This is a genomic window from Micromonospora sp. C31 (assembly GCF_018070575.1).
Classification (GTDB): Bacteria; Actinomycetota; Actinomycetes; order Mycobacteriales; family Micromonosporaceae; genus Micromonospora.
The window spans coordinates 1-227,132 of the sequence record NZ_JAGPXN010000009.1 but is presented as its reverse complement, the minus strand read 5'-3'; the positions used below and the strand labels follow the sequence as shown (position 1 = coordinate 227,132).

General features: G+C 74.7%; 204 protein-coding genes, 6 pseudogenes and 2 riboswitches (1 of these 212 running past the window's edge). Of the genes and pseudogenes, 129 read left to right on the top strand and 81 right to left on the bottom strand.

All coding sequences use genetic code 11. The annotated features are described in order from the left end of the window. The 5 genes from KBX06_RS14925 to KBX06_RS14905 all read left to right on the top strand — a co-directional run. A protein-coding gene (locus tag KBX06_RS14925; protein WP_210835110.1) for a dihydrodipicolinate synthase family protein crosses the window boundary here: on the top strand, positions 1-231 show its 3' end. It extends 924 nt beyond the left edge of the window; the window shows 231 of its 1,155 coding nt (coding positions 925-1,155); the start codon falls outside the window, past its left edge; it ends in the stop codon at positions 229-231. Beyond that, positions 228-1,049, top strand: a complete 822-nt coding sequence (locus KBX06_RS14920) for a sugar phosphate isomerase/epimerase (RefSeq protein WP_307854638.1) — start codon at positions 228-230, stop codon at positions 1,047-1,049. The genes KBX06_RS14925 and KBX06_RS14920 overlap by 4 nt, the downstream gene beginning before the upstream one ends. Before the next feature lie 109 nt (positions 1,050-1,158). After that, on the top strand, positions 1,159-1,458 hold the full coding sequence (locus tag KBX06_RS14915) for a hypothetical protein (RefSeq protein WP_210835109.1): 300 nt from the start codon (positions 1,159-1,161) through the stop codon (positions 1,456-1,458). A 127-nt stretch (positions 1,459-1,585) separates the two neighbouring features. After that, positions 1,586-2,971, top strand: a complete 1,386-nt coding sequence (locus tag KBX06_RS14910) for an FAD-binding oxidoreductase (RefSeq protein ID WP_210835108.1) — start codon at positions 1,586-1,588, stop codon at positions 2,969-2,971. Continuing rightward, positions 2,968-4,167, top strand: coding sequence for a (Fe-S)-binding protein (locus KBX06_RS14905; RefSeq protein ID WP_210835107.1), 1,200 nt, complete (start codon positions 2,968-2,970; stop codon positions 4,165-4,167). The genes KBX06_RS14910 and KBX06_RS14905 overlap by 4 nt, the downstream gene beginning before the upstream one ends. Positions 4,168-4,194: 27 nt before the next feature. On the opposite strand, the gene KBX06_RS14900 is transcribed toward KBX06_RS14905, so the two are convergent. The 3 genes from KBX06_RS14900 to KBX06_RS14890 are packed head-to-tail and all read right to left on the bottom strand — an operon-like array spanning position 4,195 to position 7,660. After that, the gene (locus KBX06_RS14900) at positions 4,195-6,462 is read right to left on the bottom strand and encodes an FtsX-like permease family protein (RefSeq protein WP_210835106.1); all 2,268 of its coding nucleotides are present in this window, start codon (positions 6,460-6,462) and stop codon (positions 4,195-4,197) included. Then, a complete protein-coding gene (locus KBX06_RS14895; protein WP_210835105.1) occupies positions 6,459-7,139 on the bottom strand; it encodes an ABC transporter ATP-binding protein in 681 nt (226 codons plus the stop codon). Before KBX06_RS14895 ends, KBX06_RS14900 begins: the two co-directional genes overlap by 4 nt. After that, positions 7,136-7,660 carry a PadR family transcriptional regulator gene (locus KBX06_RS14890; protein ID WP_210835104.1) on the bottom strand — a complete coding sequence of 175 codons (525 nt, stop codon included), beginning with the start codon at positions 7,658-7,660 and terminating at the stop codon, positions 7,136-7,138. Before KBX06_RS14890 ends, KBX06_RS14895 begins: the two co-directional genes overlap by 4 nt. Before the next feature lie 82 nt (positions 7,661-7,742). Here KBX06_RS14890 and KBX06_RS14885 point away from each other — a divergent pair, with 82 nt between their 5' ends. After that, the gene (locus KBX06_RS14885; RefSeq protein ID WP_210835103.1) at positions 7,743-8,318 is read left to right on the top strand and encodes a GNAT family N-acetyltransferase; all 576 of its coding nucleotides are present in this window, start codon (positions 7,743-7,745) and stop codon (positions 8,316-8,318) included. Here KBX06_RS14885 and KBX06_RS14880 read toward each other — a convergent pair. Continuing rightward, positions 8,289-8,876 (bottom strand): ATP-dependent endonuclease, encoded by a 588-nt coding sequence (locus KBX06_RS14880; protein WP_210835102.1) that lies wholly within the window; start codon positions 8,874-8,876, stop codon positions 8,289-8,291. The two genes, KBX06_RS14885 and KBX06_RS14880, sit on opposite strands and share 30 nt — an antisense overlap. 290 nt (positions 8,877-9,166) lie before the next feature. Then, positions 9,167-10,705: a chitinase gene (locus KBX06_RS14875; RefSeq protein WP_374225642.1), complete on the bottom strand. Its 1,539-nt coding sequence runs from the start codon at positions 10,703-10,705 to the stop codon at positions 9,167-9,169. Positions 10,706-10,963: 258 nt separating this feature from the next. Between KBX06_RS14875 and KBX06_RS14870 the strand changes: the two genes are divergently transcribed. Continuing rightward, a complete protein-coding gene (locus tag KBX06_RS14870) occupies positions 10,964-11,389 on the top strand; it encodes a type II toxin-antitoxin system Phd/YefM family antitoxin (protein WP_210835100.1) in 426 nt (141 codons plus the stop codon). Positions 11,390-11,616: 227 nt separating this feature from the next. Here KBX06_RS14870 and KBX06_RS14865 read toward each other — a convergent pair whose 3' ends face one another. Genes KBX06_RS14865 through KBX06_RS14850 form a run of 4 tightly spaced genes read right to left on the bottom strand, consistent with a single transcriptional unit; the run spans position 11,617 to position 14,697 of the window. After that, positions 11,617-12,681, bottom strand: coding sequence for an ABC transporter ATP-binding protein (locus KBX06_RS14865; protein WP_210835099.1), 1,065 nt, complete (start codon positions 12,679-12,681; stop codon positions 11,617-11,619). Then, positions 12,678-13,493 carry an ABC transporter permease gene (locus KBX06_RS14860; RefSeq protein ID WP_210835098.1) on the bottom strand — a complete coding sequence of 272 codons (816 nt, stop codon included), beginning with the start codon at positions 13,491-13,493 and terminating at the stop codon, positions 12,678-12,680. The genes KBX06_RS14865 and KBX06_RS14860 overlap by 4 nt, the downstream gene beginning before the upstream one ends. Then, positions 13,490-14,251: a molybdate ABC transporter substrate-binding protein gene (modA, locus tag KBX06_RS14855; RefSeq protein WP_210835194.1), complete on the bottom strand. Its 762-nt coding sequence runs from the start codon at positions 14,249-14,251 to the stop codon at positions 13,490-13,492. Before modA ends, KBX06_RS14860 begins: the two co-directional genes overlap by 4 nt. A 20-nt stretch (positions 14,252-14,271) precedes the next feature. Further along, positions 14,272-14,697, bottom strand: coding sequence for a molybdopterin-binding protein (locus tag KBX06_RS14850; protein WP_210835097.1), 426 nt, complete (start codon positions 14,695-14,697; stop codon positions 14,272-14,274). Between the two features lie 200 nt (positions 14,698-14,897). Here KBX06_RS14850 and KBX06_RS14845 point away from each other — a divergent pair, with 200 nt between their 5' ends. After that, on the top strand, positions 14,898-16,025 hold the full coding sequence (locus KBX06_RS14845) for a transporter substrate-binding domain-containing protein (RefSeq protein WP_247685888.1): 1,128 nt from the start codon (positions 14,898-14,900) through the stop codon (positions 16,023-16,025). Beyond that, positions 15,917-17,053 (top strand): hypothetical protein, encoded by a 1,137-nt coding sequence (locus tag KBX06_RS14840; RefSeq protein WP_307854637.1) that lies wholly within the window; start codon positions 15,917-15,919, stop codon positions 17,051-17,053. The genes KBX06_RS14845 and KBX06_RS14840 overlap by 109 nt, the downstream gene beginning before the upstream one ends. 69 nt (positions 17,054-17,122) lie before the next feature. Here the strand turns inward: KBX06_RS14840 and KBX06_RS14835 are convergent, their stop codons facing one another. Beyond that, the gene (locus tag KBX06_RS14835; protein WP_210835095.1) at positions 17,123-17,515 is read right to left on the bottom strand and encodes an SCO5389 family protein; all 393 of its coding nucleotides are present in this window, start codon (positions 17,513-17,515) and stop codon (positions 17,123-17,125) included. Between the two features lie 304 nt (positions 17,516-17,819). Then, positions 17,820-18,314 carry an SsrA-binding protein SmpB gene (smpB, locus tag KBX06_RS14830; protein ID WP_210835094.1) on the bottom strand — a complete coding sequence of 165 codons (495 nt, stop codon included), beginning with the start codon at positions 18,312-18,314 and terminating at the stop codon, positions 17,820-17,822. 209 nt (positions 18,315-18,523) lie between these two features. Here smpB and KBX06_RS14825 point away from each other — a divergent pair, with 209 nt between their 5' ends. Next, a complete protein-coding gene (locus KBX06_RS14825) occupies positions 18,524-19,063 on the top strand; it encodes an RNA 2'-phosphotransferase (protein ID WP_210835093.1) in 540 nt (179 codons plus the stop codon). 61 nt (positions 19,064-19,124) lie between these two features. On the opposite strand, the gene KBX06_RS14820 is transcribed toward KBX06_RS14825, so the two are convergent. From KBX06_RS14820 to KBX06_RS14805, 4 genes are all read right to left on the bottom strand, one after another. Further along, positions 19,125-19,637 (bottom strand): NUDIX domain-containing protein, encoded by a 513-nt coding sequence (locus KBX06_RS14820; protein WP_210835092.1) that lies wholly within the window; start codon positions 19,635-19,637, stop codon positions 19,125-19,127. Between the two features lie 73 nt (positions 19,638-19,710). Further along, complete coding sequence (locus tag KBX06_RS14815; protein WP_210835091.1) at positions 19,711-20,271, bottom strand: NADAR family protein; 561 nt, start codon at positions 20,269-20,271, stop codon at positions 19,711-19,713. 144 nt (positions 20,272-20,415) lie between these two features. Beyond that, the gene (locus KBX06_RS14810) at positions 20,416-21,057 is read right to left on the bottom strand and encodes an SRPBCC family protein (RefSeq protein ID WP_210835090.1); all 642 of its coding nucleotides are present in this window, start codon (positions 21,055-21,057) and stop codon (positions 20,416-20,418) included. Further along, positions 21,054-21,434, bottom strand: coding sequence for a helix-turn-helix transcriptional regulator (locus KBX06_RS14805; RefSeq protein ID WP_210835089.1), 381 nt, complete (start codon positions 21,432-21,434; stop codon positions 21,054-21,056). The genes KBX06_RS14810 and KBX06_RS14805 overlap by 4 nt, the downstream gene beginning before the upstream one ends. A 231-nt stretch (positions 21,435-21,665) precedes the next feature. Between KBX06_RS14805 and KBX06_RS14800 the strand changes: the two genes are divergently transcribed. The 7 genes from KBX06_RS14800 to KBX06_RS14770 all read left to right on the top strand — a co-directional run bounded on the left by KBX06_RS14800 (position 21,666) and on the right by KBX06_RS14770 (position 31,506). After that, positions 21,666-22,172, top strand: coding sequence for a hypothetical protein (locus KBX06_RS14800; protein ID WP_210835088.1), 507 nt, complete (start codon positions 21,666-21,668; stop codon positions 22,170-22,172). Then, positions 22,172-23,578 (top strand): hypothetical protein, encoded by a 1,407-nt coding sequence (locus KBX06_RS14795; RefSeq protein ID WP_210835087.1) that lies wholly within the window; start codon positions 22,172-22,174, stop codon positions 23,576-23,578. Before KBX06_RS14800 ends, KBX06_RS14795 begins: the two co-directional genes overlap by 1 nt. Next, positions 23,575-25,014: a VWA domain-containing protein gene (locus KBX06_RS14790; RefSeq protein ID WP_210835086.1), complete on the top strand. Its 1,440-nt coding sequence runs from the start codon at positions 23,575-23,577 to the stop codon at positions 25,012-25,014. The genes KBX06_RS14795 and KBX06_RS14790 overlap by 4 nt, the downstream gene beginning before the upstream one ends. Positions 25,015-25,028: 14 nt before the next feature. Continuing rightward, a complete protein-coding gene (locus KBX06_RS14785; RefSeq protein WP_210835085.1) occupies positions 25,029-26,138 on the top strand; it encodes an AAA family ATPase in 1,110 nt (369 codons plus the stop codon). Then, positions 26,135-28,966, top strand: coding sequence for a DUF5682 family protein (locus KBX06_RS14780; RefSeq protein WP_210835084.1), 2,832 nt, complete (start codon positions 26,135-26,137; stop codon positions 28,964-28,966). Before KBX06_RS14785 ends, KBX06_RS14780 begins: the two co-directional genes overlap by 4 nt. A gap of 65 nt (positions 28,967-29,031) precedes the next feature. Further along, the gene (locus KBX06_RS14775; protein WP_210835190.1) at positions 29,032-30,243 is read left to right on the top strand and encodes an RNA polymerase sigma factor; all 1,212 of its coding nucleotides are present in this window, start codon (positions 29,032-29,034) and stop codon (positions 30,241-30,243) included. 129 nt (positions 30,244-30,372) lie between these two features. Further along, the gene (locus KBX06_RS14770) at positions 30,373-31,506 is read left to right on the top strand and encodes a glutamate--cysteine ligase (RefSeq protein WP_210835083.1); all 1,134 of its coding nucleotides are present in this window, start codon (positions 30,373-30,375) and stop codon (positions 31,504-31,506) included. 97 nt (positions 31,507-31,603) lie between these two features. Here KBX06_RS14770 and KBX06_RS14765 read toward each other — a convergent pair whose 3' ends face one another. Next, positions 31,604-33,388 carry an N-acetylglutaminylglutamine amidotransferase gene (locus KBX06_RS14765; RefSeq protein ID WP_210835082.1) on the bottom strand — a complete coding sequence of 595 codons (1,785 nt, stop codon included), beginning with the start codon at positions 33,386-33,388 and terminating at the stop codon, positions 31,604-31,606. A gap of 200 nt (positions 33,389-33,588) precedes the next feature. Then, positions 33,589-34,041, bottom strand: coding sequence for a MarR family winged helix-turn-helix transcriptional regulator (locus KBX06_RS14760; protein ID WP_307854636.1), 453 nt, complete (start codon positions 34,039-34,041; stop codon positions 33,589-33,591). Between the two features lie 79 nt (positions 34,042-34,120). Between KBX06_RS14760 and KBX06_RS14755 the strand changes: the two genes are divergently transcribed. After that, positions 34,121-35,914 (top strand): ABC transporter ATP-binding protein, encoded by a 1,794-nt coding sequence (locus KBX06_RS14755; RefSeq protein WP_210835080.1) that lies wholly within the window; start codon positions 34,121-34,123, stop codon positions 35,912-35,914. Positions 35,915-35,960: 46 nt separating this feature from the next. Here the strand turns inward: KBX06_RS14755 and KBX06_RS14750 are convergent, their stop codons facing one another. Next, complete coding sequence (locus KBX06_RS14750) at positions 35,961-36,749, bottom strand: TetR family transcriptional regulator (RefSeq protein WP_210835079.1); 789 nt, start codon at positions 36,747-36,749, stop codon at positions 35,961-35,963. Between the two features lie 107 nt (positions 36,750-36,856). Here KBX06_RS14750 and KBX06_RS14745 point away from each other — a divergent pair, with 107 nt between their 5' ends. Further along, positions 36,857-37,813, top strand: coding sequence for an ABC transporter ATP-binding protein (locus tag KBX06_RS14745; RefSeq protein ID WP_210835078.1), 957 nt, complete (start codon positions 36,857-36,859; stop codon positions 37,811-37,813). Beyond that, positions 37,810-39,435 (top strand): ABC transporter permease, encoded by a 1,626-nt coding sequence (locus KBX06_RS14740; RefSeq protein ID WP_210835077.1) that lies wholly within the window; start codon positions 37,810-37,812, stop codon positions 39,433-39,435. Before KBX06_RS14745 ends, KBX06_RS14740 begins: the two co-directional genes overlap by 4 nt. A 274-nt stretch (positions 39,436-39,709) precedes the next feature. Here KBX06_RS14740 and KBX06_RS14735 read toward each other — a convergent pair whose 3' ends face one another. Continuing rightward, positions 39,710-39,949, bottom strand: coding sequence for a cell division protein DivIVA (locus tag KBX06_RS14735; RefSeq protein ID WP_247685887.1), 240 nt, complete (start codon positions 39,947-39,949; stop codon positions 39,710-39,712). A 374-nt stretch (positions 39,950-40,323) separates the two neighbouring features. Between KBX06_RS14735 and KBX06_RS14730 the strand changes: the two genes are divergently transcribed. Both KBX06_RS14730 and KBX06_RS14725 read left to right on the top strand, forming a co-directional pair. Next, positions 40,324-40,563, top strand: coding sequence for a winged helix-turn-helix domain-containing protein (locus KBX06_RS14730; RefSeq protein WP_210835075.1), 240 nt, complete (start codon positions 40,324-40,326; stop codon positions 40,561-40,563). 374 nt (positions 40,564-40,937) lie between these two features. Continuing rightward, positions 40,938-41,927: a DUF559 domain-containing protein gene (locus KBX06_RS14725; protein WP_210835074.1), complete on the top strand. Its 990-nt coding sequence runs from the start codon at positions 40,938-40,940 to the stop codon at positions 41,925-41,927. A gap of 234 nt (positions 41,928-42,161) precedes the next feature. Here the strand turns inward: KBX06_RS14725 and KBX06_RS14720 are convergent, their stop codons facing one another. From KBX06_RS14720 to KBX06_RS14710, 3 genes and pseudogenes are all read right to left on the bottom strand, one after another. Continuing rightward, on the bottom strand, positions 42,162-42,914 hold the full coding sequence (locus KBX06_RS14720) for an HD domain-containing protein (RefSeq protein ID WP_210835073.1): 753 nt from the start codon (positions 42,912-42,914) through the stop codon (positions 42,162-42,164). Positions 42,915-43,075: 161 nt separating this feature from the next. Beyond that, the gene (locus tag KBX06_RS14715; RefSeq protein ID WP_210835072.1) at positions 43,076-47,254 is read right to left on the bottom strand and encodes a SpoIIE family protein phosphatase; all 4,179 of its coding nucleotides are present in this window, start codon (positions 47,252-47,254) and stop codon (positions 43,076-43,078) included. Between the two features lie 186 nt (positions 47,255-47,440). After that, positions 47,441-47,803 (bottom strand): annotated as a pseudogene (locus KBX06_RS14710) (substrate-binding domain-containing protein); the annotation flags it as partial. Between KBX06_RS14710 and KBX06_RS14705 the strand changes: the two are divergent. From KBX06_RS14705 to cobA, 16 genes and pseudogenes are all read left to right on the top strand, one after another. Then, a pseudogene (locus KBX06_RS14705) lies at positions 47,770-48,366 on the top strand (sugar MFS transporter); the annotation flags it as partial. The pseudogenes KBX06_RS14710 and KBX06_RS14705 overlap by 34 nt on opposite strands. Before the next feature lie 149 nt (positions 48,367-48,515). Continuing rightward, a complete protein-coding gene (locus KBX06_RS14700; RefSeq protein WP_210835071.1) occupies positions 48,516-48,851 on the top strand; it encodes a hypothetical protein in 336 nt (111 codons plus the stop codon). 30 nt (positions 48,852-48,881) lie between these two features. Further along, on the top strand, positions 48,882-49,193 hold the full coding sequence (locus KBX06_RS28475; protein WP_210835070.1) for a response regulator transcription factor: 312 nt from the start codon (positions 48,882-48,884) through the stop codon (positions 49,191-49,193). A gap of 331 nt (positions 49,194-49,524) precedes the next feature. Next, positions 49,525-49,654: riboswitch (cobalamin riboswitch) on the top strand. A gap of 46 nt (positions 49,655-49,700) precedes the next feature. Continuing rightward, positions 49,701-49,946, top strand: a complete 246-nt coding sequence (locus tag KBX06_RS14690; RefSeq protein WP_210835069.1) for a hypothetical protein — start codon at positions 49,701-49,703, stop codon at positions 49,944-49,946. Between the two features lie 138 nt (positions 49,947-50,084). Continuing rightward, entirely contained in the window at positions 50,085-53,753 is a 3,669-nt protein-coding gene (cobN, locus tag KBX06_RS14685; RefSeq protein ID WP_210835068.1) for a cobaltochelatase subunit CobN, read from the top strand. Between the two features lie 38 nt (positions 53,754-53,791). Beyond that, positions 53,792-55,966, top strand: a pseudogene (locus KBX06_RS14680) (VWA domain-containing protein); the annotation flags it as partial. A gap of 167 nt (positions 55,967-56,133) precedes the next feature. Continuing rightward, positions 56,134-56,745 (top strand): cob(I)yrinic acid a,c-diamide adenosyltransferase, encoded by a 612-nt coding sequence (gene cobO, locus KBX06_RS14675; RefSeq protein WP_210835067.1) that lies wholly within the window; start codon positions 56,134-56,136, stop codon positions 56,743-56,745. Next, entirely contained in the window at positions 56,742-58,109 is a 1,368-nt protein-coding gene (locus tag KBX06_RS14670; protein ID WP_307854635.1) for a cobyrinate a,c-diamide synthase, read from the top strand. Before cobO ends, KBX06_RS14670 begins: the two co-directional genes overlap by 4 nt. A gap of 173 nt (positions 58,110-58,282) precedes the next feature. Beyond that, positions 58,283-59,047 carry a precorrin-2 C(20)-methyltransferase gene (gene cobI / locus KBX06_RS14665; RefSeq protein ID WP_210835182.1) on the top strand — a complete coding sequence of 255 codons (765 nt, stop codon included), beginning with the start codon at positions 58,283-58,285 and terminating at the stop codon, positions 59,045-59,047. Beyond that, a complete protein-coding gene (gene cobM, locus KBX06_RS14660) occupies positions 59,044-59,922 on the top strand; it encodes a precorrin-4 C(11)-methyltransferase (RefSeq protein ID WP_307854634.1) in 879 nt (292 codons plus the stop codon). Before cobI ends, cobM begins: the two co-directional genes overlap by 4 nt. Continuing rightward, on the top strand, positions 59,922-61,067 hold the full coding sequence (locus tag KBX06_RS14655; RefSeq protein ID WP_210835066.1) for a cobalt-precorrin-5B (C(1))-methyltransferase: 1,146 nt from the start codon (positions 59,922-59,924) through the stop codon (positions 61,065-61,067). The genes cobM and KBX06_RS14655 overlap by 1 nt, the downstream gene beginning before the upstream one ends. Then, complete coding sequence (gene cbiE, locus KBX06_RS14650) at positions 61,055-62,296, top strand: precorrin-6y C5,15-methyltransferase (decarboxylating) subunit CbiE (protein ID WP_210835065.1); 1,242 nt, start codon at positions 61,055-61,057, stop codon at positions 62,294-62,296. Before KBX06_RS14655 ends, cbiE begins: the two co-directional genes overlap by 13 nt. Beyond that, positions 62,293-64,128, top strand: a complete 1,836-nt coding sequence (gene cobJ, locus KBX06_RS14645) for a precorrin-3B C(17)-methyltransferase (RefSeq protein ID WP_210835064.1) — start codon at positions 62,293-62,295, stop codon at positions 64,126-64,128. Before cbiE ends, cobJ begins: the two co-directional genes overlap by 4 nt. Continuing rightward, positions 64,116-64,313, top strand: coding sequence for a 4Fe-4S binding protein (locus KBX06_RS27810; protein ID WP_210835063.1), 198 nt, complete (start codon positions 64,116-64,118; stop codon positions 64,311-64,313). The genes cobJ and KBX06_RS27810 overlap by 13 nt, the downstream gene beginning before the upstream one ends. A 40-nt stretch (positions 64,314-64,353) precedes the next feature. Next, the gene (locus tag KBX06_RS14635; RefSeq protein ID WP_210835062.1) at positions 64,354-64,944 is read left to right on the top strand and encodes a precorrin-8X methylmutase; all 591 of its coding nucleotides are present in this window, start codon (positions 64,354-64,356) and stop codon (positions 64,942-64,944) included. Next, on the top strand, positions 64,941-66,656 hold the full coding sequence (cobA, locus tag KBX06_RS14630; protein ID WP_210835061.1) for a uroporphyrinogen-III C-methyltransferase: 1,716 nt from the start codon (positions 64,941-64,943) through the stop codon (positions 66,654-66,656). The genes KBX06_RS14635 and cobA overlap by 4 nt, the downstream gene beginning before the upstream one ends. Before the next feature lie 180 nt (positions 66,657-66,836). On the opposite strand, the gene crcB is transcribed toward cobA, so the two are convergent. Both crcB and KBX06_RS14620 read right to left on the bottom strand, forming a co-directional pair. Then, on the bottom strand, positions 66,837-67,199 hold the full coding sequence (gene crcB, locus KBX06_RS14625) for a fluoride efflux transporter CrcB (RefSeq protein ID WP_210835060.1): 363 nt from the start codon (positions 67,197-67,199) through the stop codon (positions 66,837-66,839). Continuing rightward, entirely contained in the window at positions 67,196-67,693 is a 498-nt protein-coding gene (locus KBX06_RS14620; RefSeq protein ID WP_210835059.1) for a CrcB family protein, read from the bottom strand. Before KBX06_RS14620 ends, crcB begins: the two co-directional genes overlap by 4 nt. 303 nt (positions 67,694-67,996) lie before the next feature. On the opposite strand from KBX06_RS14620, the gene paaI reads away from it, so the two are divergent. The 3 genes from paaI (at position 67,997) to KBX06_RS14605 (ending at position 69,914) form a co-directional block, all read left to right on the top strand. Beyond that, entirely contained in the window at positions 67,997-68,440 is a 444-nt protein-coding gene (gene paaI / locus KBX06_RS14615; protein WP_210835058.1) for a hydroxyphenylacetyl-CoA thioesterase PaaI, read from the top strand. 69 nt (positions 68,441-68,509) lie between these two features. Further along, on the top strand, positions 68,510-69,229 hold the full coding sequence (locus tag KBX06_RS14610) for a glycosyltransferase (protein ID WP_210835057.1): 720 nt from the start codon (positions 68,510-68,512) through the stop codon (positions 69,227-69,229). A 118-nt stretch (positions 69,230-69,347) separates the two neighbouring features. After that, on the top strand, positions 69,348-69,914 hold the full coding sequence (locus KBX06_RS14605) for a dienelactone hydrolase family protein (protein ID WP_210835056.1): 567 nt from the start codon (positions 69,348-69,350) through the stop codon (positions 69,912-69,914). 56 nt (positions 69,915-69,970) lie between these two features. On the opposite strand, the gene KBX06_RS14600 is transcribed toward KBX06_RS14605, so the two are convergent. Further along, positions 69,971-70,864, bottom strand: coding sequence for an aldo/keto reductase (locus KBX06_RS14600; protein ID WP_210835055.1), 894 nt, complete (start codon positions 70,862-70,864; stop codon positions 69,971-69,973). A gap of 172 nt (positions 70,865-71,036) precedes the next feature. After that, a complete protein-coding gene (locus KBX06_RS28370) occupies positions 71,037-73,061 on the bottom strand; it encodes an adenylate/guanylate cyclase domain-containing protein (RefSeq protein ID WP_305798291.1) in 2,025 nt (674 codons plus the stop codon). Positions 73,062-73,247: 186 nt separating this feature from the next. On the opposite strand from KBX06_RS28370, the gene KBX06_RS14590 reads away from it, so the two are divergent. The 4 genes from KBX06_RS14590 (at position 73,248) to KBX06_RS14575 (ending at position 79,526) form a co-directional block, all read left to right on the top strand. After that, positions 73,248-76,142 carry a helix-turn-helix transcriptional regulator gene (locus tag KBX06_RS14590; protein WP_210835054.1) on the top strand — a complete coding sequence of 965 codons (2,895 nt, stop codon included), beginning with the start codon at positions 73,248-73,250 and terminating at the stop codon, positions 76,140-76,142. Positions 76,143-76,250: 108 nt separating this feature from the next. Continuing rightward, positions 76,251-77,021, top strand: coding sequence for a DUF5995 family protein (locus KBX06_RS14585; protein ID WP_210835053.1), 771 nt, complete (start codon positions 76,251-76,253; stop codon positions 77,019-77,021). Positions 77,022-77,350: 329 nt separating this feature from the next. Continuing rightward, complete coding sequence (locus KBX06_RS14580; protein ID WP_210835052.1) at positions 77,351-77,752, top strand: hypothetical protein; 402 nt, start codon at positions 77,351-77,353, stop codon at positions 77,750-77,752. Positions 77,753-77,984: 232 nt separating this feature from the next. Continuing rightward, entirely contained in the window at positions 77,985-79,526 is a 1,542-nt protein-coding gene (locus KBX06_RS14575; RefSeq protein WP_210835051.1) for a hypothetical protein, read from the top strand. Between the two features lie 213 nt (positions 79,527-79,739). On the opposite strand, the gene KBX06_RS14570 is transcribed toward KBX06_RS14575, so the two are convergent. The 6 genes from KBX06_RS14570 to KBX06_RS14545 all read right to left on the bottom strand — a co-directional run bounded on the left by KBX06_RS14570 (position 79,740) and on the right by KBX06_RS14545 (position 85,426). Beyond that, entirely contained in the window at positions 79,740-80,699 is a 960-nt protein-coding gene (locus KBX06_RS14570) for a TIGR03557 family F420-dependent LLM class oxidoreductase (RefSeq protein WP_210835050.1), read from the bottom strand. Between the two features lie 339 nt (positions 80,700-81,038). Beyond that, positions 81,039-81,245 carry a hypothetical protein gene (locus KBX06_RS14565; RefSeq protein ID WP_210835049.1) on the bottom strand — a complete coding sequence of 69 codons (207 nt, stop codon included), beginning with the start codon at positions 81,243-81,245 and terminating at the stop codon, positions 81,039-81,041. Positions 81,246-81,450: 205 nt separating this feature from the next. Continuing rightward, positions 81,451-82,485: a helix-hairpin-helix domain-containing protein gene (locus KBX06_RS28470; protein ID WP_210835048.1), complete on the bottom strand. Its 1,035-nt coding sequence runs from the start codon at positions 82,483-82,485 to the stop codon at positions 81,451-81,453. Positions 82,486-82,779: 294 nt separating this feature from the next. Further along, a complete protein-coding gene (locus tag KBX06_RS14555) occupies positions 82,780-84,129 on the bottom strand; it encodes an NAD(P)/FAD-dependent oxidoreductase (protein ID WP_210835047.1) in 1,350 nt (449 codons plus the stop codon). A 14-nt stretch (positions 84,130-84,143) separates the two neighbouring features. Next, complete coding sequence (locus KBX06_RS14550) at positions 84,144-84,494, bottom strand: TcmI family type II polyketide cyclase (protein WP_210835046.1); 351 nt, start codon at positions 84,492-84,494, stop codon at positions 84,144-84,146. Positions 84,495-84,616: 122 nt separating this feature from the next. Continuing rightward, entirely contained in the window at positions 84,617-85,426 is an 810-nt protein-coding gene (locus KBX06_RS14545; RefSeq protein ID WP_210835045.1) for a BTAD domain-containing putative transcriptional regulator, read from the bottom strand. Positions 85,427-85,844: 418 nt separating this feature from the next. On the opposite strand from KBX06_RS14545, the gene KBX06_RS14540 reads away from it, so the two are divergent. From KBX06_RS14540 to KBX06_RS14495, 10 genes are all read left to right on the top strand, one after another. Next, on the top strand, positions 85,845-86,183 hold the full coding sequence (locus KBX06_RS14540; RefSeq protein WP_210835044.1) for a TcmI family type II polyketide cyclase: 339 nt from the start codon (positions 85,845-85,847) through the stop codon (positions 86,181-86,183). After that, a complete protein-coding gene (locus KBX06_RS14535) occupies positions 86,180-87,886 on the top strand; it encodes an acetyl-CoA carboxylase carboxyltransferase subunit alpha (protein WP_210835043.1) in 1,707 nt (568 codons plus the stop codon). The genes KBX06_RS14540 and KBX06_RS14535 overlap by 4 nt, the downstream gene beginning before the upstream one ends. Beyond that, the gene (locus KBX06_RS14530; protein WP_210835042.1) at positions 87,883-88,428 is read left to right on the top strand and encodes a biotin/lipoyl-containing protein; all 546 of its coding nucleotides are present in this window, start codon (positions 87,883-87,885) and stop codon (positions 88,426-88,428) included. The genes KBX06_RS14535 and KBX06_RS14530 overlap by 4 nt, the downstream gene beginning before the upstream one ends. A 13-nt stretch (positions 88,429-88,441) precedes the next feature. Further along, complete coding sequence (locus tag KBX06_RS14525) at positions 88,442-89,821, top strand: acetyl/propionyl/methylcrotonyl-CoA carboxylase subunit alpha (protein ID WP_210835041.1); 1,380 nt, start codon at positions 88,442-88,444, stop codon at positions 89,819-89,821. Beyond that, entirely contained in the window at positions 89,818-90,543 is a 726-nt protein-coding gene (locus KBX06_RS14520) for an SRPBCC family protein (RefSeq protein ID WP_210835040.1), read from the top strand. The genes KBX06_RS14525 and KBX06_RS14520 overlap by 4 nt, the downstream gene beginning before the upstream one ends. Beyond that, complete coding sequence (locus tag KBX06_RS14515) at positions 90,536-90,940, top strand: cupin domain-containing protein (protein ID WP_210835039.1); 405 nt, start codon at positions 90,536-90,538, stop codon at positions 90,938-90,940. Before KBX06_RS14520 ends, KBX06_RS14515 begins: the two co-directional genes overlap by 8 nt. Positions 90,941-90,995: 55 nt before the next feature. Next, positions 90,996-92,270, top strand: a complete 1,275-nt coding sequence (locus KBX06_RS14510; RefSeq protein ID WP_210835038.1) for a beta-ketoacyl synthase — start codon at positions 90,996-90,998, stop codon at positions 92,268-92,270. Then, positions 92,267-93,514, top strand: a complete 1,248-nt coding sequence (locus tag KBX06_RS14505; RefSeq protein ID WP_210835037.1) for a beta-ketoacyl synthase N-terminal-like domain-containing protein — start codon at positions 92,267-92,269, stop codon at positions 93,512-93,514. The genes KBX06_RS14510 and KBX06_RS14505 overlap by 4 nt, the downstream gene beginning before the upstream one ends. 83 nt (positions 93,515-93,597) lie before the next feature. Beyond that, the gene (locus tag KBX06_RS14500) at positions 93,598-93,900 is read left to right on the top strand and encodes an antibiotic biosynthesis monooxygenase family protein (RefSeq protein WP_210835176.1); all 303 of its coding nucleotides are present in this window, start codon (positions 93,598-93,600) and stop codon (positions 93,898-93,900) included. Between the two features lie 365 nt (positions 93,901-94,265). After that, on the top strand, positions 94,266-95,651 hold the full coding sequence (locus KBX06_RS14495) for a class I adenylate-forming enzyme family protein (RefSeq protein ID WP_210835036.1): 1,386 nt from the start codon (positions 94,266-94,268) through the stop codon (positions 95,649-95,651). On the opposite strand, the gene KBX06_RS14490 is transcribed toward KBX06_RS14495, so the two are convergent. Continuing rightward, a complete protein-coding gene (locus KBX06_RS14490; RefSeq protein WP_210835035.1) occupies positions 95,582-96,325 on the bottom strand; it encodes a 4'-phosphopantetheinyl transferase superfamily protein in 744 nt (247 codons plus the stop codon). The genes KBX06_RS14495 and KBX06_RS14490 overlap by 70 nt on opposite strands. 15 nt (positions 96,326-96,340) lie before the next feature. Here KBX06_RS14490 and KBX06_RS14485 point away from each other — a divergent pair, with 15 nt between their 5' ends. The 13 genes from KBX06_RS14485 (at position 96,341) to KBX06_RS14425 (ending at position 108,639) form a co-directional block, all read left to right on the top strand. Further along, positions 96,341-96,607, top strand: coding sequence for an acyl carrier protein (locus KBX06_RS14485; RefSeq protein ID WP_210835034.1), 267 nt, complete (start codon positions 96,341-96,343; stop codon positions 96,605-96,607). Beyond that, positions 96,607-96,852, top strand: a complete 246-nt coding sequence (locus KBX06_RS14480; RefSeq protein WP_210835033.1) for an acyl carrier protein — start codon at positions 96,607-96,609, stop codon at positions 96,850-96,852. The genes KBX06_RS14485 and KBX06_RS14480 overlap by 1 nt, the downstream gene beginning before the upstream one ends. Beyond that, on the top strand, positions 96,845-97,927 hold the full coding sequence (locus tag KBX06_RS14475; protein ID WP_210835032.1) for a beta-ketoacyl synthase: 1,083 nt from the start codon (positions 96,845-96,847) through the stop codon (positions 97,925-97,927). Before KBX06_RS14480 ends, KBX06_RS14475 begins: the two co-directional genes overlap by 8 nt. Beyond that, entirely contained in the window at positions 97,924-98,469 is a 546-nt protein-coding gene (locus KBX06_RS14470) for a beta-ketoacyl synthase chain length factor (RefSeq protein WP_210835031.1), read from the top strand. Before KBX06_RS14475 ends, KBX06_RS14470 begins: the two co-directional genes overlap by 4 nt. After that, a complete protein-coding gene (locus tag KBX06_RS14465) occupies positions 98,466-100,082 on the top strand; it encodes a class I adenylate-forming enzyme family protein (RefSeq protein ID WP_210835030.1) in 1,617 nt (538 codons plus the stop codon). Before KBX06_RS14470 ends, KBX06_RS14465 begins: the two co-directional genes overlap by 4 nt. Then, positions 100,079-101,317, top strand: a complete 1,239-nt coding sequence (locus tag KBX06_RS14460) for a beta-ketoacyl synthase (protein WP_210835029.1) — start codon at positions 100,079-100,081, stop codon at positions 101,315-101,317. The genes KBX06_RS14465 and KBX06_RS14460 overlap by 4 nt, the downstream gene beginning before the upstream one ends. Positions 101,318-101,384: 67 nt before the next feature. Next, on the top strand, positions 101,385-102,488 hold the full coding sequence (gene hppD, locus KBX06_RS14455) for a 4-hydroxyphenylpyruvate dioxygenase (RefSeq protein WP_210835028.1): 1,104 nt from the start codon (positions 101,385-101,387) through the stop codon (positions 102,486-102,488). Continuing rightward, positions 102,485-103,414, top strand: coding sequence for a phytanoyl-CoA dioxygenase family protein (locus KBX06_RS14450; RefSeq protein ID WP_210835027.1), 930 nt, complete (start codon positions 102,485-102,487; stop codon positions 103,412-103,414). The genes hppD and KBX06_RS14450 overlap by 4 nt, the downstream gene beginning before the upstream one ends. A gap of 1 nt (position 103,415) precedes the next feature. Beyond that, positions 103,416-104,213 (top strand): DUF3050 domain-containing protein, encoded by a 798-nt coding sequence (locus KBX06_RS14445; RefSeq protein WP_210835026.1) that lies wholly within the window; start codon positions 103,416-103,418, stop codon positions 104,211-104,213. Continuing rightward, positions 104,210-105,181: a thiamine pyrophosphate-dependent dehydrogenase E1 component subunit alpha gene (locus KBX06_RS14440; RefSeq protein WP_210835025.1), complete on the top strand. Its 972-nt coding sequence runs from the start codon at positions 104,210-104,212 to the stop codon at positions 105,179-105,181. The genes KBX06_RS14445 and KBX06_RS14440 overlap by 4 nt, the downstream gene beginning before the upstream one ends. Then, positions 105,182-106,153 (top strand): alpha-ketoacid dehydrogenase subunit beta, encoded by a 972-nt coding sequence (locus KBX06_RS14435; protein WP_210835024.1) that lies wholly within the window; start codon positions 105,182-105,184, stop codon positions 106,151-106,153. 1 nt (position 106,154) lies between these two features. Continuing rightward, entirely contained in the window at positions 106,155-107,522 is a 1,368-nt protein-coding gene (locus KBX06_RS14430) for a hypothetical protein (protein ID WP_210835023.1), read from the top strand. 118 nt (positions 107,523-107,640) lie between these two features. Next, positions 107,641-108,639, top strand: a complete 999-nt coding sequence (locus KBX06_RS14425) for a phosphotransferase (RefSeq protein WP_307854632.1) — start codon at positions 107,641-107,643, stop codon at positions 108,637-108,639. 377 nt (positions 108,640-109,016) lie between these two features. On the opposite strand, the gene KBX06_RS14420 is transcribed toward KBX06_RS14425, so the two are convergent. After that, positions 109,017-109,706, bottom strand: coding sequence for an SGNH/GDSL hydrolase family protein (locus KBX06_RS14420; protein ID WP_210835022.1), 690 nt, complete (start codon positions 109,704-109,706; stop codon positions 109,017-109,019). A 132-nt stretch (positions 109,707-109,838) separates the two neighbouring features. On the opposite strand from KBX06_RS14420, the gene KBX06_RS14415 reads away from it, so the two are divergent. Further along, positions 109,839-110,321 carry a hypothetical protein gene (locus tag KBX06_RS14415; protein ID WP_210835021.1) on the top strand — a complete coding sequence of 161 codons (483 nt, stop codon included), beginning with the start codon at positions 109,839-109,841 and terminating at the stop codon, positions 110,319-110,321. Between the two features lie 138 nt (positions 110,322-110,459). After that, positions 110,460-111,524: pseudogene (locus KBX06_RS14410) on the top strand (MFS transporter); the annotation flags it as partial. Between the two features lie 130 nt (positions 111,525-111,654). Here KBX06_RS14410 and KBX06_RS14405 read toward each other — a convergent pair. Genes KBX06_RS14405 through KBX06_RS14395 form a run of 3 tightly spaced genes read right to left on the bottom strand, consistent with a single transcriptional unit; the run spans position 111,655 to position 114,887 of the window. Beyond that, on the bottom strand, positions 111,655-112,050 hold the full coding sequence (locus KBX06_RS14405; RefSeq protein ID WP_210835020.1) for an MmcQ/YjbR family DNA-binding protein: 396 nt from the start codon (positions 112,048-112,050) through the stop codon (positions 111,655-111,657). Between the two features lie 9 nt (positions 112,051-112,059). Then, entirely contained in the window at positions 112,060-113,295 is a 1,236-nt protein-coding gene (locus tag KBX06_RS14400; protein WP_210835019.1) for an MFS transporter, read from the bottom strand. Then, a complete protein-coding gene (locus tag KBX06_RS14395) occupies positions 113,292-114,887 on the bottom strand; it encodes an AMP-binding protein (RefSeq protein WP_210835018.1) in 1,596 nt (531 codons plus the stop codon). The genes KBX06_RS14400 and KBX06_RS14395 overlap by 4 nt, the downstream gene beginning before the upstream one ends. A gap of 299 nt (positions 114,888-115,186) precedes the next feature. Here KBX06_RS14395 and KBX06_RS14390 point away from each other — a divergent pair, with 299 nt between their 5' ends. The 7 genes and pseudogenes from KBX06_RS14390 to KBX06_RS14360 all read left to right on the top strand — a co-directional run bounded on the left by KBX06_RS14390 (position 115,187) and on the right by KBX06_RS14360 (position 123,459). Next, positions 115,187-116,461: an SGNH/GDSL hydrolase family protein gene (locus KBX06_RS14390; protein ID WP_210835174.1), complete on the top strand. Its 1,275-nt coding sequence runs from the start codon at positions 115,187-115,189 to the stop codon at positions 116,459-116,461. Positions 116,462-116,527: 66 nt separating this feature from the next. Beyond that, positions 116,528-117,748: a cytochrome P450 gene (locus KBX06_RS14385; RefSeq protein ID WP_210835017.1), complete on the top strand. Its 1,221-nt coding sequence runs from the start codon at positions 116,528-116,530 to the stop codon at positions 117,746-117,748. Continuing rightward, positions 117,745-118,683 (top strand): annotated as a pseudogene (locus KBX06_RS14380) (alpha/beta hydrolase); the annotation flags it as partial. The gene KBX06_RS14385 and the pseudogene KBX06_RS14380, both read left to right, overlap by 4 nt. A gap of 118 nt (positions 118,684-118,801) precedes the next feature. Next, on the top strand, positions 118,802-119,926 hold the full coding sequence (locus tag KBX06_RS14375) for an alpha-hydroxy acid oxidase (RefSeq protein WP_210835015.1): 1,125 nt from the start codon (positions 118,802-118,804) through the stop codon (positions 119,924-119,926). Between the two features lie 3 nt (positions 119,927-119,929). Further along, the gene (locus tag KBX06_RS14370) at positions 119,930-121,288 is read left to right on the top strand and encodes a PLP-dependent aminotransferase family protein (protein WP_307854630.1); all 1,359 of its coding nucleotides are present in this window, start codon (positions 119,930-119,932) and stop codon (positions 121,286-121,288) included. 67 nt (positions 121,289-121,355) lie between these two features. Continuing rightward, positions 121,356-121,616, top strand: coding sequence for a hypothetical protein (locus tag KBX06_RS14365; RefSeq protein ID WP_132234668.1), 261 nt, complete (start codon positions 121,356-121,358; stop codon positions 121,614-121,616). A 73-nt stretch (positions 121,617-121,689) separates the two neighbouring features. Continuing rightward, positions 121,690-123,459 carry a ribulokinase gene (locus KBX06_RS14360; RefSeq protein WP_307854629.1) on the top strand — a complete coding sequence of 590 codons (1,770 nt, stop codon included), beginning with the start codon at positions 121,690-121,692 and terminating at the stop codon, positions 123,457-123,459. A 100-nt stretch (positions 123,460-123,559) separates the two neighbouring features. On the opposite strand, the gene KBX06_RS14355 is transcribed toward KBX06_RS14360, so the two are convergent. After that, positions 123,560-124,999: a glycine hydroxymethyltransferase gene (locus KBX06_RS14355; RefSeq protein WP_210835014.1), complete on the bottom strand. Its 1,440-nt coding sequence runs from the start codon at positions 124,997-124,999 to the stop codon at positions 123,560-123,562. A 17-nt stretch (positions 125,000-125,016) separates the two neighbouring features. After that, positions 125,017-125,106, bottom strand: a riboswitch (ZMP/ZTP riboswitch). A gap of 142 nt (positions 125,107-125,248) precedes the next feature. On the opposite strand from KBX06_RS14355, the gene KBX06_RS14350 reads away from it, so the two are divergent. Continuing rightward, positions 125,249-126,100 carry a metallophosphoesterase gene (locus tag KBX06_RS14350; protein WP_210835013.1) on the top strand — a complete coding sequence of 284 codons (852 nt, stop codon included), beginning with the start codon at positions 125,249-125,251 and terminating at the stop codon, positions 126,098-126,100. A gap of 42 nt (positions 126,101-126,142) precedes the next feature. On the opposite strand, the gene KBX06_RS14345 is transcribed toward KBX06_RS14350, so the two are convergent. The 5 genes from KBX06_RS14345 to KBX06_RS14325 form a co-directional block, all read right to left on the bottom strand. Continuing rightward, positions 126,143-126,643 carry a hemerythrin domain-containing protein gene (locus KBX06_RS14345; RefSeq protein WP_210835012.1) on the bottom strand — a complete coding sequence of 167 codons (501 nt, stop codon included), beginning with the start codon at positions 126,641-126,643 and terminating at the stop codon, positions 126,143-126,145. A gap of 118 nt (positions 126,644-126,761) precedes the next feature. Then, positions 126,762-128,249 (bottom strand): S8 family serine peptidase, encoded by a 1,488-nt coding sequence (locus KBX06_RS14340; RefSeq protein ID WP_210835011.1) that lies wholly within the window; start codon positions 128,247-128,249, stop codon positions 126,762-126,764. Positions 128,250-128,398: 149 nt separating this feature from the next. After that, a complete protein-coding gene (locus tag KBX06_RS14335; protein WP_210835010.1) occupies positions 128,399-129,268 on the bottom strand; it encodes an NAD(P)H-hydrate dehydratase in 870 nt (289 codons plus the stop codon). Further along, positions 129,252-129,983: a histidine phosphatase family protein gene (locus tag KBX06_RS14330; RefSeq protein WP_210835009.1), complete on the bottom strand. Its 732-nt coding sequence runs from the start codon at positions 129,981-129,983 to the stop codon at positions 129,252-129,254. Before KBX06_RS14330 ends, KBX06_RS14335 begins: the two co-directional genes overlap by 17 nt. 48 nt (positions 129,984-130,031) lie before the next feature. After that, positions 130,032-130,748 carry an alpha/beta hydrolase gene (locus KBX06_RS14325; RefSeq protein WP_210835008.1) on the bottom strand — a complete coding sequence of 239 codons (717 nt, stop codon included), beginning with the start codon at positions 130,746-130,748 and terminating at the stop codon, positions 130,032-130,034. Between the two features lie 159 nt (positions 130,749-130,907). On the opposite strand from KBX06_RS14325, the gene KBX06_RS14320 reads away from it, so the two are divergent. Continuing rightward, complete coding sequence (locus KBX06_RS14320) at positions 130,908-131,138, top strand: hypothetical protein (RefSeq protein WP_210835171.1); 231 nt, start codon at positions 130,908-130,910, stop codon at positions 131,136-131,138. A 133-nt stretch (positions 131,139-131,271) separates the two neighbouring features. Then, positions 131,272-132,243 carry a DNA polymerase domain-containing protein gene (locus KBX06_RS14315; protein ID WP_210835007.1) on the top strand — a complete coding sequence of 324 codons (972 nt, stop codon included), beginning with the start codon at positions 131,272-131,274 and terminating at the stop codon, positions 132,241-132,243. A 71-nt stretch (positions 132,244-132,314) separates the two neighbouring features. Here KBX06_RS14315 and KBX06_RS14310 read toward each other — a convergent pair whose 3' ends face one another. After that, positions 132,315-132,821, bottom strand: coding sequence for an Lrp/AsnC family transcriptional regulator (locus KBX06_RS14310; RefSeq protein ID WP_210835006.1), 507 nt, complete (start codon positions 132,819-132,821; stop codon positions 132,315-132,317). A 104-nt stretch (positions 132,822-132,925) separates the two neighbouring features. Here KBX06_RS14310 and pdhA point away from each other — a divergent pair, with 104 nt between their 5' ends. The 5 genes from pdhA (at position 132,926) to KBX06_RS14285 (ending at position 139,748) form a co-directional block, all read left to right on the top strand. Further along, the gene (gene pdhA, locus KBX06_RS14305; RefSeq protein ID WP_210835005.1) at positions 132,926-134,092 is read left to right on the top strand and encodes a pyruvate dehydrogenase (acetyl-transferring) E1 component subunit alpha; all 1,167 of its coding nucleotides are present in this window, start codon (positions 132,926-132,928) and stop codon (positions 134,090-134,092) included. Further along, positions 134,092-135,108: an alpha-ketoacid dehydrogenase subunit beta gene (locus tag KBX06_RS14300; RefSeq protein ID WP_210835004.1), complete on the top strand. Its 1,017-nt coding sequence runs from the start codon at positions 134,092-134,094 to the stop codon at positions 135,106-135,108. Before pdhA ends, KBX06_RS14300 begins: the two co-directional genes overlap by 1 nt. Continuing rightward, the gene (locus KBX06_RS14295; RefSeq protein WP_210835003.1) at positions 135,105-136,484 is read left to right on the top strand and encodes a dihydrolipoamide acetyltransferase family protein; all 1,380 of its coding nucleotides are present in this window, start codon (positions 135,105-135,107) and stop codon (positions 136,482-136,484) included. Before KBX06_RS14300 ends, KBX06_RS14295 begins: the two co-directional genes overlap by 4 nt. A 142-nt stretch (positions 136,485-136,626) precedes the next feature. Continuing rightward, complete coding sequence (locus tag KBX06_RS14290; protein ID WP_210835170.1) at positions 136,627-138,291, top strand: right-handed parallel beta-helix repeat-containing protein; 1,665 nt, start codon at positions 136,627-136,629, stop codon at positions 138,289-138,291. Positions 138,292-138,479: 188 nt separating this feature from the next. Then, entirely contained in the window at positions 138,480-139,748 is a 1,269-nt protein-coding gene (locus tag KBX06_RS14285; RefSeq protein WP_210835002.1) for an Ig-like domain-containing protein, read from the top strand. Between the two features lie 74 nt (positions 139,749-139,822). Here KBX06_RS14285 and KBX06_RS14280 read toward each other — a convergent pair whose 3' ends face one another. Next, on the bottom strand, positions 139,823-140,842 hold the full coding sequence (locus tag KBX06_RS14280) for an SMP-30/gluconolactonase/LRE family protein (protein ID WP_210835001.1): 1,020 nt from the start codon (positions 140,840-140,842) through the stop codon (positions 139,823-139,825). A gap of 153 nt (positions 140,843-140,995) precedes the next feature. On the opposite strand from KBX06_RS14280, the gene KBX06_RS14275 reads away from it, so the two are divergent. Next, positions 140,996-141,346, top strand: a complete 351-nt coding sequence (locus tag KBX06_RS14275; RefSeq protein ID WP_210835000.1) for an STAS domain-containing protein — start codon at positions 140,996-140,998, stop codon at positions 141,344-141,346. Positions 141,347-141,482: 136 nt separating this feature from the next. Here the strand turns inward: KBX06_RS14275 and KBX06_RS14270 are convergent, their stop codons facing one another. The 3 genes from KBX06_RS14270 to KBX06_RS14260 form a co-directional block, all read right to left on the bottom strand. Further along, positions 141,483-141,875, bottom strand: coding sequence for an FKBP-type peptidyl-prolyl cis-trans isomerase (locus tag KBX06_RS14270; RefSeq protein WP_210834999.1), 393 nt, complete (start codon positions 141,873-141,875; stop codon positions 141,483-141,485). Positions 141,876-142,092: 217 nt separating this feature from the next. Next, complete coding sequence (locus KBX06_RS14265; protein ID WP_210834998.1) at positions 142,093-142,668, bottom strand: DoxX family membrane protein; 576 nt, start codon at positions 142,666-142,668, stop codon at positions 142,093-142,095. A 383-nt stretch (positions 142,669-143,051) separates the two neighbouring features. Continuing rightward, positions 143,052-143,780, bottom strand: a complete 729-nt coding sequence (locus tag KBX06_RS14260; protein WP_210834997.1) for a helical backbone metal receptor — start codon at positions 143,778-143,780, stop codon at positions 143,052-143,054. A 144-nt stretch (positions 143,781-143,924) separates the two neighbouring features. Between KBX06_RS14260 and KBX06_RS14255 the strand changes: the two genes are divergently transcribed. After that, the gene (locus KBX06_RS14255; RefSeq protein WP_210834996.1) at positions 143,925-144,782 is read left to right on the top strand and encodes a phytanoyl-CoA dioxygenase family protein; all 858 of its coding nucleotides are present in this window, start codon (positions 143,925-143,927) and stop codon (positions 144,780-144,782) included. Positions 144,783-144,797: 15 nt separating this feature from the next. Here KBX06_RS14255 and KBX06_RS14250 read toward each other — a convergent pair whose 3' ends face one another. After that, complete coding sequence (locus tag KBX06_RS14250) at positions 144,798-145,370, bottom strand: GNAT family N-acetyltransferase (RefSeq protein ID WP_210834995.1); 573 nt, start codon at positions 145,368-145,370, stop codon at positions 144,798-144,800. Between the two features lie 102 nt (positions 145,371-145,472). On the opposite strand from KBX06_RS14250, the gene KBX06_RS28240 reads away from it, so the two are divergent. Then, the gene (locus KBX06_RS28240) at positions 145,473-145,607 is read left to right on the top strand and encodes a hypothetical protein (protein ID WP_256442392.1); all 135 of its coding nucleotides are present in this window, start codon (positions 145,473-145,475) and stop codon (positions 145,605-145,607) included. Positions 145,608-146,084: 477 nt separating this feature from the next. Here KBX06_RS28240 and KBX06_RS14245 read toward each other — a convergent pair whose 3' ends face one another. Further along, complete coding sequence (locus tag KBX06_RS14245; RefSeq protein WP_210834994.1) at positions 146,085-146,432, bottom strand: Lsr2 family protein; 348 nt, start codon at positions 146,430-146,432, stop codon at positions 146,085-146,087. Between the two features lie 137 nt (positions 146,433-146,569). Beyond that, positions 146,570-147,211, bottom strand: a complete 642-nt coding sequence (locus tag KBX06_RS14240) for a response regulator transcription factor (protein WP_210834993.1) — start codon at positions 147,209-147,211, stop codon at positions 146,570-146,572. 94 nt (positions 147,212-147,305) lie between these two features. Between KBX06_RS14240 and KBX06_RS14235 the strand changes: the two genes are divergently transcribed. The 4 genes from KBX06_RS14235 to KBX06_RS14220 all read left to right on the top strand — a co-directional run bounded on the left by KBX06_RS14235 (position 147,306) and on the right by KBX06_RS14220 (position 150,451). Beyond that, positions 147,306-148,031 (top strand): sensor histidine kinase KdpD, encoded by a 726-nt coding sequence (locus KBX06_RS14235; RefSeq protein WP_210834992.1) that lies wholly within the window; start codon positions 147,306-147,308, stop codon positions 148,029-148,031. A gap of 57 nt (positions 148,032-148,088) precedes the next feature. Next, on the top strand, positions 148,089-148,958 hold the full coding sequence (locus KBX06_RS14230; protein WP_210834991.1) for a manganese catalase family protein: 870 nt from the start codon (positions 148,089-148,091) through the stop codon (positions 148,956-148,958). A gap of 71 nt (positions 148,959-149,029) precedes the next feature. Beyond that, positions 149,030-150,136 (top strand): putative manganese transporter, encoded by a 1,107-nt coding sequence (locus tag KBX06_RS14225; protein ID WP_210834990.1) that lies wholly within the window; start codon positions 149,030-149,032, stop codon positions 150,134-150,136. Positions 150,137-150,157: 21 nt separating this feature from the next. Further along, positions 150,158-150,451: a hypothetical protein gene (locus KBX06_RS14220; RefSeq protein WP_210834989.1), complete on the top strand. Its 294-nt coding sequence runs from the start codon at positions 150,158-150,160 to the stop codon at positions 150,449-150,451. 162 nt (positions 150,452-150,613) lie between these two features. Here KBX06_RS14220 and KBX06_RS14215 read toward each other — a convergent pair whose 3' ends face one another. Continuing rightward, the gene (locus tag KBX06_RS14215) at positions 150,614-152,410 is read right to left on the bottom strand and encodes a DEAD/DEAH box helicase (protein ID WP_210834988.1); all 1,797 of its coding nucleotides are present in this window, start codon (positions 152,408-152,410) and stop codon (positions 150,614-150,616) included. Positions 152,411-152,510: 100 nt separating this feature from the next. Here KBX06_RS14215 and KBX06_RS14210 point away from each other — a divergent pair, with 100 nt between their 5' ends. The 4 genes from KBX06_RS14210 to KBX06_RS14195 all read left to right on the top strand — a co-directional run bounded on the left by KBX06_RS14210 (position 152,511) and on the right by KBX06_RS14195 (position 156,842). Further along, positions 152,511-153,038 carry a 2'-5' RNA ligase family protein gene (locus KBX06_RS14210; RefSeq protein WP_210834987.1) on the top strand — a complete coding sequence of 176 codons (528 nt, stop codon included), beginning with the start codon at positions 152,511-152,513 and terminating at the stop codon, positions 153,036-153,038. Between the two features lie 924 nt (positions 153,039-153,962). Further along, positions 153,963-154,922 (top strand): DUF5715 family protein, encoded by a 960-nt coding sequence (locus KBX06_RS14205; RefSeq protein ID WP_210834986.1) that lies wholly within the window; start codon positions 153,963-153,965, stop codon positions 154,920-154,922. 5 nt (positions 154,923-154,927) lie between these two features. Continuing rightward, on the top strand, positions 154,928-156,538 hold the full coding sequence (locus KBX06_RS14200; protein WP_210834985.1) for an asparagine synthetase B: 1,611 nt from the start codon (positions 154,928-154,930) through the stop codon (positions 156,536-156,538). A gap of 82 nt (positions 156,539-156,620) precedes the next feature. Then, on the top strand, positions 156,621-156,842 hold the full coding sequence (locus KBX06_RS14195) for a DUF2188 domain-containing protein (RefSeq protein ID WP_210834984.1): 222 nt from the start codon (positions 156,621-156,623) through the stop codon (positions 156,840-156,842). Between the two features lie 72 nt (positions 156,843-156,914). Here the strand turns inward: KBX06_RS14195 and KBX06_RS14190 are convergent, their stop codons facing one another. Beyond that, positions 156,915-158,366, bottom strand: coding sequence for an LVIVD repeat-containing protein (locus tag KBX06_RS14190; protein ID WP_210834983.1), 1,452 nt, complete (start codon positions 158,364-158,366; stop codon positions 156,915-156,917). Between the two features lie 138 nt (positions 158,367-158,504). Here KBX06_RS14190 and KBX06_RS14185 point away from each other — a divergent pair, with 138 nt between their 5' ends. Then, entirely contained in the window at positions 158,505-159,197 is a 693-nt protein-coding gene (locus tag KBX06_RS14185) for a DUF305 domain-containing protein (RefSeq protein WP_210834982.1), read from the top strand. A gap of 143 nt (positions 159,198-159,340) precedes the next feature. Here KBX06_RS14185 and KBX06_RS14180 read toward each other — a convergent pair whose 3' ends face one another. Next, positions 159,341-160,693, bottom strand: coding sequence for a serine/threonine-protein kinase (locus KBX06_RS14180; protein ID WP_210834981.1), 1,353 nt, complete (start codon positions 160,691-160,693; stop codon positions 159,341-159,343). Between the two features lie 547 nt (positions 160,694-161,240). Between KBX06_RS14180 and KBX06_RS14175 the strand changes: the two genes are divergently transcribed. From KBX06_RS14175 to KBX06_RS14135, 9 genes are all read left to right on the top strand, one after another. Next, positions 161,241-161,870, top strand: coding sequence for an RNA polymerase sigma factor (locus KBX06_RS14175; RefSeq protein ID WP_210834980.1), 630 nt, complete (start codon positions 161,241-161,243; stop codon positions 161,868-161,870). Between the two features lie 16 nt (positions 161,871-161,886). After that, a complete protein-coding gene (locus KBX06_RS14170; protein WP_210834979.1) occupies positions 161,887-162,693 on the top strand; it encodes a hypothetical protein in 807 nt (268 codons plus the stop codon). Positions 162,694-162,895: 202 nt separating this feature from the next. Next, positions 162,896-164,128, top strand: coding sequence for an ergothioneine biosynthesis glutamate--cysteine ligase EgtA (gene egtA / locus KBX06_RS14165; protein WP_210834978.1), 1,233 nt, complete (start codon positions 162,896-162,898; stop codon positions 164,126-164,128). Beyond that, on the top strand, positions 164,125-165,462 hold the full coding sequence (egtB, locus tag KBX06_RS14160; protein ID WP_210834977.1) for an ergothioneine biosynthesis protein EgtB: 1,338 nt from the start codon (positions 164,125-164,127) through the stop codon (positions 165,460-165,462). The genes egtA and egtB overlap by 4 nt, the downstream gene beginning before the upstream one ends. A gap of 139 nt (positions 165,463-165,601) precedes the next feature. After that, positions 165,602-166,348 carry an ergothioneine biosynthesis protein EgtC gene (gene egtC / locus KBX06_RS14155; protein ID WP_210834976.1) on the top strand — a complete coding sequence of 249 codons (747 nt, stop codon included), beginning with the start codon at positions 165,602-165,604 and terminating at the stop codon, positions 166,346-166,348. 45 nt (positions 166,349-166,393) lie between these two features. Then, positions 166,394-167,359, top strand: a complete 966-nt coding sequence (gene egtD, locus KBX06_RS14150) for an L-histidine N(alpha)-methyltransferase (protein WP_210834975.1) — start codon at positions 166,394-166,396, stop codon at positions 167,357-167,359. Positions 167,360-167,641: 282 nt separating this feature from the next. Further along, positions 167,642-168,229 (top strand): TMEM165/GDT1 family protein, encoded by a 588-nt coding sequence (locus tag KBX06_RS14145; RefSeq protein WP_210835167.1) that lies wholly within the window; start codon positions 167,642-167,644, stop codon positions 168,227-168,229. 38 nt (positions 168,230-168,267) lie between these two features. Beyond that, positions 168,268-168,630 (top strand): DUF1622 domain-containing protein, encoded by a 363-nt coding sequence (locus KBX06_RS14140; RefSeq protein WP_210834974.1) that lies wholly within the window; start codon positions 168,268-168,270, stop codon positions 168,628-168,630. Further along, complete coding sequence (locus KBX06_RS14135; protein ID WP_210834973.1) at positions 168,627-168,908, top strand: hypothetical protein; 282 nt, start codon at positions 168,627-168,629, stop codon at positions 168,906-168,908. Before KBX06_RS14140 ends, KBX06_RS14135 begins: the two co-directional genes overlap by 4 nt. A 157-nt stretch (positions 168,909-169,065) precedes the next feature. Here KBX06_RS14135 and nhaA read toward each other — a convergent pair whose 3' ends face one another. Next, positions 169,066-170,391 (bottom strand): Na+/H+ antiporter NhaA, encoded by a 1,326-nt coding sequence (nhaA, locus tag KBX06_RS14130; RefSeq protein ID WP_210834972.1) that lies wholly within the window; start codon positions 170,389-170,391, stop codon positions 169,066-169,068. A gap of 333 nt (positions 170,392-170,724) precedes the next feature. On the opposite strand from nhaA, the gene KBX06_RS14125 reads away from it, so the two are divergent. Beyond that, a complete protein-coding gene (locus tag KBX06_RS14125) occupies positions 170,725-172,179 on the top strand; it encodes a polysaccharide biosynthesis tyrosine autokinase (protein WP_210834971.1) in 1,455 nt (484 codons plus the stop codon). Here KBX06_RS14125 and KBX06_RS14120 read toward each other — a convergent pair. Then, complete coding sequence (locus KBX06_RS14120) at positions 172,160-172,714, bottom strand: low molecular weight phosphatase family protein (protein WP_210834970.1); 555 nt, start codon at positions 172,712-172,714, stop codon at positions 172,160-172,162. The two genes, KBX06_RS14125 and KBX06_RS14120, sit on opposite strands and share 20 nt — an antisense overlap. 162 nt (positions 172,715-172,876) lie before the next feature. Here KBX06_RS14120 and KBX06_RS14115 point away from each other — a divergent pair, with 162 nt between their 5' ends. The 3 genes from KBX06_RS14115 (at position 172,877) to KBX06_RS14105 (ending at position 176,651) form a co-directional block, all read left to right on the top strand. Further along, positions 172,877-174,100 carry a glycosyltransferase family 4 protein gene (locus KBX06_RS14115; RefSeq protein ID WP_210834969.1) on the top strand — a complete coding sequence of 408 codons (1,224 nt, stop codon included), beginning with the start codon at positions 172,877-172,879 and terminating at the stop codon, positions 174,098-174,100. 177 nt (positions 174,101-174,277) lie between these two features. Beyond that, positions 174,278-175,999 (top strand): DUF4012 domain-containing protein, encoded by a 1,722-nt coding sequence (locus KBX06_RS14110; protein WP_307854628.1) that lies wholly within the window; start codon positions 174,278-174,280, stop codon positions 175,997-175,999. A gap of 13 nt (positions 176,000-176,012) precedes the next feature. Continuing rightward, positions 176,013-176,651, top strand: a complete 639-nt coding sequence (locus KBX06_RS14105; RefSeq protein ID WP_210834967.1) for a hypothetical protein — start codon at positions 176,013-176,015, stop codon at positions 176,649-176,651. A 210-nt stretch (positions 176,652-176,861) separates the two neighbouring features. On the opposite strand, the gene gdhA is transcribed toward KBX06_RS14105, so the two are convergent. Beyond that, positions 176,862-178,199 carry an NADP-specific glutamate dehydrogenase gene (gene gdhA, locus KBX06_RS14100; protein WP_210834966.1) on the bottom strand — a complete coding sequence of 446 codons (1,338 nt, stop codon included), beginning with the start codon at positions 178,197-178,199 and terminating at the stop codon, positions 176,862-176,864. 154 nt (positions 178,200-178,353) lie between these two features. After that, positions 178,354-178,494: pseudogene (locus tag KBX06_RS14095) on the bottom strand (thioredoxin reductase); the annotation flags it as partial. A 131-nt stretch (positions 178,495-178,625) separates the two neighbouring features. On the opposite strand from KBX06_RS14095, the gene KBX06_RS14090 reads away from it, so the two are divergent. Continuing rightward, positions 178,626-179,237: a helix-turn-helix domain-containing protein gene (locus tag KBX06_RS14090; RefSeq protein ID WP_210834965.1), complete on the top strand. Its 612-nt coding sequence runs from the start codon at positions 178,626-178,628 to the stop codon at positions 179,235-179,237. A 132-nt stretch (positions 179,238-179,369) separates the two neighbouring features. On the opposite strand, the gene KBX06_RS14085 is transcribed toward KBX06_RS14090, so the two are convergent. Beyond that, positions 179,370-181,643: an excinuclease ABC subunit UvrA gene (locus KBX06_RS14085; protein ID WP_210834964.1), complete on the bottom strand. Its 2,274-nt coding sequence runs from the start codon at positions 181,641-181,643 to the stop codon at positions 179,370-179,372. A gap of 214 nt (positions 181,644-181,857) precedes the next feature. On the opposite strand from KBX06_RS14085, the gene KBX06_RS14080 reads away from it, so the two are divergent. After that, entirely contained in the window at positions 181,858-182,553 is a 696-nt protein-coding gene (locus tag KBX06_RS14080) for a MerR family transcriptional regulator (protein WP_210834963.1), read from the top strand. A 1-nt stretch (position 182,554) separates the two neighbouring features. Here KBX06_RS14080 and KBX06_RS14075 read toward each other — a convergent pair whose 3' ends face one another. The 3 genes from KBX06_RS14075 to KBX06_RS14065 all read right to left on the bottom strand — a co-directional run bounded on the left by KBX06_RS14075 (position 182,555) and on the right by KBX06_RS14065 (position 183,941). Next, a complete protein-coding gene (locus KBX06_RS14075) occupies positions 182,555-183,283 on the bottom strand; it encodes a class I SAM-dependent methyltransferase (protein WP_210834962.1) in 729 nt (242 codons plus the stop codon). Between the two features lie 161 nt (positions 183,284-183,444). Continuing rightward, a complete protein-coding gene (locus tag KBX06_RS14070) occupies positions 183,445-183,612 on the bottom strand; it encodes a hypothetical protein (RefSeq protein WP_210834961.1) in 168 nt (55 codons plus the stop codon). Then, positions 183,609-183,941 (bottom strand): cupin domain-containing protein, encoded by a 333-nt coding sequence (locus tag KBX06_RS14065; RefSeq protein WP_210834960.1) that lies wholly within the window; start codon positions 183,939-183,941, stop codon positions 183,609-183,611. The genes KBX06_RS14070 and KBX06_RS14065 overlap by 4 nt, the downstream gene beginning before the upstream one ends. Positions 183,942-184,193: 252 nt before the next feature. On the opposite strand from KBX06_RS14065, the gene KBX06_RS14060 reads away from it, so the two are divergent. After that, positions 184,194-185,546, top strand: a complete 1,353-nt coding sequence (locus KBX06_RS14060) for a D-alanyl-D-alanine carboxypeptidase family protein (RefSeq protein WP_374225638.1) — start codon at positions 184,194-184,196, stop codon at positions 185,544-185,546. A 109-nt stretch (positions 185,547-185,655) separates the two neighbouring features. Then, complete coding sequence (locus tag KBX06_RS14055) at positions 185,656-186,480, top strand: peptidylprolyl isomerase (protein ID WP_374225637.1); 825 nt, start codon at positions 185,656-185,658, stop codon at positions 186,478-186,480. A gap of 196 nt (positions 186,481-186,676) precedes the next feature. Here KBX06_RS14055 and KBX06_RS14050 read toward each other — a convergent pair whose 3' ends face one another. After that, positions 186,677-187,699: a LacI family DNA-binding transcriptional regulator gene (locus KBX06_RS14050; RefSeq protein ID WP_210835161.1), complete on the bottom strand. Its 1,023-nt coding sequence runs from the start codon at positions 187,697-187,699 to the stop codon at positions 186,677-186,679. 238 nt (positions 187,700-187,937) lie between these two features. On the opposite strand from KBX06_RS14050, the gene KBX06_RS14045 reads away from it, so the two are divergent. From KBX06_RS14045 to KBX06_RS14020, 6 genes are read left to right on the top strand one after another with little or no spacing between them, the layout of a single operon-like run. Beyond that, entirely contained in the window at positions 187,938-189,236 is a 1,299-nt protein-coding gene (locus KBX06_RS14045) for an ABC transporter substrate-binding protein (protein ID WP_210834959.1), read from the top strand. A gap of 8 nt (positions 189,237-189,244) precedes the next feature. Beyond that, positions 189,245-190,189 carry a carbohydrate ABC transporter permease gene (locus tag KBX06_RS14040; RefSeq protein ID WP_210834958.1) on the top strand — a complete coding sequence of 315 codons (945 nt, stop codon included), beginning with the start codon at positions 189,245-189,247 and terminating at the stop codon, positions 190,187-190,189. Continuing rightward, on the top strand, positions 190,186-191,007 hold the full coding sequence (locus tag KBX06_RS14035; RefSeq protein WP_307854626.1) for a carbohydrate ABC transporter permease: 822 nt from the start codon (positions 190,186-190,188) through the stop codon (positions 191,005-191,007). The genes KBX06_RS14040 and KBX06_RS14035 overlap by 4 nt, the downstream gene beginning before the upstream one ends. Continuing rightward, positions 191,004-193,382 (top strand): glycoside hydrolase family 3 N-terminal domain-containing protein, encoded by a 2,379-nt coding sequence (locus KBX06_RS14030; protein ID WP_307854625.1) that lies wholly within the window; start codon positions 191,004-191,006, stop codon positions 193,380-193,382. The genes KBX06_RS14035 and KBX06_RS14030 overlap by 4 nt, the downstream gene beginning before the upstream one ends. A gap of 3 nt (positions 193,383-193,385) precedes the next feature. Continuing rightward, entirely contained in the window at positions 193,386-194,375 is a 990-nt protein-coding gene (locus KBX06_RS14025; protein WP_210834957.1) for an acetylxylan esterase, read from the top strand. Between the two features lie 17 nt (positions 194,376-194,392). After that, positions 194,393-195,280: a M15 family metallopeptidase gene (locus KBX06_RS14020; protein ID WP_374225636.1), complete on the top strand. Its 888-nt coding sequence runs from the start codon at positions 194,393-194,395 to the stop codon at positions 195,278-195,280. Positions 195,281-195,310: 30 nt separating this feature from the next. On the opposite strand, the gene KBX06_RS14015 is transcribed toward KBX06_RS14020, so the two are convergent. From KBX06_RS14015 to KBX06_RS13995, 5 genes are read right to left on the bottom strand one after another with little or no spacing between them, the layout of a single operon-like run. Continuing rightward, on the bottom strand, positions 195,311-196,438 hold the full coding sequence (locus tag KBX06_RS14015; RefSeq protein ID WP_374225641.1) for an acyl-CoA dehydrogenase family protein: 1,128 nt from the start codon (positions 196,436-196,438) through the stop codon (positions 195,311-195,313). Between the two features lie 47 nt (positions 196,439-196,485). Then, positions 196,486-197,442, bottom strand: a complete 957-nt coding sequence (locus KBX06_RS14010) for a hydroxyacid dehydrogenase (protein ID WP_210834955.1) — start codon at positions 197,440-197,442, stop codon at positions 196,486-196,488. A gap of 7 nt (positions 197,443-197,449) precedes the next feature. After that, the gene (locus tag KBX06_RS14005; protein ID WP_307854624.1) at positions 197,450-198,892 is read right to left on the bottom strand and encodes an aldehyde dehydrogenase family protein; all 1,443 of its coding nucleotides are present in this window, start codon (positions 198,890-198,892) and stop codon (positions 197,450-197,452) included. Next, on the bottom strand, positions 198,889-199,935 hold the full coding sequence (locus tag KBX06_RS14000; protein ID WP_210834954.1) for an ABC transporter ATP-binding protein: 1,047 nt from the start codon (positions 199,933-199,935) through the stop codon (positions 198,889-198,891). Before KBX06_RS14000 ends, KBX06_RS14005 begins: the two co-directional genes overlap by 4 nt. Beyond that, on the bottom strand, positions 199,935-200,978 hold the full coding sequence (locus KBX06_RS13995) for an ABC transporter ATP-binding protein (RefSeq protein ID WP_210834953.1): 1,044 nt from the start codon (positions 200,976-200,978) through the stop codon (positions 199,935-199,937). The genes KBX06_RS14000 and KBX06_RS13995 overlap by 1 nt, the downstream gene beginning before the upstream one ends. Positions 200,979-201,106: 128 nt before the next feature. Here KBX06_RS13995 and KBX06_RS13990 point away from each other — a divergent pair, with 128 nt between their 5' ends. From KBX06_RS13990 to KBX06_RS13975, 4 genes are all read left to right on the top strand, one after another. Continuing rightward, a complete protein-coding gene (locus KBX06_RS13990; protein ID WP_210834952.1) occupies positions 201,107-201,637 on the top strand; it encodes an Lrp/AsnC family transcriptional regulator in 531 nt (176 codons plus the stop codon). Between the two features lie 21 nt (positions 201,638-201,658). Beyond that, complete coding sequence (nikB, locus tag KBX06_RS13985) at positions 201,659-202,606, top strand: nickel ABC transporter permease (RefSeq protein ID WP_247685881.1); 948 nt, start codon at positions 201,659-201,661, stop codon at positions 202,604-202,606. After that, on the top strand, positions 202,596-203,519 hold the full coding sequence (locus KBX06_RS13980) for an ABC transporter permease (protein WP_307854623.1): 924 nt from the start codon (positions 202,596-202,598) through the stop codon (positions 203,517-203,519). The genes nikB and KBX06_RS13980 overlap by 11 nt, the downstream gene beginning before the upstream one ends. A gap of 80 nt (positions 203,520-203,599) precedes the next feature. Then, positions 203,600-205,735: a thiamine pyrophosphate-dependent enzyme gene (locus KBX06_RS13975; protein ID WP_247685893.1), complete on the top strand. Its 2,136-nt coding sequence runs from the start codon at positions 203,600-203,602 to the stop codon at positions 205,733-205,735. Between the two features lie 196 nt (positions 205,736-205,931). Here KBX06_RS13975 and KBX06_RS13970 read toward each other — a convergent pair whose 3' ends face one another. From KBX06_RS13970 to KBX06_RS13930, 9 genes are all read right to left on the bottom strand, one after another. Then, complete coding sequence (locus tag KBX06_RS13970) at positions 205,932-206,912, bottom strand: D-2-hydroxyacid dehydrogenase (RefSeq protein ID WP_210834950.1); 981 nt, start codon at positions 206,910-206,912, stop codon at positions 205,932-205,934. After that, the gene (locus KBX06_RS13965) at positions 206,909-207,112 is read right to left on the bottom strand and encodes a tautomerase family protein (protein WP_089000078.1); all 204 of its coding nucleotides are present in this window, start codon (positions 207,110-207,112) and stop codon (positions 206,909-206,911) included. The genes KBX06_RS13970 and KBX06_RS13965 overlap by 4 nt, the downstream gene beginning before the upstream one ends. 5 nt (positions 207,113-207,117) lie before the next feature. Beyond that, complete coding sequence (locus KBX06_RS13960; protein WP_210834949.1) at positions 207,118-207,990, bottom strand: tetratricopeptide repeat protein; 873 nt, start codon at positions 207,988-207,990, stop codon at positions 207,118-207,120. 67 nt (positions 207,991-208,057) lie between these two features. After that, on the bottom strand, positions 208,058-209,668 hold the full coding sequence (locus tag KBX06_RS13955) for an ABC transporter substrate-binding protein (protein ID WP_210834948.1): 1,611 nt from the start codon (positions 209,666-209,668) through the stop codon (positions 208,058-208,060). 38 nt (positions 209,669-209,706) lie between these two features. Continuing rightward, complete coding sequence (locus KBX06_RS13950) at positions 209,707-210,756, bottom strand: dipeptidase (protein WP_210834947.1); 1,050 nt, start codon at positions 210,754-210,756, stop codon at positions 209,707-209,709. A 323-nt stretch (positions 210,757-211,079) separates the two neighbouring features. Beyond that, positions 211,080-211,862 carry an alpha/beta hydrolase family protein gene (locus KBX06_RS13945; protein WP_210834946.1) on the bottom strand — a complete coding sequence of 261 codons (783 nt, stop codon included), beginning with the start codon at positions 211,860-211,862 and terminating at the stop codon, positions 211,080-211,082. 22 nt (positions 211,863-211,884) lie between these two features. Continuing rightward, complete coding sequence (locus tag KBX06_RS13940) at positions 211,885-213,075, bottom strand: spore photoproduct lyase family protein (protein WP_210834945.1); 1,191 nt, start codon at positions 213,073-213,075, stop codon at positions 211,885-211,887. Between the two features lie 41 nt (positions 213,076-213,116). Beyond that, a complete protein-coding gene (locus KBX06_RS13935; protein ID WP_210834944.1) occupies positions 213,117-213,518 on the bottom strand; it encodes a DUF4180 domain-containing protein in 402 nt (133 codons plus the stop codon). After that, complete coding sequence (locus tag KBX06_RS13930) at positions 213,511-213,966, bottom strand: helix-turn-helix domain-containing protein (protein WP_247685880.1); 456 nt, start codon at positions 213,964-213,966, stop codon at positions 213,511-213,513. Before KBX06_RS13930 ends, KBX06_RS13935 begins: the two co-directional genes overlap by 8 nt. 448 nt (positions 213,967-214,414) lie before the next feature. Here KBX06_RS13930 and KBX06_RS13925 point away from each other — a divergent pair, with 448 nt between their 5' ends. The 4 genes from KBX06_RS13925 to KBX06_RS13910 all read left to right on the top strand — a co-directional run bounded on the left by KBX06_RS13925 (position 214,415) and on the right by KBX06_RS13910 (position 219,064). Beyond that, a complete protein-coding gene (locus KBX06_RS13925) occupies positions 214,415-215,614 on the top strand; it encodes an RtcB family protein (RefSeq protein WP_210834943.1) in 1,200 nt (399 codons plus the stop codon). A 128-nt stretch (positions 215,615-215,742) separates the two neighbouring features. Then, entirely contained in the window at positions 215,743-216,837 is a 1,095-nt protein-coding gene (locus tag KBX06_RS28465; RefSeq protein WP_210834942.1) for an SRPBCC domain-containing protein, read from the top strand. 124 nt (positions 216,838-216,961) lie between these two features. After that, positions 216,962-218,215: a snapalysin family zinc-dependent metalloprotease gene (locus KBX06_RS13915; RefSeq protein ID WP_374225634.1), complete on the top strand. Its 1,254-nt coding sequence runs from the start codon at positions 216,962-216,964 to the stop codon at positions 218,213-218,215. 135 nt (positions 218,216-218,350) lie between these two features. Beyond that, the gene (locus KBX06_RS13910) at positions 218,351-219,064 is read left to right on the top strand and encodes a hypothetical protein (RefSeq protein ID WP_210834940.1); all 714 of its coding nucleotides are present in this window, start codon (positions 218,351-218,353) and stop codon (positions 219,062-219,064) included. 162 nt (positions 219,065-219,226) lie between these two features. On the opposite strand, the gene KBX06_RS13905 is transcribed toward KBX06_RS13910, so the two are convergent. From KBX06_RS13905 to KBX06_RS13890, 4 genes are all read right to left on the bottom strand, one after another. Further along, positions 219,227-219,877: a C39 family peptidase gene (locus tag KBX06_RS13905; RefSeq protein WP_210834939.1), complete on the bottom strand. Its 651-nt coding sequence runs from the start codon at positions 219,875-219,877 to the stop codon at positions 219,227-219,229. 506 nt (positions 219,878-220,383) lie between these two features. Next, a complete protein-coding gene (locus tag KBX06_RS13900; RefSeq protein ID WP_307854622.1) occupies positions 220,384-223,389 on the bottom strand; it encodes an ATP-binding protein in 3,006 nt (1,001 codons plus the stop codon). Positions 223,390-223,581: 192 nt separating this feature from the next. Next, on the bottom strand, positions 223,582-224,613 hold the full coding sequence (locus tag KBX06_RS28705) for a tetratricopeptide repeat protein (RefSeq protein ID WP_210834938.1): 1,032 nt from the start codon (positions 224,611-224,613) through the stop codon (positions 223,582-223,584). Continuing rightward, complete coding sequence (locus tag KBX06_RS13890) at positions 224,600-224,977, bottom strand: hypothetical protein (protein ID WP_210834937.1); 378 nt, start codon at positions 224,975-224,977, stop codon at positions 224,600-224,602. Before KBX06_RS13890 ends, KBX06_RS28705 begins: the two co-directional genes overlap by 14 nt. Positions 224,978-225,203: 226 nt before the next feature. Here KBX06_RS13890 and htpG point away from each other — a divergent pair, with 226 nt between their 5' ends. Continuing rightward, the gene (htpG, locus tag KBX06_RS13885) at positions 225,204-227,096 is read left to right on the top strand and encodes a molecular chaperone HtpG (protein WP_247685890.1); all 1,893 of its coding nucleotides are present in this window, start codon (positions 225,204-225,206) and stop codon (positions 227,094-227,096) included. The last annotated feature ends 36 nt before the right edge of the window (positions 227,097-227,132 follow it).

Sequence of the window (227,132 nt, the reverse complement as noted above, 5' to 3'; positions counted from 1 at the left end):
CACATCTTCGCGGCCCCCACCTGGCACTACAAGACGGGCATCGTCTTCCTTGCCTGGCTGGCCGGACACCAGGACCACTTCACGATGGTGGGCGGGGCGCAGTCCGGCCGCTCGCCGGCGCACCTGGGCACCCTGCTCACCCTCGCCGACGCCGCCGGGCTGCTGCCCGACGCGGAGCTGGCCGCGACCCGCGCGCGGGCGCTGTTCACCATGGCGGGGGTGGACCAGTGAGCGCGAGGAGTGAGCCGGTCCTGCGGCGGTTCTCGTTCAACCAGGCCACGTCGCAGCACTGGCCGCTGCCCGAGGTGGTCGCCGGCTGCGTCGCGGCCGGCGTGCCGGGGATCGGGCTGTGGCGGGAGCCGGTCGCCGCATACGGGCTGGCCCGCGCCGCGAAGCTGGTCCGCGACGCCGGTGTCGAGGTCACCTCCCTCTGCCGGGGCGGCTTCTTCACCGCCGACGGCTGGCGGGAGGAGAACCTGCGGGCCATCGAGGAGGCCGCCGCCCTCGGCACCTCGGTGCTGGTGCTGGTCTCCGGCGGTCTGCCGGCGGGCAGCCGGGACGTCGACGGCGCCCGGCACCGGGTCGCCGACGCCATCGCCGAGCTGGCCCCGCACGCCGCCGCGGCCGGGGTGACGCTGGCGATCGAGCCGCTGCACCCGATGTTCTGCGCCGACCGCTGCGTGGTGTCCACCCTCGGGCAGGCGCTCGACATCGCCGAGCGGTTCGACCCGGGCGTGGTCGGGGTCGTCGTCGACGCCTACCACGTGTGGTGGGACGACACGGTGTACGCGCAGATCGCCCGGGCGGGAGCGCGGATCGCCGCGTTCCAGGTGTGCGACTGGGTCACCCCGCTGCCCGAGGGGGTGCTGCTCGGCCGGGCGCTGCCCGGTGACGGCTGCATCGAGCTGCGCCGGCTGCGGGAGGCCGTCGACGCGGCCGGCTACACCGGGCCGGTGGAGGTGGAGGTGTTCTCGGCCGAGGTGTGGGCCCGGCCGGGCCGGGAGGTGCTGGACGCGTCGGTCGCGGGATACCTGCGCCACGTCGTGTGACGACGCTCCCCGGTCCAGCGGCAAGGGCCGCCCGGCGCCTGGGCGGACGTCGGGTGGCCCGGATCGCGGCCGGGCGGGATCCGGGCGAGGATGAGGGGGTGACCGACCGATGCGCGCCGGTCAGCCGGTGGTGCTGTGGGCCAGCGGCAGTCGCGGTCGGCTCGCGTACGGCGTGTGGGGCGTGGGGTCGGTGGCCGCCCGCGCGGTGCCGGGGGAGCCGGGCGGGGCCTGGACGGTGCCGCTGGACCTGACGGTCCTGGACGAGGCGCACCGGATCCCCCGGGAGTTCTTCCGGGCCGACGTCCGGCTGGCCGGCGCGGAGGTGCTCCGGCAGCCGCAGGGCGCCAACCCGTCCTTCCTCACGGCGGCCGAGTTCGCCGCGCTGCGCGAGCACCTGCCGCCGGGCTGACGGGCCAGGCCCGCCGTCTTCACGCCACCCGTCCGGCTCTCTATGATCGGTGGAAATTGTCGCCGGGCGTCCGGTCATTGGTCGGCAAAAACCTACAGGCGCGACCCGCGCGCCGGGAAGGGTGGGCATGACGCTGTCCGCGACCGTCCTCGCCGAGCTGCGCGGCATCGTCGGTGCGTCGCACGTGCACGACGCGGCCGGCGACCTCGTGGCGTACGCGCGCGACGCCACGCCGCTGTTCTCGCACCGGCCGGACGCGGTGGTCTTCCCGGCCGACACCGCCGAGGTCGCCGCCGTGCTGGCGCTCGCCACCCGGCACCGGGTGCCCGTGGTGCCCCGCGGCGCCGGCTCCAACCTGTGCGCCGCGACCGTGCCGCTGCGCGGCGGCATCGTGCTGGTGCTGACCCGGCTCAAGACCATCCTGGAGGTCAGCGCCGACGAGCTGCTGGCCCGGGTGCAACCGGGCGTGACCAGCGCCGCCCTGGCCGACGCCGCCGCCGCGCGGGGTCTGCTCTGGGCACCCGACCCGGGCAGCCGCACCGTCGCCACCGTGGGCGGCACCATCGCCACCTGCGCGGGCGGGCTGCGCGGCCTGAAGTACGGCGTGACCCGTAACTACGTGCTGGGCCTGGAGGTGGTGCTGCCCACCGGCGAGGTGATCCGCACCGGCGGGCGGCTGTGGAAGGACGTCGCCGGCTACGACCTGACCCGGCTGCTCACCGGCTCCGAGGGCACCCTCGCCGTGATCACCGAGGCCACCGTGGCGCTGCTGCCCGCCCCGGCGTCGGCGAACACCGGGGTCGCGTACTTCCCGACGCTGGCCGACGCGGGGGAGGCGGTCGCCCGGGTGATCCGGGCCGGCGTGGTGCCGGCGACGCTGGAGTTCCTCGACCGGGCCTGCATCGCGGCCGTGGAGGACTTCGCCCACCTGGGGCTGCGGGCCGACGCCGGCGCGCTGCTGCTCTTCGGCGACGACGGCCCGCCCGACCTGGTCGCCGCCCACCTGGACCGGATCGGCGCGGCCTGCGTCGAGGCCGGCGCGGTGGAGGTCACCACGGCTCGCGAGGTCGCCCAGGCCGAGGCGCTGCTGGCCGCCCGCCGGTGCGCGCTGCCGGCGCTGTCGCGCCGCGGCGGGATGACCATCCTGGAGGACGCGACCGTGCCCCGGCCGCGGATCGCCGAGATGGTCGACCGCATCGACGCCGTCGCCGCCCGGCACGACGTCGCCATCGCCACCTTCGGCCACGCCGGGGACGGCAACCTGCATCCCACCTGCGTGCTCGACTCGGCCGAGGACCACGAGGCGGTACGCCGGGCCGAGGCGGCCTTCGCCGACGTCTTCGCCGCCGCCATCGACCTCGGCGGCACGATCACCGGCGAGCACGGGGTGGGGGCGGCGAAGCTGCCGTTCCTCGCCGCCCGCCTCGGCGACGACCAGCTCGCCCTGCTGCGCCGGATCAAGAGCGCCTTCGACCCGGCGGGCATCCTCAACCCCGGAAAGCTCGGCTCGTGACGGGCGACGTGTTCGACCCGCAGCAGCTGTCGCGCTGCATCTCCTGCGGGTTCTGCCTGCCGGCCTGCCCCACGTACGCGATGACCGGCGACGAGGCGTCCTCGCCGCGCGGGCGGATCACGCTGATGCGGGCGTTGCAGGACGGCACCCTGCCCCCGGACGACGCCACCCTCGCCGAGCAGGCCTCGTTCTGCCTGGGCTGCCGGGCCTGCGAGCCGGTCTGCCCGGCCGGGGTCGAGTACGGCAGCCTGCTGGAGCAGTGGCGGGTGCACCAGTGGCGGGGCTGGCGGCGGCCGCTGGTGGCCCGGGCACTCATGCTGCTGGTCGAGCGGCGTTGGCTGCTGCGGCTGGCCGGCCTCGCCCGCCGCGCCGCCCGCGGCCCGGCCGCCACCGCACCGCCGACCGCTCCGGCCCCGACGACGCCGACCGCTCCGGCCTCGACCGCTCCGGCCTCGACCGCTCTGGCCTCGACCGCGCCGGCCCCGGGCGCGACATCCGCGACGGCGGCCGCCCCCGGATCCGCCGCCCCCGGCGGGCCGGGCGCGCGGTTGATGCTGGGCTGCGTGGAGCGAGGGCTCTACCCGGCGGTCAGCCGGGCGGCGCACGCGCTCGCCCCCGAGCTGGCCGTCCCCACCGCGCAGGGCTGCTGCGGCGCGCTGCACGCGCACAACGGCGACCTGGTCGGCGGCGAGCGGCTGGCCGAGCGACTCGGCGAGGACCTGCCCGGCACGATCGTCACCACCTCCGGCGGCTGCGCCGCGCACCTCGCCTCCGTGCTCGGCTCCGACCGGGTACGCGAGCTGTCCACCTGGCTCGCCGGCCGGCCCGCCGGGGCGGAGCTGCGGGTGGCCGGCCGACGTGCCCGGGTGACCCTCCAGGACTCCTGCCACCTGCGCAACGGCCTCGGCGTCTTCGCCGAGCCCCGGGCGCTGCTGCGTCAGGTCGCCGACTACGTGGAGCTGCCCTCTGCGGCCACCTGCTGCGGGGCCGCCGGCACGTACTCGTTGCTGCGGCCGAGACAGTCGCGGCGGATCCTGGACGCGAAGCTCGACGAGATCGAGGCCGCCGGGGTGGACCTCGTGGTGACGGTCAACCCCGGCTGCCTGCGCCAGTTGCGTACCGGGCTGCGTCGGCGCCGGTCGGCCGTGCGGGCCGTGCACCTGGCCGAGCTGCTCGCCGGCGTCGAGTCGCCGTAGCGGCCTCCCGACCGGGACGCGCTCGCCCTACTCGGTGCGGATGCCGTCCGGGCGGGTGAGCCGCCACAGCACCGGCAGGCTGAGCCCGGTGACCAGCAGCACCACCGCCGCCCCGAGGCCGGTGGAGATGCCCAGCGCCGGCCAGGCGACGGCGACCGGCGCCTGCACCATGCGCAGCAGCACCGCGCCGAGACCGAGCCCGAACACGACGGCCAGGGCGAGCCCGACCACCACCGGCACGGCGCTCTGCCACAGCACCGACCAGCCCAGCGTGGAGCGCCGGGTGCCCACCGCGACCAGCATCGCCAGCAGCCGGCGGCGCTCCCGGAGCTGCTCCAGCACGCCGACCAGCATGCTGGCCCCGATCAGCAGCAGGGTGACCACCGCGCCGACGTACAGGCCGCGCTGGACGTTGACGAACTGGTTGGCCTGCCGGGTCTCCGTCAGCGTGAGCACCGAGGCCAACGGGTCGGCGCCGGCGGCGGCGTTGCGGACGTGCTCCACCGCGTCCGGCCGGTCGGCGGCGAGGCGCAGGTACGCCTCCGCGTGCAGCGGCCCCAGCCGGGCGGTGTCGACCGCCCCGGGGGTGACCAGCACCCCGCCCTGCCGGTAGCCGGACGGGTTGGTGCGGACGGGGACCTCCCGGGCGGCACGGGGGACCCGCCACCTCACCCCGTCGCCGACCGTGACCGTGCCGCCCGGCCGGATGTCGGCCGACCGGTCCTCGGGATCGTGGACCAGGAAGACGTCGCCGTCGGCGCACCGGTCGAGCCGGCCGAACTCGGCCAGCGCCGCGCAGTCGCCGATCCGCAGCATGCCGTGCGTGCCGTCGGCCGTGACCAAGGTGGTCAGGGTGGCGATGCTGGCGGTCACCCCGCTCGCGGCGGCCAGCCGGTCCAACGCCACCGCCGCGTCCGGCCGCGCCGGGAACTGCACCTGCACCTGGGCCCGGGAGGTGTCCTGCCCGGTGTCGAAGGTGAACCGGCCGGCGACGCCGGCGAAGAGCATCTGCAACCCGATGGTGCCGGCCACGGCGACGGCGACGCCGTTGACCAGCCGCGCCGAGGCGGCGCTGTCGAGCTGGAGGCGGCGCACCGCGAGCTGCCACGCGACGGGGCCGCCGCGCAGCCGGCGTACCAGCAGGTCGGTCAGCCAGGGCAGCAGGGTGACCACGCCGACCAGCAGCAGCACGGCGCCGGCCGCGGTCTGCTGCTCGCTGCCCAGCGGCGCGACGCCGGCGGCGCCGGCCAGCAGCAGCCCGAGCCCGGCGGCCGGCAGCAGCAGCCGCCACACCAACCGGCGGCGAACCGGCGTCGCGCGCCGGGTCACCCCGAGCGGCTCGACCAGCACGGCACGCATCGACACCAGCGTCACCACGACGGCGAGCGCCGGCACGGCCAGCACGACGGCGGCCACCAGCGGCAGCGGCGGGCGCACGTCGGCGGCGTACACGCTCAGGTCCATGAGGGTGACCAGCGGCACCACCTGCCGGCCGAGCGCGAAGAGCACGCCGCCGGCCGCGACGCCGAGCAGCGCGCCGGCGGCGGCCTCCCCGGCGGCGATCCGGCGGACCATCGCGGCGTCGGCGCCGACGAGCCGCAGCGCGGCCAGCCGCCGGTCGCGCCGCTCCCCGCCGAAGCGCACGGCCGCGCCGAGAAAGACCGCGATGGGCAGCAGCAGGACCACGAAGATGACGACCACCAGCATCATCAGCACCGGACCGAGGCCCTCGCCGGGCAGCCCGCCGCCGAAGGCGGCCAGCCGGGTCGCATCGTCGGCGGTAAGGGTGTCGCTGCCCAGGTAGTAGGCCAGCTCGCCCGGACCCGCGAGCCCTTCGGCGCCGATGACGCCGGTGACCGTGGCCCCGCCGAGGCGGGGGGCGAACAGCGCGCCGTCGGCGGAGCTGAGCAGGTCGCGCAGGGCGGGGGAGACCAGCACCTCGCCGGCGCGGGGCAGCGCGGCCACCCCCGGTGGGGCGGGTGCGGCCGGACCCTCGGGCCGTAGCACCCGGCCGCGCACCGGCTGCCCCCGGAACTCGGTGTCGGTCTGGCGGATCAGCAGGGTGTTCGCGGCGGCCGGGATCGGCTCGCCCATCCGCAGGTCGTCGCGGGCGTCGCCGCGCGCCTGCCGGGCGTCCAGCGCGCCGGGCACCGCGGCGGCGAGCAGCAGCATCGCCACCCCCACGCCGACGCCGACGGCGGTGAGCACCGCCCGCAGCCAGCCGTCCCGGCCGCCGGTGAAGGCCATCCGGGCGCCCATGACCAGGTCGGCCGCGCGGTCGCGCAGCGGCGTCACGCCGCCACCTCCAGGTCCCGGGTGCGCCCGTCGCGCACCACGACCTCCCGATCGGAGTACGCGGCGACCCGCGCCTCGTGGGTCACCAGCACCACGGCCGCCCCGGTGTCGCGGGCGGCGGCGGTGAGCAGCCGCATGACCCGCTCGCCGTTGAGCGAGTCGAGCGCCCCGGTGGGCTCGTCGGCGAAGACGACCCGTGGCCGGGTGACCAGCGCCCGGGCGACCGCCACCCGCTGCCCCTGCCCGCCGGAGACCTCGCCGGGCCGCTTGCCGGCAACCTCGGCGACCTCCAGGCGGGCCAGCCACTCGGCGGCCCGCCGCTCCGCCTCGCGGCGGCCGACCCGGGCCAGCCGCAGCGGCAGCGCGACGTTCTCCAGGCAGGTCAGCTCCGGTACGAGCTGGCCGAACTGGAAGACGAAGCCGAACTCCTCCCGGCGCAGCGCGCTGCGCTCGGCGTCGCTGAGGGTGGCGAGGTCGCGGCCGGCGTAGAGCACGCGGCCGGAGTCGGGGCGGGCGATGCCGGCGAGGCAGTGCAGCAGGGTGGACTTGCCGGAGCCCGACGAGCCCATGAGGGCCAGCACCTCGCCGGGGTGCACGCGCAGGCTGGCGCCGGCGAGTGCCCGGGTCGGCCCGAACGAGCGGTGCAGGTCCTCGGCGACGAGCAGCGGCGCGTTCACGACCGCACCGTCGCGGCGAGCTCGTCGAGGCGGGCGGCGGTCAGCTCCAGCCAGCGCAGGTCGGCCTCGAGGTGGAACAGGGCGTGGTCGCAGACCAACTGCTCGGCGAGGTCGCCGTCACGCTTGCGGCGGGTCAGATCCCGCATCATCCGCAGGTGCTCGGCGCGCTGCACGTCCAGCACGTCGGCGGCGGGGCGGCCGGTGAGCAGGGCCAGCACCACCTTGGTGTAGAGGGTGCTCTGCAGGTAAGGCTCGGGCTTCTCGGCCCGGGTCAGCCACTGCGCCACGTCGGTGACGCCGGCCTCGGTGATCGCGTACCGCTTGCGCTCCGGGCCCTCGCCCGGCTCGACCGCGTCCACCTCGACCAGTCCGCCGCGCAGCAGCCGCGAAAGGGTGGCGTAGACCTGCCCGTACGCGAGTGGGCGGGCGTGACCGAAGCGCTCGTCGTAGAGCCGTTTGATGTCGTAGCCGTGGCGGGGGGTGGCCTCCAGGAGGCCGAGAAAGGTCTGTCCGATCGACATGCCGGCGACTATACACATCACGTATACCCGGTGTGTATACCGGTAGATTGCCTGTTCGACCGTCTGCACCCGGGAGGCCACCGTGTTCGCCCTGTCCCTGACCGAGGACGCCGAGCTGCGTCCCCTGGAGCCCTGGCGGGCCGAGGAGTTCCTCGCCCACCTCGACCGGGCCCGTACGCACATCGCGCCCTGGGTGTCGCCCTCGTTCATGGTCGACGACCTCGCCGGTGCCCGGGCCGTGCTCCAGCGCTACGCGGACCTGTGGGCGCGCGACGCCGGCGGCATCTGGGGCATCTGGCGGCGGGGCGAGCTGGTCGGCGGGGTCATGTTCGTCTCGTTCGACGCCGCCTCGGGCGTCTGCGAGGCGGGCTGCTGGCTGGAGCCGGCCGGGGAGGGCCACGGGCTGGTCACCCGGGCGGTCGGCCGGATCGTCGACTGGGCCGTGCGGGAGCGCGGCATGCACCGCGTCGAGTGGCGCACCAACGCGCGCAACACCCGCAGCATCGCCACCGCCCGGCGGCTGGGCATGCGCCTCGACGGGACGCTGCGCGAGGTCTACCCCGGCCCGGCCGGACGCATCGACATCGAGGTGTGGTCGGTGCTGACGCCCGAGTGGCGCGGCGTGCGCTCAGACGCGGGCGAGCACCGCGTCGAGTGAGCGGGGCACCCGGTCCGGCTCCAACGCCGCCACGAGCAGCCGCGCGTACGCGCTCTTGCGGCCGGACCGGGTGCCGAGGAAGCGGTGCAGTTGCGCCTCGACGGCGCGACCCCGCTGCGCCGGCTGCCGCTGGAACAGGTCGAACGAGCGCAGCTCGCCCTCGGCGGCGAGCACCGCCCGCACCCCGGCGACGCCGACCGCCCGGATCAGCTCGTCTTCGAGGTCGGCCACGCAGACGTGGAACCCCAGCGCCGCCAGGCCGTCGCGGGACAGGTCGGCGCCGAGGCCGCAGCGTTGCAGGCCGCGCCGGAAGAAGCCCTCCTCGGCCTCGTCGTAGAGGCCCGCCAGCCGCAGCCCGCGTCCTGTCGGGCCGAGCTGGTCGAGGAAGTGGCCGATGTTCGTCGCGCCGCCCATGGCCACGACCCGTACGCCGTCGGCGTCGAGGTCCCGGCCCCGGCGCGCGGCGAGGGTCTCCAGGGCGACCCGGTCGCTCGCCCCCTCGACGAGCACCACGGCCCGCGCGTCGATCCCGGCCGCCACCGCACGGATGCCTGCCACCTTCGCCTCCCACCCCGGCCGCCGCGCCCGGCCGCGCGGCCGGGCGTCCCTGCCGGGCGGTCCGGTCCCGGGCCCGCCCCGGAATCGTGGGCCGGAGCGACCCGGTGACGCAACCGGATTCCGGCGTACGACCTGCGTCCGGGTCGTCCGTGGCGCCGTCGCCGTCGCCGTCGCCGTCGCCGTCGCCGTCGTCCAAGCTGGCCTGTGCCGTCGTCCCGGGTTGCCCGTGCAGTCGTCCCGGGTTGCCCGTGCCGCCGTCCGGGCGGGGTGGCCCGGACGGCGGCACGCGCTCAGGACAGCGCCCGCAGGAACGGGCCGTGGCTCAGCCGGAACTCCCAGGCGTAGAAGCGGTCCCAGTTGATCGACCAGGTCATCAGCCCCCGGAAGGCCGGGTTGGTGCCGCTGCGCGGGAGGTACGGGCCGCAGCCCTGCCCCTTCACCAGGCAGGTGACCGCGGCCTGCACTCCGGCCGGGGCGAGGTAGCCGTTGCCGGCGCTGGGGGAGGATGGCGCTCCGAAGGCCACCTGGTCCTCGCGCAGCGGCGGGAAGACGCGGTCGGGGTTGCCGGCCACGGGGAAGCCGGCGAGGAGCATGTCGGTCATCGCGACGTGGAAGTCCGCGCTGCCCATCGTGTGGTACTGGTTGTCGAGCCCCATGATCGGCCCGGAGTTGTAGTCCTGCACGTGCAGCACGGTGAGGTGGTCGCGCAGCGCGTGGATCACGGGCAGGTACGACCCGGCGCGCGGGTCCTGCCCACCCCACGGCCCGGAGCCGTAGTACTGGTAGCCGAGCTGGACGAAGAACGTCTCCGGCGCCATGGTGAGCACGAAGCCGGCCCCGTACCGCTGCTTGAGGGTGCGGATCGCGGAGATCAGGTTGACGATCACCGGCGTGGTCGGGTTGCGGAAGTCGGTGTCCCCGGCGTCGAGGTAGAGCGAGTGCCCCTCGAAGTCGATGTCGAGCCCGTTGAGGCCGTACCGGTCGATGATGGCCGACACCGACCGGACGAAGGTGTCCCGGGCGGCGGTGGTGGTGAGCTGGACCTGGCCGTTCTGGCCGCCGATGGAGAGCAGCACCTTCTTGCCCTGCGCCTGCTTGGCCCGGATCGCCGCGACGAACTCGGCCTCGGTCTCGACGCCCGGGCACTCGCTGGGCGGGCAGAGCTGGAACCGGATGTCGCCCGAGGTGACCGTGGTGGGCTCGCCGAAGGCGAGGTTGACGATGTCCCAGTCGGCGGGCACGTCGGCCATCCGCAGGTATCCGGAGCCGTTGGCGAAGCTGGCGTGCAGGTAGCCGATCAACGCGTGCCGGGGCAGCCCGCCGGGCGGGGGAGTGGTGGGCGGTGGGGTGGTCGGTGGCGGTGTGGTGGGTGGGGCGGTGGTCGGCGGTGCGGTCGTCGGCGGTGCCGTGGTCGGCGGTGCCGTGGTCGGCGGGCCGGTGGGCGTGCCGCCGGAGCACGGCGTGCCGTTGAGCGTGCAGTCGGTCGGGGCGCCCGAGCCGGTGGCCAGGAAGCCGAACGACACCGAGGCGCCGGGGGCCACGGTGCCGTTCCACGAGCGGTTGGTGAACGTGTGCCGCTGGCCGGCGCTGCTCACCGTGGCGTCCCAGTAGGAGCCGAGCGTGGTGCCCGGGGGCAGGGTGAAGGCGACCTGCCAGCCGGTGACGGTGCTCGGGCCGCCGTTGGTGACGGTGTAGCGTCCCTCCCATCCGGTGCCCCAGTCGGCGGTCTTGACGAAGGTGGCGGTCGGGCCGGCGGCGCGGGCCGGCGCGGCCAGGGTCAGCGTGGTGGCGGTGACGGTGGCGAGGGCCGCGACGGCGGCCAGCAGCAGGTTTCGGGCAGGGCGACGCATCCGGACCTCCCGGGTACGAGGGCCGTCGGATCGACGGATGCACAATTATTAGGATTGTTAACTGTCGTTGTCCAGGTGTTCGGGCGGCGCATCCGCCGCGAGTGCCCCGGTTCGCACGGTTCTTCGGCCCTCCCGTCCACAGTGGAGCGTCGCCGGAATTGGGTGCGGTTGCCGGTCTGGGCGGTGCCGGCGTCGGCGGCGTGCGGAAATGTCGTACCCGGGGACGACCATCCATCCATGGCTGTCCCCGCTCTCACCCCGCACACCGACCAGCCGCGTTCGGTGCCGCTGCGCGAGGCGCGCACCCGGCTCACCCAGCTCGTCGCGCTGGCCGAGTTGACCGACACCGTCACCGTCGTCACCCGCGACGGCGACCCCCGGCCGGTGGCCGCGATCGTTCCGGCGGCCGCCGCCCGCAGCGCCGCCCAGGCCCGCGCCGACGCCGACCGGCTCGCCGCCGTCACCGCCGGCTGGGCCCGCCGCCTCGACGAGGCGCACCGGCTCAGCAGCCGCCGGCACTCCGCCGAGCTGCGCGCGGTCACCGCCGCCCTCGCCGAGGCGTGGGCGGAGCTCGACCGCCGCGTCACACCGGGCAGCGATCCCGGTCTCGCCCGGCTCCGCGCCGCGCACGCCGACCTGCTGGCCGCCGACCCCGCCGCCTGACCCGACCCCGGGTTCGGCGTCGTCCCGCCCGGTCGCGGGACCGGCCCGGTCGGGCCGCAACGGCGCCGCGCGGCTGGGGGCCGTGCCTCGCGCCGCCGTCGGCCGCGTCCTGGCCGCTCGTCGGCGCCGTTCTGGCCGCCGCCGGGGCGGGGGCGTCATCGGGGCCAAGGCAAAGGCCAGGGCCAAGGTAAAGGCCAGGGCCAAGGTAAAGGCCAGTGCCGGCGCCGTCAGCCGGCGGGATACGCGTGGGTCTCCGCCGCCTTCACCGCGGCCCAGACCGGCTGGCCGGGGGCCAGTCGCAGCTGGGCGGCGGCGGGCGGCGTGACGTCGGCGGCCACCCCGATCGGCCCGTCGAGACGAACCCGCAGGTTGTCCCCGTGGCGTTGCACGCCGGCCACCGTCGCCGCCCAGGTGTTGCGCGGGCTGCCCTCGGGGCGGGCGGGGTGCAGGGCCACCGCCGAGGGTCGGAAGGCGACGAAGGCATCCCCGTCGAGCCGGTCGGCGACGGTGAGGGTCAGCCCGTCGGCGACCCGGACCAGGTGTCCGTCGGCGTGCCCCCGGTGCAGGTTCAGCCCGACGAGCCGGGCCACGTAGTCGGTGCGTGGCCGCGCCGTGACGGTCGCGGCGTCCCCCTCCTGCACCACCCGCCCCTCCTCGACGACCACGAGCCGGTCGGCCAGCACCAGCGCGTCCAGTGGATCGTGGGTGACCAGCAGGGTGGCCCCCGGGTACGCGGCGAGGTGCCGGTGCAGCTCCGCCCGGGTGTCCAGCCGGGTGCGCGCGTCGAGCGCGGCGAGCGGCTCGTCCAGCAGCAACAACGCCGGCTCGACGGCGAGCGCGCGGGCCAGTGCGACCCGTTGCGCCTGCCCGCCCGAGAGCTGACGCGGTCGGCGGTCGGCGTGCTCGGCCATCCCGACCCGCGCCAGCCAGTCGTGGGCGCTGCGGCGGGCGGCACGCCGGTCGGCGCCGTGTCGCCGGGGCCCGAAGGCCACGTTCTCCAGCGCGCTCAGGTGCGGGAAGAGCAGGTAGTCCTGGAAGACCACGCCGACTCCCCGGCGTTCCGTGGGCGTCCAGGCCCGCCGGCTCGGCCGGTCCAGGTCGACGCCGCCGAGGGCGAGGTGCCCGTCGGTCAGCGGCAGCAGGCCGGCGAGCGCGCGCAGGGCGGTGGTCTTGCCCGCCCCGTTGGGGCCGAGCAGCGCGACCACCTCGCCGGCGGCGACGCACAGCGGCACGTCGAGGCGGAACCCGCCGCGATCCACCAGGAGGTGCGCGTCGAGCAGGGGCGCGCTCACGGGCTGGTGATCCAGCGGTCGCGCAGCCCGGCGAGGATGGCCACCGAGACGGTGAGCAGCACGAGGCTGAGCACCACGGCGGCCTGCACGTCGGTCTCCAGCGCCAGGTAGACGGCCAGCGGCATGGTCTGCGTACGCCCCGGATAGTTGCCGGCGAAGGTGATGGTGGCGCCGAACTCGCCGAGCGCCCGGGCCCAGCACAGCACCGCGCCGGCCGCCAGGCCGGGGGCCACCAGGGGCAGGGTGACGTGGGTGAACGTCGTCCAGCGACCGGCACCGAGGGTGGCTGCCGCCTCCTCGTACCGGCCGTCGGTGCCGCGCAACGCGCCCTCCACGGCGATCACGAGGAACGGCATCGCCACGAACGCCTCGGCCAGCACCACGCCGGCGGTGGTGAACGGCAGGGTGATCCCGAAGGTCGCGTCGAGCCAGCCGCCGAGCAGGCCCCGCCGGCCGAAGACCAGCAGCAGCGCCACCCCGCCGACGACGGGCGGCAGCACCAGCGGCACGGTGACCAGGGCGCGTACCAGGCGTCGGCCGGGGAACTCCACCCGGGCCAGCAACCAGGCCAGCGGCACCCCGAGCAGCAGGCAGAGCAGCGTGGCCAGGGTGGCGGTCAGCAGCGACAGCCGCAGCGCGGTGAGCACGCCCGGCGCGGCGAGCCGCTCCGGCAGGGTGGCCCACGGCGTACGGGCCAGCAGCCCGACCAGCGGCAGGACGAGGAAGACCAGGCCCAGCGCGGCCGGCAGCAGCAGCGCGACGGGTACCCCGGCACCCCGCCGCCGGGCCCGTACGCCGTGGGTGCGCGTCACGGGGCCCGGAACCCCGCCCCGGCGAGCACCGCGCGACCCCGCTCCGAGCGGACGTACGCGACGAAGGCCCGCGCGCCGCCGGGATTCGGCGCGTTCCGCAGCACGACGATCGGGTAGTCGTTGACGGCCCGGGCGGACTCGGCGAACTCGACGGCCGTCACCTCGGCCGCGGCGGCCAGCGCGTCCGTGCGGTAGACGAGGGCGGCGTCGACCTCGCCGAGCCGCACCTTGGAGAGCGCGCCCCGGACGTCCCGCTCCAGGGTGACCGGGGTGACGGCGACCGACGCGGCGTCGAGCGCCGTGCGCGCCGCCGCACCGCACGGCACCTGCTCCGCGCAGAGCGCGACCTTCAGGCCCGGCCGGGTCAGGTCGGCCAACCCGGCCACGCCCTGGGGATTGCCCTTCGGCACGGCGACGACGAGCTGGTTGCGGACGAAGACCACCGGATCGCCGTCGGCGTTGCCGGCCCCGGTGACCGTGGCCATGTTCCGCGTCGCCGCCGAGGCGAACACGTCGGCCGGCGCGCCCTGGTTGACCTGCGCGGCCAGCGCCGCGCTGCCGGCGAAGTTGAAGACGACGGCGGTGCCCCCGGACGCCTCGAAGTCCCGGCCGAGCCGGGTGAACGCCTCCGTCAGCGAGGCCGCGGCGAACACGGTCACCGTGCCGGCGGCGCCCGCCGACCCGCCGCCGGAGGCGCTCCCGCCGCCGCAGCCGACCACGAAGGCGAGGGCCGCCACCACCGCCACCGCCGCCGTCACCCGACGCGGCCGCTGCGCGCTCACGACCCCGGCCTCCCCCGGGAGCCTCCCGCAGGCGAGACCCGTTCCACCACCACCGTGGTCGACTTGATCACCGCGACGGCCAGCGACCCGACCCGCAGGTCCAGCTCGTCGACCGCCTCCCGGCTCATCAGCGACACGATCCGGAACGGCCCCGCCTGGATGTCGACCTGCGCCATCAGGGTGTCCTTGACGACGTTGACCACGATGCCGCGCAGCCGGTTGCGGGCCGAGGAGGCGTCCGACCGGTCGTCCGGGTCGGCGGCCTGGCCGCGCGCGAACGCGGCCAGGTCCACCCCGTCGATCGCCCGGTGGCCCTGCGCGTCGCGGCCGGCGGCGAGCCGCCCGGCGTCGACCCACCGGCGTACGGTGTCGGCGCTGACCCCGAGCAGCTCGGCGGCCTCCCCGATGCGGAACGTCGTCACCGGCCCACCCTATCCAGCGGCAGATGCGAGGCGTGACAGCGGGTGTTCCTCGTGGCTGCCGCCGCCATCAGCCCAAGAGCCTGGCGTACGCGGCGTTCCCGAACCGGCCGACACGATCGCCCGGCCGCATGCTGTCGCGACGTGACGCAATGGACCACAATGGAGGGCTCGCACCTGCGGCGGCGACGGGGAGGGCCGAGTTGGATCGGAACGACGAGACCAGCAGCACCCCACCGGCGCCGGCGTCGGTGGCCTCCGCCCGCGCGGCCCGGTCCCGGCAGGTGCGCCTGGCGGCCCTGCTGCTCCTGCTGGTGGTGGTCGTGACGGCCACGGTGCGGGTGGTCGTGGCCACCGGCCCGCCCACCTGGGACGAGCTGCGCGAGCGGGCCGGGCTGACCAACCGGGACCGGCTGATCATCGGAGTCAAGGACGACCAGCCGGGCGTGGCGCAGAAGCTGGAGAACGGCGCGTTCGAGGGCTTCGACATCGACATCGCGTACATGATCGCCGAGGACCTGGGCTTCGACGCCCCTGAGGTGACGCTGCTGTCGATCGAGAGCGAGGACCGGGCCCGTCGGCAGGCGCGCGACGCCGACGGCAGCTTCGTCACCGTCGACCTGGTGGTCGCCTCCTACAGCATCACCGAGCAGCGCCGTGACCAGGGCGTGACCTTCTCCTTCCCCTACCTGGAGACCGAGCAGTCGGTGCTGACGCTCGCGTCCGATCCCCGGCAGGTCGCCAGCCTGCGTGACCTCGAACGGGCGAAGGTCTGCACGCTGGGCACCTCCACCTCGGAGCAGCGCCTGCGCGAGGCGGGTGCGAACCCGATCGGCCGCAACCGGATCAGCGAGTGCGTACAGGCGCTCTACGACGGCGAGGTCGACGCGGTGACCACCGACGCCGCCATCCTGGCCGGGTTCGTGGGCCCGCGTCCGCCGGGCGAGCTGCCGCCGGCGACGAAGCTGCTGCGGCCCAAGGAGCTGCGGCACTGGGACATCGGCGCGGAGTCGGCGGAGAAGTGGGGCGTGAACACCGGCCCCGTCCCGGAGATGCGGGACCTGGTCAACCTCTCCCTCCAGCAGTCGGCGAAGGGCCCCGACGGCGACCGGTGGAAGGCGGCGTTCGACCGGTACCTGGCCTCGGAGCAGCAGTACAGCAACCCGCAGCAGGTGGCGGTCGGCCGGCAGCCGGAGCCCGAGGAGACGGTGGAGGTGCGGCAGTGGCCGTGGGAGAGATGGGCCCTGCCGTCTCCGGGCCGGCCGCGATCGGGCACGCCGACCGCCGCCCGGGCACCAGGCAGGCGCAACAGGCGCAGCAGTGGCTGCTGACGCTGCTGCCCGCGTTCCCGGTGCTGCTGCTGGTGCTGCGGCTCTGGCGGCTCAGCCGGCAGGACATGCCGACGATGCTGCTGCTGGTGCAGTACGTCAGCCCGCTCGGGTTGCTCAGCGCCCTGCTGATCGCGCTGGTGTGGGCGTTCCCGCTGGTCGTGCTGGTGCTGGCCGTCCTCGGCCGGCTGCTCCAGGTCAGCGCGCCTGACCGGTTCGACCCGGAACGCTCCCTGCTCGCCTACGGCACCGTGCGTACCCCCGGTTGGGTGCTGGTGGCGGCGATCGTGCTGGCGGCGCTCACCTGGCAGCTGCGGTTCCTGCCGCTGCTGCTGATGCTCGCCGGCTGGCTGCTGGCACTGCGGACGCGGCTGCGCCACCCGGACCGCCCCCGCCGGATCCTCGTCACCACCGTGGTGCTGCCGGTCGTGGCCGCGGCCGCGAGCTACGCCTGGCTGGCGCCCGCCGTGCCGGGGGCGGTCGGCGAGGGCGAGCTGGCCACGGCCCTGCTGCTGGTCGTGCCGCCGCTGGGGGCGGTGGTGCTCACCGGCCCGGTGCCGCGCCCGGTCGCCCCGGCGCTGACCCGCGCCCTCGCCTACGCGGTGGCCGCGGTGGTGCCGCTGGTGATGGGGGTGGTCTTCCTGCGGGTGCCGCTGCTGCCCGCCGTCGCCGTCGAGGTCGGCCCGGAGGCCGGGCCGGTCCGGGAGGTGGTACGCGGCGAGGCGGTCACCGTGACCGACCGGATGACGATCGTGCTCGACGGGCGGGGCGAGGTGCGCTTCCTGCCCAACGACCACGTACGCGGGCAACTGCTCTGCCCCGACCCGGGGCGGATCCCGGTCAGCCGGGTGGACGTCTACGGCTGGCACGTGGAGGAGACGGCGCTGGACTGGATGATCCCCCGGCAGGCGGTGGGGCGGCCGGACCCGCGCTGCCTGGGCCGGGTGCCGACGGTGGACCCGGCCGACGCGTCCGCGCCGTCGTCGCCCGGGCCCGCGGCGTCGTCCGGGCCGCCGCCGCGCGCCCGCTGACGGTCGGCCGGCCGGCGAGCGGGACGGGCCGTCGACGCCCCTCCCGCCCGCCGGCCGCATCCGACGGGGTCAGCAGTCGCGCAGCTCGGGGGACTGGTTGAGCAGCTGCCCCCGGGCGGAGATGAACCGCCGGTACGCGTCGGAGTCGACGGCCGCCGGGCGGAAGGCGGCGACCCGGTGGCAGTTCTGGAACGCGAGCTTGACCTGGAAGTGCCGCTCCAGGCCGGCCCGGATGGCGTCGCTGGCGAGCGCCCGCAGCAGTTGGCCGCGTTCGGCGTCGGTGGGCGGCGGGACCACGTTGTCGGCATGGTCCGCGTTGGTGGCGGCCAGTTCGGCGACCACCCGGCTGACCGTCTGCCAGGCGTACGGCAGCGAGTCGCGGACGCAGGCGACGAACTCGGCGTCGTCGACGGGACCGCGCTCGGCGGCGTCGAGCAGGGCGGACGGGACGGTGAGAGACATGTTCATCCTCCAGTTTCACTGGTAACGACTACGGTTTTCATTACCGTGGCGAACTGAGCACACCACGACGACGGTGCCGCGTCAATGACCCTCCGGCGTGCCGCGCCGACCCACCGTGACGGCGGCGGCGGTGGCGGTGCGGGCGCACCAGCACCCGGACCGGCGCGCCAACAGGCGGGCGACGGAGCCCGATCGGCGACCGGGGTGCACGGCGACGGGAGAGGCGGCGCCGGGGGTTAGCGGCAACCGGGGTGGGCGGTGACGGGGTGGGTGGCGACCGGGGCGGGCGGCGCCGGGGAGGCGGTCAGCCCCGCCGCGTGGTGCGGCCCTTCAGGTGGCGGCCCAACTCCCGGGCGATCTCCCGCTCGGCGTCCCGCTCGGCCAGCGCCTGCCGCTTGTCGTACGACTTGCGGCCCTTGGCCAGCGCCAGCTCGACCTTCGCCCAGCCGCCCGAGAAGTACATCGACAGGGGCACCAGGGTCAGCCCGCCCTCGCGGGTCCGCTCCAGGATCCGGGCGATCTCCACCCGGCGCAGCAGCAGCTTGCGGGTGCGCCGGGGCGCGTGGTTGGTCCAGCTGCCGAAGCCGTACTCGGCGATGTGCAGCCCGTACAGCATCAACTCGCCGTCGCGCTCCTGGGCGAACGCGTCGACCAGCGACGCCCGGCCCTCGCGCAGCGACTTGACCTCGGTGCCGGCCAGCACGATGCCCGCCTCGTAGGTCTTGAGGATCGTGTAGTCGTGCCGCGCCTTCTTGTTCGAGGCGATCAGCTTGCGCTCGGTCTGCCGGGCCGCGTCCACCTGGTCGAGACTATCGGCCCACGCCCCATGTCCACGCCCCACGCCCCACGCCCACGCACTCCACGGCCAGCGGTGCCCGCCGGAGCCGTGGGCGTCCTGCCTGACCGTGCGCGCCGCCGGCCGGGCCGTCCCCGCGTGGTGCCGCCGGAGTCGGCGGGGCCCGTCGAATCCGATGGCGCCGCCGGCGCCCGGCGGGAGAGACTCCGCGGATGGATCATCGGACGATGGTGCGGCTGAGCAAGCGGATGTCCCTGGCGTTGCGGCACGAGCCCGCCCGCTTCGGCCTCGCGCCCGACCGGGCGGGCTGGGTGTCGGTCGACGACCTGCTCGTCGCGCTGCGGATCGACCGCGTCGAGCTGGACGCCGTGGTGGCCGGCGACGACAAGCAGCGCTTCGCCGTGCGACGCGGGACCGACGGCGTCGAGCGGATCCGGGCCAACCAGGGGCATTCGATCCCGGTCGACCTGGGGCTGACGCCCAGCGCACCGCCGGCGCGGCTCTACCACGGCACCAGCCGCGTCGTGCTCCACTCGATCCGGGCCACCGGCCTGCACCGGGGCGGCCGGCACCACGTCCACCTGTCGCCCGACGTGGCGACCGCCCGGCGGGTGGGTGCCCGCCGGGCGGGCGAGCTGGTGGTGCTGACCGTGGACGCGGCGGCGATGGCCCGCGACGGCCACGCCTTCTACCGCAGCGCCAACGGCGTCTGGCTCACCGACGCGGTGCCCGCCCGGTACCTGGCGGGCTGAGCGGCCCTACCTGGCGGGCTGAGCTGATCGGACCCGCTACCTGCCGGTTGAGCGGCCCGGCTCAGTCCGCGTACCGGGTGAGGAAGTCGGCGAGCACCCGGGTGTGGGTGGAGAAGGCCAGCTCCGTCGGCTCGGTGAGCACCAACCACTCGGTGGCCTCCTCGGTGGGTGCCGACGGGGGCAGCGCGTCGGCCCGCCGCTCGGGCAGCTCGCCGAAGACCATGATCGTGCCGCCGGCCGGGGCGCCGTGCACCGCGAGGAGGCGGGCGTCGGCGGCGTCGGCGTACAGGCCCGTCTCCTCGCGCAGCTCCCGCACCAGCGCCTCCTGCCACTCCTCGCCGTACTCGACGAAGCCGCCCGGCAGCGCGAGCTGGCCGCGCGCCGGCTCGATGTCGCGGCGCACGACGACCACGCCGAGGCCCCGGGCCGTGCGGACCGGCAGCACCGCCACCGCGACGGGCACCGGATTGCGCCAGACCGTCTCGCCGCAGACCGCGCAGACCCTCGGCCACCCGGTAGCCGTCGGGTAGCCGGCGCCGCAGAAGGAGCAGTGGGAGTACGCCACGGCGGTCATGCCGCAGCACGTTACCCCGCGCACCCGCCGCCGGGGCCCGCCGCCCGTGTCGAGCGGTGGCACGCCCCGGTGCTCACGGGCCGCCCGCACGCAGGACGCCGCGGGCCGCCATGAGGGCGAACCCGAGCAGGTTGGCTCCCTGCCAGCGCGCCGGATCCTCCGCGCGCGGGTCGTCGGCGGCCAGGCCGATGCCCCAGACGCGGTCTACCGGGCTCGCCTCCACGAGCACCCGCTCACCGGTGCCGAGCAGGAACGCCCGCAGGTCGTCGTGCTGACCGAACTTGGCGACGCTGCCCGCCACCACGATGTCGAGGCGCCGGGCCTCCCAGGTCGCCTGGTCGAAGCCGCGGACCTGGCGGCCGAGCGACTTCGCGCGGTGGGGGTGCCCGGCCGCCAGGATCCGTTCGGCGACCGCGGCGTCGCCGAACAGCATCGCCTTGTGCCACATCATCCAGTGCTCGGCGGTGGCGTACGTCCGCTCGCCGTCGCTGGACGGGGCCGGCCACCACTGGCTCAGGCAACCGGGCCCGACGCTGCCGTCGCGCTGCGGTCGGTGCCCCCAGAAGCGCAGGTAGCGGATCCTCTCACCGGCGCGGACGGCGGCGACGAGCTCGGCGACGGATCGTGGCGACATGGCGGCGAGTGTGCCCGAGGGGTCCGACGAACGCGCGCGAATTCCGGACCGGCACCCCGGCACGCGGTGGTCTGAGGGGCGGGCCTCGTCGGCCCGGCGCGCGTTCGGCACCGCGCCGAGCCTCGTCGGCCCGGCTCGACTCGGTCAGGGCGTCGGAGCGCCGGTGTAGAACGCGGTGGTGCGCGCCACGGCCGCCCGGGCGTCCCCGGCGTCGGTGCCGTCGGCGACGCTCGCCTCGCCCCACCGCTCGCTGCTCGCCGTGACGAACAGCCGGCCCTGCTCGGAGACCGCCCAGGCCTCGCTCTCCTCCGGCGTGACCCCGCTGCCGTCGGCGGCGAGGTGCGAGGCCAGCCCGAGTAGCGCCAGGTCCCAGCCGACGCCGAGCGCGCCCGGACCGTACTGGTCCCAGCGCTCCTGGTCCACGTGCGCGACGTGTTCCAGCTCGAACCGGGTCCGGCCGTCCTCGACGGGCGTCAGCCGCACCTCGATCCAGCTCACCTCGTCGCCGTACTCCCAGGTGGCGGCGAAGCTCCTCGGCGGGTCGCAGCGCTCGACCGTGCCGCCGGCGTTGCCTTCCAGTTGGTAGCGGCCGTGCAGCCGCAGGTCGCCCGAGATCGGCGTGAACCAGCGGGGGATGCGCTCGGCGTCGGTGCAGGCGTCCCAGACGTCCTCCAGCGGCGCGTCGTACGTCTGGCTGATGGTCATCACCCGGGCCTCGCCGGCCTCCAGCACGCGCCGGCCGAGCTGGCGGCGTACGGCGCTGATCTGTTCGGTCGCGTCGATCATCGGTCTCTCCCGTGTTCGGTCGTGTCGTCGGTCGGGGGCGACTGCTCGCGCAGCCGCCGTTCGCGCTTGCCTCGGGCCAGCTCGGTGGCGAGGGCGTGCAGGGGCGGCGTCCAGAACCGCCGGAAGTTCTCGAGCCAGCGGTCGACCTCCCGCAGCGGGCGGGCGTCGACGGCGTAGAGGCGTCGGGTCCCCTCCGCCCGGACGGTGGCGAAGCCGTTGTCCCGCAGCACCCTCAGATGCTGGGAGACGGCCGGCTGGGTGATCCCGAACTCGCGCCGGATCACGTCGCACAGCCCGCCGGCGGTCATCTCGCCGTCGGTGAGCAGTTCGAGGATGCGGCGCCGCACCGGGTCACCGAGGACGTCGAAGGCGTGCACGGAACCTTTGTATCAGGCAAATCTTATTTAAGCGAGCGGTGATGCGGCGTGTCCGCTCCAGTCTCCCGCGCGAGGCCGGGGCGACATCCCGGCGCTCGCCGTCCGCGAACCCGACCCGGGGTCGTGTCGTACGCGTGGTCCATGATCCTTGTCGTCAAGCGGCGCCGGCGACCCTTCCGGCGTCCGGATCGTCATGGGCGGCGCCGGCAGCGGCGGACGGGAGGTCGGACGGTGGCTGACGCGGAACGGACCGCGTGGCGACGGCGCAGCACGGTGCGGGTGGTGCCGCCCGCGCGGCGCCGCAAGCTGGCCAAGGTGCCCTTCGTCGAGCTGGCCGACGGGCGGTTGCAGGGGGTGGTCTCCAGCGGGTCGGACGTCGACCGGGTCTACGTGTCGTCGATCGCCTCCGGCACCCACGCCTACCACTGCAGCACCAACAACAACCGTCCCTGCGGCGGGCTGCGCGGCACGCCGTGCAAGCACCTGCACGCCCTGGCCGACGAGGCACTGCTGCAGTACGGCGCCGAGCGGGTCGCCCGCTACCTGCGGGTCGACGTCGGCGCGGGGGCGGACACCGGCCGGGAGTTGCTCGCCGCTCTGGACGGGCGGCACGAGCCGACCCCCGCCGCCGTCGTGTTCAGCCGCTTCCTGCGCCACCTGTCCTACCTGGAACTGCCCGGCAGCACGCTCCCTCTGCCCGAGCTGCACTGGTTCCCGGCCACCGGGGCGGGCCGCTGATGCTCGGCACGCAGCTCACCGTCCTGCGCGACGACGCGCCGGCCGGCCTGACCGACGCCCTCGACCTGGTCGCCGGCCTCGACGACGCCCTGGTCCGCGGCTTCGCCCGGGTCGGTGCGGACGACGCCGCCGCGCTGGCCGCCCTGGCCGGGGCGCTGGCCGCCACCCCGCTCGGCGACCGGCTCGCCGAGGCGGCGGCCAAGGTCGCCGCCGGTCCGGTGGCCGAGGAACACCTCCTCACCCTGGCCGGCGCCCGGTGCGCGCTGCTCGGCGCCGCCCACGACGCGCTGCTCGGGCAGCTCGACACCGCGCTGGGCCGGGCCCGCGCCCCCTGGACCCCCGGCCCGGTCGGGTCTGCGGGCGACGGCTGCCCGGCCCGCGCCGGCGCGCGCGCCTGGCTGCACGAGATGGCGGTGACCGGGTGGGCCGGCCTCGACCACGAGCTCGTGGCCGCGGCGGGGGCACCGGTCGAGGCCGCCCTCGCCGAGCCCGGCCTCCGCAGGCTGGCGGTGCTGCTCGACGGGCTCGCCGCCGAGTTGCGGGCCTGCGTGCCGGTCGCCACGATGGCGCAGCCACCGGTCCGGCGCTGGGCCGACCTCTGGGCCCGGGGGGTGCTGCTCGCCCAGGACGCGGCCGCCGCAGCCGTTCCGACCGCCGTCGAGGAGGTCAGCGGGCGGCTGCTCGTGCTCGGCGTCGACGTGCACGAGCACGACACCGCCGTGCAGGCCCAGTTGCACGCGATCCTCGAACCGGCCGACGGCGGACCGCCCCGGCTGGTCCGCTGCGCGGTCGGCGCGGTCAAGGTCGAGACGATCGTCGGGCCCGCGCTGTGGCGGCTGCTGGACGCCCATCCCGTGCTGCTGGCCGCGCTGGGCGAGCGGCGCAGCGTGACCGTCACCGGTCTGCCGCTGCACGGCGCGGACCTGATCTGGCACGACGAGCGGGTGCGAGCCGGCGAGCCGGCCGACCCGTTCGCCACCGCCCGCGTCCTGTTGCCGACGGCGGTCGCGGCGGCGTCGGCGCCGCTGGAGCGGCACCCCGTCGGGATCGCCGAGCCCGTGCTCATGGAGGGCTACACCGTGCACGACGACGACGGCACGACGACCTTCGAGCTCGACGGCCAGCCGGTCGCGGTCGCGGTCGACCGGCTGCCGTCCTGCGGCCCGCTCACCCCCGAGCTGGTGGCCGCCTCCTCCGCCTGCCTCGGCCTTCTCCGCTGGGACGACGGCCGCTGGCTGCTGCAACCGCTGGCCGTACGGGCCACCGTCAAACGCCGGCCGGTCGACGTGCACACCGGCGACTGGGCGGGCGGCGTCACCGACCCGAAGATCGCCAAGGCCGAGGTCAGGGCGGGCGACGCCGTGGCGGTGCTGCGCGAGCGCGCCGGACGGTTGCTGCGCCGATGACCGACTCCCCGGACCCCGTGGACCTCGCCGACGCCAACCGGCGTCAGGTGCTCTACTGGCGGCTGCTGGCCCGGCTCTTCGACCCCGAGGAGCAGCCCACCCTGGAGTCGGCCAGCATGGCGGTCGTCGACGACCTCGGCCTGCCGGCCGCCCTGCTGGATCCGGCGGTCTCGGTGGACACCGTCGTCCAGCGCTTCCCGGCCATCGCCGACGAGCTGCGCGGCCTGCTGAGCCCGACGCCGGAGGACCCGCCGGCCGCCGAGGCGCACCTCCCGCCGGCACCCGGCGTGGCCGCCGAGCCCGCCGACGTCGCCGTCGTGCCCGCTGCCGGCCTGACGCCCGCGCCGACTCCCGGCGGCGGGTCGCCGGGCGCAGCCGAGGTGCGCCGTGCCGCCCTGGTGTCGAAGCTGCTGCTCAACGTCTTCGCCACCGGCCACGGGACGGTCGACGCCGCCCAGTTGGCCCGGTGGCAGTCCGACGCCGGCTGGTTCGAGCAGGCGCTCGGGACGGAACCCGGCGGGCTGCGCCGGCAGGGCGGCGGTGACGGCCTGGGCGGGGTGCTGGCCGGCATCGAGGGCGACCTCGTCCGCCGGATGCACCTGCGGGAGGTGCTGGCCGATCCGGTGCTGGCCAGCCGGCTGACGCCGAGCATGTCGCTGATCGAGCAACTGCTGCGGGACAAGGCGAACCTCTCCGGGGTGGCCCTGGCCAACGCCAAGGCGCTCATCCGGCGGTTCGTCGACGAGGTCGCCGAGGTGCTGCGCACCCAGGTCGCGCAGACCAGCGTCGGCGTCGTCGACCGGTCCGTGCCGCCGAAGCGGGTCTACCGCAACCTCGACCTGGACCGCACCATCTGGCAGAACCTGACGAACTGGAGCCCGGAGGACGAGCGCCTCTACGTCGACCGGCTCTACTACCGGCAGACCGCCCGCCGGGTCACGCCGGCCCGGCTGATCGTGGTGGTGGACCAGTCGGGTTCCATGGTCGACTCGATGGTCAACTGCACCATCCTCGCGTCGATCTTCGCCGGCCTGCCCAAGGTGGACGTGCACCTGATCGCGTACGACACCCGCGCCCTGGACCTCACGCCGTGGGTGCACGACCCGTTCGAGGTGCTGCTGCGTACGAAGCTGGGCGGTGGCAACGACGGGCCGGTCGCGATGGCGCTGGCCCGCCCGAAGATCGTCGAGCCGCGGAACACGGTCATGGTGTGGATCTCGGACTTCTACGAGTTCGACCGCTCCCAGCCGCTGTTCGACGGCATCGAGGCGGTGCACCGCTCCGGGGTGCGGTTCATCCCGGTCGGCTCGGTCGACAGCTCGGGCCAGCAGAGCGTCAACCCCTGGTTCCGGCAACGCTTCAAGGACCTGGGCACGCCGGTGATCTCCGGCCACATCCGCAAACTCGTCTTCGAACTCAAGAGCTTCCTCACCTAGGAGAACAACCCTTCATGTCCGAGATGCTGCGTGCCCCCGCCGAGGTCAAGTACGCCGAGGAACTCGACTTCCTGGAGTCGGTCGACACCGACCCGAAGCCCTTCTCGTGGCGGCTGAGCCCGCGGATGGTCCGACTGTTCGTCCTCGGCTCGGAACGGGCCGACGGGCTCGACCGGGAGATCCCGCAGAAGTGGTTCGGCGACCGCACGTTCGTCGAACGCAGCATCGTGACCCTGGCGTCGGACCGGGGTCTGCTGCTGATCGGCGACCCGGGCACCGGCAAGAGCTGGCTGGCCGAGCTGCTGGCCGCCGCCGTCTGCCGCAACTCGACCCTCGTGGTCCAGGGCACCGCCGGCACCACCGAGGACCACATCAAGTACTCGTGGAACGTCTCCATGGTCATCGCCCGGGGCCAGTCCCGGGAGTCGATGATCCCCTCGCCGATCATGACGGCGATGGAGCAGGGCACCGTCGGCCGGTTCGAGGAGCTGACCCGCTCCACGAGCGACGTGCAGGACGCGCTGATCTCGATCCTGTCGGAGAAGTACGTCTCCATCCCGGAGCTGGACCACGACAACATCGTCTTCGCCAAGCCCGGCTTCTCGATCATCGCCACCGCGAACAGCCGGGACCGGGGCGTGAACGACCTCTCCTCGGCGCTCAAGCGGCGGTTCAACTTCGTCCGGATCCCCGTGGTGACCAACAAGCGCAGCGAGGCCGAGATCGTCCGCTTCCGCACCGAGGAACTGCTGCGCCGTCATCAGATCACGCTGGACGTACCCCCCACCCTGCTGGACATCCTCCTCCAGAGCTTCGCCGACCTGCGCGCCGCCGCCTCCTCGGCCACCAGCGACGACGAGAAGCTGGAGTCGGCGCTGTCCACCGCCGAGCAGATCGGCGTGCTGGAGGACGCCATCCTGCACAGCCAGTTCTTCGGCGACCGCACCCTGCGCGCCGCGACGCTGGCCGGGTCGCTGGTGGGTTCGCTGGCCCGACGCAGCCCGGAGGACCTGGCGATCCTCAACAAGTACCTGCACGGGGTGGTCGAGCCGCGCGCCAAGCAGGACGGCGGTTGGGAGAGCTTCCTCGACGGTGGCCGCCAGGCGATCGCCGCCCTGTCGTGACCGCCCCCACCACCCCCGGGCCGTTCGGCGCGCTGCGCGAGCAGCTCACCGCCGCCGCCGGCGCCTTCGCCGGCGGTCCGGACGCCGTCGCGGAGATCCTCGCCGGCATGGTCGACGACGTCGACCGGGCCCTCGGCGAGGAACTGGAGATCTTCCCGGTCTGCCACCACTCCCCGTCGTCCGCGCTGGCCATGGTCCGCAGGCTGCGCGCGAAGCAGCCGAAGGTGATCTACCTGGAGCTCTGCGAGGACCTCCAGCCGCTGCTGGGCGAGCTGCGCAACTGCCGGCTCCCGGTCGCCGTGCAGGCGTTCGCCTCGGAACTGGAGGGCTTCCCGGCCGACTGGGGGCCGCTCAGCGTGGTCGCGCCGATCACCGAGGCCAGCGCCGAGTACCAGGCCGTCGCGTACGCGTCGGAGACGCCGGGCGTCGAGCTGGTGCTGGTGGACCGCTCCACCGACCACGTCTTCCAGTGGCTGCCCCGCCCGCCCGGTGCCGCCGAAGAGGCCCCGTCCGGCGGGGACGTCGAGGCCGCCGCGCCGGCGGGGGAGGAGGCGGCCCTGCACGGCGACGCGGTCGGCGTCGAGATCGGCGACCTGCGGCCCCGCTTCGCGGAGCTGGAGGCCCACCTGCTGCACCACGGCAAGGTCCGGCACTGGTCGGAGTGGTGGGACCAGTACGTCGAGCAGCCGCTGGCCGACGCCGACCACGACACCTACCGGCAGGTGATGGTGCTGATCGGCAGCCTGTTCCGGCGGCTGCGCCCGGCCGGGTCGGACGCCCGGGACCGCGACGAGGACCGCGAGCGTCACATGTGGACCCGGATGCGGCAGCATCTCGCCGCCTCCGGGGCCGACCCCGCCGACTGCCTCTACGTCTGCGGCGCGTTCCACGCCGCCAGTCGGGTGGAGCAGTTCGGGCTGCGGGCCGACGCCCCGTTCGACATCGGCCCGCGCACCGGCACCCGGTGGCACTACGGCCTCATCCCGTCCAGCCACTCCGCCATCGAGGCGCAGTTCGGCCTCGCCCCCGGCTCGGTGTCGATCGCCGCCGCCACCTGGACCAAGGCGGTCGCCCGCACCGGGCTGGCCCCGTTCCGGCTCGAGGGGCAGCGCGGCGGCCGGACCCGCGCCGCCGGCCGCCGCCGGGCCCCCGCGGCTCCCGCGCCCGCCGCCGCAGTCGCCGACCGGCTCTCGGGATACCTGGCGCAGCCGCCGGCGGCGCAGGGCCTGGACGAGGCGGAGCTGCGGGGCTGGTGCGTGGACATCGTCCGGCTGGCCCGGCGCAACGGCTACCTGGCCAGCACCGCCGACGCGATCGCCGTCTTCGAGACCTCGATCCTCCTCGCCGGCCTGCGCAACCGCGCCCGCCCCACGCCGTACGACTTCGCCGACGCGGCGGTCACCTGCATCGAGAAGGACGTCGTACCGGGGCGCCGGGACGTCCGCCGGCTCTGCGAGATCCTGTTCGGCGGCGACCGGATCGGTCAGGTGGGCTACGAGGCCCTGCCGCCGCTCGCCCGCGACGTGCACGACCGGCTCGCCCCGCTCGGGCTGGACCTGGAGAAACGCGCCATCCAACGGGCCCTGGTGGACCTGCGGGCCAGCCCCGAGCTGGTGCCCTGCTCGGATCTGCTGTGGCGGCTGCGGCACCTGCTGCCCCGCGACGCGGTCCGGCCCGTCATGGGCGAGCGTCGGCTGGGGCACCGCTCGATCCAGGAGAGCTGGGACCTGGCCCTCGGGCGCAACCAGCGGGCGCTGATCGAGCTGGGTTACGAGGGGGTGACCGTCGAGCAGGTGCTGGAGCAGCGCCTGCGTCGCGCCGTCCGGGGCACGGACGCGACGGCCTCGGTCGCGCTGGAGGCCGTCGAGGACGCCATCCGGCTGCTCGACAGCCCGCGTCTGGTCGACGAGCTCGGCACCCGGGCGGTGGAGCTGCTCGCCGCCGAACGCACCGTCGACGACGCCCCCGAGGTGCTGCGCCGGGTCCGGCGGCTGCTGGCCCACCACCGCGCCACCGGGCCGCTGCCGGCCTGGTGCGAGGCGTTCGTGACCACCGGCTACGCGCACTACTGCACGCTGCTGCCCACGGCGTTCCTCGACGAGGACAGCGGCGTGCGCCAGGTCGGCGCCATGCTGGGCTTCCTGTTCGGCATGGAGAGCCTGGCGATCTCCCTGGGTTGCGACCGGTCCCAGCTCGAACTGGCCGTCGCGCAGTGCCACCCGCAGGCGCCGGCCAAGGTGGCGTTGCTCTGGGCCGCCCGCCACCAACTGGGCCTGCTGCCGCTGGCCGAGTTGCGCGAGCGGTGTGCCGCGCTGCTCGCCAATCCGCTGGTGGTGCCGGCCTTCCCGCAGTATCTCAGCGGCTTCGTGCAGGCCCTGGAGCCGGTGCCGGGGCTGGCCGGGTTTGTCGTGGAGGTGATGTCGTCCGCGTTCGCCCGGCTGCCCGACCCGGTGCTGCTGCCGTGGCTGCCCACGCTGATCACCACCCTGCGCGCGCACGGTGCGGAGCTGGTGCCGCTGCTGGTGCGGGAGGCGGGGCGGACGTTCCCCGGCTCGCTGGCGGCGCTGGACGCCTGGGTGCCGCCGTGGTCGGCCCCGACCCCGCCGGCGCCGGCGGTCGCCGCCGTCGGGTCCGGGCCGCTGACCGCCCTGCTGGCGGCCAATCCGCAGAGCGTGGACGCCGTCGCCGCGTTGCTCGGCTGCGACGGCGGCTGGCGCGAGGGGAACGCCACCGCCGACGCCGTCCCCGCCGGGCTGACCGCCCTGCTGGCCGCGCATCCGGAGAGCGCCGACGCCGTGGCCGGCCTGCTGGCGGCGATCCCGCGTTGACCGGCGGCCGGCAGCGGCGAACGAGGACTGACGAGTCGCGGGTCGACGAGGTGAGCGTGAGCACGATGGTCGACGTGGAGGCGGTGTTCCGCGCCGAGTACGGCCGCGCCGTCGCCGTCCTGGTCCGCCTCCTCGGCGACATCGACCTCGCCGAGGAGGCGGTGCAGGAGGCGTTCACGGTGGCGGTGGCACGGTGGCCCGAGAGCGGACCGCCGCCCAGCCCGGCCGGCTGGATCATCACCACCGCCCGGAACCGGGCCGTCGACCGGCTGCGGCGGGAGGCCTCCCGCGCCGACCGGCACGTCCAGGCCGCCCTGCTGCACGTCCGCGACGTACCGGCCGAGGGGGGACCCGTGCGCGACGACCGGCTCCGGCTGATCTTCACCTGCTGCCATCCGGCGCTCGGGCCCGCCGCCCGGGTGGCGCTGACCCTGCGGCTGCTGGGCGGGCTGGGCACCACCGAGATCGCCCGCGCGTTCCTGGTGTCGGAGGCGACCATGGCGCAGCGGATCGTCCGCGCCAAGGCCAAGATCCGTGACGCCGGGATCCCGTACCGGGTGCCCGGCGACGCCGACCTGCCGGACCGGCTCTCCGCCGTGCTGGCCGTGCTCTACCTGATCTTCACCGAGGGGCACACCGCCAGCTCCGGCGACCGGCTCGTCCGCGACGACCTGTGCGCCGAGGCGATCCGGCTGGGCCGGCTGCTGGTGGAGCTGATGCCGGACGAGCCGGAGGCACTGGGGCTGCTGGCGCTCATGCTGCTGACCGAGGCACGCCGCCCCGCCCGCACCACGGCCGACGGCGCGCTGGTGCCGCTGCCCGAGCAGGACCGCCGCCGGTGGGACGCCGGGCTCGTCGTCGAGGGGCAGGCCCTGGTCCGTCGCTGCCTGCGCCGCGACCGGCCCGGGCCGTACCAGATCCAGGCCGCGATCGCCGCCGTGCACAGCGACGCGCCCGACGCCGCCGGCACCGACTGGGCACAGATCCTCACGCTGTACGACCAGCTCACCGCGTACGCCCCGGGGCCGGTGGTGGCGCTGAACCGGGCCGTCGCGCTCGCCGAGGTGGCCGGGGCGGCGGCGGGGCTGGCCGCGGTGGAGCGGCTCGACCTGGCCGGCTACCACGTGTTCCACGCCGTCCGGGCGGACCTGCTGCGGCGGCTGGGCCGGGCGGGGGAGGCGGCGCAGGCGTACCGGACGGCCGCCGAGCGGACGGGCAACGCTGCCGAACGCGCCTTCCTGACCGCGCGGGCGGCGTGCGCGCTGACGGGCGGATAGCGCCCGGCGGGGCCGCGTCGCGGCGGCCCGCGTCCGGTCCTGCGCGTTTCCCGGTCGGTGGGCCGGGAACGCTGCTCTTCCGGCAGCGCGGCGCCCGGCGTGCCGCCCGACGAACGGACGTGGAGCCCCATGACGTACCGTCCGGCACCTGCCACCGCCTTCGACACGACCGCGCTGACGCTCGGGGTCGAGGAGGAGTACCTCCTGCTCGATTCGCGCACGGGGGAGAGCCTGCCGGTCGCCGACCGGGTGCTCACCGCGCTGTCCGGCAGCGCGCGGGAGCAGAGCCGGCAGGAGTTCCGGCACAGCATGGTGGAGATGGTCACGCCCGTCACCGCCGACCTCGCCGAGCTGCGTGCCCGCCTGGTGGCGCTGCGCCGCTCCGCTGGCGACGCGGCCGAGGCCGCCGGCGCCCGGCTCGTCGCGGTCGGTGCCACGCCCGTGCACGAGCCGCACCGGACGGTGCCGGACAAGCCGCGCTACCACGCGATGTCCCGGCGGTTCGGGCCGGTCGCGCACGACCCGGCCGTCTGCGGCTGTCACGTGCACGTCGGGATGGCCGATCGCGAACTGGCCGTCCAGGTCTGCAACCACCTGCGCCCGTGGCTGCCGGTGGTGCAGGCGATCACCGCCAACTCGCCGCTGCACGACGGCCGCGACACGGGGCACGCCAGTTGGCGCTCCATGCAGTTGGAACGCTGGCCCAGCATCGGGCCGACCCCGCACTTCGAGTCGGTCGCCGACTACGACGCGACGGTGGCGGAGCTGATCGACGCCGGGATCATGCTCGACGCGGCGATGGTCTACTGGTACGCGCGCCCGTCGGCCGCGTACCCCACGGTGGAGGTGCGGGTGGGCGACGTCTGCCCGGCCGTGGACGACACCGTGCTGGTCGCCGGGCTGGTCCGGGCACTGGTCGCGACGATGGCCGACGACGTCCGCGCCGGGGTCCCCGCCCGACGGATCCGGGACTGCCTGGTCTCGGCCGCGCACTGGCGGGCCGCCCACGACGGGTTGGAGGGCGACCTCATCGACCTGCGCGTCGGCGTCGCCCGTCCCGCCTGGGAGCTGGTCGGGGAACTCGTCGACACGGTCACGCCGGCCCTGGCCCGCCACGGTGACCTCGACTACGTACGCGGGCAGCTCGTCCGACTGCGCCGCGACGGCAACGGCGCCACCCGGCAACGCCGCGTCATGGCCCGCACGGGCGACGACGTGCGCGCCGTCCTGGACCACCTGGCCGCCGAGACCCGCGCCGGCTGAACCGTCCCGGCAACCGGGGGCGGGGCAGGTTCGGGGCGCGGGGCAGGTCCGGCCGTCCCGGCACCGGGGGTCTCGCTCGGCACCGGGGCAGGTTCGGTCAACGGACGTCGTGGGACTGGAGCCAGAGTTCCAGCAGGCCGAGCTGCCACAGCTTGTTGCTGCCGGCGGCGGCCTGCGCCCGGTCCGGCTCGGCCAGCAGTTCGTCGACGTACTCGCGGCGGAACAGGCCGCGCTCGCGGGCGGCGGGCGCGGCGAGGGCGTCGGCGACGAGGTGCCGTACCGGACCGTCGACGTTGCGCAGCGCCGGCACCGGGAAGTAGCCCTTCGGCCGGTCGATCACCTCCGCCGGCAGCACCTGGCGGGCGACCTCCTTGAGCACGCCCTTGCCGCCGTCGGCCACCTTGTGCTCGGGCGGGCAGGCCGCCGCCAGGGCGACCAGGTCCTGGTCCAGGAACGGGGTGCGCACCTCCAGCCCCCACGCCATGCTCATGCTGTCCACCCGCTTGACCGGGTCGTCGGGGAGCATCAGGTGGGTGTCCAGGCGCAGCACCGCGTCCAGCGCCGTCTGCGCGCCGGGCGCGGCCAGGTCGGCGGCGAGCAGCTCGCGGCTGGCGTCGCGGTCGCAGGCGTACGCGGGGTCGACCACCCGGTTCAGCTCGGCGTGGTCGCGGTCGAAGAACGCCTCGGCGAAGGCCGCCGTCGCGCCGTCGCGGGGCACCCGTGTGAGGGGCTGGTGGTAGCCGTAGCCGGCGAAGACCTCGTCGGCGCCCTGCCCGGACTGGGCCACCTTCACGTGCCGGGCGACCTGCTCGGAGAGCAGGTGGAAGGCGACCACGTCGTGGCTGCCCATCGGCTCGGTCATCGCGTGGACGGTACGTCGTACGGCCGGCACGAGGTCGTCGTCGGCGAGCCGGATGCGGTGGTGGTCGGTGTCGAAGGCGCGGGCGACCAGGTCGGAGTAGTGGAACTCGTCGCCGGCCTCGCCGCCGCGGCTGTCGAAGCCGATGCTGAAGGTCTGCAGGTGCTGCTGCCCGGCCTCGGCGAGCAGGGCCACGATCATGCTGGAGTCCAGGCCACCGGAGAGCAGCACGCCGACGGGGACGTCGGCGACGAGCCGCCGCCGTACCGCCTCGCGCAGCGCGTCCCCGACGGCGGCCCGCCAGTCACCGGCGTCCATGCCGGCGTGGGCGGGGTCGCGGGCGTAGCCGGGCCGCCAGTAGACGTGCTGGCGGCTGCGCCCGTCGGCCTCGACGACGCGCACGGTGGCCGGGGGGAGCTTGCGGATCCCGCGCAGGACGGTGCGGGGCGCCGGCACGATGGAGTGCCAGGACAGGTAGTGGTGCAGCGCCACGGGGTCGATCGTGGTGTCCACGTCGCCGGCGCGCAGCAGCGCCGGCAGGGTGGAGGCGAAGCGCAGCCGGCCGGGTGCCTCGGCGAGGTAGAGCGGCTTGATGCCGAGCCGGTCGCGGGCCAGCACCAGCCGGCGTCGCCGCCGGTCCACCAGCACGACGGCGAACATGCCGACGAGGTGCTCGACGAAGGCCTCGCCCCACTGCGCGTACGCCACCAGGACGACCTCGGTGTCGCTGGTGGAGTGGAAGGTGTGCCCGGCCGCCCGCAGCTTCTCCCGCAGCTCCGGGTAGTTGTAGACGCAGCCGTTGAAGACCAGCGCGAGCCCCAGGTCGTCGCGGACCATCGGCTGGGCGCCGGCCTCGGTGAGGTCGATGACGGTGAGCCGGCGGTGCCCGAGGGTCACCCAACCGTCGGTGAGGAGGCCCTCGCCGTCGGGGCCCCGGGAGCGCATCGCCTCGGTCATCCGGGTCACCGCGCCGGCGTCCGGCGTCGACCCGTCGAACCTCGCCTCGCCGCCGATGCCGCACATCGTCAGTGGTCACCGGACTTGCGCGGCCTCGGACCCACCGTGATCACTCCTGTCGGCGTCGCAGCGGTGCCGGGCCACCGCTCGCGGGGGCCCGGTCCCGTCGGCAGGACGGGGGGCTGGGCTACCCGTCGCCGGGGGAGGCAAACCCCCGGCGGTGCCCGGTCGGCGCCGACGGCGGGCGCGCGGTGGTGGGGGGCCGGTCAGTCGCGCAGCGTACGCAGGATGCGGGCGAGCTGTTCCCGGTCGGCGGGTGCGAGGCCCCCGAACAGCTCCTCGGCGGCGGCCCGGCGGGCGGCGCGGATGGCGGCGCCGGCGCGGATGCCCTCCTCGGTCGGCGTGACCAGGGTGGCGCGCCGGTCCGCCGGGTCGGGCCGGCGCCGCACGAGCCCGCGCGCCTCGAGGTCGTCGACGACCTCGGTGGCCGAGCGCGGGGCGATGCGCAGGTGCTCGGCGAGCGTGCTGAGCCGCAGCGCGCCGTGCCGGAGCAGCACGCCGAGCGCCCGGGACTGGCCGGGCGTGACGTCCCAGGGCGCGAGTGCCTCGCCGGTGCGGCGGCGCAGCCGCCGGGTCACCGCCCGGAACGCCTCGGCGAGGCCGTCCTCCGCGCCGTCCGCCTCCGTCGTCGAGGGGGAACCGTCCCGGTCTGCCGTCACGGGGAATACCGTAACAGCAGAAGCTGTTGCTCCCTCATGTTGAGGTAACCTCAGCATCCTTACGTGAGGGAGTGACCCTTTGGAACCCGTCCCCTCCGGCCGCGACCGCGATCCCCGCAAGGTCAGCCCCGCGGAGAAGGCCCAGGCCCGCCAGGTGTCCCTGCGGCGCATCGGCACCCTGTTCGCCCGGCACCGGGCGGCGCTCGCCGCCGTCACCGCGATCATCGTGGTCTCCTCGGTGCTCGCCACGGCCTCGCCCTTCCTGCTGCGCGCCGTGATCGACCGGGCCCTGCCGGAGCGCGACCTGACGCTGCTGGTCGCGCTGGTGGCCGGCCTGGTCGCCGTCGCTACCGTGACCTCGGTGCTCGGCGTGGCGCAGACCTGGATCTCCACCCGGGTCGGGCAGCAGGTCATGCACCGGCTGCGCACCGACGTCTTCACCCACCTGCAACGGCAGTCGCTGGCGTTCTTCACCCGCACCCGGACCGGTGAGGTGCAGTCGCGCATCACCAACGACATCGGTGGCATGCAGAGCATGGTCACCTCCACCGCCACCTCGATCGCGGCCAACCTGACCACCGTGGTCGCCACCACGGCGGCCATGCTCGCGCTCTCCTGGCGGCTCTCCCTGGTCTCCCTCGTGGTGCTGCCGCCCGCCGTCTGGCTGACCCGCCGGGTCGCCCACCTGCGCCGCGAGATCACCGCGCGGCGCCAGCGCGAACTCGCCGACCTCAACGTCACCGTCGAGGAGGGGTTGTCCGTCAGCGGCGTGCACCTGGCCAAGACGCTGGGCACCGGCCCCGCCCTGGCCGCCCGCTTCGCCGCCTCGTCGGAGCGCCTGGTCGACCTGGAGTTGCGCGCCGAGCTCGCCGGCCGCTGGCGGATGGCGACGATGAGCATCGTGTTCGCCGCCATTCCGGCGGTCATCTATCTCAGTGCCGGCCTGCCCGGCGCCGCCGGCACGCTCAGCATCGGCACCCTGGTCGCCTTCACCGCGTTGCAGGGCGGGCTGTTCCGCCCCCTGATGGGCCTGCTCAACGTGGCCGTCTCGGTCACCGCCTCGCTGGCGCTGTTCGCCCGGATCTTCGAGTACCTGGACCTGCCCGTCGAGGTGGCCGACCCCGCCGAACCGGTCGACGTCGACCCCCGCCGGGTCCGGGGCGACCTGCGCCTGACCGACGTCACCTTCAGCTACCCGGGCAGCGACACCGCCGCCGTCGCGGGGATCACCCTCGACGTGCCGGCCGGCACCGGCCTGGCCCTGGTCGGCCAGACCGGCTCCGGCAAGAGCACCCTGGCCGCGCTCGTCAGCCGGCTGCACGACCCGACGAGCGGCCGGATCAGCATCGACGGCGTCGACCTGCGCGACCTGCGCCTGGCCGACCTGGCCGCGATCGTCGGCGTGGTCAGCCAGGAGACGTACCTGCTGCACACCACGGTGCGGGAGAACCTGCGCCACGCCCGCCCGGACGCCACCGACGCCGACATCGAGGCCGCCGCCCGCGCCGCCCGGATCCACGACCTGATCGCCGGGCTGCCCGACGGCTACGACACGGTCGTCGGCTCCCGGGGGCACCGCTTCTCCGGCGGCGAGAAGCAACGCCTCGCCATCGCCCGTACGCTGCTGCGCGACCCGCGGATCCTCATCCTCGACGAGGCCACGAGCGCGCTGGACACCGAGACCGAACGCGCCGTGCAGCGGGCGTTCGACGAGGTGGCCCGGGGCCGTACCACGATCACCATCGCCCACCGGCTCTCCACGGTGCGCGACGCGGACCAGATCGCCGTGCTCGACCATGGCCGGATCGTCGAGTCCGGCAGCCACGACGGCCTGCTGGAGCGCGCCGGCCGCTACGCCACCCTCGCCGCCTGACGGCAGTCGTCACCTCAGTCTCAAAACCGTCGCGAAAACCGTCTCGTTATTCCGCGACGACCGGGTCGAGGTGGCGGTAGACGGTGGCCCGCGAGACCCCGAGCGCGGCGGCGATCTCGTCGGCCGAGTGGCTGCCCCCGGCGTGCATCCGCCGGGCCGCCTCCACCTGCTCCGGGCTCATCGCCCGTGGCCGCCCGGGCCGTCGCCGGCGCCCCGCGGCGCCGCCCTCCGCCGACGCGCCCACGCCGCCGCCGGAGGCTGCCCGGTCCGAGCCGGCCCGGTCGGAGGCCGCTGGGTCGCCGAGCAGGCGGTGCACGCCGTCGAGCATGTCCGCCCGCAGCACCGCGTCCGGCACGTCGGCGAAGAAGACGATCGGGTCGCTGCACATGGCGACCGCCTGGATCGCCCGCACCCGCTCCCGGCGGCCCGCGCCCACCCCGGCGATCAGGTCGTTGGCCCGCAGCGCGATCCGCATCAGCCGGTGGTACGTGTCGCCGCGCGTGACGAGGGCGATGTCGTGGAAGAGCATGCCGAGCGGGCGGCGGTGCGCCAGCATGGTGTCCACCCAGCCCTCCAGCACCGTCGTACGGGCCCGTTCGGACGGCCCCGCCTCGGCCGTGTCCAGCAGCGCCTCCAGGTCGGCCATCAGCGGCTCGACCAGGGCGGTGAGCAGGTGCTCCTTGGTCGGGAAGTGGTAGAGGATGGCGGCCTTGGTCAGCCGCAGCCGCTCGGCGATCTGGCGCAGCGGGGTGCGCTGGTAGCCGTGCTCGGCAAACAGGTCGAGCGCGGCGCGCAGGATCCGGCTGCGCGTGTCGTCGGGCGCCTCGACGGTCATGGCGGCAAGCGTAGCCGCCGCTGACCGGTGGGAGGCCTCGGTGTTGATTCCGCTGACCGCCGGTCAGTACAGTGGGCTCGTCGGCACCACGAGTGGCTGGAGGGGTCATGTCCGTCATCTCCATCGACGACCTGGTCAAGACGTTCGGCAGCGTCCGCGCGCTCGACGGGCTCGACCTGAAGGTCGGGGCGGGGGAGGTGCACGGCTTCCTCGGCCCCAACGGCTCCGGCAAGTCCACCACCATCCGCGTCCTGCTCGGCCTGCTGCGCCGCGACGCGGGCGACGTACGGGTCTTCGACGCCGACCCGTGGCGCGACGCGGTGGCCCTGCACCGCCGTCTGGCGTACGTGCCCGGCGACGTGAACCTGTGGCCCAACCTCTCCGGCGGGGAGGCGATCGACCTCTTCGGCCAGCTGCGCGGGGGCCTCGACCGGCGCCGCCGCGACGACCTGCTGGAGCGCTTCGCCCTCGATCCGACGCGCAAGTGCCGCACCTACTCCAAGGGCAACCGGCAGAAGGTCGCCATCGTCGCCGCCTTCGCCTCCGACGTCGAGCTCTACGTGCTCGACGAGCCGACCTCCGGGCTCGACCCGCTCATGGAGGCCGTCTTCCAGGACGAGGTCCGCCAACTCAAGCGCGACGGCGCCACCGTCCTGCTCTCCAGCCACGTGCTCGCCGAGGTCGAGGCGCTCTGCGACCGGGTCAGCATCATCCGCGAGGGCCGCACCGTCGAGTCCGGCACCCTCACCGAGCTGCGCCACCTCACGCGTACGGCCGTGACGGTCGAGACCGCGCGGCCGGCGACGGGCCTGGCCGCCCTGCCCGGCGTCCACGACGTGCGCGAGGTCGACGGGCGCACCCACCTGGAGGTCGAGCCCGCCCACCTCGACGAGCTGCTCGGGCACCTCGTCGGGTTCGGCGTCCGCGCGTTGACCAGCGCCCCGCCCACCCTGGAGGAGCTGTTCCTGCGCCACTACGGCGACGAGCGCGCCGCCGTGCCCGTCGGGGCCCCCGCGCCGACGGCCGACCCGACCGACGACGAGCGGCCGGCGGGTGCCCGGTGAGCGCGTTCACCGGCACCGGGCGACTCGCCCGGCTCGTGCTGCGCCGCGACCGGGTCCGGCTGACGATGTGGGTGCTCGGCACGCCCCTGCTCGGCTACGCCCTCGCCGGCAGCGTCAAGGAGTTCTACCCGGACGAGGCGGCCCGGGTCGGCTACGCCAGCACGTCGGCGTCCAGCCTGGTCGCCCGCGCCTTCAACGGGCCGGTCGTCGGCACCGACCTCGGCGCGGTGGTGGTCGCCGAGGCGTACCTGACGCTGGCCCTGCTCGCCGCGCTGCTGAGCACCTTCGCGGTGGTCCGGCACACCCGGCAGAACGAGGAGACCGGGCGGGCGGAGCTGCTCGGCGCCTCCGTCGTCGGCCGGTACGCGCTGCTCACCGCCGCCCTGCTGGTGGTCGTCGCGGCGAACGTGGCCGCCACCGCCCTGCTCGCCGCCGCCCTCGTCGGCGCCGGCCTGCCGACGGCCGGCTCCTTCGCCGCGGCCGCCGCCTTCGGTGGCGTCGGCGTGGCGTTCACCGGGATCGCCGCCGTCAGCGCGCAACTGTCGGTCACCTCCCGGGGCGCCAACGCGCTGGCCGCCGCCGCCGTCGGGATCGCCTTCCTGCTCCGCGCGGCCGGTGACGTGCTGGGCGAGCAGACCGACGACGGCCTGCGCGTGGTCAGCGCCTGGCCGTCCTGGCTCTCGCCGCTCGGCTGGGGCAACCAGGTCCGCGCCTTCGGCGGCGAACGCTGGTGGGTGCTGGCGCTGCCCGTGGCGCTGCTGGTCGTCGGCGTGGTGTCGGCCTACTTCCTCGCCGAGCGGCGGGACATCGGCGCCGGGCTCGTCGCGCCCCGGCGCGGACCTGCCAGAGCCGTACCCGGGCTGCTCAGCCCCGCCGGGCTGGCCTGGCGGTTGCAGCGCGGCGCGCTGCTCGGCTGGGCGGTCGGCGTGGCGGTGCTCGGGTTCTCGATGGGCATCGCCGGCGACGAGTTCAACGCCATGATCGAGGAGAACCCGGCCGCCGCCGAGGCGATCAGCGCGATGGGCGGCGGCGCGAAGCTGATCGACGCGTACCTGGCGGCGATGCTGGGGCTGTTCGCGCTGGCCATCGGGGCGTACGTCGTGCAGGCGCTGCTGCGTGCGCGCGGTGACGAGACCGACGGGCTGCTGGAGACGGTGCTGGCCACGGCGGTCGGGCGCACCCGCTGGCTGGGCACCCAGGTGGTCGCGGCGACGCTCGGCGCGCTCGCCCTGGTGCTGGTGGGTGGGCTCACCACCGGGCTCGGCTACGGCCTCGTCGCCGGCGATCCGCTCGGGCAGGCAGTCGAGCTGGGCGGGGCGGCGCTGGTGCGGCTGCCGGCCCTGCTGGTGGTCGCCGGGGTGGTGACGGCGCTGTTCGGGCTGCTGCCCCGCTGGTCGGTGGCGCTGTCCTGGGCGGCGCTGATCGTGTTCCTGCTGCTCGGGCAGTTGGGCGCGGTGCTCGACCTGCCGCAGGCGGCGCTGAACCTGTCGCCGTACACCCACGTGCCGTCGGCCCCGGCGGTCGAGGCGGCGGCGCTGCCGCTGGTCGTGCTGACGGCGGTGGCGGCGGCGCTGCTGGCGGCGGGGATGGCCGGTTTCCGCCGCCGCGACGTCCCGAGCTGACCGCCGGACGAGGCGGGACGGGAGCGCGGGGCGCTGCGGGAAAGGGTGTCAGGAGGAAGGGCCGGGCGGAGGTTGGCGAGCTGGACGTAGATCTCGCGCTTGGCGGTCGCCTCGCCGCGCCGGTTCAGGACGTAACCGGTCAGCCAGATCCAGCCGGCGTACGTCGGTCGGTCGGCGACCGAGACGACGCGGAAGGTCAGGGCGCGGTCCCCGGCGAACTGCACCGAGGCCCGGCCGTCGACGGCGAGCAGGTCGCCGGGGGAGGGGCGCGCGGTCACCAGTGACCGGAGTTGCGGTGCTGCTCCTGCGGCGGCCGGCACTCCCGCGCGTGCATGGTCTGCCAGTCGCGCAGCGCCCGCCTGATCCGGTCGTTCTCCTGGGTGAGCAGCCGTACCGTCTCGTTGAGCATGGCCAGCTCGTCGGAGACCCGGGCCTGGAACTCGCGTACCTCCACGGGGTCGACGCCGTGCCGGCGCGCGGCGAACTCGCGGGTCCGCACCTCGTGCGGCGTCAACCGGCCCGGGTAACCGGCGGGATGGGGCTGAGCACCTCGATAGACCTGGGCCACGACGATCCTCTCTCCAGGGCAGGCGGGAGCGCGCAGGCTCCGCGCGGTGGGGTCTGGAAGGGCGGGTCGTCCGCGAGGGGGCCGCGAACGACCCGCCCGCTCGGCCGCCGCAGCCCGATTCGGCGGTACGACAGCAGAGCAGCCGGACGGGGCCGGGACGGGCACACACACCCGCCCCGACCAGGGGATGAGCCGAACTCGTTGCCACGCGAGGAGCGGCTCGCCGCCAACACTAACGACTTACTCGTGTATGTCAACCACTGAATGTTGTCGTTCATGGGCGGTTCGTGATCGAATTGGCGAGCCACGCAAGGAGCGCCATGCCTACAACACCCGACTACATCCGTATCGCCGACGACATCATCGCCGGTGTCAAGGCGCAGCAGCTCAAGCCTGAGGACAAGCTGCCGTCGATCGCGCAGATGGCGGCGGACTACAAGGTCGGCACGTCCACTATCCAGATGGTCTACGTGCGGCTCGAAGCGCTGCGCGTCATCCGTCGGCATCAGGGCAAGGGTGTCTTCGTTACCGATCCGAAGCTCTGGATGCGGGAGCCCTGATCGGGCGCCCCTGCGCTGCCTCATGAACCCGGCACCCGGCACCCGGCACCGGCACCGGCACCCGGCACCCGGCACCGGCACCGGCACCCGGCACCGGCACCGGCACCCGGCACGGCCGAGGCTCTCCATGGTGCGCCGGGGCGTGGCACCACTGTGCACCGCCCACCGATGTCCTCTGGCGGCGAGTGGCGGCACGATCATCTGGGGTAGGCCCGGCCGAAGTGGTGGGTTTCTTCCGGGCGGTCGACAGACGATCATCGGCGCCATAGCACGGTCGCGGACGCGGGTGGGAGTTGTCCACAGCGGGGCTGCTGTCCACAACGATCGCGGGGTCCCCGTGGCGGGTGGTGGCCGGGTCCGGCACGGTCGGCGGCGTGAACTCTGTGCTGCGGGCCCTGGTCGACCGCAACGGCGGGCTCGTCACCCGACGCGCCGCCTCGCAGGTGCTCCCGCGCTGGGTGCTGGAGGACGCGTCGCGTTCCGGACGCCTGCTCCGGCTTCTGCCCGGGGTCTACGTGGACGCCGCCCTGGTCGACGGCGGGGAGAGCGCGCCGCCGCTGGCCCGGGTCACCCCGGTCCTGGCCCGCCGGGCGGCGGTGGCCTACGCGGGCGGGCGCGGTGCGCTGAGCCACCTCAGCGCCCTGGACGTGTGGAAGCTGCGCAGTCAGCCGCCCGGCGAACCGGTACATCTCAACGTGCCGACGGGTGCGGGGCTGCGCAGCGGGCCGCACCTGGTCGTACACCATCGCCGGTCCTTCGCCCCGGAACCACCTCATGCGCTGGTACGCGACGGTGAGCCGGTCACCCGGTTGGACCGGACGCTCGTCGACGCGTGGCCGCTGCTGCCTCCGGCGGACCGGCCGGCGACCCTCATCGGGGCGGTCAACGACCGCCTGACCACCCCACAACGGATCGCCGCTGAGTTGACGACCGCGCCGAAGCTGGCGGATCGCGCCGCGTTACGCCGGCTGCTGGACCGGCTCGCCGCCGGCTGCCGCAGTCCGCTGGAGATCTGGGGACACGACCATGTCTTCGTCGGGCCGGGAATGCCGCCGTTCCAACGGCAGGCGCGGGTACGGCTGGGTGGACGAACCGTCTATCTCGACCTGTTCGCCGAGGCCGAGCTGGTCGACATCGAGCTGGACGGCGCGACGACCCACGCCGACCCGCGGGAACGCGAGATCGACCTGCGACGCGACGCACTCCTGGCGGCCAGGGGCGTTCTCGTCGTCCGCTTCACCCACCGCCGCCTGTTCCACGAACCCGATGAGGTACGTCGCGAGACACTCGCCATCCTCGCGACCCGCCGGAGGCAGGACTTCGCGCCCGACCCCGGGTTGAGGCGGCGACTCCCGATCGAATGAGCCGTGCCGAAGGTGGCCGCTCCCGGCACGGCTCCGCCGACCACGATCACTTGATGAGGAACCGGGGATCCTGGTCCCCACCCTCCGGTTGGCCATCAACTGATCACGGGAATGATGCGGTGTTCCGGATCGCCGGGCCGACCGGCCGAACGCGGAGTTGCTGGAATGGCACCTCGACAGCGTCTACCAGGCGGCCTGACCCCCACAGCGGAACCTGGTCGGGGGCCGACGCGGTCAGTTCGGGTGGGGTGGCTCGTCGAGGATGGCGCTGAAGCGCTCCTCGGCCAGGTCGAGCTGACCGAGGATGTGCTCCTTCACCGGCGCCGACAGGGGAGTGTCGGGCCGGGTGACGAGGTCCCGGTAGACCGGCACGAGCGGGCGGTACTTGCGGGCCGACGAGGTCACCTTCGGGCCGACGGTGTGGATGACGCCCACCCCGTTGTCCGTGAAGTCGGAGATCTTGATGACCCGCGCCCACGGCTCCCGGTCCAGGCTGGCCGCCACGTGCTCCCGGTACTGGACGTGCTTGTCGCGCCCCGGGTCGTACGCCGGATTGGTGACCGCGCCGACCAGGCGGGCCACCCGCGGGCCGAAGCGTGCCGCGAGCACGGCCAGGGCGGCGGCGGTGGCGTCCTCGCCGTCGTACGCCCCGCCAGGCTCGCCGGAAGCCGCGGCAGCCAACTCGTCGGGGTGGTCCTCCACCGCGTCGTGCAGCAGGCCGGCGACGATCACGTCGACGTCGCGGACCTGGTAGTGGTGCAGCATCCGGATCGCCACCCGCAGCAGGTGGTTCAGGTAGGGCTCGCGTACCCGCCGGTCGTCGCGGTGCAGCTCGGCGGCCAGGTCGAGGGCCTCGGTGAGCCGGTCCCGGGCGGCCTCGTCGAACGCACGCAGCTCCAGCCGGAACCGGGCCAGCAGGCCGGGCTCGCCGTGGATCTCGGTGATCGCGTGCATCGGCATGGTGGCCAGGTAGGCGGGAAACTCCATCCGCCACTTATAGCCGATCTTCACCGTGCCGGGTGTCCCTGCCGTCGGCCACCCGACGGCGGCAGCCCACGACCGCCGGCCGACGCGACGCGGGGCCGGGGCCGTCGGCACCAGGACGTCGGGACCCGGCCGCCGCCCACCGCGGTTCCGCCAGCATCCGGTCAGGTGCCGGAGACGCGCTTGACCAGGCGTACGGTGGTGCCGTCGGCACTGCCGTCGATGGTGGCCTCGTCCATCAACCGGGACATGATGAGCCGGCCCCGGCCGCGCTCGCTGTCGTCGGGGGCCGCCTCCCGCCACCCGCCGGTGTCGGTGACCACCAGCTCCAGCCGGTCGGCGCGCAGCCGCCCGCGGACGGTGACCGACGCGTCCGGGGCGAACCGGTAGCCGTGCTCGATCGCGTTGGCGCACGCCTCGCCGGCCGCGATCAGCGCCGCGTCGACGTCGGTCCCGCCGATGGCGAGGCCGGTGAGCCACTGCCGCAGCGCCTCCCGTGTCGGCGCGAGCTGTCCCGGGTCGGCGGTCAGCGTCGCGGCGAAGACCGCCGGCTCGCGGTGCCGGTAGACCAGCACCGCCACGTCGTCGTTTCGGGTGTCCGGCAGCAGGTCCCGGACCATCCGGTCGGCCAGCGCGCCCTCGGGCAGCTCGCGGCCCTGGGTGAGCGCGGCGACCGCCCGGGAGATGCCGGCGTCGATCAGCTCCCGGCGTCGCTCGATCAGCCCGTCGGTGTAGAGCAGCAGCGTCGAACCGGGCCGCAACTGCGCCCCGGCCTCCGGCCGGCCGGGCACCGCGACGCTGGCCAGCGGCACCGAACCGGCGCGGGTCAGCAGGTCGGCGGAGCCGTCCGGGTGCACCAGGATGCCCGGCGGGTGGCCCGCCGAGGAGTAGCGGAGCAAGCCCAGCGAGCGGTCGATGATGGCGCAGAAGACGGTGGTGCAGGCGCCGCCGGGCACCATCCGGGCGAAGTCGTCCAGCGCGCAGAGCACCTCGGCGGGGCTCTTGGCCTGCAGGAGCAGGGCGCGGGAGGCACTGCGCAGCTGACCCATCACGGTCGCGGCGGGCAGGCCCCGCCCCACCACGTCGCCCACCACCACGCCGACGAGGTCGCCGGGCAGCTGCACCACGTCGTACCAGTCGCCGCCCACCTCCAGCGGCGCCACCGCCGGCTGGTAGCGGGTCGCGAACCCGGCGGGCAGGTCGACCGGGCCGAGCATCGCCCGCTGCATGGCCAGGGCCACCGTCCGCTGGGTCTCGAAGGCCCGCGCGCGCACCAGCGCCTGGGCCAGCGCGGCGCAGAGCTGCCGCACCAGCGGCCGGTCCACCGTCGGCACCGACCGGGGCGGATCCAGCTCCAGCCACACCCCGCCGGGCGCCCCGCCCGGCTCGATGCGCGCCCCGATCGCGGTCACCCGGCCCGCGTCGTCGACGACCAGCTGCGCCTCGCCCTCCGGGGGCAGCCCGTCGAGCGCGCGCTGCACCTGCCGGGTCAGCGTCAGGCCCTGGGTCACCACCAGCGGCGTGCCGGCGGCGTCGGCGCAGACCGCCAGGCCGCGGGTGCCGTCCAGCAGGGTGCACAGCTCGGACAGGCCGGCGTCGAGCACCTCGGCCACGTCGGTGGCGCGGGCGAGTCGACCGGAGAGCGCGGTCAGGGCGGACTGCCGCGCGGCGGCCCGGACCTCGGCGGTCACGTCGCGCAGCGTGGCGACGTAGAGGCGGCGGCCGGTACGCGGCTCGCGCAGCGAGTTGTAGACCGCCTCGGCCCAGATCCGGTGCCCGTCGGCGTGCCGCAGCGGCAGGGTGACCCGCCCCCGGCCGGAGTCCCGCGCGGCGCACAGCACGTCGATCAGCAGCTGCCGGTCGGCGGGCGCGGCGTCGGCCTCCGGGTACCACGGGTGCGGCGGTGCGACCGGGGCCGCCAGCCGGGCGGCGCCCACCAGGCGGCGGAACGCCTCGTTCGCCTCGACCAGCGCGCCGTCGGCGTCGACCACGGCGAACGCGTCCTGCAACGACTCGATGAGCGCCGCCCGCCAGGTCGCCTCCTCGTTGCGCAGCCGGGCCAGCTCCAGGTGCGCGCCCACCCGGGCCAGCAGTTCCTCCGAGGAGAACGGCTTGGCCAGGTAGTCGTCGGCCCCGCTGCGCAGCCCCTCCACCGCCGCCTCCTCGCCGGCGCGGGCGGAGAGCACGATGATCGGCAGCCCTGCCGTACGCCGGTCGGCGCGCAGCGCCCGGACCAGCCCGAAGCCGTCCAGGCGGGGCATCATCATGTCGGTCAGCACCAGGTCCGGCACGCGCTCGGCGATCCGGTCGAGCGCCTCCCGCCCGTCGGCCGCGACGACGACCCGGTGGTGGGGCGCCAGCAGGCTCGTCAGGAACGCGCGCAGGTCGGCGTTGTCGTCCACCACCAGCACCGTCGCGGCGTCCCGGGCGTCGTCGTCGCCCGGGTCCGCAGGGGCGGGCGCGGCCGCCGGCAGCCAGTGCGAAGCCTCGGCGACGTACGCCTCGTGAGCCGGCCCGTGGGCCCGGTCGCGGCGCGTCGTGACCGTGGCGGTGGGCCGGCCGTACGGCAGGCGGACGGTGAACGTCGAGCCCTGGCCCTCGACCGAGCGCACGCCGACCTCGCCGCCGTGCAACCGGGCCATCTCCTGCACCAGCGCCAACCCGATGCCGGTGCCCTCCTGTGAGCGACCGCCGGCGCCGCGTACCCGGTGGAAGCGGCGGAACAGCAGCGGCTGCTGGTCCTCGGCGACGCCGACGCCGGTGTCGTCGACGGTCAGCGTGACGTGCCCGTCGTCGCCCCGCAGTCGCAGCCGCACCGTGCCGGTCAGGGTGTACTTCAGGGCGTTGGAGAGCAGGTTGACCACCACCTTCTCCCACATGTCGCGGTCCACGTACGCGGTGTGCGGCAGCGCCTCGACGTCGACGCGGTAGGTCAGCCCGGCCTGGCGCATGGCGTACGCGAAGGACTCGGCGACGCCGACGGTGAGCGCCGGAAGGTCGGTCTCCACCCGTTGCGGGTCCAGCCGGCCGCCCTCCATGCGGGCGACGTCGAGCATGTCGTTGACCAGCTTGCGCAGCCGGACGGTGTTGCGGTGCACCAGTTCCAGGCGTTCGCGCTGGCCCGGCGGGAGCGGCTCGCGCCCGTCGGCGAGGCTCTCCCGTACCGGCCCGGCGATCAGCGTCAGCGGGGTGCGCAGCTCGTGGCTGACGTCGGTGAAGAACTCCGTCTTCGCCGCGTCCAGTTCGGCCAGCGCGGCGGCCCGGCGCCGCTGGGCCTCGTACGCCAGCACGTCGCCCAGCGCCGTCGAGACCCGGCTGGCCACCAGGTCGAGGAAGCCGCGGTACGCCTCGTCCAGCTTGCGGAAGGGACTGATGCCGGCGACCAGCACGCCGGTCGGGCGGGCCTGTCCGGTGGCCAGCAGCGGCAGCACCACCACCTCGTCGACCGGCACCCCGACGACCGCCCCGGCCCGGGCGCGGGGGGCGCCGGGAAGGACCACTCCCCGGACCTGTGCGGGGCGTCCGGTGCGCGCCACCTCGGCGATCTGCGCCAGCCACCCGGCTCCCGCCGCGGCGTCGTCGGCCACGCCGACCGAGGCGGCCAGGACCAGTTCGTCGGCGTCGGGGCCCCGGCCGCCGGCCGGTCCGGGGCCGGCGGCGGCCCCGTCGCCCGGAGACGTCCCCTCGGTACGCAGGTAGATCATCACGGCGGGCAGGTCGGCCGGGCTGCCGGTGAGCACCCGGGCCGACGCCCGGACGGCGTCGCGGGTGGTGTCCGCCGCGGCGATGGAGACCGAGCCCAGCTCGCGCAGCGTCTCCAGCCGCCGGTCACCCAGCACCCGGGCGGTGACGTCCGTGGTGGCCACGAAGACGCCGGGGATCCGCCCGTGACCGGCGCGCACCGGGCTGTAGGAGAAGGTCCAGTACGTCTCCTCCAGGTAGCCGTGCCGGTCGAGCAGGAGCAACTGGTTCTCCGCGTACGTGGCGCCGTGGCCGGCGAGCACCTGGTCGGTCAGCGGACCCAGTTCCTCCCAGACCTCCGGCCAGCACTCCGCCCCCGGCTGGCCGATCGCGGCCGGGTACTTGTCGCCCAGGACCGGCGTGTACGCGTGGTTGAAGATCTGCACCAGTTCGGCGCCCCACCACAGCAGCATCGGGATCTTCGACGGCAGTACGGTGCGTACCGCCGCGCGCAACTCCGGCGACCAGGTCTCCACCGGGCCCAGGGGGGTGGCCGCCCAGTCGGTGGCGCGGTGTGCGGCGCTGGTCGGGTCGTCGCCGGCGAAGAGGTCGTCGACGGCCGCCCCGGCGCCCGCCGGTTCGACGTGCTGCTTCGAATCCACGTCCCGGCCCCCTGTCGCCGCCCCTGGTGTCCGGGTCGCGGGCAGCCGCCGAACTCTGCCCTCATCGTCCCGCCGGGGTGACTTTCCCCAACCGGGCACGGCCGAACCGTCCATCGACGTGACCCGACCCGCACCCGGGAGGGCGTACCCACCGCGGCCGATGCGCCCGGCCCGGGGCCGCGCGGTTCAGCCGCTCAGCCGGCGGACCAGCCGGGACGGGAACACCGTCGCCGGGGGTGCCGGTCGTCCGCCCAGTACGGCCGTCGCCGCCGCCGCGGCGATCTGCGTGACCGGGTGGGTCGCCGTGGTCAGCGCGGGAGTGGTCATCGCGGCGAGCGGGATGTCGTCGAACCCGGTCACCGCGACGTCCCCGGGCACCTGGACGCCGTCGCCGCGCAGCCCGTCGATCACGCCGAGGGCGGTGGCGTCGCTGCTGCCGACGATCGCGTCGGTGTCCGGCCAGCGCGCCAGCACCTCCCGGGCCGCTGCCCGGCCCCGCTGCGCGCTGAAGTCCCCCGGCACCAGCCGCACCGGCAGGGCGGCGTCGCGAACTGCTCGCCGCCTGGCGGGAGCCGCGCACCCTGCTCGTCGGCCTGCTGGTGCTGGTGGCGGCGTTCGCCGAGGGCAGCGCCAACGACTGGCTGGCGGTCGCCTTCATCGACGGCCACGACCTCGGCGAGGCGGCCGGGGCGGCGGTCTTCGGCGTCTTCGTCGTCGGCATGACCCTGGGGCGCACGGCGGGCACCGTCGCGCTGGACCGCTGGGGCCGGGTGCCCGTGCTGTCCGCCACGATCCTGCTCGCCACGTTCGGCGCGGGCGTGGCGGTGCTCGCCGGCTCCGGGCCGGTGGCGATCGCCGGCGTCGCGCTCTGGGGGATCGGCGCGTCGCTGGGCTTCCCGGTCGGGATGAGCGCGGCGGCCGACGACGAGCGGCGGGCGCCGGCCCGGGTCAGCGTGGTCGCCGTGATCGGGTACACGGCGTTCCTGGCCGGCCCCCCGCTGCTCGGCCTGCTCGGCGACCGGGTCGGCACCCTGCGGGCGCTGCTCGTCGTGCCGCTGTTGCTGCTGCCCACCCTCGCCCTGGTGCCGGCCACCCGCCCGCCGGCCCGCTGAGCGGCCACCGGCCCGTGCTCGTCCGCCGCCGCGCCGGGGGTGGGCCGGGAGGCGACGACCGGACGCGTGCAGGTGGCTGCCAGGTGGTGCGCAGGCGGTTGACAGGTGACGGCGCTGCACTGGACGGACGCCGAGGAGAGGAGCCGGGCATGGGCTGGTTCAACCGGCGGCCGCGCGCCGCCGACGCGACCCCGACGAAGCTCGACCGCGAGGCGACCCGGGAGGATCTGGCCGCGCTGGAGGCGTTCGTGGCCAGCCGCCGGGGCGTGGAGTTCTACCTGGAGCCGGAGACCACGGCGACCGACACCACCGTGGTCGCCATCGCCCACGACGGCGAGTGGATCCGCCGCCGCACCGGCTCGCCGCGCGCCGCCGGCTCCATCGCGCGGAAGCACGCGGTGCCGCTGTACGAGGCCGCCCGCACCGGCTACCCGGAGCGGATGCGGGTGTGGAACCGGGCCCACCCGGAGCGCCACGCCCGCTGACGGGTTCGCCGCCCGCCGACCGAGGGCGATATGTGCCCCGCATGGCTGATCGCTCCCGGTCCCTCGGCCCGTCCCTTCCGTCGTCGGGCGCACTCGCGTCGCCCGAGTCGGAGGAGCCTCGCCCCGAGTACGGCGGCGCATCCCAGCGGGCTGACCAGGCGGGAACGGGAGGTGTCGACGTTGATCACCCGTGGGATGTCCGACAGCGAGATCGAGCGGCACCTGCACCTCAGCCGGGGCACCGTGAAGACGCACATCGGCCGGTTGCTGACGAGGCTCGCCGCCCGCGAGCGGGCGCAACTGGTGATCGCGGGCTACGAATCGGGGCTCGCCGACCGGTGAGCCGACGTCGACTGTGGTGAACCTCCACCGGTACGTCGGGTGAGGCAAGGGCGGTTGCCGTCCGCCGGAACGTGCCTGCTGGGGAAGGGCGACGGCGCGCGGGCGCCGGAAAGGCCGCGAATGCCGGGCGGCCGGGCCGAGCGCTGTGCGGCGCCACCGTATCCGCATTCGGGAAGCGGAACATCACATCGACTAGAGGCAATGTGAAAGAGCTGCGGAAGAGGGTCTACCGATCGTTCCCTGCCGATCAAGATGGCCCGTCGTCGGCCGGGTGGGGTGGCGTTGACCGGCGGCCCCGGGGTGTGGCAGCATTCGCGGCCTGACGGCAGTGAAGGAAGCCGGTGCGATTCCGGCGCGGTCCCGCCACTGTCACCGGGGAGCGATCCCCCCTCGTGAGTCACGGCCGTGCGTGCGCGGTTGGAAGGCCGGGGGAGAGCGTCGATCCGGGAGCCAGGATACTTCGGCCGTCGGAGTGATTCCAGGGCGTGGACACCCGAGGAGGACCCGATGACGCACCGCGTCTCCCCCATCGACGATCATCGTCGCATCGTGCCCGGCCGTGCCAGCGGCCCCGCGCTCGGCGGCCTCTCCGTAGAGGGCCGCATCCCCGCCCCGCCGGTCAGCCGCCGGGCCGCCGCGCACCGGCCGGCCCGCACCGCGCCCGCCGGCGGTCGCCCGGCACCCGGCCGCGCCCGCACCGTGCCCGGCCGGGTCGCCGCCGGGTCCGGGCACGTCCGCACCGCCCACCGCTGACGCCCGCGCCGCGCCGTCCGACCCCGCCGGTTCGCCGGTGAGCCGGCCGCCGGCCCGTCGTACCCGCTGAACCGCGCCCATCCCCGCATCGCCCGGTCTTCCCCGCGTCGACCCGGGCGTCACTCTCCGGAGCCGTCCGTGCGCATCCTGCTGCTCTCCACCGCCGACACCGACCTGCTCGCCGCCCGCGCCAGCGACGTCGACTACCGGCTCGCCAACCCCGCCCGGGTCGCCGCCGACGCCGTGCCCGCGCTGCTCGACGGCGTGGACCTCGCCGTCGTACGCCTGCTCGGCGGCCGGCAGGCGTGGCCGGACGGGCTGGCGACGGTGCTGGCCTCCGGCGTGCCGACGGTGGTGCTCGGCGGCGAGAACGTGCCGGACGCGGAGCTGATGGCGGCGTCCACGGTGGCCTCCGGGGTGGCCACGCAGGCCCTGGCCTACCTGGTCGAGGGTGGGCCGGAGAACCTCGCCCAACTCGCCCGCTTCCTCTCCGACACGGTCCTGCTCACCGGCGAGGGGTTCGCCCCGCCCGCCCCCACCCCGACGTACGGCATCCACGGCGAGCGGCCCGCGCGGCCGGACCGGCCGACCGTGGGCATCGTCTTCTACCGGGCGCACGCCCTCGCCGGGAACACCGGTTTCGTCGACGTCCTCGCCGACGCGGTCGACGCGGTCGGCGGCGACCCGCTGCCCATCTACTGCGGCTCGCTGCGCGGCCTCACCGCCGGCGCGGGGCCGCTCGGGCTCTTCGCCCGCTGCGACGCCCTGCTGGTCACCGTGCTCGCCGCCGGGGGCGCGGTCGCCGCCGACGCCTCCGGCGGCGGGGACGAGGACGCCTGGGACGTGGGCGCGCTCGCCGCCCTCGACGTGCCGGTGATCCAGGCGCTCTGCCTGACCAGCACCCGCGAGCAGTGGGCGGCCAGCGACGCCGGGCTCTCCCCGCTGGACGCCGCGATGCAGGTGGCGATTCCCGAGTTCGACGGCCGGATCGTCACCGTGCCGTTCTCGTTCAAGAAGATCGACGCAGACGGGCTGTCCACGTACGCGGCCGACCCGGAGCGGGCCGCCCGGGTGGCCGGCATCGCCGTGCGGCACGCCCGGCTGCGGCACGTGCCGCAGGCCGACAGGCGGCTCGCGGTCGTGCTCAGCTCGTACCCGACGAAGCACTCGCGGGTCGGCAACGCCGTCGGCCTGGACACCCCCGCCTCGGCGGTGCGGCTGCTCGCCGCCCTGGCCGACGCCGGCTACGACCTCGGCGACGCCCCGGTGCCCGACGACGGCGACGCGCTCATCCACGCCCTCATCGCCGCCGGCGGCCACGACGTCGAGTGGCTCACCCCGGAGCAGCTCGGCGCCGCCGAGGCGCGGGTGCCGGGGGAGGTCTACCGGCGCTGGTTCGACCAGGTGCCGGCGGAGCTGCGCGAGCGGATGCTCGCCCACTGGGGCGAGCCGCCCGGCGGGCTCTACACCGACGGCGGCGACATCGTGCTCGCCGGGCTGCGCTTCGGCAACGTGGTGCTGCTGATCCAGCCGCCGCGCGGCTTCGGGGAGAACCCGATCGCCATCTACCACGACCCGGACCTGCCGCCCAGCCACCACTACCTGGCCGCGTACCGCTGGCTGGCCGCGCCCGTCGCCGACGGCGGGTTCGGCGCGGACGCCGTGGTGCACCTGGGCAAGCACGGCACCCTGGAGTGGCTGCCCGGCAAGGGCCTCGGGCTGGCCGCCGACTGCGCGCCGGACGCCGTGCTCGGCGACCTGCCGCTGGTCTACCCGTTCATCGTCAACGACCCCGGCGAGGGCACCCAGGCCAAGCGGCGCGCGCACGCCGTCGTCGTCGACCACCTGGTGCCGCCGATGGCCCGCGCCGAGACGTACGGCGAGCTGGCGAAGCTGGAGCAGCTGCTCGACGAGTACGCCACCGTGCAGGCCCTCGACCCGGCGAAGGTGCCGACCGTACGGGCCCAGATCTGGGAGCTGGTGCGCGCCGCCGAGCTGCACCACGACCTGCACACCGAGCGGATGCCCGACGCCGACGACTTCGACGACTTCGTGCTGCACCTCGACGGCTACCTGTGCGAGGTCAAGGACGTGCAGATCCGCGACGGGCTGCACGTCCTCGCCGCCGCGCCCACCGGCGAGGCGCGGGTCAACCTGGTGCTCGCCGTGCTGCGCGCCCCGCAGGTCTGGGGTGGCGCCCGCGCGCTGCCCGGCCTGCGGCAGGCGCTGGCCGCCGCGTACGGACTGGACGAGCAGGCGCTGCTCGCCGAGCCGGGACGGCGGCTGGCCGTGCCCGAGGCGCTGACCGAGACCGTGGACGGGCCGGCCGTCACCGCCGCCGACGCGGTCGACCTGATCGAGGCCCTGGCCCGCCGGCTGGTCGTCGGCATGGAGACCCTCGGCTGGGACGCCGACACCGTCGACGCGGTGGTCGCGGAGGTGGCCGGGCGGGCCGTGCCGGACGCCGCCGCGGTGCTCCGCTTCGCCGCGACCGAGCTGGTGCCCCGGCTGGACCGTACGACCGACGAGATCGACCGGGTGGTGGGCGCGCTCGACGGGCGGTTCGTGCCGCCCGGCCCGTCCGGCTCGCCCACCCGGGGACTGGTCAACGTGCTCCCCACCGGCCGCAACTTCTACTCCGTCGACCCGAAGGCCATCCCCAGCCACAACGCCTGGGACGTCGGCGTGGCCCTGGCCGACTCGCTGCTCGCCCGGCACCTCGCCGACACCGGTGCGTACCCGCGCTCGGTCGGGCTCACCGTCTGGGGCACCAGCGCCATGCGTACCCAGGGCGACGACATCGCCGAGGTCCTCGCCCTGCTCGGCTGCCGCCCGACGTGGGACGACCGGTCCCGCCGGGTCACCGGCGTCGAGGTGGTGCCGACGGCGGAGCTGGGTCGCCCCCGTGTCGACGTGACCGTGCGCATCTCCGGCTTCTTCCGCGACGCCTTCCCGCACGTGGTCGCCCTCATCGACGACGCGGTGCGGCTGGTGGCCGCGCTCGACGAGCCCGCCGAGGAGAACTTCGTGCGCGCCCACGTCGCCGCCGACGTCGCCGAACACGGCGACGAGCGGCGGGCCACCGCCCGCGTCTTCGGCTCCAAGCCGGGCGCGTACGGCGCCGGGCTGCTGCCGCTGATCGACGCCCGTAACTGGCGCAGCGACGCCGACCTCGCCGAGGTGTACGCCGTCTGGGGCGGCTACGCCTACGGCCGGGGGCTGGACGGGCGGGAGGCGCGTGCCGACATGGAACGCTCCTTCGCCCGGATCGCCGTGGCGGTGAAGAACCAGGACACCCGCGAGCACGACATCGTCGACTCCGACGACTACTTCCAGTACCACGGCGGGATGGTGGCGATGGTCCGCCACCTCACCGGTGCCGCCCCGGCCGCGTACGTGGGGGACTCGGCGATGCCGCACGACGTGCGTACCCGCACCCTCGGCGAGGAGACCCGGCGGGTGTTCCGGGCCCGGGTGGTCAACCCGAAGTGGATCGCCGCTATGCGCCGGCACGGCTACAAGGGCGCTTTCGAGCTGGCCGCCACCGTCGACTACCTGTTCGGCTACGACGCCACCGCCGGCGTCGTCGACGACTGGATGTACGAGCACCTCGCCGCCGCGTACGTCTTCGACGACACCACCCGGGAGTTCCTGGAGCGGTCCAACCCGTGGGCGCTGCGCGGCATCACCGAGCGGCTGCTGGAGGCGGCCGACCGGGGCCTGTGGGCCGAGCCCGAGCCGGCCACCCTGGACCGGCTCCGCGAGACGTACCTGGCCAGCGAGGGCGACCTGGAGGAACGGCAGTGAGCACGGCGACCACCTACCCGTTCAGCGCGGTGCTCGGCATGGACGACATGCGGCTGGCCCTGCTGCTCAACGCCGTCTCCCCGGCGATCGGCGGGGTGCTCGTACGCGGCGAGAAGGGCACCGCCAAGTCGACGGCCGTACGGGCCCTGGCGGCGCTGCTGCCGCCGGTCGACCGGGTGGCCGGCTGCCGCTTCGGCTGCGATCCGGCCGCCCCCGACCCGTCCTGCCCGGACGGTCCGCACCCGGCCGAGCCGGCCGCCGAGCGGCGTCCCGCCCGGCTGGTGGAGTTGCCGGTCGGGGCGGCCGAGGACCGGGTGGTCGGCTCGCTCGACCTGGAGCAGGCCCTCGGTGCCGGCGTACGCGCCTTCGAGCCCGGCCTGCTCGCCGCCGCCCACCGCGGGGTGCTCTACGTCGACGAGGTCAACCTGCTCCACGACCACCTGGTCGACCTGCTCCTCGACGCCGCCGCGATGGGCCGCTGCCACGTGGAGCGCGAGGGCGTCTCGGTCAGCCACGCGTCCCGGTTCCTGCTGGTCGGCACGATGAACCCGGAGGAGGGGGAGCTGCGTCCGCAGCTGCTGGACCGGTTCGGGCTGACCGTCGAGGTCGTGGCCAGCCGCGATCCGGCCGTACGCGTCGAGGTGGTCCGGCGGCGGCTCGCCGCCGACGCCGACCCGGTCGGGTTCGCCGCCCGCTGGGCCGACGCCGACGCGCAGGTCGCCCGCCGGGTCGCCGCCGCACGGCAGCGGCTGGACCGGGTGCTGCTGCCCGACGCCGCGCTGCGCCAGATCGCCGAGGTGTGTGCCGCGTTCGACGTGGACGGCATGCGCGCCGACATCGTCACCGCCCGTACCGCGCTGGCGCACGCCGCCTGGCACGGCCGGGACGCGGTCACGGTGGAGGACGTGCGGGTCGCCGCCCGGCTGGCCCTGCCGCACCGGCGCCGCCGCAACCCGTTCGACGCCCCCGGGCTCGACGAGAAGCGCCTGGACGAGGCCCTGGACCGGGCCGGCGACGACGACCCCGACGATGACCCGGGCGGTTCCGGCGGCCCCGACGGCGGCCCGGGCTCCGGCCCGGAGGGCGGCGGATCCGGTGGCCCGAACGGCGGCCCGGACGCGGGCGGCGCCCCGGACGACGGCGACGCGGATGGTTCCGCGCCGGCCGGCGGGGGCGCGGGTGCCGGCGGGCCCGGCGAGGCCGGCCACGGGCCGGGCCTCGGCCGCGACGGCGACCCGGGTCGGGACGGTGGCGACGGCACGTGGCCGGACCGGCCGGGCGAGGGCGACCAGCCGGACCGGCCCGGCGGCGACCCCGCGCCCGGGCGGGACACCCCGGCGGGCCCACCCGGCGCCGGCGGGGGCGACCCGGACGAGGACGCCGCCGCCCGGGCCCGGCCGGGTGACGCCGGACAGGCCGTGGCCGTACCCCGGCAGGGTCTCAAGGCCCGCCTGCTCACCGCGCCCGGGATCGGCGACGGGGTGCCCGGCCGCCGCTCCCGGGCCCGCACCGGGCGCGGCCGGACCACCGGGGCGCGGGTGCCGACCGGCCGGCCCGGTGTGCTGCACCTGCCGGCGACCGTGCGGGCCGCCGCGCCGCACCAGGCCGCCCGCGGCCGGGCCGGCGGGCCGCTGCGGCTGCGTCCCGACGACGTCCGGGAGGCCGTCCGCGAGGGACGCGAGGGCAACCTGGTCCTCTTCGTCGTCGACGCCAGCGGCTCGATGGGCGCCCGGGCGCGGATGGCCGCCGTCAAGGGTGCCGTGCTCGCCCTGCTCACCGACGCCTACCAGCGCCGGGACAAGGTCGCGGTGGTCGCCTTCCGGGGCACCGCCGCGCAGCTCCTGCTGCCGGCCACCTCGTCGGTGCTCGCCGCCTCCATCCGGCTGGCCGAGCTGCCCACCGGCGGTCGCACCCCGCTGGCGGAGGGACTGCTCGCCGCCGCCGACCTGCTGCGGGTGGAGCGGTTGCGCGATCCGCGCCGCCGCCCCCTGGTGCTGGTCGTCACCGACGGCCGGGCCACCGCCGGCGAGCGCCCGCTCGACCGGGCGGCCCGCGCGGCGGATGTGCTTGCGGCCACCGGCGCGCCCTGCGTCGTCGTCGACTGCGAGAGCGGCCCGGTCCGCCTGGGCCTGGCCCGCCGCCTCGCCGCCCAACTGGACGCCGCCCACCACCGCCTCGACGAGGTGGCCACCGCCCCCCTCACCACCCTCGCCGCCGGCCGCCCCACCTCCGCGCCGGCGTCCCGCCGAGCCCCGCACGCTCGGTCCGCCGCAGATCTTGGCGACGAACGGCCCCCAGAGGGGCCCTTCCCTACCAAGATCGCCGCCACCGTTACCGCCGCCGCCGTTGGCGGCGGCGGGCAGAAGAGGAGCGTTGCCTGATGCCGCAGGGGAAGCCGTCCCACGTGCCCGCCGACGGGCTGACCACTCGGCAGCGGCGCCACCGGCCGCTGCTGATGGTCCACACCGGGCAGATGAAGGGGAAGTCGACCGCCGCGTTCGGGCTGGCCCTGCGCGCCTGGACGGCGGGGCTGCCGATCGGGGTGTTCCAGTTCGTCAAGAGCGCCAAGTGGCGGGTGGGGGAGGAGAACGCCTTCCGCGCCCTCGGCGAGGTGCACGAGCGCACCGGGCAGGGCGCTCCGGTCGCCTGGCACAAGATGGGCGAGGGCTGGTCCTGGATCCAGCGCGGCGGCGAGGCCGACCACGCCGCCGACGCCCTCGAGGGCTGGCGGCAGATCCAGCGCGACCTGGCCGCCGAGCGCTACGGCCTGTACGTGCTCGACGAGTTCACCTACCCGCTGAAGTGGGGCTGGGTGGACGTGGACGAGGTGGTCGACACCCTGGCGAACCGCCCCGGCTTCCAGCACGTCGTGATCACGGGCCGGGACGCCGACCCGCGCCTGGTCGACGCCGCCGACCTGGTCGCGGAGCTGACCAAGGTCAAGCACCCGATGGACGCCGGCCAGAAGGGGCAGAAGGGCGTCGAGTGGTGACCGGCGACCGCCCTCCGGCGTGGGCGCTGCCCCGCGTGGTGGTCGCCGCGCCCGCCAGCGGGCACGGCAAGACCACCGTCGCCACCGGGCTGCTCGCGGCGCTGCGCCGCCGGGGCCTGGTGGTCAGCCCGCACAAGGTCGGCCCCGACTACATCGACCCCGGCTACCACGCGCTCGCCGCCGGCCGCCCCGGCCGCAACCTCGACCCGTGGCTGGTCGGCGAGGAGCGCGTCGCGCCGCTGCTGCGTCACGGCGCAGTCACCCCGACGCCCGCCGACATCGCCGTCGTCGAGGGCGTGATGGGGCTGCACGACGGCGCGGTCGGCCGTCGCGGGTACGCCTCCACCGCGCACGTCGCCCGGCTGGTCGACGCCCCCGTCCTGCTGGTGCTGGACACCACCGCGCAGGGACGCTCCGCCGCCGCGCTCACCCTGGGCATGGCCGCGTTCGACCCCGGCGTGCGGATCGGCGGGGTGATCCTCAACCGGGTCGGCTCGCCCCGGCACGAGACACTGCTGCGCGACGCCCTCGCCGAGGTGGGCGTGCCCGTGCTCGGGGCGGTCGCCCGCGCCGCCGAGGTCGCCGCCCCGGCGCGCCACCTCGGGCTGGTGCCGGTAGCCGAGCGGGCACCGGAGTCCGTGGCGATCGTGGCCGCCCTCGCCGACCTCGTGGCGGCCACCGTGGACCTGGACGCCGTGCTCGACCTGGCGCGTACCGCCGGCCCCCTGCACGCGCCGGCCTGGGATCCGGTCGCCGCCGTCGGCGGCCCCGCCGGCACCGGGCGTCCCGTGGTCGCGGTCGCGGGCGGGCCGGCCTTCACCTTCTCGTACGCCGAGACCGCCGAGTTGCTCGCCGCGGCCGGCGCCACGGTGGTCTCCTTCGACCCGCTGCGTGACTCCGGCCTGCCCGCCGGCACCCGCGCGGTGGTCGTCGGCGGCGGTTTCCCCGAGGCGTACGCGCCGCAGCTCGCCGACAACGCCACGCTCCGCGCCGAGCTGGCCGCCTTCGACGGGCCGGTCGTCGCGGAGTGCGCCGGCCTGCTCTACCTCGGCCGGCACCTCGACGGGGTGCCCATGTGCGGCCGGCTCGACCTGGCCGCCCGGATGACCGACCGGCTCACCCTCGGCTACCGCGACGCCGTCGCCGTCGCCGGCTCCCCGCTGCACCGCCCCGGCGAGGCGGTACGCGGCCACGAGTTCCACCGCACCGTCACCGATCCCGGGCACGGCGACCGGCCGGCCTGGCGCTGGGACGGCGCCGAGCACGGCTTCGTGGCCGGCGGGGTGCACGCCTCCTACCTGCACACCCACTGGGCCGGCCACCCGCACGCCGCCCGCCGCCTGGTCGAGGCGGCCAGCCGGTGACGGCGCACGACAACCGGGTGCCGGTGACGGCGCACGACAACCGGGTGCCGGTGACGGCGCACGACAACCGGGTGCCGGTGACCGCGCACGACGGTCGGGTGCCGGTGACCGCGCGCGACGGCCGGGTGCCGGCGGCAGGTGGCCCGGGGCCGGCCGCCGGGCGTGCCGGCCGCGTGGACGGGGCCGACGGCGCCGCGACGCTGACCGGGATCGGCGTCGGTCCCGGCGACCCCGAACTGCTCACCCTGCGGGCGGCCCGGTTGCTGGCCGAGGCCGACGTGGTGTTCGTACCCGTGCTGGACCGGCTCGCCGCGGCCGGCGACGCGCCCCCGGGCCGGGCCGAGGCCACCGTGGCCGCGCACGTCGCGCCGGACCGGCTGCGCCGGCTGCCGTTCGCCCTCGACGACCGGGGCGGGGTGACCGCCCGCCGGGAACGCGCCTGGGACGAGGCCGCAAGGACGGTGGCCGACGCGGTCGACGCCGGCGCCCGCGCGGTCGTCTTCGCCACCATCGGCGACCCGAACGTCTACTCCACCTTCGGTTACCTCGCGCACGGCGTGCGCGCCCTGCGCCCGGCGGTCGAGGTGCGTACGGTCCCCGGGATCACCGCCATGCAGGACCTCGCGGCGCGCAGCGGCGTGCCGCTGTGCGAGGGCCGGGAGCCACTGACGCTGCTGCCGGCCACCGCCGGGCTGGCGCTCTTCGCCGACGCGCTCGCCGGCCCGGGCACCGTCGTGGCGTACAAGGGCTGGCGGCGGCACGCCGAGCTGGTCGCCGAGCTGCGCCGGCAGGGCCGCCTGGCCGACGCCGTGCTGGGCCGGGGCCTCGGGCTGCCCGGCGAGCGGATCGGCCCGGTCACCGACCCGGCCGACGACCTGCCGTACCTGTCGACGCTGCTCGTCCCGGCCCGCCGGGACCGAAGGGGAGGAAAACTGTGACCACCACGCCGATCGCGGGGCACGCCGACGACGGCGGGCCGGCCGGCACCGGCAAGGTGTGGTTCGTCGGGGCCGGCCCCGGCGCGGCGGACCTGCTGACGCTGCGCGCCGCCCGGGTGATCGGCGCGGCCGACGTGGTGGTCTGGGCGGCCAGCCTGGTGCACGCCGACGTGCTCGCCCACGCCCGCGCCGACGCGGAGATCGTCGACTCGTCGCGGCTGCCGATCGAGGGCGTGCTGCCGCTCTACGAGCGCGCCGCCGCCGACGGGCTGACCGTGGCGCGGATCCACTCCGGCGACCCGGCGCTGTGGGGCGCGGTGCAGGAGCAGCTCGACCTGTGCCGGGCGCTCGGGCTGGCCGTGGAGATCGTCCCCGGCGTCTCGTCGTTCACCGCCGTCGCGGCGATCGTCGGCCGGGAACTCACCATCCCGGAGGTCGCCCAGTCGGTGATCCTGACCCGGCTGGAGGGCGGCAAGACCCCGATGCCGCCGGGCGAGCGGGTCCGCGAGTTCGCCCGGCACGGCACCACCATGGCCCTGTTCCTCTCCGCCGCCCGGTCCGGGCAGGCGCAGGCCGAGCTGCTGGCCGGCGGCTACCCGGCCGACACCCCGGTCGTGGTGGCGTACCAGGCGACCTGGCCGGACGAGCTGGTGGTGCGGTGTGCGCTCGGCGAGCTGGAGGCCACCGTCAAGGAGCACAAGCTCTGGAAGCACACCCTGTTCCTGGTCGGTCCGGCGCTCGCCGCCGCCGGCACCCGCTCGCACCTCTACCACCCCGGGCACTTCCACACCTTCCGGCGGGCCGAGCCGGCCGCCCGCGCCGACCTGCGCCGGGCCCGCGCGGGCGGTGCGACACCGGGGGACGGGCACCCCTGATGACGTACGCCGAGCCGCCGCTGCGCGAGCCGGACCTGCCGCGTACCGCGAAGGTCCGGCCGACCGCACTGCGCACCGGGTGGACCACCGGCGCCTGCGCTACGGCGGCGACCAAGGCGGCGCTGACCGCCCTGGTCACCGGCGTGCCGCAGCGGCAGGTGGAGATCGGGCTGCCCGCCGGGCGGCGGGTCAGCTTCCCGGTGGCCCGCTGCGAGGTCGACGGCCGCGTGCGGGCGGAGGCGGTGGTGGTGAAGGACGCCGGCGACGACCCGGACGTCACCCACGGCGCCGAGCTGACCGCCACCGTCAGCTGGTGGGACGAGCCCGGGCTGCGTCTCGACGGCGGGCCCGGCGTCGGCACGGTCACCAGGCCGGGCCTCGGCCTGCCCGTCGGCGGGCCGGCCATCAACGACACCCCGCGCCGCATGATCGGCCAGGCCGTCGCCGAGGTCGTCGACCTCAGCGAGGTGGGTGTGCGGGTGGTGGTCAGCGTGCCGCGCGGCGAGATCATGGCCCGCAAGACCACCAACCGGCGGCTCGGCATCCTCGGCGGTATCTCCATCCTCGGCACCACCGGCGTCGTGCGCCCGTTCTCCACCGCCTCCTGGCGGGCCAGCGTGGTGCAGGCGGTGCACGTGATGGCCGCCCAGGGGGAGCGGACGGTGGTGCTGTGCACCGGCGGGCGCACCGAGCGGGCCGCCCGCGCGCTGCTGCCGGAGCTGCCCGAGGTCTGCTTCGTGGAGGTCGGCGACTTCACCGGCGCGGCCGTCACCGCCGCCGTGGGCGACGCGATGACCGCCGTGGTCTTCGTCGGGATGGCCGGCAAGCTGGCCAAGCTCGCCGCCGGCGTCCTGATGACCCACTACACCCGCTCCAAGGTGGACCTGTCGCTGCTCGGGGCGGTCACCGCCGAGGCGGGCGGCGACCCCGAGCTGGTGGCGGCGGTCGTCGCGGCGAACACCGGGCGGCACGCGTACGAGCTGTGGGAGGCCGCCGGGCTGCTCGGCCCCGCCGGCGACCTGCTCTGCCACCGGGTGCGGCAGGTGCTGCTGCGCTTCGCCGGCGACGCCGTCACCGTCGACGTCGCCATGGTCGACTTCGCCGGCGACCGGGTGGTCGCGTCCTCGGGCCGGTGGGCGGCGTGACCGGCGAACGGTTGGCCGGGGCCACGGGGCCGACGGTGACCGTGGTCGGGATCGACGCCGGGGGCGGGCCCGCCCACCCCGCCGCCGCGCCGGCGCTCGCCCGGGCCCGACTGGTGGTCGGCGCGGCCCGGCACCTGGCCGCCGTACGCCTGCCGGCCGACGCGGACACCCTCGCCCTCGGGCCGCTGGCGCCCGCGCTGGGGCGGCTGGCCGACGCCGTCGCCGCCGGGGTTCCCGCCGCCGTGCTGGCCAGCGGCGACCCGGGGCTGTTCGGGGTGGTCCGGGCGTTGCGGGCGGCCGGGCTGCCGCTGCGGGTGCTGCCGGCCGTGTCCAGCGTGGCCGCTGCGTTCGCCCGTGCCGGCCTGCCCTGGGACGGCGCGGCCGTGGTCACCGCGCACGGCCGCGACCCCCGGCCCGCGCTGAACGCCTGCCGGGCCCTGCCCGCCGTCGCGGTGCTCACCGCCCCGGGCGCCGGGGCGGCCGAGCTGGGCGCCGGGCTGGTCGGCTGGGCCCGTCGCCTGGTCGTCGCCGAGCACCTCGGCACCGACGCCGAACGACTCACCGAGACCACTCCCGAGCAGGCCGCCGGCCGCGCCTGGGCCGACCCGCACGTGCTGCTCAGCCTCGCCGGCGAGCCCGGCGCGGGCGGGATGCGGGCGGACAACCAGCCGGCCGCCGCGCCGCCCGGCGGGTGGGCGCTGCCCGAGTCCGCGTACGCCCACCGGGACTCCATGATCACCAAGGCGGAGGTACGCGCCCTCGCCGTGGCCCGGCTGCGTCCCCGCCTCGGCCGCCTGGTCTGGGACGTCGGCGCGGGCAGCGGCTCGGTCGGCATCGAGTGCGCCCTGCTCGGCGCGGCCGTGATCGCCGTCGACCACGATCCGCGGGCCGCCGTCGGGGCGAACGCCGCCCGGCACGGCGTCGACGTGCGGGTGGTGACCGGTGCCGCCCCCGAAGCGCTGCATCCGCTGCCCGATCCCGACGCCGTCTTCGTCGGCGGCGGCGGCACCGACGTGCTCGCCGCCGTGGCGCAGCGCCGGCCCGAGCGGGTGGTGGCCGCCCTCGCCGCCGTCGACCGGGTCGCCCCCGCCCTCGGGCTGCTGCGCGCCGCCGGCTACGCCGTGCAGGGCGTCCAGCTCTCCGCCGCCCGCCTCGCCGACCTGCCCGGCGGGTCCGTCCGACTCGCGGCCACCAACCCGGTGGTCGTCCTCACCGGGGAGCGCCCGTGAACCACCCGCCCGCCGCCACGGACCAGCCGACCCGGATCGGGCTCGTCGCCGCCACCGCCGCCGGCCGACGGCACGCCCGTACCGTCGCCGACGCCTGGCCGCACGCGCGCGTCGTCACGGCGGACACCGTCGCCGACGCGCTGCGCGCCGCCTGGACCGGGTACGACGCGGTGGTGGCGTTCCTGGCCACCGGGGCGGTGGTGCGCATCCTCGCGCCGCTGCTCGGCGACAAGCGCACCGACCCGGCCGTGGTGGTGGTCGACGAGGCGGCCCGGCACGCGGTCGCGCTGCTCGGCGGCCACGCCGGGGGCGGCAACGACCTCGCCGGGCGGGTCGGCGCGCTGCTCGACGCGCAGCCGGTGGTCACCACCGCCACCGACGCCGCCGGCCTGCCCGGCCTGGACACCCTCGGCTGGCCGGTGGAGGGCGCCGTCGCGGCCGTCAGCCGCGCCATCCTCGACGGCGAGCCGGTGACCCTCGTCGCCGACGTCACCTGGCCACTGCCCGCCCTGCCCGACAACGTGCGCCCCGCCCCTGCCGGGTCGTCGGCCCCCGCGCCCGCCGACGCGGCGGCACCCGCCTCCGCTGGCCCGCCGGCACCCGCGCCCGCCGGTCCGGCGGCCCACGGCCGGGGCGACGTCGGGTCCGGGCCGGCGGTGGACGGCGGGTACCGGCTGCTGGTCACCGACCGGGTGGTGCCGCTCGACGACCGGACCGCCGTGCTGCGGCCCCCGTCGCTGGTCGCCGGCGTCGGCGCCAGCCGGGGCGTGCCCGCCGCCGAGGTGCGCGGTCTGCTGGAGCGGGTGCTGACCGAGGCCGGCCTGAGCCCGGCGAGCGTGCGGCACCTCGCCAGCGCCGACGTCAAGGCCGACGAGGCGGGCATCCGGGCGACCGCCGACGCGCTCGGCGTACCGCTGGTGACGTATCCGGCGGCGGAGTTGGCGGCGGTCGACGTGCCGCACCCCAGCGAGGTGGTGCGCGCCGCCGTCGGCACCCCCAGCGTCGCCGAGGCGGCGGCGCTGCTCGGCGGCGACGCCGACCTGCTGGTGCCGAAGACCGCGACGGCGATGGCCACCGTCGCCGTCGCCCGGCACACCCCGCGCGGCCGGCTGGCGATCGTCGGCCTCGGCCCCGGCGCGGCGGACCTGCGCACCGCCCGCGCGGTGACCGAACTGCGTCGCGCCACCGTGGTCGTCGGCCTGGACCAGTACGTCGACCAGGTCCGCGACCTGCTGCGCCCCGGCACCCGGGTGCTCGCCAGCGGGCTCGGCGCCGAGGAGGAACGGGCCCGTGCCGCCGTCGCCGAGGCCACCGCCGGTCACGCCGTGGCGCTGGTCGGCTCCGGCGACGCCGGCGTGTACGCGATGGCCAGCCCCGCCCTGGAGTACGCCGACGAGCGCATCGACGTCGTCGGCGTGCCCGGGGTGACCGCCGCGCTGGCCGCCGGGGCACTGCTCGGCGCGCCGCTCGGCCACGACCACGCCTACCTGAGCCTGTCCGACCTGCACACCCCGTGGGAGGTCATCGCCCGCCGGGTGGCCGCCGCGGCCGAGGGCGACTTCGTGGCGCTGCTCTACAACCCGCGCAGCCGGACCCGGGACTGGCAGCTCGGCGCGGCGCTGGAGGTCTTCGCCGCGCACCGGCCGCCGGAGACCCCGGTCGGGGTGGTGCGCAACGCCAGCCGGGCCGGCGAGCGGGTGCACCTGGCCACCCTGGCCACCCTCGATCCGGCGCTGGTCGACATGTACAGCGTCGTGGTGGTGGGCAGCAGCCAGACCCGGATCGTCGCCGGCCGGATGGTCACCCCGAGGGGGTACCGGTGGCGGCCGTGACCATCGGCGCCTGCCAGGGCTGCGGCGCCTGCCTGCTCACCTGCCCGACGCACGCGATCCGGCCGGTGCCCGGTGGCCTCGCCGTACGCGCCGACCGCTGCACGGGCTGCCTGGAATGCGTGGAGATCTGCCCGGTGGACGCGATCCGCGCCACGGACACCGACCAACGTGGAGGGATCCGATGAGTACGACCGCGCCCGGCGCCGCGTCGACGGAGGTGCGGCCGTGAGCCGCGTCGTGCACCCCATCGAGCGGGAGTCCTACCGCATCCTGCGCTCCCGGGTCGACCTGGCGCACCTGCCGCCGTTGACCCGGGCCGTCACCGAGCGGGTGGTGCACGCCAGCGCCGACCTCGACTACGTCACCGACCTGGTCTGCGACGAGGCAGCCCTGGCCGGCGGGCTGGCCGCCCTGCGCGCGGGCGTGCCGGTGGTCACGGACGTGGCGATGGTCGCCGCGGGTGTCACCGGCCGGGACACGGTCTGCCCGGTCGCCGAGCCCGCCGCCGCCGAGCTGGCCCGCGCGGCCGGCGTCACCCGGTCGGCGGCTGCGGTCCGGATCGCCCTGGAGCGGGTCGGCCCCGGCGCGGTGTGGGTGGTCGGCTGCGCGCCGACCGCACTGGAGGAACTGATCGCCCTGGACGCCCGGCCGGCGCTGGTCGTCGGGCTGCCGGTCGGCTTCGTCGGCGCCGCCGAGTCGAAGGCGGCGCTGCGCGCCAGCGGCCTGCCCGGGGTGTCCAACCGGGGCGAGAAGGGCGGCTCGGCGGTCGCCGCCGCCGCCCTCAACGCCCTGCTGTACGCGGAGGAGGAGCAGTGACCGCTCTGGTCATCGTCGGGCACGGCACGCGCAGCGCGGCCGGGGTCGAACAGTTCGTCGCGTTCGTCGAGCGGGTACGCCGCCGCGCCGCCGGCACCGTCGGCGACGTCGAGGGCGGCTTCATCGAGCTGTCCCGGCCGCCGCTCACCGACGCGGTCGGCGCGCTCGTCGACCGGGGGCACCGCTCGCTGGTGGCGCTGCCGCTGGTGCTGACCGCCGCCGGGCACGGCAAGGGCGACATCCCGGCCGCCCTGGCCCGCGAGCGGGAGCGCCACCGGGGCCTCAGCTACGTCTACGGCCGGCCGCTGGGCCCGCACCCGCTGCTGCACACCGCGCTGGAGCAGCGCGTCGACGCCGCCCTGGCCGGCGACGACCGGGCCGGCACCTGGGTGGCGCTGATCGGGCGCGGCTCCACCGACCCGGACGCCAACGCCGAGGTCGCCAAGGTGGCCCGGCTGCTCTGGGAGGGCCGCGGCTACGCCGGCGTGGAGCCGGGCTTCGTGTCGCTGGCCGAGCCGTCGGTGCCGGCGGTGCTGGAGCGGCTGCGCCGGCTCGGCGCCCGGCGGATCGTCGTCGCGCCGTACTTCCTCTTCGCCGGGGTGCTGCCGGACCGGATCGTCGCGCAGTCGGCCGCGTTCGCCGCCGCCCACCCCGACCTGGACGTGCGGGTGGCCGACCTGATCGGCGACTGCGACGCCCTCGCCGACCTGGTGCTCGAACGGCACGCCGAGGCGCGTGGCGGCGACATCCGGATGAACTGCGACACCTGCGCGTACCGGGTGCTGATGCCGGGCTTCGCCGACAAGGTCGGCCGCCCGCAGACCCCGCACGACCACCCCGACGACCCGGTCGGCGGCCACCACCACGACCACCACGCGCACGACCACGGACATGGCGGTCACGGGCCCGGCGGGCATGACCACCGGCACGGGCCGGGGGAGCACCACGAGCGCGTTCCGCGCCCCGGTCAGGTCGCCGTCGTCGGTGGCGGTCCCGGGCCCGACGACCTGATCACCGTACGGGGCAGGGCGCTGCTGGAGGCGGCGGACGTGGTGGTGGTCGACCGGCTCGCCCCGCGCGGGCTGCTCGCCGGGCTGCGCCCTGGCGTGGAGGTCGTCGACGCGGCGAAGGTGCCCCGGGGACCCTCGATGGGGCAGGACGCGATCAACGCCGCCCTCGTCGCGCACGCCCGCGCCGGGCGGCGGGTGGTCCGGCTCAAGGGCGGCGACCCGTACGTCTTCGGGCGCGGTCACGAGGAGGTGCAGGCCTGCGCGGCGGCCGGGGTGGAGGTGACCGTGGTCCCCGGGGTGAGCAGCGCGGTCGCCGCGGCGACCCTGGCCGGGGTGCCGGTCACCCACCGGGGCGTCGCGCACGACGTCACGGTCGTCTCCGGGCACCTGCCGCCCGGGCATGCCGAATCGCTGGTCGACTGGGCGGCGCTGGGCCGGGCCCGGGGCACCCTGGTGCTGCTGATGGCCGTGGACACCGTCGACAAGATCGCCGCGGTGCTGGTCGAGCACGGCCGGGCCCCGGACACCCCGGTCCTCGCGGTGCAGGACGCCGGGCATCCCGACCAGCGCGCCGTGACCGCCCGGCTGGACGAGATCGGCGCGGTGTCCGCCCGGGAGCGGATCGCCCCGCCGGCCGTCTTCGTCCTCGGCCCGGTGGTCGACCTGCGCCTGCCCGCCGAACCGCCCGGCCCGGCCCACTGATCCACCCCGCCCACCGATCCGTCCCGCCCACCGATCCGTCCCGCCCGGCCGATCCGTCCCGCCCGGCCGATCCGTTCCGCCCGGCCGATCCGTTCCGCCCGGCCCGGCCTGGTCCGGGCTCGCCGCGGGCGGCGGCGGGGCGGCCGGCGCGGTCGCCCGGCGGGCGGCGGGGTGGGGCGCTCAGCCGGTGACGGCCCGGGCCAGGGCGAAGCCGACGGCGGCGGCGCCGAGGCCGGCGGCCACGCTGGCCAGCACGTTGACCAGCGCGCGGCACCGCCGGCCCCGGCGTGCCAACCGCAGCGTCTCGTACCCGAAGGTCGAGTACGTGGTCAGCGCGCCGCAGAAGCCGGTGCCGAGCAGCGCGCCGGCGGCCGGGCCGACGGGCAGCCCGACCAGGAGGCCGAGCAGGAGCGATCCGGCCACGTTGACGGCCAGCGTGCCCCACGGCAGGGCGCCGCCGAGTCGGGCCTGCACCGCCCGGTCGGTGAGGTAGCGCAGGGGCGCGCCGACGGCCGCGCCGAGCGCGATCAGCAGGACGGTCACCGGCCGGCCCCGTGCCCCGGCCGACCCGGGCGGGCGGCGTCGAGCAGCCGGCCGGTCACGGTGTCGCCGAGCCAGACCGCGACCAGCGCGCCGAGCAGGGTGGCGGCCAGGTAGCCCAGGGCCACCTGCGGCACGCCGGCGTCGAACGCCAGCCGGATGTCCACGGCGTAGGTGGCGAAGGTGGTGTAGCCGCCGAGCACCCCGACGCCGAGGAACGGGCGCAGCAGCCCTCGGCGGTCGCCGACGCGGTCCAGCGCCGCCATCAGGACGCCGATGAGCAGACATCCGGTCAGGTTGACGGCGAAGGTCGCCCACGCGAAGCCCGCCGGGGCGTGCGGGACGGCGTGCTGGAGGCCGGCCCTGGCCAGGGCGCCCAGCGCGCCGCCGGCCGCGACGGCGCCGAGCACCGCGCCGGGGTGGGCGGCCAGCTCGCCCCGGTCGGCGGGTACGCGCAGGTCGACGTCGGGGTCGACCCGCGGATCCGGTCCGGTCACCTCGCCCTCCCCACCGGCGCCACGGGCGGGGGTTCCGGTGCGCGCCGTCAGCCTAGTGCCCGGTGCGGCGCTCGTCGGGGGCGTCCCGGTGGCGTCGGCGCACCCCGGGCGGCGTCGGGCCGGCCCCGCCACTGCCGGAGGGTCGCCAGCGTGGCGGATCCGGCACGCCGATCCGCCGTTCCGTCACGAATGCCCCGGGGCGTGGGCCGCTACCTGGGGAGCTGTCGAAAGGGGAGCGGGGCTGGCGTACGGTACCAAGATCGGTGGTCGCGGGACCGCCAACGGACGGGGGTGCAGCGGTCGATGGGCGCGGCGTCGACCGGCGGCGGGACGGCTGAGGCGGCCGGGCGCAACGCGGCGTACGACATGTTCGCCGCCGACGTCGCCTCCCGTGGGCTCGGCATCGAGCTGGTGGACGCCGCCGACGGCGCGGCGGTGGCCCGGATGCGGGTGACCGGCGCGATGGTCAACGGCCACGCCATCGCCCACGGCGGCTTCGTCTTCCTGCTCGCCGACACCGCCTTCGCGCTCGCCTGCAACAGCCACGGCCCGGCCACCGTCGCCGCCGGCGGCGAGATCACCTTCGTCCGTCCGGCCCGCGAGGGTGACCTGCTGACGGCCCACGCCACCGAGCGCACCCGGTACGGCCGCAGCGGCATCTACGACGTCACCGTCACCCGGGGCGCCGGCGAGGTGGTGGCCGAGTTCCGGGGCCGCAGCCGGACCCTGCCCCCGACCGCGCGCTGAACCCTCGCCGCCGGCCGGGCCGCACCGCGTGCCCCCACGCCGGGCCGCGCCGCGGCTAGCATCGGCGCGGTGCGAGTACTGCTGGTGCCCGCGCCGTTGATCGGGCACGTCGCCCCGCTGCTGCCGCTGGCCGCCGCGCTGCGCGACGCCGGGCACGAGGTGCTCGTCGCCACCGCCGCCGACGGTCTGCGCGCGGTGCGGCCCGGGCTGCCGGCGCACGACGTCGCGCCGGGGTTCGACCTCGGCCGGACCGCCCGCCGGGTGCTGCTGCGCCACCCGCTGATCGCCCGGGCCGAGCTGGCCGGCACCGCCGGCACCCGGGGTGCCGGGCTGCTCTTCGGTGCGGTCAACGACCAGCTCGCCGATCCGGTGGTCGCCGTCGCCGCCCGGGTCGACGCCGAGTTCGTACTGGTCCGCCCGGACGCGCGGCTGGTCCGCCGGAGGCTGCCCGGCAACGTGCGTACGGTCGACTGGATCCCGATCCCCGCGGCCCTGCCGGCGAGCGCGGCGCTGGTGCACCACGGCGGCGCCGGCAGTGTCCTCAGCGCCCTGGTCGCCGGGGTGCCGCAGCTGGCCACCGTCGGGGCGGGCGACCGGCGGCACCACGCCGAGCTGGTCGCCGCGCGTGGGGCCGGCATCGCGGCCCGGACCCGCGACATCACCGCCGACACGCTGGCCCGGCTCGTCACCGACGCCGGGCTGCGCGACGCGGCGCGGCAGGTCGGCGCCGAGATCGCCGCGATGCCAGGGCCCGGCGAGCTGGTGCGGCGACTGGAGTCGTTGCGCTGATCCGCCGCCGACGACCCGCCGGGGCGGGGAGACGTACGGGCCGGGCCCCGGCTTCGACGCGCCTGCCCGCCCGCGCGGCGGCGCCGCTGCGGCCACCGCCGTCGGACAGAATGGCCCGATGGGACACGTCGTGCTGTTTCATTCGGCCTACGGGCTGCGACCCGCCGTGTTGACCGCCGCCGACCGGCTGCGCGCCGCCGGTCACCACGTCGTCACCCCCGACCTCTACGGCGTGCCGGCCGTCGACACCCTGGAGGAGGGCTTCGCCCTGCTCGACCGGGTCGGCCAGGCGGCCGTGCTGGGCCGGGCCCGGGCAGCGGTGCACGAGGCGCCGCCCGACGTGGTGCTGGCCGGGTTCTCCATGGGGGCCGCGGTGGCCGGCGCGCTGCTGTCCGAGCGCCGCGCCGCCGCCGCGCTGCTGCTGTTGCACGGCGCCGGCGGCGCACCGGAGGCGGTCCGGGCGGGACTGCCCGTGCAACTGCACATGGCCGACCCGGACGGATACCCCCCGGAGCCCGAGCTCGGTCGGTGGCAGCGGGCGATGACCGGCGCGGGCGCCGAGCTGAGCGTCCACCGCTATGCCGGCGTCGGTCACCTCTACACCGACCCCGACCTGCCCGAACACGACCCGACGGCGGCGAGCCGGACGTGGGAGCGGGCGGTCGCCTTCCTCGACGGCCGCTGACCCGCCGCACGCCGTGCGGGTCGGGCGCCACGCCGTGCGGGTCGGGCACCCCCACGTCAGCGGAGGCGGGTCAGGTCCTCGGGGGTGAGCCGGATCGCCCCGGCCGCCACGTTCTGCACCAGGTGCTCCGGGTCACCGGTGCCGGGGATGGCCAGCACGTGCGGCCCCTGGTGCAGCGTCCAGGCCAGGCGGATCTGGTGCGGGGTCACGCCGTGCGCGCGCGCCACCGCCCGTACGGCCCCGTCGTGGTCGTCGTCCGCACCCGCCTCCCGCCGGGTGCCCGCGATCGCGAAGAACGGCACGAAGGCGATCCCCCGCTCGCCGCAGACCCGCAGCAGCTCGTCGGCCCAGCGGTTCACGTCGAGGGCGTACGCGTTCTGCACACACACCACCGGCGCGACGTCCCGCACCTCGTCCAGGTGGTCCACCCGCACGTTGGACAGGCCGAGATGGCGGATCAGCCCGGCGTCGCGCAGCTCGGCGAGGGCGGCGAACCGCTCCGCCACGCAGTCGCGCCCGGGCCGCCGGACGATGCGCAGGTTCACCACGTCCAGGTGGTCCCGGCCCAGCCGACGCAGGTTCTCCTCCACCTCCCGGCGCAGCTCCGCCGGGCCCAGTTCCCGGTGCCGGGTCGCCGCGTCGAAGGACGGCCCGACCTTGGTGGCGATGACCAGGTCCTCCGGGTACGGCGAGAGGGCCTCGCGGATCAGCTCGGTGGCGTACCTGGGCGAGCCGGCGCCGACGCCGAGCGGTCCGCCCGGCGAGACGTAGAAGGCGGCGGTGTCGATGTGGTTGACGCCCAGTTCGACGGCCCGGCGCAGGACGCGCACGGCGCGCGCCCGGTCCGGGTCGACGGTGAGACGCATCGAACCGAATCCCATCCGGTGCACGGTCCGGTCGCCGAGCGTCCAGGTGCCGGAGGCGGAGGCGGTGATCTCTTCGACAGGCATCGGGCGAAACTAGCCAGCCGGCGCGACCCGCGCACTCGGTCGGCCGCCCGATACCGCCCGGAACCGGCGCCGGCTAGGTTGGATCGTGGGGGAGATCCGTCCACTGGCGCACACTCCCACCGCCCGCTCACGCCCCTCCCCACCGCCGCTCACGCCCCTCCCCACCGCCCGCTCACGCCGCGACCGGCCTGCCGCGCGGCAGGGCCAAGATCGGTCTCTGCCCGCGCTCCTGCCGCCGCGCCGATCCGCCCGGCCGGGCCACGGACCCGACGCCGCGGCCCGCTGCCGTACCGTCCGAAGTGGCCGCCCGACCGGGCCCGCCAGCGCCGATGCCCTGGTCGGGCTCCGGGACGCGACCGCTGGTCGGGGTCCAACCGCGCAGCCGCACCACCCGGACGGACCCGACGGCGCGTACCGGCACCGGTGGCACGTGGCCCACAGGACCGCCGGGTACCGACGGCGCATCCGCCTCCGCCGGCCGCGCGGCCCGGCGGGCGAACGCGGCCCGCGCCGCCCTCGGCAGCCGGGCGTACGCGACCTCGCGGACCACCGTGTCGGCGACGGCGTACCGGCCGTCGGCGCGGGTGGCCAGCAGGCCGGTGGCGGCCAGGGCGCGCAGCACCGGGACGGCCCGACCGGGTGCCCAGTCGAGCAGGCGTGCCACCGTCGCGGCGGTGACCTCCGCGCCGACGGTCGCGGCGGCCATGAGCACGGCCCGGCACGCCCCGTCGAGGCGGTCCAGCCTGGCGTCGACCTCCCGGCGCACCGCCTCCGGCACGGACTGCGCCGCGCCCAGCGCCGCGACGTACGCGGCGGCCCGCCCCGGATTGCCCCCGACCAGCGGCAGCAACCGGGCGACTGTCGCCGCCGGCCGCCCGGCCCGGCCGAGCAGGTGACGCAGCAGCCGTCCGGTCTCCACCGGGCGCAGGGGCGGCACCGCCAACCGGTGCCGCCGGGCCCGTGGGCCGGGCAGCACGTCCGCCCACTCCGGACGGTGCAGCGCCACCACCACCAGCGGCAGCGACCGCTCGGTGGCCGCCGCGAAGAGCCGGTGCAGGAAGTGGCCCAGCGCCGCCGTGGCCCGGTCGAGGTCGTCGACCGCCACCACCACCGGCTGCCGGGCGGCGAGCCCCAGCAGTGCCTCCCGCGCCACCTCGGCGCCCCGGGCCGCCGCGCCGGAGCCGTCCGGCGCGGCCAGCAGCGCCTCCAGCGCGTACACCGCCTCGGCCAGGCCGGTGGGCGGCACCAGGCCGGCCAGGGCGGCGCTGAGCCGACGCCGTACCGTCGCGGGCGGGTCGCCGTCGCACAGGCCGGCGAGCCCGCGCACCAGGTCCGCGACGGGGGCCAGGGGCTGCGGGTACGGGAGGCAGTGCGCGACGCACCAGCGCACCGGCGCCCCACCCACGGTCCGTACCGCGCGGGTCAGCTCGTGCAGCAGCCGGCTGCGCCCGCTGCCGGTCGGGCCGACCAGCGACAGCCAGCGCGGGCTGCGGTCCCGGACGGCCCGGACGACCAGGTCCCGGGAGGCGGCCAGCTCCCGTCGCCGGCCGACCAGCGGCGCCTCGTGCCGGGCCGGGGCCGGCCGGCTCGTGCCGGTGGCGTGCCACACGTCCAGCGGCAGCGCCTTGCCGGCCAGGGTCACCGGCGGCACGCGGCGCTGCTCGACCAGCCCCACGGTGGCACGGTGCGTGACCGCGCAGAGCGCCACCCCGCCCGGCGGGGCGTACTCCTGCAACCGGGCGGCGGTGGTGATCACCGCGCCGCTGGCCACGCCGTGCCCGCCGTCGCGCGCCGCGGCGAGGTCCACCAGCGCCTCGCCGGTGGCCACCCCGGCGCGGACCCGCAGGCGCGGCGCGCCGGGCGGCGGTCGCCGGTCGAGGGCCCCCTGGATCTCCAGCGCCGCCCGCACCGCCCGGTAGGCGTCGAACCCGTCGGAGCGGCGGGCCCCGAACAGGGCCATCACCGCGTCGCCGACGTACTTCTCGACCACCCCGTGCCACCGGCGCAGCACCCCGCCGACGGTGTCGAAGTACGCCCGTTGCAGGGCCCGCACGTCCTCCGGGTCGAGCCGGTCGACGAGCGCGGTCGACCCGACGATGTCGACGAACAGCACGGTGACCAGGCGCCGCTCCTCCGGCACCGGCCAGCCGGCCGACGTGGCCCGCTGCGGAGCATCGACGATGGTGGGCATGGGCATCGCACCCGCCTTTCCCCGCGGTGGCTGACGACGCCTCGGACACTGTCACCGATCAGCCGACGGGGGATCTGCCGAACGACGTATGTCGGCCGTGCGCAACCTTCGGTCGCAATGTCGACGCGGGGAGTACCACAGGCGGGAAAGACCCGTAGAACGGTGCGGAGACCTGTGACTAGGCTGCGTGCCATGCCCAGCGAAGTGGACACGGCACCACTCGTCGGCCGGGCCGACCTGGTGACGACCGTACGGTCCGTGCTGCTCGACGACGTCACGCAGGGAAAGACCGCCGCCGTGTTCCTCACCGGCGAGAGCGGCGTCGGCAAGACCCGGCTGCTGCGCGAGGTGGCCGGCCGGCTGCGCGACGCCGGTGCCCTGGTGCTCACCGGCTCCTGCCTGGACATCGGCGACGCGTCGCCCCTGCACCCGCTGCTGCAGGCGTTGCGCCGTCTCGACGCCGAGCTGACCGGCGCCCAGCCCCGGACCTCCTCGGCGGTGCGCGGCCTGCTGCGGATGTTCGCCGAGGAGACCGCCGCTCCGGACGGCGCCGGGGCGCTGCTGGAGCGGGTCTCGCAGGGGCTGCACCTGATCGCCGAGGGCCGCCCGCTGGTGCTGGTGCTCGACGACCTCCAGTGGGTCGACCGCAGCACCCGGCAGCTGCTGCTCTACCTGCTGGCCGGGCTGGGTGACCTCCAGTTGTCCGTGCTCGCGGCGGTGCGGGCCGAGTCGTTGCAGGGCGCGCACCCGTTGCGCCGGGTGCTCACCGAGCTGCGCCGGCTGCGTACGGTGCGGGTGCTCGACCTGGCCCCGCTGGACCGGGCCGGCACCGACCGGCTCGCCGCCGCCGTGGTCGGCCGGCCGCTCGCCGGTGAGGCGGCGGAGCTGGTGTGGCAGCGCAGCGGCGGCAACCCGTTCGTGGTGGAGGAACTGGCCCGCGACCTGCGCGACGGCCGGGACGGGCTCTCCGACACGCTGCGCGAGATCTTCCTGGCCCGGGTGGACGCCCTGCCCCGGCACGCGCACACCGTGGTGCACGCGGTGGCCACCGGCGTCGAGCCGGTGGGGCACTGGCTGCTCGCCCAGGTGGTGCGGCTGCCCGAGGACGAGGTGATCGGGGCGGTCCGCTCGGCTGTCGCGCACCGGCTGCTGGTGAGCGCCGACGACGGCTACCGGCTGCGGCACCGGCTGGTCGCCGAGGTGCTGGAGCACGAGCTGCTGCCGGCCGAGCGCGCCGCCCTGCACCGCCGCTACGCCGAGGCGCTCACCGCGGCCCCGGCCGAGCTGCACCAGGCGCGCCTGGCGCACCACTGGCGGCTGGCCGGCGAGCCGGCGCGGGCGTTGCCGGCGGCGACGGCCGCGGCCCGGGAGGCCGAGCGGCTGCACGGCTGGGCCGAGGCGCACCGGCACTGGTCGGTGGCGTTGCAGCTGGCCGCCGCGCCGGGCGTCGCGGCGCCGGACGTGGACCGGGTCACCCTGCTGCGGCACGCCGCCGAGGCGGCCCACCACTGCGGCGAGCACGCCCGGGCGCTGACGTTGCTGGAGGAGCTGGCCGCCGCCGACGCGGGCCCGTCGGCGTGCGCGCTGCACATCCGCCGGGCCCGTTACCTGGCTGCCGCCGGTCGGTCGGCTCCGGCGGAGGCGGAGTACCAGCGGGCCCTGGAAGCCGCCGACTGCACGCCCCGGGAGCGGGCCACCGCTGCGGCGCACCTGGCCGAGCTGCTGCTGCACCTCGGCCGCTACGCCGATGCGGGCCGGCGGGCCCGGGAGGCGCTGGAGCTGGCCGCCGGGGTGGCGGGCTCCACGTCGGAGGTGGTGCTGGCCAGCGCGGCGCTCGGCTTCTCCGAGGCATACCTGGAGGACCCGGACACCGGGCTGGCGGTGATGCGCCGCGCGGTGGAGACCGCCGAGCGCGCGGGCCGCCCGGAGGACGTGGCGTGCGCGTACCTGCACCTGGCCGAGCTGCTGACCGGTCCGCTGAACGTGTTGGAGGCGGGCGTCGTCGTCGCCCGCCGGGGTGCCGAGCGGGTGGCCGAACTCGGCCTGGGCCGCACGTACGAGACCCGGCTGCTGGCCATCGCCACCAACGGGCTGTTCCGGGTCGGGCAGTGGGCCGAGGCGGAGAAGGTCGTCGCCGCGGCGTTGCGGCACCGCCCCTCCGGCGCCGACGCGGTGGAGCTGCTGCTGGCACGCTGCCGACTGTCGGTGGGCTACGGCGACGTCGAGGCCGCCGACCGCGACCTGGACGCGGTGGCCACGATGCTCGCCGGCGGCGGGGCGCGGCACGTGATCCCGCTGCTCACCCTGCGGGCGGGGCTGGCCATGTGGCAGGGCCGGCACGACCTGGCCCGGCAGGCGGTGCAGCGCGGCCTGACCGAGAGCCGCTCCGACGACGTGGGCATCCTCGCCGCGCTGGTGTGGCACGGGCTGCGGGCCGAGGCCGAGGCGCACGCCGGCCGCGCCGTGGCCGTCGACCCGACGGCGCTACGGCGGCTGCGGGAGGTGGCCGACCGGGTCGCCCGCAAGAGCGAGCACGCCGCCCGCCCGGTGCGCGACGTGGTGGACGGCTTCCTGGCGCTGTGCGCCGCCGAGGTGAGCCGCCTGGAGAGCAACGACCCGGAGCTGTGGGCCCGCGCGGTGGCGCAGTGGGACCGCCGCCACCACCCCTACCCGGCGGCCTACTCCCGGCTGCGGCAGGCCGAGGCGCTGCTGGCCCGGCGCAGCCGCAGCGCCACGGCGGCCAAGCTGCTGCGGCAGGCGTACGAGGTGGCGCAGGGGCTCGGCGCGGTGCCGTTGACCTCGGAGATCCGTACCCTCGCCGGGCGGGCGCGGGTGTCGCTGGAGGACCGCCCGGCCACCGGCGGCCCGGCCACCGGCGCGGACGGCGACGAACTGGCGGCGCTGACGGCCCGGGAGCGGGAGGTGCTCGCCGCGGTCGCCGAGGGGCTGACCAACCGGGAGATCGGCCAGCGGCTGTTCATCAGCGAACGCACCATCGGCGTGCACGTCTCGCACATCTTCGACAAGCTCCAGGTCCGCACCCGCGTGCAGGCCAGCGCGATCTTCCTACGCAACCGGCGCGACTGACGCCGGCGGGGATACGTCGTTCTACTGATCCGGCCGGCTGCCGCCGGCTGGCAGGCTGTGCTGCGTCGCCGACGGCACGGGGGTGCCGCGAACCACTGTGGAGGAGAGATGACGCAACCGGTGTGGGGTCCTGTGCATCGGGATGTCGTCGACCTGCTCGCCGACCATCCCGCCGACGTGCCGGCGGTCGTCGACCACCTCGCCAAGCTCCAGGACCTGCTGGTCCGGCTGCCTCCGCTGGAGGCGAGCTGCCCGCTGGCCGACTTCAACCGGCTGTACCTGACGATCACCGAGAGCGTGCTCAACGGCCTCTACGACGACCGGTTCGCCGACCCGGTGTTCCTGTCCCGGCTGGACGTGGAGTTCGCCGCCCGGTACTTCGACGCGATGCGGCTGTGGACCGACTCCAGCCCGGGTACGCCGAAGGCGTGGGCCTGCCTGTTCGCGCGCATGCGTGGCCCGGACGCCCGCCCGCTGCCGTCGGCGGCCGCCGGGGTGAACGCGCACATCAACTTCGACCTGCCGTTCGCGCTGGTGACCACGTTCGACAGCCTGGAGTCGGAGCCGGTCGACGGCACCGATCAGCACCGCGACTACCTGGAGATCAACAAGATCTTCGCGGACAAGATCCCCGGTCTGCGGCGCGGCTACCTGGAGCGGTGGCAGCTGCTCATCGACATGCTCAACGGCGACATCGACGACTGGTACCAGGGGGAGCTGGTCGAGTACACCCGCGACGTCGCCTGGCGCAACGCGCAGAAGATCTGGCGGTGCCGGCACGACCCGGCCGCCCACGAGTGCGAGCGCGCGCGGCTGGACGACACCGCAGCGGCGCTCGGCCGGCTGCTGCTCTCGCCTCTCGGGGCGTTCCTGCAGTAGCCGGGACGGGGGGTCCCCGCGCTCCGCACCCGGCACCCGGCGGAGCGCGGGGACACGTCGTCCCGGCGCCCGCCGCCGGAGCAAGCCTGGTCCGCCGGCGGGCGCCGGACCGTGCTGCGGGCCGTCCGGCCGGCCGGGGCACGCCGGGGCGGGGCGCGGGGTTCGCGGGTCGGCCGGCCCGGGGGGTGTCGGCCGGCCCGCGCGGGGTACGCCCGCGCCATGAGTGATCCGGCCCGGCGGCCCGCCGCCCGACCCCGACCCCGGCCCGCCGCCCCGTCCCGTCCCGCCCGCCCGGGCGACACCCGACGCGCCGGTCGGGGCGGTGCGCGATGACCCGTGCGGCCCGCCGGTTCGCGTTCCGCTTCGACCCGGCCTTCCGGCCGGCGCTCGCCCTGGTCGGGGTGCGGCCGGCGACGGCCTGGCTCGACGTCGACGGGGTCGAGCTGGTGGTCCGGTTCGGCCCGTGGCGGCTGCGCACCGCCCGGGGCAACGTCGTCGGGGTCACCCGTACCGGGCCGTACCGCTGGTGGCGGGGGATCGGCGTGCGCCTCTCGCTGGCCGACGCCGGGGTGACCTTCGCCAGCAGCACCGCCGGCGGCCTCTGCCTCCGCTTCGCCGAGCCGGTGCCCGCCCTGCTGCCCGGCGGGTGGCTCCGGCACCCCGGGGTGACGGTCACCGTCGCCGAACCCGACGCCCTGGCCCGAGCGTTGGCTGCGAGCCACGGCGACTGAGTCCTTTCGGCTCAACCGCCCGGGCGGGCGGCTGACGGTGCCCGCCCGGGGCCGGTCCACCCGTGCACGGCAGTTCGCGCCCCATGAAGGCGAAAGATACGTTTATTCATGTTCGGGGGACTTGCCCGATTCTCGTCCGTATCGTGGCCTTCGGCGGTTGCCGCGACGTCAGCCGCCCCGCGTCCCGTTCGACGCGGCCGTGTCACGCACGCGCGAGAGGCAGGGAAGCCTGATGACGACATATCAAGGAGGCCGGCGGGCGGCACCACCCGGGCGGCGGTCGCGGTGGAAGTTGGCCGGTGGCCTCGTGGCGGGCAGCCTGGTGGTGGGGGCGGCCGGACTGACGGGTGTCGCCGCCGTGGCCGCCGACCGGGACCTGCCCGCCGCCTCGGACGCGCCTTCGTTGGCGCTGCGGGCCGACGACCAGTCCGGTACGGGCCGCCGCGGCGATGCCGTCGAGGACCGCGACCACGCCCGCGAGGAGCGCCGCGGCGGTAGGCCGGACGATCGCCCCGGACGTTCGGGCCAGGGGCACCGCCGGGAGGTGCCGGTGCCGTGCGACCCGGCGAAGCTGATCTCGGCGCTGGTCCGGGCCAACGCCGAGGGCGGCGCCGACCTGCGCCTGGCGTCGAAGTGCACGTACGAACTGACCGATGCCTTCCAGCAGCCCGACGATTACGACGGCGGGATTCGCGACGCGCGGGAGGCCGCCGACAGCGCGGAGAACCCCGGCGACGCCGAGGCGCCCCCGCGCGACCCGCGGCACGACCGGGCCGGGCTGCCCGTCATCTACCACCCGATCTCCATCCGGGGCGAGGGGGCCACCATCGTGCGCGACGTGCGCGCAGAGGCGTTCCGGTTCTTCACCGTTCGCGACGGCGGGGAGCTGACGCTGTCCGACGTGGTGCTCCGCAACGGCCTCTCCGCCGCCGAGGGCGGCAGCATCCACGTCGTGCACGGCGCGTCCGCCGTGGTCGAGCGCACCACGATCGTGGACAGCACCTCCCTCTCGGCGGAGGGTGGCGGCGGCGGGATATTCAACGACGGCCACCTGGTGGTCACCGGGAGCACGTTCGTCGACAACCACGCCGCCGGCACTGCGGGCAAGGGCGGGGGCCTGCTCAACGGTGGCGTGCTCAGCCTGGAGAACTCGCAGTTCCGGGGCAACAGCGCCGTCGCGTACGGCGGCGGCCTCGCCAACTACCGGGGCGCGGCCGAGGTGGACTCGAGCACCTTCGCGCGCAACAACGCCGCGCAGGGCGGCGGCGTCGCCAGCTTCTCGGCCCGTACCCGGGTCGCCGACACGAAGGTGGTGGGCAACACCGCCCGAACCGGCGGCGGCATCGCCAACTCGGACGCGTTGATCTTCCTGCGCGGCCTCGAGGTGCGCGACAACACCGCCACGGGCAACGGCGGCGGCATCTCCACCTTCCAGGGCCTGATCCCCGTCGACGACAGCGTCGTCTCGGGCAACACGGCGTGGGGCTCCGGCGGCGGGATCCACGCGCAGAAGTCGAACCTGCTGGTGCGCCGGAGCGAGGTCGAGCGCAACCGGGCCGTCGGCACGGCGTCCATGGGCGGCGGCGTCTTCGCGACGCTGGGCCAGGTCTCCCTCTACACCAGCCGGGTGGCCGCCAACGTCGCCACCGTGAAGCCGGGCGGCCTCTTCGTCGACAAGGCCCGGGTCAGGGTCGACGACGAGACCGACATCATCGACAACGAACCCACCAACTGCGAGGGCAGCCGGGTGCCGGTGGCGAACTGCTTCCGCTGATCCCTCGGCGGGTTGGCCCGCCCGTCTCGGGGCGCAGCCGGCCCCGCCCGTCGATCAGCGCGATCGCGGCGGGCGGGCAGGCTGCGCCCCCGTTCGTCGTGGGGCCTCGGCCGGCCCGCGCGCCCGTTCGTCGTGGGGCCTCGGCCGGCCCGCGCCGCGTCCGCGTCGTGGGGCGTCGGCCGGCCCGCGCGCCGCGTCCGCGGCGTGGACGGCTCAGGCGAGGGCGCGCAGCCGGGCGGCGAGGTCGTCGGCGAAGAAATCGAGGAAGCCGTCCGGGTCGGGGCCGGCGTTCTGGAGCACGACATGGTCGTAGCCGGCCTCGACGTAGGAACGGACGGCCGCCACGTGCGCCTCCGGATCCGGCCCGACGGAGAACAACTCCCGGACGTGTCGTTCCTCGACGTGCGCGCTGGCGGCGTCGAAGTTGACCGGGTTCGGGAGCTCGCTCATCACCTTCCACCCGGTCACCATCCACCGGCTGGTCTCCAGCACCGCCCGCACGGCCTGCTGGTCGTCGGTGGCCCAGGCCATCGGCACCTCGGCGTAGCGGGGCCCCTCGCCACCGGCCTGCCGGTAGTGCTCGACGATGGACGCCTCGGGTTCGGTGACGAACAGGCCGTCGCCGAGTTCCGCGGCCAGCGTCGCCGAGGACCGCCCGCTGGCGGCGACCGCGATCACGGGCGGGGTCTCCGGCAGGTCGAAGATCCGGGCGTCCTCCAGTTGCAGGTGCTTGCCCTCGTACGACCGGTAGCCGCCCTGCCAGAGCAGCCGGATGATCTCCAGCGCCTCGCGGAGCCGTTCGTGCCGACCCCGTACGCTCGGAAAACCCTGCCCCACCACGTGCTCGTTGAGCCGTTCCCCGGCCCCGACGCCGAGGGTGAACCGGCCGTCGGAGATCAGCGCCATGGTCGCCGCGGCCTGCGCGATGATCGCCGGGTGGTACCGGACGGTCGGGCAGGTGACCCCGGTGGCCAGGCCGATCCGGTCGGTCTTCGCCGCGACCGCCCCGAGCACGCTCCAGGTGAACGACGAGTGCCCCTGCGTGTCGAGCCACGGGTGGAAGTGGTCGCTCATCTCGACGAAGTCGAAGCCCACCTGCTCGGCCCGGACGGCCTGCCGGATGATCTCCTGCGGTCCGTACCCCTCGGCGGCGAGCTTGTAGCCGATCCTCATCGCGGTGCTCCCGTCCCGTGCGGCGGTGATGGCCGCAACGCCGGTTCCCGCCGCCCGGGCCGCCAAACGTCACTGCCGGGACGGGGGAACCGGGACCCCACCCGACAACCCCAGCCTCCTAGGACGCCCTACCCGGTGTGCGCCCCACCGCCTCGGCGACCGGACCCGCCCGGCGACCGCGGGAAAGAGCTGGGGCCGGGCGGGCCCAGCGGCCCGGCGGGGGAAAGGCCGGGAAAAAGGGCGACCGCCGGAAGCCGGACGGGCCATGCGCCGGGAAGCGTGCTTCGGACATGACTCGGCCCGCGCCCGGATCGGGCGCGGGCCGGCAGGACGGGGCTCCTACTGCGACGGCTGGGGCAGCTCGCAGTCGATCTTCGGGTTGGCCCCGATGTAGTTGAGCGGCCCCGCCACGATCGTCACCAGGATCGTGCCGGCCTCGGCACAGTTCGTGTCTTCGTTGTTGTAGTAGCCGCGTTGTCCGGCGGCGACCGCGCCGATGATCAGCCAGATGACGACCAGGACTCCGAATATCGACGTGCCACGCATCGCTGCCTCCGCAAGGGTGTGGTGGTTCGAGGTGCTGGGCTTTGTACCCAGTCGCGATGGACGGCTAACGGTGCCGCCGCGTCGCGGTGCCCGCTGGACGGGGCACTGCGACGTCGGCGACGGCGGTCCGGTCGTGCGGGGGTGCCCGGTGCGCCGGGCCCCCCGCACCGGCGTCGACAGAGTGTGGCGGCCGGGGCGACGCCGGTCAGGCGTCCTGGCCGCCCACCGGGGTCGGCAGGGCGGCGACCGCCTCCTGTGGAGCCGCGGCGAGCACCTTCGCCTGCTGCGGCCAGGTCGCCAGGCTCGGCGCGGCCCGCAGCCCGGCCGCCCGGATCGTCTCCCGCAGCGCGGTCTCGTCCAGCTCCGCGAGCTGCCGGTACGTGCGGATGCCGGCTGCCTGCAACGCCGCGGCCATCTTCGGACCCACGCCCTGGATCCGGCGGAAGTCGTCGGGGGCGTCGGAGTCGGTCGCGGCCGGTGCGGGCACCTCGCCGCGCGGCGCCGGCACGACCGGCGTCGACTCCGGCTCGACCGGCGCGTCGGCGGCCGTGGCCGTGCCATCCACAGTGGCGGTGGCCACGGCCGGTTCGACCGCCGTGGTGACGGCCGGCTCCGGCTCGGCGGGAGCGGCGGCCACGGCAACAGGTGCGGTTTCCGGCTCGGCCGGGGTCGGGCTCGCCGGCGCCGGGGTGACGGCGGCCGGGGCGGGCTCCGCCGCGCCGGTGGGGAGGTGCTGCGGGTCGGCGGGCTCGTGTGCCGGCCGGCCGTCGACGGGGCCGGTCACCTCGGCCGCCGCCGGCAGCACGGTCTCGTGTTCCGGCCGGGCGTCGGTGGCGGTGCCGGCCGGTGCGGGGTCGGTCTCGGGCGCCGGCACCGGGTCACCGGTCAGCGCGATCTCGGCCGGGTCGACGTCGTCGGCCCGGGGGGCGTCGGCCGCGACGACCGTGGCCGACGGGGCGGCGTCGGTCGGGGCGTCGGCCCCGGCCGGTGCGGGGACGCCGTCGGCGACGGCGTCCGGCGTGCGGTCCACGGTCGCCTCCGGCCGCGCCTCGTCCAGGGTGGCGACGGGCGGCGGATCGACCACCACGGCGGTCATGCCGGCGACCGGGTCACCGTCCACGCTGGGCGAGCGGTGCGTGGCGGATGCGGTGTCCCGCCGGTCGCGCAGGAACCAACCGCCCGCCACACCCACCACCAGAGCCACGATCAGTATCAGCCAGTGCCCGAAGGACCACGCCACGGCAAACCTCCCTATCGTTCAAGTGCGGAAACCCGCGAGAAAAACTCGCCGCAGCTTCGCACACGCCCGATGGCGCCGACAGGCAGGACCGGCTGCCCGCCGTACCGGCACGAGGGGGTTGCACCTGGGGTGTCCGGCGGGCGACTCAGGGTTGCTGTCGTGTGTCCGCGAGCCCGTGCGCGTCGGGTGGCGTCGCAGTCGGCGACGGCGGGGGGTGGTCGTCCCGGAATCCGGCGAGGCGGGTACGCGAAGACCCCGGCACCCGTGAGCGGTGCCGGGGTCCCCGTCGGACGGTCAGTCCTCCTCGCCCCGGTAGCTGTAGAAGTCGTCGACGAACCGGCGTGCCAGCCGGGGCACCCGACTGGTGACGCCGAAGTAGCCCCGCGCGCCGAGCAGCGCGAGCCGCCCGACGACGGGCTTGTACATCCGGTCGTCGCCGTTGGTGCCGCTGCGGTTGAGCGAGTCGGCGACCCGGGCGAACCCGTACGGGACCATCGCGGCCTCGTAGTCGGCCACCGCCTGCAGCAGCGTCTTGTCGCCCGTCGCGGCCTGCCGCAGCTGTCGGCAGAGCAGGGCGGCGTCGCGCAGGGCCGTGTTGGCGCCCACCCCCCGTCCCGGGGTCATCGTGTGGATGGCGTCGCCGAGCAGGGTGACGGTGCTGCTCTTCCACGGTGGCACCGGTTCGCTGGTGGCCACCTTGATGGGCAGGGCGCTGCCCGGGTCGCCGCGGGCGAGCAGCTCGCGCAGGTGGGGGTGCCAGTTGCGGGTGAGCCGCAGGGCGAGCAGGATCAGCTCCTCGCCGCGCCGCTGCATCACGTCGGCCGGGAAGCGGCGGGCCGTGCTCCAGACGACCAGGTTGATGTTGTCGCGGGTGTTGTCGTGGCGCAGCCCCGGCCAGCCGCGCAGGAGTTCGGCGTCGGTGGGGTCCACGCCGGGTTTGAGTGACCCGTCGCGGTCCCACTTGAACTCCATCACGTGCAGTACGCCCATCATCCCGCCGGTGCCGAAGATCAGCGAGATGCCCTGCGCGATCCGCTGCGGCAGCAGCTCGCGGGTGTGCGGGGTCAGGGGGATCCGGGTGGCGATGTTGATGGTGCCGGCGTCGCGGGTGACCGCGTGCGGCAGGTACTGGCGGCGCACCGCCGAGTGCGTGCCGTCCGCGGCGACCAGCAGGTCGCCGGTGGCGGTGCTGCCGTCGGCGAAGTGCGCGGTCACGGTGCCGTCGTCGCGTTGGTCGTACCGGGTGAAGGTCTTGTCGAAGTGGACCACGTCCTCCATGCCGGTGAGCAGGACCTGGCGCAGGGTCATCCGGGCCACGGACCGTTCGGTGTCCACCGGGTCGGTGTCCGGCCGGAGCGTGAACGAGGCGGTACGCCGCATCCCCTGGGTGATGACGTTGAAGTAGCGGGGGGAGCGGGCACAGGTGGCGAGGTAGACGTCGAACAGGGCGGGTGGCAGGCATTCGCGCAGGGCGCGGCTGCCGGTCGGTCCGATGCCGACCCGGTAGCCGAGCAGCCCCTCGCCGCGGGTGCGGTAACGCTCGTAGACGGCGACGCTGATCCCGGCCCGGCGCAGGCCGTGCGCCAGGCACAGCCCGCCGGTGCCGGCGCCGATGATCAGGACGTGGGGTGGTCTGGACGACATGGCGACCGCCCCGTTCAGCCGGCCGGGTGCGACGACGACGTCGCGTCGGCGGCGTCCCACCGGTAGAAGCAGCCCGCGATCGCGTCGCGCGGCGAGCGCCAGGTCGGCAGGTACGGCGTGGTGTGTGCGGAGAGCCGCTCGTTGACCTGTCGGTAGAGCGGGTGGTTGCGGGCGTCGGCCAGCGCGTCCGGTTCCACGTCGGCGGTCTCCATCAGGTGTAGGCACAGGTCGTGCAGGCAGTACAGGGACCGGTGGCGCACCCCGGTGAGGGCGGGTAGCTCGGTCGCGTCGGACTCGGCGAAGATCTGGGCCACCCGACCCTCCGCGCCCGGGATGATCCTGCTGACGATCAGTAGACGGCTCATGGGACCCCTCTCGCCGGTGGTGCTTCGCGACCATGTCGGAGACCACGGACTGTTGTGCGCCCACCGTGCACCGGCGACTGTCACCTGCCCGTCACGCGTGCCGCCGCGCCGGTGACGCCGGGTCAGCGCGCGCGGGGCGTGAGCCGGGCCGGCGGCGTCCGGCGCGGCTCGACCGGGGTGCCGCGGGTGGCCTCCCGGATGGGCGCGAGGGTGTCGTCGAGCAGGGCGGTCATCGCCGCGGACGGTTCCAGCCGCAGTTCCCGCAACAGCAGGTCGCGGTAGACGTAGAAGGCGTGCACGGCCTCGAAGGCGTTGCCCTCGGCGAGGTGGATGCGCACCACCAGCCGGTGCGGCGTCTCGCGCAGCGGCTCGGCGGCCATCGCCTCCAGCGCGGCTTCCAGGGCGGCGCCGTGGCGGCCCGCCGTCAGGTGCTGACCGGCCAGTTCCTCCAGCATGTGCAGGCGGAGTTGGCGCAGCCGCTCCCGGTCGGCCAGCACCCAGTCGTCGTACCAGCCGGGGAGCAGGTCGTGCCGGCCGGCGGCGAGCGCGTCGGCGGCGCACGGGTCGTCGCCGTCGCGCACCCTCGCCGCCGTGCCGACCAGTGCGTCGACGTCGACGCGGACGACCGGGCCGAGGGATACCGTGTCGCCGGAGGTGGTGATCGGGCAGCACGGGTCCTGGCGCAGCCGCCACAGCGCGGTCCGCAGGGACGACAGTGCGCGCTCCTCCGGCGCGTCGGGCCACAGCAGTCCGGCCAGGTGACTTCGGGTGGCGCCGGGGCGCAGCCCGATCAGCGCGATGACCCGTTGCAGGCCGCGCGGCACCACGACCGGCGCGTCGCCGTGCAGCAGCCGGAAGCCGCCGAGCAGGTGCAGTGAGATCTCGGCGTCCGGACGGCACGCGGTGGTCGGCGTCGACGGATCAGCGGCCACGGCGGCACCCCCTGCGGAACGCTCGTCCCGACTCGTCTGCTGTCCCCGGCGCGGCTGCCCATGACCCCGCTGTCGGATCGCTCTGCGCCGCGGCACGGCGTCGCGCGCCGCGGCCGCCGGGTTGACCGTGACGAAGATTATCAATAGTGGTCACTCTGGGTCAATGTCCGGAATGGGATCGCGCTTGCCTGGCGGCGTCCACGAGAACCCTTCTGAACTGCGCGGAACCGCCCTACGTGCCCGGTGTCGGGCAGCCGATGCACAGCTTGCGTCAACGCAGCGTCACGAGGGCTGCGTCGCCGTTGGGCGGTCGCCGGTGACGCAGCCGTGACGCCGGTGGCCGCATCGTGACGCCAGTCGTCCGGCTCGGCCGGTGCCGTCGTCACCGACGCCGGATGCCGTGGAGGGAGGCGCGTCCATGGACCGTTCGCTGATCGTCGCGAAGGTGGTGCCGGGCGCCGAGGCGCGCGTCGCCGAGATCTTCGCGGAGTCCGACGCGACCGAGCTGCCGCGCCTGGTCGGCGTCCGGCACCGGTCGCTCTACCGGCTGGGTGACCTGTACGTGCACCTGTTGGAGACGGCGGCGCCGGGCGAGGGCGCGGTCGAGGCTGCCCGGGGGCATCCCGAGTTCGCCCGGGTGAGCGCCCGGCTGCGGCCGTACGTGTCGCCGTACCTGCCGACGTGGCGGGAGCCGCGCGACGCGATGGCCCGCTGCTTCTACCGCTTCGACGCCGCGCCCGTCGGGCGGTCGTCGTGACCGCCACCGCGCCCGAGGGGCAGCTCTGGACCCGGTGCGGCGGCTGCGCCACGCTGCTGTACCGCAAGCGGCTACGCCGCAACCTCGACGTCTGCCCCGAGTGCGGTGTGCACGCCCGGGTCGACGCGCCCGAACGGCTGCTCCAGCTCGTCGACCCGGGGGCGTTCACCGCCCTGCCGCACCGCCCGGCCGAGGTCGACCCGATCGCCTTCGTCGACCTGCTGCCGTACCCGCACCGGCTCACCGCGGCCCGGGCGGGCACCGGGCTGGCCGAGGCGGTGGTCTGCGGTAGCGCCACCGTCGGAGGGCATCGGTGCGTGCTGGCGGTGATGGACTTCCGGTTCCTGGGCGGCAGCCTGGGCTGTGTCGTGGGGGAGCTGATCACCCTGGCCGCCGAGCGGGCCCTGGCCGACGGGGTCCCGCTGGTCCTGGTCACCGCCTCCGGCGGGGCGCGGATGCAGGAGGGCGCCCTGGCGCTGATGCAGATGGCCACGGTCAGTCAGGCGATCGCCGCGCTGCGGGAGGCCGGCCTGCTCACCGTCAGCGTGCTGACCGACCCGACGTACGGGGGGGTGGCCGCCTCGTTCGCCACCAACACCGACGTGGTGCTCGCCGAGAGCGGCGCGCGGATGGGCTTCGCCGGCCCCCGGGTGATCCGGCAGGTCACCGGCCGGGAACTGCCGGAGGGCTTCCAGACCGCCGACTTCCTGCTCCGGCACGGTCAGGTCGACATGGTGGTGCCCCGGTACGCGCTGCGGGGCCGGCTGGTGGCGCTGCTCGCCGCCGCCCGCGCCGGGCGGCGGTCGGCGTCCGGTGCCGACGTACCCCGGCAGGAGCCGTCGCCGTCGGCGGCGCGGCCGGCCGCCACGACGGCGCCGGGCCCGGGCGGCGACGCCTGGGAGACGGTACGGCTGGCCCGCCACCCGGACCGTCCGACCACGCTGGACTACCTGGAGACGGCGTTCGACGGCTTCGTCGAGCTGCACGGCGACCGGCTCGGCGCGGACTGCCCGGCCGTGGTGGGCGGGCTGGCCCGCCTCGACGGCCGACCCGTCGTGGTCGTCGGGCACCAGAAGGGACACACCACCGCCGAGCTGGTCGGGCGCAACTTCGGCATGGCCAGCCCGGCGGGGCACCGCAAGTCGCTGCGGCTGATGCGCCTCGCCGCCCGCCTCGGCCTGCCGGTGGTCACCCTGGTCGACACCCCGGGGGCGGATCCCGGCGTGCGGGCCGAGGAACAGGGGCAGGCGGCGGCCATCGCCGAGAACATCCTCGCCCTGACCGTGCTGCCCACCCCCGTCGTCGCCGTGATCACCGGCGAGGGCGGCAGCGGCGGTGCGCTGGCCCTCGCGGTGGCCGACCGGGTGCTCATGCTCCAGCACGCCGTCTACTCGGTGATCAGCCCGGAGGGCTGCGCGGCCATTCTCTGGCCGGACCGGGGCGCCGCCCCGCAGGCGGCCCGCGCGTTGCGGCTGACCGCCCCCGACCTGTGCCGGCTCGGGATCGTCGACGACGTCGTGCCCGAGCCGGCCCCGGCCGCCCACCACGATCCGCGGGCCGCCGCCCGCGCGCTACGCGAGGCGGTGCTGGCGCAGCTGCTGCCGCTGCTCGACGTGCCGCCCGCCACGCTGGTCCGGCGCCGTCGGCAGCGCTTCCGGCAGTTCGGCGCGGCCCGCCTGGGCGCCCGGGCGGGTGCCCGGTGAACGCCGGCGGGATCCCGGTCGACGCCGCGCCGTCGGCACCCGGCGAGCAGGGGGTCCGCGGCGGCGGGGCGGCGGCGCCGGGCGCGGAGGTGGGGCCCGGCACGGACGCCGTGCTGACCGGGCTGCGGCGGCACGCCCGGCACCTCGTCGCCGAGCTGCCCGGCCCGCTGCGGCGGGTGCGGCTGCGCGGCGGGGACACGGTGCTCGAGGTGGAGTGGCACGCCGTCTCCGCCGGGCCGGCGCCCGCCGGTGCCGCCGACGCGGTGCCTCCGGCATCCCCACCGGCCGCGCCGCCGCCGGACCGGTACGCCGTGCGCTCGCCCATGGTCGGCACGTTCCACCGTGCTCCGGAGCCGGGCGCCGCGCCCTTCGTCGCCGTCGGCGACCCGGTCCGTCCCGGGCAGGTCGTCGGCATCGTCGAGGCGATGAAGCTGATGAACGAGGTGACCGCCGAGCGGGGCGGCCGGGTCGCGGAGGTCCTTGCCGCCGATGGCCAGCCGGTCGAGTACGACCAGCCGCTGGTCGCCCTGGATCCGGACTAGGGGGCGGGGCGCGATGTTCGAGAAGGTCCTGATCGCCAACCGGGGGGAGATCGCCCTGCGGGTGCTGCGCGCCTGCCGCGAGCTGGGGGTACGTACGGCGGTGGTCTACTCCACCGCGGACGCCGACTCCGCCGCCGTGCGCCTGGCCGACCAGGCCGTGCGGATCGGGCCGGCTGCCAGCCGGCGCAGCTACCTCAACGCCGCCGCGATCGTGGAGGCGGCCCGGCAGGTGGGGGCGCAGGCGGTGCATCCGGGCTACGGGTTCCTCTCCGAGGACGCCGACTTCGCCGAGATCTGCGCCGACAACGGCCTGGTCTTCATCGGCCCGCCGCCGGAGGTGATGTCCGTGCTGGCCGACAAGTCCTCGGCGCGGGCGCTGATGCGCCGGGCCGGGCTGCCGTTGCCGCCGGGCAGCGTCGCGCCGGTGCCCTCCGCCGCCGCGGCGGCGGAGGTGGCCGCCGAGGTGGGCTACCCGGTGATCGTCAAGGCGGCGGCCGGCGGTGGGGGACGGGGCATGACGGTGGTCGCCATCCCGGACGAACTGCCCGGGGCGTACGCCCGGACCCGGGCCGCCGCCCAGGCCGCCTTCGGCGACGACCGGGTGTACGTGGAGCGGTACCTGACCGGCGCCCGGCACGTCGAGGTGCAGTTGCTGTGCGACTCCCACGGCAACGGCGTGCACCTGGGCACCCGGGACTGCTCGGTGCAGCGCCGCCACCAGAAGCTGGTGGAGGAGGCGCCGGCCCCGGCGTTGTCGGCCGGCACCCTGGAGGCCCTCGCGGAGTGCGCCCTGCGCGGCGCCCTGTACGCCGGCTTCACCGGCGCCGGCACCGTGGAGTTCCTCGTCGACCCCGACGAACGGTTCCACTTCCTGGAGATCAACTGCCGGATCCAGGTCGAGCATCCCGTCACCGAGATGATCACCGGGATCGACCTGGTGCACGAGCAGCTGCACATCGCCGCCGGGGTGCCGCTGCGCTGGCGGCAGGAGGACGTCCGGCCGCACGGGGTGGCCATCGAGTGCCGGGTCAACGTGGAGGACCCGGACCGCGGCTTCGCGCCGACGCCCGGCCGGCTGGACCGTTTCGTCCCGCCCGGTGGCCCCTTCACCCGGGTCGACACGCACGGCCACGCCGGCTACCTGTTCGGCCCGCACTACGACTCCCTGCTGGCCAAGGTGGCGGTCTGGGCGCCGGACCGGGAGCTCGCGCTCAACCGGCTGGAACGCGCCCTCGACGAGTTCGACATCGCCGGCCCCGGGGTCCGCACCACCATTCCGTTCGTCCGGCGGGTGCTCGACGACGCCGGGTTCCGTAAGGGCCGCTACTCCACCGGCCTGGTCGAGCAGTTGCTCGCCGGCCCGCCCGACGCACACCACAGGAGGCACCGATGACCGTCACCCATGGCCGTCCGCTGACCGCCGAGATCACCGACATCCTGGTGGCGAACTGCGGGCTGGACGCCGACGCCGCCGCCCGCGCTCCGGCCGCGTCCCTGGAGGAGCTCGGCATGGACTCGCTGGCGCTGCTGGAACTCTCGGCCGTGGTCGCCGACCGGTGGCAGGTGCGGATCCCGGAGCAGGCGGGGCAGCTCAGCATCGCGGCCGTGGCCGAGCTGGTCGCCAGCCGCGCCGACCCGCCGGGGCACACCGAGAACAGCGTCCTCGTCGCCGCGCCGCTGCCGCTGGTCTGGGACGTCACCAACGACGTCGCCAACTGGCCGCGGCTGTTCACCGAGTACGCCCGCGCGGAGATCCTGCACCGCGACGGCGACACCGTGCGGTTCCGGCTCACCATGCATCCCGACGAGAACGGCACGGTGTGGAGCTGGGTCAGCGAACGCACCGCCGACCCGGCCACCCGGCAGGTCGACGCCCGGCGGGTGGAGACCGGGCCGTTCGAGTACATGCGCATCCACTGGCGTTACACCGAGGAGCCCGGCGGCACCCGGATGACCTGGGTGCAGGACTTCGCGATGAAGCCCACCGCCCCGGTGGACGACGCGGGCATGGCGGACCGGATCAACGCCAACAGCCTGGTGCAGCTCGCCGTCATCAAGGAGAAGATCGAACGGCTGGCCGGCGCCGGACGGGCGACGGGAGCCGGCGATGAGTGAGCGCGCCCTGCGGCTGGTCGCCGCCGCCGACGTCGCGCCGGACATCCGCCGTGGCGGCGAACTGCGGGTGCTGCTCGGCCCGAAGACCGTCGGTAGCACCTCGGGTTTCATGGGGGTGGCGACGCTGCGCCGGGGGGAGCGGATCGCCGAGCACTACCACCCGTACAGCGAGGAGTTCCTCTATGTGGCCCGGGGCGCGGTCACCGTCGACCTGGACGACGAGCCGGTGCCGCTGCCAGCCGGGCAGGCGCTGTTCGTGCCGCGCAACGTCCGGCACCGGCTGCGCAACACCGGCGAGGAGCCGGCCGAGGTGGTCTTCCACCTCGGACCGCTGGCGCCCCGACCGGAACTCGGGCACGTCGACACCGAGCTGGCCGAACAGCGAGGCGGATCGTGAGCGTGAGGAGTGAGCCGGGGTTGCGATCCCCGCAGTCGCGAACCGAGGTCATGTCGTGACCGGGCGCCGCACGGTGGTGACCGGCGTCGGGGTGGTCGCCCCCGGCGGCACCAGCCGGGACCGGTTCTGGAAGACCATCACCGAGGGGCGGACGGCGACGCGGCGGATCACCTTCTTCGACCCGTCGGCGTTCCGGTCCCAGATCGCCGCCGAGTGCGACTTCGACCCGGTCGCCGCCGGCCTCACCGCGGGGGAGCTGCGGCGTGCCGACCGGTACGTGCAGTTCGCCCTCGCCTGCGCCGCCGAGGCCGTCGCCGACGCCGGCCTGGACCTCACCGACGCCGAGCGGGACCGAGCCGGCGTGGTGCTCGGCACCGCCGTCGGCGGCACCACGGCCCTGGAGCAGGAGTACGTCGCGGTCAGCGACACCGGCCGCCGGTGGCTGGTCGATGCCGGGCGCGGCGGCCCGTACCTGTATCAGGCGCTCGTGCCCAGCAGCCTCGCCGCCGACGTGGCGTGCCGGCACGGGTTGCACGGCCCCGCACAGGTGGTCTCCACCGGCTGCACCTCCGGCATCGACGCGATCGGGTACGCCCACCAGCTCATCGCCGACGGCGAGGCCGACATCGTGCTGGCCGGGGCCGCCGACTCGCCGATCTCCCCGGTCACCGTCGCCTCCTTCGACGCGATCAAGGCGACCAGCCCGGACAACGACGACCCGGCGCACGCCTCGCGCCCGTTCGACGCCGACCGGCACGGTTTCGTCCTCGCCGAGGGCGCGGCGGTGCTGGTGCTGGAGGAGGCCGGGCACGCCCGGCGCCGCGGCGCGCACGTCTACTGCGAGGTGGTCGGCTACGCCAGCCGCAGCAACGGCTACCACATGACGGGGCTGCGGCCCGACGGGCTGGAGATGGGGTTGGCCATCTCGGCGGCGCTGAAGCAGGGCCGGATCGCCCCGGAGCAGGTCTCCTACGTCAGCGCCCACGGCTCGGGCACCCGGCAGAACGACCGGCACGAGACCGCCGCCTTCAAGCGGGCGCTCGGCCGGGCCGCGTACGGGGTGCCGATCAGCTCGATCAAGTCGATGGTCGGGCACTCGCTCGGCGCGATCGGCTCGATCGAGATGGCGGCGTGCGCGTTGGCCGTCGAGTTCAACGTGGTGCCGCCGACGGCCAACTGGAGCACCCGGGACCCGGAGTGCGACCTGGACTACGTCCCGAACGAGGCGCGGGAGCTGCCGGTCGACGTGGCGCTCTCGGTGGGCAGCGGCTTCGGCGGTTTCCAGTCGGCGATGGTGTTCCGCCGGCAGCCCGCGCGGGCACAGCCGTGACCGCCCGGGCCGTGGTGACCGGTATCGGCGTCGTCGCGCCCAGCGGGATCGGCGTGGACGCGCACTGGCGTACGGTGCTCGCCGGCACCCGCCGCACCGGACCGATCACCCTGTTCGACCCCGCCGGCTACCCCACCCGCCACGGCGGGGAGGTGCCCGGCTTCGACGCCGCCGCGTACGCCGACAACCGCCGGCTGGTGCAGACGGACCGGTGGACGCACCTCGGCTTCGCGGCGACCCGGCTGGCGCTGGCCGACGCCGGTCTGCCCGAGCGCGCGCCCGACCCGTACGGGTACGCGGTGGCGCTGGCCAGCTCCTCCGGCGGGAACCTGTTCGGGCAGCGGGAGCTGCAACGGCTCTGGGGCGGGCCGTCGCGCACCGTCGGGGCGTACCAGTCGATCGCCTGGTTCTACGCGGCCAGCGTGGGGCAGCTCTCCATCCACCACCAGTTCAAGGGGCCGTGCGGGGTGCTGGTCGCCGAGGCCGCCGGCGGGCTGGACAGCCTGGCGCACGCCGCGCGGGCGGTGCGCCGGGGCACGCCGGTCGTGATCGCGGGGGCGACCGAGTGCCCGCTGAGCCCGTACGCCCTGGCCTGCCAGTTGCGTTCCGGCCTGCTCAGCGACGTGGCCGACCCGGAGCGGGCCTACCGGCCGTTCGACGCCGCCGCCAGCGGCTACCTGCCCGCCGAGGGCGGCGCGGTGTTCGTGGTGGAGGAGCTGGGTCACGCGCTGTCGCGGGGCGCCCGCGTCTACGGCGAGGTGACCGGCTGGGGCGCCACCCACGACGCCGTGCACACCACGGCGGACACCGCCGGCGACCCCGTGCAGTATGCCCGGGCGATGCGGCTGGCCCTGGACCGGGCCGGCGTCGGGCCGGAGGAGGTCGACGTGGTGCTGCCCGACGCGCTCGGCGTGCCGCGCTACGACCGCAGCGAGGCCACGGCGCTGCGCGCCGTCTTCGGCGACCGCCCACCGCCGGTGACCACCCAGAAGCCGCTGACCGGCCGCGCGCACCAGGGCGGCTCGGCGCTGGACGTGGCGACCGCGCTGCTCGCGTTCGACCACGACACGCTGCCGGCCTCCGCCGGGCCGGACGAGGTGGCCGAGGGCTGCGAGCTGGGTTTCCTGCGGGAGCACCGGCGACCGCGCAGTCGGCTGGCGCTGGTGGGCGCTCGCGGTTTCGACGGGTTCAACAGCGCGTTGGTCCTGCGCGGGGCCGCGCCGCAGAGGGGAGCGACGCCGTGAGCGAGCAGTTCACCGGTACGACGTCCGCCGGATCCCGGGTCGGGGCGCGGCGGGAAGCCGACGCGAGCGGGCGGCGGGCGCGGGTGGTGTTCCTGGTACGGGTGCCGCAGGAGCGCACGGAGGCGTTCCTGGCCGCGTACGAGGCGGTTCGGCACCTGGTGGCCGGCGGTGTTCCGGGGCACCTCGTGGACCAGGTCTGCCGGTCGTCGGCCGACCCGGAGCAGTGGCTGATCACCAGCGAGTGGGCGAGCCTGGCCGACTTCGAGGCGTGGGAACGCAGCCCGGAGCACCGGGATCTGGTCCGGCCGATGCGGGAGTGCTTCACCGACGCCCGGTCGCTGCGTTTCCTCATCCACGCCCAGACCTCCGCCGCGGCGCCGGCCTGACCCCGACCGCGCATCCGGGCCCGCGCCGTGGGCGCGCCGGACGGCGAGCGGCGCGGTGCCCGCGTCGTGCGGCCATCGGCTCTCCGACCTCCCCTCCACCACGCGTTCGAAGATCGCCATCGGCCGTCCGGTGAGCGTCTCGCGCCGTACGCACGACGGGTCATCCGGCGGTCACCCTGCGCCGCCGTACGCGCCCGATCCTGCCCGCCGAACCGGCCGTGGGAAATCCGCCTGGCCGCTCCTTCCGATCTAGCCATTTGCATCTAGCGATACATCCGGACGGCGTCGTAAGGTTCCCCGCAGCACCCCGACAGGCACACCTTATGGGCGGTATAGCCCAATTTGAGGCTGGGCGGTGAACGGTAGTGACGACGGGAAATCCTGCTGCGACAGACCCGATCTGGGTCGACGAAATTCTGCTCCGAGGCCGTTCCGCCGACATTTGTCTCCGACTGCCCGAACCGGTCGACCGGGGGTCCCTGCGTCGGCTGGTGGCCGAGGCGCAGACCCGCCTCGCCGCCGCCGGACTGCGTCCCGGTGGCGCCGCCGCGCTGCGGCTGCCGCCCTCGCTGGCGTACGTGGTGAACCTGCTGGCCACCTGGCGCAGCGGGGCGCAGGCCATCCTGCTCGACCACCGGCTCACCGACCACGAGGTCGACCGGGCGCTTCAGCGGCTCGCCCCGCAGGTGGTGGTGGCCCCGATCCGCACCGGCGGTGGCGGGCTGCGGGTCTTCGTCGACGTCACCGAGGGCGTCACCGCGTACGCCGACCGCCCGGCGGTCAGCGGACACGCGGTGATCCAGCTCAGCTCCGGCTCCACCGGACCGTCCAAGGTGATCGGGCGTACCGCCGACGACCTGGTGGCCGAGGTGCACCGCTACACCCGCGTCGACGGCGTGGCGCTGCCCGGCGAGCGGATCATCCTGCTCCCCTCGATGGTGCACGTGCTCGGCCTGGTCGGCGGCCTGCTCTACGGCCTGCACGCCGGGGTGGAACTGGTGCCGCCGCAGCGCCTGGCCGGCGACGCGGTGCTGGCCGCGATCGCCGCCGACGACTCGCCGGCCACCGTGCTCGGCGTGCCGTTCCACATCGGACTGCTCGCCTCCACCCGTCCGGCCGGCCCGCTGCCGCAGTTCAGGCGGATGACCACCGGCGGCGAGCTGGTCCCGGCCGCCGTCGCCCGCGCCTTCGCCGACCGGTACGGCGTGCCGCTGGGCAACATGTACGGGATGACCGAGGTCGGCGTCATCGGCACCGACCTGCACGGCCGGCACCGCCCGTCCATCACCCCGGCGCCCGGCGTCGAGGTCCGCGAGGTCGACGGCGAGCTGTGGGTGAGCTGCCCCGCGTCGCCGTACGTCGGGCTGAGCGACCCGACCCGCTGGGCCGACGGCTGGCTGCGCACCCGCGACGCCGGGACCGTGGACCCCGGTACCCGCCTGGTCACCGTCCGCGGGCGGCTCGACTCGCAGGTCTCCGTCGGCGGCTTGAAGGTCGACCTGACCGAGGTGGAGGCGACCGTCGCCGCCCTGCCCGGCGTCGCCGCCGCCGTGGTCGTCTTCGACGGCGCCGTCACCGCCTACGTGCAGCCGGACGGGCCGCTGTCGGAACAGACGCTCGACGAGCTGCTCGCCGAGCGCCTGGCCGGCTACAAGCGACCCCGCACCCTGCGCCTGGTGGATCAGCTGCCCCGCACCACCACCGGCAAGCTGGTCCGCTCGGTCGACGCGCTGCGCACGGCGGCGACGTGAGCGCCGGGCCGCGCCGCCCCGACCTCCTCGCCCGTTCCCACAACCTCGTCCGCCTCGACCACGACCACCTCGACCGGCACCGCGTCGACGGCGTCGACGGCGAGCGCCACGACCAGGCCCCCGGCCACGCCCGGATGCCCCACCCGCAGCCGCGCGACGCCGGGCACCGGCCGCAGCGATCCGTCGGAACCGACCGGCACCGGCATCCGCCGGCGCAGGCCGCCGTCGCGCAGCCCCACCCCGAGCGCCTTGCCCACCGCCTCCTTCGCCGTCCACAACCGCAGGAAGTCCGCCACCTGCCCGTCGGCGGGCCGGCCGGCCAGCCAGCCCGCCTCGACGGGGGCGTACCAGCGGCGGGCCAGCGCCGCCGCCGGCAGCGGCCGGTGGCGCTCCACGTCCACGCCCACCGGGCCACCCGCCCGGGCGGCGACCACCACCACCGACCCGGACCGGCTGACGCTGACCGCGAGCTCCGCCCGGGCCCCCGCGCCGCACCCGGCGACCAGCGGACGACCGTCGCGGCCGTGCGCCACCACGATCTCCGCCTCCGCGCGGCCGAGCAGCGCGGCACCCGCCCGCCGCAACAGCCGCCCGGCCGGGGCCGGCCGACCGCCGACGCCCCGACCGATCCACACGTACGCGGTGTCCCGACCGGGCACCGGTGACTGGCTCACGGAAAGAGGTTAACCATGCGACCCGAGATCCGCGCCTTCGTCGTCGAGCAGCTCGACGACATGAACTACGACGTCGAGGGCATCGACGACGACACCACTCTCGGCCCGTCCGGGGTGGACCTGGAGTCGCTGGCCCTCGCCGACCTCGCCGTACGCGTGGAGGACCGCTACGGCCTCAAGTTCGCCGACGACGAGTCCGAGAAGCTGGCCCTGATGACGGTAGGCGAGTTCACCACGATGGTCGCCGACCGGGTCGCCGGGGCGCCGAGCGACAACTCCTGATGGCCGGTCAGCCCGACCTGGGACGGGCCGACCTGGTGACCATGCTCGCCGACCTGTCCGGGAAACCGTCCGCCGAGGTCGGCGCCCGGATCGGCTCCATGGAACTGGCCTGGCTGGTGCATCTCGTCGAGCAACGCCACGACCGGCGGCTCGACCTCACCGACGACCAGCTCGCCGCGATCCGCACCGTCGACGACGCCCTGGCGGTCTTCCGGACCGCCCTGACCGCCGCCGCCGATGGCTGAGCCGGCGACCGTCCAGCTCACCGGCGTCGACGCGAGCAGCGCGTTCGGCAGGGGAACCGACGCGCAGCTCGCCGGCGTGCTCGCCGGCGACCCGGCGTTCCGGCCCGTGGACCGCTTCGACACCACGCCCCGCCGGGTCGACGCCGCCGCCACCCTGCCCGACGCCGGCGGCCTCGCCGACGAACTCGCCGAGGCCGTCGACGCGGCCTGCCGGGCCGCCGGCCTCGACGCCCGCCGCCGGGTCGGCACCGCCCTGCTGCTGGCCGTGCACGGCGGCGCGCACGTGCCGGCGCTCACCACGGCGCTGGCGGCCCGGACCGGGCTCACCGGCCCGACCCGGGCGTACACCACCGCCTGCGTCTCGGCCAGCAGCGCGGTCGCCGACGCCGCCGCGCTGATCCGCCGGGGCGACGTCGACCGGGCGGTGGTGGCCGCCGGCTACCTGGTCGAGCCCGACCAGTACGCGCTCTTCGACGCCGGTCGCGCCCTGGCCACCGACGGCGCGGTGCGCCCGTTCAGCGCCGGGCGCACCGGGCTGCTGCTCGGCGACGGCGTCGCCGCGGTGGTGCTGGAGTCGCGGGCCGTCGCCCGGGAGACGGTCGCCGACCTGCTCGGCTGGGGCCGGGCCGGGGACGCGTTCCACCCCTGCCAACCGGAACCCGGCGGGCGTGGCCTGGCCCGCGCGGTCACCGCGGCGCTGCGCCGGGCCGGGCTCCCGGCGGAGGCGATCGGGTACGTCAACGCCAACGCCACCGGCACCGGCCACAGCGACGCCGCCGAGGCGGCGGCGCTGCGCACCGCGCTCGGCGCGGCGGCGGCCCGCGTGCCCGTCAGCTCCACCAAGGCGCTGCACGGGCACGCCCTGGAGGCCTCCGGCCTGCTGGAACTGGTGGTGACCGTGCTCGCCCTGCGGCACGGGAAACTGCCCGTCAACGCCGGCTGGCTCGGCCCCGACCCGGCCTGCCCGCTGGACGTCGTGCGTGACGCGCCCCGGCCCGCCACCACCCGGTACGCGCTGAGCCTCAACGCCGCCTTCGGCGGCGCCGACACCGCGCTGCTGGTCGGTGCGGCATGAGCGTGACCGGCAACCTGAGCGTGCTGGCCGAGGCGGCCTGGCCCGAGCCGGGAGACGGGGCGCCGCCGCCGGTGCCCGGGTACGTGCACTCCAGCTTCCCGCCCCTCGTCGCGGCCGTCGCCGAGCGCTGCCTGACCCGGGCGTACGGCCGGCGGCCGGCCCCCGGCGGCGAGCGCACCGCGATCGTGCTGGTCAGCGCGGCCGGGGACCGGGCCAGCGCGGCGCACGTGCGCGCCACGGTCGCCGGCGGCGGCCGACCAGGGCCGCTGTTCTTCTTCCAGTCGGTACCCAACAGCGTGGCCGGGCACGTGGCCGCCCGCTGGGGACTGGGCGGGCCGGTGGTCTGCCTCGCACCGACCGGCGACCCGCGCGCCGAGGGCATCGCCGAGGCCGAGCTGCTGCTGCACGACGGCGACGCCGACCGGGCGTTGCTGGTCCTGATCGAACAGGCACCCGACGACGACGGCGGCGCGGGCCGCCCGGCCGGGGCACCCGGGACGGGAGCCGTCGCGGTGCTGCTGGAGGGAGGAGACGCACCATGAGGAACAGGGGACTGCGCGGGGTGCTGGCCGCCGACGAGCGGATCGGCGCCGGCAACGTGCTGGCCCGGGTGCTGGCGCACGGCGCCGACCCGGACGGGCCGGGCCTCACCTTCGACACCGCCGTGGACGGCCACCCGGCCGGGCGGGCGCTCACGCTGGGCCGGCTCGACGAGCGGGTCGCCGCCCGCGCCGCCTGGCTGCACGAGCGCGGCGTCAAGCCCCGCGACCCGGTCGCCGTGTGGGCCACCGCCGCCGCCGACATGGTGCTCAGTTTCCTCGCGCTGACCCGCCTCGGCGCGATTCCGGCGCTGATGAACGGCAGGCTGCGTCCCGAGATCGCCGCCGAGTACGTGCGTCGGCTGCGTGGCGTCGGGGTGCTCGCCGACGACGCGCACCGTGCCCTGCTGGCCGACCACGACCTCGGCGTGCCGGTGCTCGGCACGCCCGCCGAGGCCGGCACCGGCGACCCGGCCGCCGCGCCCGAGCAGCACCGGCACCACGCCGACGACCCCATCGTGATCACCCACACCTCCGGCACCACAGGGGTGCCGAAGGCGGTGCTGCACTCGCACGCGAGCCTCTTCGCCGCCACCCGGCACCTGCTCGCCATGCCGCAGGCGCAGGGCACCCGCCGCATCCTCAACGCGCTGCCCGCCCCGCACACCGCGACCGTGCTCATGGTCAACCAGGCCCTCGGCAACCGCGCCGAGATGCTCCTGCTCTCCGACCAGGATGGTGAGCGGGTGCTGGAGGCGATCCAGCGCTGGCGTCCCGACGGGGTGTTCGGCTTCTCCGTGACCTGGGCGGAGCTGGCCCGCTTCGACCTGGCCGCGTACGACCTGGACTCGGTGTCGCTGTGGTTCAACACCGGCGACTGCTCGCACGAGCCACACGTGCGCCGGCTGGTGGCGGCCGGCTCCCGCGACGTGGTGACCCGCGAGGGAACCACCCGGGTGCCCGGCTCGGTCTTCATCGACGGGCTCGGCTCCAGCGAGATGGGACACTCGATGTTCCACATCACCCACCGCGTCGACACCGACCGCTACGGCCGCTGCGTCGGGCGGCCCTACCGGTTCGCCAAGGTCGCCGTGCTCGACGCCGGGGGCGACCCGGTGCCGACCGGCGAGGTGGGCTGGCTCGGCATCGACTCGCCGTCGCTGTTCCTCGGCTACTGGAACGACTCGGTCACCACGTACCGGTCCCGGCGACGCGGCTGGTACCTCACCGGCGACCTGGTGTACGCCGACGACGAGGGCCGCTACCACCACCTGGACCGGGCCGTCGACGCGGTCGACGCCGGGGACGGGCGGTGGTTCTACACCGCCCTGTCCGAGGAACGGGTCCTCGTCGCCTGCCCGGACGTCACCGACTGCACGGTGGTGGTCACCTCGGGGGCCGGCGGGGTGGTCACCGACGTACTGCTGGAGCTCGCCGCCGGCGCCGATCCCGCCGAGGACCGCACCGGGCGGGTCCGGGCCGCGCTCGGCCCGGACGTCGGCGCGACCCTGCGCCGGGTGGTGCCGGTCCGCTCCGCCGACATCCCGGTCACCGTCACCGGCAAGGTGCGCAAGGTGGCCCTGCGGGAGCGGTACCTCACCGATTCGCCGTCATGACCGCCGTCATCACCGGGATGGGGCTGTTCACGCCCGTCGGGCGCGGCGTCGACGCCACCTTCGACGCGCTCTGCGCCGGCCGCTCCGGGCTGACCCGCCCGCCGGCCGGGCACCCGGCGGCCGGGTCGCTGGAGGTGGCCGGCTTCCTGCCGGACGTCGACCCGCGCACCGTCGCCACCGGGCCGGAGACCCGGGTGCTGGACCGGGTCGTGGTGCTCGCCCTGCTCGCCGCCGCCGACGCGCTCGCCGACGCGGGCATCGAGGTGGGTCAGAACGTGGACCCGGGCCGGATCGGGGTGATCGTCGGCGGCGTCGGCGGGATGGCCACCCTGGAGGCGCAGGTGCTGGCGCGCGCCGAGCGCGGCCGCGCGGCGGTCAGCCCGTACCTGCTCACCGGCATCCTGCCGAACATGCCGTCGGCCCGCATCGCCATCCGCTACGGCATCCGCGGCTACACCTCGTCGGTCGGCACCGCCTGCGCCTCGGGCGCCCAGTCGGTGGCCGACGCGCTGCGGCTGATCCGCGCCGGGGAGGCCGACGTGGTGCTCTGCGGGGCCAGCGAGGCGCCGCTGTTCCCCACCTTCGCCGACACCTTCGGCAACGCCCGGGCGCTCGCCCGGGGCTGGGCCGACCCGACCACGGCGAGCCGGCCGTTCGACGCGGGCCGCAACGGGTTCGTCCTCGCCGAGGGCGCGGCCCTGCTGGTGCTGGAACGCGCCGAGCACGCCGCCGCCCGGGGCGTCACCGGCTACGCCGAGGTCGCCGGGTACGGGGCGACCACCGACGCGTACCACCCGACCGCCCCGCGGCCCGACGGTGCCGGTGCGGCGGAGTGCATGCGGCGGGCGCTGGCCAGCGGCGGCGTGCCCGCCGCGCGGGTCGGCTACGTCAACGCCCACGGCACCGGCACGAAGCTCGGCGACACCGCCGAGACCACCGCGCTGGCCGAGGTGTTCGGTGACGGCGGTGTGCCGGTCAGTTCCACCAAGGCGCTCACCGGCCACCTGCTCGGCGCCTCCGGGGTGCTGGAGGCGGCGGCCACCGCGCTGGCGCTCGGCCGGGGTCTGCTGCCGCCGACGCACAACCTAGACGACCCGGACCGGGCCTGCCCGGCCGACCACATCCGCTCCGCGCCGCGCCGGACGGACACCGGGTACGCGCTGACCAACTCCTTCGGCTTCGGCGGACAGAACGTGAGTCTGCTGCTCGCGCGGGCCGCCCGGCCGAGGGACTGACCACGCTCCATCCCGGGCGGACCGCGCCCGGGCGGCAACCACGGGCAACCGTGAAAGGGCTGAGGACATGGACATCCGTGGGATAGACCACATCGAACTCTTCGTGGGCGACGCCCGGCAGGCGGCCTTCTACTTCGACCGGGCCGTCGGTTTCCAGCTACGCGGCCAGGGCGGCCCCGAGACCGGGCTGGCCGACCAGCGGTCGCTGCTGCTGAGCCAGGGCGACGTCCGGATGGTGCTGACCACCGGGCTCACCGCCGAGCACCCGGCGTCGCGCTACGTGCGGCGCCACGGCGACGGCGTGGCCGTCGTCGCGTTGGAGGTCGACGACGCCGCCGGCGCGTACGCCGAGCTGGTGCGCCGGGGCGCGGCGCCGGTGACGCCGCCGACCACCCGCACCGGCGCGGACGCCGAGGTGGTGACCGCCGAGGTGGGCGGCTTCGGCGACGTGCTGCACCGCCTCGTCTCCCGGCGCGGCGACGCCGGCGAGTTCCTGCCCGGGGCGGTCGAGATGACGCCCGTCGTCGGCGGCGACGGCAAGGTGCTCGTCGAGATCGACCACCTGGCGGTCTGCGTGCCGCCCGGGCAGCTCGACGAGACCGTCGGGTACTACCGCAACGTGTTCGGCTTCGCGGAGATCTTCGCCGAGCACGTGGAGGTCGCCGGGCAGGCGATGAACTCCACGGTGGTGCAGAGCCCGTCGGGGCGGGTCACCCTGGTGCTGCTGGAGCCCGACCGCTCCCGTCGGCCCGGGCAGCTCGACGCCTTCCTCGACCAGCACGTCGGCGCCGGGGTGCAGCACCTGGGGCTGCGCACCGACGACATCGTCACCGCCGTGGCCACCCTCGCCGAGCGCGGCGTGCGCTTCGCCGCCACCCCGGCCAGCTACTACGACGCCCTGGAGGCGCGGGTCGGCCCGGTGGACACGCCGCTGGAGCGGCTGCGTGACCTCGGCGTGCTCGTCGACCGCGACCACGGCGGACAACTGCTGCAGATCTTCACCGAGTCCCTGCACGTGCGCCGCACGCTCTTCCTGGAGCTGATCGAGCGGCGCGGGGCGCGGACCTTCGGCAGCGGCAACATCAGGGCGCTCTACGAGGCCAAGGAACGGGAACTGGCCGCGGCGGGAACGATCGTCGCGGCCCCGACACCGCAGGAGGTGCGGGCGTGACCGCGACCGAGTTCGAGCCGGCACTGACCGTCGAGGAGGAGGCGCTGCTGCCCTCCGCGGAGGACGTGGCGTTCTACGCCGAACACGGCTGGTACCTGTCGAAGAAGCTGCTCACCGACGACGAGGTGGACGCCCTCGCGGCGGCGGCCGACCGCTACTACGCCGGCGAACGGCACCGCCGCCTGCCGGTACGCCCGCCGAAGCTCGCCTACTGGGAGCCGTCGAAGGGCCCGGTGCAGCGGCACAACGACTACGTCCACCACGAGCACGACGGGCTCGGCGCGATCCTGCGCAAGCCGCTGATCGGCGCGGTCGCCGCCCGGCTCGCGCGGACAACCGAGATCCGCGTCTTCCAGTCCACGCTGATCCACAAGCCGCCGGTCTCCGGCGAGCCGTCCAACATCGTGCCCTGGCACTTCGACAAGCACTACTGGGCGTCCTCGTCGTCGCAGGACATGCTCACCGCGTTCATCCCGTTCCACGACTGCGGCGAGGAGATGGGCACCATCACCATGGTCGACGGCTCGCACCGCTGGGCGGAGATCGGCGCCGACGACACCGTGGTGCGCCACTTCGCCGACCGCGACCGCGACCAGTTGGAGGAGATGCTCGCCGAGAACGCGGCCCACAACGGCGCCGCGATCCGCAAGGTGCCGATGGTGATCCCCAAGGGACACCTGAGCTTCCACCACTGCCGCACCTACCACGGCAGCGGCGCCAACGTCAGCGGACGCCCGCGCCGGGCGATCTCGCTGCACCTGCAGGACGGCGCCAACGCCTGGCGGGAGTATCCCCTCTCCGACGGCACCCGCGCCGCGTACAACCACGACGTGCTGGTCCGCCGCACCCCCGACGGGCGGCCGGACTACGCGGACCCCGAGTACTGCCCCGTCATCTGGCGCCACCGCGCCCCGCAGGGAGGCTGACATGTCACGGTACGACTGGGGGAAGACCCACCCGGGGATCGAGCGGCTGGAGAAGGCGGTGGGCGAACGCCGCGAGGCGGTCGTGCGGCACCCCCTCTACGCCGCCCTCGACACCCACGAGGCGCTGGTCACCTTCATGGAACACCACGTCTTCGCCGTCTGGGACTTCATGTCCCTGCTGACGTCGTTGCAGCGGCAGCTCACCTGCGTCACGGTGCCGTGGATCCCGAGCGGCCCGACGGGCAGCCGCCGGCTGATCAACGACATCGTGATGGTGGAGGAGAGCGACGAGCTGGGCGACGGATACATCAGCCACTTCGAGCTGTACGTGCGGGGCATGCGGGAGGCCGGCGCCGACACAACGGCCGTCGACCGGTTGGTCGAGCTGCTGCGAGCGGGCCGGCCGGTGGCCGAGTCGCTGGTGGCGGCGGGCGTACCCGCGCCGTCGGCGGCGTTCGCCGGCACCACCTGGCACATCATCGAGAGCACCCCGGTGCACTGCCAGGCCGCCGCCTTCGCCTTCGGCCGCGAGGACCTGATCCCCGACATGTTCACCCAGGTCGTGGCCGTCAACGAGCGCAGCCGGCGGCTGCACACCTTCGTCGACTACCTGGAGCGGCACATCGAGGTCGACGGCGAGCAGCACACCCCGATGGCGATGCAGATGCTCGCCGACCTGTGCGGCGACGACGACGCCAGGTGGCAGGAGTGCGCGGACACGGTCAACACCGCGCTAGCCGCCCGTGCCCGGCTCTGGGACGACATCCTCGCCGCCGTCAAGGAGGGGCGCGACCGGTGACGGGCGCCGACCCGGTCCGGCTCTACCGGATGGTCCGGCTGATCCGCCGGTTCGAGGAGCGGGCCATCGAGCTGGTGCGCTCCGGGCACGTCGTCGGCGGCATCCACCCGTACCTAGGGCAGGAGGGGATCGCCGCCGGGGTGTGCGCGGCCCTGGGTGTCGACGACGTGGTCGCCGGCACCCACCGGGGGCACGGGCACGTGCTCGCCAAGGGCGCCGACCCGGCCCGCATGCTGGCCGAGCTGTGCGGCCGGGTCACCGGCCTCAACGCCGGCCGGGGCGGCTCCATGCACGCCGCCGACTTCGGCGTCGGCGTGCTCGGCGCGAACGCCATCGTCGGGGCGTCCGGGGCGATCGTCACCGGCGCGGTGTGGGCGCGGCGCCGGCGCGGCGACGACACCGTCGGGGTGAGCTTCTTCGGCGACGGCGCGGTCAACGAGGGGATGCTGCTGGAGGCGTTCAACCTGGCGGCGCTGTGGCGGGTGCCGGTGCTGTTCGTCTGCGAGAACAACGGCTACGCCACCACCATGCCCGTCGCGGGCGCGGTCGCCGGCAGCATCCCCGGCCGCGCCGCCGCCTTCGGCATCCCGGCCGCCGTCGTCGACGGCCAGGACCCCGAGGCGGTACGCGACGCCGCGAGCGCCGCCGTCGACCGGATGCGTGCCGGCGGCGGCCCCGAGCTGATCGAGGCGCTGACCTACCGCTTCGACGCCCACCACACCTTCGAGCACGCGGTACGTCTCGACTACCGCCCGCCCGAGGAGGTGGCCCGGGGCCGGTCCCGCGATCCCGTGGACATCCAGGGCGACCGGCTGCCCGCCCCCGTACGCGCCGACGTGGACGCCGAGGTGGAGGCGGTGTTGGCGGGGGCCGTGCAGTTCGCGCTCGCCGGCGCCGAGCCGGACCCGGCCGACGCCCTCGCGCACCTGTACGCCAGCGGCCTGACCGCGCGCACCGGAGGTGGCTAGATGCCCCGACTGTCCTACCGCAGGGCGCTCACCCGGGCCTTGGCCGACGAGCTGGCCCGCGACGAGTCGGTGTTCCTGCTCGGCGAGGACATCCGGGTGGCCGCCTCGAACGTCACCGCCGGGCTCTTCAAGCGCTTCGGCCCCGAGCGGGTGCTCGACACCCCGCTGTCGGAGCAGGCGTTCACCAGCTTCGCCACCGGCGCGGCCCTGGCCGGGATGCGGCCCGTGGTCGAATTCCAGATCCCGTCGCTGCTGTTCCTGGTCTTCGAGCAGATCGTCAACCACGCGCACAAGTTCCCGCTGATGACCGGCGGGCAGTGCGCGGTGCCCGTCACCTACCTGGTGCCGGGCTCCGGCTCCCGTACGGGCTGGGCGGGGCAGCACTCCGACCACCCGTACAGCCTCTTCGCCCACGTCGGGGTGACCACGGTCGTGCCGGCCACCCCGGCCGACGCGTACGGCCTGCTCGTGTCGGCCGTGCGGTGCGACGACCCGGTGGTGCTCTTCGCCCCCGCCGGGGCGCTGGACGTACGCGCCGACGTCGACCTCGCCGCGCTCGCGCCGGTACCGCTGGGCCGGGCCCGGCTGCACCGGCGCGGCGACGACGTGACCGTGGTCGCGGTCGGGCACCTGGTGCACGACGCCCTCGCCGTCGCCGAGGAACTGGCCGACGAGGTGTCGGTGGAGGTGTTCGACCCCCGCACGCTCTACCCGTTCGACTGGGAGGCGCTCGCCGGGTCGGTGGCGCGCACCGGGCGGCTGGTGGTGGTGGACGACTCCAACCGCTCCTGCGGCATCGCCGGGGAGATCATTTCGACCGTGGTCGAGCGGGTACGACTGGTCGCGCCGCCACGGCGGGTCACCCGCCCCGACGGTGCGGTGCTGCCGTTCGCCCCGGCGCTGGACCGGGCCGTGCAGCCCAGCCGCGAGCAGCTACGGACCGCCATCCGACACGTCATGAAGGACGGATGAAGTGATCGACGTCGACTACCGCTGGCCCTCCGCCGCGCGCGCGTGGCTCGACCTGCCCGCACCGGTGCGCGCCGACATGGTGGCCGCCGGGGCGGGGGCGTGGCGCGAGGTCTTCGACGGCCGGGCCACGTACAACGAGCAGTGGCGCCTGGCCCGGCCGCCGGTGATGGACGAGACGTCGCTGGGCGTGCTCAACGCCGTCTCCGACCGGCTCGCGCAGCTGATCTTCGAGGCGTGCCGGCGGCGGGCCGCCACGGCGGGGGAGCTGCGTCGGCTGCTGAACGTGGCCGACGGCGAGACCCGGCTGCTCGACGACGACGAGCCGCTGACCGAGGCGCTGCTGGACGCGTTCCGCCCCGACGTGCTGCTCTGCGACGGGGTGCCGCGCTTCGTCGAGTACAACATCGACAGCAGTCTCGGTGGCGCGTTCGACGCGGACACCACGGTGCGCCGCTTCGTCGACCTCTACCGGCGGCACGGCATCACCGACCGGGTCCGCCTCGCGGCGGCGCCCTCGGCGGTGGACCGACGGTTCGCCGCGATCCGCGCCGGCCTCGGCCTGCCGGCGGGCGCCCGGGTCGCCATGTTGATCGACTTCGACGCCGAGTACCCGGGACTCGACGACCCGCAGCGGTTCGTCAAGCTGCTGTCGCCGGTGGTCGAGCGGGCCGCCGCGGGCGGCCTGGAACTGGTCGTCGCGCCGGTCTCCCAGGTCGCCCTCGACGACCGGAAGCGCCTGGTGGCCGGCGGCGCCCCCGTCGACGGGGTGTTCCGGCTCTTCGTGCCCAACCGGGTCACCCCGAGCGCCGGGGTGGACGCCCTGGAGGCGGGGCTCGCGGCCGGCACGGTGCCGATGTGGGTGTCGGCGGCGGCCTGGCTGATCGCCAACAAGCGCACCTTCGCCTGGCTCTGGGAGGACGCCGACACGCTGCCGGCCGCGGACCGGGACCTGGTGCGGCGGTACGTGCCGCGTACCTGGTCGCTGACGGCGGAGCTGCTCGACCGGGCCGTGGCCGACCGGGCCGACCTGGTCGCGAAGCCGGCCGACGGCTCCGCCGGGGTGGACGTCCTGATCGGCCGGGAGACCGACGCCGCCGCGTGGCGCGACGGCCTCACCCGGGCCGTCGGGCGGGGCGGCTTCATCCTCCAGGAGCACGTGAAGGCCGACGACGTCCCGCTGGACTTCGTGCACATCGGAACCGGCGAGACGGTCGCCGCCGAGGTGCCGTACAGCATCGCCCCGTACCTGTTCGGCCGCCGGGCCGCCGGCGCCTGCATCCGTACGGGCTTCCCGGGCTGCGACGGCGTGCTCAACCTGGCCCGCGGCGTCCTCCTCTCCGGCCTCCTGGTAACCCCCGCTCCGGGGTAAGGAAGGGCCCCTTCCTAACGCCTCCGGTATAGGAAGGGCCCCTTCCTAACGTCGAGAACGTCGAGCACGTCGAGAACGTCGAGGATGGGTGCGGCGGGCGGTCGGGCAGGATCGACGGGTGGACGGGACACGGGTGGGGCTGACGGTCGACGAGTTGCGGCCGGTGGCGTGGGCGGCGTTCGGGCGGGGGCAGGCGCTGGTCTCGGCTCAGCGGCTGACCGGCGGCACGAAGAAGGGCGTCTACCGGCTGGCCCTGGAAGACGGGTCCACCGGAATCGCCTACGTGTGGCATCCGGCGGAGGACTACTGGCCGGTGCAGGCGGCACCGGCATCCGACGACCCGTTCGGGCACGCCACCGGGGCGGGGCTCTTCGCGGCGGCGCACCGGGAGTTCGTCGCCGCCGGGGTGCGGGTGCCCGGGCTGCTGCTCGCGCCCACCGCAGGCCTGCTGCCCGGCGAGGTGGCGGTGGTGGAGGACGTCCAGGGCGGCAACCTGCAGGACCTGCGCCGCCGCGATCCGCGACGGGCAGGGGTGGTGCTGGCACGGCTCGGCGACGCCGTGCGGGCCATGCACTCCCGCAGTCGCGACCGGTACGGTCGCCCGGGGCTCGACCGCCCGGCATCCGGCCGCCCGGGGCCGGCAGGGGGCCGGCCGGTGCAGCGGATCATCCTCGATCGGGCGCTCGACGACCTGGCCGAGGCCGCGGCCCGGGTCGAGCGGATCGCCGCCGCGCGGGACCGGCTCGCCGTGGCACTGGCCGAGCGGTACGCCGCCGTGGCGCCCCGTTCCCGCTACGGCCTGATCCACGGTGAACTCGGTCCGGACCATGTGCTCGTCGACGACCAGGACCGCCCGGTGCTCATCGACATCGAGGGTGCGGTGTTCCTCGACGTGGAGTGGGAGCATGCCTTCCTCGAACTGCGCTTCGGTGACGGCTGGCCCGCGCTCGCGATGGAGGGACTCGACGAGGACCGGTTGCGTCTCTACCGGCTCGCGCTACACCTGTCCCTGGTGGCGGGCCCGCTACGCCTGCTCGACGGCGACTTCCCCGACCGGGCCTTCATGCTCGCCATCGTCGAGCACAACGTCGACCGGACGTTGAGCCAGCTTGTCTGAGCCGTACCGCCGGGGTCGGTGGTGGCGAGGGCCGCGGGCGTCGGGGCGTGCGGTGGCGGCTCCGGGGCGGAGCGAGCGGGTTCCGGCATCGTTGCGGTGGGCGAGGACGGCGAGGACGCGGCGGCTGTCGTCGGAGGACGGGGGCAGACGCAGCTTGCCGAAGATGCTCGCCGGGCCGTCGGCGACAGGTGGCCGCCGCCGAAGTGTCGTCGAGCGTGGACGATGGCGAGATCTTCGGGCTCGTCGGCCCGCACGGTGTCGGCCCGTCGGGTGCCGTGACGGGGCGGCCCGTCGTCCTGCCCGCCGCGGCACGTCAGCGACCAGGAGGTACGCCCGCGTGCCCACCAGGTGGCTGGGCGGCGTTCATCATCGACCGGTCACTGCGGTTGCCGGCCCCTGAGGTGTGCGCCGAGGCGGCGGACCGTCTCGGCGGCGGCCACCGCGTCGCTGCGGGCGCTGCCGTGCCGGCCGTCGCTGCTGTACATCGACGCCTCGGCGGTGAGTGGGTGGTCGGTGAGCCGCACGTGCAGGGTGCCGAGCCGCTCCGCGAGCGCCCCGGTGCGCGCGGAGAGCCGACGCATCCGTTCGCCGAGGCCGGCGCGGTGCCGCTCGGGCACGGCCGGGCTGAGCGACACGTCGAACATGCCGACGGTGATCACGTCCGCCCCGGCGGCCTGGAGCGCCCCGACCATCGCGGTCAGCTCCGCGTCGACCGCGTCCGCGTCGTACCCCCGCCCGAAGGCGTCGTTGCCGCCGCAGACCACGAGCGCCAGGTCGGGGCGGAACGCCAGCGCCGGGGCGAGCTGGGCGGCGCGCACCTCGTGCGCCCGCAGCCCCCGCAGGCCCAGGTTGAGGTACGCCAGCTCCGGCCGGACGGCCCGCAGCTCGGTGGCGATCCGGTCGGCCCACTGCACGTCGGGATAGCCGTCGGCGGGCTCGCAGAGCCCTTCGGCCACGCTGTCGCCGAGCACCGCGAAGCGCCGCCACGGGTGGTCGTTCAGCAGCGCCGCGCTCTCCCCGTCGCGCAGGCACCACGGATCCGTCGCTTCGGTCAACGTCGATGGCATGCCGGCACGCTAGCCGACGTCCGGACACCGGAGAAGGGTCGGTCGGAGCGGTGGAACGGTGCGGACGGTTGGATTTTGGTGCTGGGCTGTCACGGGTGACGCGCTGTCCGCCTGTCAATGTAGCGTTGACACGTGACGCCCGAGCTGAGCCAGCTGTCCACTGTCGCGGCCGACCGCGCGCGGTTGGACGAGCGGGAGCTGGAGCTGATCGACCGCGCCCGTCACCTGGGTGCGACGTGGGTTCAGATCGCCGCCGCGCTCGGCCTGGGCAGTCGGCAGGCCGCGGAGCAGCGCCGGCAGCGCCTGGCGGCCGCGCGGCGGTCGCGGCGGCAGGAGCGGGACCTCGGGTACTCGACCCGGATCGCGGCGATACGCAGTGCCGTCTTCGACCTCCGCCGGTTGATCGACGCGGACCGGCGGTGGGACGCGCGGTTCCGGCGGGCGGCCCTCGTGAGGAAGACCGCCGAGGTGGCCCTCGACGCCGATCCGGGCGCGCTGTACGCGCTGGCCTCGCTCCTCGCGGCCGATCTGGCCGACGCGGGAGGCGGACGGTTGCCGGTGCCGGTACGGGCTGTCGCGACGAGCTTGGACGACCTGCTGTCAACGACACATTGACAAGCACCGACAGTATTGTCTGTGCTCCGCTCAAGGCTGAGGATCTGAGTCACCACGGCTCAACCTGGAGGCCTCGTGCGCCGCAACCCCGCGCTGTTCATAGCGATATCGCTGCTGTCGGGCTTCGGCAGCAGCGCCATGTCACTGGTCGCCGGGATCTGGATCCTCGACCTCACAGGTTCCGCCAGCCTCGCGGCCCTCGCCGGGCTCTGCGTGTACGCCCCGGTTCTCGGCGGCCCCTGGCTGGGAGGCCTGCTCGACCGGGCGCCGAGGCGACCGCTGGTCATTGCCGTCAACCTCGCCTTGTCCATCGTTCTGCTCAGTCTCCTCACGGTGCGGGGACCGGGCCAGACGTGGCTGATCTTCCTGGTGGCTTGCGCCTACGGCCTCAGCTACGTGCTGATCGACGCGGGCGAGACGGCGTTGCTGCCCTCCGCGCTGTCGCCCACGGAACTCGGCGGCGTCAACGGCTGGCGTTCGAGCGCCCAGGAGGGCATGAAACTCGTGGCGCCCCTGGTCGGCGCAGGCCTCTACGCGTGGCGCGGGGGCCACGCTGTCGTCCTGCTCAGCGCGGCGATGCCGGTCCTGGGTGCCGTCCTGTACGCGGCTCTACGACTGAAGCGGATGCCACCGGCCCGGCCGGCTGATCGGCCTCGCGGCGTGCGCGCGGGGCTCGCCGTCCTGCTCGCACAGAGGGCGCTGCGCGTCACCGTCGTGCTCGCCGCCGTGTCGATCGCCATGTCCGGCTTCACCACCGCCGCCAACTACGCGATCGTCACCAGGGAGTTGGGCCTACCGACGACGTTTCTCGGCGTGCTGCTCAGCGCACAGGGGGCCGGGTCCGTCGTCGGCGGCCTCGTCGTCGGCCGGCTCATCGCGCGGTGGAGCCCGGTCACCGTGGGCGTCGCCGGCACGGCGCTCTTCGCCGTGAGCTGCCTGGTGCGCTGCCTGCCCTGGTGGTCGGGCACGGTCGCCGCCTCGGTCGTCGCCGGCATCGGCCTGCCATGGGCCCTGGTCGCGGCGGTGACCGCGGTGCAGACACACACGCCGACAGCGATGCTCGGCCGGGTGTCCGGCACCGCCAACACCGCGATGTTCGGCCCCGTCGCGCTGGCGATCCCGCTCGGCTCCGCCGCCGTCCACCTCGGCGACCGCCTGACGCTCATCGCGGCCGCCGTGATCTGCCTCGCCACCGCAGTCGGCGCGGCCCACCGCACCCGAAGCGGCGAGAGGCCGAGCGCTCGGCGGTGGAGGAGGCGGCGCTCGGCGGCCGGGCCGCCGGAGGTGCTGCGCGACCTCCCGAGCGGGCCGCCCGCCGCTCCGGGGAGCCGGCCTACGCCTGCCGCCCCGCCCGGTAGGCCGCCGCGAGCCGCTTCGGCGCCCGGTCCTGCCACGCCTCGACGACCAGCTCGGCCAGCTCGTCGGGGTCGACCCGGTCCAGCCGGACCAGCACCGCCGGATAGCCGTCGAGGTGCGGGACGGTGAAGTAGACGGCCGGATCGTCGGCGAGCAGCGCCTCCTTCGCGCCCAGGTCCGGCACCCGTACGCCGAGGATCGGGCCGTCGGGGGCCGCCGCCCCCAGGGCGTCGAGGTCGGCGCGGCGCAGCGGTCGCTCCCAGACGAACGACCGGTCGCGGACCTTCCACGCCGGCGCCCCCTGGTAGGACGGGTGCTCGCCCGTCTCCGGCAGACCCAACGCGATGCGGCGGACGTCCTCCCAGGTGGCCATGGCCCGACCCTACGCGCGACCCACGACATCCGGTGCCCGCTCGGCTGGCGCCTCAGTGGGCCGCGGACGAAGGCCGGGCAGCAGCGGCAGCAGGGTGACCACGAGGCAGAACGCCGCCATGGCCAGCAGGGCGGGGACGAGGCCGAGCGTGGCGGCCGACCAGCCGCCCAGCAGCGCGCCCAGCGGCAGGCCCGCGAACGCCAGCGAACCGGCCAGGCCGATCACCCGGGTCTGCAACCCGGCCGGCACCCGCTCGTAGATGGCCACCCCGAGCAGCGGGTTCACCGCCGCGATGCCGATGCCGGAGGCGAACGTCACCGCCAGCACCACGGCCAGTTCCTCGCTCAGCGCCAGGACCAGCAGCCGCGGGGCGCCGCCGAGCGCCGCGCCGACGACGAAGGTCAGGTAGCGGGGCAGCCGGGGACCGTACGCCGTGAAGAGCAGGTTGCCCAGCAGCGCGCCGGCCGAGAAGGCCCCGAGCACCAGGCCCAGCCCGGCGGGACCGCGCAGCACGTCGGCCACCCAGAGCGGGATGTAGACCGCGACGCTCGCGTTGACCACCATGTTCAGCGCCGAGATCACCAGCAGCATGGTCAGCAGCAGCCGGTCGCGGCCCAGGTGGCGGAACCCGCCCGCGAGCGCGCGCAGGTACCCCTCGGGCGCCGCCGGTCCCGCTTCGGCAGCCGGTGGCCGGACCAGCAGGCCGACCAGCACGGCGCAGGCGGCGAAGCTGGCCGCGTCGATGAGCAGCGCCTGCGTCACCCCGAACCACCAGACGAGCAGCCCGCCCAGCCCCGCGCCGAGCAGGGTGACCAGCCGGCCCAACCCGTCGTAGACGGAGGTCAGCCGGATCAGCCGCACCCCGGCGGCCTCGGCTGCCGGGCGGAACATCACGTGCTTGACCCGGTCGCCGACCCCGCGCAGCGCGCCCACCAGGGCGACCAGGGCGAGCAGTGCGCCGAACCCGAGCCACGGGGTGAGGGCCACCGCCACCATCAGGGCGGCGCTGCCGGCGTCGGCCAGGACCGAGGTGCGCCGCAGCCCGATCCGGTCCGCCCAGGGCGTGCCGAGGGCGCTGGAGAGCAGGTAGGGCAGTGTCTCGGCGGCGGCCACCGCGCCCATCTTGGTCGGGCTGCCGGTGGTCTCCAGCACCAGCCAGGGGATGGCCACCACCGAGATCCGGCTGCCCAGGTTGGAGATCAGGTCGGCGGCGACCAGGACGGTCAGTTCCCGCCGGGGGGTCACGCCAGGCTGCCGATCGACGCCTCCGGGTGCTCGACCGGCGAGGGGTGTTCCTCGGCGTAGCGGGCCCGCAGCGCGCGCTTGTCCACCTTCGCGGAGCGGTTGAGCGGCAGCCGGTCGAGGAACTGGACCCCGCCCGGGGCCCAGGTGTCGCTGAGTTCGGCGGTCACCAGGTCGATGAGCTCCCCGGCGGTCACCGTCGCGCCGGGCGCCGGCACCACGTAGGCGTACGGCAGTTCGCCGGCCGCCTCGTCCGGCACGCCGATCACCGCCGCCGCCCGTACCTGCGGGTGCCCGGCCAGGACGTCCTCGATCGGGCGGGAGTGGATCGGCCAACTGCGCCGTCGGGTGAGGATCCGGTCCTGCAACCGGTCGACGAGGTAGAGGTAGCCGTCGGCGTCGAGGTGCCCGACGTCGCGGGTGCGGACCCAGCCGTCGACCAGCGTCTCGGCGGTCAGCTCGGGCTGGCCGTGGTAGCCGGCGAAGCGCAGGTCGGTGTGCACCCACACCTCGCCGTCGCAGCCGGGCGGCAGCACCGTGCCGTCCTCGGCGCGGATCTCGACGTGTACGTCGCCGTAGGGTCGCCCGCACGAGCGCAGCCGCTGCGGGTGCGCCGGGTCTTCGGTCAGCCCCGGCAGGGCGGTGACCACGACGGCCTCGCTGAGGCCGTACACGATGCGCAGCACCGGCCCGAAGCGGGCGATCGCCTGGCGCAGCCGGGCGGGCGCGGCGGGCCCGGCGCCCACGTTGAACATGGACATGGCCGAGAAGTCCGCGCCGTCCAGGGCCGGGTGGTCGAGCACCTCGTAGAGCATCGGCGGCGTGAGGAAGGTGGAGTTGATCCGCTCCCGGTCGACGGTGGCGATGAACCGCGCCGGGTCCCAGCCGTCGCGTGGGAACAGCACCCCGCCGGTGAAGAGGTTGAACAGCGTGGTGATCTGACCGCTGGCCAGCCACATCGGCGAGTGCGACAGGTGCCGCAGCGGCGGGTGTCCGGCGGCGCGGAAGCCGGCGGCCAGGGCGAGGACCTGCGTGTAGAAGCTCTCCCGGTGGTGCACCAGCTTCGGGGTGCCGGTGGTGCCGCTGGTCTGCAGGAAGGACTCCGGCACCGGCGCCCCGGCCGGCAGGTCGACCGCCGCGGCCCGCCCGGTCGCGGCGAGGAGGTCCGGGCCCGCGCCGCCCGGGCCGAGGCAGAGCACGGGTACGCCGGGCAGCCCGGCGGCCAGCTCCGGGCCGAGGCCGGCCGGGTCCCGGGCGTCGTAGACGAACGTGTCGGGGCGGGCCAGCCGGACGAACTCGTCGACCTCCCGGCGGGAGGTGACCGGGGCGATCCACATCGTCCGGCAGCCCAGCAGGTGCAGGGCGAGCTGCACCAGCGGCCCCTCCACCGGGTTGCCGAGCGCGAGCAGCACCGCCTGCCCCGGTCGTAGGCCGTGCCCGAGCAGCGCCGCGGCCAGCCCGCGCACCTGCGCGGCGACCTCGGCGTAGCTGAGCCGGCGTCCGCTTCCGATCAGCGCCTCCCGGTCGCCGAAGTCCGCGAACAGCGCCAGCGCCCGGTGCACGTAGCCGGCCCGTCGCTCCGGTCGGTCGGTCATCCGACAGCCCTCTCGCCGCAGAAGTGTGGCCGTGTGCCGGGCAACCCGCCACGGCGCGACGGCCGGGCGGGCGCACCGCCGCCGTCCGTGAGCGTAGGTAGCACCGGCTGTCACCGCACAGGGCCTGAACGGCGCTCCGGACGAACCGGAGGACATTTGATCGCGTCGATCAGGTTGATTGACGGTCGTGAAACCCGACGGCTAGGTTTCTGGACCATCGTCCAGGCGGTGCCGTCAGCGGACGGCCCTGGGCTGCCAACGATGGAGGTTCAATGTCGACCCCGAAGAGATGGCATGTCATCGCGTCCGCGGCCACCCTGCTCGTCGTCGCCACCCCGGCGATGGTGGCCAGCGCCGGCCCGTCGGACACCGAGGCGTCCCGCCAGCGTACGGTCTGGGCGGGCAGCTGGGCCGCCGCGGTCACCAGGGGAAACGCGACCGGCCTGACCAACAGCGGCCTCAACGACCAGAGCGTACGGATGGTCGTGCACACCACCGTGGGCGGTCCGCGGATCCGGGTGCGGCTGAGCAACTCCTACGGCGAGCAGGCCGTGCGGGTGGGCCGGGCCACCGTCGCGAAGCCGAACACCGCGACCCCCGACGACCTGTCCGACATCGACCCCTCGACCCTGCGGACGCTGACCTTCGGCGGCGCCACCTCGGCCACCATGAACCGGGGTGCCGAGCTGGTCAGCGACCCCGTCGCGCTGCCCGTCGGCGACCAGCAGGACCTGGTGCTGACGGTGCACTTCCCGACCCCCACCGGCCCGGTGACCTTCCACGGCCAGTCCCGGCAGACGAACTTCATCGGCGCCACCGACCTGACCGGCGCCGCCGACGGGGCCGGGTTCACGATCCGACCCAACTGCTGCTGGTTCTTCCTGTCGGGCATCGACGTGCAGCGCCGGCACAGCCCCGGCTCGGTGGTGGTCTTCGGCGACTCCATCGCCGACGGCAACGGCAGCACCGTCAACGCCAACAAGCGCTGGCCCGACCTGCTCGCCGACCGGCTCGTCGACGCCCGTCCGGACGTCCGCACCCCGGGCGTGCTCAACCTCAGCCTCGCCGGCAACCGGCTCAACCACGAGGGCACCGAGCCCGGCGCGGGCGGCTTCCCCGGCTACCACGAACTCGGCCCCAACGCCCTGGCCCGGCTCGACGAGGACGTCTTCGCGCAGACCGACGCCCGGACCGTGATCACTCACCTCGGCATCAACGACGTCTGGATGTCGGGCGACTCCGCCGAGCAGGTCATCGCCGCGCTGCGGCAGATCAACCAGCAGGTGAAGGCGCGCGGCCTGCGCAGTCTCGTGTCGACGCTGACCCCGTACGAGGGGCACGGCAACCCGGGGGTGTGGACGCCCGAGAAGGAGGCCACCCGGCAGGCGGTGAACGCGTACCTGCGCGGCAGCGACGAGTTCGACGGGCTGCTCGACTTCGACCGGGTGCTGCGCGATCCGGCGCAGCCGGGCCGGCTGCTGCCCGCGTACGACTCGGGGGACCACATCCACCCGAACGACGCCGGCAACCAGGCGTTGGCGGACGCCGTACCGTTGCGACTGCTCGGCCTGTGACACCGGCGCGGGCAGCGGGCGACCCCCGCCGCCCGCGGCACCGTCGATGGGGGAGACCGGAGGACCGTGGACGTCACCCAGCTGCTGACCCGCCTCTACAGCGACGAGGGCCGGCAGGACCCGTACCCCTGCTATGCCGCCCTGCACGGGCTCGGGCCGGTCAGCCCGGTGCCGGCGCGTGCCGAGCACCGCTCGGTCGACGCCGTCGCCGTCGGCTACGACCTGGTCAGCCAGGTGCTGCGCGACCCGCGGTGGTACAAGCAGGCCCCGCCGGGCTGGCAGGAGCAGGAGGTGCTGCGCACGCTCCAGACCTCGATGATGTTCGTCAACCCGCCGGAGCACACCCGGATGCGGGCGGTGTTCGCGAAGACCTTCACGCCGCGCCGGCTGGGCGCGCTGGAGCCGACCGTGCACCGGGTCGTCGACGGGCTGCTCGACCGGATGGCCGACGCCGGGGACGCCGGCCTCGACTTCGTCGCGGAGTTCGCGTACCCGCTGCCGGCCCTGGTGATGGCCGACTTCATCGGCATCCCCGCCGGGGAGCTGGACTTCTACCGGCAGCGGGTCGAGCGCATCGACGAGTTCCTGGACGTGGCGGGCAAGACCCCGCAGCGGCTCGCCGCCGCCAACACCGCCGCCGCCGAACTGCGGGACTTCTACACGGAGCTGATCGCCCACCGGCGGCGCCGACCCGGCGACGACCTGATCGGCGCGCTGGTGCAGGCGGTCGACTCCGGCGACGTGGAGCTGACCGCCGACGAACTGGTGAGCAACCTGATCGTGCTGTTCAACGCCGCCTTCGTCACCACCGTCTACATGTTCGCCAACGGGCTGCCGCTGCTGCTGGCCCACCCCGACGTGGCCGCCGCGCTGCCCGGCGACGACGCGCTGACCCGGGGCGCGGTCGAGGAGATCCTCCGGATGGCGGCGCCCGTGCACTTCCTGGCCCGGGCCGCGCCCGAGGACACCGACGTCGGCGGGGTGCCGGTCGGCCGCGACCGCAACGTGCTGCTGATGCTCGCCGCCGCCAACCGCGACCCGGCCCGCTTTCCCGACCCGGACCGCTTCGACCCGCGCCGCGACGGGCCGCCCTCGCTGGCCTTCGGCGCTGGCCCGCACTTCTGCCTCGGCGCCGCGGTGTCCCGGCTGGAGGGCCGGCTCGCGCTGCCCAGACTGCTGGCCCGCTTCCCCGGTCTCACCGTCGCCGAGGCGCCGAAATACAGCGGCAGTCTCTTCCTGCGCGGCGTCGACAAGCTGGCGGTACACACCCGAGGAGGACCCGCGTGAACGCCCATCCGCAGGTGGCGGCGTACCGGGCGGCCCGCGCGGCGGCCGGCGCCCCGCCGCTGTACGCCCAGACCCTGGCCGAGGCCCGCGCCGCCGACCTCGCCGCGATCCGCGCCGGCGGCGGCGCGGTCGAGCCGGTGCACGAGGTACGCGACACGCGCGTGCCCGGCCCGGCGGGCGACCTGCCGGTGCGCATCCACCGGCCGGCGGGGGAGGGGCCGCTGCCCACCCTGGTCTACTTCTTCGGCGGCGGGTGGACCCTCGGCAGCGTGGACACCGCCGACGGCATCTGCCGGCGGCTCGCCAACGCGGTGCCCTGCCAGGTGGTCACCGTCGGCTACCGGCTGGCCCCGGAGCACCCCTTTCCCGCCGCCGTGCACGACTGCCACGCGGCGCTCCGGTGGATCGCCGCGCACCCGGGGGAGTACGGCGTCGACCCGCGGCGGGTGGCGGTCGGCGGGGACAGCGCCGGCGGCAACCTCGCCGCCGCCGTCACCCTGCTGGCCCGCGGGCACGGCGGCCCCCGGCTCGCCGCGCAGCTGCTGGTGTACCCGAACACGGACCAGAGCGCCGAGCCCGGCGGCGACGGCGAGGACCCGCTGCTGTTCAACCGCCGCTCGGTCGCCTGGTACCGGGGCCACTACCTCGCCGACCCCGCCGACGCGCGGCACCCGTTGGCCTCGCCGCTGCTCGCCGAGGACCTGACCGGCCTGCCGCCGGCGCTGGTGATCACCGCCGAGCACGATCCGCTGCGCGCGGAGGGGGAACGGTACGCGCACCGGCTGCGCGACGCCGGCGTGCCGACCACCCTCACCCGGTACGCCGGCATGATCCACGGCTTCTTCGCCATGCCCGCCGCGTTCGACGACGGCCGCCGCGCCCAGGACCAGTCGGCGGCGTTCCTGCGCGCACGCTTCAGCGCGTCGGACGACGGTGTATCGGCCGGTGTGTCGGGCGACGACGTGTCGGCCACCGGTGCGTCGGGCGACGGCGCGACGGCCGGTAGGACGGCGGCCGTCGGCGGGGCGGTGCCGGTGGGAAGGGAGAGCGGGGATGGTTGAGGGCGCGCTGCCGAAGTCGGACCTGCCGGTGGCGCAGCCGCCGCCGGCCAGCCTGGCGGACTTCGCGGAACTGGCCCGGGCGGTGCTGCCGCCCGACGTGTGGGACTACGTCGCGGGCGGCAGCGGCGCCGAGACCACGCTCGCGGCCAACCGTCGCGCGCTGGACCGGGTGGCCGTGCTGCCCCGGGTGTTGCGCGGCGTGCACACGCCCCGCACCGAGGCGCGGCTGCTCGGCGCGTCGTACGCCATGCCGGTGGCCGTGGCGCCGATGGCGTACCAGCGCCTGGTGCACCCCGACGGGGAACTGGCGCTGGCCGCCGCCGCGGGCGCGGCCGGCGTGCCGTACCTGGCCAGCACCCTGAGCAGCGTGCCGATCGAGCAGATCGCGGAGACCGGCGCGACGGTCTGGTTCCAGCTCTACTGGCTGCGCGACCGGGGCCTGGTCGCCGACCTGCTGGACCGGGCCCACGTGGCCGGCTGCACGGCGCTGACCGTCACCGTGGACGTGCCGATCCTCGGCCCGCGGCGGCGCGACGTGCGCAACGCGTTCGCCATCCCGCCGCACGTCGTGGCGGCCAACCTGCCGACCGGCCGCGACGACCTCGCGCACACCGCCCGTCCGGGCGTCTCCGCCATCGCCGCGCACACCGGCGAGGTCTTCGCGCCCGCGTTGACCTGGGCCGACCTGGATTGGCTGCGCGGCCGTACCACCCTGCCGCTGGTGGTGAAGGGCGTGCTGGACCCGCGCGACGCGAAGCTGGCGGTGGCCGCCGGCGCGGACGCGGTGGTGGTCTCCAACCATGGTGGCCGCCAGCTCGACGGCGCGCCGGCCACCGCCACCGTGCTGCCGGAGGTGGTGGCGGCGGTGGCCGACCGGTGCGAGGTGCTGCTGGACAGCGGCGTACGCGACGGCGTCGACGTGCTGCGCGCGTTGGCCCTCGGTGCGCGCGGGGTGCTGGTCGGTCGGCCCATGCTGTGGGCGCTCGCCGCCGGCGGCCGGGCCGGGGCGCGCACGGCACTGGCGCTGCTGGCCGGCGAGTTCCGCGACGCCCTGGCGCTGGCCGGCTGCGCCGACCCCGAGGCGGCCCGCGAGCTGCGCGTGCTGACGGGGGCCTGAGCGGTGGCCGACCCGGTGGACCTGTACGTCGCCGACCTGCACCCGGCGGTCGACGACCCGGCGCTGAACTCGATGAACTTCCTCAACGAGGTGGCACAGCACTACCCCGACGCGGTGTCGCTGGCGGCCGGCCGGCCGTACGAGGAGTTCCTCGACGTCGCGGCGCTGCCCCGGCACCTGGAGAGGTTCCGCCGGCACCTGGTCGACGATCTCGGGCAGAGCCCCGCCCAGGTGCGCCGCACGCTGTTGCAGTACGGCCGCACCAAGGGCATCGTGCACCACCTCGTCGCCCGCAACCTCGCCGTCGACGAGGACCTCACGGTCGACCCGGAGGCGATCGTGGTGACCGTCGGCTGCCAGGAGGCGATGTTCCTGGTGCTGCGGGCGCTGCGGGCCGACCCGCGCGACGTGCTGCTCGCCGTCGCTCCGACGTACGTGGGGCTGACCGGCGCCGCCCGGCTGCTGGACCTGCCGGTGTGGCCGGTGTCCGGCGGCGCGGCCGGCATCGACCTGGCCGACCTGCGCGAGCAGGTGCACCGCGCCCGAACGGCGGGGCTGCGTCCGCGCGCCTGCTACGTGATGCCGGACTTCGCCAATCCATCCGGGACCAGCATCGCTCTTGCCGACCGGCGGCGGCTGCTCGACCTGGCCGCCGACGAGAACCTGCTGCTGCTGGAGGACAACCCGTACGGTCTCTTCCCCGCCCCGGACGCCGGGCGGCTGCCCACGCTCAAGGCGTTGGACACCGCGCGGCGGGTGGTCTACCTGGGTTCGTTCGCCAAGACGGTGCTGCCCGGCGCCCGCGTGGGCTACGTGGTCGCCGACCAGCGCGTGGCCGGCGCCGACGGCACGGTGGGCCTGCTCGCCGACCAGATCGCCAAGATCAAGAGCATGGTCACGGTGAACACGTCCGCGATCGCGCAGGCGGTGGTGGGCGGGGCGCTGCTGGAGCACGGGTGCAGCCTGCTGGCCGCCACCGTCCGCGAACGGGCGGCGTACGGTCGCAACCTGCGTCACGTGGTCGACGGCCTGGCCCGGCGCTTCCCGGCGGCGACCTCGCCGGTGCGGTGGACCGTCCCGGCCGGCGGGTTCTTCGTCGTGGTCACCGTGCCGTTCGGCGTCGACGACGCCCTGCTGCACCGTTCCGCCCGCGAGTACGGGCTGCTCTGGACGCCGATGGCGCACTTCTACGACGACGGCGCCCCCGTCGACGCGCTGCGGCTGTCGGTCAGCGCCGTGACCCCGGACGAGATCGACGTCGGGCTGGACCGGCTGGCCGCGCTGGTCGCCGACGAGACGGCCCGCCGGGCGGCGACCGCCGGCGGGGCGAACCGGCGGGGGACGACCGCCGAGGTGGGATGACACACCGCGTTCACCACACGGCAAAGCGCGACTGCCCGTGTTCCGTCGTCCTGGGTGGACACTCATAATGGACGCCATGGTCGCCTGGGAGTACGCGTTGCTGGTCCGCCGTTATCAGGGGCAGGGCCGCGCCTTTCACGTCAGCTTCACCTGGTACGGCCCGGACGGGTCGCGCCGGGACATCACCGCGTACGGCGACACGGCGATCGCGCACCTCAACCGGGCGGGCCGGGAGGGCTGGGAACTGGTCTCCGCCGCCGAGGACGTCAACAACGTCCAGGGCAGCACCGAGGTGCACCGCTACCACCTGAAGCGGCCCGTCGCCTGACGCCTCGGCCCACCCTCGGCCGCCCCTGAACGGGCGTCGGGCGCCGCCACCCGTCGGCTGCGCCGGACGCCCGGTGGTGTTGCTAGCGTTTGCTCCCGCCGCCCGCCCGGACGTACGCCAGTGGCGTCAGGGGGAGCCGTGGTGGCAGGAGGGGATCGCGGTGGCAGGAGCAGGCGCGGCGCGGCCGACGGCCGGGCCGGCCCGGTTCGTCGTCGGCGTCGACTTCGGCACCCTCTCCGGCCGGGCGGTCGTGGTCGACGTCGCCGACGGCACGGTGCGGGGCGAGGCCGTCCACCCGTACCGGCACGGGGTGCTCAGCGAGCGGCTGCCCGACGGGACGCCGCTGCCGCCGGACTGGGCGTTGCAGCACCCCGACGACCACCGCGAGGTGCTCCGCGTCGCGGTGCCCGCCGCGCTGCGCGCCGCCGGGGTCGGGCCCCAGGACGTGTGCGGCATCGGCGTCGACGCCACCTCCTGCACGCTGCTGCCCACCCTCGCCGACGGCACCCCGCTCTGCGAGCTGCCCGACCTCGCCGGGCGGCCGCACGCGTACCCGAAGCTGTGGAAGCACCACGCCGCCCAGCGGCAGGCCGACCGCATCAACGACGTCGCCACCGCGCGCGGTGAGCGCTGGCTGCCCCGCTACGGCGGCCGGGTCTCCGCCGAGTGGCAGCTCGCCAAGGCGTTGCAGGTGCTCCAGGAGGATCCGGCGGTCTTCGACCGGGCGGAGCGGTTCATCGAGGCCGCGGACTGGCTGGTCTGGCAGCTCTGCGGGCGGGAGACCCGCAACGTCCCCGCCGCCGGCTACAAGGGGCTGCGTCAGGACGGGCGGTACCCGTCGGCCGAGTTCCTGCGCGCCCTGCACCCCCGCCTCGACGGGCTGCTGCCCCGCGTCGACGGCCCGCTCGTGCCGACGGGCGCCCGGGCCGGCCGGCTGAGCGCCGACGCGGCCCGCTGGACGGGGCTGCCGGCGGGGACCGCCGTCGCGGCCGGCGCCATCGACGCGCACGTCACCGCCGCGGCGGCCCGTGCCGTCGAGCCCGGCCGGATGCTCGCGGTGCTCGGCACCTCCACCTGCCTGATCATGAACGCCGCGGCGTACCGCGAGGTGCCCGGCGTGTGCGGCGTGGTCGAGGGGGGCGTCACCGCCGGCACCTGGGGCTACGAGGCGGGGCAGAGCGGGGTCGGCGACATCTTCGCCTGGTACGCCCGCAACGCCCTGCCGGCCGGCTACGCCGACGAGGCGCGCCGCCGGGGGCTGAGCCCGTACGAGCTGCTGGACACCCTCGCCGCCGACCAGCCGGTGGGCGGGCACGGGCTGCTGGCCCTGGACTGGCACAGCGGCAACCGCTCGGTGCTGATGGACCACGAACTGAGCGGCGTACTGGTCGGACTGACCCTCGCCACCCGGCCCGAGGAGATCTGGCGGGCGCTGCTGGAGGCCACCGCCTTCGGCGCCCGGACCGTCGTCGACGCGTTCACCGCCGCCGGGGTGGCCGTCGACGAGTTGACCGTGGCCGGCGGACTGACCCGCAACCGGCTGCTGCTGCGGATCTACGCCGACGTGCTCAACCGGCCGCTGCACGTGCTCGACTCCGCCCACCCGGCGGCGCTGGGCGCGGCCATCCACGCGGCGGTCGCCGCCGGGGCGTGGCCGGACGTGCCGGCCGCCTCGGCGGCGATGGGCGCCGCCCGGCGCGAGACCTGGCACCCCGACCCGGCCCGGGCGGCAGCCTACGACGAGCTGTACGCCCACTACCGCGCCCTGCACGACCACTTCGGGCGGGGCGGCACCGACGTCCTGCACCACCTCCGCAGCCTGCGCCACCGCCACCACCGGTGACGCCACCCTCCCCGCCCCCCACCCGCGCGTCGGGCGGGGGCGGGGTGGGACGGGGACGCCCCCGCCCGGTGGGCCGGGCGGGGGCGTCGGGTGGAGCGGCTCAGCCGAGGTCGACGGCCGGGTAGAGCGGGAAGCCGGTCAGCAGGTCGCTGGCCTGCTTGCCGACGCGGTCGGCGACGGCCGGATCGAGGACGTACTTGGCCTTGGACGCGGTGCCGTCCGGGTTCGCGCCCGGCCTGGTCTGGCTGAGCACGGTGTGGATCAGCTCGGCGGTCTCGTCCATCTGCGCGGTGCCCAGGCCCCGGCTGGTCAGGGCCGGGGTGCCGACCCGGATGCCGGAGGTGTACCAGGCGCCGTTCGGGTCCTGCGGCACCGAGTTGCGGTTGGTGACGATGCCCGAGTCGAGCAGCGCCTGCTCGGCCTGCCGGCCGGTCAGGCCGTAGCCGGAGACGTCGATCAGCACCAGGTGGTTGTCGGTGCCGCCGGTGACCAGCTTGCCGCCGCGGCGCAGCAGCCCTTCGGCCAGCGCCTGGGCGTTGTCGACGATCCGCTGGGCGTAGTCGGCGAAGTCGGGCCGGCGGGCCTCGGCGAGGGCGACGGCCTTGGCGGCCATCACGTGCGGCAGCGGGCCGCCGAGCACCATCGGGCAGCCCCGGTCGACCTGGTCGGCGAGCTCGGGCTGGCAGAGCACCATGCCGCCGCGCGGGCCGCGCAGCGACTTGTGCGTGGTGGTGGTGACGATGTGCGCGTGCGGTACCGGATCGAAGTCGCCGGTGAAGACCCGCCCGGCGACCAGGCCGGCGAAGTGCGCCATGTCGACCATGAAGGTGGCGCCCACGGAGTCGGCGATCTCCCGCATGATCCGGAAGTTGACCTTCCGCGGGTACGCCGAGTAGCCGGCGACCAGGATCAGCGGCTTGAACTCGCGGGCCGCCTCGGCGACCTTGTCGTAGTCGACGAGGCCGGTGGCCGGGTCGGTGCCGTAGCTGCGCTGGTCGAACATCTTGCCGGAGATGTTCGGCCGGAACCCGTGGGTGAGGTGGCCCCCGGCGTCCAGCGACATGCCGAGCATCCGCTGGTTGCCCAGCTCCCGGCGCAACGCGAACCAGTCGGCCTCGGTGAGGTCGTTGACCTGGCGCACCTGGGCCTTCCGCAGCGCGGGCGACTCCACCCGGTCGGCCAGGATCGCCCAGAACGCGACCAGGTTGGCGTCGATGCCGGAGTGCGGCTGCACGTACGCGTGGGCGGCGCCGAACAGCTCCCGGGCGTGCTCGGCGGCGAGCGCCTCGACGGTGTCGACGTTCTGGCAGCCCGCGTAGAAGCGGCGGCCGACGGTGCCCTCGGCGTACTTGTCGCTGAACCAGTTACCCATGGTCAGCAGGGTCGCGGGGGAGGCGTAGTTCTCGCTGGCGATGAGCTTGAGCGACTCGCGCTGGTCGGCGAGCTCCGCGCCGATGGCGTCGGCCACCCGCGGCTCGACGGCGCGGATCACCTCGAGGGCGCTGCGGAAGGCGGTGGATTCGGCGTTCAGCGACGACATGCGACCTCCAGTGACGTGCGGAAGGCCCAGGCGCTCGGCATGCGTCCTCATGACGGGACCGCTTCCCGATGGTTCTCCATCCCCACGCGCCAGTCACGGCCCGTGCCGATCCTACCGGGTGCGCCCCGGCCGGTCCCGGCCCACCTCGCCCGGGCGGCGGGCACCGGTGGCGGACCGTGGGGCCGGCCGCCGGCGCGGGGCCGTCTACCCGTCTCGCGGCCGGGCCCGCCGCTGCCTAGGATCAGCGGCATGGCGGGGGAGGACGGCGAGGGCGGCAGCCTGCTCGCCATCAGCGATCTGCACGTCGGTCACCGGGGCAACCGGGAGGTGATCGAGGGGCTGCGCCCCGGCTCGCCGCGGGACTGGCTGCTGGTCGCCGGCGACGTGGGCGACACCGTGGCCGACGTCGAGTGGGCCCTCGGCCTGCTCAGCAGCCGCTTCGCGCAGGTGGTCTGGGTGCCGGGCAACCACGAGCTGTGGACGCCGCCCGCCGACCCGGTGGCGCTACGCGGGGCCGCGCGCTACGCGTACCTGGTGGACGCCTGCCGGCGGCTGGGCGTGCTGACCCCGGAGGACCCGTACCCGGTGTGGCGGGGGGCGGGTGGCCCGGTGCTCGTGGCGCCGCTGTTCCTGCTCTACGACCACAGCTGGCGCCCGGACGGGTTCGACACCCCCGAGGCGGCGCTGGAGGAGGCGTACCGGGTGGGGGTCGTTTGCACCGACGAGTTCCTGCTGCACCCCGACCCCTACCCGAGTCGGTCGGCGTGGTGCGCCGCCCGGGTCGCCGCGACCGCGCGTCGGCTCGACGAGCGGGAGGCGGGGCTGCCGACGGTGCTGGTCAACCACTGGCCGCTGCTGCGCGAGCCGACCCGGGTGCTGCGCTACCCCATCTTCGCCCAGTGGTGCGGCACCGAGTCCACCGCCGACTGGCACCTGCGCTTCGACGCCGCCGCCGTGGTCTACGGGCACCTGCACATCCCCCGCACCACCTGGCACGACGGGGTGCGCTTCGAGGAGGTCTCGGTGGGCTACCCGCGGGAGTGGCAGCCCCGGGCAACTCCTCCGGCGCTGCGGCGGATCCTGCCCGCACCCCGGGCGTGACGACGGGCCCCGGCGCACCGGGGCCCGTGGAATCCGATCCGCTCAGGCCGTCACGGCGTCCAGCGCCTTCTTGATCGCCTTCGGATCGGTCGGCTTGCGTGGCGCGTCCGCGCGCAGTGCGATCATCCGCTCGCCGATCTCCTGGAGCTGCTTACGGCCGAGCGCCTCGCGCACCTTGGGGAACCACTCCTGCTCCTCCTCCTCGACGTGGTGCAGGACGTTCTCGATCAGCACCGTGGTCTTGGCGTTGAAGCGCTCGTCGTCGGCGTCCATGGTGAACAGCTCGGCGCAGAGCACGTCGGCCACGTGGTGCTCCTCGTACGACTCGAGGATGTCGTCCTCCAGGTCGGGCAGGAGCTTGCGGACCTCGGGGTACATCACCTCGTTCTCGAGATAGGTGTGGACCGTGAGGGCTTCCAGGATCTCGTTCACGAGCTTCTGCCGCCGCGCCGCCGGACCCTCCTCGGCATCCTGGAACGCCTTGAACAGGCGGCGCATCTCCTTGTGGTCCTCTTTCAACACCACGATGGCATCGGTGGACACCTGTCGACCTCCCTGGGGCTCGTCTGACCACCTCCTCCCGTACCCCGGGGTGAACAGCGAAAACGGGCGGGGCCCGGCGGTGATCCGCCGGGCCCCACCACGGGTCGTGCCGTGCCTGCTACCTCACCACGTTGTACGCGTTGACCATGCCGGCGCCGTAGAAGCCGTTGCGCTTGCCGCCGGAGCAGGTCGCGTCGTAGGCGTTCGGGCCGGACGGGATCAGCGGCACCGGGTTGTAGACGCCGCCGGGGCAGGAGATCGCCTCGGCGGTGTTGCCCAGGAAGGCCGACAGCTGGCCGGACGCCATGCCCGGGTGCGCCGAGGCGGCCAGGGCGGCCACGCCCGCGGCGTGCGGCGAGGACATCGAGGTGCCCTGCTTGTAGCCCCAGCCGTTGGTCCTCGTGGTGGTGTTGTAGGTGGTGGACAGGATGCCGTCGGAGAGGGTCGAGCTGGCACCCCGGGTACGGAAGCGGGTGTCGCCACCCGGCGCCGTCACCTCGACGACGCCCTGACCGTACGAGGAGTAGTAGCTCTTCTCACCGGTCGGGCCGACCGCCGACACCGTCACCACGCCCGGCGCCTCGGCCGGCAGGACGAGGCAGGCGTTGGTGAGGTTCTCGCGCTCCTCGGGGGTCCCGTTGTTCGGGCTGCCCGTGTCGGTGATCTTGTGTGCGAGGTCCCAGTTGCTGTTGCCCGCGGACGCCACGTGCAGCACGCCCTTGCTCTGCGAGTACCGCAGGGCCCGCTGGACCGCCTTCCACACCGGACGCTGGCGCGCGTCGTTGCGGCAGTTGAGCTGCCACGGGTCGATGTAGTAGCTGTTGTTGGTCACCCGCATGCCCTGCTCGGCGGCCCACATGAACCCGCAGACCGCGGCCTCCGGGAAGATGTAGCCGTCGTCGTTGACCACCTTGACGGCGGCCACCTTGACGCCCGGGGCGACACCGGCCACGCCGACGCCGTTGACGGCGGCGGCGATGGTGCCGGCCACGTGGGTGCCGTGGTCGGAGGTGGTCGGGTTCCAGGCGGACTCGGCGGTGTCGGTGACCCCGCCGAGGCAGGACGTGCTCTTGTTCTTCGCGATCTGGCTGGCCAGGTCGGGGTGGCTGGACGAGATGCCGCTGTCCAGCACGCCCACCACCACGTCGGCGCGGCCGGCGTTGACGGCGTGGGCCTGCGGGACGTCGATCATCGGCATGTCCCACTGCTGACCGAAGAGGGGCTCCTTGGTCGGGTCGGCGGTCGTGTCGGCCGCCTCGGCCGCGGAGACCTCCAGGGTCTCGCCCTCATCGAGGGCGGTGCCCAGGCCGGCGGTGGACGCCACCGAGTCAACGCCCGCGCCCGCCACGTCGGTGACGAAGTCGGGGTTGGTCGACCGGACGACGAGCACGCCGATCTGGTCGTAGCTGGCGACCACGGTGCCGTTGGCGGCGGCCACGCGGGCGGCTGCCTTGTCGGTCTTGGCGCCCTGCGGGGCGAGCACCAGGAACGTGGTGTCCGGGCCGGCGGCCGACGCCGCCGGGGCCGCCCCGCCGGCGACGGCGAGGCCGACGCCGAGCGTCACGGCGGACGCGGCAGCCAGTGTCTTGCGACGGAGGTTCTTCACACAGACTCCCAGGGGGCTGTTTCCAGCCGGGGTACGCCCCCTGGCGGGGAGCGACCGGCGGGAGGCGGGCGGGATGCACGCCTTCGCATGCACCAGCGCCACGCAGCCGGGTGGCGTTACACGCGCCCGTGCCGCCCCGACGGAAGGTGTCAGATGGTCGCCAGGGTGTGCGGGATCTCGTCGAGCAGCTCCCGGGCGAGGAAGCCGATCCGGCCGAACCGGGGGACCAGTCGCTGACCGCTCACCGCGTGGGCGAAGGCCGCCCAGCACGCGGCCTGCGCCGGGTCCGCGCCCCGCGACAGCAGCCCGGCCAGCAACCCGGCGCGTACGTCCCCGCTGCCGGAGGTGCCGAGGCCGGCGTCGCCGCTCTCCTCCCGCCAGCTTCCGCCGTCGGGGGTGGCGACGTGGCCGTAGAGCGAGACCACCGCGTCGTAGCGGCGGGCCAGCTCGGTCGCCTCGGCGTCCAGGTCGTCGCCGGGCTCCCGGTGGAGCAGGTGCCGGGCCTCGGTGAGGTTGGGGGTGAGCACCGCCGGCCGACCGGAGCCGACCAGCAGGCCCGGGGCGTGGCTGAGGGCCCCCAGGGCGTACGCGTCGAGCACCAGCGACGTCTCCGGGCCGGCCGCGTCGAGCACCAGCCGCAGCAGGCGGCCCGTCTCGTCGATGTCCTTCAGCCCGGGGCCGACGGCCACCACGTCCGCCTCCGCGACCAGGTCGCCCAGCAGCTCGCCGGGTCGTCCCGCGACCGCCCCGTCCGTGGTCTCCGGCAGCCCCACCACCAGGGCCTCCGGCACCTGGATGCTCAGCGCGGCGGCGGTGGACTCGGCGGCGGCGAGCTGGAGCACCCCGGCCCCGGCCCGCAGCGCGGCCACGCCGGCCAGCAGGACCGCGCCGGGGGTGAACCGCGAGCCGCCGACCACCAGCACCGTGCCCCGGGCCTCCTTGCCGCCGGTCGGCACGGGCAGCGCCCACTCCCGCAGCAGCCCGGGGGTGATCACCCGGGTGTCAGACCGGTTCGGCATGGACCTCGTCCTCCCTGGTCGGCCGGGCACCCTGCTCGTGCAGGTGGCGTACGTCGTTGAACACGCCCGGGGTCAGCCGGCCGTCGGCCCCGGCGGACCAGGCGGTGATCGAGCAGTTGGCGATGACGTGTTCGCGGGTCAGCGCCATCAGCTCCGCCTCGGTGAGCCCCTCCACCAGGTAGCGGGTCAGGAAGACCAGGGCGTCGTGGCCGAACAGCAGCACGCGCCTTCCCTCGTGGTCGCGGCGCAGGTCGCCGAGGAGGGCGCGCAGGCGCAGCGCCACGTCGGTCCAGGACTCGCCGCCCGGCGGCCGGTAGTAGAACTTGCCGAGCCGGTCCCGGCGTGCCGCCTCCTCCGGGTGCCGCCGGCGCACCCCCTGCCCGGTCAGCCCGTCGAGGATGCCCAGCTCCCGGTCACGCAGCCGCTCGTCGCGGCTGAGCGGGATCCCGGTGCCGGCCACGGCCAGCTCGGCGGTCCGCACCGCCCGCAGGTACGGCGACACCACCGCCACGTCCGGCCGGCGGGCCTCCGACAGCCCGGCCAGCCACCGCGCGGTTGCCCGGGCCTGCTCCTCACCGGTCGGGCTCAGCGGCACGTCCGCGTCGCGGTGGGTCAGGTCGATCAGCTCGGCGCCCGAGGCCTCGGCCGCCGTGGCCGCCACGTTCGCCGTGCTCTCGCCGTGCCGGACGATCCAGAGCGTCGCCAGTTCCGCCATGCGGCAACCCCTACCCGCGGCCCGCCCCGGGTAACCGCGCCCCGCCGCTCAGCGCCGCTGCCCCGAGCGGGCGGCCCCGCTGACCTCCCGCCGGATCTCCTCCAGCCGGTCGGCCAGCTCCCGCGGCCGGCTCAGGGCCACCGGGTGCCCGCCGTCCATCTCGTCCGGGGTGACGCCCAGCCGGTCGGCGACCAGCTTGCGCAGGAAACCGACCGGGAAGAAGCGGTCGCCCCGGCAGAGCAGCACCCGGGTCGGCACGCTCGGCCAGGCGGCGAGCGGCCACGGCTTCTCGAACGGTGTGCCCGACTGGTCCCGGGCGTTGGCCGTGGCCTCCTCGACCAGCCGGGGCGGCAGTTCGTGGAAGAAGACGACGTTCGGGTCGGCGTCCTGCTCCGGCGTCCAGCCCTCGCGTTGCGCCTGGGCCTGCCGGGCCTGCGCGTAGCCGGTGGCGCCCCACCACTCGCCCGGCGACTCGCCGGGGGAGGGCACCATCGGGGTCAGCAGCACGAGCAGGTCGACGTGGACCCGCTCACACAGCAGCGGGCCCGTGAACGCGCCGAACGACTGGGCCACCACGACCAGGTCGGTGCGGTCCCCGACGGCCCGCACGGCGGCGTCGGCGTATTCGACCAGCCCCGCCGAGTCGTCGGCGCACGGCAGGTCGACCGCCACCACGTCGTGCCCCCGCTCGCGCAGCTGCGCCGCCAGCAGGTGCCAGTACCAGGGCCCGCTCGCGGCGGGGGGAACCAACACGTACGTCGCCATCGCCGATGCTCCTCGGAGGTCTGGTCGAGGGCCGGTCGCCCCGTCACCCGATCGCCACGCACCGTAACGCAGGGGTGTGACGGGCGGGCGTGACCGGCCGCGCGGCGGGTAAGCGCGACTCCACCGATCACCGAGACGGGGAGGTGTGCCGTGGCCACGATGGTCAGGGAACCGGCGAGCCCGGTGCAGGATCAGAACTACGACCTGATCCACGCGCTGCAGATGTCGTTGCAGCACATCTGGCAGTTGGAGAACTACATCGCCGACGCCGACGCGCGGGGCGACACGGAGCTGGCAACCTGGTTCCGCAAGATCCAGGAGAACAACCGTAAGGCCGGCGAGCAGGGCAAGCGGATGCTCATCTCGCGACTCCAGGAGGAGATGGGCTGAGCCCCGCGGCCGGCGGCCGGGGCTCCGCACACGGATCGCCCGGCCGTCGGCGTGCGGGCACGACGGGATCCGCGTCGCTCGGCGCGAGCCGCGACGCGACGTGCCGGCCGACCGGGCGGGTTACGGTGTGCACGTGGCGACACCGGCCGAGGAGATCCGGGTGGGGGAGCGGCTGGTGCGTGTCTCCAGCCCCGACAAGCCGTACTTCCCGGCACTCGGGCTGACCAAGCTGGACGTGGTGCGCTACTTCCTCGCCGTCGGCGACGGCATCCTGCGCGCCCTGCGGGACCGGCCGACCATGCTGGAGCGGTGGCCGCGCGGCGTCTTCGACGGGGCGCGGATCGGCACCCGGCAGGACAACCGGGGCGACGCCTTCTACCAGAAGCGGCTGCCGGCGGGCGCGCCCGGGTGGGTGCGCACCGCCCACATCACCTTCCCGAGCGGGCGTACGGCCGACGAGGTCGCGCCGGGCGAACTGGCGGTGGTGATCTGGGCGGCCAACCTCGGCACGCTGCGGTTCCACCCGTGGCCGGTCTCCGCCGCCGACGTCGAGCGGCCCGACCAGCTGCGGATCGACCTGGACCCGATGCCGGGGGTGGGCTTCGACCAGGTGGTGCCGGTGGCCCACGAGGTGCACGCGTTCCTCACCGAGCTGGGCCTGACCGGCTATCCGAAGACCACCGGCGGGCGGGGCCTGCACGTCTACCTCTCCATCGAGCCCCGGTGGAGCTTCGGCGACTGCCGGCGGGCTGTGCTGGCCCTGGGCCGGGAGATGCAGCGCCGGCTGCCGGACCTGGTCACCACCACCTGGTGGCGGGAGCAGCGGGACCGACCGGTCTTCGTCGACTACAACCAGATGTCCCGGGACCACACGATGGCCTCGGCGTACTCCATCCGTCCCACCCCGCACGCGCTGGTCTCCGCGCCGCTCGACTGGTCGGAGCTGGACGACGCCCGGCCGGAGGACTTCGCCGTGACCACGATGCCCGCCCGGTTCGCCGGGCGGGGCGACCCGCACGCGGGCCTCGACGACCGACGGTTCTCCCTGGAGCCGCTGCTGGAGCTGGCCGACCGGGAAGGGTTGGCGGCCCCTCCGGAGCGCTGAGCGGGCGGATGCGCCGGGGCGGGCGGCGGTCGGCTCGATCCGCCGCCGGCCCGTGCGCCCGGCCCGCCGGATCACTCCCACGGGCTGCGTTCGCCGTCGAACTCCTCGAAGACCAGCCAGGTGCGGGTGGAGAGCACCCCGGCGATACCCTGCACCCGGCCCAGCACCACGTCGCGCAGGGTGGCGTTGTCCGGCGCCCGCACCAGGGCCAGCACGTCGTGGTCGCCACCGAGCAGGGCGGCGTGCTCGATGTAGCGGACCCGGGCCAGCTCCGCCGACACCTCCCGCCAGGTGTTCTGCTCGATCTTCAGCGCGATGTACGCCGAGGTGCCCAGCCCCGCCGCCTCGGGCGCGACCTGGGCCCGGAAGCCGGTGACGACCCCGTCGCGCAGCAGCCGCTCGACGCGGGCGTACGCGTTGGTGCGCGAGATGTGGATGCGTTCGGCGAGGGTACGCACCGACGTGCGGCCGTCGCGGACCAGTTCGTGCAGGATCCGCCGGTCGACGTCGTCCAGCGGTCGCGCCGAACGTCCCGTTCCGGCCGCCGGCTCCGCTGTGCCCCCGGACTCCTGGCTCACTTCGCTGCCTGTCCCATGCCATCCGTCCCGCGTTTGTCCTGGATCTTGAGTCAATCATCCGACAGCAGGAGCATAGGCCCACCACACGTCCAGGAGGTCCCGCCGTGACGACCACACCCGAGGCGGTCCGCAGGGCATCCCCGCGCAGCCGCCGGGCGGCCACCCCGCCCGACCCGGCCAAGCCGCTGCTGCCGGCCACCGAGCCCGTCCGTCTGCTCGATCCGGCCGGCACGCCGCTGCGCGCCCCCGCCGACTACCCCGAGCCGCCCGTCGAGGCGCTCGTCGAGATGCACCGGCGGATGGTCGTCGGCCGCCGCTTCGACACCCAGGCCACCGCGCTGACCAAGCAGGGCCGGCTGGCCGTCTACCCGTCCTCGCGGGGCCAGGAGGCCTGCCAGGTCGGCGCCGTGCTCGCCCTGCGCGACACGGACTGGGTCTTCCCGACCTACCGGGAGTCGATGGCCCTCGTCAGCCGGGGCATCGACCCCGTCGAGGTGCTGACCCTGCTGCGCGGGGACTGGCACTGCGGGTACGACCCCGCCGAGCGGCGCACCGCCCCGCAGTGCACCCCGCTGGCCACCCAGTGCGTGCACGCCGCCGGGGTGGCCTACGGCGAGGCGCACCAGGGGCGCGACACCGTCGCGCTGGCGTTCATCGGCGACGGCGCCACCAGCGAGGGCGACTTCCACGAGGGCGTCAACTTCGCCGCCGTGTTCAAGGCCCCCGTCGTCTACTTCGTGCAGAACAACCAGTACGCGATCAGCGTTCCGCTGTCCCGGCAGACCGCCGCGCCGTCGCTGGCGTACAAGGGCGTGGGCTACGGCGTGCCCAGCGAACAGGTCGACGGCAACGACCCGGTGGCCGTGCTCGCGGTGCTCACCCGCGCGGTCGAGCACGCCCGCTCGGGCCAGGGCCCGTTCCTGGTCGAGGCGCACACCTACCGGATGGAGGCGCACACCAACGCCGACGACGCGACCCGCTACCGCGACGGCGCCGAGGTCGAGGCCTGGCGCGACCGGGACCCGGTGGCCCGGCTGGAGACGTACCTGCGGGCCCGCGGCGCGCTCGACGACGCGGCGGTCGCCGCGGTCGCCGAGGAGGCCGAGGCGTACGCCGCCGACCTGCGTACCCGCATGAACACGCAGCCGACGGTCGACCCGATGAGCCTCTTCGAACACGTCTACGCCGAGCCCACCCCCCAGCTGGTCGAGCAGCGCGAGCAGGTCCGCGCCGAGCTGGCCGCCGCCCAGGACGAGGAGGGTGAGCGCTGATGGCCGCCCTGACCATGGCGAAGGCGCTCAACGCCGCGCTCGCCGACGCGATGCTCGACGACGACCGGGTGGTCGTCTTCGGCGAGGACGTCGGTGCGCTCGGCGGCGTCTTCCGGATCACCGACGGCCTCCAGGCCCGCTTCGGCGACAAGCGCTGCTTCGACACGCCGCTGGCCGAGGCCGGCATCGTCGGCTTCGCCGTCGGCATGGCCATGTCCGGGCTGCGCCCGGTGGTCGAGATGCAGTTCGACGCGTTCGCGTACCCGGCGTTCGAGCAGATCGCCTCGCACGTGGCGAAGCTGCGCAACCGCACCCGGGGCGCGCTCAGCGTGCCGATCGTCATCCGGGTGCCGTACGCGGGCGGCATCGGCGGGGTCGAGCACCACTGCGACTCCAGCGAGGCGTACTACGCGCACACCCCCGGCCTGAAGGTCGTCACCCCGGCGACCGTGCAGGACGCGTACTCGCTGCTGCGCCAGGCGATCGACGACCCCGACCCGGTCGTGTTCATGGAGCCGAAGAAGCTCTACTTCTCCAGCGCCGAGGCGGAGCTTCCCGCGACCACCGCGCCGATCGGCCGGGCGGTCGTGCGCCGGCCCGGCCGCGACGCCACCCTCGTCGCGTACGGGCCGGCGGTGCCGGTCGCGCTCGAGGCCGCCGAGGCCGCCCGCGAGGAGGGCTGGGACCTGGAGGTCGTGGACGTGCGCAGCATCGTGCCGTTCGACGACGAGACCGTCACGGCCTCGGTCCGGCGCACCGGCCGGTGCGTGGTGATCCAGGAGGCGCAGGGCTTCGCCGGGGTCGGCGCCGAGATCGCCGCCCGCGTGCAGGAGCGCTGCTTCCACGCCCTGCACGCCCCGGTGCTGCGGGTCTCCGGGCTGGACATCCCGTACCCGGCGCCGATGCTGGAGCACACCCACCTGCCGTCGGTGGACCGGGTCCTCGACACGGTGGCCCGGCTCCAGTGGGACGACCAGCCCGACGGGCGCTGGCTGAGCCGGGGGAGCGCGGCGTGACGACCGTGGACGGGGCGCAGGTCTTCCTCCTGCCCGATCTGGGCGAGGGGCTGAGCGAGGCCGAGATCGTCGAGTGGCGGGTCGCCGTGGGCGACGTGGTCACGGTGGACCAGAGCGTCGTCGAGGTGGAGACCGCCAAGGCCGTCGTCGACGTGCCCTGCCCGTACGCCGGTCGGGTCGTGGCGCTGCACGGCGCGGCGGGCGAGACGCGGCCGGTCGGCCAGCCGCTGATCACCATCGCGCCCCTGGACGGTGCCGGCGGGGGCGGCGACGAGCCCGCCGGGCACGCCACCTACCGCGAGGAGGAGCGGGCCGGCTCCGGCAACGTCCTCATCGGGTACGGCACCGGCCACGGCGGCGCGGGTCGGCGGCGTCGGCGCCCCCGTCTCGTGGCCGCGCCCGATCCCACCCCCGCCGGCTCGCCGGCGCCCGCCCCGGAGCAGGCGACCCGGACCGGCGCGACCGGGCGACCGTCCGCCGCGGCGGCGCCCCTGGTCATCTCGCCGATCGTGCGCCGGCTGGCCCGCGAGCACGGCCTCGACCTGGCCGCACTGCGCGGCAGCGGCCCCGGCGGCGTGGTGCGCCGGGCGGACGTAGAGGCCGCCGTCGCCGAGGCCGCCACGCCGGCCGCCCGGCTCGCCGCGGTGCCGGACGAGCCCGCCCCGTCGGCGGTCGGCGGCGCCGAGGACGTCGTCGTCCCGCTCACCGGCATCCGCAAGGTGATCGCCGACAAGCTCTCCCGCAGCCGGCGGGAGATCCCCGAGGTCACCATCTGGGTGGACGTGGACGCCACCGGGCTGCTGGAGACCCGCGCGGCGATCAACGCGGCGACCCCGGACGCGCCGGTGAGCATCCTGGCCCTGCTGGCCCGGATCTGCCTGTCCGGGCTGCGCCGCTATCCGCAGCTCAACGCCCGGGTCGACACCGAGGGTCAGCGCATCGTCCAGTCCGCCGGGGTGCACCTGGGCATCGCCGCCCAGACCGACCGGGGGCTGGTCGTGCCGGTGCTGCGCGACGCGCAGCGGCTCACCACCGCCGAGCTGGCCGCCGAGTTGGCCGCGACCACCACGGCCGCCCGGGCCGGCACGCTGTCGCCGGCCCGGCTGACCGGTGGCACGTTCACGCTCAACAACTACGGCGTCTTCGGCGTCGACGGCTCCACCCCGATCATCAACCACCCGGAGGCGGCGCTGCTCGGGGTGGGACGGATCGTGGACAAGCCCTGGGTGGTGGACGGGCAGCTCGCGGTGCGCAAGGTGACGCAGCTCAGCCTGACCTTCGACCACCGGGTCTGCGACGGCGGGGTGGCCGGCGGTTTCCTGCGGCACGTCGCCGACTGCGTCGAGCGGCCGGCGGTGCTGATCGCCAACGTCTGACCCGCGTCCGCGACGGCCCCGGCTCTCCGCCTCCCGGCGGAAGCCGGGGCCGTCGCGGTCCCGGACCGCGTTTTCCCACGCTCGCGGCGGGAATGCGGGCCGGGCAGTCCCGCCGAGAGGAGGACGAGTGGCGCAACCGGACATGCCCTCCGCCGCAGGCGTGCGGCGCCACGCGGTGGCCGGCGCCCCGCTGCTCTGCGACGCCCGGGAACACGGCATGGTCGGCGACGGGGTCGCCAACGACCAGCCGGCGCTCGCCGCGCTGGTCGACCGCCTCGGCGACGCGTACGCCGCCGACGGCCGGGCCCGGATCATCCAATGCCCGCCAGGGGTCTACTCGATGCGGGACGCGGGCACCGTCTGGCGTACCGGGGTCTCGCTCATCGGCGCCGGCCCGGGGGCGACGCGCTTCGTGCTCAGCAACGCCGGCAACCGGGCCGACCCGACGCCGCTGGCCTTCTACACCACGCACCAGCACGGTGCCGACCGGGACCGGCACCTGGCGGACTGCACCTTCGCCGACTTCGAGATCGACGGCTCGGGGGTGGCGTCGGCGGACTACAACCCGCTGTCCAAGGGGATCGGGTTGCAGTACGTCAGGCGGGGCACCTTCCGCAACCTGTACATCCACCACACCGCCGCCACCGGCCTGGGCTGCGACTTCCTCCAGGACTGCCTGATCGAGGGGGTGCTGGTGGTCGGCTGCGGGCGGCTGGACAACGGCACCGAGATGGGCGGCGCGGGCATCGGCGTCGGCGTCGGCGGCTGGGGCAGCGTCGAGCGGCTCAACATCGTCAACTGCAGCGCGGTGGCCAACGCCACCAACGGCATCTTCCTGGAGTTGCAGGAGGCGGGCGAACTGCGTCCGCGGGGCGTGCGGATCATCGGCTGCCACTCCCAGGGCAACCGCTTCGGCATCTCCGACTGGGGCGCGAACGGCCTGATCGTCTCCGCCTGCACGATGACCGGCAACCTGGAGGCGGGCTTCCACGTCTCGGCGAAGGGCACCACGAGCACCGCCGGGCGCGGCGGCATCCTCACCGACTGCGTGATCGACGGCAACCTGCGCGACGGCGTCAGCATCGGCAACACCCCGGGCCCCTACACGATCCGCGGCAACCGGATAAGCGGCAACGGCCGGTACGGCTACCACCAGCGTGATCTCGGCGGGTCCGAGGAGACCGTGGCCGAGGAGATCGTCATCGAGGGCAACGACTTCTACGGCAACAGCGCCGACGCCATCCGCATCGACCGTCCGATGCGCGACGCCTTCGTGGTCGGTAACCGGATCCGCAACAACGGGCGGCAGTGGGCCCCGGCGACGAGCGGGCACGGCGACTCGGTGCGGTACACCGTGACCTCGGTGGTGGACCGGCGGGCGACCTGGCCGAACGACGGCCACCGGGGCAAGACGGTGCGGGTCGGCGAGCAGATCGCCGTGGTGGCGGCCAACGACGACACCACGCTCACGCTCGCGCCGATCCGGCCGGATTCGTCGAGCGGATGGAGCGGGGCCACCCCGGCGCCGGGCGCCCCGTACGAGCTGTCCGGCGGGCCGCCGGTGCGCGCCGGCATCGCGATCAACGCGGCGTTCGACTCGGCGACCGTCCGCGGGAACCGGATCTGGGACAACCGGCAGCCGAGCACGCAGAACCACGGACTGTGGATCACCGCGCAGGGCAGTTGTGTGGACTGCCGGGTCGAGGACAACGATCTCGCGGGCAACGCGGACTCCGCCATCCGGATGGACACCCCGCCGGTCGGCGGCCGGTGGGAACGCAACCACGGCGACGACGACTGGACGTGAGAGCGGCCGTCGGCGGCGGTTCGGACGATTCCGGACAGATCCGGAAGCCGGCGCGAGCGGCCCTATCGGGTGCAGTGGGGGAAATGGTGCCCGTAATTGCTTCCCCATTTCCGCCGAAATTGCGCGCCCACCCGACGCGGCGTGGAGAGAATGTGGCTGAGGAGACCAATTAACGGGGGGGACGCATCATGGAGTTGAGGCGGCGACTGTCGGTGCTGGCCGTGACCCTCACGGCCGCGCCGTTGGCGCTCGGCGGGTGTACCGCCGACCGTGGACCGGATGCCCGGCCGGCCGAGGGACGGGCCGCGGCGGCGCCGGAGCTGACCGTGACGCCCGCCGACCGCGCCCGCGAGGTGCCGATCACCGCCGAGGTGGGGACAACGGTCAGGAACGGAAAGGTCACCGCCGTCCGGATCACCGACGACAAGGGCGCGCCGGTCCAGGCGGAGCCCCGCGAGGACGGCTCGGGCTGGGTGCCGAAGGCGCCGTTGGCGCCGCGGCGCACCTACACCGCGGAGGTGACCGCCACGGGCGACTCGGGGGCTACGACCACCCGCAGGACCACCTTCACCACGATGCCGAAACCGACGAAGCCGGAAATCACCAGCACGTTGTACTTCGCCGGTGATCGGACGTACGGCACCGCCATGCCGGTGACCGTGGCGTTCGACCCGCCCATTCCGAAAGAGGCCAGGGCCGACGTCCAGCGCCGGTTGTTCGTGAAGACGGATCCGCCGCAGCCGGGCGCCTGGTCGTGGGTCTCCGACGGCAGTCAGGCCTACTACCGGGCCCCCGACTTCTGGCGCCCCGGGACCAGCATCAGCGTCCGCGCCGGGCTGGAGGGCCTGCCGATCGGCAAGGACCGGGTCGGCGACTCCGACCGCACCGCCACCTCCAGGATCGGCCGACAGGTGGCCCTGGAGATCGACAACGCGACCAAGCAGATGTCGGTGCTGCGCGACGGCAAGGTGGTCCGCAGGATCCCCGTCAGCCTCGGCAAGCCGAGCACGCCGACCTCCAGCGGCAAGATGGTGATCATGGATAAGCACCAGCAGACGACGTTCGACACCCGGGGGTCGGCCGACCCCTACGTGGTCGACGTCGAGGACGCCCAGCGGCTGACCTGGGGCGGCGAGTTCATCCACGGCGCACCGTGGTCGGAGGGGGACCAGGGCAGCAGGAACGTCTCGCACGGCTGCACCAACGTCGCCGCCGCCGCCGCCGACTGGCTGATGGGGGTGACGCAGGTCGGCGACCTGGTCACCGTGAAGGGCACCGAGGTGCCGTTGACCGAGGGCAACGGCTGGACGGCGTGGAACGTCGGCTGGGACGACTTCGTCAAGGGCAGCGCCCTGCCCGTGCCGGCCGGGCTGCGGCCGTCCCCGTCGCCCGCGCCGCACCCTGGCGCTGTGGCCGGGGGCTCGCCGGCGCCGGCGCCGTCCGTACGCGGCGGCTGATCCGACCGTACGCACACCCGGTTGGCCGGTCCGCCGCCGCGCGGGCCGGCCCCCGGCGTGTCGGTCGTCGTGGCTCAGCCCAGCGGCACCCGGGCCACCCCGGCACCCGTGAGGCTCCCCAGCCAGAGGTGGTCGCCGTGCTGACGCACACCGGTGATCATGTCGTAGGTCCCGCGCGGGCCGTGCAGGCTGCGCAGCACCCGCCCCTCGCCGTCGACGAGGGCCACCAGGCCGTAGCGCAGCGGTTTCGGCTGCATCGCCGCCGGCAGCAGCGCCACCAGCTGCCGCAGCCGGGGGTGGGGCAGCAGCCGCTCGACCACCGGCAGCCGGGGGCTGGGCAGCGCGATCCAGTACGTCCCGTCGCCCACCGGGGTCAGGTTGTCCGGGTACGCCGGCAGGTCGGCCAGCACGGTGACCGCGCCGTCGGCCAGGGCGACCCGCACCAGGCGGTGGGTGGCGGTCTCGACCAGCATCAGCGCCGACTCGTCCGGGGTGAGCGCGAGCCCGTTGGGGAAGTGGAACCCGGTGCGCACGACGTCGGTGCGCCCGCTGCGCGGGTCGTACGCCAGCACCCGCCCGTTGGGCCGGTGCTCCAACAGGTCCCGCTTCCAGTGTGAGAGCGGGAAGCGGTCGGAGGAGTCGGTGAAGTAGACGGTGCCGTCGCGGGCGACGGTGGCGTTGTCGGCCAGGTGCGCCTTCGCCCCGCGCCCGCCCAGCTCACGCACCGCCCCGTCGCCGGTCACCCGCAGCAACCCCCGGTACGCGTCGCAGACCACCAGGCTGCCGTCGCGCGGGTCGACCTCCACGCCCAGCGGCCGGCCCCCGGTGTCGGCGAGCGGCCGGGGCCGGGTGCCGGCAGGCGCGTCCACCGGCCACCACCAGAGCCGGCCGTCCTCCGTGCCGCTGACCACCCGGCCGGACGGGTCGACGACCACGTCCTCCGGGCCGGACACGCCGTCGGGCAGGGGCAGCAGCTCGACGGCGTCGAGGCGGCGGTCGGTGGGCGCCCACGGCCCGTCGAGCGGCGGTGGGACGGTGGCGGGCTCGCGGACGGGGCGGATCAGCCGGGGCGCACGAGGGCGGGGAGGGACCATGGCTTATTTTCGCCCGCCGATGTCGCAGCCCACCGGCCCCGCGGGCGTCCGGCCTGAGGAGGATCCGGGAGTCTCCGGGTAGACCCTGGGCGTACCCGGATCCGGTCCTTCAGCAGGGCGGAAATGTCGGTGGTGGGGGATAGGTTCGTCGGTATGCGACAGCGCGACGACCGGCTCCACGTGGAGATCACCGTGGCCGACCACGAGGTGGAGGTGCGGGCGACCGGCGAGGTCGACATCGCCACGGTCGCCGCCTTCCGCTCCGCGCTCTGGGACGCCCCGCCCCGGCCCGTGCTCCGGCTGGATCTCTCCGGCGTCCGCCTGCTCTCCGCCGCCGGGGTGCGGGCGCTGGTGGCCGCGCATCTGCGCGTGCGCGCCCGGGGCGGCGAGCTGGTGCTGCTCCGCCCCGACCCGGTGGTCGAGCGGGTGCTGCGGGCCACCGGCCTGCACCGGGTCATCCCGATCGTGGATCCGTGTGCCGACCGGGAGCTGGTGCCCTGCTGACCTGCGGCACCCCGGGCGGGCCGGTGCCGTCGCCGGTCCGCGCCGAACGGTCAGCCGTCCGCCGTCCGCACCGGCCCGCCGCCGGGCGGTCAGCCGTACGCTCGGCAGACCGTCCGTTCGGCGGCGGGCCCTGCGCTCAGCGGACGCCGAGCAGGTCGACGACGAAGACCAGGGTCTCGCCCGGCTTGATGACACCACCGGCGCCCCGGTCGCCGTAACCCAGGTGCGGCGGGATGGTCAGGCGGCGCCGGCCGCCGACCCGCATGCCCACGACGCCCCGGTCCCAACCGGAGATGACCTGCCCGCCGCCGAGCGGGAACTCGAACGCCTCGCCCCGGTTCCACGAGGAGTCGAACTCGCGGCCGGTGGAGTGCGCGACCCCCACGTAGTGGACGCTGGCCAGCTGTCCCGGCTGGGCCTCCGGCCCCTCGCCGACGGTGATGTCGTCGATGACGAGATCCGCCGGGGGCGCGCCCTCGATCGGACCCACCTCGGGCTTGCCCGAGCGGGCGCCTGCTGCCTGGTTCATTCGGGAGTCTCCTGCCATTTCGGTCCTGATGTCCGTCACCCGAGATCCTGCCCGATGGCATCCGGCGAGTGCGTGGCGGTCCCGGCGGGAGCGTTCGGCGCTGCCGGACGGGAAGCGGGAGGGCTGCTCCTCCGCCGACCGGGAAGCGGTGGGCGGGCACGCCGAAGCGGGCGCCACCGGTGGTGACGCCCGCTTCAGAGGGAGGTGCCGTACCCGGTCACCGCAGCCAGGGGAACCGCCGCACGATCGGCAGCTTCGCCCAGGTCGCGCCCAGGCCGAGGGTCGCGCCGGCGTTGACCAGTGCCAGACCGACCAGCAGCGCCGCGTTGAGCAGGTGGTCGTCCATGAAGGGGTTGTTCTCGGGCGGCAGGACGACCGTCCACATCATCACGTAGAGCACCGCGCCGGCGACGGCGGCGACGCGCACCCCGATGCCGAGCAGCAGCGCGACGCCGATCGCGGCCAGACCGGTCATGAAGAGCACGTCGGCCCAGGCGGCCCCGGCGATGCCGCGGTAGAAGTCCGCGAACGGACCCGCCGCGCCGAAGGTCAGGAAGCCCTTGGTCGGGCTGCCGCCGTTGATCCAGGCGTTCTTCGCCTCGGTGGCGAATCCCAGACCGAAGACCTTGTCCAGGAAGGCCCAGAGGAAGGTCCAGCCGAGGGCGATCCGGATGCCGGCGAAGACGTACCGCGCCGCCCGCTCCCTGGTGGTCTCGCCGCCGGGCCGCGTCTCCGCCACGGGAGCGTCGGTCCTGGCTGTGGTGCGCTCGGTCGTCGCGGTCATTGTCTCCACGTCCCTTCGTGTGCCTCGCACCGCGCTGTCCCGGTGGCATCTCCATTGGACGCCTGCCGGCGCCCGTGGGGCAGGGCCGACCGGGCCCCACCGGACCGGGACCTTGGACCCCTCCCGGCCCGGTCCGGCGGCCCTGACCTGCCGGCCCGGCGCGGTCGTAGCGTCGCAGGCGCAACGACCGGGAGGTCGTGATGAGGCGACCTGCTGCGGGTGCACCTGCGTACCGACGCGGAGATCCGCGAGGACGTGGTGCAGGAGGTGCTGCGCCGGGTGCTCGCGGTGCGGGACGGCCTGGTCACCGTCCGGGTACGCGGCGGCGAGGTGACGCTCGACGGCCGGTTGGACCGGCGGAGCGCCGTCGAGCTCGCCGGCCGAGGCGGCGGTCAGCCGGGTTGCACGACCGGGTCGGCGAGCTGCGCGCGGAGCACGGCGGGCGCCTCGGCGAGCGACGGACCGTACCAGGTCAGGTGCCTGCCGGAGAGCAGGGCGCAGGGGGTGCCGGGGAACGCGTCGGGCCCGTCGTCGGCGGTGAACCGGTACGGCTCGTCGGGCAGCACGACCAGCTCCGGCGCGCGGGCGCGCAGCTCGTCGAGGCTCGGGCGGGGATAGCGTTCGACGTGGTCGGCGTACACGTTGGTCACGCCGAGCCGGCGCAGCACGTCGCCGGCGAAGGTGTCGGCGCCCAGCACCACCCACGGCCGCCGCCAGACCGGCACCACCGCCCGGCGGGCCGGCCGGGCCGCGGGCAGGGCGGCCCACGCCTGGCGGGCCAGGGCGAGCCACTCCGGCTCGGCCGGGGCGCCCAGCTCGCGCATCAGGGCCGCCAGCTCGGCCAGCGCCTCGTCGACGGTACGCGGGTAGGTCACCCGCACCGGCACGCCGGCGGCGGCCAGCGCGTCGGCGTCCTCCCGGCGGTTCTCCTCGACGTTGAGCAGCACCAGGTCGGGGCACAGCGCGAGTACCCGGTCGAGGTCGGGGTACTTGCTCCCGCCGACCCGCGTGACCTCCAGCCCGGCGGGGTGGGTGCACCAGTCGGTGGCGCCGACCAGCAGGCCCGGCAGGGTCAGGGCGACGGCCTCGGTCAGCGACGGCACCAACGACACGACGCGCACCCGTGCACCTCCCCGGTCCGGTACGTCGAGCATCGGCGTACCGGACGATCATGCCCCGACCCGCGCCCCGGATGCCGGACGGGCGTCCCTTGCGACGACTCTACAACGTTGTAATACTCGCCTGGTCCCCCCTCAGGAGGTCCCATGAGGTCCCAACCCACCCCGCCCGGACAGCCCGCCGGCGACACCGACGAGGAGGTTCCCCTGGAGGCGCTCGGCGACCTCTACCGCGACGGCATCACCGCGTGCCGCGGCGCCTTCGCCGTGGACTGGGTGGATCGCGTCGGCGAGGACGTCCAGGCCGCCTTCCGGGAAGCCCGCTCCCGCCCCGACGGCGCGGTCGGCCGCGGCCCGCAGCGGTGGTACGTGGAGATCCACCCTGAGCAGCTGCGCGGCTTCGTCGACCTGGTGACCCACCCGTGGGTGGTCGCGGTGTGCCGGGCCGTGCTCGGTTCCGACTACCAGATCGTCGAGCTCGGGTTCGACATCCCGTTCCCCGGCGCGGTCACGCAGCCGTGGCACCGGGACTTCCCGATGCCGCAGGACACCCGCCGGCAGCGGCGGCTGACCTCGCTGGCCTTCAACCTGAGCACCGTGGACACGGTGGCGGAGATGGGGCCGTTCGAGATCGCCCCGGGCACCCAGTGGGACGACGGGCGGGACTTCGACCACCAGATGTTCCCGCCGAAAGAGCGCTACCCCCGCTACGAGCGACGGGCGGTCCGCAAGTACCCGCGCCGCGGCGACATCTCCGCCCGGTCCGCGCTGACCGTGCACCGCGGCACGCCGAACGTCTCCGCCCTGCCCCGACCGGTGCTGGTGCTCGGCGTCGACGCGCCGGGAGCGGGCAACGCCGAGCACCACGACATGGCGGTCACCCGGGGACACTGGGCGGGCCTACCCGAGCAGGTGCGTGCGCACCTGCCCTGCCCGGTGGTCGACGCCCTGACGCCGATCCGGCAGAAGCACACCATCGAGGGCCTGGTGATGGGCGCGGAGTAACCCGGGCGCCTCGCGTCACACCTGGTCGGCGGCGCGGCGCAACCACCGCTCGCGGGTCAGCGCGTACTCCACCTCGCCGTGCTCCGCGCCGTCGATCATCTCCGGCCAGTCCCCGACGTACGTGCGCACGAGCCGCAGCCCGGACTTCTCCAGCACCCGGCGCGACGCGGCGTTGACGGTCATCGTGTTCGCGGTGACCCGCTCGACGCCGAGTTCGGCGAAGCCCTTGCCGATCAGCGCCCGGCAGCCCTCCGTGGCGAGACCGGCGCCCCAGGCGGCCCGCCGCAGCCGGTAGCCCAGCTCCACCTCGCGGGCGTCGCCGTCGTGGGTCGGGCGGAACTCGAACCAGCCCAGGAAGTCGCCCGACCCCCGGTCCAGCGCCGCCCACCACCCCAGCCCCGGTGGTCGCCGGTAACCGGCGAGGATCCGGGGCAGCACGCGTTCCCGGACCGCCTCGGGCGGGGTGGCACGCCCGCCGGTCAGGTACCGCACCACCTCCGGGTCGCCGTCCAGCTCGACGAGCAGGTCGGCGTCGGCGGAGGTGAACTCGCGCAGCACCAGCCGCAGGGTGCTCAGGAAGACGTTCACCGGCTCATCCCAGCGGTGCGGGCGCGTCGCCTCAATCGAAATTCCGGGCGTACGGCCCGAGGGGCACCACCGCCGCGCCGGTCATGCTCGACCGCCCAGATCGTGGCGTACGTGTTGCAGAACCAGATCGCCGAGGCGGACCGGCGGTTGGCCGCCGAGGGTCGGCGGGGTGAGGAGTTCGTCCGTACCTCGATCCTCCAGCCGCTGGCGGACGTGGTGCGCGTCGAGGTCGACTGACCGCCGTCCGGGGCCGTCCGGGCATACCCCGACGGCCCCGCAGCGGAGCGCTCACGCCGGCGCCGCGGCCTTCCGCGGGGCGGCCGGCGCCGCGGCGGCCAGCCGGGCGGCGATCCGCCCCCGGCCCGGGCGGCACCGCGACGAGGTCGCCGGCGGCCGGCCGGACGACGCCCACAGCCGGTTGATCGGGGTGTCCGCCCAGCGGTGCCGGAAAGGCGCGGGGCGACCCGCCTGCCGTCCGCCACCCCCGTCGCGTCCTCCGTCACCCCCGAGATCGGCGCTGGTAATGCTCGACAAAGCTGTCGCTCATTGCACTCGGGAAGTGCGCCGATCCCAGGACGCGCCGGCGTGATCGTGTCCTTGATCACGGCCGAGGTCCGTGCGGGTGCTGCGAATGGAGCGCCGTGGGAAAAGACCGGCGGGGCCGCGCCGATTCCTCAGCGTGACCCCGTGGCAGCCGGAGCGTGAGCCCGGCGGTCAGCGGTTCTTGTACGCCTCGACGACCTCGACCGGGATGCGGCCACGCTCGGAAATCTTGTAGCCGTTCTTGGTGGCCCATTCCCGGATGGCCCGGTTCTGCTCCCGGTCCATTCCCGAGCCGCCCGACGCGCCCGCCCGGCGGGTTGGCCGCCCGGTGTCGACGGACCCTCGACCGATTCGCCGGCCAGCGTTGATGTACGGGTCGAGGGCCTTGCGCAGCACGCCCGCGTTCTCGTCGGAGACGTCGATGGTGTAGGCCACGCCGTCAAGACTGAACTCGACGGTCCGGTCGGCCTTTCCGCCGTCGAGGTCGTCGGTCAGGACCGTGATTACTTTTCTCGCCATCGTCAATTACTCCCTGTGTGGGGCGGGGTGTGGTCAAAGTTTGACCTATCCCACGGGGAATCCGCAACAATGCGCGTCGTCCTCATTTCGGCGGGTCGCGTTATCGCGGGAAAACGGCTCGGCGCAAAGCCCGGGGTTCAGTCGCCGAGCAGACCGGCGTGACCCGCGAGTGCCGCCGCCTCGGCCCGGGTGGATACCCGCAACTTCCGCAGCAGCGCGGCCGTCATCCGCTTCACGGTGCGTTCCGAGACGTGCATCCGTTCGGCGATATCGACGGTACTGCGTCCCGAGGCGATGGCTCGGAGCATGGCCCGTTCCTCGTCGTCGAGGTCGACCGGGGCCGGTCGCCCGGGACGCAGCAGCGCGCGGAGCAGATGTCCCGGCAGCACGGCCCAGCCGTCGAGGACGGCCAGCAACGGAGGCAGCAACTCCTCCGGCTCGGCGGTCTTCGGCAGGTACGCCTCGGCACCCGCGCGCAGCGCCTCCAGGGCGGGAGCCGGGTCCTCCCCGCCCGACATGGCCACCACCCGGACCCGGGGCGTCGTCCGCCGGATCGCCGCCACCGCCCGGATTCCGCCCGGCGGCGGCATGTGCAGGTCGACCAGTGCCAGGTCGGGCAGGCAACGCCGGACGAGCGAGGCGGCGGCCGAGGCGTCGCCGGTGGAGCCCACCACCTCGGCCCGCCCGTCGGTCGTCACCGGCAGCAGCAGCTCCAGCCCGCGCACGAACAGCGGGTGGTCGTCCACGACGGCCAACCGGACGACGGGAGGGGCTGGCATGCCTGGTCCGTTCCCGAGCGGGTACCGATCATGCGGCCGAACGAGGGAGGTCGGGCGGATGCATGGACGGCACGGACGGCGAGGACCGCTGCGGGTGCTCCGGTGGGCGGGACCCGAGGCCGGTCCCGCCGACCCGGCCGCCCTGGACACCGACCCGGAACTGCTGCTGCGTGTGCTGTGCCACGAGTTCCGTACCCCGGTCAGCGCCCTCACCTCGCTCACCCGGGCCCTCGCCGACGACCGGCTCGCGCTCACCGGCGACGACCGGCGGGCCATCACGGCACTGGCCCACCAGCAGGCCGTACACCTGCAGGGCCTGCTGCGTGACGCGGCCGTCGGCACCGGGGCCCTCGTGCCGGCGCCGGACCCGGCGGCGCCGTTGGCGGCGGTCCTGCGCGGCGCGGGGGCCCTGGTGCCACCGCGGCGGCGGCTGATCGGCGTGACCCGGCGGGCCGGCGACTGCCCGGTGCCGCGGCGGCGGACCCGGCAGGTGGTGACCAACCTGGTGGAGAACGCGCTGCGGCACGGACCGGCCGCCGGCCGGATCGGCATCCACGCCGCACTCGGCCGCTCCGGCCTGAGCATCGTCGTCACCGACGAGGGCCGGGTCGACCCGCCCCTCGTCGAGGCGCTGCGCCGGCCCGTCCCCTGCGCCGGGGCCTCCGGGCTCGGGCTGTGGATCGTGCGGCGGCTGCTCGCCGCCGACGGCGGACGGCTGCGCCTGCACCGGCTGCGACCGCGCGGGGTGGCCCTCGAGGTGGTGCTGCCCGTGCCCGCCGACGACAGGGTGGCCCCGCGGGGCCACCGGTTGGCCCGATAGGGCTCACCGTCGCGGGAACCGCCTCGGTGACAGCCCGACCGGCACCGAGGAGGACATGTGTTCACCCACGTCAAGGATCTGCAGTTCGAGGCCAAGCCGGACGGCCCCGACGCCGCGTTCGCCCGCCGGCTCCAGGAGATCCTGGGCGGCAAGTGGGGCGAGATGACGGTCGCCAACCAGTACCTCTATCAGGGCTGGAACTGCCGCCTGCCCGGCAAGTACAAGGACCTCTTCCTCGATGTCGGCACCGAGGAGATGGGTCACGTCGAGATGATCGCCACGATGATCACACGGCTGCTGGAGAACGCCCCGCTGTCGTTGCAGGAGGCCGCCGACGACAACCCGATGGTCGGGGCGATCTACGGCGGCTCGAATCCGGCGCACTTCATCCACGGCGGCGGCGGAGCACTGCCGGTGGACAGCGCCGGTGTGCCCAGGAACGGCGCCTTCATCACCGCCAGCGGCAACCTGATGGCCGACTTCCAGCTCAACGTCACCGCCGAGGCGCAGGGCCGGCTCCAGGTGGCCCGGCTGTTCAACATGACCGACGACCCCGGGGTCAAGAACATGCTGCGCTTCCTGCTGGCCCGCGACACCATGCACCAGAACATGTGGATGGCGGCCATCGAACAGCTCAAGGAGGACGGCCTGGAGGAGATGCCGGTGCCGGACGCGTTCCCGGACTCCAAGGAGTTCACCGAGCAGTTCAGCTACACGTACCTGGACTTCTCGCCGGGCACCGACGCGTCGGAGGGGCGCTGGGCGTCCGGGCCGGCGCCCGACGGCAAGGGCGAGTTCCGCTACGACCACAGCCCGCGCGCGCACGCGCCCGAGCCCGTCCTGCCGCCCGGCGACCCGCGGCTCTACGGAACGAATCCGGGCCTCGCCAAGGGCACCGTCAACAAGGTCAAGAGCAAGCTCACCTGACGCCGTCGTGCCGGGGGCGTCCGCGAGCGGCGGGCGGCCCCGGCGACACCGTACCGGGAAGGGGGTGTGCCGTGACCGAACTCGTGCTCCGCCCGCTCGCGGACGCGTTCATGCAGGTGGGGGTCTACGTCGCCGTCATGGTGGCGTTCTTCGGCTGGCTGCGCTGGCGCTACGGCGACCGGGTCACCGACGGGCTCACCAGCCGGCCCCGGCTCGGTCCGCTGGTCGGCGCACTGCTGGGCGTCAGCCCCGGCTGCGGCGGGGCGATCATCCTGATGCCGCTCTACGCCCGGGGGAAGGTCTCCTTCGGCACGGCGGTCGCCGCCCTGGCTGCCACCATGGGGGACTCGTCGTGGGTGGTGCTCGCCTGGAACCCCGTGTTCGCCCTCCAGATCCACGTGCTGCTCTTCGCGGTCGGTCTGGTGACCGGGTACGTCGTCGACGCCCTGGGCATCGATCCGGCCCGCGCGGTCGACCGCCGGGCCGCCGCCGCGCCCGCGCCGGTCGGCCTGGCCGGGGCGGGCGGGCCGGACCTCGCCGGCTCACGGCGGCTGCTCGGCGGGCTGCTGCCCCACGTGCCGGCGTCCACGGCCTTCTGGGGGCTGACCACACCGGCATTCGCGGTCTCGGTGCCGGTGGTCTTCCAGTTGGTCGACCCGGGGGCGCTGACCCGGTCCTTCGGCGGCGTCGACCCGTACCTGGCGCTGGGGGTACTCGGCTCGCTGACCGCCGCGCTGATCTTCGCCGCCGGGCGGGGGCGGCTGGCCGACGACAGCCTGGAGACGGCGCAACCCCGCTCGCTGCGGGCGACGCTGCGGCACAGCGCGCACGAGGCGTCCTTCGTCACCGTCTGGGTCGCGGTGGCGTACCTGGGCTGGCAGGTGGTGACGACCACGACCGGCTTCGACGGCTCCCAGCTCGCCCTCACCGGGCTCGTCGGCGTGCTGGTCGGCGCGGGCATCGGCCTGATCCCCGGGTGCGCGGTGCAGATCGTCTTCACCGGCCTGTACGTCAGCGGCGGACTGCCGCTGCCGACCCTGGTCGCGAACGCGATCAGCCAGGACGGCGACGCGCTGATCCCGCTCGCCGCGCTGCGTCGGCACTCGGCGGCGCTAGCCACCGTCGTCACCACCGTTCCGGCGGCGGCCGTCGGCGCCGCCCTGCTCGTCCTGCTCTGATCCGTACGGAGGGAGACCCCGATGTCCGTCGCGATCCCGATCACCCGCGTCCGGCGCAAGCTGGTCGTCTTCGCGTTGCTGACCGGCGTGGCCGCGCTGGCCGGACTGCCGGGCCGGACCGTCGCCGCGCTGGCGCTCACCTGCCTGGCGATCCCGCTCGCCGTGGCGGCTGCCGGGGGGACCGGCCTGGCGCGCGAGCTGCTGCGCGCAGGCGTGCGGGAAGGCTGGTGCTCGCACCCGACTGCCCAGCCGACCCCACGGTCCGCCACGGCGCCGGCCGGCGGAGGATGCACGTGCGCGACGCTGTCGAGCTGATGTCGCAGCCGGTTCACCGCCGTCCGGTGCCACAGCGACCCGGACGACGCCGGACGTCAGCGACGCCTCAGCCCGACAGCGTCGTACGCCCCGCGGACCGCCGCGGCGACCCGCACCGCCCGCCGGAGCGCGGATCACCTGCGCGGGGCCGCAGGCCGAGCGTCAGCGCCGGTCGCGCCGGTCGAGGTCCCGGTCGCGGCGCTCGTGCCGGTCGGCCCCGTCGAAGCGGCGCTCGCCGCCGCCGTCGCCGTCCCGGTCACGGCGTACGGTCGCCTTGCGGCCCTTGATGGTGCTGCCGCGCAGCCCCGCGATGACCTCGTCGGCGACGCTCTGGGGCACCTCCACCAGCGAGAACCGGTCGGCGATCTCGATCGAGCCGATGTCGCGGCCGCTGATCCCGGTCTCGCCGGTGATCGCGCCCACCAGGTCCTGCGGGCGCACCCCGGCGCGCCGGCCCAGCCCGATGAAGACCTGCGTGGTGCCGCCGGTGCGGGGCCGGGCGCCGCCCCGCCGCTCGCCCCGGCCGCCGGCCTCCGGCCGCCCCTCGCGCGGGCCCCGGACGGGGACCTGGGGGATCTCCTCCTCGTCGTCGGAGCCCGGCGACGTGGCCTCGTGCGCCAGCTTCACCGCCGCGAGGGCCACCTCGACCAGGTCGAACTCGTCGGTCAACGACTCGACGATCGCCCGGTACGGGTCGAGGTCGTCCTCCAGCAGGCTCTCGCGCAGGGCGCCCTGGGTCAGCTCCAACCGCCGGGTGCGCATGTCCGCCACCGTCGGGATCTTGTCGATCGCGATGCGCTGACCGGTGACCCGCTCGATGGTCTTGAGCATCCGGTGCTCGCGGGGCTCGGCGAGGGTGATCGCCACGCCCTCCCGACCGGCCCGGCCGACCCGGCCGATGCGGTGCACGTACGACTCGGGGGCCGACGGGACGTCGTAGTTGACCACGTGGGTGAGCTGCTCGACGTCCAGGCCGCGGGCGGCCACGTCGGTGGCGACCAGCAGGTCCGCGGTGCCCGTGCGCAGCCGGCCCATGACCCGGTCGCGCTGCTCCTGGCTCATGCCGCCGTGCAGTGCCTCGGCCCGGTAGCCGCGACCGTTCATGGTCTCGGTGAGCCGGTCGACCTCCTCGCGGCTGCGGCAGAAGACGATCGCCGCCGTGGGGGACTCGACGTCCAGCACCCGGCCCAGCGCCGCCGGCTTGTGCGCCCGGGCGACGATGTAAGCGCTCTGCCGCACCCGGGGCGCCTCGCCGGCCACCGGCTGCTCCCGGGCGATGAGGATACGGATCGGGTCGGTCAGGTGCTTGCGGGCCAGCCCGTCGATGCGCGCCGGCATCGTCGCCGAGAAGAGCACCGTCTGACGTTGCTCCGGCGCGTGCTCCAGGATCGCCTCGATGTCCTCGGCAAAGCCCATGTCGAGCATCTCGTCGGCCTCGTCGAGCACCACCGTGGCCAGCGAGCCCAGGTCGAGGGTGCCCCGGGCGATGTGGTCCAGCGCGCGGCCCGGGGTGGCGACCACGACGTCTACCCCGAGGTCCAGGGCGCGCAACTGCCGGCCGATCGGCTGCCCGCCGTAGATCGGCAGCACCCGCGCGCCCAGGTCCTTGCCGTAGCGGTGGAACGCTTCGGAGACCTGCACCGCCAGCTCACGGGTGGGCACCAGCACGAGCGCCACCGGGGCGCCGCCGCGCCGGCCGTCGGGCATCCGCTGCAACAGCGGCAGCGCGAAGGCGGCCGTCTTGCCCGTACCCGTCGCGGCCTGACCCAGCAGGTCCCGACCGGCCAGCAGCGGCGGGATGGCCTCCCGCTGGATCGGAGTGGGCTCCTCGTAGCCCAGGGCGGACAGCGCGCCCAGCAACTCGGCGCGTAGTCCGAGATCCGCGAAGGCGGTCGTGTCGTCGAGGGCGTCGGGGCCGGGCGCGGTGGGCGGGTCGTGCCGTACGGGTGCGGAACTCATGCGCCAAGCCTTTCATCACCACCTCGACGCCGTTTCGCCGACCGGCACAACAGCCCGTCGCTCTGCTCCGGTGGGTGCCCCGGCCAGCTAGCCTGGCGTCGTGCGTACGGTCGAACTGGTCTGCTCGCCCGACCTGGAGGCCGCGGTGCGCGGCGCCTGGCAGCGGCTGGCCGCGCTGGGCCTGCCCAGTCTGGCCCGCAACGCCCACCCGACGAACCGGCCGCACCTGACCCTCGCCGCCGTCGACGGGTTCCCGCCCGGCGCCCGGCAGCGGCTGGCCGACCTGTTCGACGCTGCGCTGCCGCTGCCGGTGCGGCTGGACCGGATCGCCGTGCTCGACGGCAGCGCCCCGCTGGTGTGGCTGGTGCAGCCGTCGCCGGAGTTGACCGCCCTGCACGCTTCGGTCGCAGACGTCCTCGCCGGGGCACCGGGCCAGCGACCCTGGCACGCGCCGGGCCGCTGGCGGCCGCACCTGAGCCTGGCGCTGCGCTTCCGCGACGCCGACCGCCGGCTGGCCCGCGCGGTGGCGGGCGTCGACCGCCCCGACGGCGCATTCGTCGCCGGGCGCAGCTACGACGGGCAGAGCCGCACGATCAGCGCGCTCGGCGGTGCCGACCACCGCCCGTGACCGACGGGGGTACGACGGCGACGCCCCGCCCGACGGCCCCGGTGACGCCGGCCCCGCCGCCGGGTGCCCCGAACGGGATCGGGCCCCCACCGTCCGGCGGGGGCCCGATCGCGGTTCAGCGGTGGAAGCGCAGGTAGTCGAAGTGCGCGGTGACCGCGGGGTCGGCGCCGCCGTGCGCGACCAGCCCGATCCGCGTCGGCGTTCCGCGTCGGCGTTCCGCCTCGGCGTTCCGCCTCGGCGTTCCGGCGAGGCCCCGTTACGCCGGCACTCCGTTCCCGCCGACGGCGCGCCCCCGCCGGTCGGCGTTCCGCCGACGCCCCGTCCCGCCTGGCGGTCGCTTCTCGCCCCCGATCTTCCAGGGCGGAAACCAGGTGTTCCGTCCCGAAGCTTGTTACCCAGGGTGAGGGTGAGTGCCAGTTACCGTGCGTTACGGCCGATGCTCGGGCCGCTGATGACCCTCTCACCCCTTTGCTCTGCATCCCTCAACGCACCACTTCTCTGGGCTGGTCTTTTGGATGCGCTGGCCCGGTCGGAGGCGTGCGTTCATCTGACTCTGAGTAGTTGGTGCGTATGTAGATGCAGAGCAAAGGGCGATGAGCGGAGATGTGGTCGGCGACCCGACCGTTACTTATCGTGATGCCGTGGCCGTGGCCGTGGCCGTGGCCGTGGCCGTGGCTGTGGTCGTCGGCTGGGGCTGGCGCGGCCAGGCTGCGGCGTCCGCGTCGTGCGTACGGCCGCCGCCGTGGCCGAGGTGCGGCGGGTTGAGCGGCGATGTCCCGGCCATGACCGTTCGTGCCCGACGGCGGCGGTCGGCCACCCCGAAAGGGTAGATAGGAGGATTGTTCGGACTCATCCCGTCCGACCTGATTACGGTGTGTCCAGGGCGATGCACAGTACTGCCGTGACGGGAGAGAGGACCCGACCATGCGAGTGCCCAGCCGAAGCCCGGGACAGCAGCCCGGTTCCTCCGTCACACCCGCCGCCCCGGCCCGGCGGCGTGCGTCCGCCATGCCGCCGCGGCCCGCCGCGCCGGACCTCGACGCCTACCGGGCGGCCGTGGCCGACCTGCTGGTCGAGGTCGGGGCGCTGGCCGGGGCGTCCTGCACCACCGCCCGGCAGGTGCTGATCGACGACCGGCTGCGTGAACCGGCGATCGCCGCCGTGCTCGACGCCACCCCGCAGGGGCTCGTCGGCGCCCGCGAGACGCTGCTGCTGGAGATGGCCCGCTACCAGCCCAACGCGCGCAGTTCCGCCGCCGACCTCGCCGCGCTGGTCCGGATCTACCTGCTCTCGCGCGTCGACGTGATGTGGTGGCGCGACGCCCCCACCTTCCTGACCGACGCTCAGGTCGACGCCAGCCAGGACCTGGTGGACCTGGAGTGGCTGCGCAGGCGGGACCTGCTGCGCTTCCGCTACACCGAGCAGCCCCGGACGCTGCTCGGACGCGGCCTGCGGGCGGCGCGGCGCCGGCTGCGGCCCGCGGCCACGCCGCGTACCGCCGGCCTGCGTTTCCGGCGGGCCCGCCGCGAGGTGGTGGCGCTGCTCAACGACGTCGCCCGGCAGTTCGCCGCCAGCACCCCGCCCGGCACGCCGCCGCTGTGGGTGACCAGCCTCGTCCGCAGCTCCGAACACCAGCACCGGCTGCGCCGACTCGGATACGCCGCCATGGTGCCCAGCGGCCACTGCCTCGGCTGGGCCGTCGACGTGGAGATGGAGTGGTTCGACCGGTTCGGCGTCCGGGACACCCTGGCCGAGCTGCTGCTGGCCCGGCAGCGGGCCGGCGAGGTCAACGTGGTCGACGAGGGGCAGGCCTGGCACCTGTGCCTCGCGCCGGTGGCGCGACGGCGGCTGCGCCGGGCGTACGAAGCCGAGATGGGGGTCTGAGCCCGATGTGTGGCATCGCGTTGAGCCTCGGCCCCGAGGCCGACCCGACGATCTTCCGGCGGATGCTCGCCACCCTCGCCCCACGCGGCGAGGTCACCGAGACCCGCTACGAGAACGGCCTGCTCACCGGCACCCGTCGGCTGCGGATCGTGGACCCCGAACGCGCCGTACAGCCATGGGTCTCCTCCGACGAGCGGTGGCTGCTCTGCTACAACGGCGAGGTCTTCAACCACCACGAGCTGCGCGCCGAACTCGTCCGGCTCGGGCACCGCTTCCGCAGCACCAGCGACACCGAGGTGGTGCTCGCGGCGTTCCTGCGGTGGGGCGAGGGCATGGTGACCCGGCTGCGCGGCGAGTACGCCTTCGCCGTCGTGGAACGGGCCACCGGCCGGGCCTACCTGGTGCGGGACGCGCTCGGCGTCAAGCCGTTGTACTGGACCCGGACGCCCGGCTGCCTGCACGTCGCCAGCGAGGTCAAGGCGCTGGTCGGGCACCGCGCCCCGATCGTCGAGGTGCCGCCCGGGCACCACGGCTGGGCCGAGCCCGACGGGTCGGTCCGGCTGCGCGCGTACGTCGACCTGCTGACCCTCGGTGACGGGCTGCCGGTGGTGGACGACCCGGACGAGGCCGCCCTGCTCGTCCGTGCCGCCCTCACCGACAGCATCCGGATGCGGGTGGACACGGACCTCACCGTGGGGGTGGTGCTCTCCGGCGGGTTGGACAGCTCGCTGGCCCTGCTGCACGTACGCGAGATGCACCCCGACTGCGTCGCCGTCACGGTCGGCGTGCCGGACAGCCCCGACGTCGCGTACGCGCGGCGGCTCGCGAAGGACCTGGGGGTGCCGCACGAGGTGGTCGAGCTGCGCCCCCGCGACATCCGGCTGGCCGACATCCGGGAGACCATCCGGATGTCCGAGCTGACCGAGTACGGCGACATCATCAACGCGGTGGTCACCGTGCCGCTGTTCCGCCGGCTGCGCGAGCTGGGCGTGAAGGTGGCGCTCACCGGGGACGGCTCGGACGAGCTGTTCGGCGGCTACCCGATGTACCACGAGGTCGGCCCCGAGGCGTCCCGCCGGCTCTTCCTGCACAAGATCCGAAACCTCTGCCGTACGGAGTTGCAGCGCGTCGACCGGGCCGGCATGGGGCACGGGGTGGAGGCCCGCGTGCCGTTTCTCGACCTGAGCCTGGTCGAGCTGGCGATGCGGCTGCCGGTCGGGCTGAAGATGCGCGACGGGCAGGAGAAGTGGATCGTCCGGCGGGCCTTCGCCGACCTGCTGCCGGACTACGTCCGGCGTCGGCCGAAGAATCCCATGTCGTACTCCTCGGGACTGCACGAGCGGGCCCGGCTCTACAAGCCGCTCTTCGCCCGGCTGCACCGCTCGTTCGGCTACCACCTGCTCGAACCGGTGCGCCGCGACTTCGACAACGTGTTGACCCGGTGCGGCAACGACCTGGACCGGGCCATCGCCGACGGCCGGGCCCGGCCCGACTACACGGTGCTGGAACACGCCCGCGACCTGGTGGGCGCGGCGAAGTGGAACGCCGCCCCGATGGTGCGCCGGCTGGTGGGGCCGCGCCGCACCCGGGGCGACGAGGCGCCGCTGCCGGGCTGACCGGGAGCCGTCCACCAGGGAGGGTTTTCCGCCGACAGGGCCCGGGTATCCCGGAATCCTGACCGAGAGGCGGGTGAATGACATGAAGCGCAATCAATACCACGTCGTACCGAACGGTGGCGGCTGGAAGGTCGAGCAGGGCAGCCAGGTGGTCGGCATGTTCGACACCAAGCAGCTCGCCGTCGAGGCGGGGCGCCGGGAGGCGCACGGCAACGAGCCGAGCCAGCTCGTCGTGCACACCTCCGACGGCAGGATCGAGACGGAGTACACCTACCAGAACGACCCGTACCCGCCGGCCGGCTGACCGCCGCCGCGTCCGACCCGGACACGGACGGGCCCGACCCTGCGGGGTCGGGCCCGTCGGCGTGCGAGGCGACTACCAGCTCAGGTAGCTGGGCTGGGTCTGTGCGTTCAGCTCGCGGTACCGGACGAGGTTCGCCGTCCACGTGCGCCAGTCGGTCAGCTTCAGGACGTCGAGGCCCTTGACCATGTCGTTGGAGTAGATGTAGCCGTTGTAGTAGTAGGCGGACCAGGTGCCACCGCCGACGAGCCGGTCGGCCGACAGCGGGCCCCGCTCCCAGAACGCGATTTCCTTCGGGTTGGCCGAGTCGGTGAAGTCCCAGACGGAGATGCCGCCCTGGTACCACGCCTGGACCATGATGTCGCGCCCGAGCACCGGGACCAGCGAGCCGTTGTGCGCCACGCAGTTCTCGGTGTCGGCGTTCATCCGGGGGATCTTGTAGTAGCTGCGGAAGACCATCGTGCGGGCGTCACCGCGACCGGTGATGTCGTAGATGGCGTCGGCGCCCCGCTCGGGGCCGATGGTCTCGTTGCAGGTGGCCGCGCCGCCGCCGCCCAGCTCGTCGGTGAAGACCACCTTGGTGCCGGCGTTGTTGAACGTGGCCGAGTGCCAGAAGGCGAAGTTGACGGTGTCGCGGACCCGGTTGATCAGCCGGGGGGCCTCGCGGTTCGAGATGTCCATCAGGACGCCGTCGCCCATGCACGCGCCCGCGGCGAGGTTCTTCTCCGGGTAGGCGGTGATGTCGTGACAGCCGGTGGTCGCCGCACCGCCGGGCCGGCCCTCGTAGCCGCCGTCCGGGAAGAGGTTCGGGGAGGCCACCACCGCCGCGTCGGTGGGCGATTCCACCGGCACCTTGACGATGGAGATGGAGTCGTGCGGGGGCTGGCAGTCGGGGAACTCCGCCCGCGGGCCGTACGAGGAGACGTACAGGTAGACGGTCTTGCGGTCCCTGCCCGGCACGAGGGTGTGGGTGTGTGATCCGCAGGCCGTCTCGACCGCCTTGACGTAGCGCGGGTTGGCCTTGTCGCCGATGTCGAAGACCTTGATGCCCTCCCAGGACGCCTTCTCCGTCGCCGGCGCGCTGGTGCTGTTGCAGGAGTCGTCGCTGCGCGACGAGTCGGTGGAGAGGAACAGCAGGTCGCCGTGGACGGAGATGTCGTTCTGCGACCCGGGGCAGTACACCTGCGCGACCACCGTCGGCGCGGTCGGCCGGGAGATGTCGTAGATGACGAAGCCGTTGTAGTTGCCGGCGAAGGCGTAGCGGCCCTGGAAGGCCAGGTCGCTGTTGGTGGCGTCCAGCGGCGCCTGCTTCGGCAGGTTGGCGACCTGCCGGAGATTGGGGCTGCTGACGATCTCGTCGACGCCGGGGATCGTGTCGGTGGTGTCCACCGTGCCGGACGGGGCGGACCGCGCCGCCACGCCGGCACTTCCCGGTGTGGCGGTGGCGACGCTGGCGAGGAGTAGGCCGGCGGCGGCCAGGCTCACGGTGGTGAGCCGCCTGGCCCGCGGGGTGCGGAAGCTGGTCATCGGCGACGCCCTTCGCAAGGGGATGACGATTGTGGACACCTTACAATCCGATGAGTTCCATCGATGTGATGCAGGTCACACAAATGTGTGTCGGTCGATGGATAGCATCGCCTTGACCTCTATCGGGGGGAGTGGCCCATGACCAGCCGCCGTACGCGGACCCTGACCGTCGTCATATCCGCGTTCCTGCTGGCGGTGGTGGTCGTCGCCGTTTTCCGCCCAGGTGGCGGCTCGACCGCGACTCCGGCGGGGCAGGTCGCCGCCCCCGCCACGACGCCCGCCCCGGCCGGCCCGAGCCAGCCCCCGGTGATCGTTCCCGGTCGTCCCGGTGAGACCGCCGCGATCCGGCCCGCCGAGGAGCTGCGCGGCGCGGCCGCGTCCCGGCACAACTCGATGGACGTCTGGTTCGTCCGGATGATGATCCCGCACCACGCCCAGGCGCTGGAGATGGCGGAGCTGGCCGGCGACCGCGCCGCCGACCCGTCCCTGCGCGCCCTCGCCGAGCGGATCCGCGCCAGCCAGGGGCCGGAGATCGGCATGATGCGGGGCTGGTTGCAGGCTCGCGGGCTCTCCACCGACGTGGCCGGGCACGACCACGGCAGCATGCGGGGCATGCAGACGCCCGAGGCGATCCGGCAGCTCGCGGCGGCGCGGGGCGCCGGATTCGACCGGCTCTTCGTGCGGATGATGACGGCGCACCACCAGGGCGCGGTGCAGATGGCCACGGATCTGCTCAAGGTCGGCTCCGACCTCACCCTGTCGGAGTTCGCCAACTCCGTCGCCACCGAGCAGACCGTCGAGATCGACCGGATGCGCGAACTGCTGGCGTGACCAGGCGGGCGTCCGACCCGGGCTCGGGGCGCAGCCTACGGGCGCTGCACCACCGGGCCGAGACAGCGGTTCAGCCCGGGCATGACCCGCTGCGCCACGTGCTCGGGCGTTTCCGAGGAGCCGGGCGGCGGACCGTGGGCGGTTCAGCCCTCCGGCGGGTTGGCCGGCTCGCCCGGCGTGCTCTGCGTCTGGGTCGGCTCCGCCGGCGGCGTGCTCTGCGTCGGGACGGCGGTGCTGGGCGACGGGCCCGGCGGGTCGGGGGTGCCGCTGGGCTCCGGCGACTCCGGCGCGACCGACCCGCTGGGCTGGGGAGAGACCGGGGGCGTGGTGGCCGACGGCGAAGGGCTGGAGGTGGAGCCGGTGGGCCGGAACGGCCGGCCGGGGTTGACGGGCGCGTCGTCCTGCTCCGGCGGGGCCTGCGCGGCACCGCTCGGCTCGGCGGCCGGGGTGGTCGCCTGCGGCACCTCGACCGCCGGCGCGTCGGCCTCGCGCGACGCGCCGAGTGCCGCGCCGAGCCCGGCCAGCGCCACCAGCACCGCCGCCGCGGCGCCGACGAGGGTGCCGCGACGCCTGCGCCGGGCCACGGTCGCGACGGCCGGCATGTCGGTGCGGGTGCCCGGGTCCACGCCGCCCGCCGCCGCGGGCACCATGGCGGTGGTCCCGGCAGGGTCGGACACGGCGGCCCGCGCGGCCTCGGCCATCGCCGCGCCGCTGCCGAACCGGTCGGCCGGATCCTTGGCCAGGGCGCGGGAGACCAGCGCCCGGACCGCCTCCGGGACGTCGTGCGGCAACTCCGGCGGCTCGTCATCGAGGTGGCGCACGGCGACCTGCAAGGGGTTGTCGCCGGTGAACGGCGGGCTGCCGCTGAGACAGCAGTAGGCCACGGCGCCGAGGGCGTAGATGTCCGTCGCGCCGGACACCGGCCGGCCGGCGGCCTGTTCCGGCGCCATGTAGAGCGCGGTGCCGGGCACCGCGTTCGTGCTGGTGATGCTGGTGACGTTGGTCGACCGGGCGACGCCGAAGTCGACCAGCACGACGCTGCCGTCCTCCTGCACCAGCAGGTTGCTGGGTTTGACGTCGCGGTGCACGATCCCGCCGAGGTGCGCGGCGTGCAGCGCCTGCGCGACCTGCGCGACCATGCCCATCGTCTCGGCCACGTCGAGGCGCCCGGCGGCCTCGATGCGCTTGGACAGCGGCTGCCCGGTCACGAACTCCATGACCAGGTAGTCGGCGTGGCTGCCGTCGGGCAGGTCGTCCTCGCCACAGTCGAAGACCTGGACGATGCCCGGGTGGCGCAGGGCGGCCATGATCCGGGCCTCGGCGCGGAAGCGGGCGATGAAGTCGGGGTCGGAGACCAGCGCCGGCAGCAGGACCTTGACCGCGACCTGCCGGCCGAGGACGAGGTCCTTGCCCCGCCAGACGTCGCCCATGCCGCCCGTGGCGACACGCTCGTCCAGGCGGTAGCGACCGCTGAGTACGACCTCCGATGACAACACAGCACCACCGTACCCAGACCGCCTGAGATCGGCGCATCGCCCGTCGCCGGCCCCGCCCGCACCGGGCGCGAGGTGGGTGCGGCGCGGCCGGACCCGCCTCGGATGCGCTGTGACGGGCCGTGGACTGGGTGTGACGGTACTCCTCCCGGGTGGGCCCTAAGCTGGTCGAATGCGCCGTCGTGGGTGACCGCTGGTCGGCGCAGCGTCCCGGGCCGTCGCGATGTTACGGCGACGGGCCGGCCGAACGGCTAGATAATTCTCACTCTTTTATCCCCCGAGCGGGCTTGCCCGATCGGCGCGGCCCTCCTAGCGTTAGCCCGACTCGGGCCCGCCCCACGAAGTCGCCGCGGCACCTGCGCCAACTGCCGCGCCGGCACGGCAGGCGCCCGGACGTGCCGTCCGGGCGAAGCGGTCCCGGGCGTGAACCAGGTCAGCGGGGGGCTGAGGGTGCGGGATCAGGTCCGGTTGCCGGGCCGTGCTTGCCTCGCGCACGCCCACCTCGGTGTGCGTCGCCTGCGCGGATCCACGGGACGGAAGCGACGGCCACATGGCGGGTGAGCTGAACGAGGCCGTCGTGGCGGCACAGGCCGGCGACGAGGATGCCTTCCGCTTCCTCTACCGCAGCCTCCAGCCCGGTCTGCTCCGTTACCTGACCGCCCTGGTCGGCGCGGACGCCGAGGACGTCGCCTCCGAGACCTGGTTGCAGATCTCCCGTGACCTGCCCAGTTTCACCGGTGGCGAGTTCCGGGCGTGGGCCGTCACCATCGCCCGCAACCGGGCCATGGACCACCTGCGCCGGCAACGCCGACGTCCGTCGCTGCCGGTGCCGGTGCAGGCGCTCGCCGAACTGGCAGGTGACGCCGACACCGCCGAACGGGCGGGTGAGACGATCGGCACCGAGGCGGCGCTCGCGCTGATCGCCACCCTGCCGCCCCGCGAGGCCGAGGCCGTCCTGCTGCGCGCGGTCGTCGGGCTCGACGCCGAGACCGCCGGGCGGGTGCTCGGTCGCCGGCCCGGAGCCGTACGCACCGCCGCCCACCGGGGCCTGCGCCGGCTCGCCGCCCTGATGGAACGCTACGACCCGACCCGGTCGCCCGTCGCCCCCGATGCCGCCGCGCCGCCCCGACCGCGTACCGGCAGGCGGCAGGCGTCGCACGCCGAGCCGGCGGACGGCTGACGTGAGGGGACTCAGGATGTTCTTCCGCAGGACCGAGCGGCCCGCCGACCGCGGCGCGTCCGACCGGCTCCTCGACGCGGCGCGCACGGGCACCCCCCGTGCACCGGGCACCGACGGTTCCGAGCCGCTCAGCCGCCTGCTCTCCGCCGCCGCCGCGCCCGCCCGCCCCGACGAACTGGCCGGCGAGGAGGCCGCGGTGGCCGCTTTCCGGGCGGCCCGGGCGGCCGGACCCGCCGCCGGGAAGGTCCCGTCGCCACGGCGCCGCCGGTTCACCGCCGGCGCCGTGGCCTGGGGCGCGGGCATCGCGGTCACCGCGACCGCGGGCGCCGCCCTCGCGGCCGGCGCGCTCGACCGGGCCGACGACCCGCCGCCGCGCCCCGCCACCCCGGCGCCGCAGACCACGGAGCCGGCCACCACCGGGCCGGGACAGGACGGGCCGACCGCAGCCACCGGCGGCGGCCACCCCACCGGGATCCCGTCCGGCCCTTCCGCCACCGGGATCCCGCCCGGCCCTTCCACCGTCCCCACCTCGGACGCACCCGGTGCCGGCACCACCGCCGGCAACCCGCCGGGGACGCCGGAGCCGCGTGCCGAACACCTGCACGGCCTCTGCCGGGCATACCTGGCCAAGCAGCCGGCGCAGCGGGAGAAGGCGCTGGACACCCCCTCGTTCGCCGGCCTGGTGACCGCGGCGGGCGGCCGGGAGCAGGTCGAGGGCTTCTGCGGAGAACTGGTGCCCGAGGCGGCGGCGGAGGAGCCGCCCGGCAGGTCGACGAGGAAGGGGCCGACGGTGACGCCGACCCCGGGCCCGACCGCCGACTGAGCCGTCGCGGCCGCCCAGGCCGGCCTGGTCCGCCGACGCCCCGGAGGACCGGGTCCGCCGTCTCCGCCTGCACGTTCCGCCCGATCGCGCGGAACTCGTCTGCTAGACAGGAATGGGTGGGACCGCCGACGCCCTCGTCGATGACGGTGGGTGGCGCTACGGTGACACCGATCGGAAGTGGGCCGGGAAGGGAGACCGTCCTGTGGTGACATCGCCGGAACTCGACCGGAGCACCGTCCTGCGGGAGTCCGCCGCCGCCGAGGGGCACCTGGCGCGCATCTGCTTCAAGACCGGTCCACCGACGCACACCGGCGTCGAACTCGAATGGACCGTGCACGACGCCGCCGACCCCGCCCGCCCGGTCGACGGCGAGCGGCTACGGGCGGCCCTGGGGCGACACAGCCCCCGCACCCTCGACCGCGCGAGCCCCGCCGATCCGCTCCCGCACGGTGGCACCGTGACCGTGGAGCCCGGCGGTCAGTTGGAGATCTCCACCGCGCCGCGCTCCTCACTCGCCACCCTCATCCACGCGGCCGACGGCGACATCGCCGAGCTGAGCGGCCTGCTCGACGCCGCCGGGCTGGTCCTCGGCCGCAGTGGCATAGACCCGCACCGGCCGCCCCGACCGGTGGTGGAGGGCCCCCGCTACCGCGCCATGCGCCACGTCTTCGACCGACGTGGCCCGGCCGGCCGGACGATGATGTACAGCACCGCCGGGCTCCAGGTCTGCCTGGACGCCGGGGAGCCGGAGCACCTGCCGGACCGGTGGGCGGCGGTGCACGCGCTCGGGCCGCCCCTGCTGGCCGCGTTCGCCACGGCCGACCGGCACGCCGGCCGCAACACCGGGTGGGCGTCCGCCCGGATGGCGGCCTGGTACGGCATCGAACCGGCCCGCACCCGTCCCGTCTGGACGCCCGAGACCGACGTCGACCCGGTCACCGCCTGGACCAGATACGTCCTCGCCGCGCCGCTGCTCTGCGTGCGTGGCGACGGCCCCGACTGGACGCCGCCGCCGGGGATCACGTTCGCCGACTGGGTCGACGGGGCGCTGCCCCGACCGCCCACCACCGACGACCTCGACTACCACGTGAGCACCCTCTTTCCGCCGGTGCGGCCCCGGGGCTACCTGGAGCTGCGCTACCTCGACACGCAGCCGGGCCGGGGCTGGACGATCCCGCTCGCGGTGCTGGCCGTCCTGCTCGCCGACCCCGGCACGGTCCGGGCGGCCCGCACCGTCGCCGGGCCGGTGGCGCACCGCTGGCACGCCGCCGCCCGCCACGGCCTGCGTGACCCGGTGCTGGCCGCCGCCGCGGCGGACCTGTTCGACCTGGCCCTCGCGGCCCTGCCCCGGCTCGAGCTGCCGGCGGCCCTGCACGACGACCTCGACCGAGGCATACGGCGGCGGCGGGACGCCGCGGGGAGGAGCGACCGGTGACCGGAGCGACCACGCGGTCGACGGGCGCGGAACAGTTGCGCAGCCGGATCGCGGCGGAGCTGGAACGCACCCGCGCCCGCACCGTCCTGCTGACCGAGACCGTCGACGAGGCCGACCTGATGCGGCAGCACTCGCCGCTGATGTCGCCGCTGGTCTGGGACCTCGCCCACGTCGGCAACCAGGAGGAACTCTGGCTGGTCCGGGACGTGGGCGGGCGCGAACCCGTCCGGCGGGACATCGACGACCTGTACGACGCGTTCAAGCAGCCCCGCCGGGACCGCCCGGCGCTGCCGCTGCTGCCCCCGCAGGAGGCCCGCGACTACGTGCTCACCGTCCGGGACAAGGTGCTCGACCTGCTGGACCGGGTCGCGTTCACCGAGCGGGCACTGGTCGCCGACGGCTTCGCCTTCGGCATGATCGTGCAGCACGAGCAGCAGCACGACGAGACGATGCTCGCCACCCACCAGCTGCGCGCCGGGCCGGCGGTGCTGCACGCCCCGCCGCCGCCGGAGCCGACGGCCCGGGTCGACACCGGGGTTCTGGTGCCGGCTGGCGAGTTCACCATGGGCACCGACACCGACCCGTGGGCGATGGACAACGAGCGCCCGGCCCACCGGGTGCACCTGCCGGCGTACGTCATCGACGCGGCGCCGGTGACCAACGGGCGCTACCGCGAGTTCATCGCCGACGGCGGCTACGACGACCCGCGCTGGTGGAGCCCGGCCGGCTGGCGGCACCGCCGGGAGGCGGAGCTGGTCGCGCCGATGCACTGGCGACGCGACGGCGACGGCTGGGCCTACCGGCGGTTCGGGCGGTGGGCGCCGGTACGCGACGACGAGCCGGTGGTGCACGTCTGCTTCCACGAGGCGCAGGCGTACGCCGCGTGGGCCGGTAAGCGGCTGCCGACCGAGGCGGAGTGGGAGAAGGCGGCCCGCTGGGACCCGGCCACCGGCCGCTCCCGCCGCTACCCCTGGGGCGACGCCGATCCCACCGCCGAGCACGCCAACCTGGGCCAGCGGCACCTGTGGCCCGCCCCGGTGGGCGCCTATCCGGCCGGCGCCTCGCCGTTGGGCGTGCACCAGCTCATCGGCGACGTGTGGGAGTGGACCTCCACCCCGTTCCGGGGGCATCCCGGCTTCACCGCGTTTCCCTACCGCGAATACTCGGAGGTCTTCTTCGGCGACGATCACCAAGTGCTGCGCGGCGGGTCGTTCGGCACCGACCGGGCCGCCTGCCGGGGCACCTTCCGCAACTGGGACCTCCCGATCCGGCGGCAGATCTTCAGCGGCTTCCGCTGCGCGCGCGACGCCCGACCGGAGGAGTCGCGGCCATGAGGACGAGGCCGAGGGGAGGCAGGATCGCGCGCCGACCGCGCTCCCTGCGCCGGGGCCGGCATCCGGGCCACCCCGCCGCGGGGCCGGGCGGGACCGGGCATCCGGGGCACCCCGCCGCCGGGCGGGAAGGTGCCGCCTGATGTGCCGCCACCTGGCCTACCTGGGGCCGCCGGTGACCCTGCGGGAGCTGTTGTTCGACCCGCCGTACTCCCTCGTGCGGCAGTCCTGGGCGCCCCGCGACATGCGCGGGGGCGGAACGATCAACGCCGACGGTTTCGGCGTCGGCTGGTACCCGGGCGACGGCGAGCCGGTGCGCTACCGGCGCTCGCAGCCGATCTGGAGCGACCCGACCATCGCCCAGCTCGCGGAGGTCACCTCGGCCGGCGCGGTGCTGGCCGCCGTCCGCTCCGCCACGGTGGGCATGGCGGTGCTCGACGGGGCCGCCGCCCCGTTCGCCGAGGGGCGCTGGCTGTTCAGCCACAACGGGGTGGTGCGGGGCTGGCCCGACTCGATGGTCGCGCTCGCCGCCACCCTGCCCGTACGGGATCTGCTCACCCTCGACGCGGCCACCGACTCGGCGCTGCTGTGGGCGCTGGTGCGCCATCGGCTGCGGGCCGGGGTGAAGCCGGCGCGCGCGATCGCCGAGACCGTGACGGCGGTGGCCGGGGCCGCACCCGGGTCCCGGCTCAACCTGCTGCTCACCGACGGGCGCACCGTGGTGGCCAGCGCGGTCGGGCACGCGCTGTCTATCCGCGCGACGCCGGCCTCGGTGCTGCTGGCGTCCGAGCCGCACGACGACGACCCCGGCTGGCAGGCGGTGCCGGACGGGCGACTGGTGGAGGCCACCGCGACGGGGGTGCGCGTCCGCGCCCTCGCCGAGGTCTGACCGCCGGCCGACAGCGACGTTCCACCCGACGACGAAGGGGACGACATGAGCGCGGAGCCGCTGGAGATCCACCTGGAGGAGCAGGACCTGGGCCGTAGCCTCCGGGACGACGTCCGCACCGGCCTGACAGCCGAGGAGAAGTGGCTGCCCCCCAAGTGGTTCTACGATGCCCGCGGCAGCGAGCTGTTCGAGGAGATCACCCGGCTGCCGGAGTACTACCCGACCCGGGCCGAGCGCGCGGTGCTGGCCGAGCGGGCGGCCACGATCGCCGAGCTGACCGGGGCGAAGACGCTGATCGAGCTCGGCTCGGGGTCGTCGGAGAAGACAAGGCTGCTGCTGGACGCGTTCACCCGCCGGGGCGGGCTCGGCACGTTCGTGCCGCTGGACGTGTCGGTCAGCGCACTGCGGCAGTCGACCGCCGAGATCGCCGTCGACTACCCGGGGCTGCGGGTACGCGGCATCGTGGGTGACTTCACCCGCCACCTGGACCGCCTGCCGACCGGCGGGCGCCGGCTGGTGCTCTTTCTGGGCGGCACGATCGGCAACCTCCTGCCGGCCGAGCGGGCGGGGTTCCTCGCCGCGATGCGGGCTGCGCTGGAGCCGGGTGACTGGCTGCTGATCGGCACGGACCTGGTCAAGGACCCGGCGGTGGTGGTGCCGGCGTACGACGACGCGGCCGGGGTCACCGCCGAGTTCAACCGCAACGTGCTGCGGGTGGTCAACCGGGAGCTGGGCGCCGACTTCGATCCGGAGGGCTTCGCCCACGTCGCGCTCTGGGACCCGCGGCGGGAGTGGATCGAGATGCGGCTGCGGGCGCGGCGGCCGATGCGCGTACGGGTGCTCGACCTGGCGGTCGCCTTCGCCGAGGGCGAGGAGTTGCGCACGGAGGTGTCGGCGAAGTTCCGGCCCGAGGGGATCGCCGCCGAGCTGGGTGCCGCCCGCTTCGCGGCCCACGACTTCTGGACCGACCCGGACGGACTGTTCGGCGTCACCCTGGCCCGCGCCGGATAGCGGCGGCGCCCGCGCCGGGTGACCGGCAGGGTCCTGCGTGACGGCCGGTGCCGGCCTGCCCGGGTGAGCAGCCTCACCCGGCCAGGCCGGCCGGATCGGTGGTCGGCTAGGCTGGGCGGCACGAAGGGGAGTAGCCCCCAATGCCGTGGTCGACACACTGGTGCGTTCCGCATCCGGCCACGCGGCCTCGTCATCCGAGGCGGGCGAGACCTTCGACCCAGGCTGTAGCAGCCGGGTCGAGGGCGCCCCGTACCTCCTCCCGGCATGATCCGGAAGGATGTCATGGAAGGCTTCCTCGTCGCGCTGGTGGTCAGCTTCGGCGTCATCTTCGTCGCGGAGCTGGGGGACAAGTCCCAGCTGATGGCCCTGACCTTCGCCACCCGCTTCAAAACCGTACCGGTCCTGATCGGGATCACCGTCGCCACCGCCGTGGTGCACCTGGCCTCGGTGGCGATCGGCCACGGGCTCGGCGCGGCACTGCCGACGGAGTGGATCTCCCTCGTCGGGGGCCTGGCGTTCCTCGGCTTCGGAGCGTGGACCCTGCGCGGCGACACCCTCACCGAGCAGGAGAAGCGCAAGGCTGAGAAGACCAGCAAGTCCGCCATCGTCGCGGTGTCGGTCGCGTTCTTCCTGGCCGAGTTGGGCGACAAGACCATGCTCGCCACGATCACCCTCGCCACCCAGTACGGCTGGTTCGGCACCTGGCTCGGCTCGACGATCGGCATGGTGGCGGCGGACGCGCTCGCCATCCTCGTCGGGCGGATGCTCGGCCGGCGGCTGCCGGAGAAGACCATCAGGTACGGCGCTGCGGTGCTCTTCGCGATCTGCGGGCTCTGGCTGATCCTGGAGGCCGTCACGCAGCTCACCTGACGCCGACTACCGCCGTGCTGGCCGGGTAAGGCCAGCGGGTGGGTGTCGAGGAGATCCTGCGCCACGGCTACCAGAGCCTGGTCACCGCGGTGGAGGTCGCCGGCGCGGTGGTCATCTTCGTCGGGGCGGCGTGGGCGGCGCTGCGGTTCGTGGTCGAGGGGCTGCGGCGCCGCAGCGCCGACGTGTTCACGCCGATCCGGCTCTCCCTGGGGCGGTTCCTCACCCTCGGGCTGGAGTTCCAGCTCGCGGCGGACATCCTGCGTACGGCGCTCTCGCCGACCTTCGCCCAGATCGGCCAGCTGGCGGCCATCGCCACGATCCGGACCGCGTTGAACTACTTCCTGGGCCGGGAGATCCGCCAGGAGCAGCAGCAGGTCCGCGCGGTGGAGCGCGGCGGGTGATCCCCGCCCTGGTCGCCGCCGTCACCGCGGCCGCCGCCCTGGCCGGGCTGGCGGTGCTGTTCGGCACGGGATCCTGGCGGTCGGCCATGCGGGTGCTGCTGGACCTGCTCACCGCCGCGGGCCTGCTGCGGCTGGCCGGCGGCCAGGGCTGGCCGGACCTGGCCGCCGCGGCGGCGATCGTGCTGCTGCGCCGGCTGCTCTGGGCCGCGCTCACCGCCGGCGGGCCGCCCGGGCAGGTCCGCAACCCGCCGTCGCGGGCCCCGGACGCGCCCGGCTGAGGGTTGGCGGCCCGGCATGGGGCACCCCGGCCCGGCGGCGCGAACCGGCCTGGCGGCGCGAACCGGCCTGGCGGCGCGAACCGGCCCGGCGGCGCGAACCGGCCCGGCGGCGCGAACCGCCGGGGCCTCGTGGCCGGCGCCGGACGGGCCGGCCCGGTCAGCCGTTGCGGCGCTGGTAGACGTCCGGGATGCCGTCCTGGTCGGCGTCCACCCGCTCCTCCTCGGCGATCCGCCGGTAGGCGGCGTTGCGTCGCACCAGCACGACCGTGGCGAGCAGCGCGGAGACCACCGAGCCGGTCAGCACGGCAGCCTTGACGTTGTCGTCGGCGGCGCTGCTGGTGCCGAAGGCGAGTTCGCCGATCAGCAGGGAGACGGTGAATCCGATCCCGGCGAGCAGTGCCACGCCGAGCAGGTCCGTCCAGGTGATGTCCTCGTCGAGCTGCGCCCGGGTGAACCGGGCGAGCAGGAACGTCGAGCCGAAGATTCCGATGACCTTGCCGAGCACCAGGCCGGCGACGACGCCGATCACGATCGGGTCGGTGACGATGGCTCCCAGGTCGGCGCCCCGCAGCGAGACCCCGGCCGCGAAGAAGGCGAAGATCGGCACGGCGAACCCGGCCGAGATCGGGCGCCAGCGGTGCTCCAGGTGCTCGGCGAGCCCGTGCGAGTCGCCGGTCTTGCCCCGCAGGACGGGCACGGTGAAGCCCAGCAGGACGCCCGCGACGGTGGCGTGCACCCCGGAGGCGTGCATCAGGGTCCAGGCGGTGACCGCGAGCGGGATCAGTGCCCACCACCAGGTCTTGCGCCGCTGCACGAGCAGGCCGAAGACGGCGATGGGGACCAGGGAGGCCAGCAGCGGTAGCGGGCTGAAGTCGTCGGTGTAGAAGACCGCGATGATGGTGATGGCGAGCAGGTCGTCGACCACCGCGAGGGTGAGCAGGAAGGCCCGTAGGCCCTGCGGCAGGTGGGAGCCGATGACGGCCAGCACGGCCAGCGCGAAGGCGATGTCCGTCGCGGTGGGGATGGCCCAGCCCCGCACCCCCTCGCCGCCGGCGGCGAGGGTGACCGCGAGGTAGATCAGGGCGGGCGCGGCCATGCCGCCGACCGCCGCGACCACCGGCAGTGCCGCCCGGCGCGGGTCGCGCAGTTCGCCCGCGACGAACTCCCGCTTGAGTTCCAGCCCGACCACGAAGAAGAAGATCGCCAGCAGGCCGTCGGCGGCCCAGGTGGCCAGGCTCAGGTCGAGGTGCAGGCTGGCCCCGCCGGACCAGGGCACCCACGCACGCAGGGCCGAGTAGGCGGACTCCCAGGGCGAGTTCGCCCAGACCAGCGCGATCACCGCGCCGAGCAGCAGGAGGCCGCCGCCGACGGTCTCGGTGCGCAGCACGTCGGCCAGGAAGCGGGCCTCCGGCCAGGACGTACGCGAGAAGAACCGGCGGTTCGGGCGGGGACGGTCGTCGTCGTGCGGGGTGCGGTCGGTCATGCGCGGGTCCACCTCGGGTCTTCGGGCAGCACGGATCGATGCCGACCAGGCTTCCCGGCACACCGACTCCGACCCTATCCAGCAGCGCCGTCACCGGCGAGTCGGGACGGGTGATTGCCGGCCACGTCACGTACGGGCCGTTCGCCCCGCCACCCGGGACGCCTTACGCCCGTTTGTCCGGTGGCGGGTCGGACGCATATGTCAAGGGGCGAAAGCGCATAACTCGGGACATAAGCCGTATGGCTCGCTTTAATGGTTTCACGAGCTTAGGTCGACCTTGGGGGTTTTCGTGAAGTTCTTTGGCGTTACCGGCCCGGTACGGAGGCGCGCCTGATGGACGTGTACCGCCAACTCCGCCTCGTGCGCCGGCACTGGTGGATCGTGCTCCTCACCGTCATGGTCTCGCTCGGCGTCACCGCCCTCGTCACCGTCCGGGCGCAGCCCCGCTACGTCGCGTCGGTGACCTTCTTCGTCACCACGCCGAGCCAGGGCGTCACCGACGCCTACCAGGGCGGCCTCTTCCTCCAGCAGCGGGTCAAGTCCTACGCGGAGCTGTTGACCAGCGACCGCCTCGCGCAGAGCGTGGTCGCCGAGGACCCGGTCGGGCTCACCGCCGAGGAGGTCCAGAGTCGGGTCAGCACCTCCACCGAGACCGGCACCGTGCTGCTGCGCGCGTCCGTGACCGACACGGACCAGAACCGGGCCCTGAAGGTCACCGAACTGCTCTCCGCGAAGTTCGTCGAGCTGGTGCAGAAGGTGGAGACGACCCAGGACGGCAGGGCCGGCCCGATCAGGATCGAGGTGGTCAGCGGACCCCGGGTCACCCCGGTGCCCGTATCGCCGCAGCCCATGCGCAACTTCGCCGTCGGCACGCTGCTCGGTCTGCTCGCCGGCGTGGGCCTGGCGATCCTGCGCGGCGTCGCCGACGTCCGCCTGCGCGACGCCGCCGGCCTCCAACGCACCACCGGCAGCCCGCTGCTCGGCGAGATCCCCTTCGAGAGCAGCGCGAAGTCGGAGCCGTTGATCGTCGGCGCGGCGGCGAGCTCCGCCCGGGCCGAGGCGGTCCGCAAGCTGCGGACCAACCTGCGCTTCGTCGACGTGCACGAGCCCGCCCGGGTCATCGCGGTCACCAGCGCCCTGCAGGGAGAGGGCAAGACCACGCTCTCCTGCAACCTGGCGATCGCCCTGGCCGAGGCCGGCTGGCGGGTGCTGCTGGTCGACGCCGACCTGCGCCGGCCGAAGGTCGCCGACTACCTGGGGCTCGACGCCGGCATCGGGCTGACCGACGTGCTGGTCGGCGACGTGCTGGTCGGCGACGTGGTGCAGCGCTGGGGCGACAAGTCCCTGCTGGTGCTCCCGAGCGGCTCGGCGCCGCCCAACCCCAGCGAGCTGCTCGGCTCCAAGGCGATGGCGGACCTGCTGCTCGCCCTGCGGGAGTCGGCCGACATCGTCATCATCGACACCGCCCCGCTGCTGGCGGTGACCGACGGCGTCGTGGTGGCCGTGCAGGCCGACGGCGCGCTGCTCGTCTCCCAACAGGGCCGCACCTCGCGCAGCCAGGTGGCGCAGGCCGCCCGGGCCCTGAGCTCGGTCTCCGTACGGCTGCTCGGCTGCGTGCTGAACATGGCCAAGGTGGCCAAGGCGGAGGCGTACCAGTACGAGGCCTACCGGGTGGTCGCCGCCGCCGCGACGCCGGGCGTGCCCGCCGACTCGGCCGCCCGGCACGCGGAGCGCGTCGACGATGTCGTCAGCGACCGTACGCAGGAACTCACCCGGCTGTCCCGATGAGCGCCGCGAGGGGGCGCATCGACTGTTCGATCTCCTCCGCGCAGCGCCGGAAGTCGGCGACGGTCCCGCCGATCGGGTCCCGCAGGTCGTCCGTGTCGCCGGGGGCGGGTTGCAGCCGCCCCCGGACGCGGGCGGCCGCCTCGACCGCCGCGCGCAGTGGGCCGTCGGCCGCATCCGTCGCCGGGTCGGCTGCCGCGGCCAGCCGGCCGAACTGCCGGAGGGTGAACGTCCGGTGCAGCGCGGCGGGCGCGAGCGCGGTGCACACCGAGCGTTGGCGGCGCGTCGCCGCGAGCACCAGCGTCGCCCCGACCAGGTGCTCCCGGCGCAGCCGGCGGCTGCGGAAGTCGGTGGGGTCCCCACCGGTCTCCGCCGCCAGGTTCGCCGCGTACGGGTGCATCGGCAGGTCGTCGAACGCGTCGGTTCCGGCGCTGGCGACCGTGACCGCGCGCCCGGCCAGCAGGCGGCGGGCGATGTACTCGGCCATCGGTGAGCGGCACAGGTTGGCGTGGCAGACGAACAGCACCCGGTCGACCATGCGTACCCCTCTCGTCGGTGCCGTCGCGGACGGTCGTGCCGCGTCGGCCGCCGGCCGTCGGAGCCGGCCGGACGTGGAGGGGATGACGGCATCGTACGCGGGCCGGACGCGTCCACGTCACGCTGCCGCGCCGAACCGTCGCGTCCGGACGGAGGCGGGTCGGTGAGGATCGGGATCCTGTCGTACCACTTCCCGCCCGAGCCGGCGTTCATCCCGGGCAGCCTCGCCGAGGAACTCGCCGTGCGGGGGCACCAGGTGAAGGTGCTGACCGGCTTCCCCGACTATCCCGGCGGCCACGTCTACCCGGGCTGGCGGCAACGCTGGCGGCACGAGACCCGCAGCGAGCGGCTGACCGTGCGGCGGGTGCCGCGCTACTCGGCGGGCGACGGGTCGGTCCGCACCCGGATGGCCGGGCACCTGTCGTTCGCCGGCAGCGCGACGCTGTCCGGGCGGTCGTTCCTGGCCGACGTCGACGCCCTCTACGTCCACCTGCCGCCGGCGAACGCCTTCGCCGCGGTGGCTCTGCTCCGCGTGCTGGGCCGGGTGCCGACCCTCGTGCACGTGCAGGACGTCTGGGCGGAGGACCAGCCCACCGGGGCCGAGAACGGGCGGTGGGCCGGGCGGATCGGCGCCGCGATGGCGCGCGTCTACCGGGCCGCCGACCGGATCGCGGTGGCCGCGCCGTCGCTACGCGGCCGGGTGGTCGCGGCGGGCGCGGACCCGGCCCGGGTACGGGTGGTGCTCAACTGGACCGACGAGCGGATCTTCCAGCCCGCGCGGCCCAGCCGCGCCGCCCGCAGGCTGGTGCGCCGCGACGGGCGCTGCGTGGTGATGCACGCCGGCACCATCGGCGCCCGGCAGGGCCTGGAGACCGCGGTACGGGCGGCGGCGGCGCTCGAGCGCACGGTGGACCTCGTCCTGGTGGGCTCGGGCGCGGACGAGCGGCGGGTGCGGGGGCTCGCCGCCGACCTGCGCGCCGAGAACGTGCGCTTCGTCGAGCGGCGGTCTCCGCCGGACATGCCGGACCTGTACGCCGCCGCCGACTACCAGCTCGTCATGCTGCGGGACCTGCCCGAGCTGCGCAGCACCCTGCCGGCGAAGCTGCAGGCGGCGTTCTCCTGCGCCGCGCCGGTGGTCGCCTCCGCCGGCGGTGACACCGCCGAGGTGGTGGAGCGGGCCCGGGCGGGGCTCTCCTGCCCGCCGGAGGACTGGGCGAGCCTGGCCGACCGGTTCTGGCTCGCCGCCACCATCCCGTCGCCCGCCCGGAGCGACATGGGCCGGCGCGGCCGCGAGACGTACCTGCGGGAGATGTCGATGTCGGCGGGCGTGGAGCGGATCGAACGGCTGCTGTACGAGGCGGCCGCCGGGCGTGCCGGGGTGCGTTGAGCGGCGAGCGGGGCTCGCGTACCGGTCGACTGCGTCATCTCCGGGTGAAAACGATCGTTAGCAGTGCGGAGCGGCAGCGGATCGCGGTCCGGTCTCCGCCTCCCAGGAAGGACGTGTGGTGTGACGGAGAGCGCGAGACCGCGTCGACGGCGTGGTCGTTCCCGCCGACGGCGGCAGGTGCGCCTGGCCCTGCTCGCCACTCTCGTGGTGGTTTCCCTGGTGCTGCTGACCGGCGGCTGGGTGGGCTTGCGGGGCTGGCAGGCCCGCGCCCACCTGCTCAACGCCGCCGGTCTGGCCCGGGAACTCAGCGCCCAGGTGCTCGGGGGCGACACCGCCCGGGCGCAGCGCACCCTGGCGGCGCTCCAGGAGCAGGCCGGCAGCGCCCGGGCGGCGACCGGCGACCCCGGCTGGTGGGTCGGTCGGCACACCCCGTACGCGGGGGACGACCTGGCGGCGGTCCGGCAGGTCTCGGTGGCCATCGACGACCTGGCCCGGCAGGCGTTCCCGCCGCTGCTGCGCGCCGACCTGACCAGCCTCGTGCCAACGGGCGGGCGGCTGGACGTGGGCCGGCTGCGGGCCCTGTCGTCCGAGCTGACCACGGTCGACTCCGCGGTGCGGGGCGCCCGTGACGGTCTCGCCGCGGTGCCCACCGACGGCCTGGTGGCTCAGGTCCGGCAGGCGCTCGCCGACCTGCGCGGCGAGATCGACCGGCTGGCCGACCTGACCGCCGCCGCCGACCAGGCCAGCCGGCTGCTTCCGGCGTTGCTGGGCGCGGACGGCCACCGCACCTACCTCGTGGTCTCCCAGAATCCCGCCGAACTGCGCGCCACCGGCGGCATGATCGGCGCGTACGCCGTCATCCACGCTGCCGACGGCCGGGTCCGGATGGGGCAGCAGGGCACCAGCAGCGCGCTGGGCCGGTTCGTGCCGCCGCTGAAGGTGCCCGCGGAGGTCCGCAGCCTCTGGGCCGACCTGCCCGGGATCTATCCGGCCGACGTCAACCTCACCCCGCACTTCCCGACCGCCGCCGCGCTCTACCGGGAGATGTTCCGGCGGCGCACGGGGACCACCGTGGACGGGGTGCTCGCCGTCGATCCGGTGGTGCTGTCGTACCTGCTCAAGGCCACGGGCCCGGTGATGGTGCCCGGCGGTGTGCCGCTGGCCGCCGAGAAGGTCGTGCAGACGGTGCTCAGTGACAGTTACCAGCGGATGGACGACAAGAAGCAGGACGCCTTCTTCGCCGCCTCCGCCGCCGCCGTGTTCGACGCGCTGGTCACGAAGAACGTTGACCCTAAGGCGTTATTGTCCTCATTTGACCGTGCTGTCACCGAACGCCGGATATTGTTCTGGAGTGCCCGACCCGAGGAGCAACGGACGATCGGCGACAGCCGGATGGCCGGGGCGCTCCCGGAGAAGGACAAGGTGCCGACGGTCGGCGTGTTCCTCAACGACGGCAGCGGCGCGAAGCTCGGCTACTACCTCCGGCCGTCGGCGACCCTGGCGGTCGGTGACTGCCGGCCCGACGGCCGCCGGGAGCTCCGGCTCCGGGTCGTCCTGCGTTCGTCGGCGCCGAAGTCGGGTCTCAGCAAGTCGGTCCTCGGCCTCGGTCTGGCGGGTGACCCGTACACCGCCCGCACGTTGGTGTCGGTGCACAGCCCGGCCGGTGGGGCGGTACTCGCCGCCCGACTGGACGGGGCCGAGACGGCGGTGGGCAGCGGCACCGAACGGCGCCGCCAGGTGGGCACCGTCAACGTCGAGGTCGGCCCGGGGGGCTCCCGCACGTTGGAGGTCACCCTGCTGACGGCGACCACCGGCGTCGGTACCGCCGAGCTGTGGCTGACCCCCACCGCCACCCCATGGACCACCCAAGTTGTTTCCGCACCAAGCTGTGATCAGTAGGAGGGAACCAATCATGCGGCTATCCCGCATCATCATGGCGCTCACGGTCGGCATGGCCGTGCTGGCCGCGCCGACCGCAGCGGGGGCGGCGCAGCCGCAGCCGGCGCCCGGCACCGGAACGCCACAGCCACCGGTCTACCCGCCCGGCCCGGCGACGCTCGCGGTGAGCCCGCCGACCGTCGTGGTCGGCGAGACCACCACCCTGATCGGCAGCGGCTGGACGCCGGGCGAGACGGTCGTCATCACCGTCAGCACGTCGCCGCTCGCTGCCGCCGTGCCGGGTGCCGAGCAGGCACGCCGCAGCAACGGCGAGATGGTCGCGATGGCGCCGGTTGCGTTCCAGCGGGCGCCCCAGCCGAGCCCCAGCACCATCGTGGTCACGGCCGACGCCAACGGCAACTTCCGCACCACCTACACGCCGCGCTACCCCGGCAGGTACACCTTCCGGGCGGTCGGTCAGACGTCCGGCCAGGTGGCGACCGCGACGCTGACCGTGCTCAAGAAGCACGCGCCGCCGCTGCCCGTCACGGGTGACAGCCTGAGCACTCCGATGAAGTTCGGCGGCGGGCTCGTCGGCGCCGGCGCGGTGCTCCTGCTGCTGTCGCTGGTCTGGCGCAAGCGCCACCGCCTCGGCATGGGAGCCGCGCGCTGACGGTGGGACTCCCTGCGGGCAGCGCCCGGACACCGCGAAAGGGGCTGGCGCCCGTCGGAATCCTCCGACGGGCGCCAGCCCTCTTCCCGCCGGCTCCGGTCGCCCGTCGAAGCGGCCCGACGGCCCGTACCGGGAGGAGGTCCGGCTCGCCGGCGTCGCCCTGGACCCGCAGCTTCGCGCCGGCGCTGTCGCGGCGGAGCGGTCATCCGGTCAGATCAGGCCGTGGGCCAACATCGCCTCCGCCACCCGGCGGAACCCGTCGATGTTGGCCCCGGCCACGTAGTCGCCGGGCAGCCCGTACTCCTCGGCGGTGCTCCAGCAGCGGTCGTGGATGTCGCGCATGATGTCGCGCAGCCGCTGCTCCGACTCGGCGAACGTCCACGAGTCCCGGCTGGCGTTCTGCTGCATCTCCAGCGCGCTCACCGCCACCCCGCCGGCATTGGCGGCCTTGCCCGGCGCGAAGCGCACCCCGGCCCGGCCGAGGATGCGTACCGCCTCCGGCGTGGTGGGCATGTTCGCGCCCTCCACCACCGCGACGCAGCCGCCGGCCACGAGCGACGCGGCCTCCGCGCCGCCGATCTCGTTCTGCGTCGCGCAGGGCAGCGCCAGCTCGCAGGGCACCTCCCAGACGGTACGACCGGAGACCGCCACCGCGTGCGGCACGTGCCGGGCGTAGTCGTCGAGCCGGGCCCGGCGCTGCTCCTTGAGCTCCCGCAGCAGCTCCAGGTCGATGCCCTTGTCGTCAACCACGTAGCCGGACGAGTCGGAGCAGGCGACCACCTTCCCACCGAGCTGGTGCACCTTCTCGATCGCGTAGATCGCCACGTTGCCGGAGCCGGAGACCACCACCCGCTTGCCGTCGAGGCCGTCGCCGGCCTGCCGGAGCATCTCGTCGGCGAAGAAGACCGCCCCGTAGCCCGTCGCCTCCCGGCGCACCTGCGCGCCCCCGTACGCCAGGCCCTTGCCGGTGAGCACCCCCGACTCGTACCGGTTGGTGATCCGCTTGTACTGGCCGAACAGGTAGCCGATCTCCCGGCCGCCCACGCCGATGTCCCCGGCCGGCACGTCGGTCTCCGCGCCGATGTGCCGGTACAGCTCAGTCATGAAGCTCTGGCAGAAGCGCATCACCTCCCGGTCCGAGCGCCCCTTGGGGTCGAAGTCCGCGCCGCCCTTGCCGCCGCCGATCGCCAGCCCGGTCAGCGCGTTCTTGAAGATCTGCTCGAAGCCGAGGAACTTCACGATCCCGAGGTAGACCGACGGGTGGAAGCGCAGCCCGCCCTTGAACGGGCCGAGCGCGCTGTTGAACTCCACCCGGAAGCCCCGGTTGACCTGGATCCGGCCGCGGTCGTCCTCCCACGGCACCCGGAAGATGACCTGCCGCTCCGGCTCGCAGATCCGCTCGATGATCCGCGCCTGCCGGTACTCGGGGTGTCGGGCCAGCGCCGGGCCGATGCTCTCCAGCACCTCACGCACCGCCTGGTGGAATTCCGGCTCACCCGGGTTGCGGGCGACCACGCTGGTGAACACCGTCTCCATGGTCTCCGGCATACCGACACGTCCCTTCGCTTGCGCTGGTAGTCCCTGTTGCTACCACCCGGCCCGGATACCCGCCAACCGTCCGGAGATACGGCCGTGACCTCGTCCGGTCCACCGGTCTGGTGGACGAGCCGATCCGGGACGCGGTCCCTGCCTCGCGCGGCTGGCTGGCCGCCGCGACCACGCCGGCCGCGGCGGCGGCACCGAACTGGGCCGCCGGGTCGGTGACGTTGCCCGCGACCCACACACCGGGCACCTCCGTGCGCCCCGTCGCGTCGGCGGGGACGTGCTCGCCGGCCCCCGCCGCGCCGCCTCCGATCACCACCAGGTCGGAGCCGTCAGCCAACCGACCGGTCACCGTGACCACCTCCCGCGCCCACGATGCGGCTGCGGTCGGCGTGGTGGCAAATGTCGTTGCCGCAGTGGCAAGATTGCGGCATGGACGACGACCTGGGCCAGACGCTCGGCGCGGTCGGGCCCCGGCTACGCGCGCTGCGCCGGCAGCGGGAGACCACCCTCGCCGACCTGTCGTCGGTGACCGGCATCTCGGTGAGCACGCTGTCCCGGCTGGAGTCCGGCGCCCGCCGGCCCACCCTCGAACTGCTGCTCCCGCTGGCCAGGGCGCACGGTGTCACGCTCGACGAACTCGTGGACGCCCCCACCACCGGTGACCCGCGCATCCACCTGCGTCCGGTCACCCGCCACGGGATGACGATGCTGCCGCTGACCCGCCGGCCGGGCGGCATCCAGGCGTACAAGCTCGTGATCCCGGGCAACGGTCGCCGGGCGGAACCGGACCCGCAGACCCACGAGGGCTACGAGTGGCTCTACGTGCTCAACGGGCGGCTGCGGGTCGTCCTCGGCGACCAGGATCTCGTGCTCACGCCCGGGGAGGCGGCGGAGTTCGACACCCGCGTACCGCACTGGTTCGGCTCGGCCGACGCCGAGCCGGTCGAGTTCCTCAGCCTCTTCGGCAGGCAGGGCGAACGCGCCCACCTGCGCGCCCGCCCCCGGGCGCAGTCCCCGTCCACCCCCTCCGACGACGCCTGACCCGCCGGCTGATCCCGGTCCCTCCCGCCCGTCGCCCGTCGCCCGTCGCCCGTCCGCGGCCCGGCCCGTCCGCCCGTCCGCGGCCCGGCCCGTTGCCCGTCCGCGGCCCGGCCCGTTGCCCGTCCCGGCGGCTCAGCGGGCCACGTACTCGCGCAGGTGCCGTGCCGTCAGGGTGTCCCCGTGGGCGACCAGATCGGCCGGCGTGCCGGTGAAGACGATCCGGCCGCCGTCGTGCCCCGCCCCCGGCCCGAGGTCGATCAACCAGTCGGCGTGCGCCATGACCGCCTGGTGGTGCTCGATGACCACGACGGTGTTGCCGGCGTCCACCAGTCGGTCCAGCAGGGCGAGCAACTGGTCCACGTCGGCCAGGTGCAGCCCGGTGGTCGGCTCGTCCAGCACGTAGGTGCTCCCGCTGTCGGCCATCCGGATGGCCAGCTTGAGCCGTTGCCGCTCCCCGCCGGAGAGCGTGTTGAGCGGCTGGCCCAGGGTCAGGTAGCCGAGCCCGACGTCGACCAGCCGGTCGAGGATCGCCCGGGCGGCGCCGCCGGGGAAGAAGTCCCGGGCCTGCGTGGCGGACATCGCGAGCACCTCGCTGATGTTCCTGCCCCGCAGCCGGTAGGTGAGCACCTCGTCGGTGAAACGCCGTCCCTCGCACTGCTCGCAGACCGAGGCGACACCGGCCATCATCGCCAGGTCGGTGTAGACCAGACCGATGCCCTTGCAGGTCGGGCACGCGCCCTCGGAGTTGGCGCTGAACAGCGCGGCCTTGACCCCGTTGGCCTTGGCGAAGGCGGTGCGGATCGGGTCCAGCAGGCCCGTGTAGGTGGCCGGGTTGCTGCGCCGGGAACCCCGGATCGGCGACTGGTCGACGACCACCACGCCGTCGCGGCGGTGCAGCGAGCCGTGGACCAGCGAGCTCTTGCCGGAGCCGGCGACCCCGGTCACCACGGTCAGCACCCCGAGCGGGATGTCGACGTCGACGTCGCGCAGGTTGTGCAGGTCGGCGTTGCGGACCGGCAGCCGGCCGGAGGGCCGGCGTGCGTGCTCGCGCAGGCGTACCCGGTGGTCGAGGTGCCGGCCGGTGAGGGTGTCGGAGCGGCGCAGGCCGGCGACGTCGCCGGTGAAGCAGATCCGGCCGCCGGCCGTGCCGGCCCCGGGACCGAGGTCGACCACGTGGTCGGCGATGGCGATCGTCTCGGGCTTGTGCTCGACGACCAGCACCGTGTTGCCCTTGTCGCGCAGGCGCAGCAGCAGGTCGTTCATCCGGGCGATGTCGTGCGGATGCAGGCCGACGGTCGGTTCGTCGAAGACGTACGTGACGTCGGAGAGGCTGGAGCCGAGGTGCCGGACCATCTTCACCCGCTGCGCCTCGCCGCCCGAGAGCGTGGCGGACTCGCGGTCCAGGCTGAGGTAGCCCAGGCCGATCTCGACGAGCGAGTCGAGCAGGTCGCGCAGGTTGCCGACCAGCGGGGCGACCGACGGGTCGTCGATCGCCCGGACGAACCCGGCCAGGTCGCTGATCTGCATCGCCGAGCACTGCGCGATGTTGCGCCCGGCGATCCGACTGGCGAGCGCAGCCGCGTTGAGCCGGGTGCCGCCGCAGTCGGCGCAGGTGGTGAACGTGACCGCCCGGTCGACGAACGCGCGGATGTGCGCCTGCACCGACTCGCGGTCCTTGGTCAGGTAGAGCCGGCGTACCTTGACCGCCAGGCCCTCGTACGTCCAGTTGTTGCTGCCCACCTTGATCTTCGTGGACGGCTTGTGGAGGAAGTCCTCCCACTGCTGCGGCGTGTAGTCCTGGAGCTTGGTGTCGGGATCGAACAGCCCGGAGTTGACGATGCTCTGCCAGTACCACGAGTCGACGGCGAAGTTGGGCACCTTGATCGCGCCGTCGTTGAGCGAGCGCTCGCGGTCGACCAGCTCGTCGACGTCGAGGTCGGAGACCCGCCCGAGACCCTCGCACGTGGGGCACATGCCCTCGGCCAGGTTGAAGCTGAACGCGCCCGCCCCACCCACGTGCGGGGTGCCGAGCCGGCTGAAGACGATCCGCAGCATCGCGTACGCGTCGGTGGCGGTGCCGACGGTGGAGCGTGAGTTCGCGCCCATCCGCTCCTGGTCGACGACGATGGCGGCGCTCAGGTTGCGCAGCGAGTCGACGTCGGGGCGGCTCAGGTTCGGCATGAACGACTGGAGGAAGGCGCTGTAGGTCTCGTTGATCAGGCGCTGCGACTCGGCGGCGATGGTCCCGAAGACGAGCGAGGACTTGCCGGAGCCGGAGACTCCGGTGAAGACGGTCAGCCGGCGCTTGGGGATGTCGACCGAGACGGAGGCGAGGTTGTTCTCCCGGGCGCCGCGTACCTCGATCATGTCGTGGCTGTCGGCGGCGGACCGTGCTGGCTGCTGCATGCGGAACCTTCGTGGGATCGTGGGCGGAGTTGCGCCCGGACTACATCTACGGGGGCCAGGCCGCCTTCAATCGTCTCATTGAAGCTCCTGTAGAGGGTTTCGCATCGTCCAACAGCGCCGGGCGTCCGAATCAGGGGGCGAAGTCTCAAACCACGTGGAGACCGGTAGGGTGGCCCGCGTGGTGGATCCGGGGCGTCGGTGGCGGGGAGCGCAGGTGGCGGAGACCGCCGGCATCTCCGTGCAGCAGGTCCGCAACTACGTGGATCTCGGCGTGCTGCCGCCGGTCGAGCGCACCGCCGCCGGCTACCGCGTCTTCACGGACGAGCACGTGCGGGCGCTCGCGGTGGTCCGGCGGATGGCCGAGGGGCACGGTTGGGCGCGTACCCGGGAGGTCATGGTCGCGGTGCACCGGGGTGACCTGGCGGCGGCGCTGGCGGCGCTCGACGCCGGCCACGCCGAGCTGGACCGCGAACGGGCCGACATCCGGCGGGTGCTCGGCGCCTTCGCGACCGTGGTGGCCAGCCCGGCCGCCGTCCTGCCGGCGCCCCGGCGCGGCGCCCGCATCGGCGAGGTCGCCGACCTGGTCGGCGTGCGCACCTCGCAGCTACGGCTGTGGGAGCAGCGCGGCCTGCTCCGTCCGCTCCGCGAGCGCGGCACCGGCTACCGGGTGTACGACGCGGCCGAGGTGCGCGCCGCGCAGGTGGTCGCGCTGCTGCGCCGGGGGGCGTACCCGTTCGACATCGTCGCGGCCGTGCTCGGCGAGCTGCGCACCACCGGCAGCGCCCAGCGGGTCCACGCGGAGCTGGCCAGACGGGAGCAGGAGCTGCACCGGCGCAGCCTGCGCCGGCTGCGCGCCTCGGCGGCGCTGCACGACTACCTGCGCCGTCTCGACCCGGCCCTGCCGGGGTGACTCAGCGCAGCACCAGCAGGTCGAGGTGGTCGACGACCGGGCCGGTGGTCCCGCTGGCGGCGGCCCGCAGCCGGGCCAGGCCTGCGGCGTACTCCTCGTCGGTGATCAACTTCAGTGGGGTGTGGGCCCGGCGGTCGAGGCGCTCGGCGAACTCGGCCAGCGACGCCGCCGTGGTCTGCGCGACGGGCTCGACCGTGCTGACGGTGAACCCGGCCGCGGCGAACGTCGCGCGCACCCGCGCCAGGTCGGGGTAGGTGTCGAGGATCCGTACCGCCTCGGGGAACCAGCGGAACAGCGCGATCCGCTGGTGCCGGCCGGGGAACGGCGAGCGGATCAGCACGGGGGCGCCCGGCCGGAGCACCCGGCGCAGCTCGCGCGCCGCCGCGTCGAGGTCGGGGACGTGGTGGATCATCGCGGACAGCCAGGCGGCGTCCGCCGCGCAGTCGCGCAGCGGCAGTGCGGCGGCGTCGCCGGCGAGCAACGGCCGGTGGGCGGCCCGGGAACGCATCGCCCCGGCGGGCTCCACGCCCACCACCCGGACGCCGAACCAGTCGGTGAAGGCGGCGGCCCACGCGCCGGTGCCGGCTCCGACGTCGAGCACGGTGGCGCCGGTACGCGGGCGCAGGTGCTGCTGCACGGCGTGCCGCCACCGCTGCAGGCCGCTGCGCGGCAACTCCCGGGTCGCGGCGAAGGCCGCCGAGTCGGTGTCGTCGTAGGGGATCAGAGCCACGGCCATCACCTCGCCACCGTCGCCGGGAGGTCCGGGCGATCGTTCCCCGGTTCTAGTCGCTGGGCAGGCCGGAGGCAACGGCTTGTGAGCCAACCGACGCGGCGGGGCCGGCCCGACGGCAGGGAGGGCGTCCGAGCCGCCGCCGGTGTCGCGTGGACCGGTCAGAGCGCCACCGCCGCCAGCACCAGCAGGGCGCCCGCCGTCTCGCCTGCAACCCGAAGTACGACAGCGGGTACCCGGCGACCTGCCCCGGCCCGGCGGGTGACCGCCGCCGGCCGCCGGACCGGGCCGGCGACCGGGCGGCGACGGCGGGCCGGGACGGTGGTCACGGCCGCGGCGTCACGGTGAGCAGGACGGCGGCGTCCGTGACGGCGTGCAGCGCGTGACGCAGCGGCGGAATGGCCAGGAGGTCACCGGCGTCGCCCTCCCAGGAGTCGTCCCCGGCCACCAGGCGCACCCGCCCCACGAGCACCTGCAACGTCGCCTCGCCCGGGCTGTCGTGCTCGTCGAGGGACCGACCGCCCCGCAGGGCCAGCAGGGTCTGCCGCAGCCGGCGGTCCCGGCCCGTCTGCAGGGAACGGGCACTGCGTCCGCTGTCGGCCTCGTGCGCGGCGGCGAGCTGCTCCTCGGCGAGGCGGGTCAGCGAGAGGGCTTCCATGGTCGTCCCTTCGTCGGTGTCGTCCGGCTCACTAGGCGGGGCGCCGGCATCGTCGCGCAAACCGGAAGATCGTCTACCACTTTCGGTTCCCAGCTTCCGTCCCGGAGACGTTCGGCGGCAGGGCCGATGGTCCCGAGGTCGCGGTGGCCCGCGCCGCCGCCCGGCAGGGTGGGGCCAGCCCGTCTCCGAGCGCCCCCGGCCTGCCTGGGCAACCCGGCCCGTACCCCGACCGGTCCGACTAGGGTGCGGGGCATGAAGGTTCGGCTGTTGGCGGCCACGGCGACCGCCGTCCTCCTCGGCGCCGGCGCGCCCGTCCCCGCGACCGCCGGCCCGACCGGTCCCACCGCCGCCCGACCACCGGCGCGCTCCCCCCTGCCACCACGGCCGGCCGTGTCCGCCGCCCCCGCGCCGGCAGCGTCAAGTGCCGCCCCGCCGGCCGTGTCCGGTGCCGGCGTGGCCGCGTCCGGCGTCGTTCCCCCCGCACCCTGCCCGAAGGCGCCCGCGCCCCGGGTGTCCCGGCCGCCCCGCCCGTCGCCGCCGCCGGCCGTGCCGCAGGAACGGGCCGTCGGCGGCCCGGCACTGGACACCGCCGGCCTGGTCGTCCCGGCGGGGGCCGGCCGCCCGCCGGCGGTCACCGCGATCTCGTGGCTGGTGGCCGACCTGGACACCGGCGAGGTGCTGGGCGGCTGCGGGCCGCACGAGTACGGCACCCCGGCCAGCGTGCAGAAGCTGCTGCTGGCGGCCACCATGCTGCCCCGCCTCGACCCGCAGCAGGTAATCACCGTCACCGACGGGGACATGGACATCGAACCCGGCTCCTCGGCCGTCGGGCTGGTCGAAGGCGGACGCTACCGGATCGAGACCGTCTGGCTCGGCCTGCTGCTCCAGTCCGGCAACGAGGCGGCCAACGTGCTGGCCCGCCTCGGCGGCGGGGCGGACGGAATGGCCGGCGGAGTACGCGCGATGAACGAGCAGGCGCACCGCCTCGGCGCCCTCCAGACCCACGCGGTGACCCCGTCCGGCCTGGACGGACGAGGCCAGTTCACCAGCGCGTACGACCTGGCGCTGATCGCTCGGGCGTGCTTCGCCGACCCGACGTTCCGCAGGTACGCGCTGACCGAGACGCACCGCGTTCCCGCCCAGCCGGCACGGCGGGCCAAGGGCTTCCAGATCCAGAACGAGAACCAGCTCATCTACCACTACCCGGGCGCGCTCGGCGGCAAGACCGGCTTCACCGACCTGGCCCGGCACACCTACGTCGGGGCGGCCCAGCGCGACGGACGGCGGCTGGTGGTCACGCTGCTCGGCGCCGAGCCGCGGCCCGCGCGGGGCTGGGAGCAGGGTGCCGCCCTGCTCGACTGGGGCTTCTCGCTGCCCCGGGGCTCCGCCGTCGGCCGGCTGGTCGCGCCGGGGGAACTGGCCGCGTCGGCGGCCGCCTCGCCGCCCGCGCCGGCCGCCACCGGCGACCCGCGCCCGGCCGCGGCCAGTGGACCGATGGAGGACGGGCTGGTCGCGCGCTGGCCCGTGGCCGCGTCCGTGGCGGCGGCGGTCGCACTGCTGGGCAGCGCGCTGCTGCGGCGTCGTCGCCCGGGACGACGCCGGTAGGGGGAGAAGGGGCACCTCCTTGCCGCGGCGAGGGCGGACGGATCGACAACCGACGACGGGATCCATAGACTGCGGTCTTTCTGGCGACATCAGTCCAGGGAGGAACCCCGTGCCGAGCGATTCCCGCCCGCATCCCGTCGTGCCGTCCAGCGCGGCACGCCGCCGACCGACCCGTACGCTGGCCCGCCTCGCCGGGGTGGCCCTGGTCGTGGGGGCGTTGGTGACCGGTGGCGGCGCCGCCGCGCTCGCCGCTCCCGGCGGGTCCCCGGCCGACGCCGCCGGCGATCCCGGGGTCACGCCCGGCCCGTGCGCCTACACCGGGACGCCCGAGGACCCGGCCGCCCGACCGGTCCCGCTGCCGCCCGACCCGAGGCGCACTCCCGACCGGGGGACCGTGCGGGTCACGTTGCGGACCAACCAGGGGCCGATCGGGCTGACCCTCGACCGGGAGGCCGCCGCATGCACGGTGCAGAGCTTCCTGCACCTCGTGCGCCACCGCTTCTACGACCGGACCTCCTGCCACCGGCTCACCGCGTACCCGACGCTGCGGGTGCTCCAGTGCGGTGACCCGTCCGGCACCGGCTCCGGCGGTCCCGGCTACCGCTACGCCGACGAACTGCCCACCGACCTGCCGCCGGCGCCGACCGACCCGACCGGCGAGCGGCGGCTCTACGCCCGGGGCACCCTCGCGATGGCCAACGCGGGACCCGACACCAACGGCAGTCAGTTCTTCCTGGTCCAGTCGGACTCGGCGCTGCGCCCCCACTACACCGTCTTCGGCTCGGTCGACGCCGCCGGCCTGGCCACCCTCGACCGGATCGCCGCCGGCGGCATCGCCCCCACCGTGGCGGATCCCGCGCCGGTCGACGGCGCACCCGCCCTGCCGGTCGACATCCGGCGCGCGGTCCGGCACCACCACCACCACCACCGCTGAGCCCGGGAGGACCGGTGGTCCCCGCCGCCCGCGGTGTCGTTCCGGAACCTCGGGCCGGCCCCGGGCGGTGGGGAGCGGTGAGCCGCACCGGAACCTACGGGGCGACCCGGTTGGGTGAGGCCCGGCGGCGGGCGACCGGAACTTCCGGAACGCTACCGGGAGTGCCACCGAGGGACTGCGGGCGGCGCGACGGCCGTCACGGCAGGCGCGGCGGGGCCGTGCTGTCGCGGACGACCAGGTTGGTGGCGAGTTCCACCCGGGGGGAGTCGACACCCTCGCCCTGGGCCAGCCGCAGCACGGTGCGGGCGGCCAGCCGGCCCATCTCCACCAGCGGTTGCCGGACGGTGGTCAGCGGCGGTGAGGCCCAGCGGGCCTCGGGCAGGTCGTCGAAGCCCACGACGCTGACGTCGTCGGGGATCCGCAGCCCGCGCCGCCGGACGGCCTCGTAGACGCCGAAGGCCATCTGGTCGCTGGCGGCGAAGATCGCCGTCGGCGGGTCGTCGAGGTCGAGCAGCGCCGTCCCGGCGGCGAAGCCCGAGGCGTGGTAGAAGTCGCCGGGGCGCACCAGTTGGTCCTCCACCGGCGCCCCGGCCGCCTCCAGCCCGGCCCGGTGCCCGTCGAGGCGGGCGCGGCTGCACAGCAGGTGGGTCGGCCCGGCGACGAAGCCGATCCGCCGGTGCCCGAGCGACAGCAGGTGCTCGGTCGCGGCGAGACCGCCGGCCCAGTTGGTGGCTCCGACGGTGGGCACGTCGGTGGCGGGCACGCCGGCCGGGTCGACGACGACCACGGGCACGTTGAGGCGGCGCAGCTGCGCGTGCAGCGGCGGGCTCAGGTGCGAGGTCACGAAGATGACGCCGTCGGTGGCGCGGTCCCGCAGGTTCTGCAGCCACTGCCGGGCGGCGGTCGACTGGCGGTGTATCGCGGAGACCACCGTGCCGACGCCCGCACCGTGCCCGACGTCCTCGACCCCGCGGATGATCTCCACCGCCCAGGGGCTGTCGAGGTCGTTGAAGACCAGGTCGAGCAGGCCGGCGCGGCTCACCGTGCGGCTGCCGCGGCGTTGGTAGCCGTGGTGGCGCAGCAGTTCCTCCACGCGTTCGCGGGTGCCGGGGGCCACGTCCGAGCGCCCGTTGAGCACCCGCGACACGGTCGGCACCGAGACCCCGGCCTCCCGCGCGATAGCGGTGATGGTGATCCTGCGCCCGTCGTCGCCGTCCACCCGCGTCTCCTTCACCGGTCGGAAGGCCGACCGTACCCGTCACCACCGGAAAACGTCCGGAACGGCGGGGCCGCTCCACCGGCCCATCTTGCCCCACGATCGGGGGTTGACGACACGGCAGGTCGGTTCTAGCGTTCGGACGAGTTGCGGAAGTATTCCGGAAACTCGTCGGACACCTTTCGGTCGCCGCGCCAGCGGCGACGTCCCCCACCACCCCCGCCACCACGAGAGGTCGATCATGACTGTACGCACGCGGCTCGCCCGCGTCGTCGCGCTCGGCGCCGCCCTGGCGCTGGCGTTGCCACTGACCGCCTGCGGCGACGGCGACCCGGCCGCCGGCCAGGACGAGATCCACATCCTGGTCTACGGCGACGCCACCAACAAGGTCGAGAAGCAGCTCGTCGACACGTTCAACAAGACGTCCAAGGTCAAGGCGGTGCTGGACACCATCCCCGGCGCCGACTACCAGACCAAGCTCCAGACGATCATCAACACCAGGCAGGCTCCGGACGTCTTCTTCAACTGGGGCGGCGGCAGCATCACCCCGTTCGTCAAGGCCGACCTGCTGCTGCCGCTGGACGACATGATCGCCAAGGACCCGGGGCTGAAGGAGAACTTCCTGCCCTCGGTCTTCAACACCGCCATGGTCGACGGCAAGGCGTACGGGGTGCCGATGCGCGGCACCCAGCCGGTGCTGCTGTTCCACAACAAGAAGGTCCTCGCCGACGCCGGCATCACCGCGCCGAAGACGTGGGACGACCTGCTGGCCGCCGTGAAGACCCTCAAGGGCAGGGGGATCACGCCGATCGCCCTCGGCGGCGGTGACCAGTGGCCGACCCAGATGTGGTACCAGTACCTCTACGACCGGGTCGCCGGCCCCGAGCTGTTCGCCAAGGCCCTCGGCGGCGACAAGAGCGCCTGGGAGAGCCCGGAGAGCCGCCGCGCCCTGGAACTGCTGCGTCAGCTGACGGACGCCGGCGCGTTCGGCACCAACTTCGACTCGGTCAAGTTCACCGACGGCGGGTCGCCCACCCTGCTGTCCAGCGGCAAGGCCGGCTTCGAACTCATGGGCTCCTGGAACTACTCGACCCACCACGACGCCAACCCGAGCTTCGCCGCCGACGGCCTCGGCTGGAGCGCGTTCCCGAGCGTCCCGGGCGGCAAGGGCGATCCGCGCAACGTGGTCGGCAACACCAACAACTTCTACTCGGTGCTGAAGAAGACCCGCCACCCGGAGGCGGTGGCCGAGTTCCTCAAGCTCCAGTACTCCGACGAGTTCGTCCAGGCGCAGCTGTCCATCGGCAACCTGCCGACCACCACGAACACCGAGAAGTTCCTCGACGGCGCCACCAACCCCGACTACCTGAAGTACCAGTTCACCCTGGTCAAGGAGGCCCCGAGCTTCCAGCTCTCCTGGGACCAGGCGTACCCGCCGGCCGCGACCACGACCATCCACCAGGCCGTGCAGCAGTACTGCAACGGCCGGCTGGACGCCGCCGGGTTCATCAAGGCCATGCAGTCCCTGCAGGCGGGCTGAGCGCGGCCATGTCCACCAGCACCCTCGCCGCCCCCACCGTGACGGAGCAGCGACGGGCCCGACGAAGCCCGGGCGGCGGCCCCACCCTCGGCCGCCCGGGCTTCGCCTGGGCCCTGCCCGCGACCCTGTTCTTCGGGCTATTCGCGCTCGCCCCGCTGGTCCTCGTGGTCGTGCTCAGCTTCACCAGCTGGGCCGGCCTCGGCTCGCCGGAGTTCGTCGGGCTGGACAACTGGCAGCGGCTGGCCCGCGACCCCGTCATGATCAATAGCCTCTGGTTGAGCGTCCTGCTCACCGCCCTCGGCGTGCTGGTGCAGACCCCGCTGAGCCTGCTGATCGGCGTGTGGGCGGCCGGGACGCAGCGCAACCGGGCCGTGCTGTCCGCCATCTTCTTCCTCCCGCTGCTGCTGTCGGCGACCGCCGTGTCGGTGCTGTGGCGGGCACTGCTCGACCCGAACTTCGGCGTGCCCGGCCAGGCTCCGTGGCTGTTCGGCGACGGCAACCTCTTCGGCAGCCGCACGGGCGCGATCGCCGTGCTGGTCTTCGTCGGCAGTTGGCAGTTCATCCCGTTCCACGCGCTGATCTACCAGGGCGCGGCCCGCGCCGTGCCGGCGGTGCTCTACCAGGCGGCCGAGGTCGACGGCGCCGGCCGGTGGGGGCAGTTCCGCCACGTGACCCTGCCGCAGCTGCGCAACGCCATGATCACGTCGGTGGTCCTCATGGTCGTCGGCGGGCTGACCACGTTCGACACCGTGCTGATCCTCACCCAGGGCGGGCCGGGCACCGACACCACCATCACCGCCTACTACATGTACGAGCAGGCGTTCCGCAGCTTCGACTTCGGCGCCGGCGCGGCCATCGCCCTGCTCCTCGTCGTCGTCGCCACCGTCATCTCGCTGATCGTGGTCCGGGTCTCCGGCTACGACCGGATGCGCTCCACGATGGAGGGCCTGTGAAGCGGCACCATCCGAACTGGCTGGCCGGGATCGGCGCCGTGGCCTGGCTGCTCCTGGTCGGCCTGCCGATCTACGTCATGCTGGCGATCAGCGTGCAGACCCGCGAGGGGTACGGCCGCAACGGCCCGATCGCCCTGCCCGACACCCTGACCCTGGACAACTACACCGGCGCCTTCGACGAGGGCTTCGGTCGCTACCTGCTCAACACGCTGGTGGTGACGGCCAGCGTGGTGGCCCTCGTGCTGCTGCTCGTGCCGCCGCTGGCGTACGCGATCGTGCGCAGCCGCAGCCGGCTGACCTCCGGCGTGTTCCGGCTGTTCCTGCTGGGCCTGGCGATCCCGGCGCAGGCGGTCATCGTGCCGATCTTCTACCTGATCAGCAAGGCCGGGCTCTACGACAACCTCGTCGGCGTCGTCCTGCCCACCGCCGCCTTCTCCCTGCCGGTGTGCGCGCTGATCCTCAGCGGCGTCATGCGGGACATCACCGGCGACCTGTACGAGGCGATGGCCATCGACGGCGCCAGCCCGGCGCGGGTGTTCCTGCAACTGGTGCTGCCGCTGTCACGCGGCGGGATCGCCACGATCGCGGTCTTCTCCGCCCTCCAGGCGTGGAACGGCTTCCTGTTCCCGCTGATCCTCACCCAGTCCGACTCCACCAAGGTGATCACCCTCGGCCTCTACAACTTCCAGACGCAGTACGGGATCAACATTCCCGGCCTGCTCGCCGCGGTCGTGCTGTCGATGGTGCCCGTCCTGCTCGTCTATCTGTTCGCCCGGCGGGCCCTGGTGCAGGGGCTGATGGGCGTCGGAGGAAAGTGACCGACAACGTGACCCTCGACATCGCCCCCGGCACCGCGACCTGGACCGACCCGACCCTCGACCTCGCGACCCGGGTCGACGCCCTGGTCGCCGCGATGACCCTGCCGGAGAAGGTGGCCCAGCTCTACGGCGTCTGGGTCGGCGCCGCCGCCGACGGGGGAGAGGTCGCGCCCTACCAGCACGAGATGGAGGAACCGGTCGACCTGGCCGCCCTGCTGGACGCCGGCCTCGGCCAGCTGACCCGCCCGTTCGGCACCGCCCCGGTCGACCCCGCGCTCGGTGCGCTGTCGCTGCTGCGGACCCAGCAGCGCATCGCCGCCGCGAACCGGTTCGGCATCCCGGCGATGGCGCACGAGGAGTGCCTGGCCGGCTTCGCCGCCTGGGGCGCCACCGCGTACCCCGTGCCGCTGTCCTGGGGCGCCACCTTCGACCCGGAGCTGATCGGGCGGATGGCCGCCGCAATCGGCGCCGACCTGCGTCGTGTCGGCGTGCACCAGGGGCTCGCGCCGGTGCTCGACGTGGTGCGCGACGCGCGTTGGGGGCGGGTGGAGGAGACGATCGGCGAGGACCCGTACCTGGTGGGCACGATCGCCACCGCGTACGTGCGGGGACTGGAGTCCGCCGGCGTGGTGGCCACCCTGAAGCACTTCGCCGGCTACTCCGCCTCCCGCGGCGGACGCAACCTGGCGCCGGTGCCGATGGGTCCCCGCGAGCGCGCGGACGTGATCCTCCCGCCGTTCGAGATGGCGGTACGCGAGGGCGGCGCGCGGTCGGTGATGCACGCCTACACCGACACCGACGGCATGCCGTCGGCGGCCGACGAGGAGCTGCTGACCGGCCTGCTCCGCGACGCCTGGGGCTTTCCCGGCACCGTGGTGGCCGACTACTTCGGCATCGCCTTCCTGCGCACCCTGCACGGGGTGGCCGGCAGCTGGGCCGAGGCGGCGGGCGCCGCGCTGGCCGCCGGCGTGGACGTCGAGCTGCCGACCGTGAAGACGTTCGGCGAGCCGCTGCGCGAGGCGCTGGCGGCCGGCGTGGTGCCGGAGGCGCTGATCGACCGGGCGGTCCGCCGGGTGCTGACGCAGAAGGCGCAGCTCGGCCTCCTCGACGCCGACTGGAGCCCGGTGCCGCCCGCGCTGGCCGGCGCCGACCTGTCCGACCCGGACGCGCTGCGCGGCACCGTCGACCTGGACCCGCCGGCCAACCGGGCGCTGGCCCGCGAGGTCGCCGAGCGTTCCGTGGTGCTGCTGGCCAACGACGGCATCCTGCCGCTCGACCGGCCGGCCCGCATCGCGCTGGTCGGCCCGCAGGCGGAGAGCCCCACGGCGGTGCTCGGCTGCTACTCGTTCCCGGCCCACGTCGGCTCGCGCCACCCCGAGGTGCCCGTCGGTATCGAGCTGCCCACCCTGGCGGCGGCGCTGCGCGCCGAGTTCGGAGACAGCGTCGTGGTGAGCGTGGCCGGCGTCCGCGTCGACGGCGACGACACCGGCGGGGTGCCGGCGGCCGTCGAGGCGGCGCGGGGCGCGGACGTCGTGGTCGCCGCGCTCGGCGACCGGGCGGGACTGTTCGGGCGGGGCACCAGCGGCGAGGGCTGCGACGCCGAGTCGCTGGCCCTGCCCGGCGCGCAGCAGCACCTGCTCGACGCGCTGCTGGACACCGGCACGCCCGTGGTGGTGACGCTGCTCGCCGGGCGCCCCTACGCGTTGGGGCGCGCGGTGACCGAGGCCGCGGCGATCGTGCAGTCCTTCTTCCCCGGGGAGGAGGGCACCCCGGCCATCGCCGGCGTGCTCGGCGGCCGGATCGACCCGCAGGGGCGGCTGCCGGTCAGCGTGCCCCGTGGGCCGGGCGCGCAGCCGAGCACCTACCTGGCGGCCCGGCTGGGCCAGGCCAGCGACGTCTCCAACGTCGACCCGACGCCGGCGTACGGCTTCGGGCACGGCCTGGGCTACACCACGTTCGACTGGTCGGGCCTGGTGCTCGACGAGCCGGTCGCGGCGACCGACGGGGAGCTGCGGCTGCACTTCACGCTGCGCAACACCGGCTCCCGGTGGGGCAGCGAGGTGGTGCAGGTGTACGCCCACGACCCGGTGGCCTCGGTGGTCCAGCCCGTGCAGCGGCTCGTCGGCTACCTGCGGGTGCCGCTGGCCGCGGGCGCGGCCTGCCGGATCGACCTGGCGGTGCCGGCCGACCTGTTCTCGTTCACCGGGCGCGACGGGCGGCGCGTGGTCGAGCCGGGCGAGCTGGAACTGCGGCTGGCGGCGTCCAGCACCGACCACCGGCTCGTGGCGGCGGTCGCGCTGCGTGGCGCGACCCGGCACGTCGACCACACCCGGCGGCTGCATCCCCGGTTCGCCGTCACGCCGTCGGCCGGTTGAGCGGTGGCCCTCACCGACCTGCCCGAGGAGCAGTTGCGGGCCTACCGCGGCCAGGTGTCGGAGCCGGCGGACTTCGACCGGTTCTGGGCGGACACGATCGCGGCGGCGCGCGAGTGCGGCTGGCCGGCGCGCGCCGAGCCGGTGCCCACCGGGCTGGCCACGGTCGACGTGCTCGACGTGACCTTCGCCGGGTTCGCCGGGCAGCCGGTGCGGGCCTGGCTGCGCCTGCCCCGCGACGCCGAGCCACCCCTGCCCACCGTCGTGCAGTACGCCGGCTACGGCGGCGGCCGGGGCCACCCGCTGGAGAACCTGCTCTGGGCCTCGGCCGGCTTCGCGCACCTGCAGATGGACACCCGGGGGCAGGGGGCGGGCTGGGCCCGGGGCGACACCCCGGATCCGGCCGCCGCCGGCCCCGAGGCGCCCGGGGTCCTCACCCGGGGCGTGACGGACCCCCGCACGTACTACTACCGGCGGTTCCTGACCGACGCGGTGCGGGCGGTGGACGCGGCCCGCACCCTGCCGGCGGTCGATCCGGCGCGGGTCGCGGTCCTCGGGCACAGCCAGGGCGGCGCGGCGGCGCTCGCCGCCGCCGCGCTGGGGCCCGGCCTGCGGGCCGTCGTGGCCGGCGTGCCCTTCCTGTGCGACGTCCCGCGGGCGATCACGGTCACCGACGCGTACCCCTACCGGGAGGTCCGTGACTTCCTGGCGGTCCACCGGCACGCCGAGGAACGGGTGCTGGCCACCCTGGCCTACGTCGACGGGGTCAACTTCGCCCGCCGGTGCCACCTGCCGGCCCGCTTCTCCGTCGCGTTGATGGACGAGATCGTGCCCCCGTCGACCGTCTTCGCCGCCGTCAACGCCTGGCGGGGGCCGACGGAGGTGTCGGTCTGGCGGTACAACGGCCACGAGGCCGGCGGGATCGACGACGACGAGGCGGCCCTGCGCTTCCTGCGCGTACACCTGTCGCCGGACGGGGCGCCCGACGGTCCGTAGCCTGATAGACAGGGGGCGTGGCCAGGCCAGGTCGGATCCGCCGGCGAACCGCGACCGCCCGTGGGCGGGCCGTCGCGGCGGCCGTCGTGATCGTGGCGCTCGCGCCCGGCTGCACCCGGCCCGCGCCGTCGCCGCCGGCCGCACCGTCGCCGTCCGCCGCACCGACGCCGCCACCGTCCGCCCCGGCGGCCACGCCGCGCGGGCCGGGCCTCGTCGTGCTCACCGACGTCGACCCGCGCGTGCGCACCGACATCCGTTACGCGGGCGCGCACAACTTCGTCGGCCGCCCGGTCGCCGGCTACGCCGAACCGCTCTGCCTGCTCACCCGCCCGGCCGCCGAGGCGCTGCGCCGGGTGCAGGACGCCGCCCTGGCCCGGGGCCGCAGCCTGAAGGTGTACGACTGCTACCGCCCCCGACGGGCCGCCGACGACTTCGTCGAGTGGGCCCGGCAGCCGGGCGAGCAGCGGATGAAGGCCGAGTTCTATCCCCGGGTGGCCAAGTCCGAACTGTTCGACGAGGGCTACCTGGGCGCCCCCACCGCCCACAGCCGGGGCAGCACGGTCGACCTGACCCTGGTCGACGTGCCCACCCCCACCCAGCCCCCGTACGTCCCGGGCCAGCCCCTGGTCGCCTGCACCGCCCCGCAGGGGCAGCGCTTCGCCGACAACAGCGTCGACATGGGCACCGGCTTCGACTGCTTCGACCCGCTGGCGCACACCGACTCGCCGCGGGTCACCGGCGTGGCCCGGGACAACCGGCGGCTGCTGCGGCAGCTCATGACCGACGCCGGCTTCGTCAACTACGACCGCGAGTGGTGGCACTACCGCTACCGCGACGAACCCTGGCCGGACACCTACTTCGACGTGCCGGTGGCCCGCTCCTCGGCCGAGCCCGCCGGCGGCTGACACTCCCGCGCCGGCCAGGTTCCGTCCCGCCTACTTGAAGGCGGCGTGGCCGGTCAGCACCTGCCCGATGATGAGCTGGTGCACCTCGGACGTGCCCTCGTAGGTGAGCACGGACTCGAGGTTGGCCGAGTGCCGGATGACCGGGTAGTCGAGGGTGATCCCGGCCGCGCCCAGGACGGCGCGGCACTCGCGGGCGATGGCGATGGACTCGCGCACGCTGTTGAGCTTGCCCAGGCTGATCTGCCGGTGGTCGAGCGTGCCGGCGTCCTTCAGCGCGCCGATCTGCAACGCCAGCAGCATCCCCTTGCCCAGCTCCAGCCCCATGTCGGCGAGCTTGAGCTGGGTGGCCTGGTACGCGGCGAGCGGCTTGTCGAAGATCTGCCGGCTGCGGGCGTACGCGATCGTCGTCTCCAGGCAGTCGTGGGCCGCGCCCAACGCCCCGAAGACGATGCCGAACCGGGCCTCGTTGAGACACGTCAACGGCCCGGACAGGCCGGCGGCCTCCGGCAGCATCGCGTCGGCGGGCAGCCGTACGTCGTCGAGGACGAGTTCCGAGGTCACGGAGGCGCGCAGGGAGAGCTTGCGGGTGATCTCGGGGGCCGTGAAGCCGGGGGTGCCGGCGGGGACGAGGAAGCCGCGCACCCCCTCGTCGGTACGGGCCCACACCACGGCGACGTCCGCCACGGAGCCGTTGGTGATCCACATCTTGGTGCCGTTGAGCACCCAGTCGTCGCCGTCGCGGCGGGCCCTGGTCCGCATGCCGGCCGGGTCGGAGCCGAAGTCCGGTTCGGTCAGGCCGAAGCAGCCGATCGCCTCGCCGGCGGCCATCCGGGGCAGCCACTGCTGCTTCTGCTCCTCGGAGCCGAACCGCCAGATGGCGTACATGGCGAGCGATCCCTGCACCGACACCAGGGAACGCAGCCCCGAGTCGCCCGCCTCCAGCTCGAAGCAGGCCAGCCCGTACGCGACGGCGGAGGTGCCGGCGCAGCCGTAGCCGCGCAGGTGCATGCCGAGCACGCCGAGCTCACCGAGTTCGCGGGCCAGGTCCCGCACGGGCAGGCGGCCCTGCTCGTACCAGGTGGCGATCTCCGGGCGGATCCGTCGGTCGACGAAGCCACGGACGGCGGCCTGGAGCTGCCGGGTGTCGTCGTCGATCAGGGCGTCGACGCCGAAGTACGCGAGCGCGGGTGCGGGGGTGGACAGGGTCACGGTTCGTTTCCTTCCGGGGCTTGCAGGTGCGCGATCACGCTACGCGCGACGGCGACGGCCATCGCGTCCAGCGCGTCGTGGGTCATCGCCGCCATGTGCGGGGTGGCGAAGACCCGCCGATGGTGCAGCAGCGGGTCGTCGGGGCGGGGCGGTTCGGGCGCGAAGACGTCCACCGCGTAGCCGCGCAGCCGTCCGGCGTCGAGCGCGGCGAGGACGGCCGCGCTGTCCACGACCCCGGCCCGCGCGGTGTTGACCAGCAGGGCGTCCGGCCGCATCCGGGCGAGCGCGGCGGCGCCGACGAGGCCGGTCGTCTGCGGGGTCTGGGGCACGTGCAGGCTCACCACGTCGGCCTCGCGCAGCAGGTCGTCCAGCTCGACGAGGCGTACGCCCGGGGGTGCGACGGCCGTGGCGATGTCGTACCCGATCACGTTCATGCCCAGGCCCCGGGCGCGGGCCGCGACGCCCCGGCCGATCGCGCCGAGCCCGACCAGGCCCAGGGTACGGCCGGCGAGCATGGTTCCGGTCAGCCCGGCCGCGACGACCGCGGACGGCAGCGACCGGCCGGCCGGGAACTCGCCCCGGGTCAACGACGCGGCGGCCGACGGCGTCTGCCGGGCGAGGGTGAGGGCGGCCAGGATGACGAACTCGGCCACCGACTCGGCGTTGGCGCCGGGCGTGCCGACCACCCGGACGCCCAGGCGGTCGGCCGCGGCGAGGTCGATGCCGTCCAGCCCGGCGCCGTGGCGGCCGACGACCCTGAGCCGCCGGCCGGCTTCGAGCATGCCGGCCGTCACCGGTGAGGAGCGCACCACGAGGGCGTCGGCGGTGGCCAGCGGCCCGGCGGCGAGTGTCGCCGGGTCGGTGGCGTGGGCGACGTGCACCTCGCCGGCCGCCCGTAGCAGCTCCATGCCGGCTGCGGCGATGGGCTCGGTGAGCAGGATCCTCGGTGTCATGGCGTCCTCACCAGCCGGTGTAGCAGGTCACGGGCACGGAGTAGAAGTCCCGGGCGTAGCCGCCCTGCTCCCGGGGGCCGTGGTTGGAGGCGCCGGTGCCGCCGAAGGGCAGGTGCAGTTCGGTGCCGGCGGTGGGCAGGTTGACCGAGACGATGCCGGCGCGGGCGTCGCGCTTGAACCGTTCGGCCGCAGCCAGCGACGTGGTCACGATGCCGGCGGAGAGCCCGTAGTCGGTGTCGCCGGCGACGCTGATGGCCTCGTCGAGGTCGTCGACCCTGATCACGCAGGAGACCGGGCCGAAGATCTCCTCCCGGGCCAGCCGCATGTCGTTGCGCGCGTCGGCGAACAGGGTGGGCCGCATGAACTGGCCCTCGTCCGGGTGGTGCGTCCCGCCGGCCACCACCCTCGCGCCCTCGTCGCGCCCGATCCGGACGTAGTCGAGGTTCTGGGCGAGCTGTTCGGGGCTCACCACCGGGCCCAGCTCACTCAACGGGTCGAGTGGATCGCCGACCCGGAGCGCACCGGCCGCCGCGGCGAGTGCGTCGACGAACCGGTCGTGGATGCCCGCCTGCACGATCAGCCGGCTCGACGCCGTGCAGCGTTGGCCGCTGCTGAAGAAGCTGCCGTCCAGGGCGCAGCGCACCGCCACCTGCAGATCGGCGTCGTCGAGCACCACGAGCGGGTTCTTGCCGCCCATCTCGAGCTGGAACCGCTTGTTGCCGTGGGCGAGGCACCGCTGTGCCACGTGGCTGCCGGTGCCGGTGCCGCCGGTGAAGGAGACGCCGTCGATCCCGGTCGAGGTCAGCAGCTCCTCGCCGACGACCCGGCCGGCGCCCATGACGAGGTTGAACACGCCGGGCGGCAGCCCGGAGCCGGCGATGATCCGGGCGAGTTCCCCGGCCGAGGCGGTGACCAGTTCGGCCGGTTTGAGGACGACCGCGTTGCCGTAGGCGAGGGCGGGCGCGACCTTCCAGGCCGGGATGGCGAGGGGGTAGTTCCACGGCGTGATGATCCCGACCACGCCCAGCGGTCGGCGCCGGACCTCGGCGTGCACGCCGGGACGGGTGGAGGCGTAGACCTCGCCCTGCGGCTGCAACAGCTGGTGGGCGTAGTAGCGGAAGGTCTGACCGGCCCGGGTGACCTCCCCGCGCGCCTCGCTGAGCAGCTTGCCCTCCTCCCGCGCGAGCAGGACCGCCAGTTCCTCGGTTCGCCGCAGGATGGTGGTGCCGATGTCGTCCAGGACGTCCATCCGGGACCCGACGGACTGGCCGGCCCAGCCGGGCTGCGCACGGCGGGCGGCCTCGATCGCCGCGCGGGTGGTGTCCCGGTCGGCCACGGCGTACTCGCTGACGACCTCGCCGGGCCGTGCGGGGTTGCCGTTCGGTCGGCGTTCCCCGTCGACCCACTCACCGTCGACGAGGTTGAGGTGCAGCGGCACGGCCGTGGTCACCGGTCACCGGCCACGGCGGCGAGGGGCTGGTCCATGGGGCCGGGCTCCTCCGGGAAGTGGCAGGCGACCTGGTGGCCGCCGCCGGCGGCGGAGGTCAGCACCGGCTCCTGCACCGCGCAGATCTCCTGCGCCTTCCAGCACCGGGTGCGGAAGCGGCACCCACTGGGCGGGCTGAGCGGGCTCGGCACGTCTCCGGTGAGGATGACGCGCTGGCGCTCGGTCTCGACCAGGGGATCGGGGATCGGCACCGCCGACAGCAGCGCCTTGGTGTAGGGATGCTGCGGCCGGCGGTACATGTCCTCGCACTCGCCCACCTCGACGACGGTGCCGAGGTACATCACGGCGATGCGGTCGCAGAGGTGCCGTACGACGGCCAGGTCGTGGGCGATGAACATCATCGTCAGCCCCAGTTCCTCCTGCAGCTGTTCGAGCAGGTTGACGATCTGGGCCTGGACCGAGACGTCCAGCGCGGAGACCGGCTCGTCGGCGACGATGAAGTCCGGGTTGCTGACCAGCGCCCGCGCGATGCCCACCCGTTGCCGCTGGCCACCGGAGAACTCGTGCGGATAGCGCTCGTGCCATTGCGCGCTCAACCCGACCAGCTGCATGGTCTCCATCGCCTTGGCCCGCCGACCGGCGGCGGAGAGGTCCGCGTGCACGAGCAACGGCTCCTCGATGAGTTCGCCGATGCTCATGCGCGGGTTCAGCGACGCGTACGGGTCCTGGAAGATCATCTGCATCCGCCGGCGCATGGCCCGCATCGGACCGCGGCCCAGCGTGGTCAGCTCGGTGCCGTCGAAGGTCACCGTTCCGCTGGTCGGCTTGAGGAGCTGGAGGATGGCACGCCCCGTGGTGGACTTGCCGCAGCCGGACTCGCCCACCACGCCGATGATCTCGCCCCGCCGGACGTCGAGGTCCACCCCGGACACGGCACGCAGGCGGGCCGGGCGCAGCTTGCCGCGTACGGGAACCTTGAAGTCGACCGCCAGATCGCGCACCCGCAGCAGGGCCTGCTCGGAAGCGGTGACGGGAGATTCGGTCATCAGCTCTCCTCCGTCGAGAGATAGGGGTGCCGGTCCTCGGTGGAGAGCCAGCCGCCCTCGCTTTCGGGTCGCATGCCCCAGCAGCGGGTCAGCTGGCCCCGGTCCGGCGTCTCCCACGTCGTGACGAGGTCGGGCGCGCTGCCCTGACAGGTGTCCCGGACGTGCGCGCAGCGGGGGGCGAACCGGCAGCCGGGGGGCATCTCCGACAGCTCCGGCGGGCGCCCGGCGATCGGACGCAGCTTGCCGCCGCGGACGAGGTCAAGCCGGGGCACCGACCCCAGCAGCCCCCAGGTGTAGGGCATCTGCGGGCGGTGGAACAGGTCGACCGTCTCGGCCCGCTCCACGATCTGCCCGGCGTACATCACGTTGACCCGTTCCGCCATGCCGGCCACCACCCCGAGGTCGTGGGTGATGAGCAGCAGGGCGGTGCGGGTCTCCCGGGCCAACTCCCGCAGCAGCTCCAGGATCTGCGCCTGGATGGTCACGTCGAGCGCGGTGGTGATCTCGTCGGCGAGGATCAGCCGGGGCTGGCAGGAGAGGGCCATCGCGATCATCACGCGTTGCCGCATGCCGCCGGAGAGTTGGTGCGGATAGGAACTCAGCCGGGTCTCCGCGGCCGGGATGCGTACCATCTCCAGCAGTTCGACGGCCCGCGTACGCGCCGCCCTGCGACTCAGTCCAAGGTGCAGCTCCAGGGTCTCGGTGAGCTGCCTGCCCACGGTCAGGACCGGGTTCAGCGAGGTCATCGGATCCTGGAAGATCATCGAGATGCCCTTGCCGCGTACGGCACGTAGCTCGCGGGGGCGCAGGCGCACCAGGTCGCGGCCCTCGAAGAGGACCTGTCCGCCGGTCACCTGCCCGGCCGGCGGCACGATCAGGCCCATGATGGACTGCGCGGTGGCCGACTTCCCGCAGCCGGACTCGCCCACCAGTGCCACCGTTTCGCCGGCGTCGACGGTGAAGGAGACCCCGTCGACCGCCGTCACCGAACCCCGTGCCGCACGGAATTCGGTACGTAGGTCCCGCACCTCCAACAAGGCCATCGAACCCACCCCGCAGTCTGTTCGCTTGAACGTCGCCATTCGTCAACCAGGAGTGTTGCACAGACGATGTTCGTCGTCTAGGCTCCCGACAGCGACGAATACCGCCACCCAGTGAAGTTGGAGCAACGTTGGCATCCAAGGGCTCGATCGAGAAAGATCGCAGCATCATCCGGGAACTCGTCCAGGACCCGCGGCAGACGAACGTGGCGCTGGCCGCCAAGGTCGGCCTGTCGGAAGGGTCGGTTCGGCGACGGATGGAACGGCTGGTCGCGGACGGGCAGTTGCAGTTCGCCGCGATCCCCAGCGCTGCGTTCATGGGTCGTCCGGTGCACACACTCTTCGAGATCCAGAGCGCGCCGGGCAGCACCGAACAGCTCATCGACAAACTCGCGGGCATGCCGGAGATCGCGTACGTCTATCACGTGACCGGCCAGTTCGACGTCATCGCTGTCGGCTACTTCGCCTCCAGCAACGCCATGCGCCGGTTCTGGACGGAGCGGCTGGGCCACCTCGACGGGGTGATGGAGAGCCGCTCGGTGATGGTGCTGCGGGTCGCCAAGCGTGCGCACGAGTGGGCCCGCGACATCGCGGTCACCGGCGACGACGAATCCGCCTGGGACGCGGGCTCGGATCCCGGCGCGCCCGGTTCCGAAGTCTGACCAGACCGAAAGAGGCAAGACATGCTGCGCATCACGCTGATCCGCCTTGTGTCGGTTATTCCGGTCCTGCTCGGGATCTCGGTGATCTCGTTCCTGGTGATCCGCATGATCCCCGGCGACGTGATCAGCTCGATCATGGGCCAGGACTTCGGCGACCCCGCGATCGAGGCGGAGATGCGCCGCTACTTCGGGCTGGACATGCCCGTGTACGAGCAGTTCCTGAGGTGGTTGGGCGCCCTCCTCCAGGGCGACCTCGGCACCTCGATGCGCACCGGCCAGCCGGTGCTCGAAGAGATCATGCAGCGCTTCCCGTCCACGTTGCTGCTGGCCGTCTCGGCGTTGCTGGTCTCGATCCTCATCTCGATCCCGCTCGGTGTGCTCAGCGCCACCAAGCGTAACGGCCTGCTCGACGCCAGCACCCGGGTCGCGTCGCTGATCGGGTTGTCGCTGCCGAACTTCTGGCTCGGCATCCTCCTGGTCTACATCTTCTCGGTCTCGCTGGGCTGGCTGCCGTCACAGGGCGCCGGGGAGGGTGAGGGCTTCCTGGGCAGCCTGAAGTACCTCATCCTCCCGTCGGTCACCCTCGGCGCCAGCCTCGCCGCGATCAGCATGCGGATGACCCGTTCGAGCATGCTGGAGGTGCTCAACCAGGACTACGTCCGCACCGCCCGCGCGAAGGGGCTGGGCGAACGCGGGGTCATGGTCCGCCACGCCCTGCGCAACTCGCTGATCCCGGTGGTGACGGTGCTGGGCATCCAGGCCGGGGCGCTGCTGGGCGGCACGGTCATCGTGGAGCAGGTCTTCGCCTGGCCGGGGCTCGGCACGATGGTCATCCGCGGGATCAGCCAGCGTGACTACCCCGTCGTCCAGGGGACGCTGCTCTTCCTGGCCTTCTTCTACGTCGTGGTCAACCTCCTCGTCGACCTGCTCTACACCTACCTGGATCCGAGGTTGCGCAGTGGTCACTGAAGCCGTTCCCGGCCGCCGCCCAGGTGGTGGCAAGCAACAGGATGACGCCTCCCCGAAGTCGGTCGGCCGCCGCGGCGTCCACCTGCTCAGGTTGCTGACGCGGGACAAGGTCGGCCTGGTCGGGCTGGTCATCGTGGTGCTGATGATCGCGGCCGCCGCGTTGGCTCCGCTGATCGCCCCCTACGACCCGACCGCGATGTCCGACCAGCGGCTCGCCCCGCCCGGCGGCGACTTCCCGCTCGGCGCCGACGAGGCCGGGCGCGACCTGCTCAGCCGGGCGCTCTACGGCGCGCGCACCTCGCTGACGGTGAGCCTGATCGTGGTGACCTGCGCCGGGTTCTTCGGCGTCCTGCTGGGGCTGCTCGCCGGCTTCTACCGCGGCGTGCTCGACGCGATCATCACCCCGGCGACCGACATCATGTTCTCCTTCCCCACCCTGCTGCTGGCCCTCGCGGTCGTGGCCGCCCGTGGACCGGGCACGGAGAACCTCGTCCTGGCCCTGGTCATCGTCTTCATCCCCAGCTTCGCCCGGATCGTGCGCGGCACCGCGATGTCGGTGCGCCGGGAGCCGTACGTGGAGTCGGGCCAGGCGGTCGGGCTGAGCAACACCCGGCTCATCCTCAAGTACATCCTGCCCAACTCGGTTGCCCCGATCGCGGTGCAGTTCACCACGAGCATCGCCTACGCGATCCTGATCGAGGCGTCCCTGGGCTACCTCGGGCTCGGTGTGCAGCCGCCCCAGCCGTCCTGGGGCTCGATGCTGTCCAACGGCAAGTCCTTCATGGAGTTGTCGATCTGGCCGTCGGTCGTACCCGGCGTGTGCATCATGATCGCCGTCCTCGGCTTCAACCTCCTGGGCGACACCCTTCGCGACGTTCTGGACCCGCGGCTGCGGGGCCGCTCCAGTCGCTGACCCGCAAGGAGCACAACCGCGTGGAATCCATCGACGAGCACCTGGTCCGCCGCCTCACCGAGTTCTCCGCGGGCCAGCCGCTGCCCGAGCAGAGCTCCCCGGACGTCGACGTCGACCCCGGCCTGCTGCTGGACCACCTCGACGCCCAGATCCAGAGCCGCCACCTCGACCTCGCGCTGCGCTGGTTGCAGACCCAGGGGGAGGGGTTCTACACGATCGGGTCCAGTGGGCACGAGAGCAACGCCGCCGTCGCGCTGGCGCTGCGGCCGACCGACCCTGCCCTGCTGCACTACCGTTCCGGCGGCTTCTACGCCGCGCGGGCCGGCCAGGTCGCCGGCTCCACGCCGATCGCGGACGTGCTGCACTCGGCGGCGGCGTCCCGGCAGGACCCGATCTCCGGTGGTCGGCACAAGGTCTTCGGCCACCGGGACCTGAACATCATCCCGCAGACGTCGACGATCGCCTCCCACCTGCCCCGAGCCATGGGCATGGCGTTCGCGCTCGACCGGGGCGTCGCCGACACCGGATATCCGGCCGACGCCGTGGTCGTGTGCAGCTTCGGCGACGCCTCGGCCAACCACTCCACGGCGGCCGGGGCCCTGAACGCGGTGGGCTACAGCGCCCACCAGGGGATCCCGGTGCCGCTGCTGTTCGTCTGCGAGGACAACGGCATCGGCATCAGCACCCGCTCCCCGCGGGGCTGGGTGCGGCGGATGCTGTCGGCCCTGCCCGGCATCCACTACGCGTACGCCGACGGCACCGATCCCGCCGGCCTGCTGGCCACCGCGGCCGAGGTGGCGCACCGGGTGCGGACGCGGCGCCAGCCCGCCGTGCTGCACCTGGGCACCGTACGGTTCATGGGCCACGCCGGCTCGGACGCCGAGCTGGCCTACCGCACCCGTGCGGAGATCCTCGCCGACCACGCCCGCGACCCGATCCTGGCGACCGCGGCCCTGCTCGCGCGGCGCGGGATACTCAGCCCGGCCGAGACCCTCACCCGGTACGAGCATTCCCGCAAGCAGGTGATGGACCAGGCCCGGCTGATGCTGGGCCGCGTCGGAAGGCTGGCCGACCCGGCGGCGGTGACCGCGCCCCTGGCCGACCGCCGGGTCAGGCAGGTCGGCGAAGCCGCGCGCCGCGCCGGCGCCGCACGGGAGCGGGCGTTCGGTGGTCGGCCCCCCGAGTCCCGTGGTCCGCTCACCCTCGCGCAGTCGATCAACGCCGCCCTGCACGACGCGCTGTCGACCTGGCCGCAGGCCCAGGTCTTCGGCGAGGACGTGGCACGCAAGGGCGGTGTCTACGGCGTCACCCGGGGGTTGCGGAAGGCCTTCGGAGCCAACCGGGTCTTCGACACCCTCCTCGACGAACAGACCATCCTCGGGGTGGCGCTCGGCGGAGCCCTGGCCGGCACGCTGCCGATCCCGGAGATCCAGTACCTGGCCTACCTGCACAACGCCGAGGACCAGCTGCGCGGTGAGGCCGCGTCGCTGCGCTTCTTCTCCAACGGGCAGTACTCCAACGGCATGGTCGTGCGGATCGCCGGCCTGGCCTACCAGAAGGGGTTCGGCGGGCACTTCCACAACGACAACTCGGTGGCGGTGCTGCGCGACATTCCCGGGCTGGCCTTCGCGGTCGCGTCACACCCGGCCACCGCCCCCGCCCTGCTGCGCCAGTGTCTCGCCCTGGCCGAGCAGGAGGGGCGGGTGTGTGTCTTCCTGGAACCGATCGCGCTCTACCACCGCCGTGACCTGCACACCGACGGCGACGGCGGCTGGCTCGCCCCCTATCCGGAGCCGGCCGACTGGGCGGCGACGGAGAACCCCCTGGGCCAGGTGCGGACGGTGTGCGAGGGCACGGACCTGGCGATGGTCACCTTCGGCAACGGCGTTCCGATGAGCCTGCGGGTGGCCGCGACGCTGGCCCGGGAACGCCGGGTCAGCACCCGCGTCATCGACCTGCAGTGGTTGTCGCCGCTGCCGGCCGTGAGCATGCACGCCGCGCTCGCCGGGATCTCCCGGGTCCTCGTCGTCGACGAGAGCCGCACCAGCGGCGGCGTCTCCGAGGCGGTGGTGGCCGCACTGGTCGACGGCGGCTTCACCGGCCGGATCTCGCGCGTCAACAGCGTCGACAGCTACGTCCCCCTGGGCCCCGCCGCCGACGAGGTGCTGCTGGGCGAGGACGACGTGCTGGCGGCGGCCCGCTCGTTGCTCGGCTGATCCGAACCCCGACCCCGCCGGCGTGTCTGCGGGACGCGTGCGGCGTAGGCACGGGGTGCCAGCCCTGGCGAGCTGAGCCGTGCACGACATCGGGCCCTGGCCCTGTCCCGGGCACCGGGCGCAGCGGCCGGGCATGACGCGAAGGCGGCGGCCCCCCGGTGTCCGGGTGGGCCGCCGCCTTCCGCGCGCGGGTCGGTCAGTACCCCAGCTCCGGCTGGCGCTTCGTGCCGGTCAACGGCTCGCCGGCCAGGTAAAGGTCGAAGTTGGCGCAGAAGTCCGCGTAGAGCCGTTGCAGGTTGCCCGAACCGCGGAACGACGTGTGCGGGGTGGCCGTCGTGCGGGGCAGGCCCCACAACCGGTGCTCCGGCGGCAGCGGCTCCTCCTCGAACACGTCGAGCACGGCGCCGGCGATCCGGCCCCGCTGCATGGCGTCGACGAGCGCGTCCTCGACGATCAGCGCGCCCCGCCCGACGTTGACCAGGATGGCGGTCTCCTTCATCGCCGCGAAGCGCTCGGCGTCGAAGAAGTACCGGTTCTCCCCGGTCAGCGGCATGGCCAGCACCACGGAGTCGGCCTCGGGCAGCAGCGCCAGGTGGTCGGCGAACGACTCCACCCGGTCGAAGCCCTCGGCGGGCGTACCCGCGCGGTTGACCCCGATCACGGTGACGCCCAGGGCGCGGGCGCGCCAGGCCACCTCGCGGCCGATCCCGCCGGTGCCGAAGACCAGCATGGTGCTGCCGATGAGGTCCCGGCCGACGACCCGCACCCACTCCCGGCGCTCCTGGGCCTCGCGCAGCTCGGGAAACGCCCGCTGGTGCAGGAGCACCGCGCCGATGATGTACTCGGCGATCGGCACGTTGTAGGAGTTGCCGGACCGGGTGTAGACGAGCCCCTCGTCGAGGCGTCGGCGCATGATGTCGCCGCCGACCCAGTCGAAACCGGCGGCGGTGATCTGCACCCAGCGCAGCCCGTCGCACTTGCTCAGCAGCTCGTCGAAGGTGTCCTCGTTCATCGCGCTGCGCAGGATCACCTCGGCGTCGAGGTACTCCTCACGTACCGGCTCGTCCTCCGGCACCGACGTGAACCGGCAGTGTGGATAGCGCTCGCGCAGCTGCGGCAGCAGCTCGGCCAGGTTCGGCGTGATAAGGACGTGTGGTCCCCCGGTGGCGGCGGTCATGACGACTCCTGCGCCTGCTTCTTCCGCTCGTTGTAGGTCAGGCCGCCCTTGGCCCAGTTGTCGTACGACACCTCGTAGAGCAGGACGTGGGTGTTCTCCCGGGGGGAGCCGTACTTGACCAGCACGTCGGTCAGCTCGGCGATGATCGCGTTCTTGGTTTCCTGGTCACGCTTGCCGATCTCGGCACGGATGATTGCCATCGTCCTCAGTTCTCCTTTGTCGTCGCCGCCGCGGCGAAGTCGGGATTGTTGGCGTACTCGGCCTTGACCGCGAGGTAGGCGAAGGCGTGCGAGACACCGGTGCGCAGCACCCCGTCGAAGACCTCACGGGCCTTGTCGACGTCGCCCTGGTGGTAGTACCAGTTGCCCAGACCGTAACCCTGGGTGACGGTCTTCAGGTCGTTGCCGTCACACATCGCCCACAGCTGCTCCGGGGTGATCTCGCCGGTGTAGAGCTGCATCCGGCCCTCGTACCCGACCAGGTGGTCCTCCTGGACCAGGGAGATCTTGCGGAACCGGTCGAGCACCTCCTCGGCCTCGGCCGGCCGGCCGAGCCGGCGCAGCGCCATGTACTGCCAGTCCTGCGAGGCGACGGTGCCCTCCTGGTGCCGCGAGGACTCCTCGGCCGCGCGGAAGCTCGGCAGGCAGCCCTCGAAGTCACCGATCAGGTACTGGGCGACCCCGAGGTGGTACCAGATGCCGGCGTGCAGCGTCGCGTTGTACCGGCCGAGGGCCTGCGGGTCCTGGGCGGCCATGGTGTCGGTGAGGTGCTGCGGGCGTACCTGCTCGGGCCGGCCGAGGATCAGGCTGACGACGTCCTTCTCCACCTCGGGCTGGTACATCTCGTACTCGTCCTCGACGCCGGGCAGTTGGTCGGCCGCCGCCCGCAGGTCCGCGATGGCGCCGGCGTAGTCGCCGATCGAGATGCGCCGGTGCCCGCGGAAGCGCAGCAGGCGTGCGCTGCCCGGCTCCAGCTCGAGCGCCTCGGTCAGCAGCGCCACCGACTCGCCGTGCTTGTTGAGGTAGCCCTTGAGCCGGGCGGCGATGACATAGCGGTCGGTCAGCGGTACAGCCGTCATGGGCCTGCCTTTCGTCGTCCTGCGGGGGTGGCGGGGGCGCCGGGAGTTCGGCGCCCCCGCCGTGGCGTCAGCGGTCGAGCCAGAGGTGCCGGTAGAAGCGGTACGTCGGGGTCGGGTCGCCCCGGTATCCCATGACGTCCTTCTGCACCACGTCGAAGTCCGCGTTCAGGAAGGTCATGGCCACCGGCCCCCGCTCGGCCAGGATCTTCTCGGCCTGCTGGTAGAGCGCGGCGCGCTTGTCCCTGTCCATCTCCGAGCGGGCCTGCACGACGAGGCTCTCGTACTCCTTGTCGACCCAGTTGCCGTAGTTCAGGCCACCGCCGGGCAGGAAGCTGGCGGTGAACCGCTCGTCGGGGTCGTAGGTCAGGCCGAAGCCGGACTGGTACATGTCGAAGTCGGCGGACTTCGTCTTCGTGTCGGCGATGGTCGCCTCGACCGACTCGATGGTGACCTTGATGCCGATCTTGGCGAGCTGCTGCTGCTCCACCTCGGCCGAGCGCACCTGGAACGCCGAGGTGGCGATCACCAGGAGCTTGGTCTCGAAGCCGTCCGGATATCCCGCCTCGGCCAGCAGCGCCTTGGCCTTCTCGATGTCGGGTTTGCCGTAGACCGGCTCCTTCAGCGCGCCGAACCGGTCCGGTGGCAGGTACCCGGCGTTGAGCGGGGTGCCGAAGCCGGAGTTGGCCACGTTGAGGATCTCCTGGCGGTCGAGCGCCAGGTAGATGGCCTGCCGGACCTTCACGTTGTCGTACGGGGCCTTGGAGGTGTTGAGCCGCAGGTGCAGCGAGAGCGACCCGGATCCGCCGTACCACTTGAGCTTCTCGTCGCTCTTGAGCGCGTCGATGAACTCGGGCGCGGGACGCCAGAGGAAGTCGACGGTGCCACTGCGTACCGCCGCGGCGCGGGCGTTGTCGTCCGGGTTGAAGGTGAAGTCCATCCCGTCGAGGTAGGGAACGCCCGGCTCCCAGTACTGGGCGTGCTTGTCGAGCTTGATCGCCTGGCCGGCGACCCGCGAGGCGATCTTGAAGGGGCCACTGCCGCCGTCGACGCTGCCGTTGAGGCCGCCCGCCTCGGCCACCGTGCGGTCCACGACCGACGAGGCGGCGGTGGAGAGCAGGGTCAGGATGGCGGCGTTCGGCTTGGCCAGCTTCATCTCGACCGTACGCTCGTCGAGCGCCGTGACCGAGGTGATGCCCTCGTAGCTACGGGCCCGTGGCGCCCGGGTCGCCGGGTCCTGGATCCGCTCGATCGAGTACTTCACGTCCGCCGCGGTCACCTTGCGCCCGCTGTGGAAGACCGCGTTGTCGCGCAGCTTGAACGTCAGCGTCAGGCCGTCGCCGCTCTGCGTCCACGACTCCGCGATCGCCGGCTTGATCTCGCCCCGGTACGACTGCACCAGCGACTCGTAGACCTGCTCGTTGATGACGAAGGCCGAGGTCTCCGACATGCGGTGCGGGTCGAGTTCGTTGGCGTCCAGCCGGATCATCACCCGGAGCCGACCGCCGGACTTGGGGGTGCCAGCCGGCTGCGACTCGTCCTCGAGGCGGACGTTGCCGCTCAGTCCGTCGTTGGAGCTGCTGCCGCTGTTCTTGGACGGAGGCTCACCGCCTCCGCAGCCGGCGGCGAGCGCCGCGACGACGCCCACTGCCAGCACCTTGGTCAAAACACGAGTACGCATTGGTCTCCTTGGCTGGTGTCACGATCAGCACTTACAGGTCAGGCCGGCTTCCACGTCTGTCCGTAGACCCGGAGCCAGTTGCCGCCGAGGACCTTGGTCACGTCCTCCGGCGAGAAGCCGCCGTCGAGCAGCGCCTGGGTGAAGTTGGGGAAGTCCGCGGCGTCGTCCATTCCGATCGCCCGACGCTCGTTCCAGCCGAAGTCGCCGAGGAGGTTCTGGTTCTCCTTGGAGTTCGACTGCGCGATGGACTTCAGCTGCGCGATCCGCATCGGCTCGGTCCACGTCTCGTCGTAGTCGGTGGCGATCGCGACGTGGTCGATGCCGGCCACCTCCACCACGCGGCTGACGTGCTCGACGAAGCGGGCCAGGTCCGGACGCCGGGACGGGTCCTCCGGGTAGTAGAGGAAGCCGGACAGGGTGGTGATTCCCATGACGCCGCCCTGCTCGCCGAGGGTGCGCAGGTAGCCGTCGGACTTGGCCCGGATGTGCGGCGACATCGCGTCGCAGAAGGAATGGGTCACGACGACCGGCTTGGCGGACGCCTCCATGGCGTCCAGGCCGGTGCGCTCGCCGCAGTGCGAGACGTCGACCAGGATGCCCAGCTCGTCCATCGCCTGGACGAAGCGGCGGCCCCGGTGCGTCAGACCGGAATCGGTCTCCTCGCCGCAGCCGGCGCCGAGCAGGTTCTGCCGCTGGTAGGTCAGCTGCAGGATGCGGACGCCGAGATCGTAGAAGGTGCCGAGCAGGTCGAGGTCGGCCCCGATCATCTCGGTGTCCTGCGGGCCGAAGATGACGGCTTCCTTGCCCTCGGCCTTGGCCCGTTCGATGTCGGCGACGGTGAGCGCGAGCAGTACGTCGTCGGAGTGCTCGTCGATCCACCTGCGGCACTGGTTCACCTCCCGCAGGGCGGTGACCGTGTCCGCGTACGGCCTGGTGACGGTGTGGTTGACAGCGGTGACGCCGCCTCGCCGGATCCGGTCGAGGTGGGCGTCGCTGAGCTCGATGACCGTGCTCCCGTCCACCACGGTGGCGGCGGTGTGGAGCTCGGTCGCCGAGGTGGCGGGAATTTCCGTGGTGGCAGTGTTCACGTCATCTCCAGGATCATCGGAAGATGGTGAGACACTACGAGTGCCGCTCGTTTCTGTCTATAGATCCTGGCTATCTCGTCAAATAATCGTTCTGAAGCGACGAATATCGTCACTTTGAAGGTCTGCGAGTCGCCGTAGGGGAGCATTGTGGAATAAAAAGGACAACCTCCTGCTGGCCGGCCGGACAGGCCGTCCCCGCGCGGCGACGCCGTTCTGCACGGACGGCGAATGTGCCGTCAGGTGCGGGGAGTGGGCTGCGCAGGGCATCGACGGCACCGTCGGCGCCTGAGCCGGTCAGCCCGTCGGCGCTCCCGCCCGGCCGGTCAGCCGTCGGTGCGCAGCGGCAGCCAGGCCAGCACGTCCTGGATCTTCGCGTCCCAGTACGCCCAGTCGTGCGCGCCGGGGGAGAAGTCCACGCTGAGTGCGACGCCCCGCTCGCGGGCCGCCGCGACGAAGGCCAGGTTGTCCTCGTACAGGAAGTCCCCGGTTCCGCAGGCGACGCGCAGCGCGGGCAGGTCGGCGACCGCCGCCCCGCCGAGCAGGGCGAGGACGTCGTCGTCGCTGCCGACGACGGTGCGCTCGCCGAAGGCGGTGTGCCAGACGGCGGCGTCGAGGGGCGCGCTCGGGTCGTGGCGGCGGGCGGCGACGTCGAGCGCGCCGGACAGGCTCGCCGCCGCCGCGAACCGGCCCGGCTCGCGCAGCGCCCACTTCAGCGCCCCGTATCCGCCCATCGACAGCCCGGCGACGAAGGTGTCCTCCCGACGCGCCGAGAGCCGGAAGAAGTCGTGGCACAGCCGGGGCAGCTCCTGCGTGAGGAAGGTCCAGTACCGGTTGCCGTGCTCCTCGTCGGTGTAGAAGCTGCGCCCGACCTGGGGCATCACCACGGCCAGGCCGAGCGGCGCCACGTACCGCTCGATCGAGGTGCGGCGCAGCCAGGTCGTGTCGTCGTCGGACAGGCCGTGCAGCAGGTAGAGCACGGGCGGGTCGCCCTGCCCGGCGCTGCCGGAGATGCCGATCTGCGAGGAGGTGCGCTGCGGCAGGATCACCGTCATCGACGTGCTGAGACCGAGCACCTCGGAGTGGAAGTCGACACGCGTCAGGGCCACGGGCGTCGACCGTAGCGGATGCTCAGGTCCAGTAGAGGACGCGGCAGGCCGGCAGCCGGGCGGCCAGCTCGCGGTCGAACCAGGTGCGCAGCTCGGCCATGGTGTCGCGCGGGTAGACGTACTTCACCGCGCCGAACCTGCCGTGCTTGCGGCTGCGGGCGGACTCGTCCATCTCCAGCCTGGTGCGCGGGTACCAGCCGAGCAGCACCTCCTTGCTGCCCGGGGTGAACCGGTGGGTGATCAGCTCGGCGGTCAGGTCGAGCCCGGGCACCCCGGCGACGGCGCCGGCCACCGCGTCGAGCAGTTCGCCGTAGTGCTCCCGCCAGGCGGGCAGCGGCATGATCGGCGCGACGGTCAGCCCCACGGGGTAGCCGTCGAGGGCGAGTCGGCGCAGCGCCGCCAGCCGGTGCGGCACCGACGCCGTGCCGCCCTCCATCCGTTCGCTGACCGGGCGGCAGTTGACGCTGAACCGGACGCGGGTGCGGCCCGCGTGCGGCAGCCCGACGAACGTGTCGACGTCGGCGTACTTCGTGGTCCAGCGCAACTGCACCGGGGCGTCCCAGTCGGCGAAGTGCTCCACGGCCCGTCGCCAGCTGCCGGTGAGGTGCTCCAGGGCCAGCGGGTCGGTGTAGCAGGACGCCTCGAAGGTGGTGCCCTCGGCGGCCCGCGCGGGGCTGCGGCTGGTCACCGTGCCCCGCCCGGCGTAGTCGGCCAGGCCGGCGAGGATGTCGTCCAGGTCGGCGTACACCCGCGTCACCGGCGGTCCGGACAGCGAGCCGGCCAGGTAGCAGTACTGGCAGTGGGCCGGGCAGCCCTCCGCCAGGTCGAAGCGCCAGTCCGCGCTGGGCGCGATGGGTTGCAGCCTGCGGCGCGACGGCGGGCTGACCACGATCGCCATGGTCGCCTTCGCCCGCGCGTACGTCTCCCGTTCGGTGCCGCCGCGGATGCCGGTGAGGCGGTTGGCGCGCAGCCGCTCCACCTCGATGCCCAGGGCCTCGACCCGGTGGGCGATCCGCCGGCCGTGCGGATGCTCCAGCGCGGCCGGCGTGGCGACCACCCGGCGTGGCGTCCACCGCCGCGCCGGCCGCGCCGCCGGCGCCAGCCCGGCCAGGTCGCGGGTCGGCACGCGCTCGCCGCTGGCGTCGTGCGGCGCGGGCGGTACGTCGACGGCCAGCGGGGCGTCGACGTCCACCGGCTCGGCCTCGGGCCTCATCCGCGCCGGTTACCCGCCCTGCCGGCCGGCAACCCCGGGCGTCAGCCGCGCGTCGGTGCCCCGCCCGGCCCGCGCCCCGCCGCCGGCGCCAGTCGGGCGTCGAGGGCGTCGAGGTCCGGGACGAACCACACGTGGCCGGACCGGTTCGACTCGTGGACGAGGGCGCGCAGGGCCGAGCTGGCGGCGAGGTGCGCGGTGATGTCACCCACGACGACCAGGCGGATGCGGTAGTTGACGAACTTCTGCATGACCTCGCCGGCGAAGCGGGTGCCGAGGGAGAAGAAGGAGGCGTCGAGCCGGCTCGCCGGCACGGCGACCAACTGGGCGCCGAGGAAGGCCGCGCCGATCAGGTCCAGCGCGTCCTGCTCGGTGGTCACGGGCGGGCCGTCCGGGTCGCAGACGAGCACCGGCACCCCGGCCCGTTCCTGGATGACGTCAGGCACCGCCGGCCTCCCCGGTGAACAGGCCGTTGTCGCTGTCGAGCAGGGCGTCGACCAGGCGCAGCAGGTCGGCGGTTGCCGAGGCGCCGCCCAGGATCACGATCTTCATGCGGTTCCGTTCCCCGTCGTGGACGGTCTGGACGCGCAGCGGGTGCGCGGGTTGGTGGTTGGTGTTCGCCGCGGCCAGCACGAGCGTGGCCAGCCGATCGGCCGCGCCCCGGTCGACGCCGTCGATCTGCAGGATGCTCGACACCTCCACGGCCGCGCGGCCGACGGGACGCTCGGGTGCCGGCCGGCCGGTCAGCACGTCGAGGTCGGCGCGGGCGATCCGGTACTGCTTGCCGATCCGTACGGCTCTGAGCCGGCCGGCGCGGATGTAGCCGCGCACGGTGCGCACGTGCAGGCCCAGCCGCTCGGCCACCTGCTCCACCGAATACATGTCCTCACTCATCGTCCCCTAACTTAGTCGTGACGAGGAACGATAGGGAAGTTCTTTTCGCTGCGAATTCGTGCGCGCGGTCCGTCAATACCCGTTGCGGCCACCCGCCGGTCCGCCTACCGTCATCGGCGCAAGGCAACCGAACGACCCAGGGGAGTACGCCGTGTCGCAGCGCGCCCGCACCGACGCCACGTGGTCGACGCCGCGCGGTGGTGCCCCGCTGTCCACGGGCAGACGGGTCCACGGGCGGCGCCGCGCCGGACAGGGCGGGCAGCAGGGGTGGCGGCGCGGCTAGCGCCGACGCGTACGCGCAGCCGCCCACCCCACCGGGGCCGGGCGGCTTTTTCGTCCCCCGGACCCGGGTTCGCCGAACCGGGCCATCCCGGTGACGGCACCGGTCCACCCGTCGCGACGCCCGGCCGGGACGGTCGCGACCAGCCGACGACACGAGGAGACGACGATGAGTTACACCCCGCTCGCGGGTACCCGCGCGCCGGTCCGGGTCTGGACCGACCCGTACGGCATCGAGCCGCAGGCCGCCCAGCAGCTGCGCAACATCGGCGCGCTGCCGTGGGTGCAGGGCGTCGCGGTCATGCCCGACGTGCACTTCGGCAAGGGTGCCACGGTCGGCTCGGTCATCGCGATGCGGCAGGCCGTCTCGCCGGCTGCCGTCGGCGTCGACATCGGCTGCGGCATGTCGGCGGTACGCACCTCGCTGAACGCCACCGACCTCCCCGACGACCTGGCCGGACTGCGCTCGGCGATCGAGGCGACGATTCCGGTCGGCTTCCACCAGCGGGAGAAGCCGGTCGACCCGCGCCGGATCCGTGGGCTGGAGCAGGCCGGCTGGGGCGACTTCTGGCGCCGGTTCGGCGACCTCGACCGGCGGGTGGCGCAGTTGGAGACGCGGGCCCAACGGCAGCTGGGCACGCTCGGCGGCGGCAACCACTTCATCGAGGTCTGCCTGGAGCAGGGCGGCGCCGACGCGGGACGGGTGTGGCTGATGCTGCACTCCGGCTCCCGCAACATCGGCAAGGAGCTGGCGGAGCGGCACATCGCCGTCGCCCGGCGGCTGCCGCACAACACCGACCTGCCCGACCGGGACCTCGCGGTGTTCCTCGCCGGCACGCCGGAGATGGACGCCTACCGCCGGGACCTGTGGTGGGCGCAGGAGTACGCGCGGCGCAACCGGGCCGTCATGCTCGCCCTGCTCTGCCAGGTGGTGCGGGAGCAGTTCCCGCAGGTCAGCTACGACGAGCCGATCAGCTGCCACCACAACTACGTGGCGGAGGAGAGCTACGACGGCGTCGACGTGCTGGTCACCCGCAAGGGGGCGATCCGGGCCGGTCGGGGGGACCTGGGCATCATCCCGGGGTCGATGGGCACCGGCTCGTACGTGGTGCGGGGCAAGGGGAACCCGGACGCGTACTGCTCCGCGTCGCACGGGGCGGGGCGGCGGATGTCGCGGGCGCAGGCGAAGCGGACGTTCAGCACCGCCGACCTGGCCGCGCAGACCGCCGGCGTGGAGTGCCGCAAGGACGCCGGGGTGGTCGACGAGATCCCCGGCGCGTACAAGGACATCACCCAGGTCATGGCACAGCAGGAGGACCTGGTCGAGGTGGTCGCGCACCTCAGGCAGGTGGTCTGTGTGAAGGGATGAACGCCGACCGGCGCCCGGCAGGGGTGGGCGCCGGTCGCGCGTCCCGGCGGCCCACGCGGTGCCGGCAGCGTCCGGTGGGGATCCCCCCGTCCGGGCCGGCGTGCGATCGATACCCGTAGAGTCTCGCCGTGACCGAGATCGACGTGCAGGTCGACCTGTTCCACCCGGCCGACCGGGTGTGGCACGCATTGACGGATCGGGCCCTGCTCGCCCGGTGGTCCACCGAGGTCGAGCCGATGGCCGGCTCGCGCGACCGGCTGCTGCTGTTCACGGCCGGCCTGCCCGGGTTCGACGCCGCCGTCGACGCGGAGGTGACCGACCGGCGGGAGCCGGAGCTGATCGCGTTGCGGTGCCTCGAGGGCGGCCGGCGCAGCCGGCTGACCTGTGCCCTCGCCCCCACCGCCGAGGGCTGTCGGCTGTCGCTGCGCGAGGTGCTGGAGCACGGCGCCTGGCCCGACGAGCAACGCGCGGGCCGCGAGGAGTCCTACCGGCAGGCACTGACGGGTCGGCTGCCGGCCATCCTCGACTGGCTGGCCTTCCGGCAGGTCGACCTGCGCCGGGGCGAGGTCGGGACGACCGCCGAGATGCCGCGGGCCGAGGGGATCGACGACGAGCCGGAACCGGTCCGCCGTCGCCGCTGGCCCCTGCTGGTCGCGGGGGTGGCCGGCGTCGTGCTGGTCGCCGGGGCGGCGGGGTGGGCGGTCCTGCCCGCCGCGCCGGAGCCGGTCGCCGCGCCGGGCCCGGCACCGTCGCCGACCGTCACGGCCACCCCGAGTCGTACGCCGCCGCCGACCCCCTCCGCCCGGCCCACGCGCAGCGCCACGCCGACCCCGTCCCGCCCGAGCCGTACGCCGTCGGCGACACCCTCGGCCACCCCGTCGCGTACACCCAGTTCGGTCCCGCCGTCGGCGCCCGCCCTGACCGCCCGCTACGAGACCGTGTCCACGCGGCTGCTCGGCTACAGCGGCGAGGTGGTCGTCGACAATCCCGGCGGCGCGACGGTGAACGGCTGGAAGGTGGTGGTGACCCTGGCCGAGGGCGGCACGCTCACCGACGTCAGCGGAGCCGACTGGCGGCAGCAGGGGCAGGTCGTCACCTTCACCGGACCGTCCGTGCCGGCCGGTCGCTCCCGGACGTTCACCTTCGCCGTCCGCGACGTCGACCCGCTCACCCGGGCACCCGAGGACTGCGCGCTGGGCGACGCCCCCTGCGCGGGCCTCTGACGTCGGCCCGCCTGGGCGTGGCGCTCGCCGCGGTGGTGGCGCTCCGTCGGCCGACGAGGTGCCGGTATGACGATTCCGTTATGCCGCATATCGGCGACCCTCGCTCTAGCATTCACGTACATCGATGACCGGCGGTGGCACGCCGCCGGACAACTCAGGGAGTGCGTGTATGTTCCGACGACAACTGCTGCACGCGGCGACCGCCGCGCTGGCGGCGGTGCTGGCCGCAACCGGAATGCAGGTTGCCACCGACACGAGCGCGTCCGCCGCCGACCCGGGCGTGTCCGCCGCCCGGACCGTCTACTACGACGCGAGCCGCGCCGGCGAGTTCCGCACCAACTTCGACCAGGCCGCGGCCATCTGGAACAGCCAGGTCAGCAACGTCCGGCTGGTCGCCCGTACGCCGGGCAACGTCACCATCTACGTCGACAGCGGCTGGCCGCGCGCCCAGGTCAGCGGGCTCGGCTCCGGCCGGGTCTGGATGGGCTGGACCGCCGTCAACCAGGGCTACGACCGCACGCGCATCGCCACCCACGAGATCGGCCACATCCTCGGCCTGCCCGACCGGCGTACCGGGCTCTGCTCCGACCTGATGTCCGGCAGCAGCGCCCCGGTCTCCTGCCGCAACGCGTACCCGAGCGCCGCCGAGGCGTCGCGGGTGAACCAGCTCTTCGCCGGCGGTTTCGCCGCGTCGGAGGTGCCCACCGGCACGTTCACGTGGAACGACACCGACGACATCTCGCCGCAGGTGGTCAACGGCCGGCCGGCGAGTGAGAACTACCCGTGGATGGTGTACGTCTCCGGCTGCACCGGCACGCTGATCAAGGCCAACTGGGCGGTCACCGCCAAGCACTGCGGCACGCCCTCCTCGGTGCGGGTCGGCAGCGTCAACCGCACCAGCGGCGGCACCGTGGTCCGGGTGATCCGCGCGGTCAACCACCCCAGCGTCGACGTGAAGCTGCTGCAGCTCGCCAGCTCGGTCGGCTACGCCCCCGCGCCGATCCCCAGCACCTCCGGCGCGGTCGGCACCGCGACCCGGATCATCGGCTGGGGTCAGACCTGCGCCCCCCGGGGTTGCGGCAGCGCCCCGACGATCGCGCACGAGCTGGACACCTCCATCGTGTCGGACAGCCGGTGCCTCGGCATCAACGGCCCGTACGAGATCTGCACCAACAACACCAACGGCAACGCGGGCGCCTGCTACGGCGACTCGGGCGGCCCGCAGGTGCGCCGGATCAACGGGGCGTGGGCCCTGATCGGCGCCACCAGCCGGGCTGGCAACAACAACTCCACCTGCGCCACCGGCCCGTCCATCTACGTGGACCTGCCGTCCATCCGTACCTGGATCAACACCCAGGTCGGCGGCCTGCCGGCCTGACCCGTCCGGGGGACGGGGGACGCCGCGTGCGGCGTCCCCCGTCCTTCGTCGGGCGGGCGTACCGTCGGGGCGTCACGCGGCGAGCACCCGGAGTGCGGTACGGTGCCTGCACATCGATCCCTTCCGAGGTGAACCATGCCTGTCGTGGCCGCGCTCGCCCTTACTCTGGCGCTCGCCCCCGCGCCCACGCCGTCGGCCTCGGGCGGGCCGGTCGGCGACCTGCTCGGCGGCGTCGGGCGGGTCGTCGACGACCTGCTTCCGAGGGAGGGCCGAGCGACGCCGAGTGCCTCGCCGAAGCCGGTCCCGTCCGGCTCGGCGGCCCCGTCCGACCCGTCAGCGGCGCCGGCCGCGCCAGTTGCGCCGGCCGCGACCGGGTCGACGACCGCGTCCGTTCCGGCGCCCGGCCCGGCCCGGACCGGCGCGGATCCGGGCGAGCGGAAGGCGGCGGTGCCGGCCCCCGGTGGACGGACGTCCGGCCCGGACGCTCCTTCACCGGTCGGGGCCGCCCCACCGCTGGACGGCGACGGGGGAACGGAGCGGTGGCTGGCCTACGGCCTGGCGGCAGTGGCCGTGGCGGTGCCGGTGCTGCTCGTCGTGCGGCGGCGTCGGTCCGCCGTCACGGCTGCCGGCTCGACCGGCCCGTCGACCCCGTTGCCTCCGTCGACCCTGTCGCCTCCGTCGACCTCGTTGCCTCCGTCGACCCCGTCGCCTCCGTCGTCTCCGACGCCCGACCCGGACGAGGAACCCCTGGTCGACAACGTGACCCACCTGCCGACGAACCTTAACGCCATCTATGAACTGGGCCGGCTCGACGAGCGGATGAGCCAGGAGCGCGACCGCCGGCCCTGACGGTGACCACCGATCCCGGGTCATCGGCGTCGCGCCCTGCCGACCTCGCGGCCCGCTACGCGGCCTGTCTTCGCCGGGCCGGTCGCCGAACCCGGCGACGCGACGCACGGCAGGGGCCGGCCCTTTGCGGGCCGGCCCCTGCCGTTGATCCGTGCGGGGGGGTCAGGCGGCGTAGCCGCGGGTGGCGATCCAGTCGGCCAGGGCCTCGGTGGTCATCCAGTAGGAGGCCTGGGCCGGGTCGGCGGAGTCGGCGATCTTCACGGTATGACCGTCGTCGCGGTAGCCGACGACGCTGACGTAGTGGCCGCCCTCGAAGGAGTGGACGCCGCCGTCGGTGTCGGTGGCGGTGCCGGCGATGTTGGCGACCACGGCGTGGCCTTCGTCGATGGCGGTGACGATGTCGGCGCGCAGCTTGTCGGTCTGGGTGTCGTCGGCGGCGGGGTCGCGGATCTCGACGGACTGGTAGGCGTCGCGGCCGGTTTCCTTGTTGAGCACGGGGGTGATGTCGTTGATGGAGTTGGTGCCGGCTTCGGTGGTGCCCATGAGCTTGGCCATGGCGTCGACGTCGATGTTCTTGCCCTGGACGCTGAGGGCGTTGCGGGCGGCGGCGGGGCCGCAGTAGTAGAAGTTGGGCTGGGCTTCGTAGCGCACGCCGAGCTCACGCTCGCCGCCCTTGCGGTCCTGAGCGACCGTGACGGCCGGGCTCTGGGTGGGGGAGGCGACGGCGGCCGTGACGGGGCCGGCGATGGCGCCGCCGGTGAAGGCGAGCCCGGCGGCGGTCAGGGCGGTCCTACGGATCAGATCGGTACGCATGTGGGGGCACCTTTCGATCGGGAGACGCGGCGCACCACGAAGGGGGTAGGTGCGCCACGGGCAAGGGAAAGGTCACGCGAACTGGGGTACGCCCTGATTTCATGGGGCGCGTCCCGGGGGGTGTAACCGGCCGGGCGGGCCACGCATTCCGGCGGCCACCGCTCCAGCCCATCCGTGTCGGGGGGTGTAACGACGCGGGGCGGGCCGGCATTCCGGCCGCCGGCCGGCCGAGTTTCACGCGCTCACGATGGGTACAACGACCCGGGCCCCCGACCTGTGCCCGCCGGGCCGGTGGCGACCGCCACCCACCCCGCCCACGAACCGGACGCCGGCACCGGGCCAGCCCATAACGGGCACCCGGCACCGGACGATCGCCCCGAGCGGGCCGCACCGCCCCGGGTAGTGGGCGGACACCTTCGGACAGGACACCGCGGGTGCCATGCCGCGACGGTGTCGCGCGGGGCCGTAGCCGCCCACCTGCATCGGGGCGTGTCGTCGGGGCCGGTTCAGGCAGTGGGCGTGAGGTGGCGTTCGATGGTGACGGTGGTGCCCTCGGCGGTCGACACCATCCGCACGTCGGCGTACGCGTTCATCAGCGTGGCACCGCGTCCCCGGTCCATGGCGGGGCGGCGGTCCCGCCAGGTGCCGAAGTCCCGCACCGAGATCCGGACCGTGCCGCCGGCAACCCGCAGTCGCACCCGCACCTCCGGCCGGCCGGGGCGCTGCGCGTGCTCCACGGCGTTGTTGACCGCCTCGGAGGCGGCCAGCAGCAGATCCTGCACGATGTCCGGGTCGACGTCCATGGCCTCCAACGAGGCGCGCACGTCCTGCCGCATGCTCGAGGCGGAGGTGGGCTTCGACGGGTACGTCCACCCGACGTCCAGCACCGTCGGGTGCGCGCCGTCCTCGCCGTCGGGGGTGCGCGGCCCGTCCTCGCCGTCGGGGGTGCGCGGCCCGTCCTCGCCGTCGGGGGTGCGCGGCCCGTCCCCGGCGGTGGTGGCGTCCGGCGCGGCCGGCCGGGGCAGCACGGTCGCCCGGGACGGGTCGGCCGACGCCCGCAGCACGGCGGCCGGTACACCGCCTCCGTCCCCGGGCACCGGCAACGTCCCCGTGTCGAGCGAGCCGTTCCGGCCCCGTCTCGCGGACGGCGAGCCGTCCCCGGGGCCGCTGTCCGCGCGGGAGGCGGCGTCCGCCGGGCCGGTCGAGGTCCCGCCGCCGCGCGTGGCGTCGGCCGGGTCGTCCGGGCCGGCCGCGCCGCCGACCGGGCGCCGTCCCCGGACGCGGGCGCCGTGCAGGGTCGCCCTGATCCGGGCGACGAGTTCGCCCGCCGCGAAGGGCTTCACCACGTAGTCGTCGGCGCCCAGGTCGAGCCCCTCCACGCTGGCGTCCCCGCCGGCGCGCGCGGAGAGCACCACCACCGGCAGCCCCCGGGTGTCGGCGTGCTGGCGCAGCCGGCGGACCAGTTCGAAGCCGTCGACCTCGGGCATCATCACGTCGGTGAGCACCAGGTCGGGCTGTTCCCGGCGGATCGCCTCCAGCGCCTGCCGCCCGTCACCGACGGTCTCCACCCGCCAGCCCTGCTCGCCCAGCAACCGGGCCAGGTACACGCGCATGTCGGCGTTGTCGTCGGCGACCAGGATCCGCGCGTGCCGCAGCGCGTCCGCCGCGCCGTACGCCGGCACCGGCGACCCGACGGGCGCGGACGCACCCGCCCGCGTCGGGTCGGCCAGCCAGCCGATCGACTCCTGGGCGGCGGCCCGGGCCGCGTTCCCGACCCCGCCCAGGTCCGCGGCCGGCCCGGCGGTTGGCCCCGCTGCGGACCAGGGCAGCGCCACGGTGAACGTCGTGCCCGTGCCGATCCGGCTCTCCACCCGCACGTCGCCGCCCTCCAGGCGGGCCAGCTCGCGGACCAGGGCGAGCCCGATGCCGGTGCCCTCGTGACTGCGCGAGCGGGCGTTGCGCACCCGGTGGAAGCGTTCGAAGAGCCGCGGCAGTTCCTCCTCGGCGATGCCGATTCCCGTGTCGGCGACGGTGAGCCGGACCTCCTCGTCGTCGGCGGTGAGCGCGACCCGGATCCGGCCGACGAAGGTGTACTTCAGGGCGTTGGACAGCAGGTTGGTGACGATGCGTTCCCAGTTGACCGGGTCGACGCGGACCGGGCGGGGCAGCGGCGGGCAGTCGACCTCCAGGCGCAGCCCGGCGCGCTCGACAGCGGCCCGGAAGACGCTGGACAACTCGGTGGTCAGCCCGCCCAGGTCGACCTCGCGGGCCTGGCTGCGGGCCTGCCCGGCCTCCAGGCTGGAGAAGGTGAGCAGACTGTTGACCAGGGTGAGCAGCCGGGTGGCGTTGCGCCAGGCGGTGTCGACCCGTTCCCGCTGCCCGGCCGGCAGGGGATGCTCGTTGTCGTTGAGGGCGTCGGCCAGCGGGCCGAGCATCAGCGTCAGCGGGGTCCGGAACTCGTGGCTGACGTTGGTGAAGAAGCCGGTCTTGACCCGGTCCAGCTCGGCGAGCGCCTCGGCCCGCCGGCGCTCCTCCTCGTACGCCTGCGCGTTGCGCACGGCGACGGCCACCTGCTGGGCGAGCAGCGCGTGGAACGACCGGTACGCCTCGTCCAGCCCCCGGCTCGGGCTGACCCCGACCAGCAGGACCCCGAGCGGCTGGCCCGCGTCGGCCGAGGGCAGCGGCAGGGCGAGGGCGGTGCCGACCGGGTCGCCCCACGGCCCGGCGGGCAGGGTGAGCCGCCGGTCGACGTCGGCCACCTCGGTCGTCGTGCCGGCGGCGGCGGCCGCCAGCCCCCACTCGTGCTCCTGGCCCGCGACCAGCGTGGCGGGCAGGGCGGCGGTCACCGCCTCTCCGCCGACGCACGCGGCCCGGCGCAGCAGCGCGTCGTCGCGCAGGTAGATCGCGGCGAACGGAACGTCCAACGGGTGCCCGCCGACGGCCTCGGCGAGCCGGGCGCAGGTGCTCCCGACGTCGACGGTCCGCCCGTCGCCACCCACGGACAGGTCGCGCAGCAGGCGCAGCCGGCGCTCGCCGACGACCTGTTCGGTGACCTCGCTGCACACGGTGAGCACCCCCACCGTGCGTCCCTCGTCGTCGCGGGCGGGGGCGTGCGAGACGCTGAAGTACGCCTCCTCGCGGTAGCCCGCCCGGTCGAGCAGCAGTTGCAGGGCCGGTACCCAGCTGGCGACCCCGGTCGTCTTCGCCTCGTCGATCAGCGGGGCCAGCACGTCCCAGCCCTCGGCCAGGGTGACCCGCACGTCGCCGCCGAGCGCCTCGGGATGCTTGTCGCCGATCAGCGCGGAGTACGCGTCGTTGTAGAGCTGGGTGAAGTGCTCACCCCACAGCAGCAGCATCGGGTAGCGGGAGGAGAGGACCATCCGGACGGCGGCGCGCAGGCTCTGCGGCCAGCCGTCGACCGGGCCGAGCGGGGTGGCGGCCCAGTCCAGGCGCGCCATCAGCCGCCCGGTCTCACCGCCGTCGGCGAACAGGTCCCCCGTGGGTCGCGTCACCCTCGGTCGCACCTCATCGCAGCCCTCACTCCCGGGCCCCGACGACCCTTGCTGGCGTTACCCCACACATCCTGGCACCCGGCTTCGGTGGCACCCCTGTCGGCACCCCAGCGGGTCTCTGTACCCAGGCGCCCGCGATCCCACACCTACCCGTCGCGAAACCGGGGAGATCATCGGCGCGGGCGCCGCCGGTCAGTCGCGGCCGGCCGCCCGGCGGCGCAACAACCCGACCGCCTCGTCGACCAGACCGTGTTCGGTGAGCAGCGTCAGCAGCAGCGGAAGGTGCCGCCACCCGCCGGCGTCCACCGCCTGCCGCAGCAGGTCGATCGCCTCCTCGTGCCGGCCCCGGGCGGCCAGCAGGGCGGCCAGTTCGTCGCGGGCGCGCGGTTCACCCTGCTCGGCGGCGATCCGCCAGTACCGTTCGGCCTCGTCGGCGCGGCCCTGCTCGGCACGCAGCGCGGCGAGCCGGGCGGCGGCGTGCCAGTCGCCGTGCTCGGCGCGCAGGCGTAGTTCCTCCGTGCGTCCCCGGTCCGCCAGCAGGTCGACCAGGACGCTGCCCGCCCCGTTCGCGCCGGCCCGATCCAGGTCGCGCAGGTAGCCGGTCGGGTCGGGCACCGCCACCAGACCGGTGGATTCCGGACCGAAGAAGCGGCTGCCGCCGAACTCGCGCCGGAGCTGGTCGTCGAGGTCGTCCGCCAGCGCGATCATGGCCCGTAGGGCCAGCAGCAGGTGGGTGGGCGCGAAATCCTGCCCGAAGACGGGTACGGACGCCCAGACGGTGTCCCCGGTGCAGTAGACGCGACCGACCACGAGCCCGTTGGTGAGGTCGGAGAGGCGCCGGTACAGCGACTCGGTCGGGTCCACGCCGGTGAGCAGCGGCGAGAAGACGTCGACCAGCGGCGGGTCGTCCTGTGCCCGTACGAAGATCATGGCCGAGCCGGCGCGGATGCCGACGTCGCCGTCGGCGTCGACCCGCAACTGGTCGGTGGTGACGCCCAGGAGACCGGCGAGCACGGCCCTGACCCGATGGGTCAGCTTCCCGTCACCGTCGTCCCCCGGGTCGGGCTCAGGGAGGGGTCCGACGGCGCGGGCGGCCACCGGACGTGCGGCCAGCGCGGCGGCGAGCCTCGTCCGGGCCGGTACGGGAACGGTCGTGGCGGTGGTGGCCGGACGGGCGGCGAGCGCGGAGACGAACCGGGCCAGCAGGCTCTCACGCGGCGTCATCGTGCTCGCCGCTCGTGCCGCTCGTGCCGCTCGTGCCGTCCCGACCCGGGTCGGCCGGGTGGTCCGCCACCCGCACCTGGTCGAACATCTTGGCGATCACCAGCGGCGCGGCGACGCCGAAGGTGAAACTGGCGAACGCCGTGGTGGCCAGGCCACCCGCCCCGGCCGCCGCGGCGAGGCCGGTGCCGGCCACGGTCCTGAGCAGCACCGCGAACACGACGATCGGGGCGTCCCGCCGGTCCCGCCACGGCCACTGCCACCGTCCGGCCGACCCACTGGTCGGGCGCATCATCCCGGAGAGGTTCAGCGCCTCGGCCACCGCGCTGCCGACCAGTCCCCACATCGCGGCCATCCATAGAGACACATCCCCACCGTACTGACCGCCCGCCCCGGCGGTCGCACCAGCCCTCGGCCCGTCCCGGCGGCCACGTCGACGCCGCCTTCGACCGTAGGACGCGGGGGCAACGCGACGCGCCCGACGCCGTGTGGTCCCGCCCTCTCGCCGTCGGCGACGGCTCGTATCCTTTCCGCGAACCTTCGGTGGGCTTTCGAGAATGAAAGGACACGGTGTGAGCAACCGGGCCGAGACGATGGAGTTCCAGGCCGAGGCGCGTCAGCTGCTCCAGCTGATGGTCCACTCGATCTACTCGAACAAGGACGTCTTCCTGCGTGAACTGATCTCGAACGCCTCGGACGCGCTGGACAAGCTGCGCCTGGCGTCGATGGTCGACAAGGATCTGGAGGTCGACACCTCCGACCTGCACATCGAGATCGAGGTCGACAAGGATGCGCGCACGCTGACCGTCCGGGACAACGGCATCGGCATGTCCCGCGACGAGGTCGTCCAGGTGATCGGCACGATCGCCAAGTCCGGGACGGCCGAGCTGCTGGGCAAGCTGCGCGAGTCCGCCGACGCCGGGGCACGGCAGGAGCTGATCGGCCAGTTCGGCGTGGGCTTCTACGCGGCGTTCATGGTCGCCGACCGGGTGGAGCTGGTGACCCGCCGGGCGGGGGAGGACGGCGGCACCCGCTGGGAGTCGGCCGGCGAGGGCACGTACTCCGTCGAGCCGGTCGGGCAGGTGCCGCAGGGCACCTCGGTGACCCTGCACCTCAAGCCGGCCGACGACGAGGACAACCTGCACGACTACACCGCCGAGTGGACGATCCGGGAGATCGTCAAGCGATACTCGGACTTCATCGCCTGGCCGATCCGGATGACCGTCGAGCGCCCCGGCGAGGGCGACCAGACCAGCACCGAGACCCAGACGCTCAACTCGATGAAGGCGCTCTGGGCCCGCTCGCGTGACGAGGTCGACGAGGCCGAGTACAAGGAGTTCTACAAGCACGTCAGCCACGACTGGGCCGACCCGCTGGACATCGTGCACATGAGGGGGGAGGGCACCTTCGAGTACGAGGCCCTGCTGTTCATCCCGTCGCACGCGCCGCTGGACCTGTTCGCCCCGCAGGGCCGCCGCGGCGTGCAGCTCTACGTCAAGCGCGTCTTCATCATGGACGACTGCGAAGCGCTCATGCCGAACTACCTGCGCTTCGTCAAGGGCGTCGTGGACGCGCACGACCTGTCGCTGAACATCTCCCGGGAGATCCTCCAGCAGGACCGGCAGATCCAGGTCGTCCGCCGCCGACTGGTCAAGAAGATCCTGGCCACCGTCAAGGACATGAAGGCCAACCACGCCGAGCGCTACCGCACCTTCTGGACCGAGTTCGGGTCCGCGGTCAAGGAGGGCCTGATCGACGACACGGAGAACCGGGACACCCTCCTGGAGATCCTCTCGGTCGCCTCCACCCACGACCCGGCCGAGCCCACCGACCTCGCCGGCTACGTGGGCCGGATGAAGGACGGGCAGAGCGACATCTACTACGCCACCGGCGACTCGCGCACGATGATCGAGAACTCGCCGCACATGGAGGCGTTCCGCGCCAAGGGCTACGAGGTGCTACTGCTCACCGACCCGGTCGACGAGGTGTGGATCGAGCGGGTCGGCCAGTACGACGGCAGGACGCTGCGCTCCATCGCCAAGGGCCAGGTGGACCTGGACACCGAGGAGGAGAAGAAGGAGGCCGAGGCCGAGCGCGAGCAGCAGCGCCAGGACTTCGCCGACCTGCTCACCTGGATGGGCGCCACGCTCGCCGACTCCGTGAAGGAGGTGCGCCTCTCCTCCCGGCTGACCACCTCGCCCGCCTGCGTCGTCGGCGACGCCCACGACATCACCCCGACCCTGGAGAAGATGTACCGGGCGATGGGGCACGAGGTGCCGGCGGTCAAGCGGATCCTGGAGCTCAACCCCGGGCACCCGCTGGTGACCGGCCTGCGCAAGGCGCACGAGCAGGGCGGCACCGAGGAGTCGCTCAAGGAGACCGCCGAACTGCTCTACGGTCTGGCGCTGCTCGCCGAGGGCGGGGAGCTGACCGATCCGTCCCGGTTCACCCGCATCCTCGCCGACCGCCTCGCCCGTACCCTCTAGCACCGCCCCGGGCCGGCCGGCGCAGCGTCGCCGGCC

What these genes read in the sequence shown, in the direction of transcription:
- KBX06_RS14915 (WP_210835109.1), top strand. Translation starts at nt 1,159, where the DNA reads ATGCGCGCCGGTCAGCCGGTGGTGCTGTGGGCCAGCGGCAGTCGCGGT.
- KBX06_RS14910 (WP_210835108.1), top strand. Translation starts at nt 1,586, where the DNA reads ATGACGCTGTCCGCGACCGTCCTCGCCGAGCTGCGCGGCATCGTCGGT.
- KBX06_RS14890 (WP_210835104.1), bottom strand. Translation starts at nt 7,660, where the DNA reads ATGTCGATCGGACAGACCTTTCTCGGCCTCCTGGAGGCCACCCCCCGC.
- KBX06_RS14870 (WP_210835100.1), top strand. Translation starts at nt 10,964, where the DNA reads ATGGCTGTCCCCGCTCTCACCCCGCACACCGACCAGCCGCGTTCGGTG.
- KBX06_RS14835 (WP_210835095.1), bottom strand. Translation starts at nt 17,515, where the DNA reads ATGTCTCTCACCGTCCCGTCCGCCCTGCTCGACGCCGCCGAGCGCGGT.
- KBX06_RS14825 (WP_210835093.1), top strand. Translation starts at nt 18,524, where the DNA reads ATGGATCATCGGACGATGGTGCGGCTGAGCAAGCGGATGTCCCTGGCG.
- KBX06_RS14820 (WP_210835092.1), bottom strand. Translation starts at nt 19,637, where the DNA reads ATGACCGCCGTGGCGTACTCCCACTGCTCCTTCTGCGGCGCCGGCTAC.
- KBX06_RS14815 (WP_210835091.1), bottom strand. Translation starts at nt 20,271, where the DNA reads ATGTCGCCACGATCCGTCGCCGAGCTCGTCGCCGCCGTCCGCGCCGGT.
- KBX06_RS14810 (WP_210835090.1), bottom strand. Translation starts at nt 21,057, where the DNA reads ATGATCGACGCGACCGAACAGATCAGCGCCGTACGCCGCCAGCTCGGC.
- KBX06_RS14795 (WP_210835087.1), top strand. Translation starts at nt 22,172, where the DNA reads ATGCTCGGCACGCAGCTCACCGTCCTGCGCGACGACGCGCCGGCCGGC.
- KBX06_RS14790 (WP_210835086.1), top strand. Translation starts at nt 23,575, where the DNA reads ATGACCGACTCCCCGGACCCCGTGGACCTCGCCGACGCCAACCGGCGT.
- KBX06_RS14785 (WP_210835085.1), top strand. Translation starts at nt 25,029, where the DNA reads ATGTCCGAGATGCTGCGTGCCCCCGCCGAGGTCAAGTACGCCGAGGAA.
- KBX06_RS14775 (WP_210835190.1), top strand. Translation starts at nt 29,032, where the DNA reads ATGGTCGACGTGGAGGCGGTGTTCCGCGCCGAGTACGGCCGCGCCGTC.
- KBX06_RS14770 (WP_210835083.1), top strand. Translation starts at nt 30,373, where the DNA reads ATGACGTACCGTCCGGCACCTGCCACCGCCTTCGACACGACCGCGCTG.
- KBX06_RS14765 (WP_210835082.1), bottom strand. Translation starts at nt 33,388, where the DNA reads ATGTGCGGCATCGGCGGCGAGGCGAGGTTCGACGGGTCGACGCCGGAC.
- KBX06_RS14750 (WP_210835079.1), bottom strand. Translation starts at nt 36,749, where the DNA reads ATGACCGTCGAGGCGCCCGACGACACGCGCAGCCGGATCCTGCGCGCC.
- KBX06_RS14745 (WP_210835078.1), top strand. Translation starts at nt 36,857, where the DNA reads ATGTCCGTCATCTCCATCGACGACCTGGTCAAGACGTTCGGCAGCGTC.
- KBX06_RS14730 (WP_210835075.1), top strand. Translation starts at nt 40,324, where the DNA reads ATGCCTACAACACCCGACTACATCCGTATCGCCGACGACATCATCGCC.
- KBX06_RS14720 (WP_210835073.1), bottom strand. Translation starts at nt 42,914, where the DNA reads ATGGAGTTTCCCGCCTACCTGGCCACCATGCCGATGCACGCGATCACC.
- KBX06_RS14700 (WP_210835071.1), top strand. Translation starts at nt 48,516, where the DNA reads ATGGGCTGGTTCAACCGGCGGCCGCGCGCCGCCGACGCGACCCCGACG.
- KBX06_RS28475 (WP_210835070.1), top strand. Translation starts at nt 48,882, where the DNA reads ATGTGCCCCGCATGGCTGATCGCTCCCGGTCCCTCGGCCCGTCCCTTC.
- KBX06_RS14690 (WP_210835069.1), top strand. Translation starts at nt 49,701, where the DNA reads ATGACGCACCGCGTCTCCCCCATCGACGATCATCGTCGCATCGTGCCC.
- cobO (WP_210835067.1), top strand. Translation starts at nt 56,134, where the DNA reads ATGCCGCAGGGGAAGCCGTCCCACGTGCCCGCCGACGGGCTGACCACT.
- KBX06_RS14655 (WP_210835066.1), top strand. Translation starts at nt 59,922, where the DNA reads ATGACGTACGCCGAGCCGCCGCTGCGCGAGCCGGACCTGCCGCGTACC.
- paaI (WP_210835058.1), top strand. Translation starts at nt 67,997, where the DNA reads ATGGGCGCGGCGTCGACCGGCGGCGGGACGGCTGAGGCGGCCGGGCGC.
- KBX06_RS14605 (WP_210835056.1), top strand. Translation starts at nt 69,348, where the DNA reads ATGGGACACGTCGTGCTGTTTCATTCGGCCTACGGGCTGCGACCCGCC.
- KBX06_RS14600 (WP_210835055.1), bottom strand. Translation starts at nt 70,864, where the DNA reads ATGCCTGTCGAAGAGATCACCGCCTCCGCCTCCGGCACCTGGACGCTC.
- KBX06_RS28370 (WP_305798291.1), bottom strand. Translation starts at nt 73,061, where the DNA reads ATGCCCATGCCCACCATCGTCGATGCTCCGCAGCGGGCCACGTCGGCC.
- KBX06_RS14590 (WP_210835054.1), top strand. Translation starts at nt 73,248, where the DNA reads ATGCCCAGCGAAGTGGACACGGCACCACTCGTCGGCCGGGCCGACCTG.
- KBX06_RS14585 (WP_210835053.1), top strand. Translation starts at nt 76,251, where the DNA reads ATGACGCAACCGGTGTGGGGTCCTGTGCATCGGGATGTCGTCGACCTG.
- KBX06_RS14580 (WP_210835052.1), top strand. Translation starts at nt 77,351, where the DNA reads ATGACCCGTGCGGCCCGCCGGTTCGCGTTCCGCTTCGACCCGGCCTTC.
- KBX06_RS14575 (WP_210835051.1), top strand. Translation starts at nt 77,985, where the DNA reads ATGACGACATATCAAGGAGGCCGGCGGGCGGCACCACCCGGGCGGCGG.
- KBX06_RS14570 (WP_210835050.1), bottom strand. Translation starts at nt 80,699, where the DNA reads ATGAGGATCGGCTACAAGCTCGCCGCCGAGGGGTACGGACCGCAGGAG.
- KBX06_RS14565 (WP_210835049.1), bottom strand. Translation starts at nt 81,245, where the DNA reads ATGCGTGGCACGTCGATATTCGGAGTCCTGGTCGTCATCTGGCTGATC.
- KBX06_RS14555 (WP_210835047.1), bottom strand. Translation starts at nt 84,129, where the DNA reads ATGTCGTCCAGACCACCCCACGTCCTGATCATCGGCGCCGGCACCGGC.
- KBX06_RS14550 (WP_210835046.1), bottom strand. Translation starts at nt 84,494, where the DNA reads ATGAGCCGTCTACTGATCGTCAGCAGGATCATCCCGGGCGCGGAGGGT.
- KBX06_RS14540 (WP_210835044.1), top strand. Translation starts at nt 85,845, where the DNA reads ATGGACCGTTCGCTGATCGTCGCGAAGGTGGTGCCGGGCGCCGAGGCG.
- KBX06_RS14525 (WP_210835041.1), top strand. Translation starts at nt 88,442, where the DNA reads ATGTTCGAGAAGGTCCTGATCGCCAACCGGGGGGAGATCGCCCTGCGG.
- KBX06_RS14520 (WP_210835040.1), top strand. Translation starts at nt 89,818, where the DNA reads ATGACCGTCACCCATGGCCGTCCGCTGACCGCCGAGATCACCGACATC.
- KBX06_RS14515 (WP_210835039.1), top strand. Translation starts at nt 90,536, where the DNA reads ATGAGTGAGCGCGCCCTGCGGCTGGTCGCCGCCGCCGACGTCGCGCCG.
- KBX06_RS14485 (WP_210835034.1), top strand. Translation starts at nt 96,341, where the DNA reads ATGCGACCCGAGATCCGCGCCTTCGTCGTCGAGCAGCTCGACGACATG.
- KBX06_RS14480 (WP_210835033.1), top strand. Translation starts at nt 96,607, where the DNA reads ATGGCCGGTCAGCCCGACCTGGGACGGGCCGACCTGGTGACCATGCTC.
- KBX06_RS14475 (WP_210835032.1), top strand. Translation starts at nt 96,845, where the DNA reads ATGGCTGAGCCGGCGACCGTCCAGCTCACCGGCGTCGACGCGAGCAGC.
- KBX06_RS14470 (WP_210835031.1), top strand. Translation starts at nt 97,924, where the DNA reads ATGAGCGTGACCGGCAACCTGAGCGTGCTGGCCGAGGCGGCCTGGCCC.
- KBX06_RS14465 (WP_210835030.1), top strand. Translation starts at nt 98,466, where the DNA reads ATGAGGAACAGGGGACTGCGCGGGGTGCTGGCCGCCGACGAGCGGATC.
- KBX06_RS14460 (WP_210835029.1), top strand. Translation starts at nt 100,079, where the DNA reads ATGACCGCCGTCATCACCGGGATGGGGCTGTTCACGCCCGTCGGGCGC.
- hppD (WP_210835028.1), top strand. Translation starts at nt 101,385, where the DNA reads ATGGACATCCGTGGGATAGACCACATCGAACTCTTCGTGGGCGACGCC.
- KBX06_RS14445 (WP_210835026.1), top strand. Translation starts at nt 103,416, where the DNA reads ATGTCACGGTACGACTGGGGGAAGACCCACCCGGGGATCGAGCGGCTG.
- KBX06_RS14435 (WP_210835024.1), top strand. Translation starts at nt 105,182, where the DNA reads ATGCCCCGACTGTCCTACCGCAGGGCGCTCACCCGGGCCTTGGCCGAC.
- KBX06_RS14420 (WP_210835022.1), bottom strand. Translation starts at nt 109,706, where the DNA reads ATGCCATCGACGTTGACCGAAGCGACGGATCCGTGGTGCCTGCGCGAC.
- KBX06_RS14405 (WP_210835020.1), bottom strand. Translation starts at nt 112,050, where the DNA reads ATGGCCACCTGGGAGGACGTCCGCCGCATCGCGTTGGGTCTGCCGGAG.
- KBX06_RS14395 (WP_210835018.1), bottom strand. Translation starts at nt 114,887, where the DNA reads ATGACCGACCGACCGGAGCGACGGGCCGGCTACGTGCACCGGGCGCTG.
- KBX06_RS14375 (WP_210835015.1), top strand. Translation starts at nt 118,802, where the DNA reads ATGGTTGAGGGCGCGCTGCCGAAGTCGGACCTGCCGGTGGCGCAGCCG.
- KBX06_RS14365 (WP_132234668.1), top strand. Translation starts at nt 121,356, where the DNA reads ATGGACGCCATGGTCGCCTGGGAGTACGCGTTGCTGGTCCGCCGTTAT.
- KBX06_RS14355 (WP_210835014.1), bottom strand. Translation starts at nt 124,999, where the DNA reads ATGTCGTCGCTGAACGCCGAATCCACCGCCTTCCGCAGCGCCCTCGAG.
- KBX06_RS14350 (WP_210835013.1), top strand. Translation starts at nt 125,249, where the DNA reads ATGGCGGGGGAGGACGGCGAGGGCGGCAGCCTGCTCGCCATCAGCGAT.
- KBX06_RS14335 (WP_210835010.1), bottom strand. Translation starts at nt 129,268, where the DNA reads ATGCCGAACCGGTCTGACACCCGGGTGATCACCCCCGGGCTGCTGCGG.
- KBX06_RS14330 (WP_210835009.1), bottom strand. Translation starts at nt 129,983, where the DNA reads ATGGCGGAACTGGCGACGCTCTGGATCGTCCGGCACGGCGAGAGCACG.
- KBX06_RS14325 (WP_210835008.1), bottom strand. Translation starts at nt 130,748, where the DNA reads ATGGCGACGTACGTGTTGGTTCCCCCCGCCGCGAGCGGGCCCTGGTAC.
- KBX06_RS14320 (WP_210835171.1), top strand. Translation starts at nt 130,908, where the DNA reads ATGGTCAGGGAACCGGCGAGCCCGGTGCAGGATCAGAACTACGACCTG.
- KBX06_RS14300 (WP_210835004.1), top strand. Translation starts at nt 134,092, where the DNA reads ATGGCCGCCCTGACCATGGCGAAGGCGCTCAACGCCGCGCTCGCCGAC.
- KBX06_RS14290 (WP_210835170.1), top strand. Translation starts at nt 136,627, where the DNA reads ATGCCCTCCGCCGCAGGCGTGCGGCGCCACGCGGTGGCCGGCGCCCCG.
- KBX06_RS14285 (WP_210835002.1), top strand. Translation starts at nt 138,480, where the DNA reads ATGGAGTTGAGGCGGCGACTGTCGGTGCTGGCCGTGACCCTCACGGCC.
- KBX06_RS14280 (WP_210835001.1), bottom strand. Translation starts at nt 140,842, where the DNA reads ATGGTCCCTCCCCGCCCTCGTGCGCCCCGGCTGATCCGCCCCGTCCGC.
- KBX06_RS14275 (WP_210835000.1), top strand. Translation starts at nt 140,996, where the DNA reads ATGCGACAGCGCGACGACCGGCTCCACGTGGAGATCACCGTGGCCGAC.
- KBX06_RS14270 (WP_210834999.1), bottom strand. Translation starts at nt 141,875, where the DNA reads ATGAACCAGGCAGCAGGCGCCCGCTCGGGCAAGCCCGAGGTGGGTCCG.
- KBX06_RS14255 (WP_210834996.1), top strand. Translation starts at nt 143,925, where the DNA reads ATGAGGTCCCAACCCACCCCGCCCGGACAGCCCGCCGGCGACACCGAC.
- KBX06_RS14245 (WP_210834994.1), bottom strand. Translation starts at nt 146,432, where the DNA reads ATGGCGAGAAAAGTAATCACGGTCCTGACCGACGACCTCGACGGCGGA.
- KBX06_RS14240 (WP_210834993.1), bottom strand. Translation starts at nt 147,211, where the DNA reads ATGCCAGCCCCTCCCGTCGTCCGGTTGGCCGTCGTGGACGACCACCCG.
- KBX06_RS14220 (WP_210834989.1), top strand. Translation starts at nt 150,158, where the DNA reads ATGTCCGTCGCGATCCCGATCACCCGCGTCCGGCGCAAGCTGGTCGTC.
- KBX06_RS14215 (WP_210834988.1), bottom strand. Translation starts at nt 152,410, where the DNA reads ATGAGTTCCGCACCCGTACGGCACGACCCGCCCACCGCGCCCGGCCCC.
- KBX06_RS14205 (WP_210834986.1), top strand. Translation starts at nt 153,963, where the DNA reads ATGCGAGTGCCCAGCCGAAGCCCGGGACAGCAGCCCGGTTCCTCCGTC.
- KBX06_RS14200 (WP_210834985.1), top strand. Translation starts at nt 154,928, where the DNA reads ATGTGTGGCATCGCGTTGAGCCTCGGCCCCGAGGCCGACCCGACGATC.
- KBX06_RS14195 (WP_210834984.1), top strand. Translation starts at nt 156,621, where the DNA reads ATGAAGCGCAATCAATACCACGTCGTACCGAACGGTGGCGGCTGGAAG.
- KBX06_RS14190 (WP_210834983.1), bottom strand. Translation starts at nt 158,366, where the DNA reads ATGACCAGCTTCCGCACCCCGCGGGCCAGGCGGCTCACCACCGTGAGC.
- KBX06_RS14185 (WP_210834982.1), top strand. Translation starts at nt 158,505, where the DNA reads ATGACCAGCCGCCGTACGCGGACCCTGACCGTCGTCATATCCGCGTTC.
- KBX06_RS14175 (WP_210834980.1), top strand. Translation starts at nt 161,241, where the DNA reads ATGGCGGGTGAGCTGAACGAGGCCGTCGTGGCGGCACAGGCCGGCGAC.
- KBX06_RS14170 (WP_210834979.1), top strand. Translation starts at nt 161,887, where the DNA reads ATGTTCTTCCGCAGGACCGAGCGGCCCGCCGACCGCGGCGCGTCCGAC.
- egtC (WP_210834976.1), top strand. Translation starts at nt 165,602, where the DNA reads ATGTGCCGCCACCTGGCCTACCTGGGGCCGCCGGTGACCCTGCGGGAG.
- egtD (WP_210834975.1), top strand. Translation starts at nt 166,394, where the DNA reads ATGAGCGCGGAGCCGCTGGAGATCCACCTGGAGGAGCAGGACCTGGGC.
- KBX06_RS14145 (WP_210835167.1), top strand. Translation starts at nt 167,642, where the DNA reads ATGGAAGGCTTCCTCGTCGCGCTGGTGGTCAGCTTCGGCGTCATCTTC.
- nhaA (WP_210834972.1), bottom strand. Translation starts at nt 170,391, where the DNA reads ATGACCGACCGCACCCCGCACGACGACGACCGTCCCCGCCCGAACCGC.
- KBX06_RS14125 (WP_210834971.1), top strand. Translation starts at nt 170,725, where the DNA reads ATGGACGTGTACCGCCAACTCCGCCTCGTGCGCCGGCACTGGTGGATC.
- KBX06_RS14120 (WP_210834970.1), bottom strand. Translation starts at nt 172,714, where the DNA reads ATGGTCGACCGGGTGCTGTTCGTCTGCCACGCCAACCTGTGCCGCTCA.
- KBX06_RS14105 (WP_210834967.1), top strand. Translation starts at nt 176,013, where the DNA reads ATGCGGCTATCCCGCATCATCATGGCGCTCACGGTCGGCATGGCCGTG.
- gdhA (WP_210834966.1), bottom strand. Translation starts at nt 178,199, where the DNA reads ATGCCGGAGACCATGGAGACGGTGTTCACCAGCGTGGTCGCCCGCAAC.
- KBX06_RS14090 (WP_210834965.1), top strand. Translation starts at nt 178,626, where the DNA reads ATGGACGACGACCTGGGCCAGACGCTCGGCGCGGTCGGGCCCCGGCTA.
- KBX06_RS14085 (WP_210834964.1), bottom strand. Translation starts at nt 181,643, where the DNA reads ATGCAGCAGCCAGCACGGTCCGCCGCCGACAGCCACGACATGATCGAG.
- KBX06_RS14065 (WP_210834960.1), bottom strand. Translation starts at nt 183,941, where the DNA reads ATGGAAGCCCTCTCGCTGACCCGCCTCGCCGAGGAGCAGCTCGCCGCC.
- KBX06_RS14060 (WP_374225638.1), top strand. Translation starts at nt 184,194, where the DNA reads ATGAAGGTTCGGCTGTTGGCGGCCACGGCGACCGCCGTCCTCCTCGGC.
- KBX06_RS14045 (WP_210834959.1), top strand. Translation starts at nt 187,938, where the DNA reads ATGACTGTACGCACGCGGCTCGCCCGCGTCGTCGCGCTCGGCGCCGCC.
- KBX06_RS14040 (WP_210834958.1), top strand. Translation starts at nt 189,245, where the DNA reads ATGTCCACCAGCACCCTCGCCGCCCCCACCGTGACGGAGCAGCGACGG.
- KBX06_RS14010 (WP_210834955.1), bottom strand. Translation starts at nt 197,442, where the DNA reads ATGACACCGAGGATCCTGCTCACCGAGCCCATCGCCGCAGCCGGCATG.
- KBX06_RS14000 (WP_210834954.1), bottom strand. Translation starts at nt 199,935, where the DNA reads ATGACCGAATCTCCCGTCACCGCTTCCGAGCAGGCCCTGCTGCGGGTG.
- KBX06_RS13995 (WP_210834953.1), bottom strand. Translation starts at nt 200,978, where the DNA reads ATGGCCTTGTTGGAGGTGCGGGACCTACGTACCGAATTCCGTGCGGCA.
- nikB (WP_247685881.1), top strand. Translation starts at nt 201,659, where the DNA reads ATGCTGCGCATCACGCTGATCCGCCTTGTGTCGGTTATTCCGGTCCTG.
- KBX06_RS13970 (WP_210834950.1), bottom strand. Translation starts at nt 206,912, where the DNA reads ATGACCGCCGCCACCGGGGGACCACACGTCCTTATCACGCCGAACCTG.
- KBX06_RS13965 (WP_089000078.1), bottom strand. Translation starts at nt 207,112, where the DNA reads ATGGCAATCATCCGTGCCGAGATCGGCAAGCGTGACCAGGAAACCAAG.
- KBX06_RS13960 (WP_210834949.1), bottom strand. Translation starts at nt 207,990, where the DNA reads ATGACGGCTGTACCGCTGACCGACCGCTATGTCATCGCCGCCCGGCTC.
- KBX06_RS13955 (WP_210834948.1), bottom strand. Translation starts at nt 209,668, where the DNA reads ATGCGTACTCGTGTTTTGACCAAGGTGCTGGCAGTGGGCGTCGTCGCG.
- KBX06_RS13940 (WP_210834945.1), bottom strand. Translation starts at nt 213,075, where the DNA reads ATGAGGCCCGAGGCCGAGCCGGTGGACGTCGACGCCCCGCTGGCCGTC.
- KBX06_RS13930 (WP_247685880.1), bottom strand. Translation starts at nt 213,966, where the DNA reads ATGAGTGAGGACATGTATTCGGTGGAGCAGGTGGCCGAGCGGCTGGGC.
- KBX06_RS13925 (WP_210834943.1), top strand. Translation starts at nt 214,415, where the DNA reads ATGAGTTACACCCCGCTCGCGGGTACCCGCGCGCCGGTCCGGGTCTGG.
- KBX06_RS13915 (WP_374225634.1), top strand. Translation starts at nt 216,962, where the DNA reads ATGACCGGCGGTGGCACGCCGCCGGACAACTCAGGGAGTGCGTGTATG.
- KBX06_RS13910 (WP_210834940.1), top strand. Translation starts at nt 218,351, where the DNA reads ATGCCTGTCGTGGCCGCGCTCGCCCTTACTCTGGCGCTCGCCCCCGCG.
- KBX06_RS13905 (WP_210834939.1), bottom strand. Translation starts at nt 219,877, where the DNA reads ATGCGTACCGATCTGATCCGTAGGACCGCCCTGACCGCCGCCGGGCTC.
- KBX06_RS28705 (WP_210834938.1), bottom strand. Translation starts at nt 224,613, where the DNA reads ATGACGCCGCGTGAGAGCCTGCTGGCCCGGTTCGTCTCCGCGCTCGCC.
- htpG (WP_247685890.1), top strand. Translation starts at nt 225,204, where the DNA reads ATGGAGTTCCAGGCCGAGGCGCGTCAGCTGCTCCAGCTGATGGTCCAC.